Genomic DNA, 181,052 nt, shown 5'->3' with positions numbered 1-181,052 from the left:
GCCCGCACTCCACGCTGAATTATCAGACACCGTCTGAATTTGCAGCGGGCTGGAGAAAGGGTCATTCTGAGAATGAAGATTCCGACGTTACTAACTGAGTGTTGTATCTAATCGTGGGGGCAGGTCACAGGAGGTTATAGTTTTCTTCTCGAAGTATTTTAACGCAGTCCATGCATTCTTTATCTGATTTAGCCTGACGAGCTAGCGTAAACTGTTGTTCTATGAGGTCCCGAATTTCCTGAATGAACTTCATTCGAGTCAGACCATCGCTGAGATGAAAAGCCGACAGAGTGTTGGCTGTATTTACCAGTTTCCTGGCTTCCATATTCACCATCGTTTCCGCCCAGGCTTTATTTCTTCCACCTGATTGCATCATGTTAAGCAATGCTGCATCCATTGTAATTCCTCTCAATTGCTTTACCGGCGTCTGTTTAGACTGATAAACGGCTCCCTCTGACTGCCATGCGTGCCAACGCATGCACAATATAGTAGCAATGTGGTTACGGGGTCTGAAGCAGAAGTCGCTTTTTGCAGCTACACACCTCGGCCTACTAGACGGCTTTCACCGGGCATCACCGAAAGTATCAGGCCAGATTTTTGCTCAATGGCATCAATGAGAAGCCCGTTCTCGCTTGAGTGGCCGCTGTAGTAGGGAAAGGGCAACACCAGCGGAAAGCCAGCCGTTTTTGTCGGGAATTTCACCATCAATCAGGCCGGATGTGCAGCACGACTGGACGTTTTCGGAGGCCCTGGGCAATCCGGCATGTGTCCACTGTATAGTAGGTGCCGTTTCGGTCTTTGGTAGGCTTTATCATAATGCCCATTTTGTACCACCGGGAAGCGGGGCCGGAGGAAAGATAAGAGGGGTAACTACTGATAAACCAACAAGTTGTTGACTCAGAAAGCAAAAACCCGCCACGAGGGCGGGTTCTTTAAATATTGGTGCCCGGACTCGGAATCGAACCAAGGACACGGGGATTTTCAATCCCCTGCTCTACCGACTGAGCTATCCGGGCAACGGGGCGCATTAAACCCGATCTGCCCGGTGGCGTCAACGAAAAATGTTGTTTTCGTTACGGACTGCGCAATCTCTCACCATTTCGCCGCATCCTTAAGCGAAAAAGTGCGTCCAGAGCGCGGAGAGCGGCATGGCGAGCAGCAGTGCGGGCAGCATGTTCACCACGGCAAACATCTTGATCCCACAGATGCGCAGCCCGGTAGCCAGCAGCAGCAGGCCGCCGACGGCGGTAAAGTCTGCCATCATCGCCGGCGTAGTGAGCGGGAGAATTAACGTGGCGCAGGTAGCCAGTGCCAGTTGGATAAGCAGCATCGGGACGCAAATCGCCGCCACGGCAATGCCGAGCGTGGTGGCAAAAATAGTGGCGGTGAAGAAATCAAGAAACGCTTTTGCAATCAAAATGCTCGGGTCGCCCGTCATCCCTTCCTGCATCGAACCGAAAATCCCGGTGCCGCTGGCGCAAAACAGAATAATGATGGCGACATAGTTCTGAATAAACGTCTCGTGCGTGCCGTGTTTCGCCTTGCCCGGTCGGGCTATCAGGTTTTTGGCTTTGCCTACCGCATTATTGATGCCTTTTTCCAGATAGCAAAACTCGCCAATCAGCGCGCCGAGCAGGGTGGCCAACACCATCACCGGCAGGTTGGCGCATTTGACCACTAGCAGAATACCGATCCCTAACGAGGCCAGGCCGAATATCGAGGGCATGGATGAGCGGATACGCTCCGGCAGCCGCTGGCTCAGTACTGCGCCGAGTACGCCGCCCAGCAATACGGCTCCTGCGTTGATAAATGGCCCGATAACCACGCTTAACTCCTGTTATTTAATCATTGATATTGCATTATTATGGCACGTCAGCGCGGCGCGGGCCTTAGCTTTGGGTGATATACGTGCATACTGATTCCTTCTTGCACCTCAAAATAAAAGGTGACATTATTGCGCGAATTTTCTCCTCCCTGTCTCACCGTTCGGTGAGGGTAATTGCGCTTATGAAAACCATGAAAATCGCCGTCAGCCGCGAGCTGCTCTCAACGGTGTCTACGCATCGCGAAAAGGTGACGCTGGACAGCACGGATTTCACCGATGTAGCAGCTGTCGTCATGACGACGACAGAGAGTCGCAGCGGCATCCTTGCCTTGCTGAAACGCACGGGCTTTCATTTACCGGTGTTTATTTTCTCTCAGGAGCCAACGGAGGTGCCTGACGGCGCCACCGCGGTCATCTCGGGTAAAGCTCAGGAGTTTCTGGAACTGGAGACTGCTGCCAGCCGTTACGAAGAGAACCTGCTGCCGCCGTTTTTCGACACCCTGAGTCAGTATGTGGAGATGGGCAACAGCACTTTCGCCTGTCCGGGCCACCAGCACGGCGCGTTTTTCAAAAAGCATCCGGCAGGGCGGCAGTTCTATGATTTCTTCGGTGAGAACGTGTTCCGCGCCGACATGTGCAATGCCGACGTGAAGCTGGGCGATCTGCTGATCCACGAAGGGTCCGCCAAGCATGCGCAAAAATTCGCGGCGAAGGTCTTCAACGCGGATAAAACCTACTTCGTGCTGAACGGCACGTCGGCGGCCAACAAGGTGGTGACCAACGCGCTGCTCACCCGCGGCGATCTGGTCCTGTTCGACCGCAACAACCATAAATCTAACCACCACGGGGCGCTGATCCAGGCGGGCGCCACGCCGGTTTACCTTGAGGCTGCGCGTAACCCGTTTGGCTTTATTGGTGGGATTGACGACCACTGCTTTGACGACGCGTATCTGCGGGACCTGATCCGCGAGGCGGCGCCGGAGAAAGCCGACGAGCCGCGTCCCTTCCGCCTGGCGATCATTCAGCTTGGCACCTACGACGGGACGATCTACAACGCCCGTCAGGTGATCGACAAGATCGGCCATCTGTGCGACTACATTCTCTTTGACTCCGCCTGGGTAGGCTACGAGCAGTTTATTCCGATGATGGCGGAAACGTCCCCGCTGTTGCTGGAACTGAACGAGAACGATCCGGGCATTTTCGTGACCCAGTCGGTGCACAAACAGCAGGCCGGGTTCTCGCAAACCTCGCAGATCCATAAAAAGGATAACCATATCCGCGGCCAGGCGCGTTTCTGCCCGCACAAGCGTCTTAACAATGCGTTTATGCTGCATGCCTCCACCAGCCCGTTTTACCCGCTGTTCGCGGCGCTGGATGTCAATGCGAAAATCCACGAAGGGGAAAGCGGGCGCAGGCTGTGGGCCGAGTGTGTGGAGCTGGGCATTGAGGCGCGCAAGGCCATCATCGCCAACTGCCATATGATCAAGCCGTTTATCCCACCGGTGGTGGCGGGGCGGCAGTGGCAGGATCATCCGACGCACGCCATTGCCAGCGAGCTGCGCTTCTTCAGCTTCGAGCCGGGGGCCAAATGGCACGGATTTGAGGGCTATGCGAGCGAGCAGTACTTTGTTGACCCGTGCAAGCTGCTGCTGACCACGCCGGGCATTGATGCCGAAACCGGGGAGTACACCGATTTCGGGATCCCGGCGACGATTCTGGCGCACTACCTGCGTGAAAACGGCATCGTGCCGGAAAAATGCGACCTTAACTCGATCCTGTTCCTGCTGACGCCTGCTGAAAGCAGCGACAAGCTGGCGCAACTGGTGGCAATGCTGGGACAGTTTGAACAACATATTGAAGACGACACCCCGCTGGCCGACGTGCTGCCGACGATCTTCCAGAAATACCCGGTGCGCTACCGGGATTATACCCTCCGCCAGCTGTGTCAGGAGATGCACGATCTCTACGTCAGCTTCGACGTGAAGGATTTGCAGAAGGCGATGTTCCGCAAGGAGAGCCTGCCTGAGGTGCTGATGAACCCGCAGGATGCCAATCAGGCGTATATTCGCGGGAACGTGGAGCTGGTTCGCATACGGGACGCCGAAGGGCGGATTGCTGCCGAAGGGGCGCTGCCCTATCCGCCGGGCGTGCTGTGCGTGGTGCCGGGTGAAGTCTGGGGCGGGGCGGTACAGCGTTACTTCCTGGCGCTGGAGGAGGGCATCAACCTGCTGCCGGGCTTCTCGCCGGAGCTGCAGGGCGTTTACAGCGAGAAGGATGCCGACGGGATTAAGCGGCTGTATGGGTATGTGTTGAAGTAGACTCTCCCCCGAACGTAGGCCGGGTAAGCTTGCGCCACCCGGCGATTTGCCCGGTGGCGCAAGCTTACCGGGCCTACAATATCGCTTCAGGCTTCTGCGCGCCGGTACATCCTCCTCGGATGCCCAATCTTGCCGTACAGCATCTCCACGCTGAGAAACCCGGTCTCTACGCAGTGCTCCAGATAGCGACGGGTGGTGGTTTTACTCAGTCCCGTCTCGCTCACCACCTCATCCACGGTAAAGCAGTGCGTTGCCTTGTCGTTAAACAGCGACTGCACCCGCGCCAGGGTATTTTCCTCAATGCCCTTGCTGCCGTTGTCCTGGCGGTAGTTTTTCGCCTGAAGCTGATAGAGCGAATCGACGTTCTGCTGGTCGACAATCTTCCAGACGCGCTGCTGTTCGGCAAACTGCACAAACCGCTCCAGCGACTGGCTGAGCCGCCTCCAGGAGACGGGTTTGAGGATGTAGTCGAACGCGCCGTTGCGGATCGCCTGGCTGCAGGTGTCCATATCGCTGGCGGCAGTGATAAAAATGACCGAGCAGTTGGCGCGGGCCAGCATGGGGTTATTGATCAGCGAGATCCCTTTGCCGTCCGGCAGATAGTTATCCAGCAGCACCAGCTGCGGCTGTTTGCTTGCAAGCTCTGCCTGGGCCGCAGCCAGCGACGAGGCAATGCCCACCAGCCTCAGACGCGGATGCTTGCTTATCAGCTCCGCGTGCAGTTGCGCCAGCTCGTTCTCGTCTTCAACAATCAGTACGTCGATAAGTTCATGTTGCATAGTCGGTGTCTTCCAGTTGCCGGGCGGTTCCCGTGGCCGGGATAAACAGGGAGAAAATGGCGCCGCGCGGGATATTATCGGCAACTTCTATCGCGCCGCCAGCCTGTGTGACATAGCTTTCGATCAGATACAGACCAATCCCATGATCGCCGCGCGTTTTGGTGGTGATGCCGCGCTCAAAGATCCGCTCACGGATCTCCGGCTTGATGCCAACGCCCTGGTCGGCCACTTCAATAATCAGCTCCTGATCGCTGAGCTTTATCAGCACCTCCACCGGGGCGTGGGGAAGCGGCGACCGCTGCGTCGCTTCGATAGCGTTATCCAGCAGGTTGCCAATAATCGAAATCAGCTCTTGTTCCCCCAGCGGCAGGAACGGCCTGTCCAGCCGACAGGCCGGGTCGAAACTCAGCTCGACCCCTTTCTCCCGCGCGCGGGCGGCTTTCCCCAGCAGCAGGCCGCACAGGGTCGGGGAGCTGAAGCGCGAAGAGATAAAGTCCAGCAGCTCCTGAGCGTGTTCAGACTGCGCCTGAATGTAGCCAATCGCCTCCTCATAGCGGCCCATATGCAGCAGACCGGAGAGGGTGGTCATCCGGTTTAACTGCTCATGACGCATGATGCGAAGGTTATCGACGTAGCGTTTGACCTGGCTGAGCTGGGCGCTCAGCGAGTCGATCTCGTTGCGATCGCGGAAGGTGATCACCCAGCCCTGCAGCGACCCCTCAAGCATGATGTGGACCCGGCTGGCAATCACCGTGAGATCGTTAAAACGGCAAATCTCATCATGGGTATCTTTCGCCAGCATCGTCTGCGTGTCGAAGAACGGGACCGGATCGATCACCTGGCTTATCAGCTGCCCGCGCAGCTCGCGGGCCGGCTGGCTCAGCCCCAGCAGCTTGCGCGCCGCCTGGTTGATGACTTCAATCCGCCTTTGATCGTCAATGGCAATCACCCCTTCATAAATAGACTCCATCAACGCCTTCTGCTGGCGCACCAGCAGGCCGATCTCGCGCGGCTCGAGGGAGAAGATCTGCTTCTTAATACTGCGGGTAAAGAACCAGGAGAAGATAAAGAGAGCAATCAGCAGCAGCACGGCGGCAATCAGGATATTGACCACTTTACTGACGGTAATGGTGTCCAGGTAGCTGGTGAGATAGCCGACCGAAACAATGCCGACCACCTGTCCGGCAGCGTTGAAGATGGGGGCCTTACTGCGCAGCGAAATACCCAACCCGCCTTTGCGGATGGTGGTGGTGCTTTTACCCTGTAATACGGCTTCGTTGTCACCGCCTACCAGCGTGGTGCCCACTCTGTCGGCGAAGACGGAGTGAAAAAGATGCTGGCCCTTATTATCACCAATCACAATAAAGCTGGCGTCACTGTGCGCAGAAATCTTCTGCATAAAATCATGGATGGCGATGATATTCTTTTGTTCAACTTCATGTCGCAATGTTGGAATAAGCGCAATCTCTTCAGCCTGTATTTTGGCGCGCGTGCTCATTTCCTGATAAAGCTGTTTCCCGACATCGGCATAATAATATCCGCCCAGTAACGCAAAAAGCACTGAGAAAAAGGCAACCAGCGAAATAAACAGCTTTATCTGGAAAGAGACTTTCATAACTCTCACGCAAGGTAGCGACAAAGAACGCCAATATATCATCTTTTTTCGCGCGGACGTCCGCTTTGCCGAAAACTTGTGATCCCTTGCACAGCGGGCGTTGTAAAAGCATCATCCCAAAGACGGGTGGCCTCTGGCTGCACGAATAAATGTTATTTGTTTGTTCAATTCAGAAAAGAAACCATAAAAACCACGGCCATAAATAAGGCGTAAATCACATTAAATAAAAGAAACCATTAAAACCATAGCTGCCATTAAAACTTCGCTTTTAATATGCCATTCCTCACATAAAGTAAGCCTTTGTGACTCTAAGCTGAACGCACAAAATAACCAAGGGGCTTATTATGAGCACAACTGACGATTCTTTCTCTGTTACCCACGACCCGATTGAAATTCAGCGGCCTTCGCTTAAAGAGCGCTGGTGGCATATTATGGATACCTGGAAAATCGGGATTATTCCTCTGCCGCTGTTCGTTCTGGCGGGCGCGCTGATCGCCATTGATTGCCTGGGCGGAAAACTGCCGAGCGATATCGTGGTCATGGTGGCAACGCTGGCCTTCTTCGGCTTTGCCTGCGGCGAGTTTGGCAAACGCCTGCCGATTGTCGGCAAGCTCGGCGCGGCGGCGATTTGCGCCACCTTTATCCCTTCCGCGCTGGTCTATTATGGCCTGCTGCCGGACGTGGTGGTCGAGTCCACGACCAAGTTCTACAAATCCACCAACATTCTCTACCTCTATATCTGCTGCATTATTGTCGGCAGCATCATGAGCATGAACCGCACGGTGCTGATTCAGGGCTTCCTGCGCATCTTCTTCCCGATGCTGTGCGGCGAAATCGTCGGCATGCTGGTGGGGATGGGCGTCGGCCTGGCGCTGGGTCTTGAGCCATTCCAGATCTTCTTCTTTATCATCCTGCCGATCATGGCGGGCGGCGTCGGGGAAGGGGCAATCCCGCTTTCCATCGGCTATGCCACCCTGCTGCATATGGACCAGGGCGTGGCGCTCGGACGCGTGCTGCCGATGGTCATGCTCGGCGGTCTGACTGCGATCATCATCTCCGGCTGCCTGAACCAGCTGGGCAAGCGTTATCCGCACCTGACCGGTGAAGGCCAGCTGATGCCTAACCGCGCCAATGCCGATGCCACCGTCTCTCAGCCTGCGTTCTCCGGCAAAGCGGACGTGACCACCATCGCCTCCGGCGCGCTGCTGGCGGTGCTGCTCTACATGCTGGGCATGCTCGGCCACAAGCTGATCGGCCTGCCTGCGCCGGTCGGCATGCTGTTTATGGCGGTGCTGGTGAAGCTCTGCAACGGCGCCTCTCCGCGCCTGCTGGAAGGCTCGCAGGTGGTGTACAAGTTCTTCCAGACCTCTGTGACCTACCCGATTCTCTTTGCCGTTGGCGTGGCCATCACCCCATGGCATGAACTGGTGGCCGCCTTCACGCTGACCAACCTGCTGGTGATTATCAGCACCGTCTCCGCGCTGGTGGCGACCGGGTTCTTCGTCGGCAAAAAGATTGGCATGCACCCGATTGATGTCGCCATCGTCTCCTGCTGCCAGAGCGGCCAGGGCGGTACCGGCGACGTGGCGATCCTGACCGCAGGCAACCGCATGAGCCTGATGCCGTTCGCCCAGATTGCTACCCGTATCGGCGGGGCGATTAACGTCTCCATCTCTCTGCTGATTCTGGGCAACTTCCTCGTTTAAGTTTTCAGGAAAGAACAATGAAACTCGCAAGCTTTTTATACCAGGGAAAACGCAGCTACGGCATTGTCCAGGCCGACGGCGTGATTGATTTAGGTCGCCGTCTGGGCGACCGCTACAGCGACCTTAAAGCGCTGCTGCAGGGCAACGGGCTGGCGCAGGCCACCCGCTACCTGAACGATGCCGTGGACGTGCCGATGAGCGCCATCACCTTCTTACCGGTGATTGAGCAGCCGGAAAAAATCCTCTGCGTGGGCATGAACTACGCCGACAAGCGCAAGGAGTTTGACCAGCACAACCCGGCCCCGACGCTGTTTGTTCGCTTCCCGGATTCACAGACCGGCCACAACGAGCCGGTGCTGAAGCCGCGCCACTCCAGCGAATTCGACTACGAAGGCGAGCTGGCGGTGATCATCGGTAAAGGCGGGGAGAACATCAGCCGCGACGACGCCCTGCGCCACGTGGCCGGCTACAGCTGCTACATGGACGGCTCCGCCCGCGACTGGCAGCACACCTGGTTTACCGCCGGTAAAAACTGGCGCAAAACCGGCGCGTTTGGCCCGTGGATGGCGACGGCGGACGAGATCCCGGATCCGCACCAACTGGCAATCCGCACCTGGCTGAACGGCCGCATGGTGCAGGAAGACAACACCAGCAGCATGATCCACAAGGTGGCGGAGCTGATCGAATACATCAGTACCTTCACCCGCTTGAGTCCTGGCGATGTGATCATCACCGGATCCCCGGGCGGGGTGGGTAAAAAGCGTAACCCGCCGCTGTTTATGAAAGAGGGGGATCGCATTGAGGTGGAGATCGAGCATATCGGTCATCTCAGCAACGTGATCGTGGAAGCGCCAGCCGTCGGGCTTGCGGCAGCACATTAAGTAAGGCGGCAGCATGCATTCGCAACCCATCGATTTTCGCCACACGCTGGTGGCGAAACACCCGGAACGCTTGAGTCAGATCCGTTATCTGCTGGCAGACAGCGGCCTTGGCCTGGACAACGACATCACGCTGTTCGTCGAAGCCTGGTCCGGCCCGCAGCTGGTGGGTTGCGCAGGGCTTGCCGCCAACGTCATCAAGTGCGTGGCGGTCAACGAGCAGCTTCGCGGCGAGAACCTCAGCGCGCGGCTGCTGGCGGAGGTGCAAAATGCGGCGCTGGAGCGCGGCCATTTTCACCTCTTCCTCTGCACCCGGCCGTGCAACCGGGAGCGCTTTGCCCGCAGCGGCTTCTGGCCGATTGCCCAGAGCGGGAACAACGCCGTGCTGATGGAAAATACGCCGCAGGGGCTCGCGCGCTACTGCCGTTCTCTTCGCGCGAGCCGCAAGTGCGGGGAGAAGATTGGCGCCATCGTGATGAACGCCAATCCGTTCACCCTCGGCCACCGCCATCTGGTGGAGCAGGCGGCGCAGCGGTGCGATGCCCTGCATCTGTTCGTGGTGCGTGAAGACGCATCGTTCTTCCCGTTCAGCGCGCGGCTCGAGATGGTGCGCGCGGGCGTGGCGCATCTGCCGAACGTGGTGGTGCATGAAGGCTCGCAGTACATCATCTCTCGCGCCACGTTTCCGGCCTACTTCCTGAAGGAGACCGACAAAGTGCAGCAGGCGTGGAGCGAGATTGACGTGCTGATCTTCCGGGACTTTATCGCCCCGGCGCTCGGCATTACGCACCGCTTCATCGGCTCGGAGCCGTTCTGCGATATCACCCGCCAGTACAACCAGACGCTGCACGACCTGCTGGCCTCGCATATCGAGGTGGTAGAAATGCCGCGCATCAAGGCCACCGGCAACGCCATATCGGCGTCCGAAGTGCGCCGCTTACTGAAGACACAGCAGTTTTCCCGGATCCGGGAGATTGTCCCGGACTCCACCTTCACGCATCTCGAAACGCATTACCGTGCGAGTGCGGAAGTCGCTTAACTACCAGGAATTTATCATGAAAATTGTAAGGGAGGCGCTGGCCGGAACGCAGGAGTCCAGCGACCTGATGGTGAAAATTGCTCCCGCTCACGGCGAGCTGGAGATCGTCATCCACAGCGAAGTGATTAAGCAGTTTGGCGAGCAGATTCGCCAGGTGGTCAACGACACATTGCGCGCCATGAACGTGCACCAGGGATTAATCATTATTGAAGACAAAGGGGCGCTGGACTGTGTGATCCGCGCCCGCCTGCAAAGCGCGCTGCTGCGTGCCGCCGATGAACAGGCCATCAACTGGGGGGCGCTGAAATGAGCAAACTCCGCCGCAGCATGCTGTTCCTGCCGGGCGCTAACGCCGCCATGCTCTCCACCGCCTTTATCTACCGTCCCGACTCTATCATGTTTGACCTTGAGGACGCCGTTGCCCTGCGCGAGAAGGATACGGCGCGCATGCTGGTGTTCCACGCGCTGCAGCACCCGATGTATCAGGATATCGAAACCGTGGTGCGCATTAACCCGCTGAGCACGCCGTTTGGTCTGCTGGATCTGGAAGCCGCCGTGCGGGCCGGCGTGGACGTGATCCGTCTGCCGAAAACCGATACTCCGGACGACATTTACGAGCTGGAGGGCCACCTCGAGCGCATCGAGCAGGCGTGCGGCCGCGAGGTCGGCTCCACCCGCGTGATGGCGGCGATTGAATCGGCCATTGGCGTCATCAACGCCGTGGCGATTGCCCGCAGCTCTCCGCGCCTCATCGGCATTGCGCTGGCTGCCTTTGACTACGTGATGGATATGCAGACCGAGCGCGGCGACGGCACCGAGCTGTTCTACGCCCGCTGTGCCGTGCTGCACGCCGCCCGCGCGGCGGGTATCGACGCCTTCGACGTGGTGTGGTCAGACGTTAACGACGAGGCCGGGTTCCTGCGCGAGGTCGATCTGATCCGCAAGATGGGCTTCAACGGCAAATCACTGATTAACCCGCGCCAGATTGACCTGCTGCACAACGCCTACGCCCCGACCCAGGAAGAGGTGGATCACGCCAGAAGGGTGATTGAGGCGGCAGAAGAGGGCGAGCGTAACGGCCTGGGCGTGGTGTCGCTCAACGGCAAAATGGTGGATGCACCGATTATTAACCACGCGCAGGTGGTGCTGGAGCGCGCGGCGGCCTCCGGCGTGCGTCGGTAAGGATAAGACAATGAATCAGACTGAACTTCTTCACGTGAATTTTCCCCATCTGCGGGACTTAAAACCGTTTGATACCGCCCACAGCGCCACGCCGTGGCTGGCGGACAGCGACGCGAAGCACAGCCGCAAGCTGTGTGCCTCCATTGAAGAGGCGGTTAAACGCTGCGGCCTGCAGGACGGGATGACCATCTCCTTCCACCATGCGTTTCGCGAAGGCGACCGGGTGATCAACACCGTCGTGGCGCTGCTGGCGCGGATGGGCTTCAAAAACCTGACGCTGGCCTCCAGCTCGCTGATGACCTGTAACGACGCCCTGATCGAGCATATCGAAAGCGGCGTCATCACCCGGATTTACACCTCCGGCATGCGCGGCAGGCTGGCGGATGCCATCTCCCACGGGCTGATGGACGAGCCGGTGCAAATTCACTCCCACGGCGGGCGCGTGAAGCTGCTCCAGGACGGCGAGCTGAATATCGACGTGGCGTTTCTCGGCGTGCCGTGCAGCGATGAGTTTGGCAACGCCAACGGCACGCACGGTAAATCGTGCTGCGGTTCCCTGGGCTATGCGATGGTGGACGCGCACTTTGCCCGTAAGGTGGTGCTGCTGACCGAAGAGCTGGTGCCGTTCCCCAATATGCCCGCCAGCCTGGTGCAGGACCAGGTGGACTACATCGTGCAGGTGGAGAGCGTAGGCGACCCGGCGAAAATCAGCGTCGGCGCAGCGCGCGTCACCAGCAACCCGCGCGAGCTGATGATTGCCCGCTATGCGGCGGATGTGATCGAGCATTCCGGCTACTTCAAACCGGGCTTCTCGATGCAGACCGGCTCCGGCGCGGCGGCCACGGCCTGCACCCGCTTTATGGAAGAGAAGATGGAGCGCAGCGGCGTGAAGGCGCGCTTTGCGCTCGGCGGCATCACCGGCAGCCTGGTGGATCTGCACGAGAAGGGGCTCATCGAAAAGCTGCTCGATACCCAGTGCTTTGACGGCCAGGCGGCGGCCTCGCTGGCGCGCAACCCGAACCACGTGGAGATCTCCACCAACGTTTACGCCAACCCCGGCAGCAAGGCGGCAAGCTGCGACCAGCTCGACGTGGTGATCCTCAGCGCCCTGGAGATCGACGTCGAGTTCAACGTCAACGTCATCACCGGCTCAGACGGCGTGATGCGCGGCGCGTCCGGCGGGCACTGCGACGTGGCCGCCGCGGCGAACCTGACCATTGTGGTCGCGCCGCTGCTGCGCAGCCGCATTCCGACGGTGGTGAAGCGCGTTACCACGCGCCTTACGCCGGGGGAGAGCATCGATGTCCTGGTTACCGATCACGGCATCGCGGTCAACCCGGCGCGCCCGGAAATCCGCGAGCGGCTGCTGGAGGCCGGGCTGAAGGTTGTGGATATCAACGCGCTGTACGAGCGGGCGATCTCCCTGACCGGCGTCCCGAAACCGATTGAATTTACCGACAAAATCGTCGGAGTGATCCGCTACCGCGACGGCAGCGTGATCGACACCGTGCGACAGGTGAAGGAGGACGTATGACTTTAGCGACACCCGTGCGGGCGGGTGTCAGCCTTGACGAACTGCTGGCGGCGAAAGAGCGCCGCGCAGCGCGCCAGGCTGACATGCTTGAGCACTATCAACAACCGGTGATCTCCCTCACGCTGGTCACGCCAGGGGAAATCAAGGACTGCCTGCGCTACCGCAATACCATGGGCGTGGCGCTGCAGATGTGCGACCAGCTGCTGTGGGAAAACCGTTGGCAGGTGCTGGACCGCCAGGTGCTGTGGCTCCTGACCGGGCCCGAAGCCCTGTGGTGCGTGGCCCATCCGGCGGTGGAAATTAAGGCGCACTGTGCGGATCTGGAGCAGACGCACCCGCTCGGCAGGCTGTGGGATCTGGACGTGATTTGCCCTCAGCACGGCCACGTCGGGCGTCAGTCGCTGGGGGGGAATCTCAGGCGCTGCCTGATCTGCGACGCGCCCGCCCACGCCTGTTCCCGTTCGCGCAATCACCCCGTTGAGCAGGTGGTTTCCCGCGTGGAGAAGACGATCGATGACTGGTTTGCTCGCGACTAAACCGCGCCCGGCTGACGTGCCCGCGCTTGCCGAAGCGGCGCTGTGGCAGGAGCTGGAGCTGACGCCCAAGCCGGGGCTGGTGGACAGGCTCAACAACGGTTCCCATCGCGATATGGACCACGCGCTGTTTGTCCGCAGCATTGCGGCGATTACGCCGTGGTTTTCGCGCTTTGCCGAGCTGGGCAGCGCGCATGCGGATAAACCGGCTGGGGAACAGCTACGACTTCTCCGCCCGATGGGGCTGGCCTGCGAGCAGGCGATGTATGCCGCGACGAACGGAGTGAATACCCACAAGGGCGGCATTTTTGCCCTGGGGTTACTGTGCTTCGCCGCCGGGCGTGTGAAAAATGTCTCCGCAGAGAGCCTCTGCTGTGAGGTGAGTAACATCTGCCGCGGGCTGGTGTCGCGGGAGCTGGCCGCACGCAGCGGACAGGCGACGGCGGGCGAGCGGCAGTTTAAGCAGTACGGCTTAACCGGCGCGCGCGGTGAGGCGGAGAGCGGCTTTGCGACGGTGCGTAAGGCTTTAGATTCGTGGAAAGGACATTCACTTCACGGCCTGCTGTTGCGCCTGATGGCGGTCAATCAGGACAGTAATCTCGTGTCGCGCGGCGGCATGGAAGGGCTGCGCTACGTTCAGGGCTACGCGCGGGAACTGCTGGATAACGGCTGGGACCGCGAGGCGTTGATCAGAATGGATAACGCACTGATTGAACGGAACCTGAGCCCGGGCGGCAGCGCGGATTTGCTGTCGGTGGGGTGGGTGCTCTCTGCAATAAAATAGCCGGGTGGCGGCTTCGCCTTACCCGGCCTACGGTCTGGTTTTGTAGGCCCGGTAAGCGCAGCGCCACCGGGCACAACAATCAATGCGCTATTGGCTGCGCACCGTGCGGCTCACGCACGTGCTTGTACTTGAACAGCGCGATGAACGCGAAGAAAAGCACCAGCGAGTACGCCGCGAAGATCAGCCACACCGGCTGCCAGTTGGTGATGCCGTTAGTGGTGTACATCTCAACCACTTTACCGCTCACCACGCCGCCCAGAATACAGCCGAAGCCGTTGGTCATCATCAGGAACATACCCTGCGCGCTGGCGCGGATTTCAGGTTTAACCTCTTTTTCCACAAACACCGAGCCGGAGATGTTGAAGAAGTCGAAGGCGCAGCCGTAAACAATCATCGACAGCACCAGCAGCACCGTGCCGAACGGGCTTGGGTCGCCGTAGGCGAACAGACCGAAGCGCAGCATCCACGCCGCGATACTGATCAGCATGACGTTCTTGATGCCGTAGCGGCTCAGGAAGAACGGGATGGTCAGGATGAACAGCGTCTCAGAGATCTGAGAGATGGACATCATCACCGACGCATGCTCAACGATAAAGCTGCCGGAGAACAGCGGGTTGTTATCGAAGCTGTGCAGGAAGGTGTTGCCGAACATGTTGGTGATCTGCAGCTCCGCGCCCAGCAGCATGGAGAAGATGAAGAAGATCGCCATGCGTTTGTTTTTGAACAGCGCGAAGGCATCCAGGCCGAGCATGGTGCTCCAGCTCTGGTTTTTCTGCTGGTTAGACACCGGAATGGTTGGCAGCGTCAGGGTGAAGATCGCCAGCAATACGGAGAGCGCCGCACCGATATACAGCTGCATATGGCTCAGTTCGAAGCCCGCGAAGCTTACGCCCCACATTGCCATGATAAAGCCGATGGTGCCCCAGATACGGATTGGCGGGAAATCGGTCACGATATCCATATCCGCGGACTTCAGGCGGTAGTAGGAGATGGTGTTGATCAGCCCAAGCGTTGGCATATAGGCCAGCGAGTTGAGCAGAATCACCATGAACATCGCCCCCGGCGTGGTCACCTGGGCTGCCATAAACAGCGTCCCCGCGCCCACCAGGTGGCAAAGCATGTACAGCCATTTGGCGCTTAACCATTTATCCGCCACGATCCCCAGCAGCGTTGGCATGAAGACAGCCGCAATACCGAGCGAGCTGTAGACGGCACCGATTGACGCACCATCGAACTTGAGCGTCACAAACATATAGGAGCCGAGTGTAGTCAGCCAGCTACCCCACAGGCAGAACTGCAGAAACGACAATATTTTAAGCTGCAGCTTAAGGTTCATGTTACTTTCCTCACAAGTGAGCGGGAGATATGTTGTTATAGAAACATTCAGGGTTGTTATTTGATGCAATTCTATCAGTTGGCAACGATATGTTTTGTTACCTCCCGCAAAAAAATGCAATCCACATTAATTTGCAGTTTGGATTGTGATGCAAATAACATTTTCGTATGGGTGGGGGGAAGCAGAACACCTTCTCCTTGCAGGAGAAGGTGTGCGGATCACCGGCGACGGTAGTTCTTCTGCGCCGTATTCACCTTATACAGATAACGACGGGATTCCGCGGACGGGTGGCGGGTGGTCAGGGTGGCGTAGACATCCCCTGGCGCCATGCTGTTGATGATGTTTGCGGCCTGCACTTTGTCATTTGAGAAGACGCGCAGCACGCTGCCCGCGCCGCCGTTATAGGCGGTGATCACCGCATAGCGACGCGACGTCGGGTTGTCGATGCCGCCGAGGTAGACATTGTTCAGCATCGCCAGATAGGCCGTGCCGGTATCAATGTTGCTCTGCGGGTCGAACAGATAGCTGCGGCTCGGCGTGCCGGATTTCCCCTGCGCGCGGAACACGTCTTTACCGGCGCTGTGCTGCACCACCTGCATCAGCCCCAGGGCGTCGGAACGGCTTACCGCATACGGGTTAAACGAGGATTCGGTCTGCATAATCGCCAGGATCAGCGACTCATCCACGCCGTATTTACGCGAGGCCTGACGCACCATGCCCAGATACTTATGCGCACGCTTGTCGAGGTGGTTCGGGACGAGGTTGATGGTGACGCTGTAGATGATCTTCAGACCGTTAGAGCGGCTCTTCAGGCGCGTCTGCAGCAGGTAGTCGGCAAATTTCGTGGCGCGGCCTTCCCAGCGAATGGGCTGGCCGGTCTGATCGACGACCTGACCGTACAGGAACGGCTCTTTCGAGATGGTGATATCGTCGGCATCGGAGTAGAGATCGATTGAGCCCGGATCGTCACCCATCAGCAGGGTTTTGATGATTGCCTGACGGAGCCGAGCGGCAGGGTCTGTGCCGGCAATGGTCTCAATCGTGATCGTCCCCTCATCAAAGTTGATGTGGCTACGGGTCAGATAGGCGTCGGTGTACTTAACGTAGTCCTTAGGTCCGGCAATAAGAACTTCGTTAAATCCCCATATGTTCTCGATGTTGTGGGCAAACTGCCCCATCAAAATGTCAAAACCGTTGGTGTCCTTGATCCAGGCTTCGTTGTAATCATCGCCTTTTTTTGACGAACACGAGACAAGCAACGGCGCAACAAGGGCTAGCGCTAAAAGTTTTTTCATCATTCCGGGAGTGCGTGTTGTGTTTGCTTAGTCGTTGCTTTCGCCGGGTGGCGCTGCGCTTACCCGGCCTACAAAACCGTAGGCCCGTGCAAGCGAAGCGCCGCCGGGCAACAGCCGCTCGATGTTATTTTTCCGGTGGCGTATAGCCTTCGATGTGCACGTCTTTACCTTCGAACAGGAAGCTCACCATCTCCTGCTCCAGCAGCTTGCGGTGTTCCGGGTTCATCATGCTGAGTTTCTTCTCGTTGATCAGCATGGTCTGCTTTTTCTGCCACTGTCCCCAGGCTTCTTTGGAGATTTCATTGTAAATGCGTTTACCCAGCTCGCCCGGATAAAGCTGGAAATCCTGGCCCTCAGCGTCACGCTGCAGGAAAGTACAAAAAATCGTTCTGGCCATACTCATTCCTCTTTTTCTTGTCGATGCTAAACCATTGCACCGGCACGTAATTGCTGTAACAGGCGCTCCACGGGAGCCGCCAGTCCGACTGATGGCGGTTGCGCTAAGTTATACCAGAGAGCGGTGCCTTCATCCATGCACGAGGCGACGGAGGACACGGGAAGCCACATCGGCACAATATCCAGATGGAAATGGCTGAAGGTATGGCGAAACGCGGTCAGCTGCGTCAGGTTATCGGCAGCAATCCCGCGCTGTTTAAGCCATTCACGCAGCAAGTCTTCATCTTCAAACTGTGGGAAGCAGTATAGACCACCCCACAGACCGCTCGGCGGACGCTGGGCGAGGAAGACCTCATCGCCGTGCTGCATCAGCAGCATATAGCCGGTGCGCTCCGGCAGCGTCTGTTTGGGTTTCTTGCCCGGATACTGCGCCCAGGAATGGTTGGCATACGCCACGCAAAGATTATTCACCGGGCAGAGCTCGCATTTAGGTTTTGAGCGCGTGCAGACCATGGCGCCGAGATCCATCATCGCCTGGTTGAAACGCTCGACGCCGTTGGCTGGGGTAACCGCTTCAGTGATTTCCCAAAGGCGTTTTTCAACATCCTTCTTCCCCGGCCAGCCGTCAACGGCATAGCAGCGTGCCAGCACGCGCTTCACATTGCCGTCGAGGATCGGGAAATGCTTGCCTAAAGACAGGGAGAGAATAGCGCCTGCGGTCGAACGCCCGACGCCGGGTAAGTCCGCCACCTCGTCGAAAGTTTCCGGGAATTTACCGTTGTGGCGCGTCGCGACCTGCTGTGCGGCCTTGTGCAGGTTGCGCGCGCGGGCGTAATAGCCAAGCCCGGTCCACAGGTGCAGCACCTCGTCAAGCGGGGCGTTCGCCAGATCGGTGACCGTCGGGAAGCGCGCCATAAAACGCTCGAAGTAAGGGATCACCGTGGCGACCTGCGTTTGTTGCAACATCACCTCGGAGAGCCATACTTTGTAAGGCGTTTTTTCAATTTGCCAGGGCAGGGTTTTACGCCCGTATTTGTCGTACCAGTCCAGCACCTGGGCTGAAAATTGAGAGGCTTGCATGGTCATCGATTCGCATAATCAGGGACGCAGATTGCAGCACAGCGTCAATCTGCTGTAAACCGGATCTTTCCCATGCTTGCATAGAAGCCTTAACTTTGGATAATGCCCGTTTCCCGAACATTCTCACAAGCAGACAACTCTTTTATGAAAAACGACGTCATTTCACCGGAATTTGATGAAAACGGTCGCCCGCTGCGCCGTATTCGCAGCTTTGTCCGTCGTCAGGGCCGCCTGACAAAAGGTCAGCAACACGCGCTGGACAACTACTGGCCGGTGATGGGCGTTGAGTTCAGCGAGCAGCCTCTGGATTTTGCCGAGCTGTTTGGCCGCGACGCGCCGGTCACGCTGGAAATTGGCTTCGGTATGGGCGCCTCGCTGGTGACCATGGCGAAAGCGCGCCCGGAGCAGAACTTCCTCGGTATCGAAGTCCACTCCCCGGGCGTCGGTGCGTGTCTGGCAACGGCCCATGAAGAGGGCGTTGAGAACCTGCGCGTGATGTGTCACGACGCGGTGGAAGTGCTGCACAAAATGATTCCTGACAATTCTTTAACCATGGTTCAGCTCTTTTTCCCTGACCCGTGGCATAAAGCGCGTCATAATAAACGCCGTATCGTTCAGGCGCCGTTTGCCGAGCTGGTTAAAAGCAAGCTGAAGCTGGGCGGTGTCTTCCATATGGCGACCGACTGGGAACCGTATGCGGAACATATGCTGGAAGTGATGTCGTCGCTCGACGGTTATAAAAACCAGTCTGCGAATAACGACTATGTACCGCGTCCGGAATCGCGTCCGGTAACGAAATTTGAACAGCGTGGCCATCGTCTTGGTCACGGTGTATGGGACTTAATGTTCGAGAGGGTGAAATAATGGCAAAGAATCGTAGCCGTCGTCTGCGTAAAAAGATGCACATCGAAGAATTCCAGGAAGTGGGCTTCTCCGTTGCGTGGCGTTTCCCGGAAGGCACCAGCGTTGAGCAGATCGATCAGGACGTGGATGCGTTCATCAACGAGGTGATCGAGCCAAACAAACTGGCCTTCGACGGTAGCGGCTATCTGGCCTGGGAAGGTCTGATCTGCACCCAGGAAGTGGGTAAATGCACCGAAGAACATCAGGCCCTGGTCCGTAAATGGCTTGAAGACCACAAGCTCGAAGATGTCCGCGTCAGCGAACTTTTCGACGTTTGGTGGGACTAATTAAGCAGTCAAGGGCCAGCATTAGCTGGCCCGTTTTGTCTGAGGGAGTGTTTAAGATGCGCAAAACGTTGCTGGCAGTTGCTTTGATGGCAACCGTATTCACCGCCCATGCGGATTATCAATGTAGCGTCACCCCGCGTGATGACGTGGTGTTAAGCCCGCAAACCGTGCAGGTCAAAGGCGAGAACGGCAATCTGGTAATTACGCCAGAAGGGAACGTCACCTATAACGGCAAGCAGTACAACCTGACTGCCGCACAGCGCGAGCAGGCGAAAGACTACCAGTCCGAATTGCGTACCGCGCTGCCGTGGATTAATGAAGGTGCCCTGACGCGCGTCGAAAAGAGCCGCGTGGCGCTGGATAAGATCATCACCAAAGAGGTGGGTGAGAGCAGTAACATGCGCACCCGCCTGACGAAGCTGGACAAGCAGCTTAAAGAACAGATGAACCGCATTATCGAGACGCGCTCCGACGGCCTGACGTTCCACTATAAGGCGATCGATCAGGTCCGTGCTGACGGGCAGCAGCTGGTGAACCAGGCGATGGGCGGCATCCTGCAGGACAGCATCAACGAGATGGGCGCCAAAGCGGTGCTGAAAGGCGGCGGTAACCCGCTGCAGGGCGTGCTGGGCAGTCTGGGCGGCCTGCAAACCTCCATTCAGAACGAGTGGAAAAACCAGGAAGATGATTTCCAGCAGTTCGGCAAAGACGTGTGTAAGCGCGTGGTGTCGCTGGAAGATAGCCGGAAGGCGCTGGTGGGGACGCTGAAGTAAGGTCTCTGCGCGCTGGGCCCCTCACCCTAACCCTCTCCCCAAAGGGGCGAGGGGATGGTTTGCTCCCTCTCCCTTTCAGGGAGAGGGCCGGGGTGAGGGTTGCAGCATTTGCAGTGTCTCAAGGATCTTTTCCAACACAGCCTCTTCATTATTCCAAAGTTCGTTGTTCCAGAATCGAATAACGTGCCAGCCCTTTTGGTTTAACCACAACGTCCTTTGATGATCGTATTCCTGATTTTCATCATGCTGTCCGCCATCCAGCTCAACTGCCAGACGTGCTTCGCAGCAGGCGAAATCCAGTATGTAGTTTCCTACCGGATGCTGTCGGCGAAATTTATAATTTTCGAAACGGCGGCTGCGCAGTAGATACCAAAGCCGCCTTTCTTCCGTTGTCAGCTCGCGTCTGAGCTGTTTTGCATATGAACGCGTAATTTCCATCCCCACACTCTGCCAGCCTTTCCCTCAGCTGGCAGAACGGGATGCAAAATCCTGAATCAGCCTTCAGCTTCTTCGGCGAGGAACAGCTCAAGAAGGGAATTGAGGAACAGTTTGCCGTGCTCGGTGATCTGCCAGTATTCCTCACATTCCGTGAGATACCCCTGCGCCAGCGCTTCGTCGATCTGCGGGCGAATCACCGACTCCGGCAGCCCGGTGTACAGCGCAAACTCAGCGCGCGGCGCGGCTTCCAGCAGACGGAAGCGGTTCATAAAGAACTCAAACGGCTTATCCGCCGCCTCGACGTCGTGCTGACGCTCCAGGTAGCGGCCTTCCATATACCCGCGCGGGTGGCGGGTTTTGGCAGTACGCAGAATACGCCCGTCCGGGAAGGTCACCTTGCCGTGCGCGCCGCAGCCAATGCCCAGATAGTCGCCAAAGCGCCAGTAGTTCAGGTTGTGCTGACACTGATAGCCCGGCTTTGCATATGCCGACGTTTCGTACTGCTGATAGCCCGCAGCGGTTAACAGCTGGTGACCCTGCTCGAAGATATCCCACAGCGCGTCGTCATCCGGCAGCACCGGCGGACGCGAGCCAAACAGGGTGTTGGGCTCGATGGTGAGCTGGTACCACGACAGATGAGGGGGATTCAGCGCAATGGCCTGGCGCAAATCGTCCAGCGCCTCGTCCAGAGACTGATCCGGCAGGCCGTGCATCAGATCGAGGTTAAAGCTGCGAAGATTAAGACCGGTCGCCAGGTTTGCCGCGCGTTTCGCCTCTTCCGGGCCGTGAATACGCCCCAGGCGCTTCAGCTTCGGCTCGCTAAAGCTCTGCACGCCGATGGAGATGCGGTTCACGCCCGCGCGCTGGTAGTCGACAAAACGGTCGGACTCAACGGTGCCGGGGTTGGCTTCCATCGTAATTTCAGCATCCGCTGCCAGGTTCAGGCGCGCACGCACGCCGTCCAGCAGCGTTTGCATCGCCGGGCCTGACAGCAGGCTCGGCGTACCGCCACCAATGAAAATGGTCTTAACTTCACGTCCCTGTGCGTAAGGTACATCGGCATCCAGGTCGGCCAGCAGATGCGCAACGTAGTCATCGTGCGGCACTTCGCCCTTCAGCGCGTGCGAGTTGAAATCGCAGTACGGGCATTTTTGCACGCACCACGGGATGTGAATATAAAGACTCAGAGGTGGCAAATTAGCCATTACGCAGTGCTTCCAGTAACAGTTTCAGCGCGCGTCCGCGGTGGGATATCGCGCTTTTTTCTTCGCGGGTCAGTTCCGCAGCGGTTTTGCCCTCGGAAGGGACAAAGAAAATCGGGTCGTAACCAAAGCCGCCGTTGCCAGCCGCTTCACGGGTAATCACGCCCGGCCAGCTGCCGTGGCAGACGATCGGCGTCGGGTCTTCCGCGTGACGCAGATAGACCAGCACGCAGTGGAACTGCGCGGTGCGCTGTTCGTCCGGGACGTCTTTCAGGGCGACAAGCAGCTTTTCCAGATTCTGCTGGTCGGTAGCGTCAACGCCGGAATAGCGGGCAGAGTAGATCCCCGGCGCGCCGCCGAGGGCGTCTACGGCCAGGCCGGAGTCGTCGGCAATCGCGGGGAGGCCAGTTACCTGCGCAGCGTGGCGCGCTTTAATGATCGCGTTTTCGATAAACGTCAGTCCCGTCTCTTCGGCGGAATCCACGCCAAGATCGGTCTGGGCGACCACGTCCAGACCAAAATCATTTAATAGCGAGGCCAGCTCGCGCACTTTACCGGCGTTGCCGGTCGCGAGAACAACTTTCTGCATGGTTTAGTCCTGTTCTGTCAGAGCCGCGACTACCGTCGGGATAGATTGCGGATTAAGGATTTTTACCTGTTTATGTCGCCCCAGTTCGCCTTTTTCAATGATGACCTGGCTTTTGGCGACGCGAAACTGTTTTGCCAGATATTTGGTCAGATGCGCGTTCGCCTGGCCGTCAACCGGCGGGGCAGTGATGGCGACTTTTAACTCGTCGCCATGCAGTCCAACAATACCGTCACGGCTGGCTTTCGGCTGAATATACAGCCGTAAAACCAGCCCGTCAGCGCAGGTGCTTACGGCACTCATAGCGCCATCCACAGCCCCGGCAGCAGCATATCGCCCGTGGACTGCAGCAGTTCAGCGACCCCCATGTTGATCACATAGAGCAGCAGAACCAGGATCATCGGCGAAAAATCGATGCCGCCCATAGACGGAAGCAGGTTACGGATCGGGCGCAGCAGCGGCTCGGTCAGCTGAATCAAGGCGTACTCCACCGGGCTACGGCCCTGGCTCACCCAGCTCATGATCGCCATGACCAGCAGCACCCAGAAGATCAGCAGACCGATGGTTTTGATCAAAATCAGGACGGCGACAATCCAGATAATCGGCTGGAAGGTGAAGACCATAAACAGCACAATCGCTTTGATAACGCTCAGAATAAACGCCACCAGCAGAGACGAACTGTCGATGGGCCCCATGGCCGGGATAATACGGCGCAGCGGTCCGACAACAGGCTGCGTGATTTTCACGACAAACTGCGAGAACGGATTGTAAAAATCACAGCGGGCCCACTGCATCCAGACGCGCAGCAAAAGCGCCATCGTGTACAGCTCAATGACCGTTGAGAGCAGGAAAGTCAACGTCTTCATGGCGTTCCTCAGGTTTCCTTATTATTTTGAGTAGTCGCGCGCACCGAAAATTGCCGTGCCGATGCGCACCATCGTGCTGCCTGCCGCAATGGCGGCTTCCATATCATCCGACATGCCCAGAGAAAGCGTGTCTACCGTGTTATAGCGCGCTTTAAGCGCCTCAAATGCTACAGCCATTTGCTGTGCCACGGCAAACTGCCTTTCATAACTTGACTCAGGCGCCGGGATTGCCATCAAACCACGCAGGCTTAAGCGCGGCAGTTCGGCCACCTCGGCTGCCAGCGCATCCAGCTCGCTCAGCGCAATACCGGACTTGCTGTTTTCATCGCTGATGTTGATTTGAATCAGCACGTTAAGCGCTGGCATCTCTGCCGGACGCTGGTCGTTCAGGCGTGTCGCAATGCGCAGACGGTCAACGGTATGGCACCAGTCGAAGTGCTCCGCCACCAGACGGCTTTTGTTCGACTGCAGTGGGCCGATAAAGTGCCACTGCAGATCCGTCTTCCCCTGTTCCTGGAAGTAGCGAATTTTATCCACGCCTTCCTGGACGTAGTTTTCACCAAACGCCCGCTGGCCTGCGTCAATGGCTTCTGCGATGGCGCTCGCAGGCTTGGTTTTGCTGACTGCAAGCAGCGTAATTTCTTCTGAAGCCCGGCCGCAACACGTTGCGGCGGCTGAGATTTTGTCCCGGACCTGTGCCAGGTTATGCGCAATGTCGTTCATTTTCCGAGGAGTAGTCTATGGATGTGGAAGAAATTGTGGCCCTTAGTGTAAAGCATAACGTCTCCGATCTACACCTGTGCAGTGATTCGCCACCCCGCTGGCGCAGAACGGGCCGCCTTGAACCGGCACCGTTTCCTTCTCCGGACCTCGGGACGTTGTTAAAAGCGTGGCTCAACGATGAGCAGCAGGGGATATGGTGGGCCAACGGGCAGGTGGATTTTGCCGCGACGGTGGCGGGAGGCCAGCGCCTGCGCGGCAGTGCCTTTAAGCAGATGCGCGGAGTCTCTGTGACGCTGCGGCTGTTGCCGCGTAGCTGTCCGCAGCTCGCTTCACTGGGCGCGCCGAGGGCCATCCCGGAACTGTTAACCAATGCGTCCGGGTTGATTCTGGTGACGGGGGCGACCGGCAGCGGCAAATCCACGACGCTGGCGGCGATGGTCGATTTTCTCAACCACCATACTGACGGCCATATTCTCACGCTCGAAGATCCGGTGGAGTTTATCTATCAGAGCGCACGTTGCCTGATCCAGCAGCGGGAGATCGGTCAGCACAGCCCGTCATTTGCCGACGCGCTGCGCAGTGCCTTACGCCAGGATCCGGACGTGATTTTACTGGGAGAGCTGCGCGACAGCGAAACGATCCGCCTGGCGCTAACGGCAGCGGAGACCGGGCATCTGGTGCTGGCGACGCTGCATACGCGCGGGGCATCGCAGGCGATTGAGCGGCTGGTCGATACGTTCCCGGCGCAGGAGAAAGATCCGGTGCGTAACCAGCTGGCCGGCAGCCTGCGGGCGGTGCTTGCGCAGAAGCTGGTTCCTGACTTACAGGACGGGCGCGTCGCGCTGTATGAGCTGCTGGTGAATACCGCGGCGGCGGCGAATCTCATTCGCGAAGGAAAAACGTGGCAGCTGCCCGGTATCATTCAAACCGGTCAGCAGGCAGGCATGCAGAATTTTGACCAGAGCCAGGCGGAGAGACGGGCGCAGGGGCGGCTGTAGGCCCCTGTGCTTAAAAGCCCTGCTCGAAATAGCTTTCGAGGATGATGACGGCAGAAGCGGAGTCCACGCTGCCTTTACTGAGCGCGCGGAAGCCACCGTGCTCAAACAGACCCGCACGCGCTTCGACGGTGCTGAGACGCTCATCGTGCAGCTTGACGGAGACGCCAAAGCGGCCATGGATTTTATTGGCGAACTTACGCGCCCGGGCAGTCAGCGGCTGTTCGGTACCGTCCATGTTGAGCGGTAATCCGACAATCACGTCATCCGGCTGCCACTCTTTGAGCAGACGCTCAATGAGGTTCCAGTCCGGCGTACCGTCGTTGGCCTTGAGGGCGGTAAGCGGACGCGCGGTACCGGTGATGCGCTGCCCCACGGCGACGCCAATGCTTTTAGTGCCAAAATCGAAGGCCAGAAGCGTTCCGCTCATCAGGCGTGCCCCGCTACGCCAGGCATGGTCAGGATATCAATACCAATCAGCTTCGCCGCGTCGCGCCAGCGATCGGCAATCGGCGTTTTAAACAGGATATTCATGTCCGCAGGGGCGGTGAGCCAGGCGTTATCGAGGATCTCCTGCTCAAGCTGGCCTTTCTCCCACGACGAATAGCCCAGCGCCACCAGCACTTCAGAAGGCTGCTCTGCGGTGCCCAGCGTTTCGAGCACGTCACGCGAGGTGGTGATGACGGTGTTATCCGAAATGCGGATACTGGAAGAGAACACCGGCGGCGTATGCAGGATAAAGCCGCGATCTTCTGCAAGAGGTCCACCCAGCATCACGGGCTTATCAAGCCGGATCTCCGGCAGTCGCGCTTCAGCCGGGATTTTCAGCTTGTCCAGAATCCCTTCAACCTGAAGATTTTCCAGCGGTTTATTAATGATAATACCCATCGCGCCGTCTTCATTGTATTCACAAATATAAACCACGGCGCGGCGAAAAATCGGGTCCTGGAGAGCAGGCATGGCAATAAGAAAGTGATGCTGTAAATTCATTGTCAGAGGTACTGTTTCCTGGTTTAAAAAGCGACAGCGACCAGTATGCGGAGAAACCCGGGCGCTGTCACTCATTGGTGGGTTATTTCTGCAGGCGTTTTTCGATGGCGTCCATCAGCATTCCGGTGATCGAGACCGGGAATTCCGCTTCAATTTCACGAATGCAGGTCGGGCTGGTGACGTTCACTTCGGTCAGACGATCGCCGATGATATCCAGTCCGACGAAGATCAGGCCTTTGGCTTTCAGCGTTGGGCCAACGCGGCGGGCAATTTCCCAGTCGCTTTCGGTCAACGGGCGCGGCTCACCGCGACCGCCGGCCGCCAGGTTACCACGGGTTTCGCCACCCTGCGGGATACGCGCCAGGCAGTAAGGGACCGGTTCGCCATCCACCACCAGCACGCGTTTGTCGCCGTCCTTGATCGCCGGAATATAGTTCTGTGCCATGCAGTAACGGGTGCCCAGTTCGGTCAGGGTTTCGGCAATCACGCCAATGTTCGGGTCGCCTTCTTTCACGCGGAAAATCGACGCGCCGCCCATCCCGTCCAGCGGCTTCATGATGATGTCGCCGTGCTTCTGCCAGAATGCCTTCAACTGCGCTTTGCTGCGGGTCACCAGGGTTTCCGGCGTCAGGTCAGAGAACCAGGCGGTATAGAGCTTCTCGTTACAGTCGCGCAGGCTCTGCGGCTTGTTGACGATCAGCGTGCCTTTCTCTTCTGCACGTTCAAGGATATAGGTGCAGTAGATATACTCGGTGTCGAACGGCGGATCTTTACGCATCAGAATGACGTTGAGATCGGCCAGGGCAATGTCCTGCTCTGTGCCAAATTCATACCATTTGTCGTAGTTCTGCTCGACGTTAACGATGCGGGTGCGCGCGCGGGCTTCACCGTTGATCAGGTAAAGATCGTTCATCTCCATATAGTGGAGTTCATAGCCGCGACGCTGCGCTTCCAGCAGCATGGCGAAGCTGGAATCTTTCTTGATGTTGATGTTTGCGATGGGGTCCATCACGATGCCGAGCTTGATCATCTTTCTCTCCAATAATGCGTCAACCCAGATCGCCAAACCGTACCTGTAGCGCGGTAATGGCCGTGAGTGCCGTTGTCTCAGTGCGCAGAACGCGAGGTCCCAACAGAATATCAGTAAACTGGTAACGTGCCGTCATCGCAATTTCGTCCGCCGACAGGCCGCCTTCAGGCCCAATCAGCAGGCGAACGCGCTCAACGGGCAGCGGCAGCGTATTGATGCTGGCGCTGGCGCGCGGATGAAGATTGAGCTTCAGCCCACTGTCCTCTTCTGCACACCACTCCTCCAGATCCATCGCCGGGCGGATCTCCGGAATACGGTTGCGGCCACTCTGTTCGCAAGCCGCGATGGCAATTTTCTGCCACTGCTGGATCTTTTTGTTCAGACGTTCCGCATCCAGTTTAACGCCACAGCGCTCAGAAAAAAGTGGCGTAATGAGGCTTACACCCAGTTCAATGGATTTCTGGATCGTGAACTCCATTTTCTCGCCGCGCGACATCACCTGGCCCAGATGGATATGCAGCGGTGATTCCCGGTCATCCACTTCACCGCGCAGGACGTTCACGTGTACGCTTTTTTTATCCGCCCGCGTGATTTCCGCGTCGAAAACCTGGTTAGAGCCGTCGAACAATTGTATTGCCTGGCCGGCGCCCATGCGCAGCACGCGGCCAACGTGGTTGGCGGCGTCATCAGACAGGGCGATTTCACGGCCTGCGGTAATCAGTTCAGGATGGTAAATGCGGGGAATGCGCATAGTCAGAAATTCCATGTGTCATACGATGTAAGCGAATTGCCGCTAGTGTAGGTTAGCTCTTTTGCGCCTGGCAAGCCCGCTGGACGTAAGGGTTGTGATTCCCCTGGACTCTGGCGATACGCTCGTCGCGCTGGCATTCCCACTCCGTCACCGGGTACTGCTTGTCCCAGGCGTTGAACAACTGGGTCTGCTGGCGGGAGAGGTTGAGATCGTAACGGTCGCGCATATAGAAATAGGTGCGGGCAATGCTGCCGCGCGCGCGGGCAGGGGGCTCGGCGACTTTCTCTTTAAAATCAATCTTCATACCGCACTGGCCGTACTGACCTTCGCCACCGTTCCACTGGCTGTACATGAAGTTGCCGCGATCGCCGTTCACTTCGCCCACCGCGGGCTGCAGGTTATGCATGTCGCTTTCCATCTGGCGGTATACCGGATCTTTGGCGCAGTTTTTACGTCCGCCATCCTGCCAGCACTGGCGCTGGTGGCCAAACTGCCATGCCGGAACGACATGTTCCCATTCAATACGGCTGGCGCGGTTTTCGTTTTTACGCACCTTGTAGCCGCAGGACTCAAGGTCAACGACCCCTTTTTTACCCTGCCAGTTAATTTTACAGCCGCAGTAGAAATCGCCCGGTACGTCAGCGTTGACCTTTACACCGGCCGCTTTGGCCTGAGAGAAACTGTTGATACCGTCGGCCAGGGCGTGGCCTGAGAGCGCCGTCGTCAGAAAGGCGACCGCGAGAGAAAAATTACGGGACATCTTACACTCCGTGTCAAAACGAGCCCGCAACGTAACGAATGTTGTTCCTGTATGCAATCAGTCAGATCAGGAAAGTTCCTGAAAGTTCAGGTCATTACTCCGCAATCAGCGGCTCGCCGCATTTCACGCAGCGGTAGGTTGCCTCGCCGCGCACCACGCGATTATGGCGGCGGACGGTAAGCTGATGTTGCTGACACTGGCAGCGGTAGGGGAAGGTATTGCGGCGCACCGATTCCAGCTCGAACTGATGGGTTCTGCGCGCCGGAACGCCGAGCACCGCTTCCATCATCCACTTCCACTCCTTGCCGTGGGGGTCGACGCGTCCGAAGTGTTTCCACACCAGCAGGTGCGCCAGCTCGTGCGGCACCACCTCATCAATAAACGCCTGCTGGTTCTCCATCATCAGAACCGGGTTCAGGCGGATCTCATAGGATTCCAGCCAGGCGGTACCGGCCGAGGTGCCACGCTGCTGGTAGACGAGTTTGGGTTCAGGGTAATTGCGACCAAGCTTCAGGTTCGCCTGGGCGAGTTTTTCCCGCAGGCTGCGCATAACGGCTTGCTGAATGGCGATGGGGAGACGGGGAGCTTTCATAGGGGCAGAGCATAAAGCGGGAAGCGGGGAGGCGCAAGAGGCGCCTCCCGCAAGAGGATCAGTCGTGGGCGCCGATTTCGCGCAGCGGGCGACCTTTCATCAGGTTACGTTCAATATGTTCCAGAGACACGTGTTTGGTTTCTGGAACCAGCCAGATGGTCAGCACAATAAAGAAGATGTTCAGACCGGCGTAGACCCAGAAGGTATTGGCATTGCCCAAGGTATTGAGCATGGTCAGGAACGTTGCGCCGACGATCATGTTGGCAATCCAGTTGGTTGCGGTAGAGCAGGTGATACCAAAATCACGTCCTTTCAGCGGCTGGATCTCAGAGCACAGCACCCAGATCAGCGGCCCGGCGCTCATCGCAAACCCGACGATAAACATCAGCAGCATGCCTACCGCAAAGTACTGGGCGGTTGGGGAGTGAATGCCCACATGCATCATGGTACCGAGGACGCCCATACCGGCCGCCATCACCAGGAAGCCCAGCGTCAGGGTTGGCTTACGTCCCCAGCGGTCCACCAGACCGATGGCGATAAAGGTCGCCAGCACGTTGGTCAGACCCACGATGACGGTCCCCCACATCTGCTCGGTGGTGTTGGTGTAACCCGCCAGCTCAAAGATTTTGGGCGCGTAGTACATGATGACGTTCATCCCGGTGAACTGCTGCATCACCTGGAGCAGCACGCCGAGGAACACCGCCCGGCGGAAGTTGCTGTTCTCTTTAAACAGCGCCCAGCCGGACTGTTTGACCTTCAGGCTTTCGCGGATCTCTTCCAGCTCGTTTTTCGCTTCCGCGCTGGTATCGCGCAGGCGCATCAGCACGCGTTCGGCATCGTGGAAGCGACGTTTTGCAGCAAACCAGCGCGGGCTGTCCGGCAGGAAGAAGACGCCAATCAGCAGCAGAACCGCAGGGATGATGATCACGCCGAGCATCCACCGCCATGCGCCGCTGTAGCTAAACGCGGTATCGGAAAGGTACGCGCCCAGGATACCGATGGTGATCATGAGCTGGTACATCGAAATCATACTGCCGCGGATTTTCTCCGGCGCGATTTCCGACAGATACAGTGGGGCGGTATAGGACGCCACGCCCACGGCCAGACCGAGCAGCACGCGGGAAACCAGCAGAACCTCAACGTTAGGTGCAGCAGCAGAGAAAAGTGAGCCGGCCACGAACAGGATCGCGCCAATCATCAGGCTCTTTTTACGTCCGAGTTTGAAGGAGAGCCAGCCGCTGCCGACGGCCCCAACGGCCGCACCGAACATCATGGAGCTGACCACCCATTCCTGGGTGTGAGCGCTAATCTGGAACTCGTCAGTGATGAAAGGTAATGCACCGGCAATCACGCCGATATCCAGGCCAAAAAGTAATCCTGCCAGGGCGGCGAGGAAACAGACGAAGAATGTCATCGCCTTGTTGGACGTACGCCCCTGTTTTTTATTGTCAGGCATTATGCCCTCCAGTTGGGTTATCAGTTTTATTGATGGTAAGGGTAGGTGAGCGACCCGTAAAAATATGTGAGATTAATCACATTGGTGTAATCGGTTACACTCGTGTGCAACCGTAAATAAAATTAAAGCTTTGAAAATATAGAGGTAAATGAAGTGAGGCGCATCGCGAAAGGAGATATTTCAGACTTAACTGAAAGGGAATGTAACAGCAGAAGAATGGCGATCATGCAAAGAGAATATTCTGAAAGCGGAGAGCTGCCGGTGCGGTGTAATCGGTTCCAAATGGTACACCTTTCAGCCGGGTGGCGGCTGCGCCTTACCCGGCCTACAAATGCCCAAAACTCGTAGGCCCGTGCAAGCGAAGCGCCGCCGGGCAAGGATGATCGCACAAATGCAAAAGGCCAGCCCGAAGGCTGGCCTTTTAAAAGCGATGACAGTCGATTACTTCAGACCGGCAGCTTCACGCAGCAGGGCGGCTTTGTCGGTTTTTTCCCATGGGAAATGTTCACGACCAAAGTGACCGTATGCAGCGGTTTCTTTGTAGATTGGGTGCAGCAGATCCAGCATCTGAATCAGGCCGTATGGGCGCAGGTCGAAGAACTCGCGCACCAGCAGGGTCAGCTGTTCTGAAGGCACTTTCTCGGTACCAAAGGTTTCCACCATGATGGAGGTGGGTTCAGCCACGCCGATGGCGTAGGAAACCTGAATCTCACAGCGGTCAGCCAGGCCGGCAGCAACGATGTTTTTCGCCACATAACGTGCCGCGTACGCTGCAGAACGGTCCACTTTTGATGGATCTTTACCGGAGAATGCGCCGCCACCGTGACGCGCCATGCCGCCGTAGGTATCAACGATGATTTTACGACCGGTCAGGCCGCAGTCACCCATTGGGCCGCCGATAACAAAGCGTCCGGTTGGGTTGATAAAGAATTTGGTGGCGCTGCTCAGCCATTCGGTTGGCAGAACCGGCTTGATGATCTCTTCCATCACTGCTTCTTGCAGGGATTTCTGATCGATATCTTCGGCATGCTGGGTAGACAGAACCACCGCGTCAATACCGACAATTTTACCGTCGTCGTACTGGAAGGTGACCTGGCTCTTCGCATCCGGGCGCAGCCACGGCAGGGTGCCGTTTTTACGCACTTCAGCCTGACGCTGCACCAGACGGTGTGCGTAGGTGACCGGCGCTGGCATCAGCACGTCGGTTTCGTTGGTTGCATAGCCGAACATCAGGCCCTGGTCGCCCGCGCCCTGTTCCAGCGGATCGGCACGGTCAACGCCCTGGTTGATGTCCGGAGACTGTTTGCCAATCGCGCTCAGTACCGCGCAGGAGTTGGCATCAAAGCCCATATCAGAATGCACATAACCGATCTCACGCACCGTGTTACGGGTGATCTCTTCGATATCAACCCATGCGCTGGTGGTGATCTCACCGCCAACCAGAACCATGCCGGTTTTGACATAGGTTTCACACGCGACGCGTGCTTTTGGATCCTGCGCGAGGATCGCATCCAGCACCGCATCGGAGATTTGGTCAGCAATTTTATCAGGATGTCCTTCTGATACGGACTCGGACGTAAACAGGTGTTTTGCCATGTTTTATTTCACCTAAGAGGAATTTGGTTAGCTCAAGCTGCTGTGTGGAATAGCCAAAGGAGATAATTCTACCAAGGCCTACAGGTTTTTGACACTGGCAGTATGAGTGTTAATCAGTATAGATGGATTAACATCTGGATGGCTATTTTAGGTCACTTCTTCACCCGATTTCCAGTTTTTTTTGACTCATCTCTCACTCAGTTGAAATTGCTGCTGGCAAAAATTCCTGACGGTGCTGGCAACACGCGCATTTTTGTTTTGCTTTTTAGCCCCCTTCTCGGTATAAAACGCGGCGCGCGGCTCATATAAAATAAGCGCTCGATGAACTCATCGTGTCGCCACTTCCAGCCGGGTAAAGCAGTGAACTTTTAGCTTTGGCTTGGGGTCCGTTTCAGCAGAGGCGGCCGTGGAGGTGATACGAGATAATGAACCATCGTTTTCCGCTAATTCAGCGCAGCCGTTCTGGCGCGCATTTGATTCCCGCAACCCGCATTTCTAGTCTGCAAACCTGCCGATGTTATACCCATCTCGGCGCTTCTCAGGATTCCAGGGCCGGTCACGCTTTGTGAAAACTGAACAAGGGCGCTCTTGTTAATACAAGAGTTTTCTCGTGGTTTCGCCGAACCTTGTCATACAGAGTTCGGATACGTGTTTTACAATGATATGAATAAGAAACCGGTCGCACGGTCTGGATTTCAGCATACTCTGCTGGGAAACGGAGCCGTTTATGGGTTGTTATCGCCGTATAACGCTGCGATAGTAGTCAACTGTTTTACACTTAATACAAAGAGTTGAGGTTCGCTATGTCTGACGACATGTCTTCTTTTTCGCCTTCGTCAGCGGGCGAACAGGGTGTACTACGTTCTATGCAGGAGGTTGCGATGAGCTCCGAGGAAGCCAGCAAGATGCTGCGCACTTACAATATTGCCTGGTGGGGCAATAACTACTACGACGTCAACGAACTGGGCCACATCAGCGTCTGCCCGGATCCCGACGTCCCTGAAGCGCGCGTGGATCTCGCCAAACTGGTGAAAGCCCGTGAGGCTCAGGGCCAGCGTTTGCCTGCACTGTTCTGCTTCCCGCAGATCCTGCAACATCGCCTGCGTTCGATTAACGCCGCGTTCAAACGCGCGCGTGAATCCTACGGCTATAAAGGCGACTACTTCCTGGTTTACCCGATCAAGGTAAACCAGCACCGCCGCGTGATTGAATCGCTGATCCACTCCGGCGAGCCGCTGGGGCTGGAGGCAGGTTCAAAAGCCGAACTGATGGCCGTGCTGGCGCATGCGGGGATGACCCGTTCAGTGATCGTCTGTAACGGCTATAAAGACCGTGAATACATTCGTCTGGCGCTGATAGGCGAGAAGATGGGCCACAAGGTCTATCTGGTTATCGAGAAGATGACTGAAATCGCCATCGTGCTGGAAGAGGCCGAGCGTCTGAACGTGGTGCCGCGCCTTGGCGTGCGTGCGCGTCTGGCGTCGCAGGGTTCCGGTAAATGGCAGTCTTCCGGCGGTGAAAAATCCAAGTTCGGCCTCGCGGCGAACCAGGTGCTGCAGTTGGTGGAGATCCTGCGCGAGCGCGGTCGTCTGGACAGCATTCAGCTGCTGCACTTCCACCTCGGCTCGCAGATGGCCAATATCCGCGACATCGCCACCGGCGTGCGTGAATCAGCGCGTTTCTACGTTGAGCTGCACAAGCTTGGCGTGAATATTCAGTGCTTCGACGTGGGCGGTGGCCTGGGCGTGGACTACGAAGGAACCCGCTCGCAGTCCGACTGCTCGGTGAACTACGGCCTGAACGAATACGCCAACAACATCATCTGGGCGATTGGCGATGCCTGTGAAGAGCACGGCCTGCCGCACCCGACGGTGATTACCGAATCCGGTCGCGCGGTGACCGCGCACCATACGGTGCTGGTCTCTAACATTATCGGCGTTGAGCGCAGCGAAACCACCGAAGCGACGCCGCCGGCAGACGATGCCCCGCGTTCCCTGCAAAGCATGTGGGAAACCTGGCAGGAAATGCACGAGCCGGGCACGCGTCGCTCCCTACGCGAATGGCTGCATGACAGCCAGATGGATCTGCACGATATCCACGTCGGCTACTCGTCAGGCACCTTCAGCCTGCAGGAGCGCGCGTGGGCAGAGCAGCTCTATCTGAATATGTGCCATGAAGTGCAGAAGCAGCTCGACCCGAGCAACCGCGCCCACCGTCCGATAATCGACGAGCTGCAGGAGCGTATGGCGGATAAGATTTACGTCAACTTCTCGCTGTTCCAGTCGATGCCGGATGCCTGGGGTATCGATCAGCTGTTCCCGGTTCTGCCGCTGGAAGGATTGAATCACGCCCCGGAACGTCGCGCGGTGCTGCTGGACATCACCTGCGATTCTGACGGCGCCATCGACCACTACGTGGACGGCGACGGTATCGCCACGACGATGCCAATGCCGGAATACGACCCGGAGAACCCGCCAATGCTGGGCTTCTTTATGGTCGGCGCGTATCAGGAGATCCTCGGCAACATGCACAACCTGTTCGGCGATACCGAGGCGGTTGACGTGTTTGTCTTCCCTGACGGCAGCGTGGAAGTTGAGCTGTCTGACGAAGGGGATACCGTGGCGGACATGCTGGAATACGTTCAGCTGGATCCGAAAACCCTGCTCACGCAGTTCCGCGACCAGGTGAAAAACACCGGGCTGGACGATGCGCTGCAGCAGCAGTTCCTGGAAGAGTTTGAAGCGGGTCTGTACGGATATACGTATCTGGAAGACGAATAACGTTCGAAAGGGGCGTTAAAAAAGGGTCTGACGAAAGTCAGACCCTTTTGTTTTAGCTGTACTGCTCGTCGGTGAAGGTAATGGTTACCGGAGCATAGATATCAATCGGTCGATCGATTTGCAACGCCTTCCACTGTGGACGCGCGTTCATCGCACCTTTGCTCATGTCGCCATTCCACTTCTTGTGTTCCGGCGTTTTCGGCATGTCCATCCCGGTCTGACCGGTGGACGACCCCGGAGAAAGCTTAACGTCATTCCCTTTGGTGTTGCTGGATGGCGCAACGCCGTTGGTCATGTCGCCATTCCACTGCTTGTGTTCCGGCGTTTTCGGCATATCCATCCCGGTCTGACCGGTGGACGAACCCGGCGAGAGCTTGACGTCATCGCCTTTGGTGTTGCTGGATGGCGCAACGCCGTTGGTCATGTCGCCATTCCACTTCCTGTGGTCCGGTGTTTTCGGCATATCTTTACCGGTTTTACCCGTTGCAGAGCCAGGAGAGAGCACCGGATAGTTAGTTTCCGGTACGGCCCATTTCTTCACTGGCGTAACCGTTGTGGCTTCTGGTTTCGCTTTTGGCGTAACCGTTGTGGCTTCTGGTTTCGCTTTTGGCGTCAGCGGCTGGGACGTTGACGGCGCAACGTTTGGCACGGCTTCACTGCGTGCGGTTTCAGACGCGACGGCCTCCTTATGGACCACCGAAGAGGCGGACGTGGAGGTCGTTGTCGCCGTCGTTTTCTCAATCGTCATATGCTGAGAATCAGACGTTGTACGCGTCGTGGTTGTCGTCTGCTGCTGCGTTGAGCCTGGCTTAGTCGGCGTACACTTCTGAGGGCAGCCGCCATCGTCCGTATGGCCGTCATCCGGCTTCACTGGAGTATCGCTGTCTGCGTCAGCGCCGCTTTTCTTCTTACGAATCCCCGGATCGGCAAGCGTGTAGGAAATGTTATTTCCTGCTTCTTTCTCATCACGCGTGACAACCGACATTTCATCTTTATGGGTATTGAGATCGCCATTCACTGCCGCACTGGTGGTGTCACCCACGGCGATAGTGGATTTCTGCGTTTCGTTGTAGTGAATTTCATCCACGGTGTCGACGTAGATGTTACCGGAAGGCACTACGCCATTGCTCAGGCCAATGCCGCCACCGCCGTACAGACCATCCTGCTCAACGTGGTCTTCCAGCGTTTTCGCATTGATATCACCCGCAACGTTCACCGATCCGGTGCCATCCTGAGATACCAGATTAGCCCCGGTCATATTGAGGTCGCCTCCGGTTTTCACATTCAGCTCGCCGCTGGTATTGATACCGGATTGCTTCGCTGTTTTAGACGAATCGTAACTTTCAGAGCCGCCGCCCCCGTTGACGGACGCGTTCGGGATGATGCCCGCTGCCGAGACGGAGATGCCCACAGAAGCGCCCCAGTTACCGCGGCTGCTTTCGGTGTGCTCGGTATTCTGCACGGAGGTGATATTCATATCGCCTGCAACGTTAACATCCGCTTTTTCTGCATCGATGTTAGCGCCCTTCATGTTCATATCACCGCCAGCGTTCACTGTCACCGTGTTGCCGTTGATAGTACTGTTCTTATACGACGTAGAGTTACCCGAGCCGTGTTCCGTACTGCCGTTGTAATCGACTGAAATACCGCCGCTTGCGCCAGTTATATCCACTCCCACGCCTGCGGTAAGACCGCCTTTGTGTTTTTCGGTTTCATTGGTGTAAGAGGTTGTTGATTTCGCTGCGTTAATGTCCACATTACCACCCGCATTGATCTCCGTATTCTGCGAGTTCACGTTCACGCCGTTGAGCGTGGTATCGTTGGTCGAATTAATGCTGACGTTTTTAGCATTAATATTGGTGGTATTCTCCGCCGTTGCGGTGCGCGTTTCTTTCGTTTTTGTCGTGTTCCCGCCGAAAGTGACGGAGCCGCCAGCAAGATCGTTTAGCATGATGTTGGACACATCGCCCAGCACTTCCGCCGTCGTGGTTCCGCTGTTAATCGACTGGCCTTGCTGCGATTTATCAATGAGATTCCCGGTTTTGTCGATCGCATCAACTACCGCACTGTGGGCCTCACCTGAAACACCGACAAAGCGGTCTTTATGTGTGACGGTGGTTTTGGTTTCATCCTCGTATTTGGTGCTTGCGACATCCTTCGCGTTAATGCTGAGCTTATCTCCGGCGGAGAGGTCAGCGCCGCCAATATCCGCCGTTTTTCCTGCATTTACGGAACCGGAATCGGTAAAATTAATGGACGCGTTGGTGTTCTGCTTGCTCTGGGTCGACACGGTATCGGTTGTGTCTTCCATACCCACCCTGAAACCGGCAGTATCGGTGATCGGTGCGCGGCCCGGTTTGGCACCAATCGCGGAGGTTTCAGAATTACCGCCTGCGCTGGTGTAGTCGCCAGAGGTGGTATTTTTTGTGGTGCCGTCGTTTTTGCCGTAGGAAGCCGAGGCGGATTTACCGGCGCCGCTGATGCCGGCCTCAGCAACAAACTGGCGAGACTGTGTGGTGTGTTCCTCAGCGGACACGTTTTCAGACGTCTTTATCTCAACGTTTTCTGCCGCGTTGATGGAGCCGCTTTTCGCGTCAATGCTGCCGCCTTCGATGACCACATTCTTGCTGGCATCAATCTGCACATTGCCGCCAGCCTTGACGGTTGCGCCGATAGCTTCGCCGGTCACCGTTTTGGTGTCGGTGGTGGTATAGCTGGACAGACCGTTGATCTCGGTATTGATGGTACGGTTAGAATCAATCTGATGCAGGTCGTTGAAAGTGACGTCACCTTCGCTCGCCTTCATATTCACGTCCTGGCCTGCCGTAATATCAGCCGCGTTGGAAGTGATGGTTTTCGCCTGCATGTTGATACTGCCGCCTGCGGTGACGCCATCATCGTGCGCATGAATCTTCTGCTTGCCGTCTTCGCCGTGTCCGACAGATGCGGTCAGGGTGATGTCGCCCTTTTCAGCCTTCATGTCAATGTCGCCACCGGCGTTCACTGCCGCGCCGTTTGAGGCAATGCTGCCATTTTCCGACGTCATTGAGACGTTACCGCCTGCCGAGATGCCAGCATCTGTCGCATTGCTGATGTTGTTAATATCCTCTTTGGATTTCAGCGTGACGTCACCCTTAGAGGAGAGGGTACCGTTCACGTTGTTAATAGCGGTGGCATCAACTGAAAGGCTATTCCCGGCTGCAATGGACGCTGTGCCTTTACTGATATCACCGTTAGCCAGCTGGCTAAGGGTTTCAGGGCAAAGGTAGACCACCGGCACCAGCACTTCCGTCCCTTTGATGTTCTGGCTCACGAACCAGACGATATCCTGGGTTAGCCCATTGCGCTGCTCTTCGCTCAGAGGCTGCCCCACCACCAGATTTAGATCGCTGTTTTTCGCCGCAATACCGGCGTTATCCATCAGGTTTTGTACCAGCGCATCGCCTTCAAGACCGTCTCGTATCGCAAACATGCTGCCTACGGAGCGGCTGATCTCTCGACGAATCAGTTCGGAGATAAAGTAGTTATCGCCAATGACGTTAACGGTTTCGGTGGTAGTGTAATCCACCTTGTCGAAATAGTAGTCAGAGCCGCTGTACTTGCTCTGATCGATCATTTCCGGGCGCGTTTCGAAAATCGGAATGATGTGGTTGGCCGGGCCGCTGTATTCGGTACCGTTTTTCGCCGCCTCAGAGGCTTTTTTGAATTCGTCAGTGACTTCAAACATGCCCGGCAGAGAGACCAAATCCTTGATGGTCGGCAGTGGGCTGATCCCCATGGCCAGTTCATTCAGCTTTTTGGTATTGATGGCAACATCATAGCCCGCGACGGCGGTGTCGATGGTGTAGTCACCCACGTCGATATTCTCAATTTTGGCGTTTTCTTTGATTGTGCCAGCGTTAGCCAGGCCGTTATCCAGCGTGCCGCCATTGTGCGTAAAGTTACGACCCGCCGTGATTTCACCTTTTTCTGAAGGCACGAAGTAGATCATATTCGTCTTCAGAGGGGTAATGCTGGTGTCATTGCTTACCAGGTTATGCCATGCCGTGTTCAGGGTCGCGTAATCTTGCGAATTCCACGTTTCACCAAACACTTTGCTCATGACGTAGTTGAGCTGGGTTGAGTCATTCGCGGCGTCGAGAAGCGATTTATAGCTACGCTCTCTGTTTGGATCCTGGGTACCGCTTTTGGTTGCAGGTGCGCCGTCACCAAAGATGAAATCAAGGTATTGATAGAGCGAGTTGAAGGTCAGCGTCGTGTAGTGCTCTGCTGCCACCTTCCAGTAGTCGGTCAGTACTATCGGTTGCTCAAGGATGAGATTCAGATAGTCATACATGGATTCGGAGGTATAGGTTGGCGAGTTCAGCAGATTACCCGTGATGGTGATATCACGTCCCGCCTGGATCAGGCCGCCGTTATTTTTAACCTCTTTTTCGTCGAAAATGCCGCGCTGGTTAATATTAATATCTTTCCCGGCGCTGATTTCGCCGAGCTTACTCATAGCGATATCTGACGCCAGAACCGGGATGTGCAGAACCGTGGTAATCCTGACCTGCGTCATCACATTATCAATACCGGCCCATTGACCCACGGCATCCTGCGTTTGGGTTTGCGAAATGGTGCCACCCGTATAGGTGCTCTGGTTTTCCAGAGAGGCCGCATCAATATTGATGTTCTGTTCGGAGCGAATGATCCCGGCGGAGTTGATAATCGTTTTCGCGATGAGCGACATGTCACCCATGCTCAGCACGTTACCGTTATAGTCATTAACAAAGGCACCGTCGTGGGCATTCATATCCATCTTCCCTAACGACCAGAGCAGGCTGTTGCTGTTGTTCATTACCTCATTAGCGATGATGCGTAAATCACCCCCCGTGACCACAGACTTGCTGTTGATCACCTTACCGTCTGCCTGGAGCGTCAGGTTGCCGATGGCTTCCATCATGGTGTTGTTGAACAGCGTACCTTCCGTGCTGAGCGTCATATCATGACCTGCACGAATACTGCGGTTATTGTCATTCAGCGCGATGGAGTCTTTTACCTTGAGCAATAAATCGTGACCCGCTTCGAGGATGCCATTGATGTTATTGAATGAACCGGTATGGATGTTGAGGTCGTTTCTGGCAGAGGTCGTGCCGGAATCATGATTATTCAGCTGCGAGGCATTAATCGTGATGTTATTCCCGGCGATCAGGGCATTTTTTTCGTTGCTAATCGTCCCGCCCGCTACGTTAAGGTTCGTATTGTTGGCACCCGATAGTACCGCTGCATTGGCGTTGATCAGATTATTAGCGACATTAACTGACAGATCGCTTTGCGTCGACACAATCACCGCCTGTTCGGTGTTAAGCATGTTTTGCGCATTGATCGTAATGTCGCCGCCCGCCACGAGAGTGGACACCGACTGCTGCCCGTCCTCTGCGGTGAGGCTGCCAATGTTGCTCAACGTGTTGGCGACAATCTCCAGCGGGCCGTTTACAGCCTGAATGACACCGGCCGTGCGGTTGGTCAGAACGCCGATGGCGTTCAGCACCGTCTGCATATTGGCGGAGATGACCGCGCCGTCGCTGTTGATGAGCGACTCAACGTCTTCAATCGTCAGGTTACGCAGTGCAGCTAAAACATGCCCTTCACCTGTGTTGGCCAGGTTTTTGACGTTGCGAATAATCAGGTTCAGACCTGCCTGAACCACACCGTCGTTTTTCAGCTCCTCAACGGCATCGATCGCGATATTGCCATTGCCGATGATCACCGAGCGGTTGTTTAACGTCTTCACGCCGCTGATATTCAGATTGCCCTCAGAGGCAATCACTGCATCACTGCTGTTATTAAGCGTCGTGGTCGTCGCGATCGAGAGCGCATTATCCGATTTAATCATCGATGCGCCGCTGTTATTAAGGGTACCTACGTTTCTCAGCGTGGTATTTCCAGCACCGAATAGCGTTGCACCTTCAGTGTTATTGAGGGTGTTCACATCGGACAGTGACAGCGTGCCGTCAGAAATCACAAAACTGCCGGTGTTATTCAGCGTGTTGAGATGGGTAAGTTGCAGCGTCTTGCTGGCATACAGCGTGGCGGCGTTAAGGTTATCGACGGTGCTGACGCGATCGAGCGTCAGGCTACCGGCCTGAATGGTTGAGGCGTCGTTAAGCAACGATGTCGCTGTAACGGAGAGGTTTTCTCTTGCCGCGATCAGCGCGTCATGGGTGTTAGAGAGGGTGGAAATTCCGCTGGCATTGATATTATCGCCCTGGATCAGCCCATCGTCATTGTGTACTGCCAGCGCGCCGTCACCCTTTATGGTGAGGTTCTTCCCGGCAATAATGCTGCCTTTTTGACTATTCTGTAGCTCTTTTTTGACATCAAGCTGCATGTCAGTGGTCGCACTCAGCGTGCCGGCCTGGTTTTTCAGATTCGCGGTTGCGATGGTCAGTTTCTCGCTGGCACTGATGGTGCCGCTGTTACTGACGTTTGCACTGGCTTTACGGGTCTGGGTGGAGACATTACGTCCTGCAATACGTCCGGTATTGCTGAGCGTGTCGCCGCCGGATGCCAGCGTCACGTCATGCTTGTTGCTGGCAATGGTGCCGTCGTTGACGATGTTGCCGTCGGCATCAATGAAGATCAGCGCATCGTTACCGCTCAGGGTGCCGCTGTTTGAAACCTCACCGTTGACCTTAATGCGCATCTCACCGCTATTAGCGCCAATATGACCACTGTTGTTCAGGGCGCTGGCGGTCATAACCAGGTTTTTATCCGCGTAGAGGCGGCCTGCGTTGTCGAGATGGCCGACAGACAGCGTCTGGGCGTTGCTGGCATACAGGATGCCATTGTTCTTCATCGAACCTGATGCAATCCAGATATCCCCTGTGGCGCTGACGGAACCCTTGTTTTCAAACGCACCGGTCAGGTTGAACTGCAGCGTCCCTTTCTTCGCGAGAATAACGCCTTCATTGTTAGTCATGCTGCCCGCGGTAACGTTGACATTACCACTGTTGCTGACGATCTCCGCATCGGAGACGAGGGTGCTGAAGGGCACCTGCTGGCCATTCTGGATGACGACAAAATCGCCATTTTTTAACGTCACGACGCCACCGGAAATGACAGCGCCGTTAGCATCCAGCGCTTTTAGTTTTCCGGAAAGGGTGTACTGCCCGGCAACATTAATCTGAATGGCGGGTACCGCTGTTGTGGCACTGTTTTGCGCAATGATAGCAGCCGTATTTTGCAGCAGGGTTGAGGCATCAATTCGGATCGTGCCGTTACGGGAGATAACGTCGTTATTCACCGTCATGCCAGAGAGCGCATGCAGGATAATATTATTTTGCGCTTCTGTACTTCCGGTGCCGCTGCTGTTTTTGTTCAGGGCAATATTGTTGCCGCTGACAGTGACATTTTTATCGCTGCGTAAACCTGTCAGCGTCACGTCGCCGTTCGCACTGATCTCAATGTCACCCGTGGCAATAATACTGCCCTCATGACGGACGCCTGCGCCGGATTCGGTGCTGATAAGTTGAATTTTACCACCGTACATTGACCCCATCGCCCGACCGTCAATCGCGACATCCGGCGTATGGCCGTCACCCGTGGCGCGAGTCGTGTGCTGGCGGCTGGAGAGATCGTAATCGTTCTGCCCGGCAACTACCTTAACGTCCGCCTGACCGGCAATTTCACCTTCCAGTTTTGCACTTCGGCTGACAATGTCGAAGTAGCTTAGCCCTTCGGTAGAAATGCCTTGCCCTGTGAGAGACACGGTGCCTTTTTCAACAGCTAGTTTATAGTTGCCGTCCTCTTTCATCTGCACCTTACCGGTACTCAGCGTCAGGCTGTTGGCATTAATGGTGGTGGCGCCGTTAACGCTAATACCGTTTTGGTTAGCAACGATCACGTCCGCTTTTCTGCCGAAGACTTCCATCGTCCCGTTAATATAGGACGCCTGGGCTCCCGTCACTTCACTGATAATTGCTTTTGCTTCATGCTCAAGCTGGGCGTTTTTAACCGTGTAACCCCCGATCTTAGACACACCATCCTGCATGCTGTTGTTAAAAATAAGGCCATTTTTATCAACGTTAAACTGGTCGAATTTATTATGCGAGACGCCTTTCGCATTCGGATCGGTGATATTCACGACTGGCGTGCCGTTAGCCGCCTGACCCATTGTTGGCCCTTTACTCTGGCTGGCATCCGGCACCGTTGCGGCTTCGGCATTAGCTGCGAGAATACCCGCTATTGAAATAAAAAGTGGGCAAAGGTGTTTATGCAAATTCCCTGCGGTTAGCTTCGTTTTTGAGGTTTTATTATTGCTCATAAAAATTCCTTAAATTAGAACGTTACTTCCATCTTGTAATAAACGACCGTGTTATCGACGGTATTCTCTTCCAGTGAATCTGGTTTTTTTATAGGCCAGCCCGCGAGGACATACGTTGAAAAATGGCTACCGGTAGCTTTAATCCCGACAGAGCCACCCATCATGAATTGGCTATCACATACGTTGACGCCTTTAGGGCAATTATCTTTGGCAAAGCCCAGGTCATAACCTACATAGGGAATAAGCTGATAGATACCGCCGACGCCAACATCGAATGGAAACTGCAGGGTATTGGCGATCCAGCCGCCGCTATCAACCAGCAGGCTATCGTCCTTGAAGCCGCGTACGGTGAATTCATCGCCCAGCGTTAATTTTGCATCGCTAACCAGTACGTTCGGGGTGTACTGGAACCCTGCGTTGAGTTCATACACGCCACCTAAACGGCCAGACTGAAAAAGCGGACGCGTCCAGCTGGCAATGCCGTTGTACTTGACGTAATCAAGGTCAAACCCTTTAAGGTCGGCATCGTTTTTCCAGGCGGAACCAAACCAGGGAACCGCTGCCGTCACGCCCACATCGCCATAGAACCAGCCGTTCATCAGAGCGCCGACCCAGGTAGCGCCCGACGAAATCGAGGTATAGGTTTTAGAGCTGACGTCTATACGCTGGTTTTCAATGCTGTTGTTGCTATTACGTCTTTCAACTTTTGCCCACCAGCTGGTTTTACCCGTGGCGTTACGGCCGAGCATGCGGCTGACACGCAGAGAAGCACGGTCAGAATCTCCGTCAGAAGCGTAGCTGGCGTTATTGCCGGCAAGCGTTTTGTCGTAGCTGGATTTGTAATAAAGCGCGTCAAACGACCAATAACCCAGTGGGATGCTGTAACTCGTTGACCACGAATCCTGATTATCCTGGTTATTCTTCAGGTTATTCCATGAATAATAAACGTTGAAAATATCATTGATGCCGGCAATGTTTTTAGCGGTTACGCTGCCATAATACTGCTGCCAGCCGTCAGCCTTAAAGCCAGAGTTGTTAAGACCCGCGGTGACCGAAAGAGGGAATGCAGGCACGTGCAGCAGATTAAGATCGGAATAGCTGTTTATAACAGACGGTTGAATTTCAATATTGTCGTTAGGGTAAACGCGCAGCAGGTTTTCGACCATTTGATCGACATCCTGCATGTTCAGAATCTTGTCTTTCGCAAAAGGATAGGCAGTGAACATGCGCGTGCGTTCACGTAAGGACGGCGCTTGCCCGTTAACCTTAAGATCGTGTATTTTTCCCCACATCACCCGCAGAGAGAGTGTGCCCGTTTTGATATTACCGGGCTCAACACCAATCAGCGTCGTGGCATAACCACGAGAAATATAAAAATCGGTCAGTTCTTTGGCCAGTTCAAATATTTCTGTTCGACCGAGCATTTTGCCCTCATAGCGATCGATAATCGCCTGACGCTGCGGTGAGTTGTCAAACTGCGTATCATCAAGGATGACAATATGATTGACCTGAAATTTCCAGTTCGAGTCGCTGCTGGCCAGGGTTTCATCTCCGGCTTCGCGCATTTTTTTTTGTTGCTGGATTAACTGCTCGGTCCGCTTGGCTTCTTCTATTAATGCCTGGCTGGTTTGTCTTTCGAGACGATCCAGTTCCTGTTTATTTTGCTGACCAGGGAGTGCCGCCGTAGCATGAGCCACAGGAATGAACGGCACTAATAAAAGTGCATATTTTGAAAAACGCTGAAGCACGAATCTCTCCTTGATAATTATCTTAAAGCCATGGTGTATTGAATTGCGCCGACCACCCTGCCAGCACTTAATGAGTTTTCGCGATTAACCTCGGCAGGAACGAATATCTGGGCCTGATAGTTTTTAGTTAAGCGGGATGAAACCTGGAAAGGGTATTCTTTTCCAAGAACAAGGGCCGATGAGACATAAGGGCTGGATTTTTCGTAAACCATAATCGCGAAATTTTTCGCGTAGCCTTCGCCGGTCTCGACGCCCAAAAGACCGTTCATTGATGCGAATTTGGTATTGATCAGGGAAGAGAAAGTTAAGCCAACTTGTGCCTGTTCCGGGCATGTGATGGTAATAGAAAAGTCCTTTTTATCACCTTGATAATTTAGCGTATTCTGGAATGAGGCAATACTGTAGGTTCCCAAATCGACGTTGGTCGACGAGGGATAAATGGAACATGAACGCGTATTTACTTTAATTGGCGCTGAGAAATTGATAGTAAGAATACGAAGCGCATCCTCTGGCGTGAGCAAAGGTTTGACTTTTACGTTAACCATTTCGCCGGCAGGGATCTCGGATTCTCCCTGATTAATATTACCTGTCTGCACGAACTCTACCAATACGGTGCTGTTGTCGATAGAACAGCTCGGGCTGCAGGTCACCGGAGAGCCGGAGTTACCCGGCACCCAGGTGTTCCCTGCGTTGGCTGGCCATTTCATCCGAATACCGATACCCGGAATTTCGGTTGTATAGACTTTATCTACCGAGGAAGAGAGATAATTTCGGCTGTAAGCGGTGTGCCACTGCGTTTGCGTTGATTCATCACAGATATATTTGATGTTAGGTGCAGTATACGTTTTCGACCATAAGACCGTTCCAGTGGAGCCTTTATCCGCAGGGTTTAACGTAATGTCGTCTGTAATATTTAAAACCTTTTCCACGCCTTCGAGTCTGCACGCAGAGGCTTTTGCTTCAAGGGTAAACATCCATAAAACGGATAATAAAACGAGATAAAGCAGAGTAGTAATGTATTTATTCATTTTCTGTTAAAGGCCTTTGCAGAGAATATCTATCGCATTAAAGGAGGCGGCTTTATTCATGTTGCGGGTGTTTCTGTTATCAGAAAGGTGATTGACTTCTGCTGAGCACGCTTTCATCACCTTATTACTATTCCATTTAATAACGATCGGCTTGCCAGGTTCAGGTAAGGTCAGCATTGCCAGGCCACCCTGTCCGACCATACCGAGCGTGGTATTGCTACCATCGGTAATGGATGCGCCGAAGGGGATCTTTTGCCCGGAGGCATGTGTGAAGCGCACAAAGGTCTGTTGCTTCTGCTGTGTTTCCATTTTGATATGCACGGCGGCACCGGCGGTTGGCACAATGCTCTTACGCGTATCCTCTACATCGACACTCATTGATGTACCTTTTGGATCAATGAAGACATCGTTGTATCTGTAAGGCGTCAGATAGCCGACAATCCCGTAGCCGTTATCTTTAATGACCGCATTTGAATCAGGGTAAACTCTTGCCCCTTCAGCGCCTTTGGCCTCTATCACGCCAATGGTGTCGCCTAACGTTGGGGTCAAATTGACACCGCCACGGTGCACAACCACGCCACCGTTCATGTTCAAACCGCCCATGAAGCTATGGAGGGACTGGCTGAACGCGACGCCGCCGGAAGCGCTATCGCCCACATAAGACAGGTTGGTACCGAAGTTGGTTTCTGGCCTGCTGGACTCGCTGAAGTAGCCGCTAAAGCCATACTGCGATCGCTCGCCGGCCGAGCCGCTGAGCGAGGTGCGGATGGTGGCCTCATCACTGTTGTAGCTAAAGTTTGCTCCCAGGCGAGCCTGTTTTTCATAACGATGGCCGAGCGGCATAGATACGCTCAGGTAGATCGTATCGTCGTGACCACCGTCTTCATTGTTGGTTCGGCCAAGCGAAATGCCCCAGGTCGACGAGCCAAACCGGTTGTTGTATCCCAGCGCGTAGTTGGATTTTTCCGTGCGGCCCAGTTCATCGTTCCAGATGTTGCCGATGAAACCACTGACGTAGAAACTTCCCCAACCCGCAGGCAGCATCTGGTTGATGTTTGCTTCCAGGCGTTCACGATAGCGTTCGGGTAAATATCGGTCGTTACCATGCTCCAGCGCCTGCTTCACGCTGACGGCATCCGACAGCGAGTAGTAATTTTTACTGGAGTAGCGGTAACCCACCAGGCTGAAATTTGTCCCGGTTTCGGAAAGATTTTTAGCAAGGCTGATACGCAGGGACATGTCACACAGTGAGCCGCAGTCATCGCTCCCGGTGCTGGAGTTAAAGTTCGTATAAGAGCGGGTAACGTCCAGGCCTAATGCCCCCAGCGGGGTATTGATAGCCACACCACCCAGCAGGGCGTTGTAATCGCCATCAAACGCGGTTTGAGCGCCTACGTAACCGGTCAGATTATTAAGCAAACCGTACTGAAGCGTGCCTTCCGTCATCCACGGATCATCGGCAAGAAATGTGTTGCGGATTTCACCCGAGGAGACCGAATAGCGAAAATAGCCTTCGCGCAGCAGCTGCGGAACGCTGGAGTAGGGGACGGTAAAGGAATTGATGGTGCCATCGGTCTCTTTGACGGTGACTTCCAGATCGCCGTTGTAGCCCGTTGCATAGAGATCGCTGATGGCAAACTCGCCTGGGGGAACCACTTTTTCATAGAGGGTACTGCCGGACTGCTTGATGGTGACCGTCGCGTTGCTGTTGGCAAAACCACGAACGACAGGCGCATAGCTGCGCACGGAATCCGGCAGCATGCGATCGTCGGTGGCGAGTCTGACGCCGCGAATGGCCGTTGTATCAAACATCTCCCCGCTGGTGTTGAGATCGCCCAGCACCACTTCAGATTGCCAGGCCGCAATTCCCCGGCTGGCAAATGCCTGCAGATGATCGACCCCTTCATCCTCAATATCATTGCCGAGGTTCAGGGTGTCATAGGTTACAAAACGCCACGCACCGAGCGTCATAGCGGTTTGCAGGTTACCAAAGAGATAGTTGCTGGTTTCACCTAACTCACGGTTGCGCGTGCTTGAACCACTCAGCGCGTAGGAGGCCATGAGGGTAGGTTCACCGTCATCCCATAGTTCAGGGCTGATATAACCCTCTGGTGTATTGAGCAGCATCGCCTGCGGAACGGTGACATCCAGGCGCTCATCATCCTGGTTGTAGGTGACGGTCGCGCCGGGGATAAGCGTTTCGAGGATCAGGCAGCGGCCCGTCTTCCAGTTTTCCGGCAGTTTGCTGGTGTCGACATCAAAGCGGATAATCATTTCCGGCGTCATGCAGGCATTTACGCCCTGCGTATTGTTTGCCGGAATAAATGAAATGGGCCAGGTCCCTAATTTCCGCAAGTTGCTAAATACTTCCAGTTTGTAATCACCTGGCTGGATTTTATCTACCCCGTCGAACTGGCTAAGGTCTAATCCACTGTCATAGAAATTCATAAAGCCGCGAGAAAAGTTTACCGCTTTTTTTTCTGTTTCTGCGTTAACCTGGCCTGAAATGCACAATGCCAGAATCATTATCTGGCCAAGGGTACTTTTCGCTTTTTTGAGAAGCCTGTATTTATTATGGCGTGCGGACATTTGATCTTCCGAAAGGTAGAACGTATAAAAAGTTAAAAGTTATAAGTGCGCTTAATATATGCGCCTAAATCAGTGATATAATTGTATTTAAATATGCCGCGTCCACTCACTGCGCTCACCTGCGGAAAGTGATAAACCAGCGTTCCATAAGGGACAATCATGTCACCGGGGATCTCAATGTCTTTATTGTCGGCATTCGTTAGCCACACGCTCGTCATGCTCACGTGGAAAGGCGAATTATTGGTTCCCACCACGTCGTAGCCCTTTGCCACTTTACGCAGTTCCCACTTCAGATCGTCGCCCGCCTGCATGGGATTGCCTTTCAGGCCCGCAGGGCGATAGAAAAATTTGATCATCGTGCGGAACGCCATTTTTATCTGATTCCGATCCGCCTCTTCCGGCAGTTCAGGTGGAATATCCAGTACGTTTAGCCAGAGCAGGGTTTCGCGATCTTTCGGGTATTTTCCTGCGGCTTCCTCTGTCTGGAATATACGGAAAACTTTCCCTTTCTGACCGTTAACGCGCGCAGCGGGAGGGTTGATAAAGAATGGAAGATTCTCCTTCTCCGTCCCATCGGTTTTGTCGGTGCTGGAAAGCCAGACCTGCACCAGCTCCGGGTTTTTACTGAGGTTATTCACGCGAACGGTTTGTTCACTCTCGTTTGCATTGAATGCCACACGAGTTGTTAAAATTTGTATAGTGGCGTTGGCGCAGGGGAACCACGTCAATGTCACCATTAACATTACTTTGAGAATATTACTGACCATCAGGCTCAACGTTCCTAAATGTGGCAGGGAAAGCAGTGGGATCACTCCCACTGCTCAAAGGTCTTACTGGTACTTAATGGAATAAATGACGTCAGTGGTGACTTTACCGGCCGTTGCCGCACCGCCGGTGGCAACGTACTGCGCCCAGTAGTCGAAGCGAGCGGTATTACCCGAAATGACCGCTGTTTTCGGGTTATTGTTTGCGGTATTCAGATCCAAAACAGCTTTGCTGGAATCTAACAGACCGATTTCAACTTTATCGGCACCACCCGTGGTAACGGTGTTTTTCAGGTTACCGGTCGCGGTGTTGATATTGGTGCTCTGTGCCAGTTCGAAGAAGACGCTGGCGACTTTGTTGTTGGTGCAATTTGAGCCGCTCAGTTTAATGAAGAATGGCGTGTCTCCCGCGCGCTGACCCGCAGTGGCCAGCGCGGTGGTGCTGACGCTTGGCAGATGCACGGTGAAATCAGGAGAGGTGGATTCACCCTGTGCGTCACCGCCTGTAATAATACAGGTGGCGTCACTGATCGTTCCGTCAAAGGTAATTGTGCCATCTTCTGCCGCTGCTGCAGAACCCGCTCCCGCCAGAATGGTAAAAAGACCAATTTTTAAATATTTGTTCATAGATAATTCCATTTAGACATAAATTTTAATAAAGCGGCGGGATTGTAGGGAGTAAAAAAAGAGAAAACCACAGGATGAAACTAAATAAATTCCGAATTGAGACTGTCTCATGCTGTTTATGTATGTATGAATATGGTATGAGGTGTTTTTTTCTTTGAATTACAAGGGCGAAATAGATGGTGGGATGAATTAAATATTCACTTGGAAAATATATGGATTGTAAAGATTATAATATTTTTATGGCTATGATTTTATTTGGTGAATAGGATGGGTTGTCTATATATGTTGTATTTATGAGTCGCTTGAATTTAATGGATTCTGGCGCTATTCTTAGCGCCATACAGCATTACGATATGAAACGATCCCTTCCTCGTCGGGCTTAACGACGCGGAAGGGATTTTTTTTCACCTTTAGCAACGATCGTCTATCTATGATACGAGGACAGGACATGAGCACTTTAGGTCATCAGTACGATAACTCTCTGGTATCTAACGCGTTTGGTTTTTTACGCCTTCCGATGAACTTCCAGCCGTACGACAGTGATGCGGACTGGGTGATCACCGGCGTGCCGTTCGACATGGCAACGTCAGGCCGTGCGGGTGGCCGCCATGGCCCGGCGGCGATCCGTCAGGTTTCCACTAACCTGGCCTGGGAGCACAACCGCTTCCCGTGGAACTTCGACATGCGCGAGCGTCTGAACGTGGTGGACTGCGGTGACCTGGTGTACGCCTTTGGCGACGCGCGTGAGATGAGCGAAAAGCTGCAGGCCCACGCCGAGAAGTTGCTGGCTGCCGGTAAGCGCATGCTCTCCTTCGGCGGCGACCACTTCGTGACCCTGCCGCTGCTGCGCGCCCACGCGAAGCACTTTGGTAAAATGGCGCTGGTGCACTTCGATGCCCACACCGACACCTACGCCAACGGCTGTGAGTTTGACCACGGCACCATGTTCTTCACCGCGCCGAATGAAGGTCTGATCGACCCGAACCACTCCGTGCAGATCGGTATTCGCACTGAATTCGACAAAGACAACGGCTTCACCGTGCTGGATGCGGGTCAGGTTAACGATCGCGGTGTTGATGACATCCTCGCGCAGGTGAAGCAGATCGTGGGTGATATGCCTGTGTATCTGACCTTCGACATCGACTGCCTGGATCCGGCATTTGCACCGGGTACCGGTACGCCGGTGATCGGCGGCCTGACCTCAGACCGTGCCATCAAGCTGGTGCGCGGCCTGAAGGATCTCAACATTGTCGGGATGGACGTGGTGGAAGTGGCGCCTGCGTATGACCAGTCCGAGATCACTGCGCTGGCCGCAGCGACCCTGGCTCTGGAAATGCTCTACATCCAGGCAGCCAAAAAAGGCGAATAAGCCTCTTCTGGCGTAAAAAAAACCTCTCCCTGGAGAGGTTTTTTATTGCCTTTAAAAGACGTTAAACGGGTATTCCACGTAAGCGCGGATCTCGTCCCCGCCCACGTTATAATCGCTGGCGTTGCTGGAGACGCGCAGTACGGAATAGCGCAGTTTCAGTTTCAGATCCTTCGCCGGGCCTTCCTGCACCTGGTACTGGATCTGATTAAACCACTCGTGCTCTTTGCCGTTGCTGGTTTCTGCGGTTTTGATGTTGTCCCCGCGCACGTAGGCGGTGGTCCAGCTCAGACCCGGCAGGCCAAGGCCACCAAAGTCCAGACCGTAGGATGCCTGCCAGGAACGTTCATCTTCGCCGTTAAAATCAGACCAGTAGGAGTTTGCCAGCCAGATGGTGTTACCGCCATCACCCACGCCGCCCTGGTCGCGGTAGCCGCCGTAGTTGTAGCCGGTGCTGCCGCTGCTCTGCTGGTACGCCACTTTGAACGTGTGAATATCCCAGATGTAGCTCGCCGCCAGGCTCCAGATAGCGTTGCTGCGGCCCGTGTCGAGGCTGTCCGCATAACTCTGGTCCAGACGGGAGTTATAACCGTTGAAGTCGAGCACCAGCTGCTGCCCGGTGCTGAACGGCTGTTTGAAGTTCAGGCCCAGATATTGCTTGTTCATCACCTCTTCATTGTGAGAGGCGTAAAGCGCGCCGCTGAACTGGTCGTTGAACTGGTAGCTCGCGCCGCCGAAGGAGAGGCTCTTCAGCCCGCTGTCGTGGCGGTCGTCACTTTTACGCTGCTCGTCCGTGAAATAACCGGCATTGATTTCCAGACCATCGATCTCTTTTGAGGTCAGCATGGCACCGGTATAGCTTTCAAACAGCAGGCGGGAGCTGTCGGCATTCACGATAGGCAATTCTGGTCGCTGATTCCCGTAGCTCAGTACGGTATTCGAGATGCGCATTTTGGCGGTTGCGCCAAACTTTGCCAGATCGGATTTTGCCCGGCCGTCGTCTTCCTGCTTAAAGAAGTCGATGCCGCCCGCGCCGCTCTTGCCGCGGCCGCCGTCCAGGCGCACGCCGTATTGAGCAATACCGTCCACACCAAAGCCAACCGGTCCTTCGGTATAGCCGGATGCAAACGTGGCGATGATCCCCTGACCCCATTCGGCTTTATCCTGCTGGCCCTGATGATAATCACGGCTGATATACGCATTGCGTAAAAACAGGTCCAGATGGCTGTCGTCAATAAAACCCTGGCTGTCGGATTGCTGGCTTGCAGCGGCAGGTAATGCGGCAAATAAACTTAAAGCAATTAATGATAATTCTTTTTTCACGGAGGGAACGTCTCTGTCTGGATATATTAATTGAATAACTGCAGGGGGGATAATTACCGGAAAAAGTGACCTTTGCAATAATTATGTGACCAGGTGTTTCGATGTGACAGGGCAGATTTGGCGGGGCTTTCAGGAGTGTTATCGATACGTGCTGTTAAGTTAACAATTCATGCGAAATAAAAAGGAGGCAAAACTGCCTCCTTCTGAAATTATTTAATTCCGTCTGCGGCCATACGGTCGCGAATATGCTGTGCGCGTTCTTCTGAGGCAGGGTGATCGTCAAACATGGAGCTTTGACGTCCCGCTTCCAGCTTGGCCAGCTTTTCGAAGCTGGTGGCTAAACCGGATGGATTAATGCCGCGTTTGCGCAACAGATCGTAGGAGTAGTCATCCGCTTCGGACTCCTGACGCTGGGAGAACTGAGAGTTCACCAGCTTTTCACCTACGTCGCCCAGCTGTGACTGCGACAGGCTGCCAACGATACCGCCTGCAGAGGCTGCCGCTGCGCGGATGGCATTGGTGCCCAGGGCTACCTGCATCCCTTTCTTCACGTGGCCCAGGGCAACGTGGCCCATTTCATGGCCGATAACCGCTTCCACTTCGTTGTCGGTCATCATGTCCATCAGCCCGCTGTAAACGCGGATACAGCCGTTTGCCATCGCGAAGGCGTTGACGTCTTTCGCCATGTACACCTTGTAGTTCACCGGCTGGCCGTTGATGTTATCGCCCAGCGCGGAAGCAATCTTATTCAGACGCTGCGTGTAGGTACTGTTAGCCGGCGCAAGCGTGGCTTTTCCGTCCATATCTTTACAGGCCTGGTCGCTCAGCGCTTTTACCTGCGCATCGCTCAGGGAATAGGCCTGAAAGGCCTCTGCGCCTGACGTCATCAGACCGTTAGAGTCCATATTCTGACAGCCGCTCAGCAGGAGCGTTGTACCCAGGGCCAGCACTATTGCACGCATTTTCATGAGGTTGCTTCCGTACTCGTTAATCTGAATAAAATCCGAAAAGTGCACCGTCAGCGAAGCCGGTGTTGGGCTAAGTATAAGGAATATCTACAGGGCCGGGCGAGCAGATTGCGCAACATGCGAGCATGATCCAGAGATTTCTTAACAAGCAAAAGAATGCTCCATGTACATGACTTGCGGCTTGGGTTACATTGTTGGCACTTTTTTCCGGCGTAGCCCAAAACGCGCTGTCGTCAAGGGCATGGCCTTTAACAGTCCGATCTGGAGTTAAAATGTCCTCACGTAAAGAGCTTGCTAATGCTATTCGTGCGCTGAGCATGGACGCAGTACAGAAAGCCAAATCCGGCCACCCAGGGGCCCCTATGGGTATGGCTGATATCGCCGAAGTTCTGTGGCGCGATTTCCTGAACCACAACCCGCAGAACCCGTCATGGGCTGACCGCGACCGCTTCGTGCTGTCAAACGGCCACGGCTCTATGCTGATCTATAGCCTGCTGCACCTCACCGGCTACGATCTGCCTATCGAAGAGCTGAAAAACTTCCGCCAGCTGCACTCTAAAACTCCAGGTCACCCGGAAGTGGGCTACACCGCTGGCGTAGAAACCACCACCGGCCCGCTGGGTCAGGGTATTGCTAACGCTGTGGGTATGGCGATTGCTGAGAAGACCCTGGCGGCGCAGTTCAACCGTCCTGGCCACGACATCGTTGACCACTTCACCTACGCGTTCATGGGCGATGGCTGCATGATGGAAGGCATTTCTCACGAAGTGTGCTCCCTGGCAGGTACCCTGAAGCTGGGTAAACTGGTTGCGTTCTATGACGACAACGGTATCTCCATCGACGGTCACGTTGAGGGCTGGTTCACTGACGACACCGCTGCACGTTTCGAAGCCTACGGCTGGCACGTTGTGCGTGGCGTTGATGGCCACGATGCTGACTCGATTAAACGTGCAGTAGAAGAAGCGCGCGCTGTGACGGACAAACCGTCCCTGCTGATGTGCAAAACCATCATCGGCTTCGGTTCTCCGAACAAAGCGGGTACGCACGACTCCCACGGCGCGCCGCTGGGCGACGCGGAAATCGCACTGACCCGCGAAGCGCTGGGCTGGAAATACCCTGCATTCGAAATCCCATCTGAGATCTATGCTCAGTGGGATGCAAAAGAAGTAGGCCAGGCAAAAGAAGCGGCATGGAACGAGAAGTTCGCTGCTTACGCGAAAGCCTTCCCACAGGAAGCGGCTGAATTCACCCGTCGTATGAAAGGTGACATGCCGTCTGACTTCGACGCGAAAGCGAACGAATTCATCGCTAAGCTGCAGGCGAACCCGTCTAAAATCGCGAGCCGTAAAGCGTCTCAGAATGCCATTGAAGCGTTCGGTCCTCTGCTGCCTGAATTCCTCGGCGGCTCCGCTGACCTGGCGCCATCTAACCTGACCCTGTGGTCCGGTTCTAAGCCAATCAACGAAGACACTGCCGGTAACTACATCCATTACGGTGTACGTGAATTCGGTATGACAGCGATTGCCAACGGTATCTCCCTGCACGGTGGTTTCCTGCCGTACACCTCTACCTTCCTGATGTTCGTGGAATATGCGCGTAACGCCGTGCGTATGGCGGCGCTGATGAAACAGCGTCAGGTGATGGTCTATACCCACGACTCCATCGGTCTGGGCGAAGACGGTCCAACTCACCAGCCGGTAGAGCAGGTGGCTTCCCTGCGCGTGACCCCGAACATGAGCACATGGCGTCCATGTGACCAGGTTGAATCCGCGGTGGCGTGGAAATACGGCGTTGAGCGTCAGGACGGTCCTACCGCGCTGATCCTCTCCCGTCAGAACCTGGCGCAGCAGGAACGTACCCCAGAGCAGCTGGCGAACATCGCGCGCGGCGGTTATGTGCTGAAAGATTGCGCGGGCCAGCCAGAGCTGATCTTCATCGCTACCGGTTCTGAAGTTGAACTGGCCGTTGCTGCATGGGAAAAACTGACTGCCGAAGGCGTGAAGGCGCGCGTGGTTTCCATGCCGTCTACCGACGCGTTCGACAAGCAGGATGCTGCTTACCGTGAATCCGTACTGCCTAAAGCGGTTTCCGCGCGTGTGGCAGTGGAAGCGGGTATCGCTGACTACTGGTTCAAATACGTGGGTCTGAACGGCGCTATCGTCGGTATGACCACCTTCGGTGAATCTGCTCCGGCAGAACTGCTGTTCGAAGAGTTCGGCTTCACCGTTGAGAACGTTGTCGCGAAGGCGAAAGAACTGCTGTAATCACCATTTTGCCCGGTGGCGCTTATGCTTACCGGGCCTACAAATGGCTCGAAAGTAGGCCGGGTAAGCGCTAGCGCGCCACCCGGCTTTTTTGTAAGCATTATTCCACCTAAAATGTGACGCAAGTCATATAGCTCGCTTATTCATCTGGACAGACATTCCTTTTATTCCCCGATTCGCTTATTCTTGCTGAAGCGTTTCAGTCGATTAAATGTTCGACAAATGACCAATCAATCGCAGTTTGTGACAGCAAGGATTCCCCTTCGGGCGTAGCTGGATTACTCTTTCAGCCACCTCAAACTCAGGGATTGCTTTGCAGGAGATCTATGACCGTACGCGTAGCGATTAACGGCTTCGGTCGCATCGGGCGTAATGTGATTCGTGCTTTGTATGAATCCGGACGTCGGGCGGAAATGACCGTGGTGGCAATCAATGAACTGGCGGATGCTGCGGGCATGGCGCATTTGTTGAAGTATGACACCAGCCACGGACGCTTTGCCTGGGATGTACGCCAGGAAAGAGATCAGCTTTTTGTGGGTGATGACGCTATTCGTGTGCTGCATGAGAACAGCATCTCCGGGCTACCCTGGCGTGAACTGGGTGTGGATGTGGTGCTTGACTGTACCGGTGTGTATGGCAATCGCGAACATGGCGAAGCGCATCTCTCTGCAGGTGCGAAAAAAGTCCTGTTTTCTCATCCCGGCAGTAACGACCTCGACGCGACCGTCGTGTTTGGCGTCAACCAGCATGAGCTGCAAGCCGAACATCGCATTGTTTCCAACGCCTCCTGTACCACCAACTGCATTATTCCGGTCATCAAACTGTTAGACGATGCGTATGGCATTGAGTCCGGCACCGTGACCACGATTCACTCCGCCATGCACGATCAACAGGTCATTGACGCTTACCACCCGGATTTACGGCGCACGCGTGCAGCGAGCCAGTCAATCATTCCGGTGGATACAAAGCTGGCTGCTGGGATCACGCGAATTTTTCCGCAGTTCAACGATCGTTTTGAGGCGATTGCCGTGCGCGTCCCGACGATCAACGTCACCGCGATCGACCTTAGCGTGACGGTGAAAAAACCGGTAAAAGCCTGTGAAGTCAACCTGTTGCTGCAAAAAGCGGCACAGGGGGCATTTCATGGTATAGTTGACTATACGGAATTACCGTTGGTCTCAGTAGATTTTAACCACGACCCGCACAGCGCCATCGTCGATGGCACGCAAACGAGGGTCAGTGGCGCACACCTTATCAAGACGCTGGTCTGGTGTGATAACGAATGGGGCTTTGCTAACCGAATGCTCGACACCACGTTAGCAATGGCTGCTCAAGGTTTCAGGTAAGGCGCATCGTGCGTCTGCAAAACTTTAAGAATCAACGAGAGGATTCACCATGTCTGTAATTAAGATGACCGATCTGGATCTGGCTGGTAAACGCGTTTTCATCCGTGCCGATCTGAACGTACCGGTTAAAGATGGCAAAGTGACCAGCGACGCGCGTATACGTGCATCTCTGCCAACCATTGAGCTGGCTCTGAAGCAGGGCGCGAAAGTGATGGTCACCTCCCACCTGGGTCGTCCAACTGAAGGCGAGTACAACGAAGAGTTCTCTCTGCTGCCAGTGGTTAATTACCTGAAAGACAAACTGTCCAACCCGGTTCGCCTGGTGAAAGATTACCTGGACGGCGTTGACGTTGCAGCCGGTGAACTGGTTGTTCTGGAAAACGTTCGCTTCAACAAAGGCGAGAAGAAAGACGACGAAACCCTGTCCAAAAAATACGCTGCACTGTGCGACGTATTCGTGATGGATGCATTCGGTACGGCTCACCGTGCTCAGGCGTCTACCCATGGTATCGGTAAATTCGCAGACGTAGCGTGTGCCGGTCCTCTGCTGGCTGACGAACTGGAAGCGCTGGGTAAAGCACTGAAAGAGCCTGCTCGTCCGATGGTCGCTATCGTTGGTGGTTCTAAAGTTTCTACCAAACTGACCGTTCTGGATTCTCTGTCTAAAATCGCTGACCAGCTGATCGTTGGCGGTGGTATCGCGAACACCTTCGTTGCCGCTCAGGGCCACAACGTCGGTAAATCCCTGTACGAAGCAGACCTGGTTGACGAAGCCAAACGCCTGCTGGGTACCTGTGATATCCCGGTTCCAACTGACGTTCGCGTCGCGACCGAGTTCTCCGAAACCGCAACCGCGACCCTGAAATCTGTAAACGACATCAAAGACGAAGAGCAGATTCTGGACCTGGGCGACGTTTCTGCACAGAAACTGGCTGAAATCCTCAAAAACGCAAAAACTATCCTGTGGAACGGTCCTGTTGGCGTGTTCGAATTCCCGAACTTCCGCAAAGGGACTGAAATCGTGGCTAACGCAATCGCAGACAGCGAAGCGTTCTCTATCGCAGGCGGTGGTGACACCCTGGCAGCAATCGACCTGTTCGGTATCGCTGACAAGATCTCCTACATCTCCACTGGTGGCGGCGCATTCCTCGAATTCGTGGAAGGCAAAGTACTGCCAGCAGTAGCAATGCTCGAAGAGCGCGCTAAGAAGTAAGCCATTCAAGGGCAGGGAAACCTGCCCAATTTTCAGCGCGCTTTTAAGAGCTCGCACCTTTTCTAACGGCCGAAGATACAGGACTAAGCAACATGTCTAAAATTTTTGATTTCGTAAAACCTGGCGTTATCACTGGTGATGACGTACAGAAAGTGTTCCAGGTAGCTAAAGAAAACAACTTCGCTCTGCCAGCAGTTAACTGCGTGGGTACCGACTCCATCAACGCCGTACTGGAAACTGCTGCTAAAGTTAAAGCTCCAGTTATCGTTCAGTTCTCTAACGGCGGCGCTGCGTTCATCGCAGGTAAAGGCGTGAAAACTGACATTCCTCAGGGTGCTGCAATCCTGGGTGCTATCTCTGGTGCGCACCACGTACACCAGATGGCTGAACACTACGGTGTTCCAGTTATCCTGCACACTGACCACTGCGCGAAGAAACTGCTGCCGTGGATCGACGGTCTGCTGGACGCGGGTGAAAAACACTTCGCGGCAACCGGTAAGCCACTGTTCTCTTCTCACATGATCGACCTGTCTGAAGAGTCACTGCACGAAAACATCGAAATCTGCTCCAAGTACCTGGCGCGCATGGCCAAAATGGACATGACCCTGGAAATCGAACTGGGTTGCACCGGCGGTGAAGAAGACGGCGTGGACAACAGCCACATGGACGCTTCTGCACTTTACACCCAGCCAGAAGACGTTGATTACGCTTACACCGAGCTGAGCAAAATCAGCCCACGCTTCACCATTGCAGCGTCCTTCGGTAACGTACACGGCGTTTACAAACCAGGTAACGTGGTTCTGACCCCAACTATCCTGCGTGATTCTCAGGAATACGTTTCCAAGAAACACAACCTGCCGCACAACAGCCTGAACTTCGTCTTCCACGGCGGTTCCGGTTCTTCTGCTCAGGAAATCAAAGACTCCGTAAGCTACGGCGTTGTGAAAATGAACATCGACACCGACACCCAGTGGGCAACCTGGGACGGTATCCTGCAGTACTACAAAGCGAACGAAGCTTACCTGCAGGGCCAGCTGGGCAACCCGAAAGGCGAAGACCAGCCGAACAAGAAATACTACGATCCACGCGTATGGCTGCGCGCAGCGCAGACGTCCATGGTGACCCGTCTGGAGCAGGCTTTCAAAGAACTGAACGCGATCGACGTTCTGTAATTTGAGCTGCTAACAGCATCAGAAGGCCCGCAAATGCGGGCCTTTTTTTATGCTTTTTCAATACTCTGCCAGCCCTGTTTTTGTGATCTGTTTGGCAAAGCCGGTGCTTTTTGTTTACCCTTTACTGACCTGCCTGTCTCCATGGGGGATGGATTTTGTGTTTTGGTTTAACAAAAGGAAGAATAAATGGAACAACTCGATGTTGTAGACAGCATCAATAATGCCGGTAACTGGCTGGTGCGCAACCAGGCCCTGCTGCTGAGCTATGCCGTGAACATCGTCGCGGCGATTGCCATCATCATCGTCGGGATGATCGTGGCGCGTATTGTCTCGAATACGGTTAACCGCGTAATGCTGGCCCGTCACATTGACGCCACGGTGGCAGACTTCCTCTCCGCACTGGTGCGCTACGGCATTATCGCCTTCACGCTGATTGCCGCGCTGGGCCGTGTGGGGGTGCAAACCGCCTCCGTCATTGCCGTTCTCGGTGCCGCCGGTCTGGCCATTGGTCTGGCACTGCAGGGCTCGCTTTCAAACCTGGCGGCAGGCGTGCTGCTGGTGACCTTCCGTCCGTTCCGCTCCGGCGAATACGTTGACCTTGGCGGCATTGCCGGAACCGTGCTGCAGGTGCAGATTTTCTCAACGACTATGCGTACCGTCGATGGCCGCATCGTGGTTGTGCCGAACGGGAAAATTATCGCGGGCAACATCATCAACTTCTCCCGTGAGCCGGTGCGTCGTAACGAACTGATTATCAGCGTGGCATACGACTCCGACATCGATCAGGTGAAGTCGCTGATTACCAACATCATTGCTTCTGACGATCGCATTCTGAAAGACAAAGAGCAGACGGTTCGCCTGAATGAACTCGGCGCTTCCTCCATTAACTTTGTGGTGCGTATCTGGAGTAAAAGCAGCGATCTGCAAAACGTGTACTGGGACGTGCTGGAACGCATTAAGCGCGACTTCGACGCCAACGGCATCAGTTTCCCGTATCCGCAGATGGACGTGAATCTTAAACGCGAGAAAGCCGCCGAGTAATCCCCCGACGTTGTAGGCCCGGTAATCGCTAGCGCCACCGGGCTTTACCTTCATAAGCTCCGCTAATACCCAATTAATATTATCCATTTCATCTAATGTGATTCGCGCAGTATAGTCAGCTTCCAGAACAACTCTGCGAGAAAATCATCATGCTATCTTATTATTTTCAAGGGCTTGCCTTAGGTGCAGCCATGATCCTTCCCCTCGGCCCGCAAAATGCGTTCGTGATGAATCAGGGCATCCGCCGCCAGTACCATCTGATGATTGCCCTGTTGTGCGCGGTAAGCGATTTGCTGCTGATCTGTGCCGGGATTTTTGGCGGCAGCGCGCTGCTGATGCAGTCTCCGTGGCTGCTGGCGCTGGTCACCTGGGGCGGCGTGGCGTTTCTGCTCTGGTACGGATTCGGCGCGCTGAAAACGGCGATGAGCAGCAACCTCGAACTGGCGAGCGCGGAGGTTATGAAGCAGGGCCGCTGGAAGATTATCGTCTCCATGCTGGCGGTGACCTGGCTTAACCCGCATGTGTATCTCGACACCTTCGTCGTGCTGGGCAGCCTGGGCGGTCAACTGGACGTTGAGCCGAAACGCTGGTTTGCGCTCGGTACGGTCAGCGCCTCTTTCCTGTGGTTCTTCGGTCTCGCCATTCTGGCGGCATGGCTGGCGCCCCGCCTGCGTACGGCCAAAGCCCAGCGCATCATTAATACCCTGGTCGGCCTGGTGATGTGGTTTATCGCTTTCCAGCTGGCGAAAGAGGGGATTCATCATGTCCAGGAATTGTTCAACTAATCCTTGTCTTATGGACAACTGAATAAGACCCGCTAAGCTTGCTGGCATGCGCCCTGTTATTGGGGCACTCTTCGCAACATGGAGGAATGACAGTGAAGTTTAAAGTGATGGCCCTGGCGGCATTAGTGAGTTTCGGTGCGGTGTCGGTGCAGGCAAGCGAATTGCCGGATGGCCCGCACATCGTCACGTCAGGCACCGCAAGCGTGGACGCGGTACCCGATGTTGCAACCCTGGCAATTGAGGTGAATGTGGCGGCGAAAGATGCAGCGACGGCCAAGAAGCAGGCTGACGATCGCGTTGCGCAATACCTCTCTTTCCTCGAGCAGAACGGTGTCGGTAAAAAAGATATCAACTCTGCGAACCTGCGTACTCAACCCGATTACGACTACCAGAATGGCAAAAGCATCCTGAAAGGCTACCGTGCGGTGCGTACCGTTGAAGTGACCGTGCGTCAGCTGGATAAGCTTAACTCGCTGCTGGACGGTGCGCTGAAGGCGGGCCTGAACGAGATCCGTTCCGTGTCGCTGGGCGTTGCGCAACCGGAGAAGTACAAAGACGAAGCGCGTAAAGCGGCGATTGATGATGCCATTCACCAGGCGGAACAGCTGGCTTCTGGCTTTAAGAGCAAGCTCGGTCCGGTTTACAGCGTGCGTTACCACGTCTCTAACTACCAGCCAAGCCCGATGGTTCGTATGATGAAGGCTGACGCAGCGCCGGTATCCGCTCAGGAAACTTACGAGCAGCCGACAATCCAGTTCGACGATCAGGTGGATGTGGTGTTCCAGCTTGAACCTGTTGCAGCACAGCCGAAACCGGCTCAGTAATCTGTAGGCCGGGTAAGGCGTAGCCGCCACCCGGCTTTTCTTTTTAATCCTGTCTCAATACCTTATGCCCGTACGCCAGCAGCGCGTCAGTGACGTTGCGCATCATGCGGCTTTCCGGCGCAAAACGGTGCCAGTAGAGCATCCGACGCTGATAAAGCCCCGGCGTTAAGTCAATCAGCTCACCGCTTTTCAACTCTTTCTCAATCTGCAGGTGCGGGATCATGCAGCAGGTCGTGCCCTGGCGTGCAAGCTGAACGAAGGCTTCTGACGAGTTCACGATATGGCACGGCACGCTGCCCGGCGGCAGGTCGAAGTTTTGCTGCAGGAACGCCTGATGCATATCGTCCAGATGGTCGAAGGCCACGGCAGGGGCTTTCAGCAGCGCCGCGCGGGTGACGCCGTTGGGGAAGTAGCGTTCCGCAAAGGCTTTTGAACCCACAAACAGATAGTCCAGGGCGCCTAACTGATCGACAAGGCAGCTTGGCAGCGCCTGAGGCTGAATACTGACCGCCCCAACCACTTCACCGCGACGCAGGCGCTCCTGGGTGCGGGTTTCGTCTTCAACCTGCAAATTCAGACGGATAGGGGAGTCCGCGAGGACCGGCGCCAGGGCCGGCAGCAGCCAGGTTGCCAGACTGTCGGCGTTGACCGCCAGAGAGAGCAGCAGCGGCGTAGAGCCCGTTTGTTCGTCACCCAGCCACTCGTCTTCCAGCAGTTCAACCTGACGCAGCAGAGCGAGGAGCTTTTGCCCTTGCTCTGTTGGACGTGGCGGCACGGTACGCACCAGCAGCGGCTGGCCGAACATGTTTTCAAGCTGTTTGATACGCTGAGAGACGGCGGACTGCGTGATGCAAAGCTTTTGCGCCGCGCGCTCAAAGCCTCGTTCACGAATAACTGCATCAAGTGCCTGTAGTGTTCTGTAGTCCGGACGTTTCATTGCTCTGGCTGGCTCCTTAATTTTGCTTATTCTGCACTATGACACAATTTTCCCTTTGTGGCAGACGAATTCCATTCGACGTGTTCTATAATGCGCCCTGAGTTTTCACACCACAGGCAAAACGATCATGACGCAGGATGAACTGAAAAAAGCAGTAGGATGGGCCGCTCTCCAGTACGTACAGCCGGGTACCATTGTCGGTGTCGGTACGGGATCAACCGCGGCACACTTTATCGATGCGCTGGGCACGATGAAGGGGCAGATCGAGGGCGCGGTTTCCAGCTCTGATGCTTCCACGGAAAAGCTGAAAAGCCTCGGCATTACCGTTTTCGATCTTAACGAAGTGGATCGTCTGGGGATTTACGTTGATGGCGCGGATGAAATCAACGGCCACATGCAGATGATCAAAGGCGGCGGCGCGGCGCTGACGCGCGAAAAAATCATCGCCTCCGTTGCGGACAAGTTTATCTGCATCGCCGACGCCTCCAAGCAGGTGGACATTCTGGGGAATTTCCCGCTGCCGGTTGAAGTGATCCCGATGGCCCGCAGCGCGGTTGCCCGTCAGCTGGTCAAGCTGGGCGGTCGTCCGGAATATCGTCAGGGCGTAGTGACCGACAACGGCAACGTGATCCTCGACGTTCACGGTCTGGAAATTCTTGACGCGATTGCGCTGGAAAACGCCATCAACGGCATTCCAGGCGTAGTGACCGTAGGGCTATTCGCCAACCGTGGCGCGGATGTGGCGCTGATCGGCACCGCTGACGGCGTGAAAACCATCGTAAAATGATCTGACGGGGGGAGTCCTCCCCCCGCTAAAAAATTTTTGAAACGCTAAATTCGGTGACTTGTGTCACGTTTTTATGCCTCTTTTGCCGATCCTTCCGCGTTTGTAAATTTCCATAGCATTTTCCTCTGCCATTTTGCGCTGTATGACTTTCCTTCAGCGTACTGACGCAAACGTTCATATTGCTGCAATAGTTTTTTTTGATATGTTGGCTACAGCGGATTTATATCCAGCACAACATCAGTTCAGACAAAAACAGGGTCGGGTAAATGGCAAAGGTATCACTGGAGAAAGACAAGATTAAATTCCTGCTGGTCGAGGGCGTGCATCAAAAAGCAATCGATAGCCTTCGTGCGGCAGGTTACACCAACATCGAATTTCACAAAGGCGCGCTTGATACCGAAGAGCTGAAAGCGTCCATCCGTGATGCCCACTTCATTGGCCTGCGATCCCGTACTCACCTGACTGAAGATGTGATTGCCGCGGCGGAAAAGCTGGTGGCTATCGGCTGCTTCTGCATCGGTACCAACCAGGTTGACCTGAATGCTGCTGCAAAACGCGGTATTCCTGTCTTTAACGCCCCGTTCTCCAACACCCGTTCCGTGGCGGAGCTGGTGATTGGCGAACTGCTGCTGCTCCTGCGCGGCATTCCGGAGGCTAACGCTAAAGCACACCGCGGCGTCTGGAACAAACTGGCTGCGGGCTCCTACGAAGCCCGTGGGAAAAAACTGGGTATCATCGGCTATGGCCACATCGGTACCCAACTGGGGATTCTGGCGGAATCTCTCGGTATGCATGTCTATTTTTACGATATCGAAAGCAAGCTGCCGCTGGGCAATGCCACCCAGGTTCAACACCTGTCTGACCTGCTGAACATGAGTGACGTGGTAAGCCTGCACGTGCCGGAAAATGCGTCCACCAAAAACATGATGGGCGCAGAAGAGCTGGCGCTGATGAAGCCGGGCTCACTGCTGATTAACGCCGCGCGCGGCACGGTGGTCGATATCCCTGCGCTGTGCGATGCGCTGAAGCGTAAGCATCTGGCAGGGGCGGCCATCGACGTTTTCCCAACGGAGCCCGCCACCAACAGCGATCCGTTCACCTCTCCGCTGTGCGAGTTCGACAACGTGATCCTGACGCCACACATCGGCGGATCTACGCAGGAAGCGCAGGAGAATATCGGTCTGGAAGTGGCAGGTAAGCTGAGCAAATACTCCGACAACGGTTCTACGCTCTCTGCGGTGAACTTCCCGGAAGTGTCTCTGCCGCTGCACGGCGGTCGTCGTCTGCTGCACATCCACGAAAACCGTCCAGGCGTGCTCACCGCGATCAACCAGATCTTTGCCGAGCAGGACGTCAACATTGCCGCGCAGTATCTGCAGACCAACTCGCAGATGGGCTATGTGGTCATTGATATCGAAGCGGATGACGATGTGGCCGAGAAAGCGTTGCTGAGCATGAAGGCCATTCCAGGGACGATTCGCGCGCGTCTGCTTTACTGATGGTGCGGTCTGTGGTGTCGGGGGGCGCTTACGCTTAACCGACCTACAATGTGTGAGGATTTACGTAGGCCGGGTAAGGCGTAGCCGCCACCCGGCTTTATGCTACCAAAGCCACGTTTTACTGGGCGTCACTACCGCCGGCAACGGCACATCCCATTTCTCCACCGGCAACGCCTCCACGCCCTGGCAATCATGCGCGTAGCCTACCGGCTGCAACCCATACTGCTGCCAGTTTTGTAGCGTTCTGTCGTAAAAACCACCGCCCATTCCCAGGCGCTGTCCCTGCTCATCAAACGCCACCAGCGGCGTAATCAGCACATCCAGCTGTGACAGCGGCAGCACGTCGCGCACATCGAGTTTCGGCTCGGTGATTTTCAGACGATTCACCACCAGCTCGCTGTGCGGGTGATAGTGCAAAAAAAGCAGATTGCCTTCGCTGAACGGGTGCAGCACCGGCAGGTATACCTTCTTCCCGGCGCGCCAGAGCTGCTCTATCAGCGGTTGGGTGTCCAGCTCGCCGTCAAACGACAGAAACAGGGCAACCGTGCGCGCCATCACGACAGGGGGATACGCCATCATACGGGCGGCGGCCTGCTGGGCAAAATGCGCTTGCTGTTCTGGGGTTAACGCACGACGGCGCTGGCGAATGAGCTGACGGATGTCCTGGCGTGAAGCCGAAACTTCAGGGAATTGAGTCATGGTAGTCGGTAGAAGAAAAGAGAGGGAATCTCCGAGATGCCGCCGCAGGCTGTAACCCTTGAACCCTTGGTTCAAGGTGAATGTGTCGTCATAGTTTTAAGGCTTCTCGGACGGACCGAGCATGCTCACCAACCATGGAGCGCCACATTCTTGTGGTATGAAATATCGGCTCAGGGGACTGGCCCGCTTGCGAACATCTCAGAGAAATTTTGTCTTCACAGTTACTCTACCATAGTCAACTGAGAAGTGTTATTCAAACTTGGGTCCCGGTCTTTCGGGATTGCGACCTTGATCAAGCAATGCTTGTTCTATGGTCTGCTGGAGCATTTTTATGCGCTGCTCCATGCTTGCCGCGTAGTCGCGGGTCTTCGCTTTTTCCTGAGTCAGTTCATAGCTGATGTTCAACGCGGCGATGAAAACCAGCTGCTCAGTATTTGTGACTCTAGTGCGTTCTTTTAGATCTTGCAACCGCTGATTCAAATCGTCCGCAGCCTGATTCAAAGCATCCCTTTGTTCAGGCGGACAATTCACTCGCAGTGAACGGCCAAAAATCTGGAGATCGACGGGTTGTGCAGACATGCCACCTTCCTGCTGATTGACTGCGCTGCCTTCGCTTACTGCCCCAGGGGCTGCGAAGGGGCGACACTATAGCTACCCTGATGTGAAGATACAAGCCCTTTTCTGGTATCACCAGGGTCCAAAGTGGTAGCATATCATGAAACTTCCCCCCAATGATGACGAATGCGCATGTCTATACAGAACGAAATGCCTGGTTACAAGGATTTAAACCAGTTACTGAACCAGCAGGGAGTCGGTTTAACCCCTGCCGAAATGCACGGTCTGATCAGTGGCATGCTGTGCGGCGGAAACAGCGACAGCTCCTGGCAGCCGCTGATCCACGACCTCACGAATGAAGGGCTGGCGTTTGGTCACGAGCTGGCGGAAGCGCTGCGTAAAATGCACGCCGCCATCAGCGATTCGCTGGAAGACGATGGCTTCCTTTTTCAGCTTTATCTGCCTGACGGCGACGACGTTAGCGTGTTCGATCGCGCCGATGCGCTGGCCGGCTGGGTAAACCACTATCTGCTGGGGCTGGGCGTCACGCAGCCTAAGCTGGATAAAGTAACCGGCGAAGCGGGTGAGGCGATCGACGACCTGCGCAACATTGCCCAGCTTGGCTACGATGAAGACGAAGACCAGGAAGAGCTGGAAATGTCTCTCGAAGAGATCATCGAGTACGTGCGCGTGGCGGCACTGCTGTGCCACGACAACTTTACGCGCTCACAGCCGACCGCACCGGAAGTTCGTAAGCCAACCTTACATTAAGAAAAATAACGCACAGGAGGGTGTCATGGTTATCTCGAGTCAAGAGTATTCGCGCCGCCGTCAGGCGCTGCTGGCGAAAATGCAGCCGGGCAGCGTCGCGCTAATTTTTGCTGCGCCTGAAGTGACGCGCAGCGCTGACAGCGAATATCCCTATCGCCAGAGCAGCGATTTCTGGTACTTCACCGGCTTTAACGAGCCAGAAGCGGTACTGGTGCTGATTAAAAGCAATGACACCCACAACCACAGCGTGATTTTCAACCGCGTGCGCGACCTGACGGCCGAAATCTGGTTTGGTCGCCGCCTGGGCCAGGAGGCCGCACCGGCGACGCTGGGCGTTGACCGCGCGCTGGCGTTTAGCGAAATCAACCAGCAGCTCTATCAGCTGCTTAACGGTCTCGACGTGCTCTATCACGCGCAGGGCGAATATGCCTACGCCGATGAGATTGTCTTCACCGCGCTGGATAAGCTGCGCAAAGGCTCGCGGCAGAACCTGTCCGCGCCTGCCACGCTGACGGACTGGCGTCCGATAGTGCATGAGATGCGCCTGTTTAAGTCTGAAGAAGAGCTGAACGTGATGCGCCGCGCGGGCGAAATCAGCGCGCTGGCGCACACCCGCGCGATGGAGAAATGCCGCCCCGGGATGTTCGAATACCAGCTGGAAGGCGAAATTCACCACGAATTTAACCGCCACGGCGCGCGCTATCCCTCCTACAACACCATTGTCGGCGGCGGGGAAAACGGCTGCATTCTGCACTACACCGAAAACGAAAGTGCGCTGCGCGACGGCGATCTGGTGCTGATTGACGCCGGTTGCGAATATCAGGGCTATGCGGGGGACATCACCCGTACCTTCCCGGTGAACGGTAAATTCTCGCCGGCACAGCGCGCGATTTACGACATTGTTCTCGAATCCCTTGAGACAGCGCTCAGACTGTATCGTCCGGGGACTTCCATGCAGGAAGTGACCGGCGAAGTGGTGCGCATCATGATTACCGGTCTGGTCAGGCTCGGGATCCTGAAAGGGGATGTCGACACCCTGATTGCTGAAAATGCGCATCGACCGTATTTCATGCACGGCCTGAGCCACTGGCTGGGGCTGGACGTGCATGACGTTGGCGCATACGGCACCGACCGTTCGCGCGTGCTGGAGCCGGGCATGGTGTTAACCGTGGAGCCGGGTCTCTACATCGCGCCGGATGCCGACGTGCCAGAAGAATACCGCGGGATTGGCATTCGTATTGAAGACGATATCGTGATTACCGAAACCGGTAACGAAAACCTGACCGCCAGCGTCGTGAAAAACGCTGACGATATCGAGGCGCTGATGGCAGCGGCACGCGCATGAGCGTGATTATCGTGGGCGGCGGCATGACCGGGGCCACGCTGGCGCTGGCCATTTCGCATTTGACGCAGGGCCAGCTTCCGGTGCACCTGGTAGAAGCCGTTGCGCCAGAGGCGTCGAACCACCCCGGTTTTGATGCCCGCGCCATTGCGCTGGCGCAGGGCACCTGCCAGCAGCTTTCCCGCATTGGGATCTGGCAGGCGATTGCCGACCGTGCTACGGCGATCGGGACCGTTCACGTCAGCGATCGCGGACATGCAGGCTTTGTCACGCTGGACGCGCAGGATTACCGGATTGATGCCCTGGGTCAGGTTGTTGAGCTGCACGACGTCGGATTGCGTCTGTTCCGCCTGCTCCAGGACGCGCCGGGCGTCACGCTGCATTGCCCCGCGCGCGTGGCCAGCGTGAGTCGGAGTGACGCGTCGGTCAGCGTGACCCTGGAAAACGGCACCGCCCTTGAAGGCCAGCTTCTGGTCGCTGCGGACGGTTCGCGCTCGTCGCTCGGCACCCAGTGTGGCGTGGAGTGGCGCCAGCAGCCTTACGGGCAGGTGGCGGTCATTGCGAACGTCTCTACCGCAGCTGACCACAACGGCAGGGCCTTTGAGCGCTTTACGCAGCATGGCCCGCTGGCGATGCTGCCGATGTCGGACGGGCGCTGTTCCCTGGTCTGGTGTCACCCGCAGGATAAGGCTGAAGAGGTGAAGGCCTGGTCCGACGAACGTTTTTGTACCGAGCTGCAGAAAGCCTTTGGCTGGCGGCTGGGGCGTATTACCCATGCCGGCAAGCGGACGGTCTACCCGCTTTCGCTGACCACGGCGTCTCAGTCTGTCTCCCATCGTCTGGCGCTTGTCGGTAACGCTGCGCAGACGCTGCACCCCATCGCGGGGCAAGGTTTCAACCTTGGCTTACGCGATGTCATGAGCCTGGCCGAATCTCTGGCGCAGGCGTGGGGCGAGCAAAAAGACTGTGGGGCCTATTCGGTGCTGAGTCATTACCAGAAGCGCCGACAGGCGGATAAAGAGGCCACCATCGGTGTGACCGATGGTCTGGTTCATCTTTTTGCCAATCGCTGGGCACCGCTGGTTGCGGGTCGCAACCTTGGGCTGATGGCGATGGAATTATTCATTCCGGCACGTGACGTGCTGGCGCAGCGGACCCTGGGTTGGGTCGCGCGTTAAGGAGTTATCACCGTGCAAAATGTTGATGTCGCCATCGTTGGCGGCGGAATGGTTGGACTGGCATTGGCCTGCGGATTACAGGGCAGCGGCCTGCGCGTGGCGGTGCTGGAGCAAAAACAGCCTCAGCCCGTTGCACCGGATGCGCCGCCGGAACTCCGCGTCTCGGCGATCAATGCGGCCAGCGAAAAGCTGCTGACGCACCTTGGCGTCTGGTCAGATATTGTGGCGCACCGTGCCAGCTGCTATCACGGCATGGAAGTGTGGGATAAAGACAGCTTTGGTCATATTGCTTTTGATGATGAAAGCATGGGCTATAGCCATCTGGGGCACATCGTTGAAAACGCGGTGATCCACCACGCGCTCTGGCAGAAAGCACAGCAGTGCAGCGACGTGACGCTGATTGCGCCTGCGCAGATCCAGCAGGTGGCGTGGGGCGAAAACGAGGCGTTTATCACCCTGCAGAGTGGCGACATGCTGACCGCGCGTCTGGTGGTCGGTGCTGACGGTGCCAACTCCTGGCTGCGTAATAAAGCCGATATCCCGCTGACGTACTGGGATTACCGCCATCATGCTCTGGTCGCGACGATCCGTACCGAAGAGCCGCACGGCGGCGTGGCGCGCCAGATTTTCCACAACGACGGCATTCTGGCGTTCCTGCCGCTTGCCGATCCGCACCTGTGCTCAATTGTCTGGTCCCTGGTGCCGGAAAAAGCCCGGCAGATGCATGAGGCGACGCCGGAGGCTTTTAACCAGGCGCTGTGCGTGGCCTTTGATAACCGCCTTGGCCTGTGCACGCTTGAAAGCGAGCGCCAGGTATTCCCGTTAACCGGCCGCTACGCGCGCCAGTTTGCGGCGCACCGTCTGGCGCTGGTGGGGGATGCGGCGCATACCATCCATCCGCTGGCCGGGCAGGGCGTCAACCTTGGCTTTATGGACGCGGCGGAACTGGTAGAAGAGCTGCGTCGCCTGCATCGTGAAGGCAAAGATATCGGCCAGCATCTCTACCTGCGTCGCTACGAGCGCAGCCGCAAGCACAGCGCGGCGATGATGCTGGCGGGCATGCAGGGCTTCCGCGAGCTGTTTGCGGGTGCCAATCCGGCGAAAAAACTGCTGCGCGACATCGGCCTTAAGCTTGCTGACACCCTTCCGGGTGTTAAACCTCAACTCCTCCGTCAGGCGATGGGTCTGAACGACCTCCCGGACTGGCTGCGTTAATGTAGACCCCTGTCACACTTTCTTTTCCCGGCCTCTGCGCCGGGGAAATCCCCTCGTTTGAAATATTCTAATTTCACGTCATTTTTCGCATTAGATAATCTAATGTCGTGTTTTTCTCGTTACGGAAATTCGGCCCGTTTTTCCGCACGAAATATCACCATGTGCTAAATCCTGTTAGATCATTGTTAATTTTGTGCGGGGTTAATCGCATTTTTCCAGTGGATAACTCTGTAGGCTTTTCAGCGTTTTTTGGTCATAAGCTAATGTGATGACCTGTTTTGCCTTATGGTTAACCGCCGTTTTCGGTGGTAAGTTCAGGTAAAAGAGAACGTTTGCGTCGGTGCCCGAACGCGGGTCCGATACCGGGTTTCACGGTGAATTTTTCAACGAGGACAAGATGGCTCAACAGACTCCTTTGTACGAACAACACGTGTTGTGCGGCGCCCGCATGGTGGACTTCCACGGCTGGATGATGCCGCTGCACTACGGCTCGCAGATTGATGAGCACCACGCGGTGCGCACCGATGCCGGTATGTTCGACGTGTCCCACATGACGATTGTCGATCTGCGCGGTAGCCGCACCCGGGAGTTTTTGCGTTATCTGCTGGCAAACGACGTCGCCAAACTGAAGACGCCGGGCAAAGCGCTCTATACCGGCATGCTGAATGCCTCGGGCGGCGTGATTGATGACCTTATCGTCTACTACTTCACCGAAGATTTCTTCCGCCTCGTTGTAAACTCCGCCACCCGCGAAAAAGACCTCTCCTGGATCACCCAACACGCCGAACCGTATGCCATCGACATCACCGTCCGTGATGACCTGTCGCTGATCGCCGTGCAGGGGCCTAACGCGCAGGCGAAAGCCGCGTCTCTGTTCAACGATGAGCAACGTAAAGCCACCGAGGGCATGAAGCCGTTCTTCGGTGTGCAGGCGGGGGATCTGTTTATCGCCACCACCGGCTACACCGGTGAAGCGGGCTACGAAATTGCGATGCCGAACGAGAAGGCCGCTGATTTCTGGCGTGCGCTGGTGGAAGCGGGCGTGAAGCCTGCGGGCCTGGGCGCGCGCGATACGCTGCGTCTGGAAGCGGGCATGAACCTCTACGGTCAGGAGATGGACGAAGGCGTCTCTCCGCTGGCCGCCAATATGGGCTGGACCATCGCGTGGGAACCGGCTGACCGTGACTTTATTGGCCGTGAAGCGCTGGAGATGCAGCGCGAGAAGGGCACTGAACAGCTGGTTGGTCTGGTGATGAAGGAAAAAGGCGTGCTGCGCGGCGAGCTGCCTGTACGTTTTACCGATGCTGACGGCAATCCTCGCGAAGGCGTGATCACCAGCGGAACCTTCTCACCGACGCTGGGCTACAGTATTGCACTGGCACGCGTGCCGGTGGGCATTGGCGAAACGGCGGTGGTGCAAATCCGCAACCGCGAAATGCCGGTCAACGTGACCAAACCGATTTTTGTTCGCGCCGGTAAGCCGGTCGCCTAACTATTTTTATCAGGAGAACTTCAATGAGCAATGTGCCAGCAGAACTGAAATACAGCAAAGAACACGAGTGGCTGCGTAAAGAGGCGGACGGCACTTACACCGTCGGGATCACCGAGCACGCGCAGGAGCTGCTGGGCGACATGGTGTTTGTTGACCTGCCTGACGTGGGCACGACCGTGAGCGCGGGCGACGACTGCGCCGTGGCGGAGTCCGTAAAAGCGGCATCAGACATCTACGCACCGGTAAGCGGTGAGATTGTTGCAGTCAACGACGCGCTGAGCGACTCCCCGGAGCTGGTCAACAGCGAGCCTTATGAAGGCGGCTGGATCTTCAAGATCAAAGCCAGCGACGAATCCCAGGTTGCCGCGCTGCTGGATGCGACCGCATACGAAGCACTACTGGAAGACGAATAACGTTGTGCCGGATGGCGCTGCGCTTATCCGGCCTGGAGATCAACGTAGGCCCGGTAAGCGTTAGCGCCACCGGGCAACAGCGTTACAGATAACTACGATTCACTGCACGTTTCAGGAACCATCGCTCATGACACAGACTTTAAGCCAGCTTGAAAACCGTGGCGCCTTCATTGAACGTCACATTGGGCCGGATGCTCAGCAACAGCAGGAGATGCTGAAGACGGTTGGCGCGGATTCATTAAACGCACTGATCGGCCAGATTGTGCCAAAAGACATCCAGCTAGCCACGCCGCCTCAGGTGGGGGAAGCCACCACGGAGTTCGCCGCGCTGGCGGAGCTGAAGGCCATCGCCAGCCTGAACAAGCGCTATAAGTCTTACATTGGCATGGGCTACACCAACGTGCAGCTGCCGCCGGTGATCCTGCGCAACATGCTGGAAAACCCGGGCTGGTACACCGCTTACACCCCGTATCAGCCAGAAGTCTCCCAGGGCCGTCTGGAAGCGCTGCTGAACTTCCAGCAGGTGACGCTGGATCTGACCGGGATGGATATCGCCTCCGCGTCTCTGCTCGATGAAGCGACCGCCGCCGCCGAAGCGATGGCGATGGCGAAGCGCGTGAGCAAGCTGAAAAATGCCAACCGCTTCTTCGTGGCGGCGGACGTGCATCCGCAGACGCTGGACGTGGTGCGCACCCGTGCGGAAACCTTCGGCTTTGACGTGATCGTCGACGACGCTGACAAAGTGCTGGATCACCAGGACGTCTTCGGCGTGCTGCTGCAGCAGGTGGGCACCACCGGCGAAGTGCACGACTACGGCGCGCTGATTGCCGAGCTGAAATCCCGCAAGGTGGTTGTGAGCGTTGCCGCCGATTTTATGGCGCTGGTGCTGCTGACGGCCCCGGGCAAACAGGGCGCGGATATCGTATTCGGCTCTGCGCAGCGCTTCGGCGTACCGATGGGCTACGGCGGCCCGCACGCGGCGTTCTTCGGCGCGAAAGATGAATTCAAACGTTCCATGCCTGGCCGTATTATCGGCGTCTCCAAAGACGCTGCAGGTAATACCGCGCTGCGCATGGCGATGCAGACCCGCGAGCAGCATATCCGCCGCGAGAAAGCGAACTCCAACATCTGTACCTCACAGGTGCTGCTGGCTAACATCGCCAGCCTGTACGCCGTGTTCCACGGCCCGGCAGGCCTGAAACGCATTGCCAGCCGCATTCACCGCCTGGCCGATATCCTGGCCTGCGGCCTGCAGCAAAAAGGTCTTAAGCTGCGCCATGCCCACTACTTCGATACCCTGTGCGTGGACGTGGCGGACAAAGCCGCCGTGCTGGCCCGCGCGGACGCGGCAAAGATCAACCTGCGCAGCGACATCCACAACGCCGTCGGCATTACGCTGGATGAAAGCACCACCCGCGACGATATCCTGAACCTGTTCAGCGTGCTGCTGGGTGACGCGCACGGTCTGGACATTGATGCGCTCGACAAAGAAGTTGCGCTCGACAGCCGCTCCATTCAGGACAGCATGCTGCGTAACGACGCCATCCTGACGCACCCGGTCTTCAATCGCTACCACAGCGAGACCGAGATGATGCGTTACATGCACTCTCTGGAGCGCAAGGATCTGGCGCTGAACCAGGCGATGATCCCGCTGGGATCCTGCACCATGAAGCTGAACGCCGCGGCAGAGATGATCCCGATCACCTGGCCTGAATTCTCCGAGCTGCACCCGTTCTGCCCGCCGGAGCAGGCGGAAGGTTATCACGTGATGATTAACCAGCTTTCCGACTGGCTGGTGAAGCTGACCGGTTACGACGCGCTCTGCATGCAGCCGAACTCCGGCGCGCAGGGTGAATATGCCGGCCTGCTGGCAATCCGTCACTATCACGAAAGCCGCAACGAAGGCCATCGCGATATCTGCCTGATCCCAAGCTCCGCTCACGGCACCAACCCGGCTTCAGCCCAGATGGCGGGCATGGAAGTCGTGGTGGTCGCGTGCGATAAGAACGGCAACATCGACCTGGCTGACCTGCGCGCGAAAGCCGAACAGGCGGGCGACAAGCTCTCCTGCATCATGGTGACCTATCCGTCCACCCACGGGGTGTACGAAGAGACCATCCGTGAAGTGTGCGAAGTGGTGCACCAGTTCGGCGGTCAGGTATACCTCGATGGCGCGAACATGAACGCGCAGGTGGGCATTACCTCTCCGGGCTTTATCGGCGCGGACGTGTCACACCTTAACCTGCACAAAACCTTCTGCATCCCGCACGGCGGTGGCGGCCCGGGCATGGGCCCAATCGGCGTGAAGGCGCACCTGGCACCGTTTGTCCCAGGCCACAGCGTTGTGCAGATCGAAGGCATGCTGACCCGTCAGGGCGCGGTCTCTGCGGCACCGTTCGGTAGCGCCTCTATCCTGCCAATCAGCTGGATGTACATCCGCATGATGGGCGCGGAAGGGCTGAAGCAGGCGAGCCAGGTGGCCATTCTGAACGCCAACTACATTGCGACGCGCCTGAAGTCTGCCTTCCCGGTGCTCTATACCGGCCGCGACGGTCGCGTGGCGCACGAGTGCATCCTCGATATTCGTCCGCTGAAAGAGCAGACCGGCATTAGCGAGCTGGACATTGCCAAGCGTCTGATCGACTACGGCTTCCACGCGCCTACTATGTCGTTCCCGGTTGCGGGCACGCTGATGGTGGAGCCAACGGAGTCCGAAAGTAAAGCCGAGCTGGACCGCTTTATCGACGCGATGCTGGCCATCCGCATGGAAATTGACCGCGTGCAGGACGGCGAGTGGACGCTGGAAGATAACCCGCTGGTCAACGCTCCGCACACCCAGCACGAGCTGGTGGCCGAGTGGAACCACGGCTATTCCCGCGAGCTGGCCGTCTTCCCGGCAGGCGTGGCGAACAAATACTGGCCGACCGTGAAGCGTCTTGATGATGTCTACGGCGACCGTAACCTGTTCTGCTCCTGCGTGCCGATGAGCGAATACCAGTAACATTGCTGATGTAGTAACGTAGGCCGGGTAAGGCGAAGCCGCCACCCGGCTTTTTTATTGGGAGAAGAAAATGGGCATTGCACTTGTGACCGGCGCCAGCCGGGGCATAGGGAAGGCCACTGCGCTGCAGCTGGCCCGCGAAGGCTACACCGTGGCGGTGAACTATCATCACAACATTAAGGCCGCAACGGATGTGATCAACCAGATTGTTGAGGCGGGCGGTAAAGCCTTTGCCGTTCGGGCAGACATCAGTGATGAAGCTCAGGTGCTGGCGATGTTTAAAAGCCTCGATCGTGAAGGCGAGCCGCTGACCGCGCTGGTCAATAATGCGGGGATTCTGTTTGAGCAATCCACCATCGAGAATCTCTCCGCCGAGCGTATTAACCGCGTCCTGGCGACCAACGTTACGGGCTACTTCCTCTGCTGCCGGGAAGCGGTAAAACGCATGTCCTTCAAACATGGCGGCAAGGGCGGGGCGATAGTGAATGTCTCTTCCGCGGCGTCCCGCCTGGGCGCACCGGGTGAATATGTGGATTACGCCGCGTCCAAGGGGGCGGTGGATTCGCTGACAACGGGGCTGTCGCTGGAGGTGGCGGCGCAGGGCATTCGCGTCAACTGCGTCCGTCCGGGCCTGATCTATACCGATATTCATGCTTCTGGCGGAGAACCGGGGCGAGTGGACCGCGTGAAAGCGTTACTGCCGATGCAGCGCGGCGGCCAGCCGGAAGAGGTCGCCCAGGCGATTGTCTGGCTGCTGAGCGAAAAGGCGTCGTACGTGACGGGGAGTTTTATTGAGTTAGCGGGCGGGAAATAAGCCGGGTGGCGGCCCGGCCTCCTATTCGTGTAGGCCCGGTAAGCGCAGTGCCACCGGGCAAAAAATCACAGCGCCTCGCCGTTGCTGGCAATCACGCCTTTATACCACTCGAAGCTCTTCTTGCGGGAACGCGACATGTCGCCCGTGCCGTCGTCGTGCTTGTTCACGTAGATAAAGCCGTAGCGCTTGCTGTACTGGCCGGTGGTGAACGACACGCAGTCGATACAGCCCCATGGCGTATAGCCCATCAGATCGACGCCATCGTGGGTGACGGCTTTGATCATCTCCTCCACGTGGGCACGCAGGTAGTCGATGCGATAGTCATCGTTGATGCTGCCGTCTTCTTCCACCTTGTCGTAGGCACCGAAGCCGTTTTCAACGATAAACAGCGGCTTCTGGTAACGCTCGTACAGTTCGCACAGGGAATAGCGCAGGCCCACCGGGTCAATCTGCCAGCCCCAGTCGGACGCCTTCACGTGCGGGTTCGGCACGCTGCCTTCGAAACCGGAAATGGCATCGCCGGTGCCGCCTTCCGCCTTCACCGCGTTGGTCATGTAGTAGCTGAAGCCCAGGTAGTCGCAGGTGCCTTCGCGCAGGATCTGCTCGTCACCCGCTTCCATTTTGATGGAGAAGCCACGACGCTCCCATTCGTTCAGCACGTAGGACGGGTAGTAGCCGCGCAGCTGGACGTCGGTAAAGACGTAGCGCTCGCGCATCGATTCCTGGGCGAACATCACGTCTTCCGGTTTGCAGGAGAACGGATAGAGCGCCACCATCGCCAGCATGCAGCCGACTTTCATCTCCGGGTTGATGCGGCGCGCGGCCTTCACCGCCAGGGCGCTGGCCACAAACTGATGATGCAGGACCTGGTACATGGTCTCTTCCGGATTTTCATGTTCCGTATAGACCACGCCCGAGCAGCAGTAGCCGAAGAGCGGGGCGCGCCAGTTACGCTGGTTGTTGATTTCGTTGAAGGTCATCCAGTATTTGACCTTGTTTTTGTAGCGCTCGAAGACCACTTCCGCGAAGCGTACAAAGAAATCGACCACTTTACGGTTGGTCCAGCTGCCGTACTCCTTCACTAGGTGCAGCGGCATTTCGAAGTGGGAGAGGGTGATCACCGGTTCGATGTTGTATTTCAGCAGCTCATCGAACATGTCGTCGTAAAACTTCAGCCCTTCTTCGTTTGGCTGCGTTTCGTCACCGTTCGGGAAGATACGCGTCCAGGCAATCGAGGTGCGGAAACACTTGAAGCCCATCTCGGCAAACAGCTTGATATCTTCTTTGTAATGGCCGTGGAAATCAATCGCCTCATGGTTGGGATAGTATTTTCCCGGCACCACGTCCTGCGTGATTTCGCGCGGCACGCCGTGTGCGCCGCCGGTTAATACGTCGCAAATGCTTGGCCCTTTGCCGCCTTTGTTCCAGCCGCCTTCAACCTGGTGAGCGGCAACCGCGCCACCCCATAAAAAATCTTTTGGTAAGGTCAATTTTTTCATCGCTGCTATTCTCAATAAATGGCTTATTGGCATCGAGTCTAGCAAAGCGAAATTAAATGTCACGATATAACAAATTGGGCATAATGTGATTTGTCACATCAAAAAAACAGGATGTTTTATTCTGCAAGTTTCTTCGCCAGCTTACGGCCGAGAGATTCCAGAATATAGATGACGGGAATTTGCGTGGTGATATCGTAGACGCCTGCAATACGCGTCTGGGGAACGTGCCAGGAGAGATTAAAGTCCGCCAGTTTTGCGAGGCGCGAGTGCTCGTGGCTGGTAATGGAGAGCACCTTGCAATGATGCAGGCTAAACTGGCTGGCGAAGCGCAGGATCTCCTCGGTCTCACCCGAGACGGAGAGCACAATCGCCAGCGCATTTTTCGCCATGTCATTGGTGACCGGGAAATAAGGGTCATCAATATGGTTACTGAATTTTCCGATATTAGAAAAGAAACGTGCGCCATATTTTGCCAGCGAGCCTGATGTCCCTGCGCCGACAAATATAATGCGTTCCGACGATAAAATAATATCGACCGCATTATCTAATAACGCGTCGAACTCTTCATTATTTACGCTTTTAAAGAAGCTAATTATTTCGCTGGCGCCGAAATTCGCCTGCTGGGGCTCGTTTTGTTCAAGATAAAGCTTAAAGCGAACGCGAAACTCCGAGTAGCCTTCGCAGTTAAGCTTGCGGCAAAAGCGCAGGATGGTGGTCGTCGAGACACCCGCCGCATCCGCCAGCTCGCGGATGGTCATGTACATGACTTTGTCACGGTTTTTAATGACATAGTTGTAGACCATCATCTCCAGGTTATTGAGACTGGCAATGGCGGAGTGGGTGAACATACTCACAGTGGCATAACTCTTATTCAGACTTCATGTATCCATCATAACATGCGGCCAGACGGCAGGATCCATTTTTATGCTCTTGATTCTTAATGGTTAAATTTTAATGTGAACAAATGTTAGGTGAAAAATTTATTTATGCCTATGATTTATAGTCATAAATTTTGATGTGAAATTATTTTAGCTAACAGGTGTTCACTGGAATCATTCTCAGTTAGCATAGTGATGCGATGAATAATCATCTTTTGTTTTCCCGGAGTTTTGTATGGTGAGCAGACCATTAATCGCACAGGGATATTCGCTGGCTGAGGAAATAGCCAACAGCATCAGCCACGGCATTGGCCTGGTGTTTGGGATTGTCGGTTTAGTGTTATTGCTGGTGCAGGCGGTAGACGCCAATGCCAGCGCGATGGCGATTACCAGCTACAGCCTCTATGGCGGGAGCATGATCCTGCTGTTTCTGGCCTCGACGCTGTATCACGCGATCCCGCATCAGCGGGCCAAGATGTGGCTCAAGAAATTTGACCACTGCGCTATCTACCTTCTGATTGCAGGTACCTATACGCCGTTTCTGCTGGTGGGGCTCAACTCACCGCTGTCGCGCGGGCTGATGATCGTTATCTGGAGCCTGGCGCTGCTCGGGATCCTGTTTAAGCTCACCATCGCGCACCGGTTTAAGGTGCTGTCGCTGGTCACCTATCTGACCATGGGCTGGCTGTCGCTGATCGTGGTGTACCAGCTGGCAATCAAACTGTCGATAGGGGGCGTAACGCTTCTGGCCTTAGGCGGCGTGGTGTATTCGCTCGGCGTCATTTTCTACGTCTGCAAGCGCATTCCGTACAACCATGCTATCTGGCACGGTTTTGTGCTGGGCGGCAGCGTGTGCCACTTTTTGGCGATTTATTTGTATGTGGGGCAGGTGTAGTTTTTCGTCGGGTGGCGGCTTCGCCTTACCCGACCTACGGGATAAGTAGGCCCGGTAAGCGCAGCGCCACCGGGCGATACAGCATCACTCTTCCAGTGAATACGGCAGCGGCTCGATGCTCAGCGTGTTCACATCGTCACGCACGCGGAACACGCTGTCCGCTTCCATGTCGTTGTTCATAACGGCCTGCACCAGAAGACGTCCATCATCCAGCTGTACGGCGGCTAATACGGTGCCGGTACGGCGCCAGTTTTCACCCATCTTCAGCTCTAAATCTTCACCCGCTTCAGGGACGCGGCTGGCATGTCCCGCCAGCGTCCACAGCGCGCGTTTGTTTGCCCCGCGGAATTTCGCACGCGCGACCATCTCCTGGCCGGTGTAGCAGCCTTTTTTAAAGCTGATGCCGCCCAGCGCCTGCAGGTTCGTTGCCTGAGGAATAAACTGCGCGCTGTTTGCAGCGTCAATGATCGGCAGACCCGCTTCGATGTTCAGCGCCAGCCACTGCTGGCTGTTGTTGAGCTGCGCTTCGCCGCGCAGCGCCTCGGTCACGCGTTCGGCAGTTGCCGCATCCGTGACTAACAGGAAACGCTCCGCCGGGTGTTCAAACCACAGGATTGAGGTGGCGCCTTCGCTGACGAGCTGCTTTTCGGCATCCGGCAGTTCGCTGAACAGGTTTTTCAGCGCCGCACGCGCCTGGAAGCCTGCTACACCCAGCAGGACATGTTCGTCGTCTGCGGCAATGGTGACTTTGGAAAAGACCGCGTATTTTTTCAGCTCTTTGAGCTGGGCGTCTCGCAGGCTGCGGCGCTCAATAAAGGCAAAGCCGTCCTGACGGCGGAACAGACGCAGGTTGCTCCACATTTTGCCTTTTGGGTCGCAATGGGCGGCCAGCAGGTGCTGGTGTTCGGTCATCTGGCTGACGTCGGCGGTCACCTGGCCCTGCAGATATTTTTCGGCGTCGGCACCGGTGAGCGTTGCCAGCGCCCAGTCATCAAGAGAAATAAGCGTCAGCGGCAGACGCGCAGAGGCGGCGGGCTGGCGAGGAGAAAATGGTGTAAATGCCATAACGATATCCTGAATTGCTTAACGCTTTGATAATGCCTAATGGTAAAAGAGCCTACAGGCAATGCAAGCGCTTTCAACAGGCCATTTGTGCCATAAACCGGTTCTGCGTAGCGCCACGCAAAATAGTGTAATCCGCTGTGTTTGTAGGGATTATTCTGGAAGCCTGCTCGTTGATCGCAATATTCCAGTAATGAAACGGTCAAAAACACGTTACACTAGCTGGTGTCCCCGTAGAGAAATAAAGAACACCGAATGGGGTACCGACTGTGCCAAACGTAATGCAGGAAACTGAACATGGATATTAACAACAAGGCCCGTATTCACTGGGCGTGCCGTCGCGGCATGCGTGAACTTGATATTTCCATCATGCCTTTCTTCGAATATGAGTATGACACCTTAAGCGACGACGATAAGCGTCTGTTTGTTCGCCTGCTTGAGTCTGACGATCCGGATTTATTCAACTGGCTGATGAACCACGGCAAACCCGCCGACACCGAGTTGCAACGGATGGTGCAATTAATTCAAACACGGAATCGGGAACGTGGTCCTGTGGCAATCTGATCTTCGCGTCTCGTGGCGCTCGCAGTGGATGTCTTTATTGCTCCACGGCCTGGTTGCGGCCATTGTGTTACTGATGCCGTGGCCGCTGAGCTATACGCCGCTGTGGCTGCTGCTACTTTCGTTTGTCGTTTTTGACAGCGTACGCAGCCAGCGTCGCATTAATGCCCGTCAGGGAGAGATCAAGTTACTGATGGATTCCCGCCTGCGCTGGCAGGGAAAAGAGTGGGATATTCTCGGTATGCCCTGGATGCTCAACTGCGGCATGATGTTACGGCTACGCAAGGTGGACGGCGGGCGTTGCCAGCATCTTTGGCTGGCGGCTGACAGTATGGATGCTGCCGAGTGGCGAGACCTGCGCCGGATGCTGTTGCAGCAGACGACGCAGGGGTAATACGCGTTAGCTAAACTTTTCTGCCATTTCGCCCAGGATCTGCTCGCACCAGGTTTGCAGACGTTCATCGCTAAGATCGTACTGGTTGGTTTCATCCAGCGCGAGCCCAACAAACAGCTCGCCGTCGGCAATAATCGGTTTTTTACTGGTGAACTCGTAACCTTCGGTTGGCCAGTAGCCGATGAACGACACCCCTTTCGGCGCCAGCTTGTCGTGCAGCATGCCGAGCGCGTCCAGGAACCATTCCCCGTAACCCAGCTGATCTCCCATGCCGTACATGGCAATGATCTTGCCGTCGAGATTGACTGAATCGAGTTGATCCCAGATGGCTTCCCAGTCTTCCTGTATCTCACCAAAATCCCAGGTTGGGATGCCCAGGATCAGCACATCGTACTGTTCCATCAGCGCGACCGCGTCATCTTTCAGGTTATGCAACGTCACCAGTTCCGGGCCAATGATGTCGCGAATTTTCTCTGCCGCCATTTCGGTGTAGCAGGTGCTGGAACCATAGAACAGACCAATATTCATCGCGTAACTTATCTCAATTCATGCTTTGACTTTGCGCGTAGTGTACCAGAAACCGGTCACAATCAGGCATAATGGCCTGACTGCAGAATCAAAGGGGCTGATGTGGAAAAGGATCTCGCACTCGTTGAACAGTTTCTCGACGCGCTGTGGCTGGAAAAAAATCTGGCCGAGAATACGCTCAGCGCCTACCGGCGCGATCTTACCATGCTGGTGGAGTGGCTGGCCCGTCGGCAGCTCTCGCTGGCGAGCGCGCAAAGCGACGACCTGCAGGCGCTGCTCGGTGAACGTGTAGAAGGGGGCTACAAAGCCACCAGCTCTGCGCGCTTGCTCAGCGCCATGCGTCGGCTGTTCCAGCATCTCTACCGTGAGAAGATCCGCGAAGACGATCCCAGCGCGCTGCTGGCATCCCCTAAGCTCCCGCAGCGGCTGCCGAAAGATCTCAGCGAAGCACAAGTTGAGAGATTATTACAGTCACCGGCTGTTGACCTGCCGCTGGAGTTACGCGATAAAGCGATGCTTGAGCTATTGTATGCTACCGGCCTGCGCGTTTCGGAACTGGTTGGCCTGACGATGAGCGACATCAGCCTGCGTCAGGGCGTGGTGCGCGTCATCGGTAAAGGAAACAAGGAAAGGCTGGTTCCGCTGGGCGAAGAGGCGGTTTACTGGCTGGAAACGTATCTGGAGCACGGTCGCCCGTGGCTGCTCAACGGCGCGTCTATCGACGTTCTGTTTCCGAGCCAGCGCGCACAGCAGATGACGCGGCAAACGTTCTGGCATCGCATCAAGCATTACGCCACACTGGCCGGTATCGACAGTGAAAAGCTATCGCCGCACGTATTGCGTCATGCCTTCGCGACGCATCTGCTCAACCACGGCGCGGATTTACGCGTGGTGCAGATGCTGCTGGGACATAGCGATCTTTCCACGACGCAAATTTACACCCATGTCGCGACGGAACGCCTGCGGCAGCTACACCAACAGCACCACCCTCGTGCGTGAGTGCCGACGAATTGTAACAGGATCAACTATGAAAAAGAGTTTCGCGCTGTTCACCCTGCTGGCAGCCTCCTTTACCGGTTTCGCCCATGCTGACGACGCCGCTATCAAACAGTCGCTCGCTAAGCTTGGCGTCACCGGCAGCGATATTCAGCCAGCACCGGTCGCCGGGATGAAAACGGTACTGACCAACAGCGGCGTGCTGTACGTCACCGAAGACGGTAAACACATTATTCAGGGGCCAATGTACGACGTGAGCGGCGCGCAGCCGGTCAACGTGACCAACCAGCTGCTGATGAAAAACCTGAACGCGCTCGAAAAAGAGATGATCGTCTATAAGGCCGCGCAGGAAAAACACGTTATTACCGTCTTCACCGATATCACCTGCGGCTACTGCCACAAGCTGCATGAAGAGATGAAAGACTACAACGCGCTGGGTATTACCGTGCGTTACCTGGCCTTCCCGCGCGCGGGCGTGCAGAGCCAGCCGGAGCAGGACATGAAGGCCATCTGGTGTGCAAAAGACCGCAACAAAGCGTTTGACGACGCGATGAACGGCAAAGGCGTTAAGCCGGCCTCCTGCGACATTGATATCGCTAACCACTACGCGCTGGGCGTGCAGTTTGGCGTGAGCGGTACGCCAGCGATTGTCCTGAGCAACGGGTACGTCGTTCCGGGCTATCAGGGACCAAAAGAGATGAAAGAGTTCCTCGACGCGCACCAGAAACAGGTTAGTGGTAAATAATCCGCGTGAAAGCCCCGATAAAATTGCGCCGCCGCGAGGCGGTTGAACCGATTGATTTGCCGGACGATCTCCCGCCGCTGCTGAAGCGCCTCTACGCCAGCCGCGGCGTGCGTTGTGCTGAGGATCTTGAACGTAGCGTAAAAGGGATGCTGCCCTGGCAGCAGCTGAACGGCATCGAAAAAGCCACTGAAATGCTCTACAACGCCCTGCGTGAGAACACGCGTATTGTGGTAGTAGGGGATTTCGACGCCGACGGCGCAACCAGCACCGCGCTGAGCGTGCTCAGCCTGCGCGCGCTGGGCTGCGATAACGTCACGTATCTGGTGCCGAACCGTTTTGAAGACGGCTACGGACTCAGCCCGGAAGTGGTCGATCAAGCCCACGCCCGCGGTGCGCAGATGATCATGACCGTCGATAACGGGATCTCTTCCCATGCGGGGGTCGATCATGCCCACGCGCTGGGGATCCCGGTGCTGGTTACCGATCACCATCTCCCCGGTGAAACGCTGCCTGCCGCCGACGCGATTATTAACCCCAACCTGCGCGACTGTGATTTTCCGTCGAAATCCCTCGCGGGCGTAGGCGTGGCGTTTTATCTGATGCTGGCGCTGCGTACCCTGTTACGCGACAAGGGCTGGTTCGACTCCCGCGGTATTGCCGCACCGAACCTGGCCGAATATCTCGATCTGGTGGCGCTGGGTACCGTCGCTGACGTGGTGCCGCTCGATACCAATAACCGTATTTTGACCTGGCAGGGCTTGAGCCGTATCCGGGCGGGCAAGTGCCGTCCGGGGATCAAGGCGCTGCTGGAAATTGCCAACCGCGACCCGCTCAAGCTGGCGGCAAGCGATTTGGGCTTTGCGCTCGGGCCGCGCCTGAACGCGGCCGGAAGACTGGACGATATGTCCGTTGGCGTCGCGCTGCTGCTGTGCGACAACATCGGTGAGGCGCGCGTGCTGGCCAACGAGCTGGACGCCCTGAACCAGACCCGTAAAGAGATTGAGCAGGGAATGCAGGCCGAAGCGCTGACCCTGTGCGAAAAACTGGAGCGCAGCGGCGACACGCTGCCGGGCGGCCTGGCGATGTACCATCCCGAGTGGCATCAGGGCGTGGTCGGCATTCTGGCGTCGCGCATTAAAGAGCGCTTCCACCGGCCGGTGATTGCGTTCGCCCCCGCGGGCGACGGCACGCTGAAAGGCTCTGGCCGCTCGATTCAGGGTCTGCACATGCGCGACGCACTGGAACGTCTCGATACGCTGTATCCGGGCCTGATGATCAAGTTCGGCGGCCATGCGATGGCGGCAGGCCTGTCGCTGGAAGAGGCGAAATTCGACGAGTTCCAGCGCCTGTTCGGCGAGCTGGTCACCGACTGGATTGACCCGGCCCTGCTGCAGGGGGAAGTGGTGTCCGATGGCGAGCTTTCACCGCTTGAGATGACGATGGACGTGGCGCAAATGCTCCGCGATGCCGGTCCATGGGGGCAGATGTTCCCGGAACCGCTGTTCGATGGCCGTTTCCGCCTGCTGCAGCAGCGCATCGTCGGCGAGCGTCATCTGAAGGTGATGGTTGAACCGGTCGGCGGCGGCCCGCTGCTGGACGGCATTGCCTTTAACGTTGACACGGCGGTATGGCCGGACAACGGCGTGCGCGAGGTCGAGCTGGCGTACAAACTGGACATCAACGAGTTTCGCGGCAACCGCACCCTTCAGATCATCATCGACAATATCTGGCCAATTTAGCGGCAGTAATCTCTATAAAAAAGGGCGTGGATTCGGTACAATCCCGCTCTTATCACCGCATTTTGACAAGTCCATAAAAGAAAACAGACCATGTTTGAAATTAATCCGGTAAAAAACCGTATTCAGGACCTCACGGAGCGCTCTGACGTTCTTAGGGGGTATCTTTGACTACGATGCCAAGAAAGAGCGTCTTGAAGAAGTAAACGCCGAGCTGGAACAGCCGGACGTCTGGAACGAACCTGAACGCGCACAGGCGCTGGGTAAAGAGCGTTCCTCTCTCGAAGCTATCGTAGATACGCTGGATCAAATGGCCCAGGGGCTGGAAGATGTTTCCGGTTTGCTGGAGCTGGCCGTCGAAGCCGACGACGAAGAGACCTTTAACGAAGCCGTAGCAGAACTCGACGTGCTGGAAGAGAAGCTGGCGCAGCTTGAATTCCGTCGCATGTTCTCCGGCGAATACGACAGCGCTGACTGCTATCTCGATATTCAGGCAGGTTCCGGCGGTACCGAAGCGCAGGACTGGGCCAGCATGCTGATGCGCATGTACCTGCGCTGGGCCGAAGCGCGCGGTTTCAAAACCGAAATTATCGAAGAGTCTGAAGGAGAAGTGGCCGGTATTAAATCCGTCACCATCAAGATCATCGGTGATTACGCCTACGGCTGGCTGCGCACTGAAACCGGCGTTCACCGCCTGGTGCGTAAGAGCCCGTTCGACTCCGGTGGCCGTCGTCATACCTCCTTCAGCTCCGCGTTTGTTTACCCGGAAGTTGATGAAGATATCGATATCGAAATTAACCCGGCGGACCTGCGTATCGACGTTTACCGCGCATCCGGCGCGGGCGGCCAGCACGTTAACCGTACGGAATCTGCGGTGCGTATTACCCACATTCCAACCGGGCTGGTCACGCAATGCCAGAACGACCGTTCCCAGCATAAGAACAAAGACCAGGCCATGAAGCAGATGAAAGCGAAGCTTTATGAGCTGGAGATGCAGAAGAAAAATGCTGAGAAACAGGCGATGGAAGACAACAAGTCTGACATCGGCTGGGGCAGCCAGATCCGTTCTTACGTCCTTGATGACTCCCGCATCAAAGACCTGCGTACCGGGGTTGAAACCCGCAACACGCAGGCGGTGCTGGACGGCAGCCTGGACCAATTTATCGAAGCAAGTTTGAAAGCAGGGTTATGAGGAACCAACATGTCTGAACAACAAGCACAGGGCGCTGACGCGGTAGTCGATCTTAACAACGAACTGAAAACCCGCCGCGAGAAGCTGGCAGCGCTGCGCGAGCAGGGCGTGCCGTTCCCGAACGATTTTCGTCGTGACCACACCTCAGACCAACTGCACGCTGACTTCGACGCGAAAGAGAACGAAGAGCTGGAAGCGCTGAACGTTGAAGTGGCCGTTGCGGGCCGCATGATGACCCGCCGTATCATGGGTAAAGCCTCCTTCGTGACCCTGCAGGACGTTGGCGGCCGCATTCAGCTGTACGTGTCCCGTGACGATCTGCCGGAAGGCATCTACAACGAGCAGTTCAAGAAGTGGGACCTGGGCGATATCCTGGGCGCGAAAGGTAAACTGTTCAAAACCAAAACCGGTGAACTGTCTATCCACTGCACCGAGCTGCGTCTGCTGACCAAAGCCCTGCGCCCGCTGCCGGACAAATTCCACGGCCTGCAGGATCAGGAAGCGCGCTATCGTCAGCGCTACCTGGATCTCATCTCTAACGATGAATCCCGCAAGACCTTCAAAATTCGCTCCCAGATCATGGCCGGTATCCGCCAGTTCATGGTGAACCGCGACTTTATGGAAGTGGAAACCCCAATGATGCAGGTGATCCCGGGCGGCGCGTCTGCGCGTCCGTTCATCACCCATCACAACGCCCTGGACCTGGACATGTACCTGCGTATCGCGCCGGAACTGTACCTGAAGCGTCTGGTGGTTGGTGGTTTTGACCGCGTGTTCGAGATCAACCGTAACTTCCGTAACGAAGGGATCTCCGTTCGTCATAACCCAGAGTTCACCATGATGGAACTCTATATGGCGTACGCGGATTACAAAGATCTGATCGAGCTGACCGAATCCCTGTTCCGTACCCTGGCGCAGGATATTCTGGGCACCACGCAGGTTCCTTACGGTGAAGAAGTCTTCGACTTCGGCAAGCCGTTCGAAAAACTGACCATGCGCGAAGCGATCAAGAAGTACCGTCCGGAAACCAACATGGCCGATCTGGATAACTTCGATTCTGCGAAAGCGATCGCCGAAAGCATCGGTATCAAGGTTGAGAAGAGCTGGGGTCTGGGCCGTATCGTGACCGAGATCTTCGAAGAAGTGGCCGAAGCGCACCTGATTCAGCCGACCTTCATCACCGAATACCCGGCTGAAGTCTCTCCGCTGGCGCGTCGTAATGACCAGAACCCGGAGATCACTGACCGCTTCGAATTCTTCATCGGCGGCCGTGAAATCGGCAACGGCTTTAGCGAGCTGAACGATGCGGAAGACCAGGCTCAGCGCTTCCAGGATCAGGTTGACGCGAAGGCGGCAGGCGACGACGAAGCGATGTTCTTCGACGAAGACTACGTGACCGCGCTGGAGCACGGCCTGCCACCAACGGCGGGTCTGGGTATTGGTATCGACCGTATGGTGATGCTGTTCACCAACAGCCACACCATCCGCGACGTGATCCTGTTCCCGGCGATGCGCCCGGTCAAGTAAGACGTTAAGATGTAAAAAAAGCCCCGAAAGGGGCTTTTTTATTGCGCCGCGAAGGCTATGAGTTTTTCGCGGGCGGTTGTCGCTTCCATGACCATCCACGGGCTAAAGGCCCAGGGCGTCGCGTCCAGCGCGCGAAATAGCGCATCAAGCTCAACCCACTGATAGTCCATCACTTCATCTTCGTTTATCGTCACGTCATTGGTAATGCGTGCGGCGAATACCGGGCAAATTTCGTTTTCCACGATCCCGGACGGGTCGGTTTCCCGATAGCGAAATTCAGGGGCGACGGCGGTGATATCGGTCAGTTCTGCGCCCACTTCGAAGCGGCAGCGGCGGATTATCGCCTGGACTGTCTCTTCACCCGACTGCGGGTGGCCGCACACGGAGTTGGTCCAGACGCCGGGCCAGGCTTTTTTGCTTAAGGCGCGTCGGGTGATCAGACATTCGCCTTTTGCGTTAAAAAGCCATGAAGAGAACGCCAGATGCAGCGGGGTATGTAACGTGTGCGCGGCATATTTTTCCTGAGTGCCAATCACCATTCCCTGGTCGTTTACCAAAATAACGTGTTCTTGAATACTCATTGATGCTCCAGTGCCAAATTGCCGAGTGGTTCAGCACCATCAGCCGAAGCATTATACTGCATTCTTATACGAACGGTTTGGCTCGTAGAGCGGAAAAGGGCATGACCCCTGTTCGTTTTGGCTGTTATCATAGTGCGCCATTCACGCTGACCGAGGATCTGTTTTGTTTGCAGGAAGCCTGACGAGAAACCCCATTACCGCTATTTTTTGCCTGACGCTGACGCTATTACTGGCGGGCTGTTCAGGGAGCAAATCTTCGGATACGGGAAGCTATTCCGGTTCGGTCTACACCGTTAAGCGCGGGGACACCCTGTACCGGATTTCGCGCGCAACGGGGACCAGCGTGAAGGATCTGGCGCGGCTGAATAATCTTTCGCCGCCTTACACCATCGAGGTGGGGCAGCTGCTGAAGGTTAGCGGCGGATCGTCCGCGGGTAAAAAGTCCTCTTCGAAAGGCAAAACCGCCAAAGTGACGCCGTCCTATCAGGTGCCACAATCGTCATGGCCGCCGGTTGGACAGCGCTGCTGGATTTGGCCTGCCAGCGGTAAAGTGGTCGCCCCTTACTCACTCTCTGAAGGTGGCAACAAGGGTATTGATATCGCCGCTGCGCGCGGTACGCCGGTTTATGCCTCCGGAGCCGGGAAGGTGGTTTACGTGGGTAACCAGCTGCGCGGCTACGGTAACCTGATCATGATTAAGCATGGGGAAGACTACATCACGGCCTATGCGCACAACGACACGATGCTGGTCAACAACGGGCAGAACGTCAAAGCCGGGCAGAAGATTGCCACCATGGGCAGTACCGGTACGGATTCAGTGAAGCTGCATTTCCAGATTCGCTATAAGGCGACGGCCATCGATCCGCAGCGCTATCTTCCTGCGCCCGGCAGCAAACCGAAGTGCTAAGTGATTATTTAATCGCCGGTTAGTTGGGAAGAGGCTTGTATGAAGGTGCGTAAGGTCTATAATGCCTTACGCACCTCAAAGCGGGCGTAGTTCAATGGTAGAACGAGAGCTTCCCAAGCTCTATACGAGGGTTCGATTCCCTTCGCCCGCTCCAGATCTCTCCCCTTGTGGAGAAGCCTTAAAAGCCTTCTCTATCAGCAACTTAAATAGTTACCTATTTTAGTCGCCTATTGGTTCTACCATTGTGATCCGCCCTTGGTAACTGTCACGCTAAGTTACATGGTGAGATGACAGTATAACTCAGCGTTGGCGGCAGTTGCATCCTCACACCGCGATAGAAAACGTGAAGAAAAAGCCCATCCAGGCATCGTTATGTCATCGACAGATTGAACACACGCGCCCTATGAGCCACGTAAGCAGGTTTATGGTGATAACGTACCTACAAACGACATGTAGGCTCTATCAGCGCTTCAGCCACGCTCCCGCAAAGGTACACGGTTATCCTGATAAGGTGTGATCCCTCTGACAGTCTGATGAAGTCGCTACGCTTGTTGCTGTATCACCAACGGGGCTTTATGGCTTCTATTGTCCAAAATCAGAGAGTTGCACAAGTTATGCTCGATAGTTAATCTAAGATAAATCTTAGATTGCAAGAGGTTTTTTGATGTCTTCAAAAGCAAATCGAACATACAAGTATGGCGACCAACCGATAAGAATCACTACTGTCCAAGTGATTGAGGAACAGTTCGGAGGGGCGGCAACGGCGAAGCAAGTGGATGCTTATCTGAAAGAGCGATTTCCACATTATAAAGACGACACCCACTTGAATCTCATTGTCAACTCAGTCAACTGCAATCGTAGCTACTGGAGTTTCAACAAAACAGCCAGGCGAACTGATGATGTAACCCATCGGCATCATGAGTATGACCGATTGTTCAAGCGAGGGAAGATCTTTGAAATCTATCAACCCTCTATTCATGGTATTTGGGAGTTGTATCAGGATCAGCAAGGTAAATGGTGTTACCGTAAGGTGAAATCTGAGTTTGAAAAGGCTGTTGATGATGCGTCAGAACTGCCCCCGTCAGAACGCAAAGAGATTTTAGACGCTGAGAATAAAACTCCTGAGCTAATCGAGGTTACAACACGAGTTTATAAGCGAAGCCCCTATGTGGTAGCCGAAGTTCTTTCAAGGGCTAATGGCAAGTGTCAAAGCTGTAAGAGTGACGCTCCTTTTCTCAAAGTAGACGGCACACCATTTCTTGAGGTTCATCACATTGAGTGGCTTTCGAATGGTGGGGAGGATTCCGTTGAAAATGCGATTGCATTGTGCCCGAACTGTCACAGACAGGCGCATTATGGCGTTTTGGAGTTAGTACCAGTTAACAAATAAACTGAACATGCTTGTGATAGTATGAATAGGGTAAGTATCTTGGGGATTCTATGAGACCTTATTTAATATCTTGCTAAGCAGGGAATGTAAATATCGACATTTTTATATTATGGGAAACTTATGAAAAGTATCTGTAAGTTATGTCTCGAAGAGAAAGAACTACTGGAATCTCATAGCATACCAAGAAGCTATTTCAAACGATTGAAGAAGAATGATTCGCAGTTGATTATATTTCAAAAAGGTAGTAAACCAAAACGAGAAAATGTTGATCCTAAAGAGCCACTTCTATGCTTCGAATGTGAGCAGTTTATCAGCCATGAGTACGAATCGTATGGAACAAGATTGTTGAGAAATCATCATAATATACGTAAAAACTCTGACCATATTATCATCAACTCTTTCGATTATAAGCGATTTTATCTTTTCTTACTAAGTATACTATGGAGAGCCTCTATCTCTAAAAGTGTGCATTATTCAACTGTTAATGGAGTTCCTGAGTTGGATGACTTGATGAGGCATTGCATTAAAAATAAACAGGTGAGAATAAATAAACTTAGTCATTTGAAGGTGGATAACTTCATCCGTATTTGTGTATTTAGATTGATCGATACAACGAATAATATTCCTGATCACGTTATTAAATCTATTCTTAGTAACTTTGCTTTTATAAAAAGTGATGAGGCTGACAGTGTACTATGGTATTTCGTTGTGGAGGGATTTGCTATATTCTATGTTTTCTCTGCTTCTAAAGATTATCATGATGTCATTAGAATGAGATTAAAATCACAGTTAACTTCTGGTAGTCATCAGAAGATCTTTAAGATTGATATTTTTAAAGACGCTCTCTTCTCCGAGATTTTTATTGATTTACTTACTGCCGCGAATGAACAGAAATGATGATTTAATAATCAAAGTGTTCTGAATACTCTACAGACGTCTTAATACATTTGCATTGTTCAAACGGACTGATCGTCATAGATTGTATTGCTGTAAATACACGCCTTAGTATTGTCAGTCTCCTGTTAGTCTATCAAGATTAGCGTGATAAGTTCTACGTGAGTTTGTTGGGTCATGAGCGCCAGTGTTATCAGTAATACCCTGTTTTTATGTGTGACTTCTTATAAATCCATTTTATTGATCATATGTCTATAAGTCCGGTGTGTAGCGTTATGAGCTACATAACATAAACAGGTGCAGAGTGGCAATCACTGCGATCATCCGTACCCATGTACTTGTAATATGCAGGTACTACAAGTACCTCGCTTATGCTCAGCTTGTTACTTGTATCATTAACGGGGCTTTGTGGATGGTATTGTCTAAACTAAAGTACATCCAATAAGGCGGAGGAAGATGATGAGCATCACGTATAAAATCACATACGAACACAGAGACGGGAAAGAAACCAGAGCGGAGACGGTGTTACTTCGCTCTGACCACGAGCCAACACAAGATGAAGTCCAGGACGCAGTCAGAAGGGATTCCGCCAGATTTCACTCTGGCAGAGGGGGGACGGAGATTGCTGGATGATCTTACCCACGAATAGTGGACACACGACTAAGTGAGTAAACTCTTAACCAGAGGTGACTCATGACAAAACCAGCATCAACCAGTAAGAAGCCCCGCAAACAGTACACGCCTGAATTCCGCAACGAAGCCCTGAAGCTTGCGGAACGTATCGGTGTTGCTGCCGCTGCCCGGGAACTCAGCCTGTACGAATCCCAGCTCTACGCATGGCGCAGTAAGATTAACAATGCCCGCAGCTCTTCCGAACGTGAGCAGGAAATGTCCGTTGAAATTGCCCGTCTTAAGCGCCAACTGGCGGAACAGGCAGAGGAGCTGGCCATTCTCCAAAAGGCCGCGACATACTTCGCGAAGCGCCTGAAATGAAGTATGTCTTTATTGAAAAACATCGGGCTGAGTTCAGCGTCAAAGCCATATGCCGGGTACTGCGGGTCGCCCGTAGCGGCTGGTATGCGTGGCGTCTGCGTCGTCAGCAGATAACACCACGTCAGCAGTTCCGGCTCGTCTGTGATACTGCTGTCCGTCAGGCATTCACTGAGGCAAAACAGCGTTATGGTGCGCCTCGTCTCGCTGACGAACTGCCTGAGTACAACGTCAAAACCATTGCCGCCAGCCTGCGGCGTCAGGGGCTTCGCGCAAAAGCGGCCCGGAAGTTCAGCCCGGTCCGATACCGCGAACATGGCCTGCCGGTGTCTGAAAATCTGCTGAAACAGGATTTTTACGCGAGTGGCCCGAATCAGAAGTGGGCGGGTGACATCACGTACTTGCGCACGGACGAAGGCTGGTTGTACCTGGCGGTGGTCATTGACCTGTGGTCCCGTGCTGTCATCGGCTGGTCGATGTCGTCGCGGATGACAGCGCAGCTGGCCTGCGATGCGCTACAGATGGCACTCTGGCGACGTAAGCGCCCGGAAAATGTCATCGTGCATACGGACAGAGGCGGGCAGTACTGTTCGGCAGACTATCTGGCGTTACTGAAGCGGCATAATCTGCACGGTAGCATGAGTGCCAAAGGATGTTGTTACGACAATGCCTGCGCGGAAAGCTTCTTCCACTCGCTGAAGGTGGAATGTATCCACGGGGAACGCCTTATCAGCCGGGAAATCATGCGGATGACGGTGTTTAATTATATCGAGTGTGATTACAATCGGTGGCGCCGACACAGTGCCTGTGGCGGACTCAGTCCCGAACAATTTGAAAACCAGAACCTCGCTTAGGGCCGTGTCCACATTACGTGGGTAGGATCAGGATTCTCTATTATTTCAGTTGTATCTGAACCTTAATCCATAATGGCTTACCCCTCATTAGCCTGATTTGGAATGTTAAGAGAAAAAACAAAACACTCAAGTTGCTCTGAGGTTAAATATGTTTAATAACAAACTGTTGACGGTGGATCATGTGTATTAAAGGATTATCACTTTTTTTCTGTGCCATTTGCGTCGGTTGTAGCGGGGGTTCTCAGCGGCAAGAGCACTTAGATGTGCCTACTTATTCGGAGAGTTATGATCAGAGCTTAGGATGGCTTGTAACCGCTCGTTACAGAGACGTAAGTAACGCGGATATTGTAATGTCACTGATTGGGGACTTTTGCAAAAGCAAGGGGAAGGAAGCAACTCTATATAAGACGAATGCTGGTACTTCATCCTCCATTCAAGATATTTGGGCTTGTCAGACTCCCCCATTGTTAAATGATACAGATGTACTAAGCGGGATTTATTGCCATTTCATTGCTAACGCGCCCCGCTACTCGGTAGATTTCACGAACTCCCAAAAGGAAATTGCAGAAAAAATATTTGTTAAAACTTTCATTAAAAAGGGGATTGAATATCCAGTTGGTGGCTTTTACGAAAAGTACCTGAATAACTTTTCTGTGTGGGCAGTAGCCAAACACAAAGAGAGCGCTACTACTGATGAGGTACGTGAGTGGTTTGACACACATTGCCAGTAGGCAAAACGCTGATGCTGTTGCACCACCCATTGTCATACCATCAATGGGCAATAAGGCTTTATTGTCCAAAATCTGTTAGTTGCGCATTTTCTGCACCCTGAATACTCTGCGATTAATCCTAATAACTCAAGGGTGAGCATGGCTATCGGGAACAGACAGATTCAAGATGAATCACCTGAGGAAGAGTTAGAGCGCTTGCTGGAAGAACTTGCACTGACGCATGAGCAACGAGAGTTTATTGAGTCCATGCTACAAGAGGACGGGGATAGTACCAATGGGGAGTAACGCTTGCACCATCACTGTATTTGATGAATGGCTAATGTTCGTGTATAGACTATTTCGACTTATGATTTTACGATTTAGATAAATCATACAAGGAGGACGGTTTATGAGCGCACAGGCAGAAGAAGGAACATTACGCCGGATGACTTTAGGCGAGATAGCAATGGCTCGTAGGGTGTTCGGTGATTCGATAGTGTATAGCCGTGTCTGGATTCATTGCGACAGCTATTTACCATTCGGACTACAAAAACAGAACTACGCGATGACTCCAAACGGGGAGTTATGGTACAGAAAGTCGATGTACAGGGAAGATTTTTCCGCAAACTCGGTTTTCATCGAAGATAAATATGTTTTCATCCATGAGCTGGGGCATGTCTGGCAACACCAACACGGGCAATGGGTGAGAATGCGGGGAGCTTTTAGCTGGGCTGCTGAATATACCTACAGGCTGGATAAAGAAAAGCTCACTGATTATTCTCTTGAACAGCAAGCCTCTATTTTAGCTGATTACTGGTTACTGCTGGTTTATGGGATCAGTAAGTGGTCTTACTATCAGAGACCAGGGCGCATGGGGATGTACAGGGGCGTAGATTTGTTGCAGGATGTCCCTTCGCTTTACCAGAAAATCGTAACAGGGAAGGGGCGTTAAACATGAAAAACAAAATGTTGCTGGGTGTTGTATTCCTCTTAACGGGATGCCCTGGGCCAGGTGATCGAATGGTAGATCGTGAATCTACAACGGCATTGATCAAAGATAATCAAGTTTGTGTGTTGTCACCACTGGAGCCGCAGGAACGGATCACTGCTATTCAAATCAAAAGCGATAATAGCGACTCTCTTCACAAGATTTTCGATGACAAGCCTGTTTATGTGCCGAAGGGGGAGTGTCTTCCTGTATTTGGATTTAAGTTTACGTCTGGGGAGCGGTATAGCTTCGCGTATGACGTCCAATCTGATAAGTCAGAATCACATTTAGTCACCGCTGAACTTTCATACCCTAAAGAATAGGGGGCAAACTGCCCCTTTATATTCATTTCAACGCACGTACGTGATCAAGTAAGCGTTTAATGCGCGTATATATCTCTTAATGCATATAGTCTATCACGCTTGCTGAAGCCGCTTAACAACCTGATCGAAGGCTCCCGCTTGTAACTGGGAGATTCCTCAAATATCAGTAAGATGGGTCAGTAGGTCTTTAGTCGGTAGAAGGTGGCTTTGCTGATAGCCAGCCTATCTTGAACCATTGCTGGAGAGCAACCTTGATCTAATAGCTCTCTCACCTGTTCAGCGGTTGCTTTAATCGGTCTGCCACAATGTTTGCCTTCCGATTGAGCACGCTTGATACCTGCCGTTCTGCGCTCTGCTATCAGGTCTTTCTCCAGGCTGGCAAGTCCTGCCATCATGGTAAGCATTGCTTTACCCACTGGTGTTGACAGGTCGAACCCTTCTCGCAAGCTGACAACCTTCACGCCCTTCGCTTGCAACATTTCAACTGTCGACAGTACATCAATGGTATTACGTCCCAAGCGGTCTATGGCAATCACAATCAGCGTATCGCCTTCTCGCACATAGCTGAGTAGTTCACCAAACCCTGGACGATCTGATGCCTTTACTGCACCACTCACGGCTTTATCACTGAACCAGCGATTAACACTATATCCAGCTTCGGTTATCTGCTGCTTCTGGTTTTCAACGTTCTGGTCGCTGGTGGAAACTCGCACATATCCGATCACAGTTGTCATGATGTTCTCTAAGTCTCAAAAGATAGTATCAAAATAATAGCTGTCCCAAAATAAAAGATCAACCTTTTGAGACAAGGCGAAGCCGCATTTTGCCGTTGTGTCGGTGTAGTCTTATAAGGAGATTGTTTTGAGACTGGATAATAGAGGTTTAGGACTCGGGACTGAGAGCAAATGTAAGTGGAAATGATAATCGCGAAGCTGGTGATAGGCTCAAATGCTCGTTGCGGTTTGATTGTTGGGGTCGAGCAAATATATAGGGCGTGATTACTCACGCCTTTGTTTACATCTCAGAGCACAGGCTGAGCGTGTAGACAGCAGTCTGTCCATCATTGTTTGTGGGGCGCATAACGAAAATAGGCTCACTCCCATTGTCGATGTATGTGACGGCAATCCCTCCGTCTGGCGTGGCGTACATCTTCGCAATACTTTTCTCACCCAAGAAACCGAGTCGCCAGGTTTTACCACCCATGTTCACCTTCATACTTTTGTCCTGCACATCAAGGCGAGTTTCGACTGAAGATTTTTGGCTACCAGAATCGATCTGCCCTTCCTGGATCGCCTTACAGGTGAATGTGGTTGCACTTGAGGCGAAGGGGAGAACGATCAGTGACGTGAGAATCAATCTTTTCATGGTCTTCCTTTTCTTGTTTGATTTGGTGACAAGGCGCTGTTAGCGCATTACCTTATCTTACCACTTTAATTAATTAAATCGATCTTATAGATCAGTAAAATCGATCGATGTGGGTGATACAATGCTATTGTACAAATACTGAGCACTGTGACATTCGGCGATAACAGTCAACTGGAGTGAGGCTTATGAAGAAATCAATATTGGTGATATCGGGACTACTGATTTCACAGTTGGTGATGGCAGGACAAATCACAATGACAGATCCGCAGCAGGAAAAAACGGAGAATGGTAAGACGCTTTGCACCTATGAGAACAGCCAGTATGTTTTCACCTACGTCACTAAAGGGCAGTGCCCGTATGCAAAGACTTTCAATACCAGTAGTTCAGAGTAAAAGTGGGTATAAAAATCGCTGGTTATTTTAACATCGCAAGAAAGAACGGTTGCTTAGTATTAGCACTTAATGATTCGTCATTGATTTAGCTGTAAGCCGCATAGAATAAGGCTTTGTTGAAAGTTGATGGAAGGATAAAAGTTTCGTAAAGGCGTTAGAAAATGAATAATAAGGGAGGAATTATGATAGGTTACATCTATCAAATGTGGTTGTTTATCGGTTATTTACATCCTGTTAGTCATGAGGAGTTTTCCGGCTTTCTGGAGTGTTGTTTCATGCGGAGCACTGCGACCATGAAAGGTATGCTGCATGAGTAGCATGTAATGCGGAGCATGGAAGATATCGATTACAGGAAAGTAACCTTTGTACCTGATGTTATTACTCAGAAGCTATTTTCCTGTAAAGAAAATCTGCTATGCTCGCAGTACTCACATAACGAACATTAATACCTAAAAAACCATTAACTACTATTTAAATAGTAAATATTGATTATTTCCTGTGTTATGTACTCGTACACCTCGTCCATGAATCCATTGTGCAAGTTACTCTTGTGAAAATGAGTTTATGCACCATTACACACTTTCAGTGTTTCATTGTAAGCCTCCATTTTTACCGAAGATGCAAATAACTCTAAAGTACCTTTAGACTTTTCTGCATCCTCTGTATCAGGTTACTTGTGCAAATGGCGTAGCCATAAGAGCGGCTTACTTGCATATTAAGCCGGAAATTTCATTGTTAATAATATAGATAAGATGGTATCCGAGTCAGTGAAGCTACCGGACATCCATGATGTATGTGGGAGAGCAACGTGACCATACGATCCTTGATAGTATCTTGTTGAAAGTTAATAAATAACTTGACAAAACGTTCGTTTCATGGTAAGGTGGTATTAAGTGAGGGATATCTTCACTTCTCTAACAAATGCCCACTCTAATGACTTTATCTTCATGCCTCCTCCGGGTAAACGGTGTGGGGGTTTTGTCATGTCTGGAATATACACAATACTCATTCCCGATGAGTTGCTAAGCAGGAGGAACATTGCTTTGAAATATTTTAGTAGTGACCAGGTTTTTAATGAACTGGTCAATGGCGAAGTCACTCGTGAAGTGATATATGCATCTATGAACGTAGCCAGAAAACGCAAATACGCGGAACGTGAAAAACTGTTTGCTGATGCACTCGCTCGATTTGATGAATACCGAAAGGAAAAAACAAAATGAATATCCGATTCACTGATGACATCCACAAGGCGCTGATTGAACGTGCCAACCGTGAAGACAAATCAGCCGCCGCGCTGGTGAGTGAGTTAATAACAGCAGTCCTAAACCGAGAGGAACCGAATGACCGAAAAGAAACCAGTAGTAAACTTCGTTAATGCGATTTGCGGCTCAGGAAAGAGCCACCGTTTGAAAGAACACATTTACGACTTCAATCGAGAAGCTGTCCCAGAAAAGTTCTTAATCGTAGTACCAACCCACGCTTTAGCCGAGCAGTTCAAGCAAGAACTAAATCGTTTGAGAATCCCAAATCATCACATTTGCGTTGAAGGTGCGACTCTCAACCTGAAAAGTACTCTGGCGAACAGCTTCCAAACGAATGTGGTGATAACCACCCACGAATGTTTCACCAACTACTGCCACCTCGCTACGTTCAATCCTGAGATGCGCTCTCTACTGGCAGAACACAACGTGATGATTGACGAGATCCCTGATGGTTGGTTTGGGGCTGAAGCGAAGATCCGACATGCGGACAGAACGGCAGAAAACTTCCCATTCCTGGCATGGCTGGAAGAGCGAAACGGGTTGCTCTATTTGCGTGATGAGCACTACGACAAGCTGTACCAGTATTACCATGAGAAGCACGCTAACAGCGACAGCCTGAAGAAAGTGCTTTACGTGGCGCTCGACGGTGGTGGTGTGATGCATACCGAGTGTGATTCTTCATACAGCTTCTTTGCATACACTTATAACCCGATACTGAAGGCCGCAACGTGGGCGAAGAGCTTCACTGTGCTTGGCGCTGGTGTAGATCGCAGTGGGTTTGTATGGATGGCTGAGAACGTTGCTCAAATCGCAGTACAGGAAGCCGGGGAACACCTTCAGCCAGAACCCGAGAGACGCAAGCATAAGAACGTGCCTATCAAGATTGTGGTTGTCCTCTCAGAAGATGTCAAAAGAGCGGGGCAGTCAGAGCTGGCTAATGTTTTTAACAGTCATCTGAAAGAGATAAATCAGATTGTTGGGAAGGATTTTATCTTCGCAACTAACAACGATAAACCCATCTGTGACTTCCAAACTATTGGACTCGCTGAGCTCGGTGATCGCATGGGAGGTGAAGCTGTTTCGATGTCCAGCTACGGAATGAACAGCTACCAGGATGTTCACAGTGCTGTGTTCCTCGGATGTGCAAATCTGGGCGATAAAGATCGTAAGAGATGGGCTGACTATTGCAAACGTATCGGTTGGGATTTTGAAACGGTGATGAAGAAGAAGCGCCAGGCAATGTATCTTGAACGGTGCTACCAGTTTCTTAGCCGAACATCCATTCGCAACACTGATACCGATCACCCTCTCGTCTTTGTCGTTCCCGACATGGCGGCAGCGGAATACCTCAAAACCCATTACTTCCCTGGCTCAACCATCGAATGCCTTGGGATCAAGAAAGCTGGCAAGCAGGAAGAAACACGCTTGAAGGTGCTGGAATACAAGGCGCAAGGGCTAACTCAGAAAAAGGCTGCTGAAGTGATGGCGGTGTCTGTGAGGACAGTCGCAACCTACTGGAACCAGGGCGCTTACGTATGATTATCGCGCTTTACTGGTATCTGCTGTTCCTGTTTATCTGGGATGCAATCCGCACCTTTGAAAAACGTAGAAAAACAGAACGCAAAACTGAATCTCGGGATGTTTGATGTGGTGATTGATACAGCAAAGGGGCTAATGCCCCTTTTCTCGTTTTTTTAGTTTGTAGATTGAGCTAACACCGTTGCTGCACGCTGTTTAGTTTTTTCGCTTGAGCGCGGATTATCGCGTGCCTTAGCTGCAACTGTCTCCATTCTTTTTCGCTGGTATGGCGGAAAGTATCATGTTGTGTAAGCGGTGAAGGTGTAGTTTTGATGAGTTTTAAAGTTTGTCCGGCAGCAGAAGCGAATTTACTGGGCATTTACCATCGCCACATACCTATCTAACTCTTCCATACTTCCAGACGGCATGCTTACCACTGTTTTTTGGCTGCTTTCTATACAGCTGATGATGTCTTCGCGTGGGCCGCTGCGCCAGTCAGTGCTTGCATAAAAAGCATCAAGGACAACAACCATGTTCTCATGGCTATCAAAAGCGCGTATCAAATAGTAGCAATCCGGGTTATGCATGGAGTGTCCGAACGAAATAACCTCGATCCCGTGGCGCTGGTGTAGGGGAATGCTGATTTCCCGCATGATATTGTGAAAAGTGACTCCGGTGCCTTTGCGTAATGTGTATTGCAATATTTCGATGATTCGTTCCATTAATGCGATCCCCAAATGAGCGCCATCCCTTCGCTTTCAGGACGGACGGTTTTAAAACCGAATTTTTCATATAGCTCTGGAACATCTGCGATCAAGGTAATGTATGCTCCAACTGGTGCTTGTTGCCCGAGCCAGGACATTAATGCCTCCATGACTTTCCGGCCCAGCCCTTTACCTTGATGTTCTGGATCGACTGCAACATCTACGATTTCGAAGTTGAGCGCTCCATCTCCGACAATCCGCCCCATGTCGACAATAAGATCAGAATATTCAATATATACGCCATGACAGCTTCTTGGGAGGGCTTGTTTTGCGGCCTCAAGAGGGCGGGGGGTTAAACCGGATATGATGCGCAAGCGGCAAAAGTCCTCTGCGGGTGGCACTGCATCAACCAGAGTGTATCGTGATTCCATATTCAGCCTCAGTGCCATGAATGATCTTATGTTTAGCATTAACAATCGCATCTATGCAATCTTCACGGTCTATTATAAAGACCGCCTCGTCACTGCCGAAAATATTTGAGGGCTGTGACTGAGTGGGGGGACGGTCATCAACTGGGGGATGACGGTAGATATTACTTTTTTTGCTATATGTTGTATGATGTTTTTTAATGTTGTGTAGATGTTTTGTTTTTTCTTTGACGCCGCTTCGCTTATTACCTACTATTAAAAAGGTTAAGTAGTTCTATCCTTCATTTAAGATGAGGTGTTTTCATGCCTAAACAAAAGGTAGTTCGTGATGCGGGTACTGGTCAGTTTGTAAAGCCGGAAGAGGCTAAGAAACGTCCAGGGACAACTGTTACGGAAACTGTAAAAATCCCCCCTAAAAAAGGGAAAAAGTAAAAACATCTCAAAGCGCTCATTAGTAGCGCTTTTTCTATTTCTGGAGATCTTTTGATGGAAAACCATAACTTTGAAAGGCTAAAAGAACATATTTTGTCGTTATCTGTTTCAAAAAACTTCGAAGTTGCCAAAACAGAGTGGAGTCTACATTCGATAGAAGTTTCTGAAGAAATGGATTTCTGTCCCTGTGGTCAAGATATCAAAGAGCATTGCTATATTGAAAATAAAAAAAATGGCAATACCACGTATGTCGGTAACGTTTGTATAAATAGGTTTTTGAATATTTCAACTGGAACTTTGTTTGAAGGGTTGAAAAGGATTAAGAAAAATATTCATGCCAATCCAAACTTGGCATTGATTGAGTATGCAAATGATAAAGGGTATTTATACGATAAAGAGTATGATTTCCTTGTTGATACGATGAAGAAAAGAAATCTTAGTGAAAAACAAAGGTTGTGGAAAGAGAAAATAAATAATCGTATCCTTAAAGAAGTCGTTGTTAAGAATCGTACAGCAAGATGAGTATTATTTTTTAGTAACTCCGATTTGATAACGCTGAAAACCAACACATTATATACAGAGTTTAAGAAATAAGGGGCTTGCGCCCCCTTTTCTTAGATTAATGTTTTCACATCAAAATCTATGTTTGTATCGGTATCGGCTTCGTAGTTAACCTCTTCAAATCCGAAACCAAACAACTTCAGGAACTCTTCTTTATAAGCAATGTAGTCTGTTAGCTGCTCCAGATTTTCATTGGTGATCGTCGGCCACAGATCTCGACATGCTTGCTGAACGTCTTCCCGAAGTTCCAGATCGTCCATGCGGATTCGCTGCTCGTCATCAAGTTTGGCACTACCCCCATATAGGCTGGTAGTCATCAGACGATTAATTTGCTCGATGCAGCCTTCGTGGATCCCACGATCTTTCATGAGCTTGAACACGATAGAAATATAAAGCGGCATGACTGGAATAGCTGAAGACGCTTGGGTGACAACAGACTTTAACACCGCGACGTTTGCAGCACCGTTGAGAGGAGCCAGCTTGTTGCGTAACGCGTTTGCCGCCCGATCCAGGTCTTCCTTCGCCTTACCGAGCGCACCGTGCCAGTAAATAGGCCAGGTCAAATCCGTGCCGATGTAGGAGTAAGCAACGGTCTTCACACCATCAGCCAGAACGCCAGCGTTATTAAGCGCATCAATCCACAGTTCCCAGTCCTCGCCACCCATCACGGTAACAGTGTTACGCACTTCTTCTTCGGTTGCCGGTTCGATACTGGCAGTAATGATCTGATCTTTGTTGGTATCAATGGCTTTAGAGGTATAAACCTCACCGATTGGCTTCAGCGCAGAGCGAACAATTTCGCCTGTTTTTGGCATCTTTCTTACCGGAGATGCAAGCGAATAAACCACTAAATCAATCTGACCCAGATCTTCTTTGATGAGGCTGATAACTTCGTCGCGGCACTCATCGGAGAACGCGTCGCCGTTGATGCTTTTCGAGTAAAGACCTTCACGTTTCGCTGCTTCATCAAAAGCCGCAGAATTATACCAGCCCGCAGAGCCAGGCTTGGTATCCGTACCCGGTTTTTCAAAGAAGATACCGATAGTGGAAGCACCACCGCCAAATGCTGCAGAAATTCTGGATGCAAGCCCATAACCAGTTGAGGCACCGATCACCAGCACACGTGCAGGACCATCAGTGAGTTTTCCGTTTTTGCGGACGTACTCGATTTGTTTGTTTACGTTGACCTGGCAACCAACCGGATGTGTAGTTGTGCAGATGAAACCACGAATCTTGGGTTTAATTATCATGTTGATTTTAATCCATTTTGCAAAACTTCTTTAACATACAATAATGATAACTTTTTTATGAAAAGTTGTAATGAATAATACACATTCATTAACTAACTCTGGGAAGGATAATGGTCTTGTTGAAACGTTACTATAATTAGATTTCAGGGTAGTCCACCAATTCGACATACCCTGCTAACTCTTCCATGCTCGCCCCCTGTGAATAGGTACGGAATGCTTCGGTTTTCGCTTTCTGTTCAGTGTGTCCGGTGATACTGCCTATTCTTGTTTCCTGCACCCCGGCACGGTCTAAGCATGTGATGAACATCCCGCGCAAGCTGTGGAAGCATTGACGATCTGTAGCGGTAGGCAAAACCTTGTCACGCAACCTGGTGAAGTTTTGAGAGTAGTACGGCCCTTTCTTACCATCCTTCCTGTTAATCTTGTTAGCTTGTGGGAACAGGTATTCGCCGTAACTGTGGTTCAGGTATTCATCGACAATCGCAGATAGCCGGGAATGAATAGGGACGTACCGTACCCCCGCCTTAGTCTTTGATTTCGAAATGTAGAAACAGCGTACACATTCCACCGTTTTGATCTCTGACTTCTTTAGGCTTGCCAGTTCATCAAGGCGGCATCCTGAAAACAGCCCCATGATTATGATGTTCCTGATCTCCGGCTCTGCTGCATCAAGTAACTTTTGCATCTGGTCAGGTTCAAACGGCTGATAACTCTCTATCGTGCGGCGTGCTTCGAGGTTATGACCGTGAAAAGGGTTGCGGTCTGGTATGCCATCGTAGCGGCGCTTTGCAAACTCGTAGAGGCTCCCTAAACACGTTAGCCAGTTTTGACGAGATTGATCGGCGGCTCCTTTCTCCTTTTGTGTATCGAGGAACTCAGTCACCAGGCGGCGGCCTATCCTTTCTAAGGCAATGTCCGGTTGTTTGGCACTTTCAAGGAATAGTTCAACGGCTCGCGCTGATTTGCTTAACGTTGAATAAGAGCGGCGGTTTTTATAGCTTTCGGCGTATTCGTCCCGTAATAGGCACAGAGTGGGAATCGAACAGGATCGCGTTACAGGTTGAGGGCGGCTCTTGTTCTTCTTCTCTTCGGTATGCAAGGCGGCTATTGACTGCTGCAACCACTGATCGGGGTTGCTCGGATTGTACTTCCGCTTAAGCTCTTCCCATTCTAATAAGAGGTAGTTTCTGAACCGTCGAGCCTCATTGAGATCGCGGGTTGAGGTGGTTTTGCGCCACATCCGGCACGGATATAAAAATCTGAGGTACTTCGGGACGAAGATCTGAAACATCCAGATTCCGTCTTTTCGTTTGTATAGGTAAGCCTGGCCCTTGATTGACACGATAATGATCCTCTATTATCACGTAATCAGTTACCTATGCTGATCGCAATATCGTTATCTGTTAGTAGGTTACAGAAGTGGAATGGATTTTTGTTCGATTCCCTTCGCCCGCTCCAGAATTTCTTGATGTAATCCTCCTCTGTCTATTTTTTAACCAGCCCATCCTTTTCCATCCAGGTATCGTCATGCTGTTGTTTGATCGCTTCAACGAAGTTATCACGCATGCCTCCATATTCAGCACTGAGTTATCAGGTTTCATCAGAATTTGCAGCACGATGAATGCAACGGATAATTTAATCTGCGCTGCTAGCTGATGTTTATATCTAACTATTGGAAGGGGTGGTTAAAATTTTTTGAAAGAAGAAACAATCAGGCAATAATAAAAAATTCCGATATGACGCTCTTCGTCATAACGGTTTTTTTAAACTTAACGCAAATATTACTACCAATTATAGTAGCCCTCTTTTTGAGACTATTCCCTATTGCGCCAGAGCTGGCATACTGAGGAAAACAAAAAATATTATCCTTTAATATGCGCTATTACAGCAAAGCCGTCTTTTTTTGCTCGTTATTTTTTTGCTCTCTGAGCCATGCAGCCCCCCTTACTCCTGCTGACCGGGACACAGTGCGTCAGCAGCAGGAGGAACTGTTATTAAAGAACCAGCAACAGCGTGAGGAGCTGGAGCGGAGTATTCCTCGCCCCGCGCCCGCCAGACCGCTGCCGGTTACCGGCTCCGGACCCTGTTTCACCATTCATACCATTACCCTTTCCGGTGCGACCTTAATCTCCCCCGAAAACCCGGCAGACCCTTGTCGCGCAGGCCGGTAACGATCTCTCCCTGTCAGGTACGGATATCCGTGCCGGTAAATCGGTCTCACTCAGTGGCGAAAATGTCCTCATGGGGGTGAGCCGGGATACCCGCGACGGTGAAAACCACAGCAGCAGCGCCCAGAATGGTGTGACGGCATCTACTGGCGGCTGGGCTGTTGAGGCTGCTAAAGCCGCAGAGACGGCTGCCCGCAGCGCAGGGCGCTATGCCGGACTCGTCGCTCGTCAAGGCTAAAGTGTCTTTAACGGCGGGGACGTCCTCTCAGGACAGTCGTTACAACAGTACCGACACGCAGGGCACCACCATTAATGCCGGTGAGAATGTCTCTGTCCGTGCCGGAAATGACATTGCCGGTATTGGGGTACAGATCGCGGGTAAACACGTGGCGCTGGATGCGGGGCGCGATATTCTGTTGTCTGCCTCCCAGAACACAACCCTCTCTGAGAGTAAAAACAGCGGTAGCCAGTTCAGCGTTGGTGTTGGTGTGAGCCTGATTGGTGCGCAAAACGGCATCTCGGTGGAGCTGGGAGCGTCACAGCATAAGGGTAAGGAAAACAGCCAGTCACAGCGCAATACGAACAGCGTTGTCCATGCTGATGAACAGCTTACGGTGAACAGCGGACGCGACACCATCCTGAAAGGTGCGGAGCTGGAAGGTAACGGTGTGGTGGTGAATACCGGACGCGATCTCACCATCAGCAGCGTGCAGGATACAGCCAGTTATGACAGCAAGCAGTCTTCGTCAGGCGCGTCCCTCAGTCTGTGCATACCGCCACTGTGTTATGGTGCCTTTTCCGGTAGCGTCAGTGCATCGGGTGAGAATATCACCCAGAATGGTAAGAGCGTCGCTGAACAGAGCGGGATATTCGCAGGCAAAGGCGGCTTTGCCGTCACCACCGGAAATCATACCCAGCTTGACGGCGCGGTGATTGCATCCACGGCGTCTGCAGATAAAAATAGCCTCGACACGGGTACGCTGGGTTTCAGTAATCTCCATAACGAGAGCCAGACCAGCGGCAACGGCTACACGGTGGCGCTTTCCGGCAGCGCGGGCGGCAGCGGAAACGGTGAAAACCGCAACCTGGCACCGGCCATCGGTACGGGCCAGGCAAAAGAGAGCCACACCGGCACGACCTCATCAGCGGTGAGTGGCGGTAGCATTGTCATTCGCAACCCGGCGGGACAGAAACAGGATATTGCTGACCTGAACCGTGATACGGCTGACGCCCACCACGGCGTGGACGTGAACGGTGATGTGCAGAAGGTCAGGGATAACCTGGCGGTCCAGAGCGAAGGCGCGGCGCTGGCCACCTCTGCGCTGGATGCTTACGGCAAGTATGCGGAGCAGAAAGCGCGGGAATCCAATGCGGCGCTGGGCGCGAAGCTGGCGTCAGAAGGAAAACTGCAGGGCGATACGCCGCAGGAGCAGGAAGCGTTCCTGAAGACGCAGCCCGGATATCAGAATACAGAGTACGGTCCGGGAAGTGATTTCTGGACGAAGGGCAGTGCAGCGGCGGGCTTACTGGCAGGCGCGCTTGGCGGTAACCTGAAGGCAGGCGCGGCAGCGGGGGCGGCCCCTCTTCTGGCGACCCTGGTCAAGGAGCAGAAAGATCCGACAGCCCGTGCCGCGCTGCACGGTATTGTGGCTGCGGCGCTGACGCAGCTGAGTGGCGGGAGCAGTGCGGATGGCCTGAAGGCTGGTGCCATAGGGGCCATTACGGCCTCGGCGATGACTGACCATCTGGTCAGCGCGCTGTATGGAGATAAAAAATCCAGTGACCTGACGGCAGAGGAGAAACGGCTGGTCAGTAGCCTCGTGAGTATCGCAGGTGGTCTGGCGGGCGCAGCAGTGACGGATGGTAGTGTCTCCATGGCGGCGACGGCGTCGGAAACGGCGAAGGTGGAGGTTGAGAATAACACGCTGAGTCCTGGCCATGATGAGGAAGAGCTTGAGAAAGAGCACGGCGACCGCCTCCCAAAAGTCTACAACATTGCCAGGCCCGGGGTGTTGTTTGACGAAGATGGTAAGCCGCTTCCAGGAGCTGCTGGTCTTGGAATTGGGGCTGTTCCGATTGGTGGTAAATCTAAAGATACTCAGATTTGGACAGAAGCCAAGAAAGCAGAACCTGTGGGTAATGCCTATGGACACTGGACAAAATATGGGAAAGAATTTCCTGAGTATCAGAATGCTAAGCAATATGTTGATGCAGCCCATAATTTTATGACAACCCCACCGCAAGGTACCTTAACTAAAACTCGCCCTAACGGAGACACGCTGTATTACAATCCTGCGACTAATGTCTTTGCTTCAAAAGATATAAATGGTGTACCGCGTACAATGTTTAAACCAGAGAAAGGTCTCGAATATTGGAAAAAACAATGATGAATAATGGCTCTTATCCTTGTCCATGCTGTGGAAATAAAACAATTGATGAGCTGGGTTGTTATGAAATTTGCCCTGTATGTGGGTGGGAAGATGACCCTGTACAATCGGCTGATCCAGATTTTTCTGGCGGGGCAAACTCTTCGAATTTAAATGAGGCGAAACGAGCATTTAACAAACAGTAACTGATAAAACGATCCCAGCTCAATGGCTGGGATCGTTTTATCAGCCTTTAACCCCTTGAAACGCTTAACAGCGAAAAAAGTTGCAGCAGCAGATGTACCTTAGCAAAAACACCCTGTAAGTCACTGACTGAACAGGGAAAAATGTGTTGTTCCTGCCGGAATGCACAGGAAAGAGTTGTTGTTGAGAATAACACGCTGAACAGCGCAATGTGTGCACAGGAGCCGTGGGCATGCAGAAATCCATTGCTGGACGGTGGTGGGTTTGGGCCAGGAGGCGGGACTGCTGCCGCCACTGGTGCAGGTGTAGCAATCGGTGAAGCGCTGACTAATGATAAAGAACAGCCAAATACTGGCGCAAATTGGACGGATGAAGAAAAGGCAGAACTGGGGGGAGCGGGATCAGGCACGCCGGGGGGCTGGGAGCCGCAGGATGAGGAGAATGCTCGGAATAACAGGGCTTCTACTGCCCCATCAAAAGATCGCCTTAATGAGGCCGCTTCAGCATCTAACAGAAATGGATTGACTGATGCCGGACGAGCACTACAAAAGCATGGCGGAAGAGAAGGTTCCGCATATTCTTATTCCAGTCAAAAAGCGTCAGTTCTTAATCAGGAAGCTCAGAATATAGTTAACGAAATATTAAACAATCCAAATACTAAGATTGAATCCCGAGTGGTTTTTGAAAATAAACAAAGGATTACTGTTGTTGAAGCTACAGCTCCTGATGGACGAGCATTACGATTTAATTCTGATGGTTCAAGATTAATTGGCTTCCGTGAACCACCAACTAAATAGAGGTCTCATATGTTGGAATATAGCGTAGGTAGTTCAGTTGATCGGGAAGATCTTTATGCTGAATTGTCTTTTAATCGAGTCCAGTGGGGTGAAATCTCACTATCAGAAGACAGGAAATCAGTGAATATTATTATTTATCCAGATGAAAGTAATATTCTTGAATTTCAATGCGATGAGTTTTTACAGCTTATAGAGAAGGCAAAGTCTCATCTTCTTCGCCTTGAACCACTGTCTAAATGACACAGATCCCGGCCACTGTGCCGGGATCGTTTAATCAGCCGTTAAGTTTACCCCCAATGCGGCGCTGGGCGCGAAGCTGGCGTCAGAAGGAAAACTGCAGGGCGATACGCCGCAGGAGCAGGAAGCGTTCCTGAAGACGCAGCCCGGATATCAGAATACCGAGTACGGTCCGGGGAGTGCCTTCTGGACTAAGGGCAGCGCAGCGGCGGGATTACTGGCAGGTGCGCTTGGCGGTAACCTGAAGGCAGGTGCGGCAGCGGGGGCGGCCCCTCTGCTGGCGACCCTGGTCAAGGAGCAGAAAGATCCGACAGCCCGTGCCGCGCTGCACGGTATTGTGGCTGCGGCGCTGACGCAGCTGAGTGGCGGGAGCAGTGCGGATGGCCTGAAGGCCGGTGCCATGGGTGCCATTACGGCCTCGGCGATGACCGACCATCTGGTCAGCGCGCTGTATGGCGATAAAAAATCCAGTGACCTGGCAGCAGAGGAGAAACGGCTGGTCAGTAGCCTCGTGAGTATCGCGGGTGGTCTGGCGGGCGCTGCGGTGACGGATGGCAGTGTCTCCATGGCGGCAATGGCGTCGGAAACGGCGAAGGTGGAGGTTGAGAATAACTCGCTGGGTGTCGTTATTCAGGGCGGTAAACTGGCTGCACAGGGATGTCTGAAAATTTCTGCTTGCCGTGATCGCCTGGTTGGCAGTGGTCTGGGTGCTTTACTGGGCATTGGTGCATCCACATCAGCAATGGATACATTGTCACAAGATGAGCAGTTGCATCTGATCTATGTGGCCTCGCTCAATGATCCTTCCCAGCTCAGTCAGTTAAATGATGCTCAGAAAGCGGCCTATGAGTCCCTGACAGGTAAGACGATCACCAGTACTGGTGGTACGCAGGTCATCAACCCGGGACCATCAAACACTGGTGGAGACCAGACTGTAACTGGAAATGTGCCCTCCAACACAGGGAAGAATAGTGTAGCAACCGGAGGGATAAATCATACTGGTAATACCAACGGTGATGGAGCGTCAAACAATAATGGCTGGACGACAACTACGCCGGTTCCGGATTCTCCTTCACTGGATGATCTTTTCTATCAGAACGAGAAGATCCCCGGTCTTGAAAATGTTCGCCCTGAAAATCCCGGTTATCCAGCCAATCAGAGTGTTATTGAAAAAATGAACGAACCTAAGTTTATTGCCTGGATAGGCAATACAGATTGTACGGATTGCTCAGATATCGCACCTAAACTTCTCGATGCAGCTGGCGGGCACGGGAAAATTATTGAAGCAAGGCCGACGACTCCGTACAACTTAAATGTGTATGAAAATGGAAAAATTGTACATGAACAAGCATTTCATCAGGTTTATACCGATGGTCAGTATGTTTACGATCCAAGAGTGTCCTTAAAACCAATTCCTAAAGGAGATTGGGAAAAACATATCAAATCTATAAATCAGGGAAGTGTTACGATCTCTGATAAATTACAGGGGTTAAAATAATGTTTCCGATAGGTAAGAAAGAAACAATCTTGTTGGACTTCATTGGTTCTCTTGGAAAACTGGAGTGGTTACATTATCAGAGCCGTATTGAAGATGAATGGATAAATGACCATTTTGAAAAAATTGATCGCTCTAAGTATCCTCCTTATACCAGTTTTCGTTTTGAAAAAGAGGTTCCAGAAGTTATCGCCTTACTGGAAGATGCGATTCAATCATATAAAGGTAAAGTTGAGTGGTGTATGACCCATCATCCGAAAGAGTATGGTACTGGTGTTAATCATCGTATTTTGCCTACATTTGTTAAGAATCTCAGAGTCAGTGAAGGTATGGAAGATGTTAACGAGTATATTGAAAACCATTATCCTGATTTTGGCCCAATCGCCTATGAAGATCTTGTTGGACTGACGGAGCATGTTCAATCAGTTTTCAAAAATGCTGGATATGATGCATAAATTTTCTTTATATGCTCTGTAATAACATTTTGATATGGAGCCTTAACCCGTTATGCGTAGGGATGGAAAGAAGGGGCAGGTAAATATTTAAGTCGGAATGCCTTAACAATAATCGCTAGCGCCACCAATCCTGGCATCTGCGCATTTCTTTATTTTGTAGACCCGGTAAGCGAATCGCTACCGGGCCATGGCAGATTAATTATTGACTCATCACCCTTTCGGGAACACCCAAACATGCTTCTCCGGCAGCGAAAGATGGCAGTGCTGCGGATCCCGAACCTCATGCCCATACGCGCGGATCACAAAATCATCCCCCACCGTGCGGAACAGGTACTCCCAGCGGTCGCCGAGGTACATGCTGGTGAGCAGCGGTAGCTCAAGCTGATTTTCCCCTGGCCCCTCAACCACCGCGACGCGCTCGACGCGGATCACCGCCGTGGCGTCAGCGCCACTCTGCACGTCTTCACCGGCCTGGCCCCACAGCACCCAGCCTTTGCCTTCGATACGCGCTCTGCCGTCGCGCACGTCGGTGACCTTGCCGTGCAGGCGATTGTTGCTGCCCATAAATTCGGCGGTAAACAGCGTTTTCGGTGAGCCGTACATCTCCTGCGGCGTACCCTGTTGCTCAATTTTGCCGTTGTTCAGCAGCAGGATGCGGTCGGAAATGGACATCGCTTCGTTCTGGTCGTGCGTCACCATCAGCGCCGATAGCCCGAGCTTGATAATCAGCTCGCGCAGGAACACGCGGGCCTCTTCGCGCAGCTTGGCGTCGAGGTTGGAAAGCGGCTCGTCCAGCAAAATCACCGGCGGGTTGTACACCAGCGCCCGGCCAATCGCCACGCGCTGCTGCTGCCCACCGGAGAGCTGATGCGGGTGACGTTTGCCAAGATGGCCCAGACCCAGCTGGTCCAGCACGTCCTGCACGCGCTGCTGGATCTCTTTGGCCGGGACTTTGCGCAGCTTGAGCGGATAGGCCACGTTCTCAAACACGGTTTTGTGCGGCCACAGGGCGTATGACTGGAATACCAGCCCCAGGTTACGCTCTTCCGCCGGGACCTCGCTGCGCGGCGTACCGTCGTAAACTTTATTGTTGCCAATCACAATCGACCCCTGGGTCGGTTTTTCCAGACCCGCGACGGCGCGGAGAAGGGTGGTTTTACCGCTGCCGGAGGGGCCTAACAGGGAGACCACTTCGCCGCGCTTCAGGTTCATGGAGACACCTTTTAAAACAGGATTGTCGCCGTAGGTTAAGTGCAGATCGTCAACCGCTAATTCAATCATGTATTTTCACTCCGAAACGAAGGGCAATGCCCAGACCTACCACGACCAGCAGGATATTAATGAAAGAGAGCGCCGCCACGATATCAATGGCGCCTGCGGCCCAGAGGGAAACCAGCATCGAGCCGATGGTCTCCGTGCCGGGTGAAAGCAGGTACACACCCGTTGAGTATTCGCGTTCAAAGATCAGGAACATCAGCAGCCACGAACCGATCAGGCCGTAGCGGGAGAGCGGGATGGTGACGTGGCGGGTGATCTGCCCGCGCGTCGCCCCGGTGCTGCGCGCCGCCTCTTCAAGCTCCGGCCCTACCTGCAGCAGCGTGGAAGAGATAAGCCTCAGCCCGTAAGCCATCCACACCACGGTATAGGCCAGCCAGACGCTGAAAATGGTGCTGCGCAGCGAGCGTAGCCAGACGATGACGTTTTCACGCATCCAGTCGGTCCAGGCAAACCCGGAAAGCCAGCCGGATTTCAGCGAGTTATCCAGCCACATCGGCAGGAACAGGAATACCCACAGGAACGCCAGACCCGCCAGCAGGCCAGGCACGGCGCGCGGTACCAGCACGCTGTAGTCCAGGAAACGTGTGGTATTGTCCGGCTTGCGGTGCATGGCAATGCCGACAAACAGGTAGCACACCACGGCCAGCGCGCCGCCAATGACGCCAATCGCCATGGAGTTGACGATGGCGCGCAGCAGGTTGGGCTGCGCCCAGATGGTGCGGAAGGTGTTCAGAGAAAGCTCGTCCCACAGCGAAACGCCCACGCCCCAGTTGGAGATAAACGCGCGCAGCACCACGCCGAGCAATGGAACGCCAATGGTGACGGTGAGCCAGAAGGCAATCACCGCGCCAGCCACCCAGCGCCATTTACCCAGCGGCAGCGCGCGGGCCTGCGAGGCCTTGCCCTTCATGGTGACGAAGCGGTTGGCGGTGCGCATCAGGCGACGCTGGAGCATCACCAGCGGGATGGTGATGCAGATCAGCACCACGGCAACCGCCGCCATCAGGTTATAGGATGGGGTACCCATCTTGTTCGTCAGCTTATAGAGATAGGTCGCCAGCACCATGTTGCCTTCCGGGTCGCCGAGGACCAGCATCAGGCCGAACACTTCCAGCCCGAGGAAGAACAGCAGCACGGTGGCGTACAGAATAGACGGGCGCACCATCGGCAGGCTGACGGAGGTCATCACCTGCCAGGGCGACGCGCCCGCGGTGCGCGCGGCTTCTTCCACGTCGGAGCCCACGCTGCGCAGCGCTGACGAGATATACAGATAGGCGTGCGGGACGTGCGTCAGGCCGGCAATGACCACAATGCTCGACATGTCGTAGATATTCCACGGCACAAAGCCAATCAGCGCCTCCGCCCACTGGGAGAGAAAGCCCACCGGACCGGCGGCCACCACGTAGCCGAAGCCCAGCACCATCGGTGAAACGAAAATCGGAACCAGGATCAGCGGCTCAATCAACCGGCGACCGGGCAGGTCGGTACGCACCATCAGAAATGCCAGCACGCCGCCCAGCGGGATAGAGATAAAGACCAGCCCGAAAGCCAGAATAAAGCCGCTTTTCAGGGCCTTATAAAAATCGGGGTCGGTGAAAATAAAATCAAATGATTCAAAGCTCCACTCTTTTGACGGCGAAAAGAACGGCGCGGACAGGAAGCTCTGGATCACGATAAACGACAGCGGCGTGTAGATAACCAGGGCGGTTATCAGCACGACGATGCCTCGCGGCAGGCTTTGCCACTTTCTGCGTAATGTATTCATGGGGTATCCCTGGTGTTGCGGCCCAGAAAAACGAACTCAGTCGATAAGGGAGCGCGGCGGCCAGCGCCGCGCTCAGACGCTTATTTACCGGCGGCGGTACGCCACTCTTTGATGTACTCGAGGCGTTTTTTCGGCTGCAGGTATTCCAGCAGCGTTTCATCAACCGGGATCGGCTTCAGCGCGTTGCCGAGGATTTTGGTCAGGCCGTCGATATCATTTTTCCCTTCGATATCGTTACGAATGGAGGGAATGTCCGCCTGGTTGGCCAGAATGCTTTGCCCTTGTTCAGAGAGCACGTAGTCCAGCCACAGTTTGGCCGCGTTGCTGTTTTGCGACTGCTGGCTGATGAACGACACGCGCGACAGCACCAGGGTGTAATCCTTCGGATAGGAGATGCCGAGTGACGGATCGTTCTTCGCACGCGCTTCCGCGTAGGAACCGAGGATGTTGAAGCCGATCAGGTTTTCACCGGAGGAGACGCGCTCCATCATGGTGCCGGTAGACGACTGCACCGACAGGCCACCTTTGGCGACGTCGGCCAGGGTCTTAAAGTAGTTCGGATCGGCGTTGTGATCCTGCACCGAGAGCATAAAGCCCAGCCCCGATTTTTCGATGTCGTAGGTGGTGACTTTGTTCTTGAATTTGTCCGTCTGGCTGGCAATCAGCTTCGCCAGCGCGGCGTGAGAATCCGGCACGTCGCCAGCCGGAATCAGGCGCTTGTTGTAGATAAAGACCACCGGCTCATAGGTGGTGCCGTAGGCCTTATCTTTCCAGACCGCCCATTTCGGCAGCTGGCTTTGCTCCGGAGATTTGTACTCCATGGCGTAGTCGGTGGCGAGCTTCAGGCCCGTGTCCATCGAGGAGCTCCAGACCACGTCGCCGCTCACGCCGCCGGAAGCCTGTTCGCTGATGAAACGGTTGTACAGCTCAGTGCTGTTCATGTCGTTGTATTCGACTTTAATGCCCGGGTAGGTTTTTTCGAAGCCCTGGATCAGCGGGCCGGCAGCTTTGATGTCGGTGGTGGAATAGATGACAACCTTGCCCTCTTTCGTGGCGGCATCAACCACTTTTTGATACTCAGCAGGATAACCCTGCGGCAGGGCAGACAGTGCAGAAGCAGAGAACAGTACGGTAGCGGTAAGCAGAGAAATTCGGAACGTGTTCGACATTATAGTTAACCTTTTAGTTACATTTGAGGAACTAATTGTCAACATAGCGTAAAGCGCGCCTCCGACAATAGGGAGGCGAGGGCAATGATTCCGAAGTGTGATTGTCGCCGTCGTTTCAGCAATTAACACCATAAAATCCGCGAACGTTAGCCAACGAATGGTTTTTGATTACGGTTTATCGGGGGCTTTGCGGTATAACCGGCGAGGATGACCGATATTGCCGTACAGCATTTCAACGCTGATTAACCCACTCTCCACGCAGTATTCGAGGTAGCGACGCCCCGTGGTTTTGCTGATCCCCACGTTTTCCACCACCTCTTCAACCGACATCGCGCTGTAGGGATGCTCGGCGAACAGGCGTTTTATCCGCTCCAGCGTCTGGGGTTCAATGCCCTTTGTGGACGGCGTTACGGAGGCTTCCGCGGCAGGCAGATGAAACAGGCGATCCAGCGCATGCTGGTCGACCACCTTCACCTGCTGTACGGTGTGGATGAAGCGCATAAAACGCTCCAGCGAGGCGTGCAGGCGCTGGAAAAAGACGGGCTTGATGAGGTAGTCAAACGCGCCGCTGCGCATGGCGTGGCTGCAGGTCTGCATATCGCTGGCGGCGGTGATGAAGATTACCGAACACTCATAGCTTTTCAGCAGCGGGTTATCGATGAGCTCCACGCCTTTACCGTCCGGTAGATAGTTGTCCAGCAGGATAAGCCGCGGCTGATGCTGACGAATCAGGCTGCATGCCTGCTCAATCGACGCGGCGATGCCCACCACGCGCAAATGAAAATTCTGCTCGATATACTCGCGATGCAGCTCTGCCAGGTGCGGCTCATCTTCAACGATCACAACATCAAGTGCTCGGGTCATGCTTTAGCCCATTCGGAATAAACACAGAAAAAATGGTCCCTTGTGGCGTGTTGTCGGCAATCTCAATGCTGCCGCCAGCCTTGTCGATATATCCTGCCACCAGATACAGGCCAATACCGTGCTCGGTACCCACAATGTCGTTTTCACGTTCCGGCTTGCTGCTGAATCCCTGGCGGAAAATATGCGGCTTCATCGCATCCTCCACCCCGCAGCCCCGGTCGGCCACCTCGATCAGCAGCTCCTGGTTACGGTCAGAAATGTAGAGTTCCACCGGCGCGGGGACCGGGGCCTTAAGGGTCGCGTCCACCGCGTTATCCAGCAGGTTACCAATAATAGACATCAGCTCCGTTTCGTTGAGCGTGACTGGCATGCGGGTGAGCTGGCAGGCGGGATCAAACAGCAGTTCGATCCCTTTTTCGCGCGCGCTGACGTATTTTCCGAGCAGCAGCCCGCACAGCGCGGGAGAGGAAAAACGGGCGGAGACAAAGTCCAGCACCCGCTGCGCACCTTCGGACTGCACCTGAATGTAGCGAATCGCCTCGTCATAGTGTTTCATCTGCAGCAAGCCCACCAGCGTGGCGGTCCAGTTCAGCTGCTCGTGGCGCATAATGCGCAGGTTATCCGCATAGCGCTTGATCTGACTGAGCTGGCTGCTGAGGGTGTTGATGTCATTTTTGTCGCGAAAGCTGTATACCCAGCCGCTTTCAACGCCGGGCTCGACCTCAATCGCCACGCGGTTGACGATTACCTCCCGCTGGTTCAGCACGGCAATCTGGTCGTGGCTACCGCTGCTCACCGAGGCGTAGCGCTGGGATAAAAAGCCCGGCGACGTCTGCAGAACGTCTTCCAGCGGTTTGCCGATAAGCGCTTTCTCACTTTGCCGGATATCCAGCATTTCTCGTGCGGCGCGGTTAATTAAAATCAGCTGCTTCTCATCATTGACGGCAAATACCCCCTCATACATGGCTTCTAATAGCGCGCGCTGCTGCAAAACCAGCTGAGCGATATCTTTTGGCTCAAGCCGGAACATCTGTTTTTTGAGATTGCGGGTAAACAGCCAGGAGAACATAAACAGCAGCAGCAGAAGAGCCGCGCCGTACAGCCCGGACTGCCAGAGAATGCGGGCATTAATATTGGCAATATAGGAGGTCAGATAGCCGACCGAGACAATACCAATCACCTGGTGCTGCGCGTTAAAGATCGGTGCTTTGCTGCGTAGCGACACGCCAATCCCGCCCTGGCGCACGGAAATAATGGTTTTGCCCTGTAATACCTCCGCATTATCCCCGCCGATCATCGGTAAATTTATGCGCTCCGGGGATTCCGAATGATAAAGGTGCTGTTCCTCGGTATCGCCAATCACAATGTAGCTGGCATCGCTTTCGGCGCGTAGCGGCTGAATTAACCGGGCTATCCCCGGAATATCTCTGGCCGCAACCATGGCCGCCAGACCCGGCATCAGCGCGATCTGGCTGGCCTGCACCCGGGCGCGCTGGCCGAGATCGTGATGGAGCTGTCGGTCAATAAAATGAAACAGGATCGTTCCCAGCAGAACTAACAGCAGGCAGGAAAAGCACACCAGCGCTAAAAACAGCTTTACCTGAAAAGAGAGTCTGCGTTTCATTCAACCTGCGGATGTTATGTAAAAGTGACATTTGCCGAGCCTGACATGGGCAAATAGCGGACGCAATCTGGCAAGAAAAGAGTTGTGACCTGGCTTTTCGTTTTCGGCGTTATAGCCATCAGGATCCCGTAAGGCTATGCTTCATTCAGCACGATAATAATTACAGAGGCAATGTCATGGATAAAGAGCTACTGGATGCGGGTTACCGGGCCTATACCGGCGAGAAAATTGACGTTTACTTCAACACCGGGATCTGCAAACACTCCGGTAACTGCGTGCGTGGGAGCGCAAAGCTGTTTAATCTGAAACGTAAGCCGTGGATTATTCCCGATGAAGTGGACGTTGAAACGGTTGTCCGCGTGATTGATACCTGCCCGAGCGGTGCGCTGAAGTATCGCCAAAAATAAGCGAGGAACCATGGATATTCTGGAAGGCCATAACAAGTTTTACGTGAATGATGCGAACGGCAACCAGGTCGCGGAGATTGTCTTCGTGCCGACCGGCGAGCACCTGAGCATTATCGAGCACACCGATGTGGATGAGAGCCTGAAAGGGCAGGGCGTCGGTAAACAGCTGGTGGCGAAAGTGGTGGAGAAGATGCGCGGTGAGAACCGCAAAATTATCCCGCTGTGCCCGTTTGCGAAACATGAGTTTGATAAAACGCGGGAATATGACGATATTCGGGCGTAACTCACACCGGCGATGGCCGGTGTTTTTTATCTCACCTGCTCAAACAGCAGTACCAGAGCGATCAGCACCATCAACCCTCCCGATGCCCTGCTCACCAGACGGGCCGCCTGTGGCCGGGTCGCCAGCACCGCTTTCGAACCATACCCCACCAGCAGATAGACCAGGGTACAGGTAATAAGGTGCATCATCCCAAGCGCAGACATCTGCATCGCTATCGACCAGCTTCCGGTTGGGTCTGTGAATTGCGGAAGCAGGGCCAGGAACAGCAAAAAAACCTTCGGGTTAAGGCCGCTAATGCAGAGTCCTTTCACCGCCCACTGCGTCCAGTTACCCGCATGCTGGGTGGCCTTCTCCGGTGCGGCCGGGTGACGCAATAACGTTATGCCAAGCCACAGGAGATACAGGGCTCCCGCCACGGTCAGCCCGGCTAACGCCAGCGGATGTTGAGCAATCAATACCCCCACGCCTGCCACCACAATCAATGTGGCTAGCAGATGCCCGGACATCAGCCCCATCACCGCCGGGACCACGCGGCGGCCGTTGATTCCGGCGCTAATAGCGTAGGCCCAGTCGGCCCCCGGGGTCATGATGAGCAGAAACGAAACCACCCAAAAGCCGGCCACAATACTCATTTCCATCGTCCTGAAATACTCCCGCAGTGCGTTATACGTTGCGAAAAAGAATATCGCTAACACTGCGAAATAGGCTTTCAATGTTATGCTCATAACACGGTGAAAATGAGAAAATCTTCCACATGGATAGCATCGATAGAAAAATTCTTGCTGAACTGCAGTCTGACGGCCGCCTGTCGCTTACCGAACTGGCTGAGCGGGTGAATCTGAGCCTTTCGCCGTGCCACCGTCGCGTGCGGGCGCTGGAGCAAAGCGGGGCCATAACGGGATACCGTGCAAGCCTCGACCCTGCCAAAATGGGATTTAATTTCCTGGCGATAGTGTTCGCGACGCTGAAAGAGGGTGACCGCAAGGCGGTCAGCGCGTTTGAAGAGGCGGTGGAGGAGATCCCGCAGATTGTGCTGGCTCAGCGCCTGTTTGGCGATCCTGATTATCTGATGCACGTCGTGACCCGCGACCTTTCCGCTTTCCAGAAGCTCTACGACGAGAAGCTCTCCGCTATGCCCGGCGTGCAGCATCTTCGCTCAACGCTTGTCATGAAAACGGTGGTGCAGGACAGGCCTTTTCCGCTGTAAGCAGGAGGCCGGGGTTGAATGGCCTGCCCGGCAGCGCGCCGGGCAGGAAAGGGAATTAGCCGACAAACATCACCGACACGCACAGCACCCCGACGATCAGCGTCAGCAGGTTGCCAATGGAACGGTACTGTTTCAGGGAGGGGATCAGATACGTCGACAGCGTCGGCATGATAAACAGGATCATGGCGATAAGCGGGCCGCTGATGGCGTAAATCATCGAAATGGCGTTCGGGTTAATGCAGCAGACGGCAAAGGTGATTAACGACACCCCCATGATGGAAATCGCGCGGTTAAAGGCGCGGCTCTTTTTCACGCCCACCTGGTTCAGCGACGACTTCACGATCTCCGTCGCCCCTTCAATCACCCCAAAATAGGTGCCGAGAAACGATTTCGACATCGCAATAATCGCCACGACAATCCCGGAAATCCCCAGCCACGCCGGTGAAGAGGGCATCATCGACAGCGCGGACAGGATCGTCACCCCTTCCTCTTTGGCGGCCACAATGTACGACGGCGGAATAGAGAGCAGGCAGCTGAAGACAAAGAACAGCACGCTCAGGCAGATAATCAGGTATGCCACCTTCATGATTTTCTTGCATTTAGCCATGGCCTCGTCCCCGAACTTCTCGCGGCGGTCAACGGCAAACGTCGAGATAATCGGCGTGTGGCTGAACGCAAACACCATCACCGGAATCGAAATCCAGACCTGGTGCAGCGTATGGCGATCGACGGCCATCTGGCTGGTCAGCAGCGAGGGCTGCCAGCTGCCGATCAGGTAGAGCGAGACAAACAGGAAATAGGCGATCAGCGGAAACACCAGGAAGCCCATCACTTTTATCGTGATATGCCGTCCCATCAGGAAGATCAGATTCAGGACCAGCACCACGCCCAGGCTAACCAGCACGCGAACGGTGGTGTCTACCGTCAGGTGTTTTGCCAGCTGCTCGGTTAACGAGTTGGTGATGGCCACCGCATAAATCTGCACCACCACAAAGAAGGCGATGAAATAGAGCGTGGTGATCAGGTTGCCGATCTTCCTGCCGTAATAGTGCGAAACGGCGCCGGTGATCCCTTCGTTGCCTTTCGTTTTCGACGACAGGATAAATTGCGCCAGCGCTTTGTGCGGCCAGTAGGTTAAGGGGTAGGCCACGAGGGCGGTAATAAACAGGACGATTGCGCCTGCGGAGCCCAGCTGAATGGGCAGGAAGAGCGTTCCTGCGCCCACGGCCGTGCCGTAGAGAGCGAAACTCCAGAGAGTCTCATCTTTTGACCAAATTTTCGACATTAGAGCAACGTATCAACTATCAAACCATCAGAATGGCGTGCAATTTACCATAGTTATGCCTTAAGAGCGCAGTTGCTTCGAAGACGTCGGGCCGGAACGGGCGTCCGGCCAGAGGCGGTTCAGCCTGCCAGGGCGCGTCGTTGCTGGCGGCGCTTAAGAAATTTCTCACGCAGATTATCGTACGCCCAGTTATAGAACATGGTGTACGGCAGGAAGAACAGGAAGAAACCTATTTCCAGTGTGAATGCCTGTAGCAGGGTGACGCCCAGCACGGCGGCGACAATCGACACGCCAATCACAATAAAGCCGCATTCGAACCCCAGCGCATGCAGCGCACGCACTTTTGCCGTACGTTTGACGCGCTGAACAGGCCAGAAACGGTCGAAGCCGACGTTATAAATAATGTTCCACAGCATGGCGGTGGTGGCCAGAATAATGGTCAACCCACCCATTTCCACCACGGAACGCTGCATCAACCACGCCGCGGTAGGGGCGAGGATCGCCGTCGCAATCCCTTCAAAACAGACAGCATGAAAGATCCGCTCCGGCAGTTTACGTTGGAGTGCATCCTGATGTTGCATAGCGATAGACCTCGTTAATTCGCCAGTATGGGCGTTGATGTGGCCTATTTTTATCGCTAAAGCTGATATATTAAAGATAGTATCCATCGTAAAAGTAGATAGGTTATGCGCTATTCACCCGAAGCCCTGACCGCGTTTGTCGAGACCGTTGCAGCAGGCTCTTTCTCTGCGGCCGCACGCCGGCTGCGTAAAAGCCAGTCGACGGTCAGCACGTCCATTGCCAACCTTGAAGCCGATCTGGGATTTGAGCTGTTTGACCGCTCGGCGCGCCAGCCGGTGTTAACGGCCCAGGGGGAACAGGTGCTGGGCTACGTGCAGGCTATTCTCGCCGCCAGCACGCGGCTGGATGAGCTGGCGGTGTCGCTCACGGCGCAAACGGAGGCGCGTCTGACGTTTGTCCTTTCCGATACCCTCAACCCGGATGTGCTGGAAGAGATGATGAAGCAGTTTGACGCGCGCTTTCCCCATACGGAATTCGAATGTCTGATTGGCGAGGAGGAGGACGTGATCGATCTGCTGCAAAAGGAGCGCGCGCAGATTGGCCTCACCGAAGCGCGAGACGGTTATCCTACGGATATTGGCGCCATCCGGCTGCCGATGCAGACCCGCATGGCGATCTATGTCGCGACCACGCATCCGCTGGCCGGGCAGGATGACGTTCAGCGTGACGAGCTGCACGGCTGGCGAGAGCTGCGGCTGAGCACCTATCTTGAGCGTGAGGCGGAGATCGCGCGCGGGCCCGTCTGGTCAGCCCCGAATTACCTGTTACTCTTGAGTATGGCGGTACAGGGATTTGGCTGGTGCGTCTTGCCGTGCGCGCTGGTGGAGGAATTTGCCGCCGCGAAATCCCTGGTACAGCTCAATGTTCCCGGCTGGCCGCGGGCGATCGGCATCGATCTGCTGTGGAATAAACGATCCCCTCCCGGCGTTGCCGGAAGCTGGCTGCGGCAGTATCTGCAGGATGCACGCTGATCCTTGTGATTAAACTCACTATTTTTAAACAATTAAGATAATTGCCAGTAACAATCCTCTACTATCGTCATGTCATTTAACACAGAGGTCGTGATGAAAGATGTCGTAATAGTGGGTGCGTTGCGTACAGCTATCGGCTGTTTTCAGGGAGCGCTCGCGCGTCACTCGGCGGTTGACCTGGGCAGCGTGGTGGTGAAAGCGCTGGTGGAACGTAGCGGGATCGCAGCACATGAAGTTGATGAGGTGATTCTGGGACAGGTCCTCACGGCCGGTGCCGGGCAAAACCCTGCGCGACAGGCGGCGCTGAAGGGCGGACTGCCCAATACCGTCTCCGCTATCACTATCAACGACGTCTGTGGTTCAGGATTAAAAGCGCTGCATCTCGCGACGCAGGCCATTCAGTGTGGTGAGGCGGACGTGATCATTGCGGGCGGGCAGGAGAATATGAGCCGCGCGCCGCACGTCCTGACCGACAGCCGTACCGGCGCGCAGCTGGGCAACAGCCAGCTGCTCGACAGCCTTGTGCATGACGGGCTGTGGGATGCCTTCAACGATTATCATATGGGCGTAACGGCGGAAAACCTGGCGCGCGAGTACGGTATCAGCCGTGAGGTGCAGGATGCCTATGCGCTAAGCTCGCAGCAAAAAGCGCGTGCGGCGATTGATTCCGGCCGTTTTCGCGACGAAATTGTCCCGGTCAGCACGCAGCGTCAGGGGGGCGAGGTTATCGTTGTGGATACCGATGAGCAGCCGCGCACCGACGCCAGCGCTGAAGGGCTGGCCAGGTTGAATCCTGCGTTTGAAATGCAGGGCTCGGTCACGGCGGGAAATGCCTCTTCCATTAACGACGGCGCCGCGGCCGTCATGATGATGAGTGAAAGCAAAGCCCTCGAACTCGATCTTCCCGTGCTGGCCCGCATTAAGGCATTCGCCAGCGTGGGGGTTGATCCTGCGTTAATGGGGATCGCGCCGGTCTATGCGACCCGTCGCTGTCTGGAGCGTGCGGGGTGGCAGCTTTCTGATGTGGATCTGATCGAAGTGAACGAAGCCTATGCCGCGCAGGCGATCTCCGTCGGAAAAATGCTGGAGTGGGATCCGCTGCGGGTCAACGTAAACGGTGGGGCGATCGCGCTGGGGCACCCGATCGGGGCGTCCGGCTGCCGGATCCTGGTTTCGCTGGTCCACGAAATGAAGAAGCGCAACGCCCGCAAAGGGATTGCCACGCTCTGTATAGGCGGCGGACAAGGGGTGGCGCTGGCCATCGAACGCTAACCTCTTCTCATTAAAAAACCTCCTCCGGGAGGTTTTTTTTATCGTGATCTTTATCTCCCGACGGTTTTAGCGTGATCCGGGCATCAATTCCGCGATAAACAAAAATAAAAATGAAACGTTGTTTTAAATTTAATTGAAAAGCTCACTTTATGCCGATAGTATGTGCTCATTATGTAAAACGGAACGCTGTTTCGTTTTACTTCCCGCCTTCGGGCATGACCACATCTGGAGGTTACCGTGGACGTCAGAGAAAGCATCCACAGCGCGCACGCCAAAACGCTGGATACGCAGGGGCTGCGTAAGGCATTTTTAGTCGAGCAGATATTCGAGGCTGACAGGTACACCATGGTTTACAGCCATATCGACCGCATTGTTGTGGGCGGCATTATGCCCGTCACGAAAACCGTCTCCGTGGGCGGCGAGGTCGGTAAACAGCTGGGCGTGAATTATTTCCTCGAACGTCGCGAGCTGGGGGTGATTAACATCGGCGGGCCGGGCACCATCACCGTAGACGGACGGTGCTATGAGATTGGCCATCGCGAGGCGCTGTACGTGGGTAAAGGGGCGAAAGACGTGGTCTTTGCCAGCATCGACGCCAGCAGGCCTGCGAAATTCTACTATAACTGCGCGCCGGCCCACGCCACCTGTCCAACCAAAAAGGTGACCCCGGCAGACGTCGCACCCGTGACGCTGGGCGACAACCTCACCAGCAACCGCCGCACCATCAATAAATACTTCGTGCCGGACGTGCTGGAGACCTGCCAGCTCAGCATGGGGTTGACCGAACTTGCGCCGGGCAACCTGTGGAATACCATGCCGTGCCATACCCACGAGCGCCGCATGGAAGTCTACTTCTACTTCAACATGGATGAGGACGCGTGCGTGTTCCACATGATGGGACAGCCGCAGGAAACGCGCCATATCGTGATGCATAACGAGCAGGCGGTGATTTCGCCGAGCTGGTCTATTCATTCCGGCGTAGGGACAAAAGCCTACACCTTTATCTGGGGAATGGTGGGTGAAAACCAGGTCTTTGACGATATGGACCATGTTGCGGTCGGCGATCTGCGCTAGCCGCGGGCGGTGAAGCGTAAACCTGCCTGTGAGTGACAGGCTCTGAAAGAGTAAGGATTAAACATGATTCTGGATGCATTCTCCCTGCAGGGGAAAGTGGCGGTGGTTTCCGGATGTGATACCGGGCTGGGTCAGGGGATGGCGTTAGGCCTGGCGGAAGCGGGCTGCGATATCGTCGGGATTAATATCGTTGAACCGACGGAAACCCTCGAGCGCGTGACGGCCCTGGGCCGCCGCTTCCTGAGCCTGACCGCCGACCTGCGTAAAATCGATGCCATTCCTGAACTGCTGGATCGCGCGGTGGCGGAATTCGGTCATATCGACATTCTGGTCAACAACGCCGGGCTGATTCGCCGTGAAGATGCGATCAGCTTCAGCGAGCGCGACTGGGATGACGTAATGGACCTGAACATCAAAAGCGTATTTTTCATGTCCCAGGCGGCGGCAAAGCACTTTATCGCACAGGGGAACGGCGGCAAGATCGTGAATATTGCCTCCATGCTCTCGTTCCAGGGCGGTATCCGCGTGCCGTCTTACACCGCCTCCAAAAGCGCCGTGATGGGCGTGACCCGCCTGCTGGCAAACGAGTGGGCGAAACACAACATCAATGTGAATGCGATTGCGCCGGGTTACATGGCGACCAACAACACGCAGCAGCTGCGTGCGGACGAGCAGCGTAGCGCGGAAATCCTCGACCGCATTCCGGCGGGGCGCTGGGGGCTTCCGGGCGATCTGATGGGGCCGGTGGTCTTTCTGGCCTCGTCGGCATCGAACTATATAAACGGCTACACCGTGGCGGTCGATGGCGGCTGGCTGGCGCGATAGCCCGCATCGGGTCTGGACCTCTGCTTTTGGGCAGAGGTTTTTTTTGCTTAAAAATTGTCAAAATCCATATGGATAAACACGGAAAATCCATACTAAAAAATCATGAACGACAGCCATCACACTTTTAATCTTTAAAAATTAGATGATTAGTAAAAGCATGTGATTATTCAGCGTTAGTTGAAATTGTAATGTCCATCACAGAACGCTATGTCGCAGCGAAATAATCCATATCTTCACCTTTTCCCGCCTGACACTTTTTCTCGCTATCTCGTAATTTCACTTAACGAATTTCACTGTTCAGGCAGGAAAATATGACATCTATAAATGACTCTACCCTAATGCCCGCTGCGCTGCGTGATACTCGCCGCATGAACCAGTTTGTCTCTATTGCCGCCGCCGTGGCGGGCCTGTTATTTGGACTGGATATTGGCGTCATTGCCGGTGCATTGCCCTTTATTACCGATCACTTTACCCTGAGCAGCCGCCTGCAGGAGTGGGTGGTGAGCAGCATGATGCTCGGCGCGGCCATTGGCGCGCTGTTCAACGGCTGGCTCTCGTTTCGCCTGGGGCGCAAATACAGCCTGATGGCCGGGGCGATTCTTTTTGTCGCCGGCTCCATTGGCTCCGCCTTTGCCGCAAACGTTGAGGTTCTGCTGCTTTCCCGCGTGCTGCTGGGCGTGGCGGTGGGGATTGCCTCCTACACGGCACCGCTTTATCTCTCCGAAATGGCGAGCGAGAACGTGCGCGGGAAGATGATCAGCATGTATCAGCTGATGGTCACGCTGGGTATCGTGCTGGCGTTTCTGTCTGACACCTACTTCAGCTACAGCGGCAACTGGCGCGCAATGCTCGGCGTGCTGGCGCTGCCAGCGGTGGTGCTGATTGTTTTAGTGATTTTCCTGCCGAACAGCCCGCGCTGGCTGGCGCAAAAAGGGCGCCACGTGGAGGCGGAAGAGGTGCTGCGCATGCTGCGCGATACCTCTGAAAAAGCCCGCGAGGAGCTGAACGAGATCCGCGAAAGCCTGAAGCTCAAGCAGGGGGGCTGGGCGCTGTTTAAAATCAACCGCAACGTGCGCCGGGCGGTCTTCCTCGGCATGCTGCTGCAGGCGATGCAGCAGTTCACCGGCATGAACATCATCATGTACTACGCGCCGCGCATTTTCAAAATGGCCGGGTTCACCACCACCGAACAGCAGATGATCGCCACCCTGGTGGTCGGGCTGACCTTCATGTTTGCCACCTTTATTGCCGTATTCACCGTGGACAAGGCGGGCCGCAAACCGGCGCTGAAAATTGGCTTCAGCGTGATGGCGCTCGGCACGCTGATCCTCGGCTACTGCCTGATGCAGTTTGATAACGGCACGGCTTCCAGCGGACTCTCCTGGCTTTCTGTCGGGATGACCATGATGTGTATCGCAGGTTACGCGATGAGCGCCGCGCCGGTGGTGTGGATCCTGTGCTCCGAAATTCAGCCGCTTAAATGCCGTGACTTTGGCATCACCTGTTCCACGACCACCAACTGGGTATCGAACATGATCATCGGCGCGACCTTCCTGACGCTGCTGGACGCGATTGGTGCAGCGGGAACGTTCTGGCTCTATACGGTGCTGAACGTGGCATTTATTGGCGTCACGTTCTGGCTGATACCAGAAACCAAAGGCGTGACGCTGGAACACATCGAGCGCAAGCTGATGGCCGGGGAGAAGCTGCGGAATATTGGCGTGTGATCGGATTGCCTGTTTACATGTTTAACCTATGCCGGAGGTGGAAAGGGAGATTAATCACAATTATAACGTGATGAAACTCACTACTAACTCTGGCAGGGGTAGTCAGATAATGGTGTTTGGGATTAGGATTTTTCTTAATCTATTGTATTATTGAGCCACAGCGATCAATGAACAAAGATGCGTAGCATCAAGAGAAAGAAGAATTCCTATGTCAGAAATGGATTTCAAAAAAAGCACAGATATTGATTTCCCCCATTATTCCACCCGTAACGAACACGCTAAAGAAATAGATCTTTTAGGTTTATTAGCGGTTTTAGCGGCGGCTAAAAAGCGCATCGTGGCCGTTACCCTTGCTTTTGCTCTCGTGGGGCTGGCCATTTCATTTTTGCTGCCGCAAAAATGGACCAGTAAAGCGGTGATCACCCCGGCAGAACAGTCGCAGTGGAACCCGCTGCGCCAGATGATGGTGGCGTTACAGGTGCTGGATGTGGACGTGAAGATTACCCGTCCGGAAGTCTTTGATCTTTTTATTAAAAAGTTTCAGTCGCAGTCATTGCTTGAAGAGTATCTGAAATCCTCTTCTTACGTGATGTCGCAGCTTAAAGACGCTGAGGTGGATCCGCTTGAGCTGCATCGGGCGATAGTCAATATCTCAGACAGAATGAAAGCGGTGAATAACGATCAGGGAAAAGACGCAGATAAAACCCCCTATATCTCCTGGACATTAAACTTCACTGCGCCGACAGCAGGCGATGCGCAATCCGTTCTGGAGGGATACATCAATTATATCGCGGCTATTGTTGAGAAAGAGACAGTGCAGAATATCCGCAACCAGATCGCGCTGAAAACGAAAGTCGTTGAGCAGCAGCTAGAGCTGGATCGCGTCCGTTTGACCAATATTCACAATACCAACCTGCAGCGGCTGAATTATTCCCTGGAAGTCGCGAATGCCGCCGGCATCAAGAAGCCGGTCTACAGCAACGGGCAGGCGGTAAAAGACGATCCGGATTACTCTGTTGCGCTCGGTGCTGACGGTATCGCGCAAAAGCTGCAGATTGAAAAAAATCTCAAGGACGTGACCGAGCTGAATGCGGATTTCCAGAACCGGGAATATTATCTGGCGCAGTTGAAAAAGCTCTCCTTTGCGGATGTTAAACTTGAGCCATTCCGGTACCAGCTCTCTCCCTCCATGCCGGTGAAAAAGGATGGTCCAGGCAAGGCCCTGATTGTCGTTCTGGCGGCGCTCCTGGGGGCACTGTTTGCCTGCAGTAGCGTTTTACTGCGCGAGGCGATGCTCACCCGTAATCCACTCCCCGAGCCGGTGACGGAATAAACCCTGCAGATTAACAAGGCGCTCAAGAGAGCGCCTTTTTTTATTGGCACCGGTTGTGTTAAAAGAAGAAATCAACGAAAAGGAGGGATGATGAAAACGATCGGCCTGTTAGGTGGAATGAGCTGGGAATCGACAATCCCTTATTATCGCCTGATTAACGAAGGGGTGAAGCAGCATCTGGGTGGTCTGCACTCCGCAAACCTGCTCCTGCACAGCGTTGATTTTCATGAAATCGAAGCCTGCCAGTCGAGCGGCGAGTGGGATAAAGCCGGGGCGATCCTGGCCCAGGCGGCGCTGGGGCTGGAGCGGGCTGGCGCCGAGGGGATATTGCTTTGTACCAATACCATGCACAAGGTGGCATCGCATATTGAGAACCGCTGCTCGCTGCCGTTCCTGCATATCGCTGACGCCACCGGGCGCGCAATTGCGGCATCCGGGATGCGCCGCGTAGCGCTGCTGGGCACACGCTACACCATGGAGCAGGATTTCTATCGCGGGCGTTTGCGCAGCGAGTTTGGGATCGAAAGCCTGATCCCTGAAGAAGAAGACCGGGTGCGCATCAATCAGATTATCTTTGACGAGCTCTGTCTCGGCACCTTCAGCGAAACCTCCCGCGCCTTCTACGTCAGCGTCATCGAAAAACTCGCGCAGCAGGGGGCTGAAGGGGTGATCTTCGGCTGCACGGAGATCGGTTTGCTGGTACCCGTTGAGCGAAGCCCTCTTCCGGTATTTGATACCACCGCTATTCATGCTGCGGATGCCGTGGCGTTTATGCTGTCATAATGGGTCCTGCAGGTCAGGTAAGCGAAGCGCCACCTGACGCGCGTGCTCCATGACGTGTTCGGTGAAAGCGTCCACCAGCGCGGAAGCCGGACGGTGTAGCGGACGGATCAGGCTCACGGTGAACGGGACGGACACGCTAAAGCGGCGGATGACGATCCCGCTTCCCGCATAATCCAGCGCCGTGAGCGGATTCACCACCGCGACGCCGACGCCGGCACGCACCATCGCGCAAATCGAGGCCGCGCTGTGCGTTTCCACCGCCATTCGCCGTTTGACCTGATGCTCGGTAAACAGGGTATCCAGCAGCTGTCTGTAACTGTCGGTCTGCGACAGGCTGATGTAGTTTTCCCCGTGGAAATCCTCCGGCGTGAGCACCGCCTTACCGGCAAGCCGATGCCCGGCGGGCAGAACGCACACTTCATCTAACGAGAGCAGCTCCGTGCGCGCCGTGCCCGCTGGGGTGGTGAGGGTTTCGGTTAGCCCTAAATCATGGCGCTGTGCCGAAAGCCACTCTTCAAGCAGGGGAGATTCCTGCGGCACGATGGTGAGGCTGACCTCCGGGTATCGGGCCAGAAAGGGTTGCAGCAGCATCGGTAAAAAGGATTGTGAAAAGACGGGCAGGCAGACAATCGACAGCTCGCCCTGGCGAAACTCGCGCAGGCTTTCCGCGGCGCTCACGATTCTGTCCAGCCCGTACCAGGAGCGCTGAACTTCCTCGAACAGGCGTAATCCTTGTACCGTCGGGTGAAGCCTGCCCCGGGTGCGTTCGAACAGCTTCAGCCCCAGCACTTTCTCGAAGCGCGCCAGCTCGCGGCTCACCGTCGGCTGCGAGGTGTGCAGCATCTGTGCGGCTTCGGTGAGATTGCCGGTGGTCATCACGGCGTGAAAAATCTCGATATGACGTAAATTGACGGCGGGCATAGGGCACCTGAAAGCAGAGAACTATCCATATCATTTTTGCATAGACTCGCGATAAAACGATATTTTTTATTCTCCTTGCGCTGTGGCGTAATCATCAAAACGCATTTATCCGGAGAAGACCATGCCACGCCCGCTGAACCAGACTGATACCGATTTGAACGCCGACAACCTGCTGCGCCTGCCTGCCGAGTTTGGCTGTCCGGTGTGGGTCTACGACGCGCAGATCGTCCGCGAGAAGATCGCCGCCCTGCATCAGTTCGACGTGGTGCGTTTTGCCCAGAAGGCCTGCTCCAATATTCATATTCTGCGCCTGATGCGCGAGCAGGGCGTGAAGGTTGACTCCGTTTCACTCGGCGAAATCGAGCGCGCGCTGGTAGCCGGATACGATCCGAAAGCCGACAGCGACGCGATCGTCTTTACTGCCGATGTGATCGACGATGCGACGCTGGCGCGCGTTCACGAACTGCAGATCCCGGTAAATGCCGGTTCTGTGGATATGCTCGAGCAGCTCGGTCAGGTTTCTCCCGGCCACCGCGTCTGGCTGCGCGTGAACCCGGGCTTTGGTCATGGCCACAGCCAAAAAACCAATACCGGCGGCGAAAACAGCAAGCACGGGATCTGGTATGCCGACATGCCTGCCGCGCTGGAGGTGTTACAGCGCTACAACCTGAAGCTGGTGGGTATTCATATGCACATTGGCTCTGGGGTGGATTACGGCCACCTGGAACAGGTGTGCGGCGCGATGGTGCGTCAGGTTGTCGACTTCGGTCAGGATCTGGAGGCGATCTCTGCGGGCGGTGGTCTCTCCATTCCTTATCGCGAAGGGGAAGAGGCGATCGATACCGATCACTATTACGGTTTGTGGAGCGCCGCGCGCGATCAAATTGCCGCGCATCTGGGCCACGCGGTGAAGCTGGAAATTGAGCCGGGTCGTTTCCTGGTGGCGGAAGCCGGCGTGCTGGTTTCGCAGGTGCGCAGCGTGAAAGAGATGGGGTCTCGCCACTTCGTCTTGATTGATGCAGGCTTTAACGACCTGATGCGTCCGTCCATGTACGGCAGCTATCACCACATTACCGCCCTGGCTGCCGACGGCCGCGATTTAACGCAGGCGCCGCGCGTTGAGACGGTCGTTGCGGGGCCGCTGTGCGAATCGGGTGACGTGTTTACCCAGCAGGAGGGCGGCAAAGTGGAAACCCGCGCGCTGCCAGAGGTCAAACCGGGTGATTATCTTGTGCTGCACGACACCGGTGCCTACGGGGCGTCTATGTCCTCTAACTACAATAGTCGCCCGCTGCTGCCGGAAGTGCTGTTTGATAATGGCAAGGCGCGGCTGATACGCCGTCGCCAGACCATTCAGGAACTGCTGGCTTTAGAACTCATCTGATGAAAGTACGGCCCCGTTGTGACCGAATCGCGTAACACCAGCGTGCCGGTAAACGGCGGGATGGCATCGACCGGCTGGTTTCTTGCCAGCCGGATCGCCTGATCGATGGCGGTGACAATCATATTGTCGATGGGCAGATAAACCGACGAGAGCGCAGGCTCCAGCCATTTCGCGCTTGGGGCATCATCAAAGCCGAACAGGGAGATATCCTGCGGGATTTTCAGCCCCGCCTGGTGCAACGCTTTGGACGCCCCCAGCGCCATATCGTCGTTACAGGCAAACAGGGCGCTAAACGGTACTCCGTCGGCAATCAATTCCTTGCAAAGCTCGTATCCCCGCGTCATTCCTGCATCGCCGTACTTTATCCGACGCTCGTCCAGACGGATACCGTGCTTTTCCAGCGCCTTGCGATAGCCCATCAGCCGCGCTTTACCCGTGGGAGTGTGGATCGGGACGGTGATACAGGCGATCTCCCGATGGCCCTGGCCGATCAGGTAATCCACGGCCTTGAATGCGGCATCCTGCTGTTCGAAGAACACGCAGCGATCCGGCGCCTGGCTCACTTCACGGTTAATGACCACCAGCGGCGTTTTCACGGTGTTCATCAGTTTGACGATCGCTTTTTCGCTCATGTAGCGCGTGTAAAGCACGATGGCGTCGCACTGGCGATCGGCCAGCATCTGCACCGCCTGCTCTTCCTGTTCCGGCGCGTCGTGACCGTCGGTGACGATCAGCTGTTTCCCGTGAGTTTCGGTCTGCCGCGACGCCTGCTGGAGAAGGCGGCCAAAATAAAAGCCGTCAAAGGTCGAGACGACCAGACCAATGCTGTTGCTGGTCTGGTTAGCCAGCGAGCGCGCGAGAAAGTTCGGGCGATAGCCCAGCTCTTCCATCGCAGCAAACACCTGCTGACGCGTACTCTCTTTTACCTGACCTGTGCCGTTCAGCACGCGCGATACCGTGGCCTTCGACACGCCCGCGCGCAGTGATACATCCAGCATTGTTGCCATTCTATATTCCTGCTTCCACGTAACGATCTGCAGTTTACCACAGAGCTTATGCCGTATAAGCGATGCGGGAAGCGCAAAAACTCTGCCACGATCACGCTTTTTGGTAACGATTCGTCCGGCCAGCCTGAAGTCAAACTCAATAGCCTGACTCTGGTAAGATAATCACCGAACCGGGCTGGAGCATCAGGCCAGTAAATACATGAGAAAATGCAGGTGAAACATGAATAAGGCTGTCATCCTCCCGCTTTACAAGGCGCCACACTTCGCAGAGCAGGTTACCGACTGGATCTGGCAGGCCTTTGGCGAAGGGCTTCCTCGGGAATTTTTCCACAGCATTGTTGAGCACAGCCAGACGCCTGGGGCATTACCGTTGACGTTCATTGCCGTTGACGGCGAACAGCTTCTTGGCACGGTGGGACTCTGGCGCTGCGATTTGATCACCCGTCAGGATCTCTGTCCGTGGCTGGCGGCGCTCTACGTAGACGACGCGGCGCGAGGCAAGGGGCTTGCGGGAGAACTTCAGCGGCATGTTATCGCTTACGCCGCGCAGTCCGGGTATGAGGAGCTCCATCTCTGGTCTGCCTGCCGCGACTTCTACGAACGTTACGGCTGGCAGTATATCGGTGATGGGCTGGAATACCCCAACACGCGGGTGCACCTCTACCGTTATTCGCTTTGCGCTTCTGCAGGCGACGCAACGGAGTGACGACGGACCAGCGTCGGGCTAAACAGATGGGTAATTTCCGGCGGCTGGCGCTGTTCAGCCAGCGCTAGCGCCAGCTCGGCGGCCTGCGTTGCCATGGTGATGATTGGGTAGCGCACGGTGGTCAGACGCGGGCGAACGTAGCGGGAGACCAGCACGTCGTCGAAGCCAATCAGCGAAATTTCTGCCGGTACCTCAATTCCGTTGTCATTCAACACCCCCATTGCCCCTGCGGCCATAGAGTCGTTATAGCTGGCAACCGCCGTGAAATTCCGTCCGCGGCCCAGCAGTTCGGTCATGGCCTGTTCACCGCCGCTCTCGTCCGGTTCGCCGTAGGCCACCAGACGGTCATTACACGGCAGCCCGTTTTCACGCAGGGCATCGTAGTAGCCCTGCAGACGGTCTTCCGCATCAGAAATGGGGTGATTGGAACAGAGATAGCCAATCCGGGTATGGCCCTGCTGAATCAGGTGCCGCGTGGCAAGCCAGGCGCCGTAGCGGTCGTCGAGGGCCACACAGCGTTTCTCAAAGCCGGGAATGATACGGTTGATAATCACCATTCCGGGCATCTGCTTCATCAGGTGAATCAGTTCGGCATCCGGGATCATTTTAGCGTGAACCACCAGCGCCGCGCAGCGGTGGCGGATCAGCTGTTCAATGGCCTGGCGTTCCTTTTGTTCGTTATGATAGCCATTGCCGATCAGCAAAAAATTGCCTGTCTGATAGGAAACCTGTTCAACCGCTTTCACCATGGCGCCGAAAAAGGGATCAGAAACATCGCCCACCACCAGACCAATCGTTTCTGTGGACTGCTGGGCGAGCGCGCGAGCGTTGGCATTGGGATGATAATTCAGGGATTCCATGGCGCTTTGTACCGCCTGACGTGATGCGTCACTGGCCTTTGGTGAATCATTAATCACGCGCGAGACGGTTGCCACCGACACGCCAGCCAGACGGGCCACATCCTTTATTGTCGCCATTCATTACCTTCTTATTGGGGGTAAGCGTTTACACACCAAATAGTGTTGCGGAAAAGCGGCGTGCATTCAAGGGGAGCGGATTTCCGCTCTCCACAAACGTGACGCAGCACACCCCTGGCGGTGTAATCGTTACACGCCCAGTCATGTCTGAAAAATGTGAATCTGAACCTTTAGTTACACTTTGCCTCAGGCTGTTGCGATTGTCCGATAGCAAGGGCGTTAAAGAGGTTGATACAGTTGAGATCCCAGAGGTATTGATTGGTGAGAATTCTTAGTACGGTTTCGTACTCATCTCTTGCACCAACCTGCGCGGATGCGCAGGTTTTTTTTCGCCTCCACTTTTGCTGTCGCTCCCTTATCACTTCTCGTGTAATCTGCCACCATTTACTAATAACCCTCCACACTGGCTGGCAAAGGGAGTTGAGATGCTATTTGGGTTCTTCCGTACGCTTTTCCGTATTATTTTTCGCATCCGCATTACTGGCGACACCCGGGCGCTTAGCGGCGAACGCGTTTTGATCACACCAAACCATGTTTCCTTTATAGACGGCATCCTGCTGGCGCTGTTTTTGCCCGTGCGTCCGGTGTTTGCGGTGTATACCTCCATCAGCCAGCAGTGGTACATGCGCTGGCTCTCGCCGCTGATTGATTTTGTGCCGCTCGACCCGACAAAGCCGATGATGATTAAGCATCTGGTACGTCTGGTCGAGCAGGGGCGCCCGGTGGTCATTTTCCCTGAAGGACGGATCTCCGTGACCGGTTCGCTGATGAAAATCTACGACGGCGCGGGGTTTGTTGCGGCGAAGTCAAAAGCGACCGTGGTGCCGCTGCGTATTGAAGGCGCGGAGCTGACCCATTTCAGCCGTCTGAAGGGGCTGGTGAAGCAGCGTCTGTTCCCCAAAATCACGCTGCATATCCTGCCGCCAACGTCATTACCGATGCCCGACGCGCCGCGTGCCCGCGATCGCCGTAAAATCGCCGGGGAAATGCTGCATCAGATCATGATGGAAGCGCGTATGGCCGTGCGCCCGCGCGAAACGCTCTACGAATCCCTGCTTTCCGCGCAGTACCGCTATGGCGCGAAGAAAAACTGCATCGAAGACATCAACTTTACCCCGGATACCTATCGCAAGCTGCTGACCAAAACCCTGTTTGTGGGCCGTATTCTTGAGAAGTACAGCAAAAAGGGCGAAAAGATTGGACTGATGCTGCCTAACGCGGGCATCAGCGCGGCGGTGATTTTCGGCGCGGTTTCCCGGGGCCGAATTCCGGCGATGATGAACTACACGGCGGGCGTGAAGGGACTGACCAGCGCGATAACCGCTGCGCAAATCAATACCATATTCACCTCCCGCCAGTTCCTGGACAAAGGCAAGCTCTGGCATCTTCCCGAGCAGCTCACTCAGGTGCGCTGGGTCTTCCTGGAAGATCTGAAAGCGGACGTGACCACCGGCGACAAGCTGTGGATTTTTGCGCATCTGCTGATGCCGCGTCTGGCCCAGGTCAAACAGCAGCCGGAAGATGACGCGATTATCCTCTTCACGTCGGGATCGGAGGGCAACCCGAAAGGCGTCGTCCACAGCCACAAGAGCATTCTGGCAAACGTTGAGCAGATCAAAAGCATTGCCGACTTTACCGCGAACGACCGCTTTATGTCGGCGCTGCCGCTGTTCCACTCCTTTGGCCTGACGGTGGGGCTGTTCACGCCGCTCCTGACCGGTGCAGAAGTGTTCCTTTACCCAAGCCCGCTGCATTACCGCATCGTGCCGGAGCTGGTGTATGACCGTAACTGCACCGTGCTGTTCGGGACCTCTACCTTCCTGGGGAACTATGCGCGTTTCGCCAATCCGTATGACTTCTATCGCGTGCGGTACGTGGTGGCCGGTGCGGAAAAACTGCAGGAGAGCACGCGTCAGATCTGGCAGGATAAGTTTGGCCTGCGCATTCTCGAAGGCTATGGCGTGACCGAATGTGCGCCCGTGGTCTCGATTAACGTGCCGATGGCGGCGAAACCGGGAACGGTTGGCCGCATTCTGCCGGGGATGGACGCGCGTCTGCTGGCGGTGCCGGGCATAGAGGACGGCGGCCGTCTGCAGCTGAAAGGGCCAAACGTGATGAACGGGTATCTGCGCGTGGAAAATCCGGGCGTGCTGGAAGCGCCGACGGCGGAGAACGTCAACGGCGAGGTTGAAACCGGCTGGTACGACACCGGTGATATCGTCCGTTTCGATGAGCAGGGCTTTGTACAGATTCAGGGACGCGCGAAACGCTTCGCCAAAATCGCTGGCGAAATGGTCTCTCTGGAAATGGTGGAGCAGCTGGCGACGGCCGTGTCCGCCGAGAAGATGCACGCCACCGTCGTGAAGAGCGATGCCAGCAAAGGTGAGGCGCTGGTACTGTTTACGACCGACAGTGAGCTTAAGCGCGACAGATTACTGAGCTATGCACGCGAACACGGTATTCCTGAACTGGCCGTGCCGCGCGATATTCGCTACCTGAAACAGCTCCCGGTGCTGGGCAGCGGGAAGCCCGATTTCGTGACCCTGAAAGGCATGGTTGAAGAGGCGGAACAGCAAAATGCGTGAGTCAGTACACACTAACACATCCCTCAGGTCGAAAGGCATGATGGCCGTCATCGCCGCGCAGTTTCTCTCTGCGTTCGGTGATAACGCGCTGCTGTTTGCCACGCTGGCGCTGCTGAAAGCCGAGTTTTACCCCGACTGGAGTCAGCCGATCCTGCAGATGGTGTTTGTGGGCGCTTACATTATCTTTGCTCCGTTTGTGGGACAGGTGGCGGACAGCTTCCCGAAAGGCCGGGTGATGATGTTTGCCAACGGCCTCAAGCTGCTGGGGGCGGCCAGCATTTGCTTTGGCTTCAATCCGTTTATTGGCTATACGCTGGTGGGCATTGGGGCCGCCGCTTACTCGCCGGCGAAGTACGGCATCCTCGGAGAGCTGACCACCGGGGATAAGCTGGTGAAAGCCAACGGCCTGATGGAATCGTCGACCATTGCCGCTATTCTGCTCGGATCCGTCGCGGGCGGCGTGCTGGCCGACTGGCATGTGCTGGCGGCACTGGGCGTGTGTGCGGTGGTGTATGGCGGGGCGGTCGTGGCGAACCTGTTTATTCCGAAGCTGCCGGTGGCTCGCCCGGGCCAGTCCTGGCGCGTTAAACCAATGACCGGCAGCTTCTTTACTGCCTGCCGCGTGCTGTGGCGTAACGGTGAAACGCGTTTCTCCCTGATGGGGACCAGTATGTTCTGGGGCGCGGGCGTTACGCTGCGCTTCCTGCTGGTGCTGTGGGTGCCCGTGGCGCTGGGGATTACTGACAACGCGACGCCGACCTATCTTAATGCGATGGTGGCCATCGGCATTGTTGTGGGGGCAGGTGCGGCAGCGAAGCTGGTGACGCTTGAGACGGTTGCACGCTGCATGCCAGCAGGGATCCTGATTGGCGTCGTGGTGCTTATCTTCTCGCTGCAGCATGCGTTATTGCCTGCGTATGTCCTCCTGATCCTGATTGGTATTCTGGGGGGCTTCTTCGTGGTGCCGCTGAACGCGTTACTGCAGGAGCGGGGCAAGCAGACCGTCGGGGCGGGGAATGCCATCGCGGTACAAAATCTGGGTGAAAACCTGGCGATGCTGTTAATGCTGGGACTCTACTCGCTCGCGGTAAAAGTGGGTGTGCCGGTGGTGGGGATTGGCGTCGGGTTTGGCGGGCTGTTTGCGATTGCGATTGCTGCATTATGGCTCTGGCAACGTCGCCGTTGATATATAGCCGGGTGGCGGCTTCGCCTTACCCGGCCTGGGTTTGAGCACCTGCAGGCCCGGTAAGCGTCGCGCCACCGGGCAAAAGTATCAGGCTACGGTGCAGGATAAGTATAAACCTGATGCACCGCTTCAATCTCCGCTAGCACCTCTTCACTCAGGTTCAGATGGAAACTCTCAATATTGGTTTTCAGCTGTTCCATCGTGGTTGCGCCCAGCAGGGTACTGGCAACAAACGGCTGACGACGCACGAAGGCCAGCGCCATCTGCGCAGGGTCAAGACCGTGACGCTTCGCGATATCCACATAGGCGGCAACGGCTTTCTGCGTCTGCTCGCCGCTGTAGCGGGTAAAGCGGCTAAAGAGGGTATTACGCGCACCGGCCGGTTTCGCACCGTTCAGGTATTTCCCCGTCAGCGTGCCGAAGCCGAGACAGGAGTAGGCGAGCAGTTCCACCTCTTCATACTGCGTCACTTCGGCCAGACCCACTTCATAGCTGCGGTTAAGCAGGCTGTACGGGTTCTGGATAGTCACGATACGCGGCAGATCGTGCTTATCCGCCAGGTGCAGATAGCGCATGACCCCAAAGGCCGTTTCGTTAGACACGCCAATGTAGCGGATTTTTCCCGCACGCTGGCATTCGGTCAGCGCTTCCAGCGTTTCCAGCAGCGTCACGGTGGGGGCGCTCTCATTCCAGCTGTAGCCGAGCTTACCAAAGCAGTTGGTTGGCCGCTGCGGCCAGTGCACCTGGTAGAGGTCGAGATAGTCGGTTTGCAGGCGCTTGAGGCTGGCGTCCAGCGCGGCGCGGATATTTTTGCGATCGAGGATCTGGTTCGGGCGGATCCCGGTATCGTTGTTGCGCGCGGGGCCACTGACTTTGGAGGCAATCACCAGCTTTTCACGGTTGCCGCGTTTTGCCAGCCAGTTACCGACGTAGGTTTCGGTCAGTCCCTGCGTCTCAGGACGTGGCGGTACAGGGTACATCTCTGCGACATCAATCAGGTTAATGCCCTGGCTGACGGCGTAATCGAGTTGTGCATGGGCATCGGCTTCGCTGTTTTGTTCACCAAATGTCATCGTGCCCAACCCCAGTTGGCTAATTTCCAGTGCGCTGTGGGGGATACGGTGATAATGCATAGCCGGCTTCCTCAGTAGACTTATAGACCGCGTCAGGCCGTGCCCGACAAAGGAATATAAACATGGCAGAGGGGAAGCAAAAGGGGAAGAAAAAAATCAAAAAGGCCAGCAAGCGACTGACCTCTCTCTGTTTATCGCTCGATAATTTGCGAGACTTCGTCGCGATTGATCTGCATTTTATTGCCTTCCTGGTCGCGGTAGCTGACCAGACCGGTATCATCGTCGACTTCGGGTTTACCGTCGGTCAGGATCATTCGACCATCTTTTGTCGCCATGACGTAATCGCTGCTACAGCCCGATACAGCAAACGCTAAACCGACTGCTGACACTAACACTGCCCATTTTTTCATCGTTATCGTCCTCATCTGGCTTGTATCAAATCATAATCTAGTATTAACCCGATATGGCGACTTGAGGAAGCGGTAAAATCTTAAAAAGCAGTCGATTATGTTCGAGAGCTCTCAAAATAAGTAAAAAACTATGTTTTCAACAGGAAATGACGTGCGAGTAGTGCACCGGTGAAATTCTTTTTGAGATAAAAACCGCGCGGCAACGTCAGGATAGGCTCGCCCTGCGCGCCGATTGCCTCGGTAAGTGCTTTACTGTTGGCCGCTTTCGGACGCAGCTGTAATACTTCTCCGTGTCGGGCGGTGATACGCTCTACCTGCCCAAGCACAATCATGTCCATTAGCTCCTCCCAGTCCAGACGCAGCTGATGCTCCTCACCCTCGTCAGGGCTCCAGAGCAGCGGCGCGCCGACGCGACGGTCAGCCAGGGGGATCTGACGCTCACCCTCAACCGGTACCCACAATACGCGCTTCAGCTTGTGGCGAACGTGGCTGGTTTCCCAGGTTACGCCGGTATTGCCGGTTAATGGCGCAACGCAGACGAAGGTGGTCTCAAGCGGCTTGCCCTGGCGGTCTACTGGGATGGTTTTTAACTCCACGCCAAGGGCTGCAAAATCCTGCTCGGGTTTGCTCCCTGCGCTGGCACCCAGCCACAGCTCCAGCAGCATACCGATCCAGCCTTTATCCCGCTTCAGATCCTTTGGGATCGGAAGCCCGGCCATTGCCGCCAGCTCGCCAAGCGAAAAGCCAGCCAGACGCTGTGCCTGCAGTAGCAACTGGCTCTCGCTGGACGGTGGTGAGAGCAAGGGTGTAAGCGGGTGCATGACGGTAACCTTTTGATTAAAAAATAAACGAAGAAATTGTCCCCTGTGGATAGAGTTTAACTATTTCTGTACCAATATGACATCTCTATGATTTATAGGATTTTTTATTGGTCTGAAATCGTTCCACCTGGGTGAGAAAACCGGTTGTTCAAATCTGGTCACTGACAATGAACAGGATCTTACACCATGTTATCCACAGAAAAATGGGATAACTGGGCATAACCCTGACTACTGTTTCCATTTACAGCCTTGACGTGCGATGAAAATCGAATTTTCAAACAAATTGTGACTAAGTTATTGGCACAATCTGTGGATAAAACCGACGCTGTTCGATCTTTCATCAGTGCGACGATCCCTGATGTGACGATCGTCACGCTAATCAGTTTTTTGTTTATGTAAATACGTATAACACTATGAAAATAATCATATTAATGCGGTGGGGTATAAAAGGGTCTTTCGCGGCGCTTGAGGTTGTTCATCGGTAATCAGACACTTCTTCACAACTATATCCACAGAAAAGGTGAATAAAATTCCCTTTGCTGTCTCACTTCTGTTTATAACTCCGCACATATTTGTGAGTTATTCAATTGTTATTAGGTTGCAGGCCTGTAAGAGAGTGGTTTACCGCCTCCCTGTAGTGTGAAACAATCATTCATATATAAGGTTTAGTTTGGGGTAGTCCGGTGATTGATGACGATGGCTACCGCCCAAACGTAGGAATAGTAATTTGTAATCGTCAGGGCCAGGTGATGTGGGCCCGTCGATATGGTCAGCACTCCTGGCAGTTCCCGCAAGGCGGGATCAATCCTGGAGAGTCCCCAGAACAAGCGATGTACCGGGAGCTTTTTGAAGAGGTCGGTTTGAGCCGAAAAGATGTTCGCATCCTGGCTTCGACCCGCAACTGGTTGCGTTACAAGTTACCGAAACGTTTGGTGCGTTGGGACACAAAGCCGGTTTGTATCGGCCAGAAACAGAAGTGGTTTCTGTTGCAGTTGGTGGGCAACGATTCAGACATCAATATGCAAACCAGCAGTACGCCGGAGTTCGATGGCTGGCGCTGGGTGAGCTATTGGTATCCTGTTCGTCAGGTCGTGTCATTTAAGCGCGATGTTTACCGTAGGGTGATGAAAGAGTTTGCAAGTGTGGTGATGCAGCTTCAGGAGATCCCGCCTAAGCCGCAGAGCGCACCTGCCTGGCGACGTAAAAGAGGTTAAGCTACGCAAATCATGCTCACCCGCTTGCGAGAAATAGTCGAGAAGGTGGCCAGCGCGCCGCGTCTGAACGAGGCGCTGAATATTCTGGTCACCGACATCTGTCTTGCGATGGAGACCGAGGTCTGTTCGGTGTATCTGGCCGACCACGATCGGCGCTGCTATTACCTGATGGCGACCCGTGGTTTGAAAAAACCGCGTGGACGCACCGTAACGCTCGCATTTGATGAGGGTATCGTGGGTCTGGTTGGGCGACTGGCTGAACCCATTAACCTTGCTGACGCGCAAAAACACCCCAGCTTTAAATACATTCCTTCCGTAAAAGAAGAGCGCTTCCGCGCTTTCCTTGGCGTGCCGATTATCCAGCGTCGCCAGCTGCTCGGCGTGCTGGTTGTCCAGCAGCGTGAGCTACGTCAGTACGACGAAAGCGAGGAGTCATTCCTCGTCACGCTGGCCACGCAGATGGCGGCGATCCTCTCCCAGTCTCAGCTTGCCGCGCTCTTTGGCCAGTATCGCCATACGCGCATTCGTGCCCTTCCGGCCTCGCCAGGCGTGGCGATTGCTGAAGGCTGGATGGATGCCACGCTGCCGCTCATGGAGCAGGTTTACGAAGCCTCAACGCTTGATGAAGCGCTGGAGCGCGAGCGTCTTACCGCCGCGCTGGAAGAGGCCGCGAATGAATTTCGTCGCTACAGCAAGCGCTTTGCCGCAGGCGCGCAAAAAGAGACGGCGGCCATCTTTGACCTCTATTCGCACCTGCTTTCCGATGCGCGCCTGCGCCGTGAGCTTTTTGCGGAAGTGGATAAAGGCTCGGTCGCGGAGTGGGCGGTTAAGAAGGTCATCGAAAAATTTGCCGATCAATTTGCGGCACTGACCGACGGTTACCTGAAAGAGCGCGCAGGCGATCTGCGCGCCCTGGGGCAGCGCCTGCTGTTCCATCTTGATGACACCATTCAGGGGCCGAACGCCTGGCCAAAACGGTTTGTTCTGGTCGCCGATGAACTCTCAGCAACGACGCTGGCTGAACTGCCGCAGGACAGGCTGGCCGGTGTGGTGGTGCGCGATGGTGCCGCCAACTCGCACGCCGCCATTATGGTGCGCGCGCTGGGTATCCCTACCGTTATGGGGGCGGACATTCAGCCGTCGGTGCTTCATCGCCGTACGCTGGTGGTCGACGGCTATCGCGGTGAGCTACTGGTCGATCCTGAGCCGGTTCTGCTCCAGGAATACCAGCGTCTTATCAGCGAAGAGAATGAATTAAGCAAGCTGGCGGAAGATGACGTTAACCTGCCCGCCCAGCTTAAGAGCGGTGAGCGGATCAAAGTCATGCTCAACGCCGGTTTAAGCCCTGAGCATGAAGAGAAGCTGGGCAGCCGCATCGACGGCATTGGCCTGTACCGCACTGAAATCCCGTTCATGCTGCAAAGCGGTTTCCCCTCTGAAGAGGAGCAGGTGGCGCAGTATCAGGGCATGCTGCAAATGTTTAACGACAAACCTGTCACCCTGCGAACCCTGGACGTCGGGGCGGATAAACAGCTGCCCTATATGCCGATCAGCGAAGAAAACCCGTGCCTGGGCTGGCGTGGGATCCGCATTACGCTCGACCAGCCTGAGATCTTCCTGATCCAGGTGCGCGCGATGCTCCGCGCCAACGCGGCGACGGGCAATCTCAGCATCCTGCTGCCGATGGTCACCAGCATCGACGAGATCGACGAAGCGCGTCGGTTGATCGAACGTGCAGGCCGTGAAGTGGAAGAGATGATCGGTTATGCGATTCCGAAACCGCGGATCGGCGTCATGCTTGAAGTGCCGTCTATGGTCTTTATGCTGCCGCAGCTGGCGAACCGGGTTGATTTTATCTCTGTCGGCACGAACGACCTGACGCAATATATTCTGGCCGTCGACCGTAACAACACCCGCGTCGCCAGTATCTATGACAGCCTGCATCCGGCGATCATTCGCGCCTTAGCGATGATTGCCCGTGAAGCGGAGCAGTACGGCATTGATTTACGCCTGTGCGGTGAAATGGCCGGGGACTCCATGTGCGTTGCGATCCTGATTGGTCTGGGATATCGCCATCTGTCGATGAACGGTCGCGCTGTTGCCCGCGTGAAGTATCTGTTGCGGCATATTGACATCAATGATGCCCGCGAACTGGCAGAACGTAGCCTTGAGGCGCAGCTGGCTGCTGAGGTTCGCCACCAGGTCGCGGCGTTTATGGAGCGACGCGGTATGGGCGGCCTGATCCGCGGCGGCCGCTAAAGCCTTTCTCCCTCTCTCTGTGGGAGAGGGCACCAGCGCGCATAAAACCCTATACACATCTTTTACATCTCGGGCGCATCCTCCGCGCCCGCCTTGTGCTATGATTCGCAACTTTGGAGCCTCTGCTTACGGCAGAATCGCATTTCTACCGCTGTCCACTTTCAGCGGAATAACAACATCTTGTGGTGACAGATGAACAGTGGTTATCTGCATTTTCCGGAATTTGATCCGGTCATTTTCTCAGTAGGACCTGTTTCGCTTCACTGGTACGGTCTGATGTACCTGGTGGGCTTCATTTTTGCCATGTGGCTCGCTGGCCGTCGCGCCAGCCGTCCTGGCAGCGGCTGGACTAAAAACGAAGTTGAAAACCTGCTGTATGCGGGCTTCCTCGGCGTGTTCCTGGGGGGCCGAATTGGGTATGTGCTGTTCTATAACTTCCCGGTATTCCTGAATGACCCTCTCTATCTGTTCCGCGTCTGGGACGGCGGCATGTCCTTCCACGGCGGCCTGATTGGGGTGATCCTGGTGATGGTGATTTTTGCCAAACGCACCAAACGCAACTTCTTCCAGGTGTCAGATTTCATCGCGCCGCTGATCCCGTTTGGTCTCGGGGCAGGCCGTCTGGGCAACTTCATCAACGGTGAGCTGTGGGGGCGTGTCGACCCGAGCGTTTCCTTTACCATGCTGTTCCCGGGCTCGCGCGCGGAAGACATGGCGCTGCTGCCGTCGCACCCTGAGTGGCAGTCCATTTTCGATACCTACGGCGTGCTGCCGCGCCATATGTCCCAGCTGTACGAGCTGGCGCTGGAAGGCGTGGTGCTGTTTATCATCCTCAACCTGTTTATCCGCAAACCGCGCCCGATGGGGGCTGTCTCCGGCCTGTTCCTGATCGGCTACGGTGCATTCCGTATTATCGTCGAGTTCTTCCGCCAGCCGGACGCACAGTTTACCGGCGAGTGGGTACAGTACATCAGCATGGGGCAGATCCTCTCCATTCCGATGATTGTCGCGGGTGCCATTATGATGATTTGGGCGTATCGTCGTCGTCCACAGCAACAACTTTCCTGAGGAACCATGAAACAGTATCTTGAACTGATGAAAAAAGTGCTCGATGAGGGCACGCCGAAAAATGACCGCACCGGTACCGGTACGCTCTCCATTTTTGGCCACCAGATGCGCTTCAACCTGCAAGAAGGCTTCCCGCTGGTGACGACAAAGCGCTGCCACGTGCGCTCGATCATTCATGAACTGCTCTGGTTCCTGCAAGGCGATACTAACGTTGCGTATCTGCACGAAAATAACGTCTCCATCTGGGACGAATGGGCAGACGAGAACGGCAACCTGGGCCCCGTTTATGGCAAGCAGTGGCGCGCATGGCCAACGCCTGATGGCCGCCATATTGACCAGATCACCACCGTGATGAACCAGCTGAAAAACGATCCGGACTCGCGCCGCATCATCGTTTCCGCCTGGAACGTCGGCGAGCTGGATAAAATGGCGCTGGCGCCGTGCCACGCGTTCTTCCAGTTCTACGTGGCGGATGGAAAGCTCTCCTGCCAGCTCTACCAGCGCTCCTGTGACGTGTTCCTCGGTCTGCCGTTTAACATTGCCAGCTATGCGCTGTTAGTTCACATGATGGCGCAGCAGTGCGACCTGGAAGTGGGCGATTTCGTCTGGACCGGTGGGGATACCCATCTCTACAGCAACCATATGGAACAGACGCATCTCCAGCTAACCCGCGAACCGCGTGCGCTGCCGAAGCTGATCATCAAACGCAAACCGGCATCCATCTTCGACTACCGCTTTGAAGATTTCGAGATTGAGGGCTACGACCCCCATCCGGGCATCAAAGCGCCTGTCGCTATCTGATGCCGTAAAGCCTGACACAACCGGTGCTGTTTAGCGCCGGTTTTTTTTCGCCTTTCTCCCGTTTCCCGAAGCGCTATCCAGAAAGCGTGCAACGCGCTGCAACCCTCCTAATGCTGCGGATGACGCCTCGTAAAACGATAATCCGATGCTCGTCATGTTCACGGCGCTTCGCCACACTCCCGGTATGAAAAAAGAGAACGGTTTTACGCTTATCGAAACGCTGGTCGCCGTTTCGCTTGTCGTCATCCTCAGCGCTTCAGGTCTGTACGGCTGGGACAGCTGGCAACGGCATCAGCGGCTGTGGCAAACCGCCAGTCAGGTGCGAGATTACCTGCTGTTTCTGCGCAACCATGCCAACCGCCACAACCGCGACCATCAAATCACCCGTCAGCGGGTTGGCGACAGGGACTGTCTGGTGAGCTCTGCCGTGCAGGGCTGTGAGAAGGACAGCCCCTTTGTGCTGCTCCCCCTCTGGCCTGAGGTCGCGATCGGCGAGGTCACGCCGTCGCTGGGGTTCTATGGATTACGGGATACGGCATGGGCAGGGCGGATACGCGTTCAAAGTCGTGCCGGAGACTGGCTGATTATCGTTTCAGACGGAGGGCGCATCAGGATGTGTAAGGTCTCCGAGGGAGGACAATGTCGATGAGACAGGGCGGCTTTTCGCTTACCGAAGTGCTGATTGCTACGGCCATCAGCAGCCTGTTATTGATAAGTGCATCGCGCTTTTTACCCGGATTGCAGCGGGCGGTATTACTGCAATCTGCCCAGCGAGAGCTGGAAGAAGAGGTCTGGCAACGCCTGTTCGCCCTCGGCAAACAGCTTCAGCGTGCGGGGTACTGCGCGGGAAATTGCCAGGGACAGGCGCTGACGATCGGCAGGCAGGGGCGCTGCATCATTGCGCGGTGGGATGCCAACAGTAACGGCTACTGGGATAGCAGCGCATCAGAAAATGACAGCACCGGTTTTCGTCTGGAATCGGGGGCGCTGGAAACCCTACGTGGCGCGACGTCGTGTGAAGGAAAAGGGTGGGAAAAGCTCACGGACCCGGACAGGCTTACGATAGCACACTTTGTGGTGAGGAGAGTCGAACATGCCGGTTTTGCGCCAGAGCTGAATATCGAACTGGCCGCGAGGCGTAAAGATGAAAAAGGGGAACCCTGGCAGGCGTTGTATACGGTCACGGGGTACAACCTGTGAATCGTCAACGCGGCATATCTTCGCTGGCGCTGGTTCTGCTTTTACTGGTGCTCGGTACTTTGATCCTGACGGGACTCAATCAGCAGGTCATAACGTTCAGTGCGCTCGTTGGCGGTGAGAGCCGCTCGCTTCAGCAGCAGGCGGCGGTTCAGTCCGCGCTTGAGTGGGGACGTGTTCAGCCCTGGGCGTCAGCGCCACCAGTCCAGTGCAAAACGACATCGGCATGGCGGGTGTGTTTGCGTCAGCTGAGCGAGGCGCGGGTACTACTGATAGCCGGCGGCAACGACCTGCTGCTCTGGCGCAGGGGAGAGATCGTCGACGGGATAGTGCGCTTTTCGCCTCACGGCTGGAGCGATTTTTGCCCCCTTAAGGAGAGTGCGTTATGTCAACTGCCGTGAGCACAGAAAAAGGGTTTAGCATGGTTGAGGTCCTGCTGGCGATGATGCTGCTGGTGGTGGTCGTGACGGCACTGTCGGGGTATCACCGGGCGCTGGCGGCGCGGTTCACCGTGTTTAATCAGTATCGCCAGCTCTGGCACCATGCCTGGAACCAGTCTCAGCTCTCAACAAATGTTCTCCCGGCAGGCTGGCAGGCCAGTCGGGGGCAGACAACGCTCGCAGGATGTGTCAGCATCACGGTTACACTTATTTCTCCTCTGGGTCGGCGCGGTGAGTTAACGCGTCTGCATTGCCCGGTTAGCCAGTAGTCGGGAGCGTCTATGTTAAGGGTCTACCACTCAAATCGTCTGGATGTGCTGGAAGCACTGATGGAGTTTATCGTTGAGCGCGAGCGGCTTGACGATCCTTTTGAGCCTGAAATGGTGCTGGTGCAGAGCACCGGTATGGCGCAGTGGCTGCAAATGTCGCTTTCCCGCAAGTTTGGCATTGCCGCGAATATTGATTTCCCGCTGCCTGCGAGCTTCATCTGGGAGATGTTTGTCCGCGTGTTGCCGGATATCCCGGAGCAGAGCGCCTTCAACAAGCAGGCCATGAGCTGGAAGCTGATGGCGCTGCTGCCGGAAATGCTGCAGCACGATGAATTTGCCATGCTGCGCCACTACCTCAATGACGATACCGACAAGCGCAAGCTGTTCCAGCTGGCATCGCGCACTGCCGATCTCTACGACCAATACCTTGTTTACCGCTCCGACTGGTTAATTCGTTGGGAAGCGGGCGAGTTGGTTGAAGGCCTGCCGGAGGCGCAAATATGGCAGGCCCCGCTGTGGAAAGCGCTGGTGGAGCATACCGAGAAACTGGGCCAGCCTAAGTGGCACCGTGCCAATCTCTACGATCGGTTTATTTCGATACTTGAAAATGCGTCGGAACGCCCGGCCCGACTGCCGTCACGCGTTTTTATCTGCGGAATATCCGCATTACCCCCTGTCTATCTGAAGGCGCTGAATGCGCTGGGTAAACATATTGATATTCATATTTTGTTTACCAACCCTTGCCGACAGTATTGGGGGGATATTCTCGACGAACGCTGGCTTGCACGGCTGGTAACTCGCCAAAGAAAGCGCCTTTTTGAAGAACGGTCCATCCCGCTGTTTAAAGACGGCTCGACGGCCGGGCAGCTTTTCGATGAAGACGGTATCCAGAACCTGCCCAATCCGCTGCTTGCCTCGTGGGGGAAGCTGGGGCGTGACTACATTCACATGCTTTCAGACATCACTTCCTCAGGTGAAGGTGACGTGGATGCCTTTGTTGAGATCGCCCCGGACTGCCTGCTGCATAATATTCAGTTAGATATTCTGGATCTGGAAAACCGCGCCGTCATGGGCGTGACGGCGAACGAGTTCGAACGCAGCGACAATAAGCGAAAACTGGATCCTGACGATCGCAGCGTCACGATCCACGTTTGCCACAGCCCACAGCGTGAGGTCGAAGTGCTTCACGACCAACTGCTGGCGATGCTGCAGGAGGATCCCGATCTGACGCCACGCGATATCGTGGTGATGGTGGCGGATATCGACACCTACAGTCCCTTTATTCAGGCCGTCTTTGGCAGCGCGACGGGGGAACGGTACCTGCCTTACGCGATATCTGACCGTCGTGCCCGCCAGTCGCATCCGGTATTGCAGGCGTTTATCACTCTGCTTTCACTGCCGGATAGCCGATTTATCTCCGAAGATGTCCTGGCGTTGCTGGATGTTCCCGTGCTGGCCGCACGCTTCAACATTAATGAAGAGGGTCTGCGCTACCTTCGTCAGTGGGTGAATGAGTCTGGCGTGCGCTGGGGGATCGATGACGATAACGTTCAGGAGTTCGAGCTTCCCGCAACCGGACAGCACACCTGGCGATTTGGCCTGACGCGTATGCTGTTGGGCTACGCCATGGAAAGCAGCCAGGGCGAGTGGAATGAGGTGCTGCCTTACGATGAGTCCAGCGGGTTAATTGCTGAACTGGTGGGGCATTTAGCATCGCTATTAATGCAGCTTAACCGCTGGCGATATGCGCTGTTGCAGCCGCGTCCACTTGAAGAATGGCTCCCGGTCTGCAGGGCGTTACTCAATGATTTCTTCCTGCCGGACAATGACACCGAAGCGGCGATGGCGCTCATTGAAACCCAGTGGCAGGCTATCATCGACGAAGGCGTGAATTCCCACTACCACGAGGCCATCCCGCTGTCGCTGTTGCGTGATGAGCTGACGCAGCGGCTTGACCAGGAGCGAATCAGCCAGCGTTTCCTGGCGGGGCCTGTCAATATCTGCACCCTGATGCCCATGCGTTCTATCCCGTTCAGGGTGGTCTGCCTGCTTGGCATGAACGACGGTGTGTATCCGCGCGCGCTGCCGCCGCTGGGGTTCGATTTAATGAGCGCAAACCCAAAACGGGGCGATCGTAGCCGCCGCGATGATGACCGCTACCTCTTCCTTGAAGCGCTCATTTCTGCTCAGAGCAAGCTCTATATCAGCTATATCGGCCGTTCTATTCAGGACAACAGCGAGCGTTTCCCCTCCGTACTGGTGCAGGAGCTGGTGGACTATATCGGCCAGAGCCACTACCTGCCGGGAGATGAAGAGCGCAACTGTGATGAAAGCGGGCAGAGGGTGAAAGCCCATATCACCTGTTCCCACAGCCGCATGCCGTTTGACCCGGTGAACTATATTGCCGGCGAGCGCCAGAGCTATGCCCATGAGTGGTTACCGGCGGCGAAAAAAGAGGGGAATGCGCATACTGATTTCATTCAGGAACTTGACCCGCGCCCCATCGACACCCTGACCTTCGAGCAGCTTCAGCGGTTTTGGGCACATCCGGTGCGCGCCTTCTTCCAGCAGCGACTGCAGGTCAACTTCCGCTCTGAAGAGAGTGAAATTCCTGATGCAGAACCGTTTACGCTGGAAGGTCTGGAGCGCTACCAGTTAAACCTGCAGCTGCTGAATGCGCTGGTTGAAGAGGAAGATGCGGACAAACTTTACCGTCGCTACCGTGCTGCGGGTCAGCTGCCCTACGGAGCGTTCGGGGAGATCGTCTGGGAGGCGCAGTGCCAGGAGATGACCGCTCTGGCAGAGCGCGTAAGAGCGTGCCGACAGCCGGGGAAAAGTATTGAAATTGATCTCAACTGCAACGGGGTACAGCTCACGGGCTGGTTAACCCAGGTACAGCCGGATGGGCTGCTGCGCTGGCGGCCCTCAATGCTAAGCGTTTCGCAAGGATTGCAACTCTGGCTGGAACATCTTGTCTACAGTGCGGGTGGGCATAAAGGCGAAAGCCGCATTTTCGTGCGCAAAGAGGGCGAATGGCGCTTCCCGCCGATGGAATCCGAGCAGGCGTTAGGGTATCTCTCTTTGTACATTGAAGGCTACCGTCAGGGAATGAACAAACCGCTCCTGTTACTACCGGAAAGTGGCGGCGCCTGGATAAAAGCCTGTTATGACGCGCAGAATGATGCGATGTTAACGGATGAGGTTTCGCTCCAGAAAGCGCGCAGTAAGTTTATGCAGGCCTATGAAGGAAACATGATGGTGCGGGGTGAAGGTGAGGATGTCTGGTATCAGCGTTTGTGGCGAGCGCTCGAGCCAGAGTACTTTGAGGCTATCACGGAAGAGGCGCAGCGCTACCTGTTGCCGTTGTTTAGATTTAATCAGTCCTGAGTGCTGTATAAAAATTGCGCAGATAAAGGTGTTCATTTATGATGCACTTCTTATCACGGACTGATGTACCCAAAGAAAGAGATGTTGGCGTGTCCAGCACGCAGTTTGTTAATGATGTAGCCGTGATAAAGAGGTCGTAATGCCAGGCAGCACCTTGTTTAAAGCGTTTGTTTTGTTTATTGCCCTTTGGGCGCCCGTCACTCACGCAGACTCCGGTTGGCAACCCGTTCAGGAAACTATCCGTAAGAGCGAAAAAGATACCCGTCAATATCAGGCTATTCGCCTTGATAACGGGATGACCGTGCTGCTGGTTTCCGACCCGCAGGCGGTGAAATCCCTGTCGGCATTAGTGGTGCCGGTTGGGTCGCTGGAAGATCCTGACGCTCATCCTGGGCTTGCACACTATCTGGAACATATGACGCTGATGGGGTCAAAAAAATACCCGCAGCCAGATAGCCTGTCCGAATTTCTGAAGATGCATGGCGGCAGCCACAATGCCAGTACGGCACCGTACCGCACGGCCTTTTATCTCGAAGTCGAAAATGATGCGCTGGAAGGGGCTGTCGATCGCCTTGCCGATTCCATCGCCGCGCCGTTGCTGGATAAAAAATACGCCGATCGTGAACGTAATGCGGTGAATGCCGAGCTGACCATGGCCCGCACGCGAGACGGTATGCGCATGGCGCAGGTCAGCGCCGAAACCATCAACCCTGCGCACCCGGGTTCGCGCTTCTCCGGTGGTAATCTGGAAACCTTGAGCGACAAACCGAACAGCCCGGTGCTGGATGCCCTGCACGCGTTTCGCGATCAATACTACTCCGCCAACCTGATGAAAGCGGTCATCTACAGCAATAAACCGTTGCCGGAGTTGGCAGCCATGGCGGCCAAAACCTTTGGCCGGGTGCCGAATAAAAATATCGACCTGCCGCAAATAACCGTTCCGGTGGTCACTGACGCGCAAAAAGGCATCGTGATCCACTACGTTCCTGCCATGCCGCGCAAAGTGCTGCGCGTGGAATTCCGCATTGATAACAACACGGCACAGTTCCGCAGTAAAACCGATGAGCTGGTCACCTATCTGATTGGTAATCGTAGCCCGGGTACGCTGTCTGACTGGCTGCAAAAGCAGGGGCTGGCGGAAGGCATTCGCGCCGACTCCGATCCGGTTGTGAACGGCAATAGCGGCGTGCTGGCGATCTCCGCGACCCTGACTGACAAAGGACAGGCCAACCGTGATGAAGTCGTAGCTGCTATCTTTAGCTACCTCTCCTTACTGCGTGAGAAAGGCGTCGATAAGCGCTATTTTGATGAACTCGCGCACGTGCTGGATCTCGATTTCCGCTACCCGTCCATCACCCGCGACATGGATTATGTGGAGTGGCTGGCGGACACCATGATCCGCGTGCCGGTGGAACATACCCTCGACGCGGTGAATATTGCCGACCGGTATGATGCCGGGGCGGTAAAAGCCCGCCTGGCGATGATGACGCCGGAGAATGCCCGCATCTGGTACATCAGCCCGAACGAACCGCATAACAAGACGGCGTACTTTGTCGATGCCCCTTATCAGGTGGATAAAATCAGCGCCCAGACCTTCGCCGACTGGCAGAAGAAGGCCGGTGAGATTGCGTTGAAGCTGCCGGAGCTGAACCCCTACATTCCGGATGACTTCTCGCTGATCAAAACGACGAAAGCGTACCCGCATCCGGAACTCATCATCGATGAGCCCACGCTGCGCGTCGTGTACACCCCAAGCCGCTATTTCGCCAGCGAGCCAAAGGCCGATGTCAGCGTGGTGCTGCGTAACCCGAAAGCCATGAACAGCGCCAAAAATCAGGTGATGTTCGCGCTCAATGACTATCTCGCCGGTATCGCGCTCGATCAGCTCAGCAACCAGGCCGCCGTGGGCGGGATCAGCTTCTCCACCAACGCCAATAACGGTTTGATGCTTAATGCAAACGGCTATACCCAGCGCTTGCCTCAGCTGTTCCAGGCCCTGCTGGAGGGCTACTTCAGCTACACGCCGACGGAAGAGCAGCTTGAGCAGGCTAAATCCTGGTATGCCCAGATGATGGATTCTGCCGAGAAGGGCAAGGCTTACGATCTGGCGCTTATGCCAGCGCAAATGCTGTCTCAGGTTCCTTATTTCCAGCGTGAGGAGCGCCGCGCGCTGCTGCCTTCCATCTCCTTAAAAGACGTGCTGGCGTACCGCGATGCGCTGAAAACCAACACGCGTCCGGAGTTCCTGATCGTTGGCAACATGAGTGAGGAGCAGGCCAAAACCCTGGCGGAGAATGTGCGCACTCAGCTCGGCTCTAAAGGCGACGAGTGGTGCCGCAACCAGGACGTGCTGGTTGAGAAAAAGCAGAATGTGATCTTTGAAAAAGCGGGTAACAGCACGGATTCCGCGCTGGCCGCGGTCTTTGTGCCAACGGGCTACGATGAATTCGCCAGTTCAGCGCAGAGCGCCGTGCTGGGACAGATTATTCAGCCGTGGTTCTATAACCAGTTACGCACAGAGGAGCAGCTTGGCTACGCGGTGTTTGCCTTTTCCATGAACGTCGGTCGTCAGTGGGGGCTGGGTTTCCTGCTGCAAAGCAGCGATAAACAACCGGCGTATCTCTGGCAGCGTTACCAGGCCTTCTTCCCGCAGGTGGAAGCAAAACTGCGTGCCATGAAGCCGGAAGAGTTTGCCCAGATCCAGCAGGCCGTCATCGCGCAGGTGATGCAGCCGCCGCAGACGCTGGGTGAAGAAGCCTCGCAGCTGAGCAAAGATTTCGATCGCGGTAATCTGAAATTTGATTCGCGTGATAAAGTAGTGGCCGAGATAAAACAGCTGACGCCGCAGAAGGTCGCCGACTTCTTCCATCAGGCGGTCATTAAGCCGCAGGGAATCACCATCCTGTCTCAGGTTTCCGGTAGCCAGAACGGGAAAACGGAGTACGTGAACCCGAAAGGCTGGAAAGTCTGGAAGAGCGTCAGCGCGCTGCAGCAATCTATGCCCTGGAGTAAGAAAGAATGACCGATACCGCTGAGTCCCTTGATCCCTTACGTTTACCTCTGCAGGGTGAACGATTGATTGAAGCCTCAGCGGGAACGGGAAAAACCTTCACCATTGCCGCCCTCTATCTGCGCCTGCTGTTAGGCCTTGGCGGCAACGCCGCTTTTCCACGTCCTTTGAGCGTGGAAGAGCTGCTGGTGGTCACCTTCACCGAGGCCGCTACCGCAGAGCTGCGGGGCCGTATTCGTACCAATATCCACGAGCTGCGCATCGCCTGTCTGCGTCAGAGCACGGATAACCCCCTCTACGCCAGCCTTCTGGAAGAGATTGCCGATAAGCAGCAGGCAGCCCAGTGGCTGCTGCTCGCTGAACGGCAGATGGACGAAGCGTCCGTCTTTACCATTCACGGTTTTTGCCAGCGCATGCTGAGCCTGAACGCGTTCGAGTCCGGTATGCTGTTCGAACAGCAGCTCATTGAAGATGAGTCCGTGCTTCGCTATCAGGCCTGCGCGGATTTCTGGCGTCGCCACTGCTACCCCTTACAGCGCGATATTGCCGAAGCGGTACACGCGCTCTGGAAAGGCCCGGAGGCGCTGCTGCGCGCGATCGATCGTTATCTACAGGGGGAAGCGCCGGTCATCAAATCCCCGCCGCCGGCAGATGAAACCCTGGCCTCGCGGCATGAAAAAATCATCGCGAAAATTGCAGACATCAAGCAAAAGTGGATGGAGTCAGTCGGCGAGATTGACGCCATTATCGAAAATTCCGGGATTGACCGTCGCAAGTTCAACCGCGGCAATCAGGGAAAATGGATCGACAAGGTCAGCGCCTGGGCGCAGGAAGAGACGCGGGGCTACCAGCTCCCGGACGCGCTGGAGAAATTCTCCCAACGTTTCCTGGCTGAGCGGACAAAAGCCGACGGCATTGTGCCTGAGCATCCCCTGTTTGTGGCGATTGAAACCCTGCTGGCGGAGCCCCTTACGCTCAACGATCTGATGATCGCTCGCGCCATGACGGAAATTCGTGAAGCCGTGGCGCGCGAAAAGCGCCGCCGTGGCGAGCTGGGGTTCGACGATATGCTGAGCCGCCTGGATGCGGCGCTGTGCAGTGAAAATGGCGAAGCGCTTGCCGCCGCGATTCGCACCCGCTTCCCGGTGGCGATGATAGACGAATTCCAGGACACCGACCCTCAGCAGTACCGCATTTTCCGCCGTATCTGGCGCCAGCAGCCCGACACCGCGCTGCTGTTAATCGGCGATCCGAAACAGGCCATCTACGCCTTCCGCGGTGCGGATATTTTCACCTATATGAAGGCCCGCAGCGAGGTTGCCGCGCACTACACGCTCGATACCAACTGGCGCTCCTCTCCCGGCATGGTGGAAAGCGTCAACGCGCTGTTTAGCCGCATGGAAACGGCGTTTATGTTCCGGGAGATCCCGTTTCAGCCGGTAAAATTTGCCCCGAAAAACGCCTCGTTGCGCTTCGAGTTTAACGGCGTGACGCAGCCTGCCATGAACTTCTGGCTGCTGGATGGGGAAGGCTGCGGCGTTGCCGACTATCAAAATGCCATGGCCCAGCACTGTGCTGCGCAAATCCGTGACTGGCTCAGTGCGGGAGCGCGAGGCGAGGCGCTGCTGTGGAAGGGGGATAACCCCACCCCGGTAAAGGCATCAGATATTACGGTGCTGGTGCGCAGCCGTCAGGAGGCCGCATTCATCCGCGACGCCCTGACGTTACTGAATATCCCCTCCGTCTACCTCTCGAACCGCGACAGCGTCTTTGAAACGCTGGAGGCGCAGGAGATGTTATGGCTGCTGCAGGCCGTGCTTGCCCCGGAGCGGGAAAGTACATTGCGCAGCGCATTAGCCAGCGCGATGCTCGGACTGAACGCGCGCGATATTGATTCGCTCAACAATGACGAAGCCGCGTGGGATGCGGTGGTGGAAGAGTTTGTCCACTACCGGGAAAGATGGCAGAAGCGCGGCGTGATGGCGATGGTGCGCGAGCTCATGGCTCAGCGGCACATTGCCGAGAATATGCTGGCTACCGCAGGCGGGGAGCGGCGGCTAACCGATATTTTGCACATCAGCGAACTCTTGCAGGAAGCGGGTACGCAGCTGGAGAGCGAGCACGCCCTGGTGCGCTGGCTGGCGCAGCAGATTGCCGATCCGAACAGCAATTCCTCCAGCCAGCAGATGCGCCTCGAGAGTGATAAACATCTGGTGCAGATCGTCACCATCCACAAGTCGAAAGGCCTGGAATATCCGCTGGTCTGGCTGCCGTTTATCGCCAATTACCGCGTGCAGGATCAGGCTTTTTACCACGATCGCGAGTCTTTTGAGGCGGTGCTCGATCTCAGCAACGCGGAGTCCAGCGTTGAGCTGGCAGAGGCCGAACGTCTGGCGGAAGATTTACGCCTGCTCTACGTGGCGCTAACCCGCTCGGTCTGGCACTGCAGCCTGGGCGTTGCGCCGCTGTTCCGGCGTCGGGGCGAAAAGAGCGGGGAGAGCGATTTTCATCTGAGCGCGCTGGGGCGGCTTATTCAGCAGGGTGAACCCAAAGACGCGGCGGGCCTGCGCCAGTGCATCGAATCCCTTTGCTCTGAGCATGTTGCCCTGCATATTCCTTCGCTGCCCGACAACAGCCGCTGGCACATGCCGGAGCCGCACGAGTCAGATCTCCATGCCCGTCAGGTGGTACGTACGATTGCCGACGACTGGCGCGTTACCAGCTACTCTGGCTTACAGCAGCACGGGCAGAGTATTGCGCAGGATCTGATGCCAAAACTGGACGTGGATGCCGCAGGCGCCGGTAGCGTACCCGCTGAGCCGGTGCTGACGCCGCACCAGTTCCCGCGCGGCGCCTCGCCGGGCACGTTTTTACACAGCCTGTTTGAAGAGCTGGATTTTACCCAGCCGGTTTCCGAAGCGTGGGTGCTGAAGATGCTACAGAGCGGTGGTTACGACGCGCAATGGCAGCCGGTTCTTACTGAATGGATCCGCGCGGTTCTGCACGCCCCGCTCACGGCCCAGGGGATCTCGCTTAGCCAGTTGACCACCAAAGATAAGCAGGTGGAGATGGAGTTTTACCTCCCCATCGCCAGCCCGCTCAGGGCCGAGGCGCTTGATGCGCTGATCCGCGAGTACGATCCGCTGTCCGCCGGGTGCCCGCCGCTGAACTTCCGCCAGGTGCAAGGAATGCTAAAAGGCTTTATCGACCTGGTTTTCCGCCACGACGGGCGCTACTACCTGCTGGATTACAAGTCGAACTGGCTGGGTGAAAACAGCGAAGCCTATACCCAACAGGCGATGGCGTCGGCTATGCAACTGCATCGCTACGATCTGCAGTACCAGCTTTATACCCTGGCGCTGCACCGTTACCTGCGCCATCGTATTGCCGATTACCGTTACGACGCGCATTTTGGTGGCGTGATTTACCTGTTCCTGCGCGGCGTGGATGCTAACGACCCGCGTTCCGGCGTCTTTAGCACGCGTCCGGCTGCGGAACTGATTGAAAAAATGGATAACCTGTTTGCCGCAGGCACGGAGGAGATGGCATGACGATGCAGGCGCTACTGCTGGACGCGGTTGAACAACGATTACTTCGCCACCTGGACGTGCAGTTTGCCATGATGGTGGCAGGCGAGGAGCCTGCCGTCATGCTTGCCGCCGCGATTCTGAGCAAAGATGCGGGGGAGGGGCACGTATGCCTGCCGCTGTCGCGTCTGGCGGTGGATGAGAAAATGCCTCCGGCTTTACAGGCGTGTTTCGCGCTGCTGGGTGACGCCGTGGACTGGCAGGCGATACTACGCGGTTCGCCAGCCGTGAGCGGAGCCGATACCGGGACGCCAATGATTCTGGTCGGCGAGCGTTTGTATCTTAACCGGCTGTGGCGTAACGAACTGACGGTGGCGCGCTTCTTCAGCGAGACCAACGCCCCGCTTCCCTGCGATGAAACGCAGCTCCGGCAAACGCTGGATGCACTGTTTTCCTCTGACGAGGCGACAGACTGGCAGAAAGTGGCGGCAGCCGTGGCCTTAACGCGTCGGATCTCGGTGATTTCAGGCGGACCGGGCACCGGGAAAACGACCACCGTGGCAAAACTGCTTGCCGCGCTAATTCAGCTCTCGGGTGAGCAAAAGTGCCGTATTCGCCTGGCGGCCCCCACCGGTAAAGCCGCGGCGCGTCTCACGGAATCGTTAGGCGGCGCGCTGCAAAAGCTGCCGCTTACCGGGGAGCAGCTTGCGCTTTTCCCCAACGAAGCCAGCACGCTACACCGTTTGCTTGGCGCTCAGCCCGGCAGCCAGCGTTTGCGCTACCATGCCGGTAATCCCCTGCACCTGGATGTGCTGGTGGTGGATGAGGCGTCGATGATTGACCTGACGATGATGTCGCGTTTGATTGATGCCCTACCGCCGCACGCGCGCGTTATTTTCCTGGGCGATCGCGACCAGCTTGCCTCCGTGGAGGCGGGGGCTGTGCTGGGCGATATCTGCACCTATGCCAGCCTGGGATATACCGCAGAACGCGCTCAGGAATTAGCCCGTCTCACCGGATGCTCGCTCACCTCTGAAAACCATTCGCTTGCAGGGGCGCTGCGCGACAGCCTGTGTCTGCTGCAGAAAAGCTACCGCTTCGGCAGCGATTCCGGTATCGGCCAGCTTGCGGCGGCCGTGAACCGGGGCGACCGGCGCACAACCACTGCGGTGTTTGACGGCACCTTTACGGATATTGAGAAAAAATCGCTGCAGACCGGGGAAGAGTATCAGGCGATGCTGGATGATGCCCTGCAGGGGTATCAGCACTTTCTGACGGGCGTACAACAGCAGCGTCCGCCGGAGCAGGTCATTGCCGCATTTGGTGAATATCAGCTGCTCTGTGCGCTGAGGGAAGGTCCCTTTGGTGTCCGGGGCCTGAACGACAGGCTGGAACAGCTGCTGGTGCAAAAGCGTAAAATAAACCGCACCCCGCACTCGCGCTGGTATGAAGGGCGGCCGGTGATGATTTCCCGCAACGACAGCGCGCTGGGGTTGTTTAACGGGGATATCGGGATTGCGCTCGACTGCGGCCAGGGGCTGCGCGTCTGGTTCCAGATGCCGGACGGGAGCGTGAAGTCTTTCCAGCCCAGCCGTTTGCCCGAGCATGAAACCGCCTGGGCGATGACGGTGCATAAATCCCAGGGCTCCGAGTTTAACCACGCGGCGCTGGTCCTGCCCACGCAGCTTTCCCCCGTCATTACCCGCGAGCTGATCTATACCGCCATTACGCGCGCGCGTCAGCGCCTGTCGCTGTATACCGATGAACGCGTGCTGGTGCAGGCGATTGCCACCCGCACGGAACGCCGAAGCGGGCTGGGCGCGATATTTGAGTCCCTCTGAACGAACGCCCTCGCCGCACGGTGAGGGCGTCGTATCATCCCAGGTCCGCCATCAGCACTTTTGAACGGCGCTGATAGTTGTACATCTCTTTCTTCGTTTCCGGCAGAGAATCGATATCCACCGGCGTGAACCCGCGCTCCTGGAACCAGTGAATGCTGCGCGTCGTCAGGACGAACAGCTTGCTCAGCCCCATCTGGCGCGCCTGTGCCGCCACGCGCTCAAGCAGCATTTCACCGCGTGAAGAGCTGCGGTAATCAGGATGCACCGCCACGCAGGCCATTTCACCGATCTTCTCTTCCGGGAACGGATAGAGCGCGGCGCAGGCGATGGTCAGGTTATCACGCTGAATAATGGTGAATTTGTCGATTTCCATCTCCAGCTGCTCGCGCGAACGACGCACCAGAATACCCTGCTGTTCCAGCGGGCGGATCAGCTCCAGAATGCCGCCGATGTCGTTAATGGTGGCGCGGCGGATCTGCTCCGCACTCTCCATGACAATCTGCGTACCAATACCGTCGCGGGAGAACAGCTCCTGCAGCAGGGCACCGTCTTCCTGATAGCTGATCAGGTGGCTACGACGCACGCCGCTGCGGCAGGCCTTCACGGCGCCACGCAGGAAGCGGACCGTGCCGGAGTGATAATCGCCTTCGGCTTCCAGCGCTTCCACGCGGGCCTGGGCTTCATTCGGGAAGAGTTCCGGCACGATCGTTCCTTCATCATTCACGACGCCCTGAGAGGAGCAGAACCCAATCATTTTTTCCGCCTTCAGCTTGATCGCCAGCTGCGTGGCGATCTCTTCTGAAGTGAGGTTGAAGCTTTCGCCGGTCACCGAAACGGCGACCGGGCCCATCAGCACGATGGCACCGCTGTCCAGCTGGCGGTGAATGGCTTCTTCATCAATACGACGAATGCGGCCGCTGTGGCAATAATCCACGCCATCGTCCACGCCGAGCGGCTGGGCAATGATGAAGTTGCCGCTCACGACGTTGATATGCGCGCCCTGCAGCGGCGTGTTGTTCAGGCTCATGGACAGGCGAGCGGTGATATCCAGCTGCAGCAGACCTGCCGCCTGCTTCACCAGTTCAAGGGTTTTGGCATCCGTGACGCGGGTATGCTTGTGGTAAATCGGCTCGTGGTGGTGAGCGGCCAGGTTGGCGTCGATCTGCGGGCGCGCGCCATAGACCACCACCAGGCGGATCCCCAGGCTGTGCAGCAGGCCAATGTCATTGACGATGCTGGAAAAATTTTCATGCTCAATGGCTTCGCCGCCAAGCATGATGACAAACGTTTTTCCCCGATGGGCGTTGATATAGGGAACAGAATGGCGGAATCCCTGGACCAGTTCGGTTCTACGTTCCTTCACCATGGCACAACCCTTAATGAATGTTTATTCGTAATTTCTGTATTTTTATTCGATTGTGGCCGCGTGTGCAAGCGCAAATTTTCCGCGACCCACAGAAAATGATAAGTAATCCGTGCGTTAGCGTATGATTGTTTACCCTTTTATAGATGACAGTTTATGCGTCATTCGTTAAAGTTTTCGGTCAATCTGGACATTTTGTATATCAGTCAGTGTTCTTGCTCGGGAGAAGCATGTCGGGATCCAATTCAGCAATAAGCCGCCGCCGTTTGTTAAAAGGGGCCGGGGCAATGTGGTTGCTTAGCGTCAGTCAGGTCGGTCTTGCCGCCACCAGTCAGGTCGTGGCGGTGCGCGTCTGGCCATCGTCGACCTATACGCGCGTGACGGTCGAATCCAATCGCGTGCTGAAATATAAGCAATTTGCCCTCAGCAACCCGGAACGTGTGGTGGTGGATCTCGAAGGCGTTAATCTCAACTCCGTGCTGAAAGGGATGGCGGCGCAGATCCGCGGCGACGATCCGTTTATTAAATCGGCACGCGTCGGGCAGTTCGATCCGCAAACCGTGCGCATGGTGTTTGAACTGAAGCAGAACGTGAAGCCGCAGCTGTTTGCCCTGGCGCCTGTCGCGACGTTCAAAGAGCGCCTGGTTATGGATCTTTACCCGGCCAATGCGACGGATATTCAGGATCCGCTTCTTGCCCTGCTGGAAGATTACAACAAAGGCGATCTGCAGCGTCAGGTTCCGCCGGCGCAAAGCGGTCCGCAGCCGGGGAAAGCAGGGCGCGATCGTCCGATTGTGATCATGCTTGATCCAGGCCACGGCGGCGAAGACTCCGGTGCGGTGGGGAAATACCGCACGCGTGAAAAAGACGTGGTTCTGCAAATTGCCCGTCGTCTGAAGGCGCTGATTGATAAAGAAGGCAATATGCGCGCCTATATGACGCGTAATGAAGACGTCTTTATTCCGCTGAAGGTCAGGGTGGCGAAAGCACAGAAGCAGCGCGCAGATTTGTTCGTCTCGATCCATGCGGATGCGTTTACCAGCCGTCAGCCAAGCGGCTCGTCGGTGTTTGCGCTCTCAACCAAAGGCGCGACCAGTACCGCAGCAAGATACCTGGCGGATACCCAGAACGCCTCGGATCTGATCGGTGGCGTGAGCAAAAGCGGCGATCGCTACGTTGATCACACCATGTTCGATATGGTGCAGTCGCTGACCATTAACGACAGCCTGAAGTTTGGTAAAGCGGTGCTGGGCAAGCTGGGCAACATCAATAAGCTGCACAAGAACAGCGTTGAACAGGCCGGATTTGCGGTACTCAAGGCGCCGGATATCCCGTCCATCCTGGTTGAAACCGCGTTTATCAGTAACGTGGAAGAGGAGCGTAAGCTCAAGACGGCAAAATTCCAGCAGGAAGTGGCGGAATCGATTCTGGCAGGGATTCGTGCGTATTTCTCTGACGGGGCGACGCTGGCGCGGCGCGGGTAGATCTTTTGGCCGGGTTTATGCCCGGCAAATTCACAAACGACAGATACAAAAAAACACCCTTAAGGGTGTTTATTGTTTTAGAAGTGTTGGTTGCGGGGGCCGGATTTGAACCGACGACCTTCGGGTTATGAGCCCGACGAGCTACCAGGCTGCTCCACCCCGCGTCCGTCTTTCTACTCTCGCAGAAACTTACTTCTTCAAATTTGATTGGTTGCGGGGGCCGGATTTGAACCGACGACCTTCGGGTTATGAGCCCGACGAGCTACCAGGCTGCTCCACCCCGCGTCCGTCTTTCTACAGTCGTAGAAGATACTTCATCAAATTTTAATTGGTTGCGGGGGCCGGATTTGAACCGACGACCTTCGGGTTATGAGCCCGACGAGCTACCAGGCTGCTCCACCCCGCGTCCGTGGATGCGCACTATACTCGGATAGACTTGTGATGCAACCCCTTTTTCACATTTATCATGATTTTGTATGCAAATTGAACGACATGGCGCTGTTTGGACTATTTTTTGCGCAAAATTTGCCAAAGGGCATGCGATCGCATTTCATTAGCCCTGGCGGTTTGTTATCTTCATCACGCGGAAATGGGCAACTTAAAGACGAGACAGAATGAAAGGACGTTGGGCGAAGTATCTGATGGCGGGCGCAATGGTAGCGATTCTTGCGGCCTGTTCTTCCAAACCGACCGATCGCGGTCAACAGTATAAAGACGGGAAGTTATCCCAGCCTTTCTCTTTAGTTAATCAGCCTGATGCGGTCGGCGCACCGATCAATGCCGGTGATTTCTCCGAGCAGGTCTACCAGATCCGCAACGCGTCACCGCGTCTGTACAGCGCACAGAACAACGTTTATAGCGCGGTGCAGGACTGGCTGCGCGCGGGCGGCGATACGCGCAACATGCGCCAGTTTGGTATCGACGCCTGGCAGATGGAAGGGGCCGATAACTACGGCAACGTTCAGTTTACCGGCTACTACACCCCGGTTATCCAGGCGCGACACACGCGTCAGGGCGAGTTCCAGTACCCTATCTACCGTATGCCGCCAAAACGCGGCCGTCTGCCGTCGCGCGCTGAGATCTACGCCGGTGCGCTAAGCGAAAACTACGTTCTTGCTTACAGCAACTCCCTGATGGACAACTTCATCATGGACGTTCAGGGCAGCGGCTATATTGATTTTGGCGACGGCTCGCCGCTTAACTTCTTCAGCTATTCCGGTAAAAACGGCCACGCCTATCGCAGTATTGGCAAGGTGCTGATCGACCGCGGCGAAGTGAAGAAAGAAGACATGTCGATGCAGGCGATCCGCGAGTGGGGCGAAAAGCACAGCGAGGCCGAGGTGCGTGAGCTGCTGGAGCAGAACCCGTCGTTCGTCTTCTTTAAACCGCAAAACTTCGCGCCGGTGAAAGGGGCGAGTGCGGTACCGCTGATTGGCCGCGCGTCGGTGGCATCGGATCGTTCGATTATTCCTGCGGGCACCACGCTGCTGGCAGAGGTCCCGCTGCTGGACAACAACGGCAAGTTCAACGGCCAGTATGAGCTGCGTCTGATGGTGGCGCTGGACGTTGGCGGCGCGATCAAAGGGCAGCACTTCGATATCTATCAGGGCATTGGCCCGGATGCAGGCCACCGCGCAGGCTGGTATAACCACTACGGACGCGTGTGGGTGCTTAAGGCGGCACCGGGTGCCGGAAACGTATTCAGCGGCTGATTGTGGTATTCTGAATGCAATACGGATTACTGTTCAGGGTGAGGAGAACCTCACCCTTTTTACATCTGAGGTGTTATGTCTGTGGTAATCAGCGATGCTTGGCGCCAGCGTTTTGGCGGCACGGCACGTCTCTATGGTGAAAAAGCCCTGCAGCTGTTTGCGGATGCGCACGTCTGCGTCGTGGGCATTGGTGGTGTGGGGTCGTGGGCCGCAGAAGCGCTGGCGAGAACCGGTATTGGCGCAATCACGCTGATTGATATGGATGACGTGTGCGTCACCAACACCAACCGTCAAATTCACGCCCTGCGTGATAGCGTCGGCCTGGCAAAATCGGAGGTCATGGCGGAACGTATCCGCCTGATTAACCCGGAATGTCGGGTCACGGTGATTGATGATTTTGTGACGGCAGATAACGTCGCTGAATACATGAGCAAAGGCTACAGCTATGTGATTGACGCCATCGACAGCGTGCGTCCAAAAGCGGCGCTGATCGCCTACTGTCGTCGTTACAAGGTTCCCCTGGTGACGACCGGCGGCGCGGGCGGGCAAATCGATCCTACGCAGATCCAGGTGGCCGATCTGGCGAAGACCATTCAGGATCCACTGGCCGCCAAGCTGCGTGAACGCCTGAAAAGCGACTTTAACGTGGTGAAGAACAGCAAGGGCAAGCTGGGCGTAGACTGCGTGTTCTCGACCGAAGCGCTGGTCTACCCGCAGGCCGATGGTTCCGTGTGTGCGATGAAAAGCACGGCTGAAGGGCCAAAGAGAATGGATTGTGCCTCAGGCTTTGGCGCGGCCACCATGGTGACCGCTTCCTTCGGCTTTGTGGCGGTGTCTCACGCCCTGAAGAAGATGATGGCGAAGGCGGAACGTCAGGCCTGAGCCTGACGTGCGGCGCCCAGTACCGCGTCGTTGAGCGCGATCAACCCCTGACCGCGCGAGGCGCTGAGCTGCGCGCGCAGCCCCAGCTCATCAAATAACGCCAGCGGCGAATGCGCCAGCAGTTCCGCCGCGCTTTTCCCTTCCACTGCCGTCAACAATACGGCCAACAGGCCCCGGACGATGCGGCCTTCGCTGTCGCCGAAGAAGTGCAGCTTCTCGCCGGAAACGCTTACTCCCAGCCAGACGCGGTTTTCACAGCCTGCAATCTCTTTCGCCTGCGCCTTGAGATCGTCAGAGAGGGTCGGTAATTGCTTACCGAGGAGAATCAGCTGGCGATATTTATCTTCCCACTGTGAAAGCGGGGCAAAGGTCTGTTTTAACGTCTCTTCAGTGATGACGGTGCCAAACGGATGTCCGGCTAAAGCAGCGTGAGTCATTAATCCACCAGTATTTCAAGCGCGCGGTCGACAGCGGCAACCAGCGCGTCAACATCGCTTTGTGTGTTATAGGGCGCGAACGAGGCGCGCAGCGTGCCGCTCACGCCGAGCGCCGCCAGCAGCGGCTGCGCGCAGTGCTGCCCGGCGCGCAGGGCGATGCCATACCCGGCCAGCAGCGTTACCATGTCGCTGTGATGCACGCCCACAAAATCAAAGGCGAGCAGGCTTGAATCCTGAACGCGGAACGAGCGGAAACCTGGGCGCTTTTTCAGTTCTTCCTCTGCCAGCGTCGCCAGCCCCCGGCTCCAGCTTTCAGCCTGAACACTGTCTGTTTCTGCCAGCCACTCCAGCGCCGCGCTTAGGCCAATCACGCCGGCTACGTTCGGCGTACCGGCTTCCAGGCGGTAAGGCACATCCTGCGTTTTGAAACCGTCAAAAGTCACTTCAGCGATCATCTTGCCGCCCCCGAGCCACGGGGTCATTTTTGCCAGCAATTCCGGCTTGCCGTACAACACCCCAATACCGGTTGGCCCGTAGAGCTTATGTCCTGAGAAGGCATAGAAGTCGATATCCAGCGCCTGCACGTCGGCGGGGAAATGCACCACGCCCTGCGCACCGTCGACCATCACCACCATCCCGTTGGCATGCGCGATGCGAATCGCCTGAGCCAGGTCCGGGCAACCACCGGTGACGTTAGACATCTGTCCAAGCGCCAGAATGCGGCTGCGAGGGGTAATCAACTCGGGGAGACGGGCCACATCGGGCAGAAGGTCTGCGCCCAGCGGAAGCTTCACCACGCGTGCACCCGTTTGTTCGGCCACCATCAGCCACGGCACCAGGTTGGCGTGATGTTCCGCCTCGCTGACGACGATCTCATCGCCCGGCTGAAGCAGCGGGCGCGCGTAGCACTGGGCCACCATATTGATGGCCTCGGTGGTGCCGCGCGTCCAGACGATATTTTTCCCGCTTTCGGCATTGATCAGGTGCGCCACGCGATCGCGTGCGGCTTCGTAGCGCGCGGTTAATCGCTGCGCCTCGGCAAACTGGCTGCGATGCACGTTCCCGGCGCTCAGGCTGTAAAACTGCTGCGTGGCGTCAATGACCGCCTGTGGCTTAAGGGCGGTGGCGGCACTGTCCAGATAAATACCGGCATCGGCCAGCGCCGGAAACTGTGCGCGGAACTGCGCAGGACTGAAAGCGTTCATGGGATTCCTCATTTCAATATCACGATCGTCGCGCAATTTCCGCGGCAGGGCAAGGAGGTTGATATCTATCAGAATTGTCTGCTTATCCTCATGACCCCAAAAAAGCAGGTTATGCTAAATAGTGTTAGGCGGATGTTTTAGCCTGTTATAAATCGAGGTTTGAATAGCATTAATTGCTAAAGGAGAATAATCATGAATAAGACAGCTGCAATCATCTCTGCCTGTGCGTTTACTTTTGCCCTGAGCGCCTGTTCCGGTAACAACTACGTGATGCACACCAACGATGGTCGTTCCATCGTTTCGGAAGGGAAACCGACAACCGATAACGATACCGGGATGATTTCGTACAAAGATGCTAACGGGAACAAGCAGCAGATCAACCGCACGGACGTGAAAGAGATGAAAGAGATCGAGCATTAACCAATCGCAGGCGAAAAAAAAGCACCGCAAGTTGGCGGTGCTACATTAATCACTATGGACAGACAGGGTAAATGTACAGGAAGTGAAAAATTGGTAGCGTTGCTACCGTGGTCTGAATCGCAGACCAATTGCAAACACAACAACACAACATCACAACCGTAAGCCAAAAGCCCTTCAGAACACGCATTCCGAAAAAAGCTCTTCGTTCCGGCTCAGGAAGTGCCGCCACTATAGGTATTTGCTGGTAGTTCCTCAACGGACAAATTATAATGGCTCAGATAAAAAAAACTAATAGGTTAAACGTTGTTTCCTATTTGTTAAATTCCTTTAACATCTAAGCCATATAACCATGTCAAAGCGATTGCCCCCCCTCAACGCATTACGTGTTTTTGATGCAGCAGCACGTCACCTGAGCTTCACCCGCGCAGCCGATGAGCTTTTTGTGACACAGGCCGCAGTAAGTCACCAAATCAAGTCTCTGGAGGATTTTCTGGGCCTTAAGCTGTTTCGTCGACGCAACCGCTCGTTGCTGTTGACCGAAGAGGGGCAGAGCTATTTTCAGGATATTAAAGAGATTTTTTCGCAGCTTACTGAAGCCACGCGTAAGCTACAGGCCCGCAGTGCAAAAGGTGCTCTGACTGTTAGTTTATTGCCCAGTTTTGCCATTCAGTGGCTGGTGCCAAGACTCTCAAGCTTTAACTCAGCTTATCCGGGGATAGACGTTCGAATCCAGGCCGTGGATCGTCAGGAAGACAAGCTGGCCGATGACGTGGACGTCGCGATTTTTTATGGGCGCGGTAACTGGCCGGGCTTGCGTGTTGAGAAATTATACGCAGAATATCTCCTGCCGGTCTGTTCCCCTCTGCTGTTAACGGGCGACAAAGCGCTGAAGTCTCCCGCTGACCTGGCGCAGCATACGCTTTTGCATGATGCCTCTCGACGCGACTGGCAAACTTATACCCGTCAATTAGGTCTTACACATATAAACGTGCAGCAGGGACCCATCTTTAGCCACAGTGCGATGGTGTTACAGGCTGCCATTCACGGGCAAGGTGTGGCGTTGGCGAACAACGTCATGGCGCAGTCCGAAATAGAGGCAGGTCGCCTGGTCTGCCCTTTTAATGATGTACTGGTCAGCAAGAATGCGTTTTATCTGGTTTGTCATGACAGTCAGGCAGAACTGGGTAAAATAGCCGCCTTCCGGCAGTGGATACTGGCGAAAGCGGCAAGCGAGCAAGAAAAATTCCGCTTCAGGTATGAACAATAACGTTTGTGTGCCGGGCACGCATCAATTCAGGACTTAAACATGACCAGCCGATTCATGCTGATTTTTGCCGCGGTGAGTGGCTTTATTTTTGTTGCACTGGGCGCCTTTGGCGCACATGTCTTAAGCAAGTCGTTGGGCGCTGTAGAGATGGGCTGGATCCAGACCGGCCTTGAATATCAGGCGTTCCATACGCTGGCAATCTTTGGGCTGGCGGTGGCGATGCAGCGCCGTATCAGCATCTGGTTTTACTGGAGCAGCGTCTTTCTGGCGCTGGGTACGGTGCTTTTCAGCGGCAGCCTTTACTGTCTGGCACTTTCGCATTTACGCCTGTGGGCGTTTGTTACACCTGTCGGTGGCGTCAGCTTCCTGGCGGGTTGGGTATTAATGTTTATCGGAGCTATCCGTCTGAAACGCAAGGGCGTTGTTCATGAATAAGGTTGTTTTATATTGTCGCCCGGGGTTTGAGAAAGAGTGCGCCGCGGAAATTACCGATAAAGCGGCGAAGCGCGAAATCTTCGGCTTTGCCCGCGTAAAAGAAAACGCGGGCTATGTGGTATTCGAATGCTATCAGCCTGAAGATGCGGATAAGCTGGCGCGCGAGCTGCCGTTCAGCTCGCTGATTTTTGCGCGCCAGATGTTTGTCGCGGGTGAGCTGCTCAAAGACCTTCCCCCTGAAGACCGCATCACGCCAATCGTGGGCATGCTGCAGGGCGTGGTGGAGAAGGGCGGCGATCTGCGCGTTGAAGTGGCGGATACCAACGAAAGTAAAGAGCTGATGAAGTTCTGCCGTAAGTTCACCGTTCCGCTGCGCGCGGCGCTGCGTGAGGCGGGCGTGCTGACGAACTACGAAACGCCGAAGCGTCCGGTGGTGCATATCTTCTTTATTGCACCGGGCTGCTGCTATACGGGCTACTCGTACACCACCAACAACTCTCCTTTCTTTATGGGCATTCCGCGTTTGCGCTTCCCGGCCGATGCGCCAAGCCGTTCTACGCTGAAGCTGGAAGAGGCGTTCCACGTCTTTATCCCGGCGGATGAGTGGGATGAGCGTCTGGCAAACGGCATGTACGCTGTCGATCTCGGCGCGTGCCCGGGCGGCTGGACCTATCAGCTGGTGAAACGCAACATGTGGGTATCGTCCGTTGATAACGGCCCAATGGCGCAAAGCCTGATGGACACCGGACAGGTCACCTGGCTGCGTGAAGACGGTTTCCGCTATCGCCCGAACCGCAACAACATCTCATGGATGGTGTGCGACATGGTTGAGAAACCGGCGAAAGTGGCCGCGCTGATGGCCTCCTGGCTGGTGAACGGCTGGTGTCGCGAGACCATTTTCAACCTCAAGCTGCCGATGAAAAAGCGCTATGAGGAGGTGTCTCAGAACCTGGCCTACATTCAGGAGCAACTGGACGAGCACGGGATTAACGTGGAGATCCAGGCGCGTCAGCTGTATCACGACCGCGAAGAGGTGACGGTGCATATTCGTCGCTGGTGGGCGGCCGTAGGCGGGCGTCGCGACGAGCGATAGCACGTACTTTGTTTTGCCCGGTGGCGCTGCGCTTACCGGGCCTACAAAAACCCTGTAGTCGTTTTAACGTTCTAAGCGCAACTGCTGTAAATTCCCGTCCAGCTGTAAATCCGTCTGTAGCGTTGCGATTTCCCGGCAGATAAACGCCTTCTCTTTATGCGCCTCCAGCTTCTTGCGCCATTTTTCTGGCACCTCGTCCAGACGGGCGTAAATGCCCTCCAGACTCTGAAAATCGGTCAGCAACTGCGCGGCGCTCTTCGGCCCAATACCGGCCACGCCCGGAACTTTAGAGCTGCTGATGCCTGCCAGGCCCCAGTAATCCGGCAATTGCTCAGGCGATACGCCAAACTCGCTGGCAATGAACGGCGCGTCCAGCCAGCGTTTTTGAAAATAGTCGCGAATGCGAATAGTCGGGGAGAGCAGCTGGCAGTAGCCTTTATCCGTTGAAACGATCGTGGCCTGATGCCCGGCACTCGCCACCTTTACGGCCAGGGTGGCCGCGAGATCGTCGGCTTCATTTCCCTGTGCGCCCCAGCAGGGGACGCCCCGCTGTTCAAATGCGGCGCGCAGCATGGGTAATTCGGCGTGAAGATCGTCCGGCATCGGTGCGCGTCCGGCTTTGTAGTCGGGCAGACGCTGGTGCCGCCAGCCCGTATTGCGGGCTTCGTCATCAAAAACCGCGACCGCATGGGTGGGTTCACTGTGGCGGATAAGCTGTTCCAGCGCGTGCAGGCAGGTGTCTTTACAAGGCGTCCCCTGTACCGCATGGATACGGCGAATCAGGTTAAGTGCATCGACGATAAGTAAATGAACGGCCACAGATAATCTCCCTTCTATCTAATGCGTGAAGGGTAACACTGTCAGCAGCATGAAACTATGAATGGTGGGGAAAACAGGAAGAAGCCTCGCAAAACGAGGCTTCCTGAGAGGCTTAATCGCAGGTTACGATCTTCATCGCCAGGCCGCCGCGAGAGGTTTCGCGGTATTTGGCGTTCATATCTTTACCGGTTTCGTACATGGTCTCGATAACCTTATCGAGACAGACGCGAGGTTCGCTGGTGCGGCGCAGCGCCATACGCGCCGCGTTTACCGCCTTCACGGAGGCAATCGCGTTACGCTCGATGCACGGAACCTGTACCTGTCCGGCAACCGGATCGCAGGTCAGCCCCAGGTTGTGTTCCATGCCGATTTCCGCAGCGATGCACACCTGCGTCGGGCTTGCGCCCAACAGCTCCGCCAGACCTGCCGCCGCCATGGAGCACGCCACGCCGACTTCACCCTGACAGCCCACTTCCGCACCAGAAATGGAGGCGTTCATCTTATACAGCGAACCAATCGCACTGGCCACCAGCAGGTAGCGTGCCAGCGAGTTCGCGTTCACTTCACGGATAAACTTGTCGTAGTACGCCAGTACGGCCGGAACGATGCCGCAGGCACCGTTGGTTGGCGCGGTGACCACACGGCCCCCTGCGGCGTTTTCTTCGTTTACCGCCAGGGCGAACATGTTGATCCAGTCCACCACGGCCATCGGGTCCGTTGTCGTTTTGTCGGTGCTCACCAGCATACGGCGCAGCGCTGCCGCACGACGCGGTACGCGAAGCTTGCCCGGCAGAACGCCTTCGGTGGTGATCCCGCGCTCAATACCGCCGCGCATCACTTCCCAGACGTTAGCGAAGTGCTGTTCCAGCTCCTCTTTGCTGTGCAGCGCCAGCTCGTTTTTCATCATCAGACCGGAGAGGGAAAGTCCCGTCTCCTGGCAGTGGCGCTGGAGGTCTGCCGCCGTTTTGTACGGATACGGCACCTCGACAGAAGAGGTACTGGTTTGACCAAAGTGGTCTTCGTCGACGATAAAACCGCCGCCGATAGAGTAGTAAGTCTGGCTGTATACCGCTTTGTCGCCGGCCAGCGCGGTAATGCGCATGCCGTTTTCGTGTAGCGACAGGTTGTCCGCATGGAAATTCATGCAATGGTCAACCGGGAATTCAACCTCATGCTCGCCGTTCGCCAGCAGCAGGCGCCCGTGGGTGTTCACGTCCTGGATAAAGCCAGGGATCGCATCAATATCAACGGTATCCGGCAGGTTTCCCGCCAGGCCCATGATAATGGCGATATCGGTGTGGTGGCCTTTCCCGGTCAGGGAAAGTGAGCCGTATACATCGACAACCACGCGGGTGATGTCGTGCAGGATGCCGCGTGCAATCAAGTCATCCGTGAACTGCTTACCGGCTTTCATCGGTCCGACGGTGTGAGAGCTGGAAGGACCAATACCGATTTTGAAGATATCGAATACGCTAATCATGATGCGTCCATTGCTTTCAGTCAGAGAGGAGGGAGTGCGCCGTCCGGGGACGGCGCGGGTGAGAATCAGAACATGGTGTACAGGGAGTAGAAGATCGCAGAGATAGCGATAAGCCCCATGATAACCACAAAGACGTTGCTGACATGACCGCTGTACTTACGCATAGCCGGGACTTTCTGAATCGCGTACATCGGCATCAGGAACAGAATCATCGCGATGACCGGGCCGCCCAGGGTTTCAATCATGCCCAGGATGCTTGGGTTCAGCGTCGCTACCGCCCAGGTGGTGAGCAGCATGAACAGTGCAGTGATTTTGTTCAGCTTGTTGATTTCAATGCTCTTGCCTTTACCGCGCAGAGATTTGATCACCATACCGTTGAAGCCTTCACGTGCGCCGAGGTAGTGGCCCAGGAAGGATTTGGTGATGGCGATCATCGCGATGATCGGTGCCATCCACGCAATCAGCGGTGCGTTAAAGTGGTTCGCCAGGTAAGACAGAATTGAGATGTTCTGCTCTTTCGCTGCCGCCAGGTCCGCCGGGGAGAGGCTCAGTACGCAGCTGAAGACGAAGAACATAACGGTCAGCACCATCATGATGTGAGCGCGTGCCAGGATGCTGGAGCACTTCTTCTCTGCGCCATTACCGTACTCTTCACGTTTCGCCACGGCGAAAGAGGAGATGATTGGGGAGTGGTTGAAGGAGAAGACCATTACCGGGATCGCCAGCCACAGGGTCATCAGCAGGCCGTTACCGGTCGCAGACGCGCTGCTCAGGGACAGGGTTTCCAGCGCTGCGCCGTTCCACTGTGGGATCAGGTAGCAGGCCAGCAGCATCAGTGCGGCCACAAACGGGAACACCAGCACGCTCATCGCTTTCACAATCATCTGCTCGCCGAAGCGCACGATGGTCATCATGCCGACAATCAGGATCAGAGACAGGATGGCACGCGGTGGCGGCGTCATGTGCAGCTGGTGCAGCATGAAGCTTTCAACGGTGTTGGTGATCGCCACGCTGTAGACCAGCAGGATAGGGTAAATCGCGAAGAAGTAGAGCAGGGTAATCAGTTTACCTGCGCCCACGCCGAAATGCTCTTCAACCACTTCAGTGATGTCTTCGCCCGGGTTTTTACCGGACAGCACGAAGCGGGTCAGACCGCGGTGTGCAAAGAAGGTCATCGGGAAAGCAATGATAGCCATAATGATCAGCGGAATCAGACCGCCGACGCCTGCGTTGATAGGAAGGAACAGTACACCAGCGCCGATTGCCGTGCCGTAAAGGCCAAGCATCCACATGGTATCCGTTTTGCGCCAACCACTTCGGGATTCAATCGAAGCAACGGTGCTGGTTTGAGTGGTTTCCATCTGTATCTCCTGGAGGAAGCAAATTGTCAGGTTTTTAGTCAAATCCGATGAAAAAGTGCCTGACGGTAATATGAAATTCGTTCAGTGACGGTTTTTTAATAATTTTCGCCCGTAACTATTGGCGGGCGGAAAGATACATTCTCGTTATGAATCTATCAGTGATCGCGATCCCAAATGCAATAATCCACTTATGATGTGGGCATCTTTAGACCATTTATCTGTTAAAAAAACATCAAAGAGAATTTACGCGCGCGAAGGCTACCACCAACGACATGTGCGCTGAAAGACTGGCCCTTGATATAGGTGTCTTTCGCTGTAAAGAAATGGGTTTTTAGTATTTTCTGGCAGGTAATTTGGATTAAGGCTGATAATTTACGGTTGAAAAATACAGGTAATCGTTTGCGTTTGTGGCAATTTTGTAAAAGATATAAGTGATGCCTATGAATTACATCAGGAATAAAAAAAGCCGGAACGCGCGACAGGGCGACCCGGCTTTGATGAGATGCCGCTAAGCGTTATGTGCAGATTTCGTAGCAAGGAATATAGGCGGAGCCCGGCAGCTTCATGCGGTGCTGGGCGACAAAGCCCTGCAGCATGTCATCCATGCGGCGCATCATCTCCGGGTCGCCGTGGATCTTGTACGGACCGTACTGCTCAATGGCGCGGATACCGACCTCTTTGACGTTGCCCGCCACAATCCCGGAGAAGGCGCGACGCAGATCGGCGGCCAGGACTTCCACCGGCTGATCCGGGTAGAGTTTCAGGTTCGCCATGTTCTCGTGTGAAGGCTCGAACGGGATCTGCAGATCCGGCGCAATGCGGATTGACCAGTTAAAGCTGTAGGCATCCCCGGTATCGCGACGGTTTTCTTTCACCAGCGGCATCGCTTTTTTCATCTGACGCGCCACTTCCGCAGCATCGTCGATGATGATGCGATAGTGACGACGCGCGGCTTCACCCAGCGTGTGTACGATAAACTCGTCCAGCACGCGGAAGTAGTCGGCGCTCTCTTTTGGTCCGGTCAGGATCAGCGGCAGAACCTGATCTTTGTTGGCCGGGTTCATCAGAATACCCAGCAGATAGAGCAGCTCTTCCGCTGTCCCCACGCCGCCCGGGAAGATGATGATGCCGTGGGCGATACGAACAAACGCCTCAAGACGTTTTTCGATATCCGGCATGATAATCAGCTCGTTAACCAGCGGGTTAGGTGGCTCAGCGGCGATGATGGACGGCTCGGTCATGCCGATAAACCGTCCCTCTTTGTAGCGCTGCTGCGCGTGACCCACTGCGGCACCTTTCATTGGCGCTTCCATCGCACCCGGACCACATCCGGTACAGATATTCAGCTCGCGCAGGCCAAGCTGGGTGCCCACCCGACGCGCATAAAGGTATTCGGTTTCGTTAATGGAGTGGCCGCCCCAGCAGACGACCATGTTCGGCGCTTCACCCACGTGCAGGGCACGGGCGTTGCGCATAATAGAGAACACCAGGTTGGTGATATGGACCGAGCTTTCCAGGTCGAGATGCTGGAAACGGCCTGCGTTGTGGATCTGCCCGTTAACAAACAGGATGTCACGCAGCACGGCAAACAGGTTAGCCTGAAGTGAACGGATGATGCGTCCGTCGACGAATGCCTCTTCCGGCGGGTTGATGACTTCAAGCTTCACACCGCGCTCGCGGCGCAGCACGTTGATATCAAAGCTTTCGAAGCGGGACAGCAGTTCTTTACTGTTATCTGTCAGGCTTCCGGAGTTCAGAACGGCAAGTGAACAGTTACGAAACAGTTGATAAAGATCGCTGCTGGCCGTGCGTTTAAGCATGTCCACTTCCAGCTGCGACAACATATCCATTGAGCCAAGCGGGCTAATATGTGTAATCAAGTGAGCTCCTTACGGGACGATTATCGTCTTTCCCTGTTGATTACAATAGCCCTGCCGCGTGACGTTTCACAACCTAAAGCGCGGAAGATACCGCGCATATTGTGAAAATATTTATATTACTGACGCACCAGCCGGCCCGTCGCAGGCACAAAATCGGTGTTGGTACGCCACGGGTTGATGTCCAGGCCGCCGCGGCGGGTGTAGCGCGCGTAAACGCTCAATTTTTCCGGCTGGCAGAAGCGTTGGATATCGCTAAAGATGCGCTCCACGCACTGCTCGTGGAATTCATTGTGATGGCGGAACGACACCAGATAGCGCAGCAGCTTTTCCCGATCAATTTTCGGGCCGCGATACTGGATCTGCACCGAGCCCCAGTCCGGCTGGTGGGTAATCAGGCAGTTGGATTTCAGCAGATGGCTCACCAGCGTCTCTTCAACCACCTTGCCGCTCGCCGCGTTTTCGAGGTAATCGGCGCTGAATTCATAATTCTCCACCTCGATATCCTGATCGTCGATGCAGGTCCCGTTGAAGTGGGCGACTGGCTGGCCTTCCAGTTCGTGCAGGCGATACAGTGATACGCTCACCTTTCCCTGCGCGCAGGCGCTTAAATCACGTTCCAGGGTGTGCTGAACGTCGTCCCAGCTGTTGAATTTGGTCTGGTTAAAACTGTTGAGATAGAGCTTAAAGCTTTTGGACTCGACGAGATTCACGCTGGCATAGTCCAGCTCAACGTGTCCCACCGCCACCTGCGGCAGGCCGCGCGCGTTGAGCCACGAGAGTTCGTACAGCGTCCAGATATCGCCACCCACGAACGGCAGCGCGTCCGCGTGCAGTCCCAGAGGATCGCGGTTCAGGCTACGCGGCACGCCCTGCAGCAGGCTTGCATCGTAGGTATCGCGGTAATCGGTCGATTTACCCAGCGTTAAGCCGGTTAACGCCTGATGATTTTCGTAAGACATGTTTCATAGCCACTTTACAGGTACACTTATGGCCTGAGTTTATCCTGTCTGACAAGAAGAGAGAAATCGGTGGACATCGAAACTGCAAATGCCCTCACTACCTTCACGACCCGCTACTGCGACGCATGGCATGAAAAGCAGGGCACGTGGCCGCAAAGTGCTGATTTATATGGCGTCCCTTCGCCGTGCATTATCTCTTCGCTTGAGGATTACGTGATCTGGCAGCCGAAGCCGAATAACGGCGAGCAGAATGTAAATGCGGTTGAACGGGCAATGGACATTGTGGTACAACCAGCGGTTCATGCGTTTTATGCCACGCAGTTTGCAGGGGATATGCCCGCGCGCTTTGCGGACATGACGCTGACGCTGTTGCAGACCTGGAGCGAAGACGATCTGCAGCGTGTTCAGGAAAACCTGATTGGTCATCTGGTCACGCAAAAGCGCCTTAAGCTTTCTCCGACGCTCTTTATTGCCACGCTGGACAGCGAATTGGACGTTATCTCCGTCTGTAACCTGTCAGGCGAAGTGATTAAAGAGACTATCGGTACCCGCAATCGCGAGACTCTCGCCCCTTCTCTTGCGGATTTCCTCACCCGACTTGAGCCCTTTCTGTAATCCATGCTGCTACAGCGCGTGTGAGAGATCTCTTACAAGGTTTGTGAGAGATCGCTGGAACATTCAGTATTACCTCATTAAATTCAGATTAATATCACTCTATTTTTCAACGAATTAGTTGTTCCTCCTATTATTTTTAGGGAGTCCCCGCGTCTTACAACGCTGGCTGAGTGGGTTGTAAGACGAAGCGGAATAGCGGATTCTATCTCCGTCGACAGGAAGCCGACACGAGAAACGAACATCAGGATGATGGCGTTTCTCACACAGGACTCGTCAGGATGGCGCAGCAGGAAGGCTTCTGGATGAAGCGAAGTGGATAACGCAGGATGCGTAAGGGACACCTCCAGGAAGGAGAACGAGAGCCGGTCAGGATGGTCGGTGGGTCAGGAAGGCCAGGACGTTTCAGGATGAAACAAACACGTCAGGAAGAGGTGTGCAGGATGCGAAAGGTAGACGGATGACCAGGCCTTCGGGCTTCAGGAAAAGTTGTCACGGATGAGCAGGGAGCACGAATTGTAGCTGGAATGCTGCGGAACGAACCGGGAGCACTGTTTTTACAGTGCTCCCTTTTTTTATTTCTGCCTTTCGCAATGCTATGCTGCGCGCCGTTCACATTTTAGTTGAGGTTACTATGACGCAACACGATAGCGTTCGTGCTCAGTTGCACGCCATCGAAGCCCTTTTGCGCCAACATCAGCTGTGGCAGGAGACCGCGCCGCAGCCAGAAGCGTTCGCCAGCACCCAGCCTTTCTGCCTGGATACTCTGGCGCCTTTCGAGTGGCTGCAGTGGGTGTTAATTCCGCGTATGCACGCCCTGCTTGAGGGGGGGCACCCCTTACCGCAGGCGTTTGCTGTCTCTCCCTATTATGAAATGGCGCTCGACGCGACGCACCCTGCGCGCGACGTCATGCTGGTCGAACTGGAAAAGCTGGATGCCTTGTTTGCCGGTGAAGAGGCATGACGCTTGAGATCCTCTATCAGGACGAGTGGCTGGTGGCGGTGAATAAACCGTCAGGCTGGCTGGTGCACCGCAGCTGGCTGGATCGCGACGAGAAAGTGGTGGTGATGCAGACCGTGCGCGACCAGATTGGTCAGCATGTGTTTACCGCCCACCGCCTCGACAGGCCGACCTCCGGCGTGCTGCTGATGGGGCTTTCCAGCGAAGCTGGCCGACTGCTGGCGCAGCAGTTCGAACAGCACCAGATCCAGAAGCGCTACCACGCGGTCGTGCGTGGCTGGCTGACCGAGTCTGCCACCCTGGACTACCCGCTGGTGGAGGAACTGGACAAAATCGCCGATAAATTTGCCCGGGATGACAAAGGTCCGCAGCCCGCCGTGACGGATTATCGCGGCATGGCGACGACGGAAATGCCGGTGGCCACCAGCAAATTTCCGACCACACGCTACAGCCTGGTTGAGCTTCTGCCCAAAACCGGGCGTAAGCACCAGCTGCGACGCCATCTTGCGCATCTGCGCCACCCGATTATTGGCGACAGCAAACACGGTGATTTGCGCCAGAACCGCAGCGCGGCCGAACACTTTGGCTGCCATCGTCTGATGTTACACGCAAGCGAGCTCAGCCTGATGCACCCGTTTACCGGCGAGCCGCTGACTCTCCGCGCGGGGCTGGACGACGTCTGGATGCAGGCGCTGTCACAGTTTGGCTGGCTGGGACAACTCCCCGAAAATGAAAGGGTTGAGTTTGTATCGGGCAACGTTCAGGATGAAGAGTAAGCGTATTCACTATGGGAAAATAGCATGGCTGAAGTAGGCATTTTTGTCGGTACAATGTACGGCAACTCGCTGCTGGTCGCGGAAGAGGCGGAGGCGATTCTGGCAAGCCAGGGTCATAAAGCCACGGTCTATGAAGATCCGGAGCTGGCGGACTGGGAAAAGTATAAAGATAAATACATTCTGGTGGTGACCTCCACCACCGGGCAGGGCGATCTGCCGGACAGCATCGTGCCGCTGTTCCAGGGCATTAAAGACCAGCTTGGCTATCAGCCAGACGTTCGCTACGGCATCATCGCCCTCGGCGACAGCGCTTACGCTAACTTCTGCGGCGGCGGCAAGCAGTTCGATGCGCTGTTGCAGGAGCAGAGCGCCCAGCGCGTCGGCGAGATGCTGCTGATTGATGCGGGTGAGCACCCGGAGCCAGAAAGCGAATCAAACCCGTGGGTGGAGAACTGGGCCTCACTTCTCAAATAACACTCTGCCCGGCGGCGCTTCGCTTGCGCGGGCCTGCGGGTTTTCCAGGCCGGGTCAGGCGTAGCCGCCACCCGGCATTACACTCCGCACCAAACGCCATTTCCGTGAACCACCTTCCACTCCTCTGGGCTTATGCCCTAAACAACCTCCCTCACGCCCTTTAATACTGTGTTTTTGCACGGTGAGGTGAAGAGGCACTCCTTCATATACTTTTCCGGTCACGATAAAACGGCTTCAGGCCGTACCAAAACGACAAAAACCAATCTCATTCTGCTTACCCTACCGGTGCTGTACAGAATGAACCAGGCGAAAGCTATGTTTCAGGAGTGCAACAATGAGTTCATTAAGCCACGCAGCGAGCAGCGCTGAAAAGCGCACCAATGCCCGCTACTGGATAGTGGTGATGCTGTTTATCGTCACGTCCTTTAACTATGGTGACCGCGCCACGCTGTCGATTGCCGGCTCGGAAATGGCAAAAGATATCGGCCTTGATCCCGTGGGCATGGGTTACGTTTTCTC

General features: G+C 55.1%; 165 protein-coding genes, 5 tRNA genes, 1 other RNA gene and 1 pseudogene (1 of these 172 only partly in view). 101 read left to right on the top strand and 71 right to left on the bottom strand.

Translation table 11 applies throughout. The features are described from left to right. Positions 1–130: 130 nt before the first annotated feature. The 3 genes and pseudogenes from ACHH0Z_RS10485 to ACHH0Z_RS10475 all read right to left on the bottom strand — a co-directional run. Positions 131–397 (bottom strand): annotated as a pseudogene (locus ACHH0Z_RS10485) (hypothetical protein); the annotation flags it as partial. 543 nt (positions 398–940) lie between these two features. Continuing rightward, positions 941–1,016, bottom strand: a tRNA-Phe gene (locus tag ACHH0Z_RS10480). 95 nt (positions 1,017–1,111) lie between these two features. After that, positions 1,112–1,825 carry a DUF554 domain-containing protein gene (locus tag ACHH0Z_RS10475; RefSeq protein WP_008499781.1) on the bottom strand — a complete coding sequence of 238 codons (714 nt, stop codon included), beginning with the start codon at positions 1,823–1,825 and terminating at the stop codon, positions 1,112–1,114. A 182-nt stretch (positions 1,826–2,007) separates the two neighbouring features. On the opposite strand from ACHH0Z_RS10475, the gene ACHH0Z_RS10470 reads away from it, so the two are divergent. Then, entirely contained in the window at positions 2,008–4,143 is a 2,136-nt protein-coding gene (locus ACHH0Z_RS10470; protein WP_045407180.1) for an ornithine decarboxylase, read from the top strand. Between the two features lie 86 nt (positions 4,144–4,229). On the opposite strand, the gene ACHH0Z_RS10465 is transcribed toward ACHH0Z_RS10470, so the two are convergent. Together ACHH0Z_RS10465 and ACHH0Z_RS10460 are read right to left on the bottom strand one after the other, a co-directional pair. Continuing rightward, the gene (locus tag ACHH0Z_RS10465) at positions 4,230–4,922 is read right to left on the bottom strand and encodes a response regulator (RefSeq protein WP_045407175.1); all 693 of its coding nucleotides are present in this window, start codon (positions 4,920–4,922) and stop codon (positions 4,230–4,232) included. Then, positions 4,912–6,537 (bottom strand): sensor histidine kinase, encoded by a 1,626-nt coding sequence (locus ACHH0Z_RS10460; RefSeq protein WP_023344880.1) that lies wholly within the window; start codon positions 6,535–6,537, stop codon positions 4,912–4,914. Before ACHH0Z_RS10460 ends, ACHH0Z_RS10465 begins: the two co-directional genes overlap by 11 nt. A 344-nt stretch (positions 6,538–6,881) precedes the next feature. Here ACHH0Z_RS10460 and ACHH0Z_RS10455 point away from each other — a divergent pair, with 344 nt between their 5' ends. The 8 genes from ACHH0Z_RS10455 to citG are packed head-to-tail and all read left to right on the top strand — an operon-like array spanning position 6,882 to position 14,193. Continuing rightward, on the top strand, positions 6,882–8,243 hold the full coding sequence (locus ACHH0Z_RS10455; protein ID WP_021242090.1) for a 2-hydroxycarboxylate transporter family protein: 1,362 nt from the start codon (positions 6,882–6,884) through the stop codon (positions 8,241–8,243). Between the two features lie 17 nt (positions 8,244–8,260). Further along, a complete protein-coding gene (locus ACHH0Z_RS10450) occupies positions 8,261–9,124 on the top strand; it encodes a fumarylacetoacetate hydrolase family protein (RefSeq protein WP_021242089.1) in 864 nt (287 codons plus the stop codon). A 13-nt stretch (positions 9,125–9,137) separates the two neighbouring features. After that, the gene (citC, locus tag ACHH0Z_RS10445; RefSeq protein WP_045407172.1) at positions 9,138–10,160 is read left to right on the top strand and encodes a [citrate (pro-3S)-lyase] ligase; all 1,023 of its coding nucleotides are present in this window, start codon (positions 9,138–9,140) and stop codon (positions 10,158–10,160) included. A 16-nt stretch (positions 10,161–10,176) separates the two neighbouring features. Continuing rightward, on the top strand, positions 10,177–10,470 hold the full coding sequence (citD, locus tag ACHH0Z_RS10440) for a citrate lyase acyl carrier protein (protein WP_023294531.1): 294 nt from the start codon (positions 10,177–10,179) through the stop codon (positions 10,468–10,470). Continuing rightward, positions 10,467–11,342: a citrate (pro-3S)-lyase subunit beta gene (citE, locus tag ACHH0Z_RS10435; RefSeq protein WP_023326048.1), complete on the top strand. Its 876-nt coding sequence runs from the start codon at positions 10,467–10,469 to the stop codon at positions 11,340–11,342. Before citD ends, citE begins: the two co-directional genes overlap by 4 nt. A 10-nt stretch (positions 11,343–11,352) precedes the next feature. Beyond that, positions 11,353–12,876: a citrate lyase subunit alpha gene (gene citF, locus ACHH0Z_RS10430; protein WP_045371292.1), complete on the top strand. Its 1,524-nt coding sequence runs from the start codon at positions 11,353–11,355 to the stop codon at positions 12,874–12,876. After that, positions 12,873–13,412, top strand: coding sequence for a citrate lyase holo-[acyl-carrier protein] synthase (citX, locus tag ACHH0Z_RS10425; protein ID WP_045407170.1), 540 nt, complete (start codon positions 12,873–12,875; stop codon positions 13,410–13,412). The genes citF and citX overlap by 4 nt, the downstream gene beginning before the upstream one ends. Beyond that, positions 13,390–14,193: a triphosphoribosyl-dephospho-CoA synthase CitG gene (gene citG, locus ACHH0Z_RS10420; RefSeq protein ID WP_045407168.1), complete on the top strand. Its 804-nt coding sequence runs from the start codon at positions 13,390–13,392 to the stop codon at positions 14,191–14,193. Before citX ends, citG begins: the two co-directional genes overlap by 23 nt. Before the next feature lie 79 nt (positions 14,194–14,272). Here the strand turns inward: citG and ACHH0Z_RS10415 are convergent, their stop codons facing one another. From ACHH0Z_RS10415 to mutY, 4 genes are all read right to left on the bottom strand, one after another. After that, positions 14,273–15,529, bottom strand: coding sequence for a nucleoside permease (locus tag ACHH0Z_RS10415; RefSeq protein ID WP_008499767.1), 1,257 nt, complete (start codon positions 15,527–15,529; stop codon positions 14,273–14,275). A 218-nt stretch (positions 15,530–15,747) separates the two neighbouring features. Continuing rightward, entirely contained in the window at positions 15,748–16,824 is a 1,077-nt protein-coding gene (gene mltC / locus ACHH0Z_RS10410; protein ID WP_021242082.1) for a membrane-bound lytic murein transglycosylase MltC, read from the bottom strand. A 124-nt stretch (positions 16,825–16,948) separates the two neighbouring features. Beyond that, positions 16,949–17,221, bottom strand: a complete 273-nt coding sequence (locus ACHH0Z_RS10405; protein WP_008499765.1) for an oxidative damage protection protein — start codon at positions 17,219–17,221, stop codon at positions 16,949–16,951. A 26-nt stretch (positions 17,222–17,247) separates the two neighbouring features. After that, positions 17,248–18,300: an A/G-specific adenine glycosylase gene (gene mutY / locus ACHH0Z_RS10400; RefSeq protein ID WP_186436497.1), complete on the bottom strand. Its 1,053-nt coding sequence runs from the start codon at positions 18,298–18,300 to the stop codon at positions 17,248–17,250. Positions 18,301–18,444: 144 nt separating this feature from the next. Between mutY and trmB the strand changes: the two genes are divergently transcribed. The 3 genes from trmB to ACHH0Z_RS10385 are packed head-to-tail and all read left to right on the top strand — an operon-like array spanning position 18,445 to position 20,263. Continuing rightward, positions 18,445–19,164 (top strand): tRNA (guanosine(46)-N7)-methyltransferase TrmB, encoded by a 720-nt coding sequence (gene trmB, locus ACHH0Z_RS10395; RefSeq protein ID WP_008499763.1) that lies wholly within the window; start codon positions 18,445–18,447, stop codon positions 19,162–19,164. Further along, positions 19,164–19,490 carry a YggL family protein gene (locus ACHH0Z_RS10390; RefSeq protein WP_003862421.1) on the top strand — a complete coding sequence of 109 codons (327 nt, stop codon included), beginning with the start codon at positions 19,164–19,166 and terminating at the stop codon, positions 19,488–19,490. Before trmB ends, ACHH0Z_RS10390 begins: the two co-directional genes overlap by 1 nt. 56 nt (positions 19,491–19,546) lie before the next feature. Further along, positions 19,547–20,263: a DUF2884 domain-containing protein gene (locus ACHH0Z_RS10385; RefSeq protein WP_045407162.1), complete on the top strand. Its 717-nt coding sequence runs from the start codon at positions 19,547–19,549 to the stop codon at positions 20,261–20,263. Positions 20,264–20,338: 75 nt separating this feature from the next. On the opposite strand, the gene ACHH0Z_RS10380 is transcribed toward ACHH0Z_RS10385, so the two are convergent. Genes ACHH0Z_RS10380 through ACHH0Z_RS10355 form a run of 6 tightly spaced genes read right to left on the bottom strand, consistent with a single transcriptional unit; the run spans position 20,339 to position 24,078 of the window. After that, positions 20,339–20,701 (bottom strand): endonuclease domain-containing protein, encoded by a 363-nt coding sequence (locus ACHH0Z_RS10380; protein ID WP_071949300.1) that lies wholly within the window; start codon positions 20,699–20,701, stop codon positions 20,339–20,341. A 56-nt stretch (positions 20,702–20,757) separates the two neighbouring features. Next, positions 20,758–21,906, bottom strand: coding sequence for a radical SAM family heme chaperone HemW (gene hemW / locus ACHH0Z_RS10375; protein WP_045407160.1), 1,149 nt, complete (start codon positions 21,904–21,906; stop codon positions 20,758–20,760). Beyond that, entirely contained in the window at positions 21,899–22,492 is a 594-nt protein-coding gene (locus ACHH0Z_RS10370) for an XTP/dITP diphosphatase (protein WP_023294524.1), read from the bottom strand. Before ACHH0Z_RS10370 ends, hemW begins: the two co-directional genes overlap by 8 nt. Before the next feature lie 3 nt (positions 22,493–22,495). Then, positions 22,496–22,792 carry a DUF167 family protein YggU gene (gene yggU / locus ACHH0Z_RS10365; protein WP_045407157.1) on the bottom strand — a complete coding sequence of 99 codons (297 nt, stop codon included), beginning with the start codon at positions 22,790–22,792 and terminating at the stop codon, positions 22,496–22,498. Then, the gene (locus ACHH0Z_RS10360; protein WP_008499757.1) at positions 22,789–23,355 is read right to left on the bottom strand and encodes a YggT family protein; all 567 of its coding nucleotides are present in this window, start codon (positions 23,353–23,355) and stop codon (positions 22,789–22,791) included. Before ACHH0Z_RS10360 ends, yggU begins: the two co-directional genes overlap by 4 nt. 21 nt (positions 23,356–23,376) lie before the next feature. Beyond that, a complete protein-coding gene (locus tag ACHH0Z_RS10355) occupies positions 23,377–24,078 on the bottom strand; it encodes a YggS family pyridoxal phosphate-dependent enzyme (protein WP_045407154.1) in 702 nt (233 codons plus the stop codon). Between the two features lie 17 nt (positions 24,079–24,095). Here ACHH0Z_RS10355 and ACHH0Z_RS10350 point away from each other — a divergent pair, with 17 nt between their 5' ends. Beyond that, on the top strand, positions 24,096–25,076 hold the full coding sequence (locus ACHH0Z_RS10350; protein WP_045407153.1) for a type IV pilus twitching motility protein PilT: 981 nt from the start codon (positions 24,096–24,098) through the stop codon (positions 25,074–25,076). 10 nt (positions 25,077–25,086) lie between these two features. On the opposite strand, the gene ruvX is transcribed toward ACHH0Z_RS10350, so the two are convergent. The 8 genes from ruvX to metK all read right to left on the bottom strand — a co-directional run bounded on the left by ruvX (position 25,087) and on the right by metK (position 32,248). After that, positions 25,087–25,503: a Holliday junction resolvase RuvX gene (ruvX, locus tag ACHH0Z_RS10345; protein WP_023326041.1), complete on the bottom strand. Its 417-nt coding sequence runs from the start codon at positions 25,501–25,503 to the stop codon at positions 25,087–25,089. Next, entirely contained in the window at positions 25,503–26,063 is a 561-nt protein-coding gene (locus tag ACHH0Z_RS10340; RefSeq protein ID WP_008499752.1) for a YqgE/AlgH family protein, read from the bottom strand. Before ACHH0Z_RS10340 ends, ruvX begins: the two co-directional genes overlap by 1 nt. 82 nt (positions 26,064–26,145) lie before the next feature. Then, entirely contained in the window at positions 26,146–27,093 is a 948-nt protein-coding gene (gene gshB / locus ACHH0Z_RS10335) for a glutathione synthase (protein WP_008499751.1), read from the bottom strand. A gap of 19 nt (positions 27,094–27,112) precedes the next feature. After that, complete coding sequence (gene rsmE / locus ACHH0Z_RS10330) at positions 27,113–27,844, bottom strand: 16S rRNA (uracil(1498)-N(3))-methyltransferase (RefSeq protein WP_021242075.1); 732 nt, start codon at positions 27,842–27,844, stop codon at positions 27,113–27,115. A 52-nt stretch (positions 27,845–27,896) separates the two neighbouring features. Further along, the gene (gene endA / locus ACHH0Z_RS10325) at positions 27,897–28,604 is read right to left on the bottom strand and encodes a deoxyribonuclease I (RefSeq protein WP_021242074.1); all 708 of its coding nucleotides are present in this window, start codon (positions 28,602–28,604) and stop codon (positions 27,897–27,899) included. Between the two features lie 94 nt (positions 28,605–28,698). Continuing rightward, positions 28,699–29,196 carry a SprT family zinc-dependent metalloprotease gene (locus tag ACHH0Z_RS10320; protein ID WP_045407151.1) on the bottom strand — a complete coding sequence of 166 codons (498 nt, stop codon included), beginning with the start codon at positions 29,194–29,196 and terminating at the stop codon, positions 28,699–28,701. Between the two features lie 58 nt (positions 29,197–29,254). Then, the gene (galP, locus tag ACHH0Z_RS10315; protein WP_008499747.1) at positions 29,255–30,652 is read right to left on the bottom strand and encodes a galactose/proton symporter; all 1,398 of its coding nucleotides are present in this window, start codon (positions 30,650–30,652) and stop codon (positions 29,255–29,257) included. 441 nt (positions 30,653–31,093) lie between these two features. Continuing rightward, positions 31,094–32,248: a methionine adenosyltransferase gene (gene metK, locus ACHH0Z_RS10310; protein WP_008499745.1), complete on the bottom strand. Its 1,155-nt coding sequence runs from the start codon at positions 32,246–32,248 to the stop codon at positions 31,094–31,096. 138 nt (positions 32,249–32,386) lie between these two features. Between metK and ACHH0Z_RS10305 the strand changes: the two genes are divergently transcribed. The 3 genes from ACHH0Z_RS10305 to speA all read left to right on the top strand — a co-directional run bounded on the left by ACHH0Z_RS10305 (position 32,387) and on the right by speA (position 35,028). Further along, positions 32,387–32,557 (top strand): hypothetical protein, encoded by a 171-nt coding sequence (locus tag ACHH0Z_RS10305; RefSeq protein WP_045335271.1) that lies wholly within the window; start codon positions 32,387–32,389, stop codon positions 32,555–32,557. A 354-nt stretch (positions 32,558–32,911) separates the two neighbouring features. Next, a complete protein-coding gene (gene yqgB, locus ACHH0Z_RS10300) occupies positions 32,912–33,043 on the top strand; it encodes an acid stress response protein YqgB (RefSeq protein ID WP_127312443.1) in 132 nt (43 codons plus the stop codon). Positions 33,044–33,051: 8 nt separating this feature from the next. After that, on the top strand, positions 33,052–35,028 hold the full coding sequence (gene speA, locus ACHH0Z_RS10295) for a biosynthetic arginine decarboxylase (RefSeq protein ID WP_023294521.1): 1,977 nt from the start codon (positions 33,052–33,054) through the stop codon (positions 35,026–35,028). A gap of 52 nt (positions 35,029–35,080) precedes the next feature. Here speA and ACHH0Z_RS10290 read toward each other — a convergent pair whose 3' ends face one another. Genes ACHH0Z_RS10290 through ACHH0Z_RS10265 form a run of 6 tightly spaced genes read right to left on the bottom strand, consistent with a single transcriptional unit; the run spans position 35,081 to position 50,092 of the window. After that, positions 35,081–43,336 (bottom strand): hemagglutinin repeat-containing protein, encoded by an 8,256-nt coding sequence (locus tag ACHH0Z_RS10290; RefSeq protein WP_045407150.1) that lies wholly within the window; start codon positions 43,334–43,336, stop codon positions 35,081–35,083. 14 nt (positions 43,337–43,350) lie between these two features. Continuing rightward, a complete protein-coding gene (locus tag ACHH0Z_RS10285) occupies positions 43,351–45,084 on the bottom strand; it encodes a ShlB/FhaC/HecB family hemolysin secretion/activation protein (protein WP_045407149.1) in 1,734 nt (577 codons plus the stop codon). 17 nt (positions 45,085–45,101) lie between these two features. Next, positions 45,102–46,112, bottom strand: coding sequence for a fimbrial protein (locus ACHH0Z_RS10280; protein WP_023294518.1), 1,011 nt, complete (start codon positions 46,110–46,112; stop codon positions 45,102–45,104). Between the two features lie 6 nt (positions 46,113–46,118). Further along, positions 46,119–48,701, bottom strand: coding sequence for a fimbria/pilus outer membrane usher protein (locus ACHH0Z_RS10275; protein WP_052672908.1), 2,583 nt, complete (start codon positions 48,699–48,701; stop codon positions 46,119–46,121). A 32-nt stretch (positions 48,702–48,733) separates the two neighbouring features. Further along, positions 48,734–49,513, bottom strand: a complete 780-nt coding sequence (locus ACHH0Z_RS10270) for a molecular chaperone (RefSeq protein ID WP_223861877.1) — start codon at positions 49,511–49,513, stop codon at positions 48,734–48,736. Positions 49,514–49,531: 18 nt separating this feature from the next. Further along, complete coding sequence (locus tag ACHH0Z_RS10265) at positions 49,532–50,092, bottom strand: fimbrial protein (protein WP_008499738.1); 561 nt, start codon at positions 50,090–50,092, stop codon at positions 49,532–49,534. A 448-nt stretch (positions 50,093–50,540) separates the two neighbouring features. Between ACHH0Z_RS10265 and speB the strand changes: the two genes are divergently transcribed. Then, on the top strand, positions 50,541–51,461 hold the full coding sequence (speB, locus tag ACHH0Z_RS10260) for an agmatinase (RefSeq protein ID WP_008499737.1): 921 nt from the start codon (positions 50,541–50,543) through the stop codon (positions 51,459–51,461). 51 nt (positions 51,462–51,512) lie between these two features. Here speB and ACHH0Z_RS10255 read toward each other — a convergent pair whose 3' ends face one another. Beyond that, positions 51,513–52,781, bottom strand: a complete 1,269-nt coding sequence (locus ACHH0Z_RS10255; protein WP_045407148.1) for an OprD family outer membrane porin — start codon at positions 52,779–52,781, stop codon at positions 51,513–51,515. A gap of 209 nt (positions 52,782–52,990) precedes the next feature. Beyond that, the gene (locus tag ACHH0Z_RS10250) at positions 52,991–53,749 is read right to left on the bottom strand and encodes a M48 family metallopeptidase (protein WP_021242066.1); all 759 of its coding nucleotides are present in this window, start codon (positions 53,747–53,749) and stop codon (positions 52,991–52,993) included. A 272-nt stretch (positions 53,750–54,021) separates the two neighbouring features. On the opposite strand from ACHH0Z_RS10250, the gene tkt reads away from it, so the two are divergent. From tkt to ACHH0Z_RS10215, 7 genes are all read left to right on the top strand, one after another. Continuing rightward, positions 54,022–56,013 (top strand): transketolase, encoded by a 1,992-nt coding sequence (gene tkt / locus ACHH0Z_RS10245; RefSeq protein ID WP_021242065.1) that lies wholly within the window; start codon positions 54,022–54,024, stop codon positions 56,011–56,013. A 326-nt stretch (positions 56,014–56,339) separates the two neighbouring features. After that, a complete protein-coding gene (gene epd / locus ACHH0Z_RS10240) occupies positions 56,340–57,359 on the top strand; it encodes an erythrose-4-phosphate dehydrogenase (protein WP_023326032.1) in 1,020 nt (339 codons plus the stop codon). 49 nt (positions 57,360–57,408) lie between these two features. After that, positions 57,409–58,572, top strand: coding sequence for a phosphoglycerate kinase (pgk, locus tag ACHH0Z_RS10235; RefSeq protein ID WP_008499732.1), 1,164 nt, complete (start codon positions 57,409–57,411; stop codon positions 58,570–58,572). Positions 58,573–58,664: 92 nt separating this feature from the next. Continuing rightward, on the top strand, positions 58,665–59,744 hold the full coding sequence (fbaA, locus tag ACHH0Z_RS10230; protein WP_008499731.1) for a class II fructose-bisphosphate aldolase: 1,080 nt from the start codon (positions 58,665–58,667) through the stop codon (positions 59,742–59,744). A gap of 186 nt (positions 59,745–59,930) precedes the next feature. Then, the gene (gene mscS / locus ACHH0Z_RS10225) at positions 59,931–60,785 is read left to right on the top strand and encodes a small-conductance mechanosensitive channel MscS (RefSeq protein WP_008499730.1); all 855 of its coding nucleotides are present in this window, start codon (positions 59,931–59,933) and stop codon (positions 60,783–60,785) included. A gap of 149 nt (positions 60,786–60,934) precedes the next feature. Then, positions 60,935–61,570 carry an arginine exporter ArgO gene (argO, locus tag ACHH0Z_RS10220; RefSeq protein ID WP_045407147.1) on the top strand — a complete coding sequence of 212 codons (636 nt, stop codon included), beginning with the start codon at positions 60,935–60,937 and terminating at the stop codon, positions 61,568–61,570. A gap of 92 nt (positions 61,571–61,662) precedes the next feature. Next, entirely contained in the window at positions 61,663–62,394 is a 732-nt protein-coding gene (locus ACHH0Z_RS10215) for an oxidative stress defense protein (RefSeq protein ID WP_008499728.1), read from the top strand. Between the two features lie 43 nt (positions 62,395–62,437). Here ACHH0Z_RS10215 and argP read toward each other — a convergent pair whose 3' ends face one another. Further along, positions 62,438–63,331, bottom strand: coding sequence for a DNA-binding transcriptional regulator ArgP (argP, locus tag ACHH0Z_RS10210; protein ID WP_008499727.1), 894 nt, complete (start codon positions 63,329–63,331; stop codon positions 62,438–62,440). 127 nt (positions 63,332–63,458) lie between these two features. Here argP and rpiA point away from each other — a divergent pair, with 127 nt between their 5' ends. Continuing rightward, on the top strand, positions 63,459–64,118 hold the full coding sequence (gene rpiA, locus ACHH0Z_RS10205) for a ribose-5-phosphate isomerase RpiA (protein ID WP_003860091.1): 660 nt from the start codon (positions 63,459–63,461) through the stop codon (positions 64,116–64,118). A 266-nt stretch (positions 64,119–64,384) separates the two neighbouring features. Next, positions 64,385–65,617 (top strand): phosphoglycerate dehydrogenase, encoded by a 1,233-nt coding sequence (serA, locus tag ACHH0Z_RS10200; RefSeq protein ID WP_045407146.1) that lies wholly within the window; start codon positions 64,385–64,387, stop codon positions 65,615–65,617. Positions 65,618–65,719: 102 nt separating this feature from the next. Here the strand turns inward: serA and ACHH0Z_RS10195 are convergent, their stop codons facing one another. From ACHH0Z_RS10195 to zapA, 3 genes are all read right to left on the bottom strand, one after another. Next, positions 65,720–66,316 carry a 5-formyltetrahydrofolate cyclo-ligase gene (locus ACHH0Z_RS10195; RefSeq protein ID WP_021242061.1) on the bottom strand — a complete coding sequence of 199 codons (597 nt, stop codon included), beginning with the start codon at positions 66,314–66,316 and terminating at the stop codon, positions 65,720–65,722. Between the two features lie 24 nt (positions 66,317–66,340). Beyond that, a non-coding RNA gene (ssrS, locus tag ACHH0Z_RS10190) (6S RNA) lies at positions 66,341–66,524 on the bottom strand. A gap of 41 nt (positions 66,525–66,565) precedes the next feature. Further along, positions 66,566–66,895: a cell division protein ZapA gene (zapA, locus tag ACHH0Z_RS10185; protein ID WP_006811891.1), complete on the bottom strand. Its 330-nt coding sequence runs from the start codon at positions 66,893–66,895 to the stop codon at positions 66,566–66,568. A gap of 168 nt (positions 66,896–67,063) precedes the next feature. Here zapA and ACHH0Z_RS10180 point away from each other — a divergent pair, with 168 nt between their 5' ends. The 8 genes from ACHH0Z_RS10180 to ACHH0Z_RS10145 all read left to right on the top strand — a co-directional run bounded on the left by ACHH0Z_RS10180 (position 67,064) and on the right by ACHH0Z_RS10145 (position 77,097). Then, a complete protein-coding gene (locus ACHH0Z_RS10180; RefSeq protein WP_025912457.1) occupies positions 67,064–67,642 on the top strand; it encodes a YecA family protein in 579 nt (192 codons plus the stop codon). Between the two features lie 31 nt (positions 67,643–67,673). After that, positions 67,674–68,987, top strand: a complete 1,314-nt coding sequence (gene pepP, locus ACHH0Z_RS10175) for a Xaa-Pro aminopeptidase (protein WP_102046741.1) — start codon at positions 67,674–67,676, stop codon at positions 68,985–68,987. Continuing rightward, the gene (ubiH, locus tag ACHH0Z_RS10170) at positions 68,984–70,162 is read left to right on the top strand and encodes a 2-octaprenyl-6-methoxyphenyl hydroxylase (RefSeq protein WP_045407144.1); all 1,179 of its coding nucleotides are present in this window, start codon (positions 68,984–68,986) and stop codon (positions 70,160–70,162) included. The genes pepP and ubiH overlap by 4 nt, the downstream gene beginning before the upstream one ends. 12 nt (positions 70,163–70,174) lie before the next feature. Beyond that, positions 70,175–71,377 carry an FAD-dependent 2-octaprenylphenol hydroxylase gene (gene ubiI, locus ACHH0Z_RS10165; protein ID WP_045407143.1) on the top strand — a complete coding sequence of 401 codons (1,203 nt, stop codon included), beginning with the start codon at positions 70,175–70,177 and terminating at the stop codon, positions 71,375–71,377. A gap of 397 nt (positions 71,378–71,774) precedes the next feature. Then, positions 71,775–72,869 (top strand): glycine cleavage system aminomethyltransferase GcvT, encoded by a 1,095-nt coding sequence (gene gcvT / locus ACHH0Z_RS10160; protein WP_023326027.1) that lies wholly within the window; start codon positions 71,775–71,777, stop codon positions 72,867–72,869. Positions 72,870–72,892: 23 nt separating this feature from the next. Next, positions 72,893–73,282 carry a glycine cleavage system protein GcvH gene (gene gcvH, locus ACHH0Z_RS10155; RefSeq protein ID WP_008499718.1) on the top strand — a complete coding sequence of 130 codons (390 nt, stop codon included), beginning with the start codon at positions 72,893–72,895 and terminating at the stop codon, positions 73,280–73,282. Between the two features lie 127 nt (positions 73,283–73,409). After that, positions 73,410–76,283, top strand: coding sequence for an aminomethyl-transferring glycine dehydrogenase (gcvP, locus tag ACHH0Z_RS10150; protein WP_023326026.1), 2,874 nt, complete (start codon positions 73,410–73,412; stop codon positions 76,281–76,283). Between the two features lie 70 nt (positions 76,284–76,353). Then, on the top strand, positions 76,354–77,097 hold the full coding sequence (locus ACHH0Z_RS10145; protein WP_023326025.1) for an SDR family oxidoreductase: 744 nt from the start codon (positions 76,354–76,356) through the stop codon (positions 77,095–77,097). A gap of 65 nt (positions 77,098–77,162) precedes the next feature. Here the strand turns inward: ACHH0Z_RS10145 and bglA are convergent, their stop codons facing one another. Both bglA and ACHH0Z_RS10135 read right to left on the bottom strand, forming a co-directional pair. Beyond that, positions 77,163–78,596: a 6-phospho-beta-glucosidase BglA gene (gene bglA, locus ACHH0Z_RS10140; protein WP_023294510.1), complete on the bottom strand. Its 1,434-nt coding sequence runs from the start codon at positions 78,594–78,596 to the stop codon at positions 77,163–77,165. A gap of 116 nt (positions 78,597–78,712) precedes the next feature. Continuing rightward, a complete protein-coding gene (locus ACHH0Z_RS10135; protein WP_008499714.1) occupies positions 78,713–79,444 on the bottom strand; it encodes a MurR/RpiR family transcriptional regulator in 732 nt (243 codons plus the stop codon). 265 nt (positions 79,445–79,709) lie between these two features. On the opposite strand from ACHH0Z_RS10135, the gene ACHH0Z_RS10130 reads away from it, so the two are divergent. Then, positions 79,710–80,369, top strand: coding sequence for a hemolysin III family protein (locus ACHH0Z_RS10130; protein WP_021242052.1), 660 nt, complete (start codon positions 79,710–79,712; stop codon positions 80,367–80,369). Positions 80,370–80,453: 84 nt separating this feature from the next. On the opposite strand, the gene ygfZ is transcribed toward ACHH0Z_RS10130, so the two are convergent. Further along, entirely contained in the window at positions 80,454–81,434 is a 981-nt protein-coding gene (ygfZ, locus tag ACHH0Z_RS10125; RefSeq protein WP_008499712.1) for a tRNA-modifying protein YgfZ, read from the bottom strand. A 294-nt stretch (positions 81,435–81,728) separates the two neighbouring features. Between ygfZ and sdhE the strand changes: the two genes are divergently transcribed. Both sdhE and ACHH0Z_RS10115 read left to right on the top strand, forming a co-directional pair. After that, entirely contained in the window at positions 81,729–81,995 is a 267-nt protein-coding gene (gene sdhE, locus ACHH0Z_RS10120) for an FAD assembly factor SdhE (protein WP_006178375.1), read from the top strand. Further along, positions 81,976–82,386, top strand: coding sequence for a protein YgfX (locus ACHH0Z_RS10115; protein ID WP_023326024.1), 411 nt, complete (start codon positions 81,976–81,978; stop codon positions 82,384–82,386). The genes sdhE and ACHH0Z_RS10115 overlap by 20 nt, the downstream gene beginning before the upstream one ends. 6 nt (positions 82,387–82,392) lie before the next feature. On the opposite strand, the gene fldB is transcribed toward ACHH0Z_RS10115, so the two are convergent. Further along, positions 82,393–82,914 carry a flavodoxin FldB gene (fldB, locus tag ACHH0Z_RS10110; RefSeq protein WP_008499710.1) on the bottom strand — a complete coding sequence of 174 codons (522 nt, stop codon included), beginning with the start codon at positions 82,912–82,914 and terminating at the stop codon, positions 82,393–82,395. 102 nt (positions 82,915–83,016) lie between these two features. Between fldB and xerD the strand changes: the two genes are divergently transcribed. The 5 genes from xerD (at position 83,017) to lysS (ending at position 89,110) form a co-directional block, all read left to right on the top strand. Further along, positions 83,017–83,913: a site-specific tyrosine recombinase XerD gene (xerD, locus tag ACHH0Z_RS10105; RefSeq protein ID WP_008499709.1), complete on the top strand. Its 897-nt coding sequence runs from the start codon at positions 83,017–83,019 to the stop codon at positions 83,911–83,913. Between the two features lie 28 nt (positions 83,914–83,941). After that, on the top strand, positions 83,942–84,655 hold the full coding sequence (gene dsbC / locus ACHH0Z_RS10100; protein ID WP_008499708.1) for a bifunctional protein-disulfide isomerase/oxidoreductase DsbC: 714 nt from the start codon (positions 83,942–83,944) through the stop codon (positions 84,653–84,655). Between the two features lie 5 nt (positions 84,656–84,660). After that, a complete protein-coding gene (gene recJ, locus ACHH0Z_RS10095; RefSeq protein WP_023326023.1) occupies positions 84,661–86,394 on the top strand; it encodes a single-stranded-DNA-specific exonuclease RecJ in 1,734 nt (577 codons plus the stop codon). Positions 86,395–86,484: 90 nt separating this feature from the next. Then, positions 86,485–87,583, top strand: a protein-coding gene (prfB, locus tag ACHH0Z_RS10090) for a peptide chain release factor 2 (RefSeq protein ID WP_095908218.1) whose coding sequence is annotated in 2 segments (ribosomal slippage) — positions 86,485–86,559 and positions 86,561–87,583 — 1,098 coding nt in all. Because the reading frame shifts where the segments join, the coding sequence is not laid out codon by codon here. A gap of 9 nt (positions 87,584–87,592) precedes the next feature. Continuing rightward, complete coding sequence (gene lysS, locus ACHH0Z_RS10085) at positions 87,593–89,110, top strand: lysine--tRNA ligase (RefSeq protein WP_021242046.1); 1,518 nt, start codon at positions 87,593–87,595, stop codon at positions 89,108–89,110. A gap of 38 nt (positions 89,111–89,148) precedes the next feature. On the opposite strand, the gene idi is transcribed toward lysS, so the two are convergent. Continuing rightward, positions 89,149–89,691 (bottom strand): isopentenyl-diphosphate Delta-isomerase, encoded by a 543-nt coding sequence (gene idi, locus ACHH0Z_RS10080; protein WP_008499704.1) that lies wholly within the window; start codon positions 89,689–89,691, stop codon positions 89,149–89,151. 163 nt (positions 89,692–89,854) lie between these two features. Between idi and actS the strand changes: the two genes are divergently transcribed. From actS to ACHH0Z_RS10035, 9 genes are all read left to right on the top strand, one after another. Continuing rightward, positions 89,855–90,598: an amidase activator ActS gene (actS, locus tag ACHH0Z_RS10075; RefSeq protein WP_045407142.1), complete on the top strand. Its 744-nt coding sequence runs from the start codon at positions 89,855–89,857 to the stop codon at positions 90,596–90,598. An 80-nt stretch (positions 90,599–90,678) separates the two neighbouring features. After that, positions 90,679–90,752: transfer RNA gene (locus ACHH0Z_RS10070), tRNA-Gly, on the top strand. Positions 90,753–91,262: 510 nt separating this feature from the next. Then, positions 91,263–91,988 (top strand): HNH endonuclease, encoded by a 726-nt coding sequence (locus tag ACHH0Z_RS10065; protein ID WP_023337724.1) that lies wholly within the window; start codon positions 91,263–91,265, stop codon positions 91,986–91,988. Between the two features lie 120 nt (positions 91,989–92,108). Beyond that, positions 92,109–92,885, top strand: a complete 777-nt coding sequence (locus ACHH0Z_RS10060; RefSeq protein WP_023294871.1) for a hypothetical protein — start codon at positions 92,109–92,111, stop codon at positions 92,883–92,885. A 690-nt stretch (positions 92,886–93,575) separates the two neighbouring features. Beyond that, positions 93,576–94,726, top strand: a protein-coding gene (locus tag ACHH0Z_RS10055; protein WP_087855188.1) for an IS3 family transposase whose coding sequence is annotated in 2 segments (ribosomal slippage) — positions 93,576–93,834 and positions 93,834–94,726 — 1,152 coding nt in all. Because the reading frame shifts where the segments join, the coding sequence is not laid out codon by codon here. Between the two features lie 350 nt (positions 94,727–95,076). Then, positions 95,077–95,457 carry a hypothetical protein gene (locus ACHH0Z_RS10050; protein WP_032635618.1) on the top strand — a complete coding sequence of 127 codons (381 nt, stop codon included), beginning with the start codon at positions 95,077–95,079 and terminating at the stop codon, positions 95,455–95,457. A 138-nt stretch (positions 95,458–95,595) separates the two neighbouring features. Beyond that, on the top strand, positions 95,596–95,742 hold the full coding sequence (locus ACHH0Z_RS10045) for a hypothetical protein (RefSeq protein WP_023294874.1): 147 nt from the start codon (positions 95,596–95,598) through the stop codon (positions 95,740–95,742). Positions 95,743–95,845: 103 nt separating this feature from the next. Continuing rightward, on the top strand, positions 95,846–96,388 hold the full coding sequence (locus ACHH0Z_RS10040; RefSeq protein WP_023294875.1) for a hypothetical protein: 543 nt from the start codon (positions 95,846–95,848) through the stop codon (positions 96,386–96,388). A 2-nt stretch (positions 96,389–96,390) separates the two neighbouring features. Beyond that, complete coding sequence (locus ACHH0Z_RS10035; protein WP_032635620.1) at positions 96,391–96,747, top strand: putative T6SS immunity periplasmic lipoprotein; 357 nt, start codon at positions 96,391–96,393, stop codon at positions 96,745–96,747. A 176-nt stretch (positions 96,748–96,923) separates the two neighbouring features. On the opposite strand, the gene ACHH0Z_RS10030 is transcribed toward ACHH0Z_RS10035, so the two are convergent. Together ACHH0Z_RS10030 and ACHH0Z_RS10025 are read right to left on the bottom strand one after the other, a co-directional pair. After that, positions 96,924–97,481 (bottom strand): recombinase family protein, encoded by a 558-nt coding sequence (locus ACHH0Z_RS10030; protein ID WP_023294876.1) that lies wholly within the window; start codon positions 97,479–97,481, stop codon positions 96,924–96,926. Between the two features lie 280 nt (positions 97,482–97,761). Beyond that, positions 97,762–98,112: a hypothetical protein gene (locus ACHH0Z_RS10025; protein WP_023294877.1), complete on the bottom strand. Its 351-nt coding sequence runs from the start codon at positions 98,110–98,112 to the stop codon at positions 97,762–97,764. A gap of 185 nt (positions 98,113–98,297) precedes the next feature. Between ACHH0Z_RS10025 and ACHH0Z_RS10020 the strand changes: the two genes are divergently transcribed. The 4 genes from ACHH0Z_RS10020 (at position 98,298) to ACHH0Z_RS10005 (ending at position 101,305) form a co-directional block, all read left to right on the top strand. After that, the gene (locus ACHH0Z_RS10020) at positions 98,298–98,504 is read left to right on the top strand and encodes a hypothetical protein (protein ID WP_023294878.1); all 207 of its coding nucleotides are present in this window, start codon (positions 98,298–98,300) and stop codon (positions 98,502–98,504) included. A gap of 983 nt (positions 98,505–99,487) precedes the next feature. Continuing rightward, positions 99,488–99,724: a hypothetical protein gene (locus tag ACHH0Z_RS10015; protein ID WP_084832169.1), complete on the top strand. Its 237-nt coding sequence runs from the start codon at positions 99,488–99,490 to the stop codon at positions 99,722–99,724. Continuing rightward, positions 99,721–99,879, top strand: coding sequence for a hypothetical protein (locus tag ACHH0Z_RS10010; RefSeq protein WP_023294880.1), 159 nt, complete (start codon positions 99,721–99,723; stop codon positions 99,877–99,879). The genes ACHH0Z_RS10015 and ACHH0Z_RS10010 overlap by 4 nt, the downstream gene beginning before the upstream one ends. After that, complete coding sequence (locus ACHH0Z_RS10005) at positions 99,845–101,305, top strand: DEAD/DEAH box helicase family protein (protein WP_023294881.1); 1,461 nt, start codon at positions 99,845–99,847, stop codon at positions 101,303–101,305. The genes ACHH0Z_RS10010 and ACHH0Z_RS10005 overlap by 35 nt, the downstream gene beginning before the upstream one ends. Before the next feature lie 347 nt (positions 101,306–101,652). On the opposite strand, the gene ACHH0Z_RS10000 is transcribed toward ACHH0Z_RS10005, so the two are convergent. Beyond that, positions 101,653–102,006: an NIPSNAP family protein gene (locus tag ACHH0Z_RS10000; protein WP_023294883.1), complete on the bottom strand. Its 354-nt coding sequence runs from the start codon at positions 102,004–102,006 to the stop codon at positions 101,653–101,655. Then, a complete protein-coding gene (locus ACHH0Z_RS09995; protein ID WP_023294884.1) occupies positions 102,006–102,419 on the bottom strand; it encodes a GNAT family N-acetyltransferase in 414 nt (137 codons plus the stop codon). The genes ACHH0Z_RS10000 and ACHH0Z_RS09995 overlap by 1 nt, the downstream gene beginning before the upstream one ends. Positions 102,420–102,719: 300 nt before the next feature. Here ACHH0Z_RS09995 and ACHH0Z_RS09990 point away from each other — a divergent pair, with 300 nt between their 5' ends. Both ACHH0Z_RS09990 and ACHH0Z_RS09985 read left to right on the top strand, forming a co-directional pair. Then, a complete protein-coding gene (locus tag ACHH0Z_RS09990) occupies positions 102,720–102,848 on the top strand; it encodes a hypothetical protein (protein WP_023294885.1) in 129 nt (42 codons plus the stop codon). Positions 102,849–102,902: 54 nt separating this feature from the next. Continuing rightward, positions 102,903–103,370 (top strand): hypothetical protein, encoded by a 468-nt coding sequence (locus ACHH0Z_RS09985; RefSeq protein ID WP_023294886.1) that lies wholly within the window; start codon positions 102,903–102,905, stop codon positions 103,368–103,370. Between the two features lie 92 nt (positions 103,371–103,462). On the opposite strand, the gene fabV is transcribed toward ACHH0Z_RS09985, so the two are convergent. Together fabV and ACHH0Z_RS09975 are read right to left on the bottom strand one after the other, a co-directional pair. Then, positions 103,463–104,659 carry an enoyl-ACP reductase FabV gene (gene fabV / locus ACHH0Z_RS09980; protein ID WP_023294887.1) on the bottom strand — a complete coding sequence of 399 codons (1,197 nt, stop codon included), beginning with the start codon at positions 104,657–104,659 and terminating at the stop codon, positions 103,463–103,465. 136 nt (positions 104,660–104,795) lie between these two features. Next, positions 104,796–106,001 carry a tyrosine-type recombinase/integrase gene (locus ACHH0Z_RS09975; protein ID WP_023294888.1) on the bottom strand — a complete coding sequence of 402 codons (1,206 nt, stop codon included), beginning with the start codon at positions 105,999–106,001 and terminating at the stop codon, positions 104,796–104,798. An 839-nt stretch (positions 106,002–106,840) separates the two neighbouring features. Here ACHH0Z_RS09975 and ACHH0Z_RS09970 point away from each other — a divergent pair. From ACHH0Z_RS09970 to ACHH0Z_RS09945, 6 genes are all read left to right on the top strand, one after another. Beyond that, on the top strand, positions 106,841–107,065 hold the full coding sequence (locus ACHH0Z_RS09970) for a hypothetical protein (protein ID WP_084832234.1): 225 nt from the start codon (positions 106,841–106,843) through the stop codon (positions 107,063–107,065). 1 nt (position 107,066) lies between these two features. Beyond that, positions 107,067–109,214 (top strand): hemagglutinin repeat-containing protein, encoded by a 2,148-nt coding sequence (locus tag ACHH0Z_RS09965; RefSeq protein WP_072050653.1) that lies wholly within the window; start codon positions 107,067–107,069, stop codon positions 109,212–109,214. After that, on the top strand, positions 109,211–109,399 hold the full coding sequence (locus ACHH0Z_RS09960; RefSeq protein ID WP_369879017.1) for a CPCC family cysteine-rich protein: 189 nt from the start codon (positions 109,211–109,213) through the stop codon (positions 109,397–109,399). The genes ACHH0Z_RS09965 and ACHH0Z_RS09960 overlap by 4 nt, the downstream gene beginning before the upstream one ends. Before the next feature lie 243 nt (positions 109,400–109,642). After that, entirely contained in the window at positions 109,643–110,194 is a 552-nt protein-coding gene (locus tag ACHH0Z_RS09955; protein ID WP_395149531.1) for a hypothetical protein, read from the top strand. A 637-nt stretch (positions 110,195–110,831) separates the two neighbouring features. Beyond that, positions 110,832–111,929 carry a VENN motif pre-toxin domain-containing protein gene (locus tag ACHH0Z_RS09950; RefSeq protein WP_045407182.1) on the top strand — a complete coding sequence of 366 codons (1,098 nt, stop codon included), beginning with the start codon at positions 110,832–110,834 and terminating at the stop codon, positions 111,927–111,929. Beyond that, positions 111,929–112,381, top strand: a complete 453-nt coding sequence (locus tag ACHH0Z_RS09945; RefSeq protein WP_008499695.1) for a hypothetical protein — start codon at positions 111,929–111,931, stop codon at positions 112,379–112,381. The genes ACHH0Z_RS09950 and ACHH0Z_RS09945 overlap by 1 nt, the downstream gene beginning before the upstream one ends. A gap of 210 nt (positions 112,382–112,591) precedes the next feature. On the opposite strand, the gene ACHH0Z_RS09940 is transcribed toward ACHH0Z_RS09945, so the two are convergent. The 5 genes from ACHH0Z_RS09940 to ACHH0Z_RS09920 all read right to left on the bottom strand — a co-directional run bounded on the left by ACHH0Z_RS09940 (position 112,592) and on the right by ACHH0Z_RS09920 (position 119,081). Further along, a complete protein-coding gene (locus ACHH0Z_RS09940; protein ID WP_045407140.1) occupies positions 112,592–113,662 on the bottom strand; it encodes an ABC transporter ATP-binding protein in 1,071 nt (356 codons plus the stop codon). Beyond that, positions 113,655–115,424, bottom strand: coding sequence for an iron ABC transporter permease (locus ACHH0Z_RS09935; protein ID WP_023294491.1), 1,770 nt, complete (start codon positions 115,422–115,424; stop codon positions 113,655–113,657). The genes ACHH0Z_RS09940 and ACHH0Z_RS09935 overlap by 8 nt, the downstream gene beginning before the upstream one ends. Positions 115,425–115,504: 80 nt before the next feature. Then, on the bottom strand, positions 115,505–116,593 hold the full coding sequence (locus tag ACHH0Z_RS09930) for an ABC transporter substrate-binding protein (RefSeq protein ID WP_023294490.1): 1,089 nt from the start codon (positions 116,591–116,593) through the stop codon (positions 115,505–115,507). A gap of 168 nt (positions 116,594–116,761) precedes the next feature. Then, positions 116,762–117,457: a response regulator gene (locus ACHH0Z_RS09925; protein WP_045407138.1), complete on the bottom strand. Its 696-nt coding sequence runs from the start codon at positions 117,455–117,457 to the stop codon at positions 116,762–116,764. Continuing rightward, entirely contained in the window at positions 117,441–119,081 is a 1,641-nt protein-coding gene (locus ACHH0Z_RS09920) for a sensor histidine kinase (protein WP_045407136.1), read from the bottom strand. Before ACHH0Z_RS09920 ends, ACHH0Z_RS09925 begins: the two co-directional genes overlap by 17 nt. A 176-nt stretch (positions 119,082–119,257) precedes the next feature. On the opposite strand from ACHH0Z_RS09920, the gene yjdI reads away from it, so the two are divergent. Both yjdI and ACHH0Z_RS09910 read left to right on the top strand, forming a co-directional pair. Beyond that, positions 119,258–119,488, top strand: coding sequence for a 4Fe-4S mono-cluster protein YjdI (gene yjdI, locus ACHH0Z_RS09915; RefSeq protein ID WP_008499689.1), 231 nt, complete (start codon positions 119,258–119,260; stop codon positions 119,486–119,488). Positions 119,489–119,498: 10 nt separating this feature from the next. Then, entirely contained in the window at positions 119,499–119,771 is a 273-nt protein-coding gene (locus ACHH0Z_RS09910) for a GNAT family N-acetyltransferase (RefSeq protein WP_008499687.1), read from the top strand. Positions 119,772–119,797: 26 nt separating this feature from the next. Here ACHH0Z_RS09910 and ACHH0Z_RS09905 read toward each other — a convergent pair whose 3' ends face one another. Continuing rightward, positions 119,798–120,409, bottom strand: a complete 612-nt coding sequence (locus tag ACHH0Z_RS09905; RefSeq protein ID WP_025912423.1) for a LysE family translocator — start codon at positions 120,407–120,409, stop codon at positions 119,798–119,800. 116 nt (positions 120,410–120,525) lie between these two features. On the opposite strand from ACHH0Z_RS09905, the gene ACHH0Z_RS09900 reads away from it, so the two are divergent. After that, positions 120,526–120,978 carry an Lrp/AsnC family transcriptional regulator gene (locus tag ACHH0Z_RS09900; protein WP_021242030.1) on the top strand — a complete coding sequence of 151 codons (453 nt, stop codon included), beginning with the start codon at positions 120,526–120,528 and terminating at the stop codon, positions 120,976–120,978. Between the two features lie 55 nt (positions 120,979–121,033). Here the strand turns inward: ACHH0Z_RS09900 and ACHH0Z_RS09895 are convergent, their stop codons facing one another. Continuing rightward, positions 121,034–122,263 carry an amino acid permease gene (locus ACHH0Z_RS09895; protein WP_023294484.1) on the bottom strand — a complete coding sequence of 410 codons (1,230 nt, stop codon included), beginning with the start codon at positions 122,261–122,263 and terminating at the stop codon, positions 121,034–121,036. Positions 122,264–122,382: 119 nt separating this feature from the next. Further along, positions 122,383–122,844: a multidrug/biocide efflux PACE transporter gene (locus ACHH0Z_RS09890; protein ID WP_008499683.1), complete on the bottom strand. Its 462-nt coding sequence runs from the start codon at positions 122,842–122,844 to the stop codon at positions 122,383–122,385. Positions 122,845–122,949: 105 nt separating this feature from the next. On the opposite strand from ACHH0Z_RS09890, the gene ACHH0Z_RS09885 reads away from it, so the two are divergent. The 7 genes from ACHH0Z_RS09885 (at position 122,950) to ACHH0Z_RS09855 (ending at position 130,830) form a co-directional block, all read left to right on the top strand. Beyond that, a complete protein-coding gene (locus tag ACHH0Z_RS09885) occupies positions 122,950–123,816 on the top strand; it encodes a LysR family transcriptional regulator (RefSeq protein WP_021242027.1) in 867 nt (288 codons plus the stop codon). 93 nt (positions 123,817–123,909) lie between these two features. Continuing rightward, positions 123,910–125,088 carry an acetyl-CoA C-acetyltransferase gene (locus tag ACHH0Z_RS09880; RefSeq protein WP_008499681.1) on the top strand — a complete coding sequence of 393 codons (1,179 nt, stop codon included), beginning with the start codon at positions 123,910–123,912 and terminating at the stop codon, positions 125,086–125,088. Between the two features lie 237 nt (positions 125,089–125,325). After that, entirely contained in the window at positions 125,326–126,162 is an 837-nt protein-coding gene (gene kduI, locus ACHH0Z_RS09875) for a 5-dehydro-4-deoxy-D-glucuronate isomerase (RefSeq protein ID WP_045407133.1), read from the top strand. Positions 126,163–126,225: 63 nt separating this feature from the next. Further along, positions 126,226–126,987 (top strand): 2-dehydro-3-deoxy-D-gluconate 5-dehydrogenase KduD, encoded by a 762-nt coding sequence (kduD, locus tag ACHH0Z_RS09870; RefSeq protein ID WP_045407131.1) that lies wholly within the window; start codon positions 126,226–126,228, stop codon positions 126,985–126,987. Positions 126,988–127,280: 293 nt separating this feature from the next. Further along, a complete protein-coding gene (locus ACHH0Z_RS09865; RefSeq protein WP_223825726.1) occupies positions 127,281–128,714 on the top strand; it encodes a sugar porter family MFS transporter in 1,434 nt (477 codons plus the stop codon). Between the two features lie 208 nt (positions 128,715–128,922). Next, entirely contained in the window at positions 128,923–130,047 is a 1,125-nt protein-coding gene (gene wzz(fepE) / locus ACHH0Z_RS09860) for an LPS O-antigen length regulator Wzz(fepE) (protein ID WP_025912419.1), read from the top strand. 90 nt (positions 130,048–130,137) lie between these two features. Further along, positions 130,138–130,830 carry an aspartate/glutamate racemase gene (locus tag ACHH0Z_RS09855; RefSeq protein WP_045407128.1) on the top strand — a complete coding sequence of 231 codons (693 nt, stop codon included), beginning with the start codon at positions 130,138–130,140 and terminating at the stop codon, positions 130,828–130,830. Here the strand turns inward: ACHH0Z_RS09855 and ACHH0Z_RS09850 are convergent. Then, entirely contained in the window at positions 130,825–131,751 is a 927-nt protein-coding gene (locus ACHH0Z_RS09850; protein ID WP_045407126.1) for a LysR family transcriptional regulator, read from the bottom strand. The two genes, ACHH0Z_RS09855 and ACHH0Z_RS09850, sit on opposite strands and share 6 nt — an antisense overlap. A gap of 121 nt (positions 131,752–131,872) precedes the next feature. On the opposite strand from ACHH0Z_RS09850, the gene lysA reads away from it, so the two are divergent. Next, positions 131,873–133,135: a diaminopimelate decarboxylase gene (gene lysA, locus ACHH0Z_RS09845; protein WP_008499675.1), complete on the top strand. Its 1,263-nt coding sequence runs from the start codon at positions 131,873–131,875 to the stop codon at positions 133,133–133,135. Here the strand turns inward: lysA and ACHH0Z_RS09840 are convergent. After that, entirely contained in the window at positions 133,105–134,142 is a 1,038-nt protein-coding gene (locus ACHH0Z_RS09840; RefSeq protein WP_008499674.1) for a LacI family DNA-binding transcriptional regulator, read from the bottom strand. The two genes, lysA and ACHH0Z_RS09840, sit on opposite strands and share 31 nt — an antisense overlap. 220 nt (positions 134,143–134,362) lie before the next feature. On the opposite strand from ACHH0Z_RS09840, the gene ACHH0Z_RS09835 reads away from it, so the two are divergent. Continuing rightward, positions 134,363–134,848 (top strand): GNAT family N-acetyltransferase, encoded by a 486-nt coding sequence (locus ACHH0Z_RS09835; RefSeq protein ID WP_023344838.1) that lies wholly within the window; start codon positions 134,363–134,365, stop codon positions 134,846–134,848. Here the strand turns inward: ACHH0Z_RS09835 and galR are convergent. Beyond that, positions 134,809–135,825: an HTH-type transcriptional regulator GalR gene (gene galR / locus ACHH0Z_RS09830; protein WP_021242019.1), complete on the bottom strand. Its 1,017-nt coding sequence runs from the start codon at positions 135,823–135,825 to the stop codon at positions 134,809–134,811. The two genes, ACHH0Z_RS09835 and galR, sit on opposite strands and share 40 nt — an antisense overlap. Positions 135,826–136,250: 425 nt before the next feature. Here galR and aas point away from each other — a divergent pair, with 425 nt between their 5' ends. Together aas and lplT are read left to right on the top strand one after the other, a co-directional pair. Beyond that, positions 136,251–138,410 (top strand): bifunctional acyl-ACP--phospholipid O-acyltransferase/long-chain-fatty-acid--ACP ligase, encoded by a 2,160-nt coding sequence (gene aas, locus ACHH0Z_RS09825; RefSeq protein ID WP_045407123.1) that lies wholly within the window; start codon positions 136,251–136,253, stop codon positions 138,408–138,410. After that, positions 138,403–139,596 (top strand): lysophospholipid transporter LplT, encoded by a 1,194-nt coding sequence (lplT, locus tag ACHH0Z_RS09820; RefSeq protein WP_045353476.1) that lies wholly within the window; start codon positions 138,403–138,405, stop codon positions 139,594–139,596. Before aas ends, lplT begins: the two co-directional genes overlap by 8 nt. A gap of 92 nt (positions 139,597–139,688) precedes the next feature. Here lplT and ACHH0Z_RS09815 read toward each other — a convergent pair whose 3' ends face one another. The 3 genes from ACHH0Z_RS09815 to mutH all read right to left on the bottom strand — a co-directional run bounded on the left by ACHH0Z_RS09815 (position 139,689) and on the right by mutH (position 141,900). Then, entirely contained in the window at positions 139,689–140,729 is a 1,041-nt protein-coding gene (locus ACHH0Z_RS09815; RefSeq protein ID WP_021242016.1) for an NADP(H)-dependent aldo-keto reductase, read from the bottom strand. Positions 140,730–140,860: 131 nt separating this feature from the next. Then, entirely contained in the window at positions 140,861–141,079 is a 219-nt protein-coding gene (locus tag ACHH0Z_RS09810) for a YgdI/YgdR family lipoprotein (RefSeq protein WP_008499668.1), read from the bottom strand. Between the two features lie 128 nt (positions 141,080–141,207). Further along, entirely contained in the window at positions 141,208–141,900 is a 693-nt protein-coding gene (gene mutH, locus ACHH0Z_RS09805) for a DNA mismatch repair endonuclease MutH (RefSeq protein WP_045407121.1), read from the bottom strand. Between the two features lie 683 nt (positions 141,901–142,583). On the opposite strand from mutH, the gene rppH reads away from it, so the two are divergent. The 12 genes from rppH (at position 142,584) to recD (ending at position 160,913) form a co-directional block, all read left to right on the top strand. Next, positions 142,584–143,114 carry an RNA pyrophosphohydrolase gene (rppH, locus tag ACHH0Z_RS09800; protein WP_013098553.1) on the top strand — a complete coding sequence of 177 codons (531 nt, stop codon included), beginning with the start codon at positions 142,584–142,586 and terminating at the stop codon, positions 143,112–143,114. A gap of 12 nt (positions 143,115–143,126) precedes the next feature. Further along, positions 143,127–145,373 carry a phosphoenolpyruvate--protein phosphotransferase gene (gene ptsP, locus ACHH0Z_RS09795; protein ID WP_008499665.1) on the top strand — a complete coding sequence of 749 codons (2,247 nt, stop codon included), beginning with the start codon at positions 143,127–143,129 and terminating at the stop codon, positions 145,371–145,373. Positions 145,374–145,565: 192 nt separating this feature from the next. Further along, positions 145,566–146,441, top strand: coding sequence for a prolipoprotein diacylglyceryl transferase (gene lgt, locus ACHH0Z_RS09790; RefSeq protein ID WP_008499664.1), 876 nt, complete (start codon positions 145,566–145,568; stop codon positions 146,439–146,441). 6 nt (positions 146,442–146,447) lie between these two features. Then, positions 146,448–147,242 carry a thymidylate synthase gene (gene thyA, locus ACHH0Z_RS09785; protein WP_021242014.1) on the top strand — a complete coding sequence of 265 codons (795 nt, stop codon included), beginning with the start codon at positions 146,448–146,450 and terminating at the stop codon, positions 147,240–147,242. 184 nt (positions 147,243–147,426) lie between these two features. Then, a complete protein-coding gene (locus tag ACHH0Z_RS09780) occupies positions 147,427–147,891 on the top strand; it encodes a prepilin peptidase-dependent protein (protein WP_025912413.1) in 465 nt (154 codons plus the stop codon). After that, a complete protein-coding gene (locus ACHH0Z_RS09775) occupies positions 147,882–148,442 on the top strand; it encodes a prepilin peptidase-dependent protein (protein WP_045407119.1) in 561 nt (186 codons plus the stop codon). The genes ACHH0Z_RS09780 and ACHH0Z_RS09775 overlap by 10 nt, the downstream gene beginning before the upstream one ends. Then, positions 148,439–148,840: a DUF2509 family protein gene (locus ACHH0Z_RS09770; RefSeq protein WP_045407117.1), complete on the top strand. Its 402-nt coding sequence runs from the start codon at positions 148,439–148,441 to the stop codon at positions 148,838–148,840. The genes ACHH0Z_RS09775 and ACHH0Z_RS09770 overlap by 4 nt, the downstream gene beginning before the upstream one ends. Beyond that, positions 148,825–149,148, top strand: coding sequence for a prepilin-type N-terminal cleavage/methylation domain-containing protein (locus tag ACHH0Z_RS09765; protein ID WP_045407114.1), 324 nt, complete (start codon positions 148,825–148,827; stop codon positions 149,146–149,148). Before ACHH0Z_RS09770 ends, ACHH0Z_RS09765 begins: the two co-directional genes overlap by 16 nt. Before the next feature lie 12 nt (positions 149,149–149,160). Beyond that, positions 149,161–152,535, top strand: coding sequence for an exodeoxyribonuclease V subunit gamma (gene recC / locus ACHH0Z_RS09760; protein WP_045407112.1), 3,375 nt, complete (start codon positions 149,161–149,163; stop codon positions 152,533–152,535). 139 nt (positions 152,536–152,674) lie between these two features. After that, complete coding sequence (gene ptrA, locus ACHH0Z_RS09755; protein WP_045407110.1) at positions 152,675–155,557, top strand: pitrilysin; 2,883 nt, start codon at positions 152,675–152,677, stop codon at positions 155,555–155,557. Beyond that, on the top strand, positions 155,554–159,096 hold the full coding sequence (gene recB, locus ACHH0Z_RS09750) for an exodeoxyribonuclease V subunit beta (RefSeq protein WP_045407107.1): 3,543 nt from the start codon (positions 155,554–155,556) through the stop codon (positions 159,094–159,096). Before ptrA ends, recB begins: the two co-directional genes overlap by 4 nt. After that, a complete protein-coding gene (recD, locus tag ACHH0Z_RS09745; protein WP_045407105.1) occupies positions 159,093–160,913 on the top strand; it encodes an exodeoxyribonuclease V subunit alpha in 1,821 nt (606 codons plus the stop codon). The genes recB and recD overlap by 4 nt, the downstream gene beginning before the upstream one ends. Positions 160,914–160,947: 34 nt before the next feature. On the opposite strand, the gene argA is transcribed toward recD, so the two are convergent. Beyond that, on the bottom strand, positions 160,948–162,279 hold the full coding sequence (gene argA, locus ACHH0Z_RS09740; protein ID WP_008499655.1) for an amino-acid N-acetyltransferase: 1,332 nt from the start codon (positions 162,277–162,279) through the stop codon (positions 160,948–160,950). Positions 162,280–162,506: 227 nt separating this feature from the next. On the opposite strand from argA, the gene amiC reads away from it, so the two are divergent. Further along, positions 162,507–163,760 carry an N-acetylmuramoyl-L-alanine amidase AmiC gene (amiC, locus tag ACHH0Z_RS09735; RefSeq protein ID WP_021242006.1) on the top strand — a complete coding sequence of 418 codons (1,254 nt, stop codon included), beginning with the start codon at positions 162,507–162,509 and terminating at the stop codon, positions 163,758–163,760. Between the two features lie 87 nt (positions 163,761–163,847). On the opposite strand, the gene ACHH0Z_RS09730 is transcribed toward amiC, so the two are convergent. From ACHH0Z_RS09730 to ACHH0Z_RS09720, 3 genes are all read right to left on the bottom strand, one after another. Continuing rightward, positions 163,848–163,924, bottom strand: a tRNA-Met gene (locus ACHH0Z_RS09730). A 44-nt stretch (positions 163,925–163,968) separates the two neighbouring features. After that, positions 163,969–164,045, bottom strand: a tRNA-Met gene (locus ACHH0Z_RS09725). A gap of 44 nt (positions 164,046–164,089) precedes the next feature. Next, positions 164,090–164,166, bottom strand: a tRNA-Met gene (locus ACHH0Z_RS09720). A 208-nt stretch (positions 164,167–164,374) separates the two neighbouring features. Here ACHH0Z_RS09720 and mltA point away from each other — a divergent pair. Continuing rightward, on the top strand, positions 164,375–165,472 hold the full coding sequence (gene mltA / locus ACHH0Z_RS09715; RefSeq protein WP_021241890.1) for a murein transglycosylase A: 1,098 nt from the start codon (positions 164,375–164,377) through the stop codon (positions 165,470–165,472). 75 nt (positions 165,473–165,547) lie between these two features. Next, positions 165,548–166,354 carry a tRNA cyclic N6-threonylcarbamoyladenosine(37) synthase TcdA gene (tcdA, locus tag ACHH0Z_RS09710; protein ID WP_008499651.1) on the top strand — a complete coding sequence of 269 codons (807 nt, stop codon included), beginning with the start codon at positions 165,548–165,550 and terminating at the stop codon, positions 166,352–166,354. Here tcdA and csdE read toward each other — a convergent pair. After that, positions 166,345–166,791: a cysteine desulfurase sulfur acceptor subunit CsdE gene (csdE, locus tag ACHH0Z_RS09705; RefSeq protein WP_045408478.1), complete on the bottom strand. Its 447-nt coding sequence runs from the start codon at positions 166,789–166,791 to the stop codon at positions 166,345–166,347. The two genes, tcdA and csdE, sit on opposite strands and share 10 nt — an antisense overlap. After that, complete coding sequence (gene csdA / locus ACHH0Z_RS09700) at positions 166,791–167,996, bottom strand: cysteine desulfurase CsdA (protein ID WP_045408481.1); 1,206 nt, start codon at positions 167,994–167,996, stop codon at positions 166,791–166,793. Before csdA ends, csdE begins: the two co-directional genes overlap by 1 nt. Positions 167,997–168,188: 192 nt before the next feature. Here csdA and ACHH0Z_RS09695 point away from each other — a divergent pair, with 192 nt between their 5' ends. The 4 genes from ACHH0Z_RS09695 to rlmM all read left to right on the top strand — a co-directional run bounded on the left by ACHH0Z_RS09695 (position 168,189) and on the right by rlmM (position 171,211). Further along, positions 168,189–168,416: a YgdI/YgdR family lipoprotein gene (locus ACHH0Z_RS09695; protein WP_008499648.1), complete on the top strand. Its 228-nt coding sequence runs from the start codon at positions 168,189–168,191 to the stop codon at positions 168,414–168,416. 349 nt (positions 168,417–168,765) lie between these two features. Beyond that, positions 168,766–169,683, top strand: coding sequence for a glycine cleavage system transcriptional regulator GcvA (gene gcvA, locus ACHH0Z_RS09690; RefSeq protein WP_008499647.1), 918 nt, complete (start codon positions 168,766–168,768; stop codon positions 169,681–169,683). A 39-nt stretch (positions 169,684–169,722) separates the two neighbouring features. Next, positions 169,723–170,118, top strand: a complete 396-nt coding sequence (locus ACHH0Z_RS09685; RefSeq protein ID WP_008499646.1) for a DUF423 domain-containing protein — start codon at positions 169,723–169,725, stop codon at positions 170,116–170,118. After that, positions 170,111–171,211, top strand: a complete 1,101-nt coding sequence (gene rlmM / locus ACHH0Z_RS09680) for a 23S rRNA (cytidine(2498)-2'-O)-methyltransferase RlmM (RefSeq protein ID WP_023344824.1) — start codon at positions 170,111–170,113, stop codon at positions 171,209–171,211. The genes ACHH0Z_RS09685 and rlmM overlap by 8 nt, the downstream gene beginning before the upstream one ends. Before the next feature lie 63 nt (positions 171,212–171,274). Here the strand turns inward: rlmM and xni are convergent, their stop codons facing one another. From xni to queF, 5 genes are all read right to left on the bottom strand, one after another. Next, the gene (xni, locus tag ACHH0Z_RS09675) at positions 171,275–172,030 is read right to left on the bottom strand and encodes a flap endonuclease Xni (RefSeq protein WP_045408484.1); all 756 of its coding nucleotides are present in this window, start codon (positions 172,028–172,030) and stop codon (positions 171,275–171,277) included. Positions 172,031–172,142: 112 nt separating this feature from the next. After that, complete coding sequence (gene sdaB / locus ACHH0Z_RS09670; RefSeq protein ID WP_045408486.1) at positions 172,143–173,510, bottom strand: L-serine ammonia-lyase II; 1,368 nt, start codon at positions 173,508–173,510, stop codon at positions 172,143–172,145. A gap of 65 nt (positions 173,511–173,575) precedes the next feature. Then, positions 173,576–174,871 carry an HAAAP family serine/threonine permease gene (locus ACHH0Z_RS09665; RefSeq protein WP_008499642.1) on the bottom strand — a complete coding sequence of 432 codons (1,296 nt, stop codon included), beginning with the start codon at positions 174,869–174,871 and terminating at the stop codon, positions 173,576–173,578. A 515-nt stretch (positions 174,872–175,386) separates the two neighbouring features. Next, positions 175,387–176,751 carry a nucleotide 5'-monophosphate nucleosidase PpnN gene (gene ppnN, locus ACHH0Z_RS09660; RefSeq protein ID WP_045408488.1) on the bottom strand — a complete coding sequence of 455 codons (1,365 nt, stop codon included), beginning with the start codon at positions 176,749–176,751 and terminating at the stop codon, positions 175,387–175,389. Positions 176,752–176,867: 116 nt separating this feature from the next. Continuing rightward, positions 176,868–177,710 (bottom strand): NADPH-dependent 7-cyano-7-deazaguanine reductase QueF, encoded by an 843-nt coding sequence (queF, locus tag ACHH0Z_RS09655; RefSeq protein WP_021241894.1) that lies wholly within the window; start codon positions 177,708–177,710, stop codon positions 176,868–176,870. Positions 177,711–177,779: 69 nt separating this feature from the next. Between queF and syd the strand changes: the two genes are divergently transcribed. From syd to gudP, 5 genes are all read left to right on the top strand, one after another. Further along, positions 177,780–178,325: a SecY-interacting protein gene (gene syd / locus ACHH0Z_RS09650; RefSeq protein WP_045408491.1), complete on the top strand. Its 546-nt coding sequence runs from the start codon at positions 177,780–177,782 to the stop codon at positions 178,323–178,325. Positions 178,326–178,956: 631 nt separating this feature from the next. Beyond that, positions 178,957–179,286 (top strand): YqcC family protein, encoded by a 330-nt coding sequence (locus ACHH0Z_RS09645; protein ID WP_045408586.1) that lies wholly within the window; start codon positions 178,957–178,959, stop codon positions 179,284–179,286. Further along, positions 179,283–180,059 (top strand): tRNA pseudouridine(65) synthase TruC, encoded by a 777-nt coding sequence (gene truC / locus ACHH0Z_RS09640; RefSeq protein WP_045408494.1) that lies wholly within the window; start codon positions 179,283–179,285, stop codon positions 180,057–180,059. Before ACHH0Z_RS09645 ends, truC begins: the two co-directional genes overlap by 4 nt. A 24-nt stretch (positions 180,060–180,083) precedes the next feature. Next, positions 180,084–180,533 carry a flavodoxin gene (locus tag ACHH0Z_RS09635; protein WP_008499636.1) on the top strand — a complete coding sequence of 150 codons (450 nt, stop codon included), beginning with the start codon at positions 180,084–180,086 and terminating at the stop codon, positions 180,531–180,533. A 334-nt stretch (positions 180,534–180,867) separates the two neighbouring features. Next, positions 180,868–181,052, top strand: partial view of a galactarate/glucarate/glycerate transporter GudP gene (gene gudP / locus ACHH0Z_RS09630; RefSeq protein ID WP_032675441.1) — the start only. The gene runs 1,171 nt beyond the window's last position; the window shows 185 of its 1,356 coding nt (coding positions 1–185); the start codon lies at positions 180,868–180,870; its stop codon lies beyond the right edge, outside the window.

Origin of the sequence: Enterobacter cloacae complex sp. 2024EL-00227, assembly GCF_043945315.1 — a bacterium.
In the GTDB taxonomy this organism is placed as follows: Bacteria; Pseudomonadota; Gammaproteobacteria; order Enterobacterales; family Enterobacteriaceae; genus Enterobacter; species Enterobacter roggenkampii.
The sequence above is the reverse complement of the archived record's forward strand: the minus strand, read 5'-3'. Positions and strand labels throughout refer to the sequence as shown.

What these genes read in the sequence shown, in the direction of transcription:
- hemW (WP_045407160.1), bottom strand. Translation starts at nt 21,906, where the DNA reads ATGGCTAATTTGCCACCTCTGAGTCTTTATATTCACATCCCGTGGTGC.
- endA (WP_021242074.1), bottom strand. Translation starts at nt 28,604, where the DNA reads ATGTCCCGTAATTTTTCTCTCGCGGTCGCCTTTCTGACGACGGCGCTC.
- ACHH0Z_RS09780 (WP_025912413.1), top strand. Translation starts at nt 147,427, where the DNA reads ATGAAAAAAGAGAACGGTTTTACGCTTATCGAAACGCTGGTCGCCGTT.
- rpiA (WP_003860091.1), top strand. Translation starts at nt 63,459, where the DNA reads ATGACGCAGGATGAACTGAAAAAAGCAGTAGGATGGGCCGCTCTCCAG.
- ACHH0Z_RS10415 (WP_008499767.1), bottom strand. Translation starts at nt 15,529, where the DNA reads ATGAACCTTAAGCTGCAGCTTAAAATATTGTCGTTTCTGCAGTTCTGC.
- epd (WP_023326032.1), top strand. Translation starts at nt 56,340, where the DNA reads ATGACCGTACGCGTAGCGATTAACGGCTTCGGTCGCATCGGGCGTAAT.
- ACHH0Z_RS10305 (WP_045335271.1), top strand. Translation starts at nt 32,387, where the DNA reads ATGGCTATTTTAGGTCACTTCTTCACCCGATTTCCAGTTTTTTTTGAC.
- ptsP (WP_008499665.1), top strand. Translation starts at nt 143,127, where the DNA reads ATGCTCACCCGCTTGCGAGAAATAGTCGAGAAGGTGGCCAGCGCGCCG.
- fldB (WP_008499710.1), bottom strand. Translation starts at nt 82,914, where the DNA reads ATGAATATTGGTCTGTTCTATGGTTCCAGCACCTGCTACACCGAAATG.
- rsmE (WP_021242075.1), bottom strand. Translation starts at nt 27,844, where the DNA reads ATGCGCATTCCCCGCATTTACCATCCTGAACTGATTACCGCAGGCCGT.
- sdhE (WP_006178375.1), top strand. Translation starts at nt 81,729, where the DNA reads ATGGATATTAACAACAAGGCCCGTATTCACTGGGCGTGCCGTCGCGGC.
- ACHH0Z_RS09695 (WP_008499648.1), top strand. Translation starts at nt 168,189, where the DNA reads ATGAATAAGACAGCTGCAATCATCTCTGCCTGTGCGTTTACTTTTGCC.
- lplT (WP_045353476.1), top strand. Translation starts at nt 138,403, where the DNA reads ATGCGTGAGTCAGTACACACTAACACATCCCTCAGGTCGAAAGGCATG.
- fabV (WP_023294887.1), bottom strand. Translation starts at nt 104,659, where the DNA reads ATGATAATTAAACCCAAGATTCGTGGTTTCATCTGCACAACTACACAT.
- ACHH0Z_RS10020 (WP_023294878.1), top strand. Translation starts at nt 98,298, where the DNA reads ATGAAGAAATCAATATTGGTGATATCGGGACTACTGATTTCACAGTTG.
- ACHH0Z_RS10385 (WP_045407162.1), top strand. Translation starts at nt 19,547, where the DNA reads ATGCGCAAAACGTTGCTGGCAGTTGCTTTGATGGCAACCGTATTCACC.
- ACHH0Z_RS09765 (WP_045407114.1), top strand. Translation starts at nt 148,825, where the DNA reads ATGTCAACTGCCGTGAGCACAGAAAAAGGGTTTAGCATGGTTGAGGTC.
- ACHH0Z_RS09855 (WP_045407128.1), top strand. Translation starts at nt 130,138, where the DNA reads ATGAAAACGATCGGCCTGTTAGGTGGAATGAGCTGGGAATCGACAATC.
- truC (WP_045408494.1), top strand. Translation starts at nt 179,283, where the DNA reads ATGACGCTTGAGATCCTCTATCAGGACGAGTGGCTGGTGGCGGTGAAT.
- yggU (WP_045407157.1), bottom strand. Translation starts at nt 22,792, where the DNA reads ATGAGTGCCGTAAGCACCTGCGCTGACGGGCTGGTTTTACGGCTGTAT.
- mutY (WP_186436497.1), bottom strand. Translation starts at nt 18,300, where the DNA reads ATGCAAGCCTCTCAATTTTCAGCCCAGGTGCTGGACTGGTACGACAAA.
- queF (WP_021241894.1), bottom strand. Translation starts at nt 177,710, where the DNA reads ATGTCTTACGAAAATCATCAGGCGTTAACCGGCTTAACGCTGGGTAAA.
- ACHH0Z_RS09840 (WP_008499674.1), bottom strand. Translation starts at nt 134,142, where the DNA reads ATGGCAACAATGCTGGATGTATCACTGCGCGCGGGCGTGTCGAAGGCC.
- yjdI (WP_008499689.1), top strand. Translation starts at nt 119,258, where the DNA reads ATGGATAAAGAGCTACTGGATGCGGGTTACCGGGCCTATACCGGCGAG.
- ACHH0Z_RS10265 (WP_008499738.1), bottom strand. Translation starts at nt 50,092, where the DNA reads ATGAACAAATATTTAAAAATTGGTCTTTTTACCATTCTGGCGGGAGCG.
- ACHH0Z_RS10380 (WP_071949300.1), bottom strand. Translation starts at nt 20,701, where the DNA reads ATGGAAATTACGCGTTCATATGCAAAACAGCTCAGACGCGAGCTGACA.
- ACHH0Z_RS09945 (WP_008499695.1), top strand. Translation starts at nt 111,929, where the DNA reads ATGTTTCCGATAGGTAAGAAAGAAACAATCTTGTTGGACTTCATTGGT.
- metK (WP_008499745.1), bottom strand. Translation starts at nt 32,248, where the DNA reads ATGGCAAAACACCTGTTTACGTCCGAGTCCGTATCAGAAGGACATCCT.
- recC (WP_045407112.1), top strand. Translation starts at nt 149,161, where the DNA reads ATGTTAAGGGTCTACCACTCAAATCGTCTGGATGTGCTGGAAGCACTG.
- ACHH0Z_RS10370 (WP_023294524.1), bottom strand. Translation starts at nt 22,492, where the DNA reads ATGCAGAAAGTTGTTCTCGCGACCGGCAACGCCGGTAAAGTGCGCGAG.
- ACHH0Z_RS10015 (WP_084832169.1), top strand. Translation starts at nt 99,488, where the DNA reads ATGTCTGGAATATACACAATACTCATTCCCGATGAGTTGCTAAGCAGG.
- ACHH0Z_RS09960 (WP_369879017.1), top strand. Translation starts at nt 109,211, where the DNA reads ATGATGAATAATGGCTCTTATCCTTGTCCATGCTGTGGAAATAAAACA.
- recD (WP_045407105.1), top strand. Translation starts at nt 159,093, where the DNA reads ATGACGATGCAGGCGCTACTGCTGGACGCGGTTGAACAACGATTACTT.
- ubiH (WP_045407144.1), top strand. Translation starts at nt 68,984, where the DNA reads ATGAGCGTGATTATCGTGGGCGGCGGCATGACCGGGGCCACGCTGGCG.
- tcdA (WP_008499651.1), top strand. Translation starts at nt 165,548, where the DNA reads ATGTCTGTGGTAATCAGCGATGCTTGGCGCCAGCGTTTTGGCGGCACG.
- zapA (WP_006811891.1), bottom strand. Translation starts at nt 66,895, where the DNA reads ATGTCTGCACAACCCGTCGATCTCCAGATTTTTGGCCGTTCACTGCGA.
- galR (WP_021242019.1), bottom strand. Translation starts at nt 135,825, where the DNA reads ATGGCGACAATAAAGGATGTGGCCCGTCTGGCTGGCGTGTCGGTGGCA.
- galP (WP_008499747.1), bottom strand. Translation starts at nt 30,652, where the DNA reads ATGCCTGACAATAAAAAACAGGGGCGTACGTCCAACAAGGCGATGACA.
- citX (WP_045407170.1), top strand. Translation starts at nt 12,873, where the DNA reads ATGACTTTAGCGACACCCGTGCGGGCGGGTGTCAGCCTTGACGAACTG.
- ACHH0Z_RS10145 (WP_023326025.1), top strand. Translation starts at nt 76,354, where the DNA reads ATGGGCATTGCACTTGTGACCGGCGCCAGCCGGGGCATAGGGAAGGCC.
- argA (WP_008499655.1), bottom strand. Translation starts at nt 162,279, where the DNA reads ATGGTGAAGGAACGTAGAACCGAACTGGTCCAGGGATTCCGCCATTCT.
- ACHH0Z_RS10065 (WP_023337724.1), top strand. Translation starts at nt 91,263, where the DNA reads ATGTCTTCAAAAGCAAATCGAACATACAAGTATGGCGACCAACCGATA.
- ACHH0Z_RS09850 (WP_045407126.1), bottom strand. Translation starts at nt 131,751, where the DNA reads ATGCCCGCCGTCAATTTACGTCATATCGAGATTTTTCACGCCGTGATG.
- ACHH0Z_RS09925 (WP_045407138.1), bottom strand. Translation starts at nt 117,457, where the DNA reads ATGACCCGAGCACTTGATGTTGTGATCGTTGAAGATGAGCCGCACCTG.
- dsbC (WP_008499708.1), top strand. Translation starts at nt 83,942, where the DNA reads ATGAAAAAGAGTTTCGCGCTGTTCACCCTGCTGGCAGCCTCCTTTACC.
- pgk (WP_008499732.1), top strand. Translation starts at nt 57,409, where the DNA reads ATGTCTGTAATTAAGATGACCGATCTGGATCTGGCTGGTAAACGCGTT.
- speA (WP_023294521.1), top strand. Translation starts at nt 33,052, where the DNA reads ATGTCTGACGACATGTCTTCTTTTTCGCCTTCGTCAGCGGGCGAACAG.
- ACHH0Z_RS10470 (WP_045407180.1), top strand. Translation starts at nt 2,008, where the DNA reads ATGAAAACCATGAAAATCGCCGTCAGCCGCGAGCTGCTCTCAACGGTG.
- ACHH0Z_RS10250 (WP_021242066.1), bottom strand. Translation starts at nt 53,749, where the DNA reads ATGAAAATGCGTGCAATAGTGCTGGCCCTGGGTACAACGCTCCTGCTG.
- recB (WP_045407107.1), top strand. Translation starts at nt 155,554, where the DNA reads ATGACCGATACCGCTGAGTCCCTTGATCCCTTACGTTTACCTCTGCAG.
- amiC (WP_021242006.1), top strand. Translation starts at nt 162,507, where the DNA reads ATGTCGGGATCCAATTCAGCAATAAGCCGCCGCCGTTTGTTAAAAGGG.
- ACHH0Z_RS09900 (WP_021242030.1), top strand. Translation starts at nt 120,526, where the DNA reads ATGGATAGCATCGATAGAAAAATTCTTGCTGAACTGCAGTCTGACGGC.
- ACHH0Z_RS09950 (WP_045407182.1), top strand. Translation starts at nt 110,832, where the DNA reads ATGGGTGCCATTACGGCCTCGGCGATGACCGACCATCTGGTCAGCGCG.
- kduD (WP_045407131.1), top strand. Translation starts at nt 126,226, where the DNA reads ATGATTCTGGATGCATTCTCCCTGCAGGGGAAAGTGGCGGTGGTTTCC.
- ACHH0Z_RS10355 (WP_045407154.1), bottom strand. Translation starts at nt 24,078, where the DNA reads ATGAACGACATTGCGCATAACCTGGCACAGGTCCGGGACAAAATCTCA.
- ACHH0Z_RS10340 (WP_008499752.1), bottom strand. Translation starts at nt 26,063, where the DNA reads ATGAATTTACAGCATCACTTTCTTATTGCCATGCCTGCTCTCCAGGAC.
- ACHH0Z_RS09635 (WP_008499636.1), top strand. Translation starts at nt 180,084, where the DNA reads ATGGCTGAAGTAGGCATTTTTGTCGGTACAATGTACGGCAACTCGCTG.
- lgt (WP_008499664.1), top strand. Translation starts at nt 145,566, where the DNA reads ATGAACAGTGGTTATCTGCATTTTCCGGAATTTGATCCGGTCATTTTC.
- ACHH0Z_RS10455 (WP_021242090.1), top strand. Translation starts at nt 6,882, where the DNA reads ATGAGCACAACTGACGATTCTTTCTCTGTTACCCACGACCCGATTGAA.
- citE (WP_023326048.1), top strand. Translation starts at nt 10,467, where the DNA reads ATGAGCAAACTCCGCCGCAGCATGCTGTTCCTGCCGGGCGCTAACGCC.
- sdaB (WP_045408486.1), bottom strand. Translation starts at nt 173,510, where the DNA reads ATGATTAGCGTATTCGATATCTTCAAAATCGGTATTGGTCCTTCCAGC.
- ACHH0Z_RS10195 (WP_021242061.1), bottom strand. Translation starts at nt 66,316, where the DNA reads ATGACTCAATTCCCTGAAGTTTCGGCTTCACGCCAGGACATCCGTCAG.
- ACHH0Z_RS10040 (WP_023294875.1), top strand. Translation starts at nt 95,846, where the DNA reads ATGAGCGCACAGGCAGAAGAAGGAACATTACGCCGGATGACTTTAGGC.
- ACHH0Z_RS10390 (WP_003862421.1), top strand. Translation starts at nt 19,164, where the DNA reads ATGGCAAAGAATCGTAGCCGTCGTCTGCGTAAAAAGATGCACATCGAA.
- bglA (WP_023294510.1), bottom strand. Translation starts at nt 78,596, where the DNA reads ATGAAAAAATTGACCTTACCAAAAGATTTTTTATGGGGTGGCGCGGTT.
- mscS (WP_008499730.1), top strand. Translation starts at nt 59,931, where the DNA reads ATGGAACAACTCGATGTTGTAGACAGCATCAATAATGCCGGTAACTGG.
- ACHH0Z_RS10465 (WP_045407175.1), bottom strand. Translation starts at nt 4,922, where the DNA reads ATGCAACATGAACTTATCGACGTACTGATTGTTGAAGACGAGAACGAG.
- gcvH (WP_008499718.1), top strand. Translation starts at nt 72,893, where the DNA reads ATGAGCAATGTGCCAGCAGAACTGAAATACAGCAAAGAACACGAGTGG.
- trmB (WP_008499763.1), top strand. Translation starts at nt 18,445, where the DNA reads ATGAAAAACGACGTCATTTCACCGGAATTTGATGAAAACGGTCGCCCG.
- ACHH0Z_RS09665 (WP_008499642.1), bottom strand. Translation starts at nt 174,871, where the DNA reads ATGGAAACCACTCAAACCAGCACCGTTGCTTCGATTGAATCCCGAAGT.
- csdA (WP_045408481.1), bottom strand. Translation starts at nt 167,996, where the DNA reads ATGAACGCTTTCAGTCCTGCGCAGTTCCGCGCACAGTTTCCGGCGCTG.
- ACHH0Z_RS09905 (WP_025912423.1), bottom strand. Translation starts at nt 120,409, where the DNA reads ATGGAAATGAGTATTGTGGCCGGCTTTTGGGTGGTTTCGTTTCTGCTC.
- ACHH0Z_RS09935 (WP_023294491.1), bottom strand. Translation starts at nt 115,424, where the DNA reads ATGAATACATTACGCAGAAAGTGGCAAAGCCTGCCGCGAGGCATCGTC.
- ACHH0Z_RS10060 (WP_023294871.1), top strand. Translation starts at nt 92,109, where the DNA reads ATGAAAAGTATCTGTAAGTTATGTCTCGAAGAGAAAGAACTACTGGAA.
- idi (WP_008499704.1), bottom strand. Translation starts at nt 89,691, where the DNA reads ATGAGTATTCAAGAACACGTTATTTTGGTAAACGACCAGGGAATGGTG.
- ACHH0Z_RS10045 (WP_023294874.1), top strand. Translation starts at nt 95,596, where the DNA reads ATGGCTATCGGGAACAGACAGATTCAAGATGAATCACCTGAGGAAGAG.
- citF (WP_045371292.1), top strand. Translation starts at nt 11,353, where the DNA reads ATGAATCAGACTGAACTTCTTCACGTGAATTTTCCCCATCTGCGGGAC.
- lysA (WP_008499675.1), top strand. Translation starts at nt 131,873, where the DNA reads ATGCCACGCCCGCTGAACCAGACTGATACCGATTTGAACGCCGACAAC.
- ACHH0Z_RS09930 (WP_023294490.1), bottom strand. Translation starts at nt 116,593, where the DNA reads ATGTCGAACACGTTCCGAATTTCTCTGCTTACCGCTACCGTACTGTTC.
- ACHH0Z_RS10050 (WP_032635618.1), top strand. Translation starts at nt 95,077, where the DNA reads ATGTCACTGATTGGGGACTTTTGCAAAAGCAAGGGGAAGGAAGCAACT.
- gcvP (WP_023326026.1), top strand. Translation starts at nt 73,410, where the DNA reads ATGACACAGACTTTAAGCCAGCTTGAAAACCGTGGCGCCTTCATTGAA.
- ACHH0Z_RS10460 (WP_023344880.1), bottom strand. Translation starts at nt 6,537, where the DNA reads ATGAAAGTCTCTTTCCAGATAAAGCTGTTTATTTCGCTGGTTGCCTTT.
- ACHH0Z_RS10405 (WP_008499765.1), bottom strand. Translation starts at nt 17,221, where the DNA reads ATGGCCAGAACGATTTTTTGTACTTTCCTGCAGCGTGACGCTGAGGGC.
- ACHH0Z_RS09895 (WP_023294484.1), bottom strand. Translation starts at nt 122,263, where the DNA reads ATGTCGAAAATTTGGTCAAAAGATGAGACTCTCTGGAGTTTCGCTCTC.
- ACHH0Z_RS09835 (WP_023344838.1), top strand. Translation starts at nt 134,363, where the DNA reads ATGAATAAGGCTGTCATCCTCCCGCTTTACAAGGCGCCACACTTCGCA.
- ACHH0Z_RS09880 (WP_008499681.1), top strand. Translation starts at nt 123,910, where the DNA reads ATGAAAGATGTCGTAATAGTGGGTGCGTTGCGTACAGCTATCGGCTGT.
- ACHH0Z_RS10030 (WP_023294876.1), bottom strand. Translation starts at nt 97,481, where the DNA reads ATGACAACTGTGATCGGATATGTGCGAGTTTCCACCAGCGACCAGAAC.
- lysS (WP_021242046.1), top strand. Translation starts at nt 87,593, where the DNA reads ATGTCTGAACAACAAGCACAGGGCGCTGACGCGGTAGTCGATCTTAAC.
- ACHH0Z_RS10180 (WP_025912457.1), top strand. Translation starts at nt 67,064, where the DNA reads ATGTCTATACAGAACGAAATGCCTGGTTACAAGGATTTAAACCAGTTA.
- ACHH0Z_RS10135 (WP_008499714.1), bottom strand. Translation starts at nt 79,444, where the DNA reads ATGTTCACCCACTCCGCCATTGCCAGTCTCAATAACCTGGAGATGATG.
- ACHH0Z_RS09940 (WP_045407140.1), bottom strand. Translation starts at nt 113,662, where the DNA reads ATGATTGAATTAGCGGTTGACGATCTGCACTTAACCTACGGCGACAAT.
- citG (WP_045407168.1), top strand. Translation starts at nt 13,390, where the DNA reads ATGACTGGTTTGCTCGCGACTAAACCGCGCCCGGCTGACGTGCCCGCG.
- argP (WP_008499727.1), bottom strand. Translation starts at nt 63,331, where the DNA reads ATGAAACGTCCGGACTACAGAACACTACAGGCACTTGATGCAGTTATT.
- ACHH0Z_RS10025 (WP_023294877.1), bottom strand. Translation starts at nt 98,112, where the DNA reads ATGAAAAGATTGATTCTCACGTCACTGATCGTTCTCCCCTTCGCCTCA.
- fbaA (WP_008499731.1), top strand. Translation starts at nt 58,665, where the DNA reads ATGTCTAAAATTTTTGATTTCGTAAAACCTGGCGTTATCACTGGTGAT.
- ACHH0Z_RS10280 (WP_023294518.1), bottom strand. Translation starts at nt 46,112, where the DNA reads ATGAATAAATACATTACTACTCTGCTTTATCTCGTTTTATTATCCGTT.
- ACHH0Z_RS10010 (WP_023294880.1), top strand. Translation starts at nt 99,721, where the DNA reads ATGAATATCCGATTCACTGATGACATCCACAAGGCGCTGATTGAACGT.
- citC (WP_045407172.1), top strand. Translation starts at nt 9,138, where the DNA reads ATGCATTCGCAACCCATCGATTTTCGCCACACGCTGGTGGCGAAACAC.
- ACHH0Z_RS10450 (WP_021242089.1), top strand. Translation starts at nt 8,261, where the DNA reads ATGAAACTCGCAAGCTTTTTATACCAGGGAAAACGCAGCTACGGCATT.
- citD (WP_023294531.1), top strand. Translation starts at nt 10,177, where the DNA reads ATGAAAATTGTAAGGGAGGCGCTGGCCGGAACGCAGGAGTCCAGCGAC.
- aas (WP_045407123.1), top strand. Translation starts at nt 136,251, where the DNA reads ATGCTATTTGGGTTCTTCCGTACGCTTTTCCGTATTATTTTTCGCATC.
- ACHH0Z_RS10350 (WP_045407153.1), top strand. Translation starts at nt 24,096, where the DNA reads ATGGATGTGGAAGAAATTGTGGCCCTTAGTGTAAAGCATAACGTCTCC.
- mutH (WP_045407121.1), bottom strand. Translation starts at nt 141,900, where the DNA reads ATGCACCCGCTTACACCCTTGCTCTCACCACCGTCCAGCGAGAGCCAG.
- ACHH0Z_RS10360 (WP_008499757.1), bottom strand. Translation starts at nt 23,355, where the DNA reads ATGAAGACGTTGACTTTCCTGCTCTCAACGGTCATTGAGCTGTACACG.
- ACHH0Z_RS09685 (WP_008499646.1), top strand. Translation starts at nt 169,723, where the DNA reads ATGACCAGCCGATTCATGCTGATTTTTGCCGCGGTGAGTGGCTTTATT.
- yqgB (WP_127312443.1), top strand. Translation starts at nt 32,912, where the DNA reads ATGAATAAGAAACCGGTCGCACGGTCTGGATTTCAGCATACTCTGCTG.
- ACHH0Z_RS09815 (WP_021242016.1), bottom strand. Translation starts at nt 140,729, where the DNA reads ATGCATTATCACCGTATCCCCCACAGCGCACTGGAAATTAGCCAACTG.
- mltC (WP_021242082.1), bottom strand. Translation starts at nt 16,824, where the DNA reads ATGAAAAAACTTTTAGCGCTAGCCCTTGTTGCGCCGTTGCTTGTCTCG.
- ACHH0Z_RS09910 (WP_008499687.1), top strand. Translation starts at nt 119,499, where the DNA reads ATGGATATTCTGGAAGGCCATAACAAGTTTTACGTGAATGATGCGAAC.
- ACHH0Z_RS10320 (WP_045407151.1), bottom strand. Translation starts at nt 29,196, where the DNA reads ATGAAAGCTCCCCGTCTCCCCATCGCCATTCAGCAAGCCGTTATGCGC.
- ruvX (WP_023326041.1), bottom strand. Translation starts at nt 25,503, where the DNA reads ATGAGCGGAACGCTTCTGGCCTTCGATTTTGGCACTAAAAGCATTGGC.
- ptrA (WP_045407110.1), top strand. Translation starts at nt 152,675, where the DNA reads ATGCCAGGCAGCACCTTGTTTAAAGCGTTTGTTTTGTTTATTGCCCTT.
- gshB (WP_008499751.1), bottom strand. Translation starts at nt 27,093, where the DNA reads ATGATCAAGCTCGGCATCGTGATGGACCCCATCGCAAACATCAACATC.
- ygfZ (WP_008499712.1), bottom strand. Translation starts at nt 81,434, where the DNA reads ATGGCATTTACACCATTTTCTCCTCGCCAGCCCGCCGCCTCTGCGCGT.
- ACHH0Z_RS09995 (WP_023294884.1), bottom strand. Translation starts at nt 102,419, where the DNA reads ATGGAATCACGATACACTCTGGTTGATGCAGTGCCACCCGCAGAGGAC.
- mltA (WP_021241890.1), top strand. Translation starts at nt 164,375, where the DNA reads ATGAAAGGACGTTGGGCGAAGTATCTGATGGCGGGCGCAATGGTAGCG.
- speB (WP_008499737.1), top strand. Translation starts at nt 50,541, where the DNA reads ATGAGCACTTTAGGTCATCAGTACGATAACTCTCTGGTATCTAACGCG.
- ACHH0Z_RS10035 (WP_032635620.1), top strand. Translation starts at nt 96,391, where the DNA reads ATGAAAAACAAAATGTTGCTGGGTGTTGTATTCCTCTTAACGGGATGC.
- argO (WP_045407147.1), top strand. Translation starts at nt 60,935, where the DNA reads ATGCTATCTTATTATTTTCAAGGGCTTGCCTTAGGTGCAGCCATGATC.
- ACHH0Z_RS10130 (WP_021242052.1), top strand. Translation starts at nt 79,710, where the DNA reads ATGGTGAGCAGACCATTAATCGCACAGGGATATTCGCTGGCTGAGGAA.
- ACHH0Z_RS09920 (WP_045407136.1), bottom strand. Translation starts at nt 119,081, where the DNA reads ATGAAACGCAGACTCTCTTTTCAGGTAAAGCTGTTTTTAGCGCTGGTG.
- ACHH0Z_RS09775 (WP_045407119.1), top strand. Translation starts at nt 147,882, where the DNA reads ATGTCGATGAGACAGGGCGGCTTTTCGCTTACCGAAGTGCTGATTGCT.
- ACHH0Z_RS09645 (WP_045408586.1), top strand. Translation starts at nt 178,957, where the DNA reads ATGACGCAACACGATAGCGTTCGTGCTCAGTTGCACGCCATCGAAGCC.
- ACHH0Z_RS09985 (WP_023294886.1), top strand. Translation starts at nt 102,903, where the DNA reads ATGGAAAACCATAACTTTGAAAGGCTAAAAGAACATATTTTGTCGTTA.
- rlmM (WP_023344824.1), top strand. Translation starts at nt 170,111, where the DNA reads ATGAATAAGGTTGTTTTATATTGTCGCCCGGGGTTTGAGAAAGAGTGC.
- ACHH0Z_RS09810 (WP_008499668.1), bottom strand. Translation starts at nt 141,079, where the DNA reads ATGAAAAAATGGGCAGTGTTAGTGTCAGCAGTCGGTTTAGCGTTTGCT.
- serA (WP_045407146.1), top strand. Translation starts at nt 64,385, where the DNA reads ATGGCAAAGGTATCACTGGAGAAAGACAAGATTAAATTCCTGCTGGTC.
- gcvT (WP_023326027.1), top strand. Translation starts at nt 71,775, where the DNA reads ATGGCTCAACAGACTCCTTTGTACGAACAACACGTGTTGTGCGGCGCC.
- ACHH0Z_RS10275 (WP_052672908.1), bottom strand. Translation starts at nt 48,701, where the DNA reads ATGTCCGCACGCCATAATAAATACAGGCTTCTCAAAAAAGCGAAAAGT.
- ACHH0Z_RS10005 (WP_023294881.1), top strand. Translation starts at nt 99,845, where the DNA reads ATGACCGAAAAGAAACCAGTAGTAAACTTCGTTAATGCGATTTGCGGC.
- csdE (WP_045408478.1), bottom strand. Translation starts at nt 166,791, where the DNA reads ATGACTCACGCTGCTTTAGCCGGACATCCGTTTGGCACCGTCATCACT.
- tkt (WP_021242065.1), top strand. Translation starts at nt 54,022, where the DNA reads ATGTCCTCACGTAAAGAGCTTGCTAATGCTATTCGTGCGCTGAGCATG.
- ACHH0Z_RS09885 (WP_021242027.1), top strand. Translation starts at nt 122,950, where the DNA reads ATGCGCTATTCACCCGAAGCCCTGACCGCGTTTGTCGAGACCGTTGCA.
- thyA (WP_021242014.1), top strand. Translation starts at nt 146,448, where the DNA reads ATGAAACAGTATCTTGAACTGATGAAAAAAGTGCTCGATGAGGGCACG.
- ACHH0Z_RS09990 (WP_023294885.1), top strand. Translation starts at nt 102,720, where the DNA reads ATGCCTAAACAAAAGGTAGTTCGTGATGCGGGTACTGGTCAGTTTGTA.
- ACHH0Z_RS10000 (WP_023294883.1), bottom strand. Translation starts at nt 102,006, where the DNA reads ATGGAACGAATCATCGAAATATTGCAATACACATTACGCAAAGGCACC.
- gcvA (WP_008499647.1), top strand. Translation starts at nt 168,766, where the DNA reads ATGTCAAAGCGATTGCCCCCCCTCAACGCATTACGTGTTTTTGATGCA.
- ACHH0Z_RS10290 (WP_045407150.1), bottom strand. Translation starts at nt 43,336, where the DNA reads ATGAGCAATAATAAAACCTCAAAAACGAAGCTAACCGCAGGGAATTTG.
- ACHH0Z_RS09890 (WP_008499683.1), bottom strand. Translation starts at nt 122,844, where the DNA reads ATGCAACATCAGGATGCACTCCAACGTAAACTGCCGGAGCGGATCTTT.